The 230,686-nt window shown below is 71.0% G+C and carries 205 protein-coding genes, 1 tRNA gene and 1 riboswitch (1 of these 207 only partly in view); of the genes, 130 read left to right on the top strand and 76 right to left on the bottom strand.

Annotated features, from left to right (window positions below):
- Nucleotides 1–107 precede the first annotated feature (107 nt).
- From GGQ69_RS09495 to GGQ69_RS09460, 8 genes are all read left to right on the top strand, one after another.
- Nucleotides 108–851: an IclR family transcriptional regulator gene (locus GGQ69_RS09495; protein ID WP_183527492.1), complete on the top strand. Its 744-nt coding sequence runs from the start codon at nt 108–110 to the stop codon at nt 849–851.
- A gap of 105 nt (nt 852–956) precedes the next feature.
- A complete protein-coding gene (locus tag GGQ69_RS09490; protein WP_221243381.1) occupies nt 957–2,042 on the top strand; it encodes an ABC transporter substrate-binding protein in 1,086 nt (361 codons plus the stop codon).
- Between the two features lie 31 nt (nt 2,043–2,073).
- Entirely contained in the window at nt 2,074–2,922 is an 849-nt protein-coding gene (locus GGQ69_RS09485) for an ABC transporter ATP-binding protein (RefSeq protein WP_221243380.1), read from the top strand.
- Complete coding sequence (locus tag GGQ69_RS09480) at nt 2,912–3,694, top strand: ABC transporter permease (protein WP_183527490.1); 783 nt, start codon at nt 2,912–2,914, stop codon at nt 3,692–3,694. The genes GGQ69_RS09485 and GGQ69_RS09480 overlap by 11 nt, the downstream gene beginning before the upstream one ends.
- Nucleotides 3,695–5,395 carry a dihydroxy-acid dehydratase gene (locus tag GGQ69_RS09475; RefSeq protein ID WP_221243379.1) on the top strand — a complete coding sequence of 567 codons (1,701 nt, stop codon included), beginning with the start codon at nt 3,695–3,697 and terminating at the stop codon, nt 5,393–5,395.
- Nucleotides 5,395–6,759: an FAD-dependent oxidoreductase gene (locus GGQ69_RS09470; RefSeq protein WP_183527488.1), complete on the top strand. Its 1,365-nt coding sequence runs from the start codon at nt 5,395–5,397 to the stop codon at nt 6,757–6,759. The genes GGQ69_RS09475 and GGQ69_RS09470 overlap by 1 nt, the downstream gene beginning before the upstream one ends.
- Nucleotides 6,746–8,026: an aconitase X catalytic domain-containing protein gene (locus GGQ69_RS09465; protein ID WP_183527486.1), complete on the top strand. Its 1,281-nt coding sequence runs from the start codon at nt 6,746–6,748 to the stop codon at nt 8,024–8,026. The genes GGQ69_RS09470 and GGQ69_RS09465 overlap by 14 nt, the downstream gene beginning before the upstream one ends.
- Nucleotides 8,023–8,514, top strand: a complete 492-nt coding sequence (locus GGQ69_RS09460) for an aconitase X swivel domain-containing protein (protein WP_221243378.1) — start codon at nt 8,023–8,025, stop codon at nt 8,512–8,514. The genes GGQ69_RS09465 and GGQ69_RS09460 overlap by 4 nt, the downstream gene beginning before the upstream one ends.
- Here GGQ69_RS09460 and GGQ69_RS09455 read toward each other — a convergent pair.
- Nucleotides 8,504–9,436, bottom strand: coding sequence for a M15 family metallopeptidase (locus tag GGQ69_RS09455; protein WP_183527484.1), 933 nt, complete (start codon nt 9,434–9,436; stop codon nt 8,504–8,506). The genes GGQ69_RS09460 and GGQ69_RS09455 overlap by 11 nt on opposite strands.
- A 7-nt stretch (nt 9,437–9,443) precedes the next feature.
- Nucleotides 9,444–10,481: a type I pantothenate kinase gene (coaA, locus tag GGQ69_RS09450; protein ID WP_370577149.1), complete on the bottom strand. Its 1,038-nt coding sequence runs from the start codon at nt 10,479–10,481 to the stop codon at nt 9,444–9,446.
- A gap of 159 nt (nt 10,482–10,640) precedes the next feature.
- On the opposite strand from coaA, the gene GGQ69_RS09445 reads away from it, so the two are divergent.
- A complete protein-coding gene (locus GGQ69_RS09445; protein WP_183527483.1) occupies nt 10,641–11,765 on the top strand; it encodes a hypothetical protein in 1,125 nt (374 codons plus the stop codon).
- 51 nt (nt 11,766–11,816) lie between these two features.
- On the opposite strand, the gene GGQ69_RS09440 is transcribed toward GGQ69_RS09445, so the two are convergent.
- Both GGQ69_RS09440 and GGQ69_RS09435 read right to left on the bottom strand, forming a co-directional pair.
- Entirely contained in the window at nt 11,817–12,845 is a 1,029-nt protein-coding gene (locus GGQ69_RS09440) for a cation diffusion facilitator family transporter (RefSeq protein WP_183527481.1), read from the bottom strand.
- Nucleotides 12,842–13,324: a transporter substrate-binding domain-containing protein gene (locus tag GGQ69_RS09435; protein WP_221243376.1), complete on the bottom strand. Its 483-nt coding sequence runs from the start codon at nt 13,322–13,324 to the stop codon at nt 12,842–12,844. Before GGQ69_RS09435 ends, GGQ69_RS09440 begins: the two co-directional genes overlap by 4 nt.
- 230 nt (nt 13,325–13,554) lie before the next feature.
- Between GGQ69_RS09435 and GGQ69_RS09430 the strand changes: the two genes are divergently transcribed.
- Complete coding sequence (locus GGQ69_RS09430) at nt 13,555–14,808, top strand: nucleotide sugar dehydrogenase (protein WP_370577148.1); 1,254 nt, start codon at nt 13,555–13,557, stop codon at nt 14,806–14,808.
- 97 nt (nt 14,809–14,905) lie between these two features.
- Nucleotides 14,906–15,754 carry an SGNH/GDSL hydrolase family protein gene (locus GGQ69_RS09425; RefSeq protein WP_183527479.1) on the top strand — a complete coding sequence of 283 codons (849 nt, stop codon included), beginning with the start codon at nt 14,906–14,908 and terminating at the stop codon, nt 15,752–15,754.
- Nucleotides 15,755–15,805: 51 nt separating this feature from the next.
- On the opposite strand, the gene GGQ69_RS09420 is transcribed toward GGQ69_RS09425, so the two are convergent.
- Nucleotides 15,806–16,348, bottom strand: coding sequence for a MarR family transcriptional regulator (locus tag GGQ69_RS09420; protein ID WP_183527477.1), 543 nt, complete (start codon nt 16,346–16,348; stop codon nt 15,806–15,808).
- A gap of 260 nt (nt 16,349–16,608) precedes the next feature.
- On the opposite strand from GGQ69_RS09420, the gene GGQ69_RS09415 reads away from it, so the two are divergent.
- Together GGQ69_RS09415 and GGQ69_RS09410 are read left to right on the top strand one after the other, a co-directional pair.
- A complete protein-coding gene (locus GGQ69_RS09415) occupies nt 16,609–16,956 on the top strand; it encodes a hypothetical protein (protein WP_183527473.1) in 348 nt (115 codons plus the stop codon).
- 58 nt (nt 16,957–17,014) lie between these two features.
- Nucleotides 17,015–17,545, top strand: coding sequence for a hypothetical protein (locus GGQ69_RS09410; RefSeq protein ID WP_183527472.1), 531 nt, complete (start codon nt 17,015–17,017; stop codon nt 17,543–17,545).
- A gap of 24 nt (nt 17,546–17,569) precedes the next feature.
- Here the strand turns inward: GGQ69_RS09410 and GGQ69_RS09405 are convergent, their stop codons facing one another.
- Nucleotides 17,570–18,628, bottom strand: coding sequence for an NAD-dependent epimerase/dehydratase family protein (locus GGQ69_RS09405; RefSeq protein ID WP_255459467.1), 1,059 nt, complete (start codon nt 18,626–18,628; stop codon nt 17,570–17,572).
- Nucleotides 18,625–19,896 (bottom strand): zinc-dependent alcohol dehydrogenase, encoded by a 1,272-nt coding sequence (locus GGQ69_RS09400; RefSeq protein ID WP_183527471.1) that lies wholly within the window; start codon nt 19,894–19,896, stop codon nt 18,625–18,627. Before GGQ69_RS09400 ends, GGQ69_RS09405 begins: the two co-directional genes overlap by 4 nt.
- 217 nt (nt 19,897–20,113) lie before the next feature.
- Between GGQ69_RS09400 and glmS the strand changes: the two genes are divergently transcribed.
- The 18 genes from glmS to GGQ69_RS09310 all read left to right on the top strand — a co-directional run bounded on the left by glmS (nt 20,114) and on the right by GGQ69_RS09310 (nt 41,840).
- Complete coding sequence (gene glmS / locus GGQ69_RS09395) at nt 20,114–21,985, top strand: glutamine--fructose-6-phosphate transaminase (isomerizing) (protein ID WP_183527470.1); 1,872 nt, start codon at nt 20,114–20,116, stop codon at nt 21,983–21,985.
- 323 nt (nt 21,986–22,308) lie between these two features.
- Nucleotides 22,309–24,024 carry a nucleoside-diphosphate sugar epimerase/dehydratase gene (locus GGQ69_RS09390; protein ID WP_255459466.1) on the top strand — a complete coding sequence of 572 codons (1,716 nt, stop codon included), beginning with the start codon at nt 22,309–22,311 and terminating at the stop codon, nt 24,022–24,024.
- Nucleotides 24,014–25,147 (top strand): DegT/DnrJ/EryC1/StrS aminotransferase family protein, encoded by a 1,134-nt coding sequence (locus GGQ69_RS09385; RefSeq protein WP_183527468.1) that lies wholly within the window; start codon nt 24,014–24,016, stop codon nt 25,145–25,147. The genes GGQ69_RS09390 and GGQ69_RS09385 overlap by 11 nt, the downstream gene beginning before the upstream one ends.
- The gene (locus GGQ69_RS09380) at nt 25,147–25,761 is read left to right on the top strand and encodes a sugar transferase (RefSeq protein WP_183527467.1); all 615 of its coding nucleotides are present in this window, start codon (nt 25,147–25,149) and stop codon (nt 25,759–25,761) included. The genes GGQ69_RS09385 and GGQ69_RS09380 overlap by 1 nt, the downstream gene beginning before the upstream one ends.
- Complete coding sequence (locus GGQ69_RS09375; protein ID WP_370577147.1) at nt 25,758–26,474, top strand: acetyltransferase; 717 nt, start codon at nt 25,758–25,760, stop codon at nt 26,472–26,474. The genes GGQ69_RS09380 and GGQ69_RS09375 overlap by 4 nt, the downstream gene beginning before the upstream one ends.
- 138 nt (nt 26,475–26,612) lie before the next feature.
- Complete coding sequence (locus GGQ69_RS09370; protein WP_183527466.1) at nt 26,613–27,911, top strand: hypothetical protein; 1,299 nt, start codon at nt 26,613–26,615, stop codon at nt 27,909–27,911.
- A gap of 65 nt (nt 27,912–27,976) precedes the next feature.
- Nucleotides 27,977–29,110, top strand: coding sequence for a glycosyltransferase family 4 protein (locus GGQ69_RS09365; RefSeq protein WP_183527465.1), 1,134 nt, complete (start codon nt 27,977–27,979; stop codon nt 29,108–29,110).
- 59 nt (nt 29,111–29,169) lie between these two features.
- The gene (locus GGQ69_RS09360) at nt 29,170–30,306 is read left to right on the top strand and encodes a lipopolysaccharide biosynthesis protein (RefSeq protein WP_183527464.1); all 1,137 of its coding nucleotides are present in this window, start codon (nt 29,170–29,172) and stop codon (nt 30,304–30,306) included.
- Nucleotides 30,307–30,338: 32 nt separating this feature from the next.
- On the top strand, nt 30,339–31,592 hold the full coding sequence (locus tag GGQ69_RS09355) for a glycosyltransferase family 4 protein (protein ID WP_183527463.1): 1,254 nt from the start codon (nt 30,339–30,341) through the stop codon (nt 31,590–31,592).
- Between the two features lie 105 nt (nt 31,593–31,697).
- Nucleotides 31,698–33,818, top strand: a complete 2,121-nt coding sequence (gene glgX, locus GGQ69_RS09350) for a glycogen debranching protein GlgX (protein ID WP_183527462.1) — start codon at nt 31,698–31,700, stop codon at nt 33,816–33,818.
- Nucleotides 33,815–34,426 (top strand): YdcF family protein, encoded by a 612-nt coding sequence (locus tag GGQ69_RS09345; RefSeq protein ID WP_183527461.1) that lies wholly within the window; start codon nt 33,815–33,817, stop codon nt 34,424–34,426. Before glgX ends, GGQ69_RS09345 begins: the two co-directional genes overlap by 4 nt.
- Nucleotides 34,427–34,467: 41 nt before the next feature.
- On the top strand, nt 34,468–35,907 hold the full coding sequence (locus tag GGQ69_RS09340) for a sugar nucleotide-binding protein (RefSeq protein ID WP_370577146.1): 1,440 nt from the start codon (nt 34,468–34,470) through the stop codon (nt 35,905–35,907).
- A 9-nt stretch (nt 35,908–35,916) separates the two neighbouring features.
- Nucleotides 35,917–36,267, top strand: a complete 351-nt coding sequence (locus tag GGQ69_RS09335; protein WP_183527457.1) for a holo-ACP synthase — start codon at nt 35,917–35,919, stop codon at nt 36,265–36,267.
- A 27-nt stretch (nt 36,268–36,294) separates the two neighbouring features.
- Nucleotides 36,295–37,806 (top strand): NAD(P)H-hydrate dehydratase, encoded by a 1,512-nt coding sequence (locus GGQ69_RS09330; RefSeq protein ID WP_183527455.1) that lies wholly within the window; start codon nt 36,295–36,297, stop codon nt 37,804–37,806.
- Nucleotides 37,807–37,964: 158 nt separating this feature from the next.
- Nucleotides 37,965–39,245, top strand: a complete 1,281-nt coding sequence (gene alr, locus GGQ69_RS09325) for an alanine racemase (RefSeq protein WP_183527453.1) — start codon at nt 37,965–37,967, stop codon at nt 39,243–39,245.
- Nucleotides 39,242–39,850, top strand: coding sequence for a tRNA (adenosine(37)-N6)-threonylcarbamoyltransferase complex ATPase subunit type 1 TsaE (gene tsaE / locus GGQ69_RS09320; protein ID WP_183527451.1), 609 nt, complete (start codon nt 39,242–39,244; stop codon nt 39,848–39,850). Before alr ends, tsaE begins: the two co-directional genes overlap by 4 nt.
- A 447-nt stretch (nt 39,851–40,297) precedes the next feature.
- Entirely contained in the window at nt 40,298–40,441 is a 144-nt protein-coding gene (locus GGQ69_RS09315) for a hypothetical protein (protein ID WP_183527443.1), read from the top strand.
- Between the two features lie 682 nt (nt 40,442–41,123).
- On the top strand, nt 41,124–41,840 hold the full coding sequence (locus GGQ69_RS09310; protein ID WP_183527441.1) for a hypothetical protein: 717 nt from the start codon (nt 41,124–41,126) through the stop codon (nt 41,838–41,840).
- 51 nt (nt 41,841–41,891) lie between these two features.
- On the opposite strand, the gene GGQ69_RS09305 is transcribed toward GGQ69_RS09310, so the two are convergent.
- Nucleotides 41,892–42,773: an ATP-grasp fold amidoligase family protein gene (locus GGQ69_RS09305; protein WP_183527438.1), complete on the bottom strand. Its 882-nt coding sequence runs from the start codon at nt 42,771–42,773 to the stop codon at nt 41,892–41,894.
- Nucleotides 42,774–42,782: 9 nt separating this feature from the next.
- Entirely contained in the window at nt 42,783–44,108 is a 1,326-nt protein-coding gene (locus tag GGQ69_RS09300; RefSeq protein ID WP_183527436.1) for a hypothetical protein, read from the bottom strand.
- A gap of 201 nt (nt 44,109–44,309) precedes the next feature.
- Between GGQ69_RS09300 and GGQ69_RS09295 the strand changes: the two genes are divergently transcribed.
- Complete coding sequence (locus GGQ69_RS09295; protein WP_183527435.1) at nt 44,310–45,683, top strand: nitrous oxide reductase family maturation protein NosD; 1,374 nt, start codon at nt 44,310–44,312, stop codon at nt 45,681–45,683.
- 275 nt (nt 45,684–45,958) lie between these two features.
- On the opposite strand, the gene GGQ69_RS09290 is transcribed toward GGQ69_RS09295, so the two are convergent.
- The 3 genes from GGQ69_RS09290 to GGQ69_RS09280 all read right to left on the bottom strand — a co-directional run bounded on the left by GGQ69_RS09290 (nt 45,959) and on the right by GGQ69_RS09280 (nt 48,514).
- Nucleotides 45,959–46,369 (bottom strand): rhodanese-like domain-containing protein, encoded by a 411-nt coding sequence (locus GGQ69_RS09290; RefSeq protein WP_370577144.1) that lies wholly within the window; start codon nt 46,367–46,369, stop codon nt 45,959–45,961.
- Between the two features lie 24 nt (nt 46,370–46,393).
- Entirely contained in the window at nt 46,394–47,293 is a 900-nt protein-coding gene (locus GGQ69_RS09285; protein WP_183527433.1) for a hypothetical protein, read from the bottom strand.
- Between the two features lie 159 nt (nt 47,294–47,452).
- Nucleotides 47,453–48,514: a serine hydrolase domain-containing protein gene (locus tag GGQ69_RS09280; RefSeq protein WP_183527431.1), complete on the bottom strand. Its 1,062-nt coding sequence runs from the start codon at nt 48,512–48,514 to the stop codon at nt 47,453–47,455.
- 110 nt (nt 48,515–48,624) lie between these two features.
- On the opposite strand from GGQ69_RS09280, the gene tsaB reads away from it, so the two are divergent.
- A complete protein-coding gene (tsaB, locus tag GGQ69_RS09275; RefSeq protein WP_370577143.1) occupies nt 48,625–49,317 on the top strand; it encodes a tRNA (adenosine(37)-N6)-threonylcarbamoyltransferase complex dimerization subunit type 1 TsaB in 693 nt (230 codons plus the stop codon).
- An 88-nt stretch (nt 49,318–49,405) separates the two neighbouring features.
- On the opposite strand, the gene GGQ69_RS09270 is transcribed toward tsaB, so the two are convergent.
- Nucleotides 49,406–49,702 carry a hypothetical protein gene (locus tag GGQ69_RS09270; protein WP_183527429.1) on the bottom strand — a complete coding sequence of 99 codons (297 nt, stop codon included), beginning with the start codon at nt 49,700–49,702 and terminating at the stop codon, nt 49,406–49,408.
- A gap of 105 nt (nt 49,703–49,807) precedes the next feature.
- On the opposite strand from GGQ69_RS09270, the gene GGQ69_RS09265 reads away from it, so the two are divergent.
- The 7 genes from GGQ69_RS09265 to GGQ69_RS09235 all read left to right on the top strand — a co-directional run bounded on the left by GGQ69_RS09265 (nt 49,808) and on the right by GGQ69_RS09235 (nt 57,695).
- Nucleotides 49,808–50,716, top strand: a complete 909-nt coding sequence (locus GGQ69_RS09265) for a uracil-DNA glycosylase (RefSeq protein ID WP_183527427.1) — start codon at nt 49,808–49,810, stop codon at nt 50,714–50,716.
- Between the two features lie 152 nt (nt 50,717–50,868).
- A complete protein-coding gene (locus GGQ69_RS09260; protein ID WP_183527425.1) occupies nt 50,869–51,504 on the top strand; it encodes a hypothetical protein in 636 nt (211 codons plus the stop codon).
- A gap of 153 nt (nt 51,505–51,657) precedes the next feature.
- Complete coding sequence (locus GGQ69_RS09255) at nt 51,658–51,981, top strand: DUF3072 domain-containing protein (protein ID WP_183527423.1); 324 nt, start codon at nt 51,658–51,660, stop codon at nt 51,979–51,981.
- 143 nt (nt 51,982–52,124) lie between these two features.
- Complete coding sequence (locus GGQ69_RS09250; RefSeq protein ID WP_221243375.1) at nt 52,125–53,285, top strand: S-layer homology domain-containing protein; 1,161 nt, start codon at nt 52,125–52,127, stop codon at nt 53,283–53,285.
- A gap of 200 nt (nt 53,286–53,485) precedes the next feature.
- Complete coding sequence (locus tag GGQ69_RS09245) at nt 53,486–54,820, top strand: MFS transporter (protein WP_255459464.1); 1,335 nt, start codon at nt 53,486–53,488, stop codon at nt 54,818–54,820.
- Between the two features lie 11 nt (nt 54,821–54,831).
- A complete protein-coding gene (locus GGQ69_RS09240) occupies nt 54,832–56,907 on the top strand; it encodes an acetoacetate--CoA ligase (RefSeq protein ID WP_183527419.1) in 2,076 nt (691 codons plus the stop codon).
- 386 nt (nt 56,908–57,293) lie between these two features.
- Nucleotides 57,294–57,695 carry a hypothetical protein gene (locus GGQ69_RS09235; RefSeq protein WP_183527417.1) on the top strand — a complete coding sequence of 134 codons (402 nt, stop codon included), beginning with the start codon at nt 57,294–57,296 and terminating at the stop codon, nt 57,693–57,695.
- Between the two features lie 52 nt (nt 57,696–57,747).
- Here the strand turns inward: GGQ69_RS09235 and GGQ69_RS09230 are convergent, their stop codons facing one another.
- From GGQ69_RS09230 to thpR, 3 genes are all read right to left on the bottom strand, one after another.
- Complete coding sequence (locus GGQ69_RS09230; RefSeq protein WP_183527415.1) at nt 57,748–58,512, bottom strand: IclR family transcriptional regulator; 765 nt, start codon at nt 58,510–58,512, stop codon at nt 57,748–57,750.
- Nucleotides 58,513–58,658: 146 nt separating this feature from the next.
- Nucleotides 58,659–59,354 (bottom strand): superoxide dismutase family protein, encoded by a 696-nt coding sequence (locus tag GGQ69_RS09225; RefSeq protein WP_183527413.1) that lies wholly within the window; start codon nt 59,352–59,354, stop codon nt 58,659–58,661.
- Nucleotides 59,355–59,453: 99 nt separating this feature from the next.
- A complete protein-coding gene (gene thpR / locus GGQ69_RS09220; protein ID WP_183527411.1) occupies nt 59,454–60,005 on the bottom strand; it encodes an RNA 2',3'-cyclic phosphodiesterase in 552 nt (183 codons plus the stop codon).
- Between the two features lie 426 nt (nt 60,006–60,431).
- Here thpR and GGQ69_RS09215 point away from each other — a divergent pair, with 426 nt between their 5' ends.
- A complete protein-coding gene (locus GGQ69_RS09215; protein WP_183527409.1) occupies nt 60,432–61,220 on the top strand; it encodes a hypothetical protein in 789 nt (262 codons plus the stop codon).
- Nucleotides 61,221–61,374: 154 nt separating this feature from the next.
- On the opposite strand, the gene GGQ69_RS09210 is transcribed toward GGQ69_RS09215, so the two are convergent.
- Nucleotides 61,375–62,652: a helix-turn-helix domain-containing protein gene (locus GGQ69_RS09210; protein WP_183527407.1), complete on the bottom strand. Its 1,278-nt coding sequence runs from the start codon at nt 62,650–62,652 to the stop codon at nt 61,375–61,377.
- A 59-nt stretch (nt 62,653–62,711) separates the two neighbouring features.
- Here GGQ69_RS09210 and GGQ69_RS09205 point away from each other — a divergent pair, with 59 nt between their 5' ends.
- The 3 genes from GGQ69_RS09205 (at nt 62,712) to GGQ69_RS09195 (ending at nt 65,891) form a co-directional block, all read left to right on the top strand.
- Complete coding sequence (locus GGQ69_RS09205) at nt 62,712–63,821, top strand: ferredoxin reductase (protein WP_183527405.1); 1,110 nt, start codon at nt 62,712–62,714, stop codon at nt 63,819–63,821.
- Nucleotides 63,822–63,861: 40 nt separating this feature from the next.
- The gene (locus tag GGQ69_RS09200) at nt 63,862–65,160 is read left to right on the top strand and encodes an acyl-CoA desaturase (protein WP_183527403.1); all 1,299 of its coding nucleotides are present in this window, start codon (nt 63,862–63,864) and stop codon (nt 65,158–65,160) included.
- Nucleotides 65,161–65,336: 176 nt separating this feature from the next.
- A complete protein-coding gene (locus tag GGQ69_RS09195; protein WP_183527401.1) occupies nt 65,337–65,891 on the top strand; it encodes a GNAT family N-acetyltransferase in 555 nt (184 codons plus the stop codon).
- Nucleotides 65,892–65,907: 16 nt separating this feature from the next.
- On the opposite strand, the gene GGQ69_RS09190 is transcribed toward GGQ69_RS09195, so the two are convergent.
- From GGQ69_RS09190 to GGQ69_RS09175, 4 genes are all read right to left on the bottom strand, one after another.
- Nucleotides 65,908–66,204: a hypothetical protein gene (locus GGQ69_RS09190; protein ID WP_183527399.1), complete on the bottom strand. Its 297-nt coding sequence runs from the start codon at nt 66,202–66,204 to the stop codon at nt 65,908–65,910.
- A gap of 266 nt (nt 66,205–66,470) precedes the next feature.
- Nucleotides 66,471–67,097: a signal peptidase I gene (locus GGQ69_RS09185; RefSeq protein ID WP_183527397.1), complete on the bottom strand. Its 627-nt coding sequence runs from the start codon at nt 67,095–67,097 to the stop codon at nt 66,471–66,473.
- Nucleotide 67,098: 1 nt separating this feature from the next.
- Complete coding sequence (locus tag GGQ69_RS09180; protein ID WP_183527395.1) at nt 67,099–67,671, bottom strand: SipW-dependent-type signal peptide-containing protein; 573 nt, start codon at nt 67,669–67,671, stop codon at nt 67,099–67,101.
- A gap of 196 nt (nt 67,672–67,867) precedes the next feature.
- Entirely contained in the window at nt 67,868–68,419 is a 552-nt protein-coding gene (locus GGQ69_RS09175) for an alternate-type signal peptide domain-containing protein (RefSeq protein ID WP_183527393.1), read from the bottom strand.
- 321 nt (nt 68,420–68,740) lie between these two features.
- On the opposite strand from GGQ69_RS09175, the gene GGQ69_RS09170 reads away from it, so the two are divergent.
- Nucleotides 68,741–69,142 carry an Hpt domain-containing protein gene (locus GGQ69_RS09170; RefSeq protein ID WP_183527391.1) on the top strand — a complete coding sequence of 134 codons (402 nt, stop codon included), beginning with the start codon at nt 68,741–68,743 and terminating at the stop codon, nt 69,140–69,142.
- Nucleotides 69,143–69,249: 107 nt separating this feature from the next.
- On the opposite strand, the gene GGQ69_RS09165 is transcribed toward GGQ69_RS09170, so the two are convergent.
- Nucleotides 69,250–70,161 (bottom strand): response regulator transcription factor, encoded by a 912-nt coding sequence (locus GGQ69_RS09165; RefSeq protein ID WP_221243374.1) that lies wholly within the window; start codon nt 70,159–70,161, stop codon nt 69,250–69,252.
- Nucleotides 70,162–70,255: 94 nt separating this feature from the next.
- Here GGQ69_RS09165 and GGQ69_RS09160 point away from each other — a divergent pair, with 94 nt between their 5' ends.
- Entirely contained in the window at nt 70,256–72,106 is a 1,851-nt protein-coding gene (locus GGQ69_RS09160) for a cell wall metabolism sensor histidine kinase WalK (RefSeq protein ID WP_183527389.1), read from the top strand.
- Nucleotides 72,107–72,201: 95 nt separating this feature from the next.
- Here GGQ69_RS09160 and GGQ69_RS09155 read toward each other — a convergent pair whose 3' ends face one another.
- Entirely contained in the window at nt 72,202–72,837 is a 636-nt protein-coding gene (locus tag GGQ69_RS09155; RefSeq protein ID WP_183527386.1) for a hypothetical protein, read from the bottom strand.
- 225 nt (nt 72,838–73,062) lie between these two features.
- On the opposite strand from GGQ69_RS09155, the gene GGQ69_RS09150 reads away from it, so the two are divergent.
- From GGQ69_RS09150 to GGQ69_RS09140, 3 genes are all read left to right on the top strand, one after another.
- Nucleotides 73,063–74,076 carry a hypothetical protein gene (locus tag GGQ69_RS09150; RefSeq protein ID WP_183527384.1) on the top strand — a complete coding sequence of 338 codons (1,014 nt, stop codon included), beginning with the start codon at nt 73,063–73,065 and terminating at the stop codon, nt 74,074–74,076.
- A complete protein-coding gene (locus GGQ69_RS09145; protein ID WP_183527382.1) occupies nt 74,073–75,062 on the top strand; it encodes a hypothetical protein in 990 nt (329 codons plus the stop codon). The genes GGQ69_RS09150 and GGQ69_RS09145 overlap by 4 nt, the downstream gene beginning before the upstream one ends.
- Before the next feature lie 196 nt (nt 75,063–75,258).
- The gene (locus GGQ69_RS09140; protein ID WP_183527381.1) at nt 75,259–76,494 is read left to right on the top strand and encodes a hypothetical protein; all 1,236 of its coding nucleotides are present in this window, start codon (nt 75,259–75,261) and stop codon (nt 76,492–76,494) included.
- 12 nt (nt 76,495–76,506) lie between these two features.
- On the opposite strand, the gene GGQ69_RS09135 is transcribed toward GGQ69_RS09140, so the two are convergent.
- Entirely contained in the window at nt 76,507–77,850 is a 1,344-nt protein-coding gene (locus GGQ69_RS09135) for a carboxylesterase family protein (RefSeq protein WP_183527379.1), read from the bottom strand.
- A 216-nt stretch (nt 77,851–78,066) separates the two neighbouring features.
- On the opposite strand from GGQ69_RS09135, the gene GGQ69_RS09130 reads away from it, so the two are divergent.
- From GGQ69_RS09130 to tsaD, 6 genes are all read left to right on the top strand, one after another.
- On the top strand, nt 78,067–78,213 hold the full coding sequence (locus GGQ69_RS09130) for a hypothetical protein (RefSeq protein WP_183527377.1): 147 nt from the start codon (nt 78,067–78,069) through the stop codon (nt 78,211–78,213).
- Nucleotides 78,210–79,652, top strand: a complete 1,443-nt coding sequence (locus GGQ69_RS09125; RefSeq protein ID WP_370577142.1) for a FliI/YscN family ATPase — start codon at nt 78,210–78,212, stop codon at nt 79,650–79,652. Before GGQ69_RS09130 ends, GGQ69_RS09125 begins: the two co-directional genes overlap by 4 nt.
- The gene (locus tag GGQ69_RS09120) at nt 79,652–80,098 is read left to right on the top strand and encodes a hypothetical protein (RefSeq protein WP_183527375.1); all 447 of its coding nucleotides are present in this window, start codon (nt 79,652–79,654) and stop codon (nt 80,096–80,098) included. Before GGQ69_RS09125 ends, GGQ69_RS09120 begins: the two co-directional genes overlap by 1 nt.
- 383 nt (nt 80,099–80,481) lie before the next feature.
- Complete coding sequence (locus GGQ69_RS09115; RefSeq protein WP_183527373.1) at nt 80,482–81,978, top strand: S-layer homology domain-containing protein; 1,497 nt, start codon at nt 80,482–80,484, stop codon at nt 81,976–81,978.
- 134 nt (nt 81,979–82,112) lie between these two features.
- On the top strand, nt 82,113–82,598 hold the full coding sequence (locus GGQ69_RS09110) for a hypothetical protein (protein WP_183527370.1): 486 nt from the start codon (nt 82,113–82,115) through the stop codon (nt 82,596–82,598).
- 118 nt (nt 82,599–82,716) lie between these two features.
- Nucleotides 82,717–83,889, top strand: a complete 1,173-nt coding sequence (gene tsaD, locus GGQ69_RS09105; RefSeq protein WP_183527368.1) for a tRNA (adenosine(37)-N6)-threonylcarbamoyltransferase complex transferase subunit TsaD — start codon at nt 82,717–82,719, stop codon at nt 83,887–83,889.
- Nucleotides 83,890–84,018: 129 nt separating this feature from the next.
- On the opposite strand, the gene GGQ69_RS09100 is transcribed toward tsaD, so the two are convergent.
- Nucleotides 84,019–85,242: a glutamate--cysteine ligase gene (locus tag GGQ69_RS09100; RefSeq protein WP_183527366.1), complete on the bottom strand. Its 1,224-nt coding sequence runs from the start codon at nt 85,240–85,242 to the stop codon at nt 84,019–84,021.
- A 105-nt stretch (nt 85,243–85,347) separates the two neighbouring features.
- Between GGQ69_RS09100 and GGQ69_RS09095 the strand changes: the two genes are divergently transcribed.
- The 6 genes from GGQ69_RS09095 (at nt 85,348) to GGQ69_RS09070 (ending at nt 92,115) form a co-directional block, all read left to right on the top strand.
- A complete protein-coding gene (locus GGQ69_RS09095; RefSeq protein WP_324590273.1) occupies nt 85,348–87,213 on the top strand; it encodes a glycoside hydrolase family 3 N-terminal domain-containing protein in 1,866 nt (621 codons plus the stop codon).
- 159 nt (nt 87,214–87,372) lie between these two features.
- Nucleotides 87,373–88,410 carry a siderophore ABC transporter substrate-binding protein gene (locus GGQ69_RS09090; protein WP_183527364.1) on the top strand — a complete coding sequence of 346 codons (1,038 nt, stop codon included), beginning with the start codon at nt 87,373–87,375 and terminating at the stop codon, nt 88,408–88,410.
- 192 nt (nt 88,411–88,602) lie between these two features.
- The gene (locus GGQ69_RS09085) at nt 88,603–89,676 is read left to right on the top strand and encodes an ABC transporter permease (RefSeq protein ID WP_370577141.1); all 1,074 of its coding nucleotides are present in this window, start codon (nt 88,603–88,605) and stop codon (nt 89,674–89,676) included.
- Complete coding sequence (locus tag GGQ69_RS09080; RefSeq protein ID WP_183527362.1) at nt 89,669–90,907, top strand: iron chelate uptake ABC transporter family permease subunit; 1,239 nt, start codon at nt 89,669–89,671, stop codon at nt 90,905–90,907. Before GGQ69_RS09085 ends, GGQ69_RS09080 begins: the two co-directional genes overlap by 8 nt.
- Nucleotides 90,904–91,659 (top strand): ABC transporter ATP-binding protein, encoded by a 756-nt coding sequence (locus GGQ69_RS09075; protein ID WP_183527360.1) that lies wholly within the window; start codon nt 90,904–90,906, stop codon nt 91,657–91,659. Before GGQ69_RS09080 ends, GGQ69_RS09075 begins: the two co-directional genes overlap by 4 nt.
- 180 nt (nt 91,660–91,839) lie before the next feature.
- Entirely contained in the window at nt 91,840–92,115 is a 276-nt protein-coding gene (locus tag GGQ69_RS09070; protein ID WP_183527358.1) for a DUF1540 domain-containing protein, read from the top strand.
- Nucleotides 92,116–92,252: 137 nt separating this feature from the next.
- Here the strand turns inward: GGQ69_RS09070 and GGQ69_RS09065 are convergent, their stop codons facing one another.
- Nucleotides 92,253–93,101 carry a hypothetical protein gene (locus GGQ69_RS09065; protein ID WP_183527356.1) on the bottom strand — a complete coding sequence of 283 codons (849 nt, stop codon included), beginning with the start codon at nt 93,099–93,101 and terminating at the stop codon, nt 92,253–92,255.
- 113 nt (nt 93,102–93,214) lie between these two features.
- Nucleotides 93,215–93,697: a hypothetical protein gene (locus GGQ69_RS09060; RefSeq protein ID WP_183527354.1), complete on the bottom strand. Its 483-nt coding sequence runs from the start codon at nt 93,695–93,697 to the stop codon at nt 93,215–93,217.
- Here GGQ69_RS09060 and GGQ69_RS09055 point away from each other — a divergent pair.
- A complete protein-coding gene (locus GGQ69_RS09055; RefSeq protein WP_255459462.1) occupies nt 93,696–95,144 on the top strand; it encodes an SAM-dependent methyltransferase in 1,449 nt (482 codons plus the stop codon). The genes GGQ69_RS09060 and GGQ69_RS09055 overlap by 2 nt on opposite strands.
- 34 nt (nt 95,145–95,178) lie before the next feature.
- Here GGQ69_RS09055 and GGQ69_RS09050 read toward each other — a convergent pair whose 3' ends face one another.
- Nucleotides 95,179–96,294 (bottom strand): siderophore ABC transporter substrate-binding protein, encoded by a 1,116-nt coding sequence (locus GGQ69_RS09050; RefSeq protein ID WP_183527352.1) that lies wholly within the window; start codon nt 96,292–96,294, stop codon nt 95,179–95,181.
- 368 nt (nt 96,295–96,662) lie between these two features.
- Between GGQ69_RS09050 and groES the strand changes: the two genes are divergently transcribed.
- Entirely contained in the window at nt 96,663–96,959 is a 297-nt protein-coding gene (groES, locus tag GGQ69_RS09045; protein WP_010144201.1) for a co-chaperone GroES, read from the top strand.
- A 234-nt stretch (nt 96,960–97,193) separates the two neighbouring features.
- Nucleotides 97,194–98,786, top strand: a complete 1,593-nt coding sequence (gene groL / locus GGQ69_RS09040) for a chaperonin GroEL (RefSeq protein WP_183527350.1) — start codon at nt 97,194–97,196, stop codon at nt 98,784–98,786.
- Nucleotides 98,787–99,137: 351 nt separating this feature from the next.
- On the opposite strand, the gene GGQ69_RS09035 is transcribed toward groL, so the two are convergent.
- Nucleotides 99,138–100,592 (bottom strand): dicarboxylate/amino acid:cation symporter, encoded by a 1,455-nt coding sequence (locus tag GGQ69_RS09035; protein ID WP_183527348.1) that lies wholly within the window; start codon nt 100,590–100,592, stop codon nt 99,138–99,140.
- A 174-nt stretch (nt 100,593–100,766) separates the two neighbouring features.
- Here GGQ69_RS09035 and guaB point away from each other — a divergent pair, with 174 nt between their 5' ends.
- Nucleotides 100,767–102,311, top strand: coding sequence for an IMP dehydrogenase (gene guaB / locus GGQ69_RS09030; RefSeq protein WP_183527346.1), 1,545 nt, complete (start codon nt 100,767–100,769; stop codon nt 102,309–102,311).
- Between the two features lie 86 nt (nt 102,312–102,397).
- Here the strand turns inward: guaB and GGQ69_RS09025 are convergent, their stop codons facing one another.
- Together GGQ69_RS09025 and GGQ69_RS09020 are read right to left on the bottom strand one after the other, a co-directional pair.
- On the bottom strand, nt 102,398–103,285 hold the full coding sequence (locus tag GGQ69_RS09025) for a LysR family transcriptional regulator (RefSeq protein WP_183527344.1): 888 nt from the start codon (nt 103,283–103,285) through the stop codon (nt 102,398–102,400).
- Nucleotides 103,286–103,341: 56 nt separating this feature from the next.
- Entirely contained in the window at nt 103,342–103,875 is a 534-nt protein-coding gene (locus GGQ69_RS09020) for a RidA family protein (protein WP_183527342.1), read from the bottom strand.
- Nucleotides 103,876–104,208: 333 nt separating this feature from the next.
- Between GGQ69_RS09020 and GGQ69_RS09015 the strand changes: the two genes are divergently transcribed.
- From GGQ69_RS09015 to GGQ69_RS08960, 12 genes are all read left to right on the top strand, one after another.
- On the top strand, nt 104,209–105,066 hold the full coding sequence (locus GGQ69_RS09015) for an ABC transporter permease (RefSeq protein WP_183527340.1): 858 nt from the start codon (nt 104,209–104,211) through the stop codon (nt 105,064–105,066).
- A 56-nt stretch (nt 105,067–105,122) separates the two neighbouring features.
- Nucleotides 105,123–106,181: an ABC transporter substrate-binding protein gene (locus GGQ69_RS09010; protein ID WP_183527338.1), complete on the top strand. Its 1,059-nt coding sequence runs from the start codon at nt 105,123–105,125 to the stop codon at nt 106,179–106,181.
- A gap of 66 nt (nt 106,182–106,247) precedes the next feature.
- The gene (locus GGQ69_RS09005) at nt 106,248–106,988 is read left to right on the top strand and encodes an ABC transporter ATP-binding protein (RefSeq protein WP_255459461.1); all 741 of its coding nucleotides are present in this window, start codon (nt 106,248–106,250) and stop codon (nt 106,986–106,988) included.
- A gap of 45 nt (nt 106,989–107,033) precedes the next feature.
- Nucleotides 107,034–108,686, top strand: coding sequence for a M24 family metallopeptidase (locus GGQ69_RS09000; RefSeq protein ID WP_183527334.1), 1,653 nt, complete (start codon nt 107,034–107,036; stop codon nt 108,684–108,686).
- Nucleotides 108,687–109,112: 426 nt separating this feature from the next.
- Nucleotides 109,113–110,057, top strand: coding sequence for a 5-dehydro-4-deoxyglucarate dehydratase (kdgD, locus tag GGQ69_RS08995; protein WP_183527332.1), 945 nt, complete (start codon nt 109,113–109,115; stop codon nt 110,055–110,057).
- A gap of 30 nt (nt 110,058–110,087) precedes the next feature.
- On the top strand, nt 110,088–111,707 hold the full coding sequence (locus GGQ69_RS08990) for an aldehyde dehydrogenase (NADP(+)) (protein ID WP_183527330.1): 1,620 nt from the start codon (nt 110,088–110,090) through the stop codon (nt 111,705–111,707).
- Nucleotides 111,704–113,032 carry an enolase C-terminal domain-like protein gene (locus tag GGQ69_RS08985; RefSeq protein WP_183527328.1) on the top strand — a complete coding sequence of 443 codons (1,329 nt, stop codon included), beginning with the start codon at nt 111,704–111,706 and terminating at the stop codon, nt 113,030–113,032. Before GGQ69_RS08990 ends, GGQ69_RS08985 begins: the two co-directional genes overlap by 4 nt.
- 23 nt (nt 113,033–113,055) lie before the next feature.
- Nucleotides 113,056–113,997 carry an AEC family transporter gene (locus GGQ69_RS08980; protein WP_183527326.1) on the top strand — a complete coding sequence of 314 codons (942 nt, stop codon included), beginning with the start codon at nt 113,056–113,058 and terminating at the stop codon, nt 113,995–113,997.
- Between the two features lie 111 nt (nt 113,998–114,108).
- The gene (locus GGQ69_RS08975; RefSeq protein WP_183527324.1) at nt 114,109–115,245 is read left to right on the top strand and encodes a GuaB3 family IMP dehydrogenase-related protein; all 1,137 of its coding nucleotides are present in this window, start codon (nt 114,109–114,111) and stop codon (nt 115,243–115,245) included.
- A 6-nt stretch (nt 115,246–115,251) separates the two neighbouring features.
- Nucleotides 115,252–117,186: a glycerol-3-phosphate dehydrogenase/oxidase gene (locus GGQ69_RS08970; protein WP_221243373.1), complete on the top strand. Its 1,935-nt coding sequence runs from the start codon at nt 115,252–115,254 to the stop codon at nt 117,184–117,186.
- 9 nt (nt 117,187–117,195) lie between these two features.
- Nucleotides 117,196–118,170: an SURF1 family protein gene (locus GGQ69_RS08965; protein WP_183527320.1), complete on the top strand. Its 975-nt coding sequence runs from the start codon at nt 117,196–117,198 to the stop codon at nt 118,168–118,170.
- Nucleotides 118,167–118,715 (top strand): DUF3817 domain-containing protein, encoded by a 549-nt coding sequence (locus GGQ69_RS08960; protein WP_183527318.1) that lies wholly within the window; start codon nt 118,167–118,169, stop codon nt 118,713–118,715. Before GGQ69_RS08965 ends, GGQ69_RS08960 begins: the two co-directional genes overlap by 4 nt.
- 132 nt (nt 118,716–118,847) lie before the next feature.
- Here GGQ69_RS08960 and GGQ69_RS08955 read toward each other — a convergent pair whose 3' ends face one another.
- From GGQ69_RS08955 to GGQ69_RS08940, 4 genes are all read right to left on the bottom strand, one after another.
- Entirely contained in the window at nt 118,848–120,266 is a 1,419-nt protein-coding gene (locus tag GGQ69_RS08955) for an MFS transporter (RefSeq protein WP_183527316.1), read from the bottom strand.
- A gap of 97 nt (nt 120,267–120,363) precedes the next feature.
- Entirely contained in the window at nt 120,364–121,572 is a 1,209-nt protein-coding gene (locus GGQ69_RS08950; RefSeq protein ID WP_183528494.1) for a M20 family metallopeptidase, read from the bottom strand.
- Nucleotides 121,573–121,582: 10 nt separating this feature from the next.
- Nucleotides 121,583–122,755, bottom strand: a complete 1,173-nt coding sequence (locus GGQ69_RS08945; protein ID WP_183528492.1) for a M24 family metallopeptidase — start codon at nt 122,753–122,755, stop codon at nt 121,583–121,585.
- 448 nt (nt 122,756–123,203) lie between these two features.
- On the bottom strand, nt 123,204–124,604 hold the full coding sequence (locus tag GGQ69_RS08940; protein ID WP_370577140.1) for an MFS transporter: 1,401 nt from the start codon (nt 124,602–124,604) through the stop codon (nt 123,204–123,206).
- A 48-nt stretch (nt 124,605–124,652) separates the two neighbouring features.
- Between GGQ69_RS08940 and guaA the strand changes: the two genes are divergently transcribed.
- Together guaA and GGQ69_RS08930 are read left to right on the top strand one after the other, a co-directional pair.
- Nucleotides 124,653–126,263 (top strand): glutamine-hydrolyzing GMP synthase, encoded by a 1,611-nt coding sequence (gene guaA / locus GGQ69_RS08935; protein ID WP_370577139.1) that lies wholly within the window; start codon nt 124,653–124,655, stop codon nt 126,261–126,263.
- Nucleotides 126,264–126,417: 154 nt separating this feature from the next.
- Nucleotides 126,418–130,566, top strand: coding sequence for a DUF4011 domain-containing protein (locus GGQ69_RS08930; RefSeq protein WP_183527314.1), 4,149 nt, complete (start codon nt 126,418–126,420; stop codon nt 130,564–130,566).
- Nucleotides 130,567–130,870: 304 nt separating this feature from the next.
- On the opposite strand, the gene GGQ69_RS08925 is transcribed toward GGQ69_RS08930, so the two are convergent.
- From GGQ69_RS08925 to GGQ69_RS08915, 3 genes are all read right to left on the bottom strand, one after another.
- Nucleotides 130,871–131,770, bottom strand: a complete 900-nt coding sequence (locus GGQ69_RS08925; RefSeq protein ID WP_183527312.1) for a hypothetical protein — start codon at nt 131,768–131,770, stop codon at nt 130,871–130,873.
- A 95-nt stretch (nt 131,771–131,865) separates the two neighbouring features.
- Nucleotides 131,866–132,243 (bottom strand): FmdB family zinc ribbon protein, encoded by a 378-nt coding sequence (locus GGQ69_RS08920; RefSeq protein ID WP_183527310.1) that lies wholly within the window; start codon nt 132,241–132,243, stop codon nt 131,866–131,868.
- Nucleotides 132,244–132,338: 95 nt separating this feature from the next.
- Nucleotides 132,339–133,070: a 5-formyltetrahydrofolate cyclo-ligase gene (locus GGQ69_RS08915; RefSeq protein WP_183527308.1), complete on the bottom strand. Its 732-nt coding sequence runs from the start codon at nt 133,068–133,070 to the stop codon at nt 132,339–132,341.
- A gap of 66 nt (nt 133,071–133,136) precedes the next feature.
- Here GGQ69_RS08915 and GGQ69_RS08910 point away from each other — a divergent pair, with 66 nt between their 5' ends.
- From GGQ69_RS08910 to GGQ69_RS08900, 3 genes are all read left to right on the top strand, one after another.
- Nucleotides 133,137–133,766 (top strand): GNAT family N-acetyltransferase, encoded by a 630-nt coding sequence (locus GGQ69_RS08910; RefSeq protein ID WP_183527306.1) that lies wholly within the window; start codon nt 133,137–133,139, stop codon nt 133,764–133,766.
- 157 nt (nt 133,767–133,923) lie between these two features.
- Nucleotides 133,924–134,793: a hypothetical protein gene (locus tag GGQ69_RS08905; protein WP_183527304.1), complete on the top strand. Its 870-nt coding sequence runs from the start codon at nt 133,924–133,926 to the stop codon at nt 134,791–134,793.
- A 17-nt stretch (nt 134,794–134,810) separates the two neighbouring features.
- Complete coding sequence (locus GGQ69_RS08900; protein ID WP_183527302.1) at nt 134,811–136,040, top strand: phosphotransferase family protein; 1,230 nt, start codon at nt 134,811–134,813, stop codon at nt 136,038–136,040.
- Here the strand turns inward: GGQ69_RS08900 and GGQ69_RS08895 are convergent.
- The 4 genes from GGQ69_RS08895 to GGQ69_RS16855 all read right to left on the bottom strand — a co-directional run bounded on the left by GGQ69_RS08895 (nt 136,019) and on the right by GGQ69_RS16855 (nt 141,064).
- Nucleotides 136,019–136,717, bottom strand: coding sequence for a response regulator transcription factor (locus GGQ69_RS08895; protein ID WP_183527300.1), 699 nt, complete (start codon nt 136,715–136,717; stop codon nt 136,019–136,021). The two genes, GGQ69_RS08900 and GGQ69_RS08895, sit on opposite strands and share 22 nt — an antisense overlap.
- Nucleotides 136,714–138,348, bottom strand: coding sequence for a cell wall metabolism sensor histidine kinase WalK (locus GGQ69_RS08890; protein ID WP_183527298.1), 1,635 nt, complete (start codon nt 138,346–138,348; stop codon nt 136,714–136,716). The genes GGQ69_RS08895 and GGQ69_RS08890 overlap by 4 nt, the downstream gene beginning before the upstream one ends.
- Nucleotides 138,349–138,369: 21 nt before the next feature.
- Complete coding sequence (locus GGQ69_RS08885; protein ID WP_183527295.1) at nt 138,370–138,930, bottom strand: hypothetical protein; 561 nt, start codon at nt 138,928–138,930, stop codon at nt 138,370–138,372.
- Nucleotides 138,931–139,069: 139 nt separating this feature from the next.
- On the bottom strand, nt 139,070–141,064 hold the full coding sequence (locus GGQ69_RS16855) for a tetratricopeptide repeat protein (RefSeq protein ID WP_183527293.1): 1,995 nt from the start codon (nt 141,062–141,064) through the stop codon (nt 139,070–139,072).
- Nucleotides 141,065–141,177: 113 nt separating this feature from the next.
- Here GGQ69_RS16855 and GGQ69_RS08875 point away from each other — a divergent pair, with 113 nt between their 5' ends.
- The 5 genes from GGQ69_RS08875 to GGQ69_RS08855 all read left to right on the top strand — a co-directional run bounded on the left by GGQ69_RS08875 (nt 141,178) and on the right by GGQ69_RS08855 (nt 145,617).
- Nucleotides 141,178–141,606 carry an NUDIX hydrolase gene (locus GGQ69_RS08875; RefSeq protein ID WP_183527291.1) on the top strand — a complete coding sequence of 143 codons (429 nt, stop codon included), beginning with the start codon at nt 141,178–141,180 and terminating at the stop codon, nt 141,604–141,606.
- Nucleotides 141,603–142,709, top strand: a complete 1,107-nt coding sequence (locus GGQ69_RS08870; protein WP_183527289.1) for a hypothetical protein — start codon at nt 141,603–141,605, stop codon at nt 142,707–142,709. The genes GGQ69_RS08875 and GGQ69_RS08870 overlap by 4 nt, the downstream gene beginning before the upstream one ends.
- Nucleotides 142,710–142,779: 70 nt before the next feature.
- Nucleotides 142,780–144,012 (top strand): pyridoxal phosphate-dependent aminotransferase, encoded by a 1,233-nt coding sequence (locus GGQ69_RS08865; protein WP_183527287.1) that lies wholly within the window; start codon nt 142,780–142,782, stop codon nt 144,010–144,012.
- 10 nt (nt 144,013–144,022) lie between these two features.
- The gene (locus GGQ69_RS08860) at nt 144,023–144,883 is read left to right on the top strand and encodes a PPK2 family polyphosphate kinase (protein ID WP_183528485.1); all 861 of its coding nucleotides are present in this window, start codon (nt 144,023–144,025) and stop codon (nt 144,881–144,883) included.
- A gap of 164 nt (nt 144,884–145,047) precedes the next feature.
- On the top strand, nt 145,048–145,617 hold the full coding sequence (locus tag GGQ69_RS08855; RefSeq protein WP_183527285.1) for a type 1 glutamine amidotransferase domain-containing protein: 570 nt from the start codon (nt 145,048–145,050) through the stop codon (nt 145,615–145,617).
- Between the two features lie 80 nt (nt 145,618–145,697).
- On the opposite strand, the gene GGQ69_RS08850 is transcribed toward GGQ69_RS08855, so the two are convergent.
- The 4 genes from GGQ69_RS08850 to xseA form a co-directional block, all read right to left on the bottom strand.
- The gene (locus GGQ69_RS08850) at nt 145,698–145,880 is read right to left on the bottom strand and encodes a hypothetical protein (protein ID WP_183527283.1); all 183 of its coding nucleotides are present in this window, start codon (nt 145,878–145,880) and stop codon (nt 145,698–145,700) included.
- Complete coding sequence (locus tag GGQ69_RS08845; protein WP_183527281.1) at nt 145,877–147,238, bottom strand: OFA family MFS transporter; 1,362 nt, start codon at nt 147,236–147,238, stop codon at nt 145,877–145,879. The genes GGQ69_RS08850 and GGQ69_RS08845 overlap by 4 nt, the downstream gene beginning before the upstream one ends.
- A 205-nt stretch (nt 147,239–147,443) precedes the next feature.
- Nucleotides 147,444–147,758, bottom strand: a complete 315-nt coding sequence (locus GGQ69_RS08840) for an exodeoxyribonuclease VII small subunit (protein WP_183527279.1) — start codon at nt 147,756–147,758, stop codon at nt 147,444–147,446.
- Nucleotides 147,755–149,044, bottom strand: a complete 1,290-nt coding sequence (gene xseA, locus GGQ69_RS08835; protein ID WP_183527277.1) for an exodeoxyribonuclease VII large subunit — start codon at nt 149,042–149,044, stop codon at nt 147,755–147,757. The genes GGQ69_RS08840 and xseA overlap by 4 nt, the downstream gene beginning before the upstream one ends.
- A gap of 116 nt (nt 149,045–149,160) precedes the next feature.
- Here xseA and GGQ69_RS08830 point away from each other — a divergent pair, with 116 nt between their 5' ends.
- The 4 genes from GGQ69_RS08830 to GGQ69_RS08815 all read left to right on the top strand — a co-directional run bounded on the left by GGQ69_RS08830 (nt 149,161) and on the right by GGQ69_RS08815 (nt 153,338).
- Nucleotides 149,161–150,114, top strand: coding sequence for a hypothetical protein (locus tag GGQ69_RS08830; protein ID WP_183527275.1), 954 nt, complete (start codon nt 149,161–149,163; stop codon nt 150,112–150,114).
- Between the two features lie 92 nt (nt 150,115–150,206).
- Nucleotides 150,207–151,307: a 4-hydroxy-3-methylbut-2-enyl diphosphate reductase gene (locus GGQ69_RS08825; protein ID WP_183527273.1), complete on the top strand. Its 1,101-nt coding sequence runs from the start codon at nt 150,207–150,209 to the stop codon at nt 151,305–151,307.
- Nucleotides 151,307–151,825 (top strand): gluconokinase, encoded by a 519-nt coding sequence (locus GGQ69_RS08820; protein ID WP_183527271.1) that lies wholly within the window; start codon nt 151,307–151,309, stop codon nt 151,823–151,825. The genes GGQ69_RS08825 and GGQ69_RS08820 overlap by 1 nt, the downstream gene beginning before the upstream one ends.
- A gap of 109 nt (nt 151,826–151,934) precedes the next feature.
- Nucleotides 151,935–153,338 carry a GntP family permease gene (locus GGQ69_RS08815; protein WP_183527269.1) on the top strand — a complete coding sequence of 468 codons (1,404 nt, stop codon included), beginning with the start codon at nt 151,935–151,937 and terminating at the stop codon, nt 153,336–153,338.
- Nucleotides 153,339–153,477: 139 nt separating this feature from the next.
- Here GGQ69_RS08815 and GGQ69_RS08810 read toward each other — a convergent pair whose 3' ends face one another.
- The 4 genes from GGQ69_RS08810 to GGQ69_RS08795 all read right to left on the bottom strand — a co-directional run bounded on the left by GGQ69_RS08810 (nt 153,478) and on the right by GGQ69_RS08795 (nt 158,302).
- A complete protein-coding gene (locus GGQ69_RS08810) occupies nt 153,478–155,196 on the bottom strand; it encodes a DEAD/DEAH box helicase (protein WP_370577138.1) in 1,719 nt (572 codons plus the stop codon).
- A gap of 296 nt (nt 155,197–155,492) precedes the next feature.
- Complete coding sequence (locus tag GGQ69_RS08805; RefSeq protein ID WP_183527268.1) at nt 155,493–156,047, bottom strand: NADPH-dependent FMN reductase; 555 nt, start codon at nt 156,045–156,047, stop codon at nt 155,493–155,495.
- Between the two features lie 86 nt (nt 156,048–156,133).
- Nucleotides 156,134–157,453: a DNA recombination protein RmuC gene (locus GGQ69_RS08800; protein WP_221243372.1), complete on the bottom strand. Its 1,320-nt coding sequence runs from the start codon at nt 157,451–157,453 to the stop codon at nt 156,134–156,136.
- A gap of 96 nt (nt 157,454–157,549) precedes the next feature.
- A complete protein-coding gene (locus GGQ69_RS08795; RefSeq protein WP_183527266.1) occupies nt 157,550–158,302 on the bottom strand; it encodes a sulfite exporter TauE/SafE family protein in 753 nt (250 codons plus the stop codon).
- A gap of 154 nt (nt 158,303–158,456) precedes the next feature.
- Between GGQ69_RS08795 and GGQ69_RS08790 the strand changes: the two genes are divergently transcribed.
- Nucleotides 158,457–160,058 (top strand): DASS family sodium-coupled anion symporter, encoded by a 1,602-nt coding sequence (locus tag GGQ69_RS08790; protein ID WP_370577137.1) that lies wholly within the window; start codon nt 158,457–158,459, stop codon nt 160,056–160,058.
- A gap of 41 nt (nt 160,059–160,099) precedes the next feature.
- Here the strand turns inward: GGQ69_RS08790 and GGQ69_RS08785 are convergent, their stop codons facing one another.
- Nucleotides 160,100–160,672, bottom strand: a complete 573-nt coding sequence (locus GGQ69_RS08785) for a hypothetical protein (RefSeq protein WP_183527256.1) — start codon at nt 160,670–160,672, stop codon at nt 160,100–160,102.
- 140 nt (nt 160,673–160,812) lie between these two features.
- On the opposite strand from GGQ69_RS08785, the gene ychF reads away from it, so the two are divergent.
- The 3 genes from ychF to GGQ69_RS08770 are packed head-to-tail and all read left to right on the top strand — an operon-like array spanning nt 160,813 to nt 163,952.
- Entirely contained in the window at nt 160,813–161,907 is a 1,095-nt protein-coding gene (gene ychF, locus GGQ69_RS08780; RefSeq protein ID WP_183527254.1) for a redox-regulated ATPase YchF, read from the top strand.
- Nucleotides 161,900–162,268, top strand: a complete 369-nt coding sequence (locus GGQ69_RS08775) for a zinc ribbon domain-containing protein YjdM (protein ID WP_183527252.1) — start codon at nt 161,900–161,902, stop codon at nt 162,266–162,268. Before ychF ends, GGQ69_RS08775 begins: the two co-directional genes overlap by 8 nt.
- 22 nt (nt 162,269–162,290) lie before the next feature.
- Nucleotides 162,291–163,952, top strand: a complete 1,662-nt coding sequence (locus GGQ69_RS08770) for an ABC-F family ATP-binding cassette domain-containing protein (RefSeq protein ID WP_183527250.1) — start codon at nt 162,291–162,293, stop codon at nt 163,950–163,952.
- Between the two features lie 6 nt (nt 163,953–163,958).
- Here the strand turns inward: GGQ69_RS08770 and GGQ69_RS08765 are convergent, their stop codons facing one another.
- From GGQ69_RS08765 to GGQ69_RS08755, 3 genes are all read right to left on the bottom strand, one after another.
- A complete protein-coding gene (locus GGQ69_RS08765; RefSeq protein WP_183527248.1) occupies nt 163,959–164,321 on the bottom strand; it encodes a cupin domain-containing protein in 363 nt (120 codons plus the stop codon).
- A 138-nt stretch (nt 164,322–164,459) separates the two neighbouring features.
- Nucleotides 164,460–164,900 (bottom strand): alternative ribosome rescue aminoacyl-tRNA hydrolase ArfB, encoded by a 441-nt coding sequence (gene arfB / locus GGQ69_RS08760; RefSeq protein WP_183527246.1) that lies wholly within the window; start codon nt 164,898–164,900, stop codon nt 164,460–164,462.
- An 86-nt stretch (nt 164,901–164,986) separates the two neighbouring features.
- On the bottom strand, nt 164,987–166,384 hold the full coding sequence (locus tag GGQ69_RS08755) for an MFS transporter (protein ID WP_183527244.1): 1,398 nt from the start codon (nt 166,382–166,384) through the stop codon (nt 164,987–164,989).
- Nucleotides 166,385–166,569: 185 nt separating this feature from the next.
- On the opposite strand from GGQ69_RS08755, the gene GGQ69_RS08750 reads away from it, so the two are divergent.
- On the top strand, nt 166,570–168,480 hold the full coding sequence (locus tag GGQ69_RS08750) for a glycoside hydrolase family 15 protein (RefSeq protein WP_183527242.1): 1,911 nt from the start codon (nt 166,570–166,572) through the stop codon (nt 168,478–168,480).
- Nucleotides 168,481–168,563: 83 nt separating this feature from the next.
- The gene (locus GGQ69_RS08745; RefSeq protein ID WP_183527240.1) at nt 168,564–169,097 is read left to right on the top strand and encodes an isoprenylcysteine carboxylmethyltransferase family protein; all 534 of its coding nucleotides are present in this window, start codon (nt 168,564–168,566) and stop codon (nt 169,095–169,097) included.
- An 18-nt stretch (nt 169,098–169,115) separates the two neighbouring features.
- On the opposite strand, the gene GGQ69_RS08740 is transcribed toward GGQ69_RS08745, so the two are convergent.
- Nucleotides 169,116–169,325, bottom strand: a complete 210-nt coding sequence (locus GGQ69_RS08740) for a dodecin (protein ID WP_183527238.1) — start codon at nt 169,323–169,325, stop codon at nt 169,116–169,118.
- 146 nt (nt 169,326–169,471) lie between these two features.
- On the opposite strand from GGQ69_RS08740, the gene GGQ69_RS08735 reads away from it, so the two are divergent.
- Nucleotides 169,472–170,119 carry a hypothetical protein gene (locus tag GGQ69_RS08735; RefSeq protein WP_183527236.1) on the top strand — a complete coding sequence of 216 codons (648 nt, stop codon included), beginning with the start codon at nt 169,472–169,474 and terminating at the stop codon, nt 170,117–170,119.
- A gap of 18 nt (nt 170,120–170,137) precedes the next feature.
- On the opposite strand, the gene GGQ69_RS08730 is transcribed toward GGQ69_RS08735, so the two are convergent.
- From GGQ69_RS08730 to GGQ69_RS08715, 4 genes are all read right to left on the bottom strand, one after another.
- Nucleotides 170,138–171,286: a cysteine desulfurase family protein gene (locus GGQ69_RS08730; protein WP_183527234.1), complete on the bottom strand. Its 1,149-nt coding sequence runs from the start codon at nt 171,284–171,286 to the stop codon at nt 170,138–170,140.
- On the bottom strand, nt 171,283–172,149 hold the full coding sequence (gene nadC / locus GGQ69_RS08725; protein ID WP_010144385.1) for a carboxylating nicotinate-nucleotide diphosphorylase: 867 nt from the start codon (nt 172,147–172,149) through the stop codon (nt 171,283–171,285). The genes GGQ69_RS08730 and nadC overlap by 4 nt, the downstream gene beginning before the upstream one ends.
- Entirely contained in the window at nt 172,146–173,507 is a 1,362-nt protein-coding gene (gene nadA / locus GGQ69_RS08720) for a quinolinate synthase NadA (protein WP_370577167.1), read from the bottom strand. The genes nadC and nadA overlap by 4 nt, the downstream gene beginning before the upstream one ends.
- Before the next feature lie 74 nt (nt 173,508–173,581).
- Entirely contained in the window at nt 173,582–174,277 is a 696-nt protein-coding gene (locus GGQ69_RS08715; protein ID WP_183527230.1) for an NUDIX domain-containing protein, read from the bottom strand.
- A gap of 219 nt (nt 174,278–174,496) precedes the next feature.
- Between GGQ69_RS08715 and GGQ69_RS08710 the strand changes: the two genes are divergently transcribed.
- The 3 genes from GGQ69_RS08710 to GGQ69_RS08700 all read left to right on the top strand — a co-directional run bounded on the left by GGQ69_RS08710 (nt 174,497) and on the right by GGQ69_RS08700 (nt 179,097).
- Nucleotides 174,497–175,954 carry a sugar porter family MFS transporter gene (locus GGQ69_RS08710; protein ID WP_183527228.1) on the top strand — a complete coding sequence of 486 codons (1,458 nt, stop codon included), beginning with the start codon at nt 174,497–174,499 and terminating at the stop codon, nt 175,952–175,954.
- 64 nt (nt 175,955–176,018) lie between these two features.
- A riboswitch (glycine riboswitch) is annotated at nt 176,019–176,119 on the top strand.
- A gap of 155 nt (nt 176,120–176,274) precedes the next feature.
- Complete coding sequence (locus tag GGQ69_RS08705) at nt 176,275–177,630, top strand: amino acid permease (protein WP_183527227.1); 1,356 nt, start codon at nt 176,275–176,277, stop codon at nt 177,628–177,630.
- Nucleotides 177,631–177,717: 87 nt separating this feature from the next.
- A complete protein-coding gene (locus GGQ69_RS08700; protein WP_183527225.1) occupies nt 177,718–179,097 on the top strand; it encodes a Na+/H+ antiporter family protein in 1,380 nt (459 codons plus the stop codon).
- A 165-nt stretch (nt 179,098–179,262) separates the two neighbouring features.
- Here GGQ69_RS08700 and GGQ69_RS08695 read toward each other — a convergent pair whose 3' ends face one another.
- On the bottom strand, nt 179,263–179,538 hold the full coding sequence (locus GGQ69_RS08695) for an acylphosphatase (RefSeq protein WP_183527223.1): 276 nt from the start codon (nt 179,536–179,538) through the stop codon (nt 179,263–179,265).
- A 193-nt stretch (nt 179,539–179,731) separates the two neighbouring features.
- Here GGQ69_RS08695 and GGQ69_RS08690 point away from each other — a divergent pair, with 193 nt between their 5' ends.
- From GGQ69_RS08690 to GGQ69_RS08680, 3 genes are read left to right on the top strand one after another with little or no spacing between them, the layout of a single operon-like run.
- On the top strand, nt 179,732–181,870 hold the full coding sequence (locus GGQ69_RS08690) for a transglycosylase domain-containing protein (protein ID WP_183527221.1): 2,139 nt from the start codon (nt 179,732–179,734) through the stop codon (nt 181,868–181,870).
- Nucleotides 181,871–181,884: 14 nt separating this feature from the next.
- Nucleotides 181,885–182,970, top strand: coding sequence for a tellurite resistance/C4-dicarboxylate transporter family protein (locus GGQ69_RS08685; protein ID WP_183527219.1), 1,086 nt, complete (start codon nt 181,885–181,887; stop codon nt 182,968–182,970).
- Entirely contained in the window at nt 182,967–183,572 is a 606-nt protein-coding gene (locus tag GGQ69_RS08680) for a thymidine kinase (protein WP_183527217.1), read from the top strand. Before GGQ69_RS08685 ends, GGQ69_RS08680 begins: the two co-directional genes overlap by 4 nt.
- 16 nt (nt 183,573–183,588) lie before the next feature.
- On the opposite strand, the gene GGQ69_RS08675 is transcribed toward GGQ69_RS08680, so the two are convergent.
- On the bottom strand, nt 183,589–185,439 hold the full coding sequence (locus GGQ69_RS08675) for a bifunctional 3'-5' exonuclease/DNA polymerase (RefSeq protein WP_183527215.1): 1,851 nt from the start codon (nt 185,437–185,439) through the stop codon (nt 183,589–183,591).
- Between the two features lie 72 nt (nt 185,440–185,511).
- On the opposite strand from GGQ69_RS08675, the gene fdh reads away from it, so the two are divergent.
- The 3 genes from fdh to nrfD are packed head-to-tail and all read left to right on the top strand — an operon-like array spanning nt 185,512 to nt 191,312.
- Entirely contained in the window at nt 185,512–188,892 is a 3,381-nt protein-coding gene (gene fdh, locus GGQ69_RS08665; RefSeq protein WP_255459458.1) for a formate dehydrogenase, read from the top strand.
- Nucleotides 188,893–190,086 (top strand): 4Fe-4S dicluster domain-containing protein, encoded by a 1,194-nt coding sequence (locus GGQ69_RS08660; RefSeq protein WP_183527209.1) that lies wholly within the window; start codon nt 188,893–188,895, stop codon nt 190,084–190,086.
- Nucleotides 190,083–191,312 (top strand): NrfD/PsrC family molybdoenzyme membrane anchor subunit, encoded by a 1,230-nt coding sequence (nrfD, locus tag GGQ69_RS08655; protein ID WP_370577136.1) that lies wholly within the window; start codon nt 190,083–190,085, stop codon nt 191,310–191,312. Before GGQ69_RS08660 ends, nrfD begins: the two co-directional genes overlap by 4 nt.
- 14 nt (nt 191,313–191,326) lie before the next feature.
- Here nrfD and selD read toward each other — a convergent pair whose 3' ends face one another.
- A complete protein-coding gene (selD, locus tag GGQ69_RS08650; RefSeq protein ID WP_183527207.1) occupies nt 191,327–192,415 on the bottom strand; it encodes a selenide, water dikinase SelD in 1,089 nt (362 codons plus the stop codon).
- Nucleotides 192,416–192,454: 39 nt separating this feature from the next.
- On the opposite strand from selD, the gene GGQ69_RS08645 reads away from it, so the two are divergent.
- The 4 genes from GGQ69_RS08645 (at nt 192,455) to GGQ69_RS08630 (ending at nt 197,332) form a co-directional block, all read left to right on the top strand.
- Nucleotides 192,455–192,549, top strand: a tRNA-Sec gene (locus GGQ69_RS08645).
- Nucleotides 192,550–192,600: 51 nt separating this feature from the next.
- Nucleotides 192,601–193,947, top strand: a complete 1,347-nt coding sequence (gene selA, locus GGQ69_RS08640) for an L-seryl-tRNA(Sec) selenium transferase (protein WP_183527205.1) — start codon at nt 192,601–192,603, stop codon at nt 193,945–193,947.
- Between the two features lies 1 nt (nt 193,948).
- Complete coding sequence (gene selB, locus GGQ69_RS08635) at nt 193,949–195,757, top strand: selenocysteine-specific translation elongation factor (RefSeq protein WP_183527203.1); 1,809 nt, start codon at nt 193,949–193,951, stop codon at nt 195,755–195,757.
- Nucleotides 195,758–195,865: 108 nt separating this feature from the next.
- A complete protein-coding gene (locus GGQ69_RS08630) occupies nt 195,866–197,332 on the top strand; it encodes a hypothetical protein (protein WP_255459457.1) in 1,467 nt (488 codons plus the stop codon).
- 15 nt (nt 197,333–197,347) lie between these two features.
- Here the strand turns inward: GGQ69_RS08630 and GGQ69_RS08625 are convergent, their stop codons facing one another.
- Complete coding sequence (locus tag GGQ69_RS08625) at nt 197,348–197,842, bottom strand: hypothetical protein (RefSeq protein ID WP_183527201.1); 495 nt, start codon at nt 197,840–197,842, stop codon at nt 197,348–197,350.
- The gene (locus tag GGQ69_RS08620; protein ID WP_183527199.1) at nt 197,839–198,999 is read right to left on the bottom strand and encodes a serine protease; all 1,161 of its coding nucleotides are present in this window, start codon (nt 198,997–198,999) and stop codon (nt 197,839–197,841) included. Before GGQ69_RS08620 ends, GGQ69_RS08625 begins: the two co-directional genes overlap by 4 nt.
- A 277-nt stretch (nt 199,000–199,276) precedes the next feature.
- On the opposite strand from GGQ69_RS08620, the gene GGQ69_RS08615 reads away from it, so the two are divergent.
- Entirely contained in the window at nt 199,277–200,443 is a 1,167-nt protein-coding gene (locus tag GGQ69_RS08615; protein WP_183527196.1) for an FAD-dependent oxidoreductase, read from the top strand.
- Nucleotides 200,444–200,467: 24 nt separating this feature from the next.
- Here the strand turns inward: GGQ69_RS08615 and GGQ69_RS08610 are convergent, their stop codons facing one another.
- From GGQ69_RS08610 to GGQ69_RS08600, 3 genes are all read right to left on the bottom strand, one after another.
- Complete coding sequence (locus GGQ69_RS08610; protein WP_183527193.1) at nt 200,468–201,154, bottom strand: HD domain-containing protein; 687 nt, start codon at nt 201,152–201,154, stop codon at nt 200,468–200,470.
- 67 nt (nt 201,155–201,221) lie between these two features.
- A complete protein-coding gene (locus GGQ69_RS08605) occupies nt 201,222–203,228 on the bottom strand; it encodes a VWA domain-containing protein (RefSeq protein ID WP_183527190.1) in 2,007 nt (668 codons plus the stop codon).
- Between the two features lie 9 nt (nt 203,229–203,237).
- Entirely contained in the window at nt 203,238–204,671 is a 1,434-nt protein-coding gene (locus GGQ69_RS08600; RefSeq protein WP_183527186.1) for a sigma 54-interacting transcriptional regulator, read from the bottom strand.
- 76 nt (nt 204,672–204,747) lie between these two features.
- On the opposite strand from GGQ69_RS08600, the gene GGQ69_RS08595 reads away from it, so the two are divergent.
- Both GGQ69_RS08595 and GGQ69_RS08590 read left to right on the top strand, forming a co-directional pair.
- A complete protein-coding gene (locus tag GGQ69_RS08595) occupies nt 204,748–205,398 on the top strand; it encodes a histidine phosphatase family protein (RefSeq protein ID WP_183527183.1) in 651 nt (216 codons plus the stop codon).
- 9 nt (nt 205,399–205,407) lie between these two features.
- On the top strand, nt 205,408–206,190 hold the full coding sequence (locus GGQ69_RS08590; protein ID WP_183527180.1) for an SCO1664 family protein: 783 nt from the start codon (nt 205,408–205,410) through the stop codon (nt 206,188–206,190).
- Here GGQ69_RS08590 and GGQ69_RS08585 read toward each other — a convergent pair whose 3' ends face one another.
- Nucleotides 206,191–206,997, bottom strand: a complete 807-nt coding sequence (locus GGQ69_RS08585) for a SurA N-terminal domain-containing protein (protein ID WP_183527178.1) — start codon at nt 206,995–206,997, stop codon at nt 206,191–206,193. It abuts the gene before it with no gap.
- 196 nt (nt 206,998–207,193) lie between these two features.
- On the opposite strand from GGQ69_RS08585, the gene GGQ69_RS08580 reads away from it, so the two are divergent.
- From GGQ69_RS08580 to GGQ69_RS08555, 6 genes are all read left to right on the top strand, one after another.
- Nucleotides 207,194–207,574: a metalloregulator ArsR/SmtB family transcription factor gene (locus tag GGQ69_RS08580; protein ID WP_183527175.1), complete on the top strand. Its 381-nt coding sequence runs from the start codon at nt 207,194–207,196 to the stop codon at nt 207,572–207,574.
- Between the two features lie 32 nt (nt 207,575–207,606).
- A complete protein-coding gene (locus GGQ69_RS08575; protein ID WP_183527172.1) occupies nt 207,607–208,581 on the top strand; it encodes an SRPBCC family protein in 975 nt (324 codons plus the stop codon).
- Nucleotides 208,582–208,600: 19 nt separating this feature from the next.
- Nucleotides 208,601–209,410, top strand: coding sequence for an alpha/beta fold hydrolase (locus GGQ69_RS08570; protein ID WP_183527155.1), 810 nt, complete (start codon nt 208,601–208,603; stop codon nt 209,408–209,410).
- A gap of 32 nt (nt 209,411–209,442) precedes the next feature.
- The gene (locus GGQ69_RS08565) at nt 209,443–211,218 is read left to right on the top strand and encodes a glycoside hydrolase family 15 protein (protein WP_183527152.1); all 1,776 of its coding nucleotides are present in this window, start codon (nt 209,443–209,445) and stop codon (nt 211,216–211,218) included.
- 149 nt (nt 211,219–211,367) lie between these two features.
- Entirely contained in the window at nt 211,368–211,715 is a 348-nt protein-coding gene (locus tag GGQ69_RS08560; protein ID WP_183527149.1) for a hypothetical protein, read from the top strand.
- A gap of 47 nt (nt 211,716–211,762) precedes the next feature.
- The gene (locus tag GGQ69_RS08555; RefSeq protein ID WP_221243371.1) at nt 211,763–212,692 is read left to right on the top strand and encodes an NADP-dependent oxidoreductase; all 930 of its coding nucleotides are present in this window, start codon (nt 211,763–211,765) and stop codon (nt 212,690–212,692) included.
- Between the two features lie 56 nt (nt 212,693–212,748).
- Here the strand turns inward: GGQ69_RS08555 and GGQ69_RS08550 are convergent, their stop codons facing one another.
- Nucleotides 212,749–213,228, bottom strand: a complete 480-nt coding sequence (locus tag GGQ69_RS08550) for a pyridoxamine 5'-phosphate oxidase family protein (RefSeq protein WP_183527143.1) — start codon at nt 213,226–213,228, stop codon at nt 212,749–212,751.
- Between the two features lie 143 nt (nt 213,229–213,371).
- Here GGQ69_RS08550 and GGQ69_RS08545 point away from each other — a divergent pair, with 143 nt between their 5' ends.
- A complete protein-coding gene (locus tag GGQ69_RS08545) occupies nt 213,372–214,985 on the top strand; it encodes an SDR family oxidoreductase (protein ID WP_183527141.1) in 1,614 nt (537 codons plus the stop codon).
- On the opposite strand, the gene GGQ69_RS08540 is transcribed toward GGQ69_RS08545, so the two are convergent.
- Complete coding sequence (locus tag GGQ69_RS08540) at nt 214,940–215,779, bottom strand: patatin-like phospholipase family protein (protein ID WP_370577135.1); 840 nt, start codon at nt 215,777–215,779, stop codon at nt 214,940–214,942. The genes GGQ69_RS08545 and GGQ69_RS08540 overlap by 46 nt on opposite strands.
- Before the next feature lie 122 nt (nt 215,780–215,901).
- Nucleotides 215,902–216,810: a macrolide 2'-phosphotransferase gene (locus GGQ69_RS08535; RefSeq protein ID WP_255459455.1), complete on the bottom strand. Its 909-nt coding sequence runs from the start codon at nt 216,808–216,810 to the stop codon at nt 215,902–215,904.
- 167 nt (nt 216,811–216,977) lie between these two features.
- Between GGQ69_RS08535 and GGQ69_RS08530 the strand changes: the two genes are divergently transcribed.
- Nucleotides 216,978–217,412: a VOC family protein gene (locus tag GGQ69_RS08530; protein WP_183527138.1), complete on the top strand. Its 435-nt coding sequence runs from the start codon at nt 216,978–216,980 to the stop codon at nt 217,410–217,412.
- 26 nt (nt 217,413–217,438) lie between these two features.
- Here GGQ69_RS08530 and GGQ69_RS08525 read toward each other — a convergent pair whose 3' ends face one another.
- Together GGQ69_RS08525 and GGQ69_RS08520 are read right to left on the bottom strand one after the other, a co-directional pair.
- Entirely contained in the window at nt 217,439–218,503 is a 1,065-nt protein-coding gene (locus GGQ69_RS08525; RefSeq protein ID WP_183527135.1) for a DUF808 domain-containing protein, read from the bottom strand.
- Nucleotides 218,504–218,714: 211 nt separating this feature from the next.
- Entirely contained in the window at nt 218,715–219,674 is a 960-nt protein-coding gene (locus GGQ69_RS08520) for a diaminopimelate dehydrogenase (RefSeq protein ID WP_183527132.1), read from the bottom strand.
- Between the two features lie 351 nt (nt 219,675–220,025).
- Between GGQ69_RS08520 and GGQ69_RS08515 the strand changes: the two genes are divergently transcribed.
- A complete protein-coding gene (locus GGQ69_RS08515) occupies nt 220,026–220,589 on the top strand; it encodes a PACE efflux transporter (protein WP_255459454.1) in 564 nt (187 codons plus the stop codon).
- A 39-nt stretch (nt 220,590–220,628) separates the two neighbouring features.
- Here the strand turns inward: GGQ69_RS08515 and GGQ69_RS08510 are convergent, their stop codons facing one another.
- Nucleotides 220,629–221,522, bottom strand: coding sequence for a patatin family protein (locus GGQ69_RS08510; RefSeq protein ID WP_183527129.1), 894 nt, complete (start codon nt 221,520–221,522; stop codon nt 220,629–220,631).
- A 31-nt stretch (nt 221,523–221,553) separates the two neighbouring features.
- Here GGQ69_RS08510 and tpx point away from each other — a divergent pair, with 31 nt between their 5' ends.
- Nucleotides 221,554–222,054 (top strand): thiol peroxidase, encoded by a 501-nt coding sequence (gene tpx / locus GGQ69_RS08505; protein WP_183527126.1) that lies wholly within the window; start codon nt 221,554–221,556, stop codon nt 222,052–222,054.
- A 10-nt stretch (nt 222,055–222,064) separates the two neighbouring features.
- The gene (locus GGQ69_RS16850; RefSeq protein WP_183527123.1) at nt 222,065–223,426 is read left to right on the top strand and encodes a S1C family serine protease; all 1,362 of its coding nucleotides are present in this window, start codon (nt 222,065–222,067) and stop codon (nt 223,424–223,426) included.
- A 4-nt stretch (nt 223,427–223,430) separates the two neighbouring features.
- Here GGQ69_RS16850 and GGQ69_RS08495 read toward each other — a convergent pair whose 3' ends face one another.
- Both GGQ69_RS08495 and zupT read right to left on the bottom strand, forming a co-directional pair.
- Nucleotides 223,431–224,747, bottom strand: a complete 1,317-nt coding sequence (locus GGQ69_RS08495; RefSeq protein ID WP_183527120.1) for an MFS transporter — start codon at nt 224,745–224,747, stop codon at nt 223,431–223,433.
- Nucleotides 224,748–224,791: 44 nt separating this feature from the next.
- Nucleotides 224,792–225,595: a zinc transporter ZupT gene (gene zupT, locus GGQ69_RS08490; RefSeq protein ID WP_183527117.1), complete on the bottom strand. Its 804-nt coding sequence runs from the start codon at nt 225,593–225,595 to the stop codon at nt 224,792–224,794.
- A 134-nt stretch (nt 225,596–225,729) separates the two neighbouring features.
- Between zupT and GGQ69_RS08485 the strand changes: the two genes are divergently transcribed.
- From GGQ69_RS08485 to GGQ69_RS08465, 5 genes are all read left to right on the top strand, one after another.
- The gene (locus GGQ69_RS08485) at nt 225,730–226,830 is read left to right on the top strand and encodes a serine hydrolase (protein WP_183527114.1); all 1,101 of its coding nucleotides are present in this window, start codon (nt 225,730–225,732) and stop codon (nt 226,828–226,830) included.
- Nucleotides 226,831–227,091: 261 nt separating this feature from the next.
- Nucleotides 227,092–228,645, top strand: a complete 1,554-nt coding sequence (locus GGQ69_RS08480) for an NAD(P)/FAD-dependent oxidoreductase (protein ID WP_183527111.1) — start codon at nt 227,092–227,094, stop codon at nt 228,643–228,645.
- Complete coding sequence (locus GGQ69_RS08475; RefSeq protein ID WP_183527108.1) at nt 228,642–229,409, top strand: hypothetical protein; 768 nt, start codon at nt 228,642–228,644, stop codon at nt 229,407–229,409. The genes GGQ69_RS08480 and GGQ69_RS08475 overlap by 4 nt, the downstream gene beginning before the upstream one ends.
- On the top strand, nt 229,406–230,290 hold the full coding sequence (locus tag GGQ69_RS08470) for a hypothetical protein (RefSeq protein WP_183527105.1): 885 nt from the start codon (nt 229,406–229,408) through the stop codon (nt 230,288–230,290). The genes GGQ69_RS08475 and GGQ69_RS08470 overlap by 4 nt, the downstream gene beginning before the upstream one ends.
- A gap of 272 nt (nt 230,291–230,562) precedes the next feature.
- On the top strand, nt 230,563–230,686 hold the start of the coding sequence (locus tag GGQ69_RS08465) for an ABC transporter family substrate-binding protein (RefSeq protein WP_183527102.1). It continues 1,715 nt past the right edge of the window; 124 of the gene's 1,839 nt are visible here — the first part of the coding sequence; its start codon is at nt 230,563–230,565; its stop codon lies beyond the right edge, outside the window.

Raw genomic sequence — 230,686 nt, 5'->3', positions numbered from 1 at the left:
GTGCCAGGGGTGGCGGACCGGCTCCACGGGAGGGCGGGGTTATCGTGAGTTCGGGGCGGGGGCCTGACCCGTGAGGAGGAGCTGTGTCTGGCCAGGACCAGCGAAGCATGCTGTCGAGGATCGTGGGCATTCTCCGTGCCTTCGAACGAGGATCGGAAGAACTGACGGCGACGGAGGTCAGTGCGCGGACCGGCTTGCCGGCCTCGACGTGCCACCGGATCATGCGTTCTCTCGTCGAGGAGGGGGTGCTCGAGGTGGGCGCGGACCACCGCTACCACGTCGGCCTGTGGCTGTGGGAGGTGGCCTCCCATGCGCCCCGGTCCGGTGGTGTGCAGCAGGCAGCGCTGCCCTTCATGCGGGACCTGATGGATATCACGGGCCACCCGGTGCACCTCGCCGTCCGTGAAGGGGGGCACGCGGTCTTCATCGAGCGGATGTCGCACTGGCGTTCCCGGAACGCACGTCCGTACATCGGGAGCCACTACCCCCTGCACGTGACCTCGGTGGGGTTGATCCTGCTCGCCCACGCTCCGGCGGAGTTCCAGGAGGAGTACCTGGCGGGCGACCTGGAGCAGCGAACGCCCCTGACGGTCAAGAGCCCTGGGGTGCTGCGCAGGTCATTGGCCTCGGCCCGCTCCCGGGGGTTCGCGGTCAGTGACCGCCAAGTGGTCATGGATGCGATCTCGGTGGCAGCCCCGATCCGGGATGCCCACGGTCAGGTGGTCGCCGCCGTGTCGGTGAACACGCCGCTGGGCAGCCTGAAGGAACTCACCATGGCTCACGCCGTGCAGACGACCGCACTGGCGATCACCCGATCCCTGTCGATCCTCCAGCCGGCATGTCCCACGTGACGACCGCACTGTGATGTAGATCTCACTCAGTGGGATTGATGTAGAGCAGGCCGTTGGCCCGTTGGCAGAGTCACGTTCAGTGATACCCCGAACAAGGAGCCAACGATGTCCCTGAAATCCCCCTCCTTCACGTCCCAGGTCAATCGGCGCGGGTTTCTCGCCGGAGCCCTCGGACTGGGTGCGCTCGGCATGACGGGTGTCCTGACCAGCTGTGGCAATGAGGCGAGCAGTAGCGCGGCCGGTGGCGCCAGCGGTGGCGCAACGGCAGCGAACCCGTTCACCTACCTGAGCTACCTGCCGATGGAGACCCTCTCGGTGGCCCCTGAACTCCTCGCCGACGCGGGTGGCCACTTCGAGAACCACGGCTTGAAGGTCACCTTCCAGTCCACCAAGGGATCACCGCAGGCGATTCAGACGCTCGTGGCCGGGGTCGGGCCCCTGACGCGCGTGGGAGCCATCGATCTCATGACGGCTGCCGCGGACGGGCAGCCCCTCGTCAACGTCGGCACCATCGTCCGCGGTTCGTCGATCCGTACCCTGTACTCCACGGCGAGCCCCTTGGAGAAGCCCGAGGACTTCATCGGCAAGACCATCGGGGTTCCCTCGGAGGGCGGCACCAGTGACAAGTCCCTGTCGCTGATGCTGCACAAGGCAGGGCTCAACCCGGACGATGTTCCCCGGCAGGTCGTCGGCCTCGGCCCCGGCACCTTCGAGCTGGTCAAGCGCGGGGACATCGCCGGTTACATGGTCAGCATCGACCAGTCGATCATCACCCAGCGGCAGTTCCCGAACGAGGCACTGGCCTTCGACGCGGGTGACGCGGTCCGCGCCGACTCCCAGATCTATACGGCCACCACGCAGACCCTGGAAGAGCACGGCGACGAGATCAAGGCGTACATGGCCGCGATCCATGACGCTGTCCAGGAATTCGTCGAGGACGAGTCCTTCGAGAAGACCATCGCCACCATGCGGTCCAAGTACTCCTTCGGTTCGCTCGACGAGGACGAGGTCGCCACGGAATCCCTGCGCCAGGCCCGCGACCTGTGGACGGCCAACGGCACCCAGCCGCTGCTGACCTCGGACGAGGGGTACTGGGCCGAGGGATATGCCGAGCTCGTGGATGCCGGGATGATCCAGGACGGCGCTGATCCCGCCGACTGGCTGGACAACTCGTACCTGCCCACCGCATGAGGCTGGAGAACCCGGAGGAACGATGGTGACCATGCAGATGCAACCGACAGTCGACGACACCCGCACGGTCGACCCGACCGTGGCCCCGCCCACCGAGATCCGGATCTCCGGACTCGAGAAGATCTACAGGACGGAGCGTGGGTCCACCCATGCGCTGTCCGACATCAACCTGGAGATCCGCAAGGAGGAGTTCGTCTCCCTGATCGGCCGGTCGGGTTGTGGCAAGACCACCCTGCTGCGCATCATGGCCGGCCTGGTTCCACCCACCAGCGGGGACATCGAGATCGGGGGCCGTGCCCTCTGGCACGGTGAGACCGTCGACTCGAGCGTGATCCGCAAGCTCGGGGTCGTGTTCCAGGACTCGAACCTGTTCCCCTGGTACGACATCGAGGACAACATCGCCCTGCCCCTGAAGCTGCGGGGCGTGAAGAAGGCGGCACGCCGGGCGCGTGCCCGCGAGTTGGCGGAACTGGTGGGACTGGCCGACTTCCTCGGGAACTATCCCCGGGAACTGTCCGGGGGCATGCGCCAGCGCGCCGCCATCGCCCGTGCCCTCAGCGACAACCCCGAGCTGCTGCTGATGGACGAACCCTTCGGCGCCCTGGACGCGATGACCCGGGAGAAGATGAACCTGGAGATCCAGCGGATCGCCCTGGCCACGCGCGCGACCGTCGTGTTCGTCACCCACGACATCGATGAGGCCGTGGCCCTCGGGGACCGGGTCGTCCACCTGACCCCGCGCCCGGGGCGGATCAAGGACGTCGTCGCCGTTCCCCTGGACCGGCCCCGCGGCGTCGAGATCAAGCAGGACCCCGGCTTCCACGAACTCGTCGGCAACCTCTATGCCTCACTGAACGAAGAAGGCGACCATGAATCGTAGAAAGCTGATGAAGGTCCTTCCGTGGATCACCACACCTGCCCTGCTGATCGTGCTGTTCGTGGTGTGGGAAGTCACGGTGAAGGCCATGGGCGTCTCCACCCTGATCCTCCCGCCACCCTCCCTGGTCTTCGAGCAGCTCGGCCAGACCCTCGGAGAACCCACGACGTGGACGAACGTCCGGGTCACCGTGACGGAGATCGTGCTGGGCTTCCTGGCGGGCACGGCGGCCGGGGTCCTGGTCGGCGTCATCCTGGGCAAGCTGCCGCTCCTGGAGGCCAGCGTCCGGCCCCTGATCATCGCCCTGGAGGTCATCCCCAAGGTCGCCCTCATCCCGCTGTTCGTCATCTGGTTCGGCTTCGGGATGACCACCAAGGTCGTCATCGCGGGCCTTCTGGCGTTCTTCCCCGTGATGCTGGGCGTGCGTTCCGTGGACCGCGGCCATCGGGACGTCATGCAGAGCATCAACGCCAGCCGGTGGCAGACCTTCCGCCACCTCGAGTACAAGAGCATGATGCCGCACGTGTTCGCGGGCATGGAGACGGCGATCGTCCTGGCCGTGATCGGGACCATCGTGGGGGAGTACCTCGGTGGCAACGAGGGCCTCGGGTACATGGTGGTCAAGACCCTCAACGAACTCAATGCCCCCGCGCTCTTCGCCGTGATCCTCATGCTCGCCACCGTGGGACTGATCATGTACTTCATCGTCACCTCGTTCAAGAGGGTGGCCATCCCGTGGCACGAGTCCGTCTACGGACGCAAGGATGTGGGCTGAGTGGACCTGAGAAGCAACTTCCCCGTCGGATCGCCCCGATGGGCGACGCGCCGCACCCAGTGGAAGGCCCTCGGCCTGGATGACGAGGACGTCATGAAGCCCAAGATCGCCGTCGTGAACTCGTCCTCGAAGCTCTCACCCTGTTTCAGTCACCTGGACGACATCGCCGATCGGGTCGTCCAGGTCATCCGGGACGCCGGAGCCGTCGGCTTCGAGATCCGCACCGTCGCGCCCACGGACTTCATCATGGCCGCGGGCGGAAAGGGCGGCTACGTCCTGTCCAGCCGTGACCTCCTGGCCAATGACATCGAGGCCGCGGTCGAGGGTGCGCAGCTCGATGGCATGATCTGCCTGGCCTCGTGCGACAAGACCACGCCCGGCCAGCTCATGGCGGCAGGCCGGCTGGACGTCCCGACGATCATCGTGCCCTGCGGGTACCAGCCCTGCGGAGTCATGGACAACGGCGAGGTCGCGGATATCGAGGAAGTGTTCATCAAGGCCGGTCACGTCGCCACGGGTGGCATCACCCTGGAGGACCTGTGCACCCTCAGCGACCGGGCGATCAAGGGACCCGGTGTCTGTTCGGGCATGGGGACGGCCAACACCATGCACATCATGGCCGAGGCCCTGGGCATGGCCCTGCCGGGTGCGGCACCCGTGGCCGCCAACAGCCCGGCGATGTGGGCGAACGCGGAAGCCTCTGCCCGGGCCATCGTGGATGCCGTGCTGGCGCAGCGGCGACCGAGCGAGATCATGACCGAGGGCGCCTTCCAGAACGCCGTGGCGGCAGTCCTGGCCGTCAGCGGCTCGATCAACAGCGTCAAGCACCTGCAGGCCATCGCCGTGGAGACGGGCGTACAGGTGGACATCAGTCCCCTGTTCGCAGAACTGGGGAACGCCGTGGGGCCGTTGACCGCGGTGCGCCCGAGCGGTCCTGACAGCATCGAGGACCTAGAGGCCGCGGGAGGGGCCAGGGGGGTGATGACGCAGCTGAGGCCCGTGCTGGACCTGGACGTCCTCACCATCGACGGACGCACCATGGACGAGGTCCTCGAGGACGCTCCGTCCCCGGACGCCCGGATCATCCGACCCCTCGATGATCCCCGGGCCCCGCATGCGACCATCCAGATCCTGTACGGCACCCTCGCCCCGGCGGGGTCCATCGTGAAACTCTCCGCCACGGAGCGTCGCCAGGACCGCTTCGAGGGACCCGCCGTGGTCTTCGAGGACGCCGCGGAGGCCATCACCGCGATCAATGCCGGAGCAGTCCGAGCTGGCTCCGTCCTGGTCCTCCGGGGCCTGGGGCCCTCGGGTACCCCGGGGATGGGCATGGCCTCGAACGTGGTGTTCGCGCTCAACGGTTCGGGCCTGACCGGTCAGGTCGCGGTCGTGACGGACGGGCAGCTCTCGGGTCTCGTCAACCAGGGCATCGTCGTCGGTGAGGTCAAGCCGGAGGGGGCCCTGGACGGGCCCCTCGGCCTGGTGCGCGACGGCGACCGCATCGTCGCGGACATTCCCTCCCGGTCGGTCGACCTCCTGGTCCCCGGCAGTGAACTGGAGAGCAGGCGCGCAGCGCGGCGTCGTCCTGCCCCCCGGGTCTCCGGCTGGCTGGACGTCTATGCCCGCACCGTCACCCCGCTGGAGCACGGCGCCACCCTCGTGTCGGCCACCGCCGCGCAGTCATCAACCCAGGAGTCGTAATGCCCCACAAGCTCACCGAAGTCAAGATCCACAACGTCACGAAACCCAGGGGACCGGCGCCCGGGGAAGAACTCCAGGGGGACGTCTGCGTCGTCGGGGCGGGGATCGCCGGAGTCTCGGCGGCCCTCACGGCGGCAGGGCTGGGCCGCCGGGTCATCCTGGTCGATGCACTCCCCATGCTGGGCGGCCAGTGCGCCAACTCGCTCATCGGCCTCTTCTGCGGCGTCTACGGCAACGGCCCGGAGTACCGCCAGCTCACGCACGGGATCTTCGACCGCATGTTCCCCGCGCTGGAACGGACGGGTGACCTGTCGTACAACCACCGGCACACCATCACGGTCAACTACGACGAGCACGCCGTGGGCCGGTGGATGGAGAAGGAGATCGTCCAGGCCGGCGTGGTCCCGGTGACGGGGGCATCGATCCTCGAGGTGGACTCCGAGGGGGGCCACCTGCGCTCGGTGACCTTCTCGACGCGATATGGGTTGCTCAGGGTCACGGCCGACTCCTTCATCGACGCATCAGGTGACGCGGCACTGACGTGGGAGGCCGGTCTGGAGTGCCGGGTCCCCGAACGCACCATCTGGGGTTCCCAGCAGGTCCGGGTCGAGGGCCTGGTACCAGAGGCCGCGCCGAGCCCGCAGGACCTGGCGCAGAGCGTGTTCGACCACGCCGACGAGTACGGTCTGATCCGCAGGGATGGCCTCGCGTTCTTCTTCCCGGGCCGGGACACCGCAGTGCTCAACATGACGCACATCGAGTCCCCCCTGGAGGCCGTCAGCGCCTCTGAGGCGCAGCTGAGGGGCAAGGAACAGGCGGACCGGGTCATCCAATTCCTCAAGGACCACCATCCCGCCGCGTTCGGCAACGCGACCGTGCGCTTCTACGGCCTGCCCGGCCGCCGGCAGACCCGCTGGATCGCTGCCGAGCACCAGCTCACCGCCCACGAGGTCCGCTCGGGATTCCGGTTCGAGGATTCCATTGCCCGGACGTCATGGCCGATCGAACTGCACGACCAGCCAGAGGGCTATGTCTGGGAGCAGTTCGACGGCGATCACGTGCACTACGTGCCGCTGGGGAGCATCACCCCGCGCGGCGCAGTGAATCTGCTGGCCGCCGGCCGGTGCGTGGACGGAGACGCCGCAGCACTCTCGAGTGTGCGCGTGATGGGCCCGTGCGCGGCGATGGGTGAGGCCGCCGCCCATGCCCTCGACATGGCAGACGGCGGCCCCGTCACGGCGATCGACCACGCCGAGCTGCGGGATCGCATCCGGGCGAACATCGGCCCTGACGGCCCAGACGGCGCCTCCGCGATGCCGGCCGACGCCACCACGAGCGGGGAGGCCGTCCATGCTGCTCACTGACGACGACCAGGCCATGCGCGACGGCCGGGACGGGGACGCGGTCGCTGCGGCCATGGACCTGCTGATCCGGTACGGCGAGGGCCTCGGAGCGGAGAGGCTGTGCAGCGTGCGGAACGTCGCCGGGACCTCTACGCAGCCGACTCCCGCCAAGGAGAGGATCGCCGCGGAGGGGGGATGGAACAAGGCCTATGCGGTCATCAACCTCGACAGCGACGATGACATCGAGATCCCGAAGATGCGGGTTCCGACGTGTCAGTTGCAGCACGGCTTCAGCGCGGACGCCCTGAACATCACCCCCTACAACCCGCACCTGGTCGATCTCCAGGCGGACGCGGAGGCCTTCGCCGGTGACAAGGGCATCAACATCCTGGCGACCTGCACGCCCTACCAGATCGGCAATCTCCCGGTACGGGGGGAACACATCGCCTGGATGGAGTCCTCCGCCGTCGTGTACGCGAACTCCGTGATCGGGGCCAGGTCCAATTGTGAGGGCACGGCGTCAACGGGAGCCGCCGGACTGACGGGGCGGATCCCCTACTGGGGCAACCACCTCGACGAGAACCGCCACGGCACCCACCTGATCCGGTCCGACGTGTCCATCGACTCGTTCCTGGACTGGGGACTGTTCGGCTATTTCACCGGGGAGGTAGTCCAGGAGGAGAGGCCCGTGCTCACGGGGCGGTTGGGTCTGCCCACCCAGGCGGACCTCAAGCATCTGGGAGCAGCCCTGGCCACCACCGGGGGCGTGGAGATCTTCCACCTGCCCGGCGTGACGCCCGAGGCCCCCAACCTCGAGGCGGCCTTCGGGTCGTCCCGGGTGCCGGAGGCCGTGGTGTTCACCGAGGAGGTGCGCCGCCAGACGTACGAGATCCTCAACAACCAGGGCCAGACCGAGGACGTGGACTTCGTGTTGCTGGGGTGCCCGCACGCGTCCCTCGAGCAGTTGGGCGAGATCGCGGCTCTGCTGGACGGCAAGACGCTGCACGACGGCACCGAGCTCTGGATCATGACTCCCCGTGCCCTGAGGGCGGTGGCCGACCGCAACGGTTATACGGAGGTCATCCAGCGCGCCGGCGGGCGTCTGCTCACCGACTCCTGCCCGGCGATGTCCCGGACGGCGCCGAAGGGCACCAGAGTGTTCGCCACGGACAGCGCCAAACAGGCCCACTACCTGCCGGCCATCCTCGGGATCGAGGCCTGGTTCGGCACCACCGCGGATTGTGTGCAGGCCGCCGTCACGGGGACCTGGAAGGGGGAACTCCGATGAGCATCGAGTCCATGGAGCACCGCGCGCGAGCGGGCGTGACCACCCTGAACGGCCGGGGTATTGTCCCGGGGCGGGTCAGGGCTGAGGCCCTGGTCTCTCCGGAGACCATCTCGGGGTGGGGCGGCATCGACCCGGCCCAGGGCACCATCATCGAACGGCGGCATCCGTTGTTCGGTGTGTGCTTCACGGGGAAGGTCCTCGTGTTTCCCGGCGCCAAGGGGTCGTCCGGGTGGTCGGGGTTCTTCCAGAGCACGAGGCTGCTGGGCACGGCCCCTGCCGCGATGGTGTTCACGAAGGTCACCACGAAGGCTGTCCTCGGGGCCGTGGTCACCCGTGTCCCCACCGTCAGCGAACTGGACCGGGACCCAGTGCAGGTCATCCGCACGGGAGACCTGGTCGAGGTCGACGGTGACACGGGCCGGGTGACCATCCTCGGCCGGTCCGACGGCCTGGAGGCGGCGACCGCGCCGGGCGCGCCTAGTAGCTAGGGGCCGGGGCGAAGCCCCAGGCGGTCTCCAGCACCCCGCCGGAGCGCACGACGTCGGCCGCGGCCGGGGTGCCCACGTACCGAAGGTGCCAGGGCTCGGGGGAGTACCCCGTGACGTCCTCGGCGCCGGTGGGGTAGCGGACGATCCAGCCGTGCGCGGCGGCGTGCCGGGCGACCCAGGCGCCCTCCGGGGTGTCCCCGAAGCACTGCTTGAGGGTGCAGGCGCCGTCCGCGGCGCCGACGTCCATCGCCAGCCCGGTCTGGTGCTCGGAGTGTCCGGGGCGGGCCGAGATCCGGTCGGCGCCCGCCGGGCCGTGCTGCTGCACCCAGCCGGCGTAGGTGCCCTGCTGGTAGGAGTACGAGCGGTACGCGCTGACGAGGGACAGGTTCACGCCGTCGGCGGCGGCCGCGGCGAACAGCGTCTCGGCGGCGGTGGCGGCCTCGGCGCGCAGGGTGAGCCCGGCACGGGTGGACCGGACGTCGGGGGCGGTCAGGTCGGCCGGGGCCCAGTCGGCGGGCTGCAGCGGGTTGCGCTTGTTGACCAGGACGTGGATCGAGGAGGGGTCCCGGTGCCCGTCTCGAGCGGCAGGGGCCGACGGCGCGGCGGAGGATGCGGCGGGTCCGGTTGACGGCGCGGCGGGCGCGGACGACGACGGCGGCGCGGCCGGGCCGGTGGCCGTCGCCGAGCCGCGGGGCGGGGTCGCGGAGGCGGACGGGGCCGAGCCGCTGGCCGGCGTCGACGACGCCGCGGCGGCAGAGGTCGACGCGGTCGGCGAGGTCGACGCCGGCGTGGACGCGGCAGACGCCGCGGGAGTCGACGACGGGGATGCCGAGGAGGCAGGAGTCTGCCCCGGGGAGCACGCGCTCAGCAGCAGCGCACCGAGGACGAGCGCCGGCAGCATCCGGCGCCGCGGACCGTGCACGGTGTCCTCAGACCTTCCGCATCAGCACGCGGGTGACCGTGTGGCCGCTGTCCTTGGACATCACCAGCTTGGCCCGGCCGCGCGTCGGGAGCACGTTCTGGACCAGGTTGGGGCCGTTGATGCGGTCCCAGATGTCCTGGGCGGTGAGCACGGCCTCCTCGTCGGTGAGCGTGGAGTAGCGGTGGAAGTAGCTCATGGGGTCGGCGAAGGCCCCGGAGCGCAGGCGCATGAACCGCTCGATGTACCACTGCTTCACGGCCGTGGTGCGGGCGTCCACGTAGATGGAGTAGTCGAAGAAGTCGGACACGCTCAGCCCGGTGGTGCCGTCGGCGCGGACCCGCGGCGGGGCGAGCACGTTCAGGCCCTCGATGATGAGCACGTCCGGGCGGTGCACCACCACCTCCTCGTGCGGGAGGATGTCGTAGGTCAGGTGAGAGTACATCGGCGCCCGGACCTCCGGGGCGCCGGACTTGACGTCGGCGACGAACCGCATCAACCGGCGTCGGTCATAGGACTCGGGGAAGCCCTTGCGCTCCATCAGCCCGCGGCGCTTGAGCTCGGCGTTGGGGTAGAGGAAGCCGTCGGTGGTGACCAGTTCCACGCGCGGGGTGTTCGGCCAGCGGCGCAGCATCTCCTGCAGCACGCGGGCGGTGGTGGACTTGCCCACGGCCACGGAGCCGGCCACACCGATCACGAACGGGGTGCGGCGGGTGGACTCGCGCAGGAAGTCGTTGGCGGCCCGGCGCAGGTGGGCGGCGGCGTCCACGTGGATGCTCAGCAGCCGGGACAACGGCAGGTAGACCTCGGCGACCTCGCGCAGGGACAGGTGCTCGCCGATGCCGCGCAGCCGGTCCACGTCCGACTGGTCGAAGGGCTGTTCCATCTCGGAGGCCAACCGGGCCCAGGTGTCCCGGTCCAGCTCGGTGAAGGGCGAGTAGTTCTCCACGCCGTCGGGCTCGGGCGGTGAACCGGCCCAGGGCTGCGGAGTCGTCGCCACGGGCACGGCCGGAGGCAGTCCGGTGGCGGTGGGTGTGGGTCGGGTCACGGGTTCATTATCCACCGTTTGACCGGGGCACCGACGCATGCGACGGCGCGGCGAGGACATCGGGGGCGCGAGCGCACGGGATGCCGGGCATGGACGCGGTGGTCCCGCGCGGCGTTGAATGAGCGCACCATCCAGGAGGGTTTCGCGGGGAGGGGCCCCATGTCACACAGCATCACCCAGAAAGAGCTGGCCGCCATCAAGCCGGTCAAGGAGGCCATCGAGGACGACCTGCTGGCCCGGCCCGGGGTCGTCGGCGTGGACATCGGCGAGAAGGTGAGCCACGGCAAGAAGACCGGGGAGCCCAGCATCCTCGTGTTCGTGGAACACAAGAAGCCGCTGAAGGCCCTCCCGCCGGAGGAGGTGGTCCCCCCGGAGGTGGACGGCGTCAAGACGGACGTGCAGGAGATGGTCATCGAGCTCCAGGCCGCGCGCCAGCTCCTCGTCCCGGCCCAGCAGGTCGACCCGGCCGCATACCCGCGGCTGGTGGGCGGCATCAGCATGGGCCCGGCCCGCAGCGTCCGGATGGAACCGCCGGAGGTCGCCGAGGCCGGGGAGTACGTCTTCGTCGGCACCCTCGGGGCCATGGTCCGGGACCGCGCCTCCGGGGCCACCCTGGCGATGACCAACTTCCACGTCGCCTGCGTCAACGACGGCTGGGCGGAGGGCGATCGCATGGTCCAGCCGGCCCGGCCCGACGGCGGGGACGCGGCCACCCAGCAATTCGGCAGCCTCACCCGCGCGGTGCTGTCCGAGAACACGGACGGTGCCGTGGTCACGGTGGACGAGGGCAAGGAGTGGGACAACGCGGTGATCGACATCGGGGACGTCGCCGGGAGCGCCGAGGCGAGCATCGGCATGGCCGTCCAGAAGCGCGGGCGGACCACCCAGCACACCTTCGGCACCGTGGCTTCAGGGGAGGCGACCCTGAGCCTGGACTACGGCGACGGCCTGGGGACCCGCACGCTGCGCCACCAGGTGCGCATCGTCACGGACACCGCGCGCTCGCCGCGGTTCTCCGAGGGCGGTGACTCCGGCTCGGTGGTGATGGACATGGACCGCAACGTGGTGGGCCTGCTGTTCGCCGGCTCCACGGACGGCAGCACCACCTTCGCGAACCCGATCGCCGCGGCCCTGGACGAGCTGGGCGCCGAGCTCCCGGCCGGTCAGGAGCCCGAGCCGTCCACGCCGCCCACGTCCCCGGACCAGCCGGTGCAGACCCCGACGACGAACATCACCATCAGCGTGGTGGTGAACACCTGCGGGCACGGGCAGGACAGTCCCTAGCCCACGGCCCACCGGCCCCGCGGCCGTTCCGCCCGGCCCTTGACGAGTGGTTCAGCGCTCCCGGAACCGCTGCCCGCCCTCGGACTGCAGGTCGCCGGGAGCCCCGCCGTGCACCTCGGCGGGCAGTTCCGGCACGGGCACCACCACGATGTCCTCGAGCCGCCAGTCCAGGTCGGCCAGCGAGTCCCGCAGGGACTGCAGCCGGTCCAGCGTGGGCGCGGCGCCGGGTTCGGGCACCACGAACATCTCCATGTGGAACACGTGCCCCTCGTCGCGCACCCGGGCCCCGGCCTGGCGCACCCAGTCCTTGGAGCTGGCGTGGTCCTCGGCCTGGTAGATCACCGGGTGCTCCCGGTTGCCCTCGATGGTCCGGGCGCGGGCGTCGGCCAGGTCGGTGATCGCGGTGACCATGTTGCGGATGCCGTCGTAGAGGATGGACGCGCCCACGAAGATGGCGGCGGCGCCGTCGAACCACCACCAGCCCAGCCCGACGCCGGTCACGCCCACCGCGGTGGCCAGGCCGGTCTGCCAGTCGGCCTTGTTCATGTCCGCGTCCGCGTAGAGCACCTTGTCGTGGAGCTGCTCGGCGAGCTTGAGCTTCATCCGGCCCAGGATCACCGGTCCGGGCACGGAGAGCAGCATGACGGCGATCATGAACCAGCCCTGCCAGATGGTCTGCCCGAACAGGTGGAAGGACCCGATGGGCGGGTGCTCGGCGGTGATCAGGCCGATCGCGGAGTCCACCACGAGGTAGGCGCCCATCACGAGCAGCGCCACGGAGGCCACCAGGTGCCCGACGCCGATGGCGCGGTGGGTGCCATAGGGCCGATCCCGGGAGGGCGGGTTGTTGATGATGCGGATCGCGATGAGGAAGGCGATCGGCGGGATCAGGGACAGCATGTCCTCGATCCAGGCGGCCTTCATGGCCTGGGAGCTGCCGGTCACCAGGCCCACGGCGAGCACGGTCACGGCCAGGACGCCCAGGGTGATCCACTCCAGCCGGATGGCCTTCTTCACGGCCTCCTGCAGTTCCGGGGGCAGCTCGGTGCGGCCGAAGCGGCGCTGACCCTTCTCGCTCATGGCTGCGCCCCCGGGTGGGCGGCGTCGAGATAGCGTTCGAGCTCGGTGAGCATCTGGTTCTCGCCCAGCGGCACGGCCATCACGAGCTTGACGGTCTTCCCGTCCGGCCTGGTGGCCTTGGCGTAGTCACGGGTGATGGCCCCGTGAGTGGTCCAGGGGGACTTGCTGGTGAGCCCGCCGGCCACGAGGTCCAGGTCGCCCTTCTTGAGGGCGGTCATGACGGCCTCCTCGCCGGAGACGGTCCAGTCGATCTCCGCGCCGATCTGCCGGGCGAAGCCCTCCACCAGCTCGACCTCGGACCCGCTGGGCTCCGCGCCGGTGGCGTCCACGTAGGGCGGGTGGTGCACCACGCCCACGCGCAGCGTGCCCCCGGTGGCCCGGTCCAGGGTCCCCTCCGGGTCCGCCGGATACCCCGACGACGTGCAGCCGGTCAGTGCCAGCGCGGCGGTCAGTGCCAGTCCGGCGGCCGGCAGCGGCAAGTGAATTTTGCTGGTTAATCTTCCTCGCACGAACCCTCCTCGCTCACGCGATCACTGTAAGCCAGGTCTGGCTGACCGCGGATGGAAGTAGGGACAACGTGTTGCCTGCAGAGAAGTGTCTGCGCAGGACACGCCCTGAAACGGTTCTTTTGCGGACACCCCCCGCCGGTAAGGTTCCCTCTGGTCGATTGTCTCGTTTGACGTGGCCGGGGAACCCAGAGAACGGATGGATGATGTCAACAGTCACAGTTATTGGTCAGGGATACGTCGGATTGCCCCTCGCGCAGGCTGCAGTGGGCGCAGGTTGGAGGGTCTACGGTCTGGACGTGACCCAGTCCCTTGTTGATGCGCTGAATGTCGGGACATCTCACGTTGACGACCTCAGCGACCAGGACATCTCGACCATGCTGGACCAGGGGTACTGCGCGACCACGGACCCGCAGGTGATCGGCGAATCGGATGTGGTCGTCATCTGTGTGCCGACGCCGCTGTCTGAGAGCGGGGGGCCTGATCTGACAGCGGTTCGACAGTCTTCCGCCACGATCAGCGCGCACCTGAAGAGCGGAACGACCGTCATCCTGGAATCGACCACCTACCCGGGGACGACAGAGGACGTGGTCATTCCGATCCTGGAGTCCCAGAGTGGACTGAAGGCCGGAAGCGATTTCGACGTCGCGTTCTCGCCGGAGCGCATCAATCCCGGTGACCCGGTCTATGGGATCAAGAACACGCCCAAGCTGGTCGGCGGTATCACCGATCACGCCACGCAGTCGGCAGTCCAGTTCTACGGCGGTTTCGTCGACGAGGTGGTGCCGGTCTCTGGCCCCAAGGAAGCCGAGACGGCGAAGCTGCTGGAAAATACCTTCCGGCATGTGAACATCGCCTTGGTCAATGAGATGTCGAAGTTCTGCCACGAAATGGGCATCGACATCTGGGAGGTCATCCGGGGGGCGGCGACCAAGCCCTTCGGTTACATGCCGTTCACTCCGGGGCCGGGCGTGGGCGGACACTGCATTCCGATCGACCCGAACTACCTCGCTTACCAGGTGAAGAACGAGCTGGGATACCCGTTCCGGTTCGTGGAGTTGGCCCAGGAGATCAACAACTCCATGCCGGAGTACGTCGTGGAACGTGTGGCGCGGCTGCTCAACGACCAAGAGCGTTCCGTGAAGGGGTCGAAGATCCTGCTGTTGGGAGTGACGTACAAGTCGGACATCGCCGATCAGCGTGAGTCTCCGGCAGTACCGGTGGCAGAACTCCTGTTGGCCCGCGGTGCGCGCGTGAGGTTCCATGACCCGCACGTGACGTCGTGGCGCCTCGAAGATCAGACGCTCTCGGTGGTTCCTGACCTCGGCAGTTCCATCGATGAAGCCGATGTGGTGGTCCTATTGCAGGCGCACCAGTCTTACGACCTCGACGGGATTGTCTCTCGGTCCCGCGTCTTCTTCGACACACGAGGAAAGAGCAAGGGCATCAAGCTCTGACGTCACTGGCCTCCGGTGAACCTACTGGGCACCGACTTGGACCGGACGTCTGGGCCCAGACCAAGTTCAGCCCCTGTCGGCCAGTAGGATCATCACCGTGAGGAATCCCAACGTGACGAAGACGCTGCAGTGGACCGCCCTGATCCTGGTGCTTGCCGTCACCAGCGCCCTGGTGACGCTGCTGTTCCTGCAGCAACGGCAGTACCGCACCGAGGCTGCGGTCGACCGGACCGTGGAATCCGCCGAGTCCACCCCGCAGCCGTCATCCTCACCGACCGAGTCGTCGCAGGCGGAAAAGTCAGCCAAGGCCGCGGCGGCAGCTAAGATCGCCGCGATGGCCGTCGTGAACGGGCTCCAGAGCCCCGTCATCAGCGTCCTCGGGGATTCCACCTCGGACTCCTCCAGCGAGTGGGTCTACCGCTGGGCCGAGGGACTGGGCCAGAACGCCACCGTGGTGGTGCACACCTGGAACCCCCAGACGAAGGACTGGTTCCCGCAGCCCCGCCAGTTCGGGCAGGGTGAGCGGACCATCACCATCTGGAACGGCTCCGAGTCCGGCGCCACGCCCCAGACGCCGCTGGCCCAGGAGGACCTGCGTCAGCCCCAGCCGGCGCACCTGACGATCCTGAACTACGGGCACAACGGGAGCGCGGATGAGGTCGAGCCGGCCCTGACCGAACTGCTCGAGGCCGTGCAGGCCGGTGAAGAGGCGCCCGTGGTCCTCACGGCCCAGAACCCCGCGACCGGGGAGAACGCCACGACCTCGGACGCCAACCGGGCCCTCATGGAAGCGGCCGCCACGAAGCACGGCCTGCCGGTGATCGACGTCCACGCCGCCTTCGATGACGCCGAGTCCTGGGAGGCCCTGCTGGTGGACAAGATCCATCCGAACGAGCAGGGCCAGCAGCTCTGGGCCGAGACGGTCAGCGCGTTCTTCACGCGCTGAACTGCATTCTTCACCCGCGGAGCGGGGGCACCTGACACCCGCGGGGAGAACTCAGGCTTCGCCGCCCGCATCGACGTCGTCCGCCACGTCCTCCACGCTGCGCGTCAGCTCGGTGAGGAACCGCGCCACCACGGCCAGTTCCTCGGTGGTCAGTGACTCCGCGGCCGCCAGCATGCGGCGGTGCATCACCCCGAGGGTGGACCTGACCTCCTCATCGGTCTTCTGGGTGGGCTCGATGGCCACGGAGCGCCGGTCGTCCGGGTGGGCCACGCGCTGCACGTAGCCGTCGCGGATCAGCCGATCGACCAGCGCGCTGACGGAGGGCTTCGAGATCTCGAGGGCCTCGGCGAGGTCCCGCTGGCGGACCACCTTCCCGGTCCTCGTGGCGCGGAGCAGGAACCGCAGGGCCACCAGGTCCGTCTCGCCCATGCGCATGGAGTCCCGCGTCCGGGCGCGCATGCGCCGTTCCGCGTCCCGGTACCGGCGCAACAGGTTCAGCACGTCCACCGGGTCGGGGTTGGAATCCGCTCCCGGATACCAGTAGCCGTTGCTGGTCACGGCCTTCGCGTCGTGCCGTTCATCCTGCACGTCCACTGCCTCCCCACGGTGTCGGGTCCGTCTTCGCCTAGGTCATTGTCCGCCCATGTCATTGGCGTCCTGCGCTTTTTATTGGTAGGTTGACTAACAGATAGGGTACATAACTGTTAGAACATGGAGCTACGCCAGGCCATTATGGACTGTCAGCGGGGCGCCGGAGTACGGAAGGCATGATCATGAGCTTGGTCCTTGAACCGCTGTCATCGGCAATCACCACGGAGGCGCCCGACGTCCTCCCACCGGCGCACGAAGCTCTCATGACTCCTCCCGCTCCCGCCCCGTCGCCAAGTCGTGAGTCCACGTCGACGGCTGCCGGTCCGCGGGAGCCCTCCGCGGAGGAGCGCATCTGGTCCAGCCGGAAGCGGCGGCTGGCCCGCAGTGCCGTCCGGGCCGCGCTGGTGGTGCCCGGGATCCTCTCGGCCGACTGCACCATCATGGGCACCCCGGAGCGCCCCTCACTGATGTTCGCCTACGTCCTGCGGCCGGAGGCGAACGCGCCGCGCATCGTGGAGCACATCGAGAACGCCGTGGTGGGGGACCTCGAATTGCTCCTGGGCGCCCCGTTCGTCGCACGCCAGGTCGAGTTCAGCGTGGGCCGGGTCTGAGGGACGCTCCCGGCCCGGCATCCTTGCCCGATGCGCCTGGGCAGAGTACTCATGGGATATGGACGCTTCCTCTACTCCTTCCACGCCCCAGAACGCCACCCTGAACCGCGACGAACTGCAGGATTACCTGAACCACCACCTGCTGGGTTCCCGCAGCGGGGTGCGCATGTTCCGCACGGCCGCGGACACCTGGAGGGGCACGCCCTATGAGGCGGAGTTCAAGGAGCTCACCGACCAGGTCAGCCAGATGCAGGACCGGCTCATCGCGCTCATCGACCGCCTGGGCCTGAAGCAGTCACGCACGGAGAAGGTCCTGGGCAAGGCCGCTGAGGTGGCCGGACGGTTGAACCCGGTGAACCTCACCCGCTCGAAGACGCAGGGGATGACCCAGGTGGAGCTGGACATCCTCCAGGGCGCCCTGCAGGGCCAGATCGGGATGTGGCAGGCGCTCGTCCGGCTGGCCGAGCTCGTTCCCGACGGCGGCCTGGACCGCGAGTCGATGGACACCAACTACCGGCGCACCCGGCACCTGCAGGACGAGGTCCGCCGCATCAGCGAGGAGACGCTAGGCACCCGGTTCCTCACCTGAGACCCCGTACCCCGGGCCCGGGTCTCATTCCACGGGAGAGCTGGACCGGTGCTCGGCGTTGCCCAGGGTCTCGGGGGCGTCGAAGTGGTCGAGCAGGTCCCGGACGGCCTGCTGCGAGGACATCGTCTCGGCCCACCCCGTGACCTGCCGGATCCGCGTGGTGTCCATGATCGGCACCACGGCGGCCATGTCCACCCAGCCCGGGTCCGTGGGCTGCAGCCGTAGCCGGTAGGTCACGGCGGCCAGGGCCTTGAACACCGCCACCGGCAGCTCCAGGTACCTCCTGGACCCCAGCAGCTGCCCGATCGTCTGGGCGTCCAGCACCGGCTCCGCCGCGACGTTGAACGCGCCGCCGGCCCGCTGCCGCGTGACCTGCCAGTACGCCTCGGCCATGTCCGGCTGGGCCACCGCCTGGAACCGGATGCCGGCCGGGAACGGCAGCACGGGCAGCCGGCCGACCCCCGTCAGCCAGGTCAGCAGCCTCGCCGGCACCAGGTCGCCGATGAAGTAGTCCTTGATCTCGGGGGAGGGGACCGCCCCGAAAATCAGCCCCGGGCGCAGCCGCGTCACGAGCAGGTCCGGGTTCTCCCCTTCCAGCTCGTCCAGCAGGGTCTCCACCTCGGCCTTCTGCGCGCCGTAGTGGGAGGTCGGGGTGCCGGTGGTGGGGTGGGACTCGTCCACGGGCACGGTCTTGGACCCCTTGCCGTAGGCGCCGATCGAGGAGGCGTAGACCAGGTGCGGGACCTGGGCGTGCACCACGGCCTGGAACACCGTGCGGTTGCCCTCCACGTTGACGCGGTGCAGGAACTCCCGGTCCCGGTTGGGACGGATCACCCACACCAGGTCGATCACCGCGTCCGCGCCGCGCATGACCTTCTCCAGCCGTGGGCCGGCGTCGGGATCGATGACGTCGATGCGATGCCATTCCACGCCCTCGAAGGGGGCGCCCTCGCGCTCCGGTCCCTCCCGAGAGACCCCGACGATCGACTGCACCTCACCGTCGGCCCGCGCCTGCTGCAGCCGGTGCAGCAGGGCGGTGCCGACGTTGCCGGTGGCGCCGAGGACGACGACGCGCAGGCTCATGGCCGGTCGGCCCCGGTGGTGCCGGTGTCCTCGGACAGCGGCGTGTTCACCTGGGCGATGCCGGACTCGGCCGCCAGGCCCGCGGCGTTCAGGTTCGGCTTGAGGACCACCTTGATGCAGCCGTCCTGCTTCTTCTGGAACTTCTCGTACATCTCCGGTGCCCGGTCCAGGGGCACCTTGTGGGTGGCCAGGTCAAGGGTTCCGAGCGGGTCGGAGGGGTCGTCGACGAGGGGCATGAGGTCGTCGATCCAGTGCTTGACGTTGCACTGGCCCATGGTCAGCTGGATCTGCTTGTCGAACAGGGTGAGCATGGGCAGCGGGTCGGCCATGCCCCCGTAGACCCCGGACAGGGAGATGGTGCCGCCGCGGCGCACGGCGTCGATTGCGGTGGACAGGGCGTTGAGCCGGTCCACGCCGCCCTTCTTCATCATCAGCCGGCCGAGGGCGTCCGGCAGCATCCCGACGACGTTGTGGGCCACGCCGGCGACGGGGGAGCCGTGGGCCTCCATCCCCACGGCGTCCAGCACCGAGTCCGGGCCGCGCCCGTCCGTGGCCAGCCGCAGGCGGTCCCCGAGCTGGGCGTCCTGGTCCAGGGTCTCGATGCCGTGGCGCTCGGCCATCAGGCGGCGCTCGGGGACGGGGTCCACGGCGAGGACGCGGTAGCCCAGGTGCTTGCCGATGCGGGCCGCGAACTGGCCGACCGGGCCCAGGCCGAGCACGGCGAGCGTGCCGCCCTCGGGCACCTTGGCGTACTGCACGCCCTGCCAGGCGGTGGGCAGGATGTCCGAGAGGAAGAGCCACTGCTCGTCCTCACCGGTGTGGGGGACCTTGATGGGGCCGTAGTCCGCGTTGGGCACGCGCAGGTACTCGGCCTGTCCGCCGGGGACCGAGCCGTAGAGGCGGGAGAAGCCGAACAGCGCGGTGCCGGAGCCCTGCTCGCGGACCTGGTTGGTCTCGCACTGGGACTGCAGGCCGCGCTGGCACATCCAGCACTTGCCGCAGGAGATGTTGAAGGGGATGACCACGCGATCGCCGACTGAGAGATTGGTCACCTCCGAGCCGACCTCCTCCACGATGCCCATGGGCTCGTGGCCGAGGACGTCGTCCTTGTCCATGAAGGGACCCAGGACCTCGTAGAGGTGCAGGTCAGAACCGCAGATGGCTGAGGAGGTGATCCTGATGATGGCGTCCGTGGGCGCCTGGATGACCGGATCGGCCACCTCTTCCACGGTGACGTGCCGCTTGCCCTGCCAGGTGAGTGCTTTCATGCTGACCTCCCGCTGATTGCTGTGGCGGCGCAGGGGTACCTGGTGAGGCTCCCGCGCCCTGTTTGTCACCGTAGGCACGGGGGAGGGGGCTTGGGAAGGGGAGGGATTCAGACCGGAGGGAGGGTGGAAGGCTGCAAGGGGTCAGCTCCCAGTTGCGTATGTCGGCCTCGAAAGTCACTGAACAACTGAGGTCTAACGAGGGGATACTCTTGTTCCCATGTGTGGAATCGTTGGCTACATTGGCCTGCCCTCTCATCTGGAACAGCACTCCGCCCTGGACGTGCTCATGGAAGGCCTGAAGCGTCTGGAGTACCGCGGCTATGACTCCGCGGGCGTGGCCGTCATCAACGGCAGTGGCATCGAGTACCGCAAGAAGGCCGGAAAGCTCGCGAACCTCGTGTCCGAACTGGAGGAGCGGCCCGTGCCGACGTCCTCGGTGGGCATCGGCCACACCCGGTGGGCCACCCACGGTGGGCCGACCGACCTCAACGCCCACCCGCACCTGGCGGACAATGACCGGCTGTCCGTGATCCACAACGGCATCATCGAGAACTACGCCGAGCTGAAGAAGGAACTCCTGGCCAAGGGCGCCACCTTCCGCTCGGAGACGGACACCGAGGTCGCTGCCGCACTCATCGGTCACATCTACCGGACCGCCGGCTACCAGGACCTGACGAAGTCCATGCAGCTGGCCAGCCAGCGCCTCGAGGGCGCCTTCACCCTGCTGGCCGTGCACGCCGACCACCCGGACCGCGTGGTCGCCTCCCGCAAGAACTCCCCGCTGGTCGTCGGCCTGGGCGAGGGCGAGAACTTCCTCGGCTCGGACGTCTCCGGGTTCATCGACTTCACCCGCAAGGCCGTGGAGCTCGAGCAGGACCAGGTCGTCACGATCACGGCGGACGCCGTGGAGATCACCGACTTCTACGGCAACCCTGCCCAGGGCAAGGAATTCACCGTAGACTGGGACGCCTCCGCCGCCGAGAAGGGCGGCTACGCCACCTTCATGGAGAAGGAGATCCACGACCAGCCCGCCGCCGTGGGGGACACCCTGCTGGGCCGCAGCGATGAGACCGGCCGGTTGATCCTGGACGAATTGCGCATCGATGAGCAGGAACTCAAGTCCGTCAACAAGATCATCGTCCTGGCCTGCGGCACCTCGTCCTACGCCGGCATGGTCGCCAAGTACGCCATTGAGCACTGGTGCCGCATCCCCGTGGAGGTCGAGCTCTCCCACGAATTCCGCTACCGGGACCCGATCATCGACCCGAACACCCTGGTGGTGTCCATCTCCCAGTCCGGCGAGACCATGGACACCCTGATGGCGGTCCGCTACGCCAAGGAACAGGGCGCGCGGACGGTGTCCATCTGCAACACCAACGGCTCCACCATCCCGCGCGAGTCGGACGCCGTGCTGTACACGCACGCCGGCCCGGAGATCGCCGTGGCCTCCACCAAGGCCTTCCTGGCCCAGATCACCGCCGCCTACCTGTTGGGTCTGTACCTGGCGCAACTGAACAAGAAGCTGTACAGCCAGCAGATCAAGGACATCCTGTCCGATCTTGCCGATATCCCGGCGAAGGTCCAGCAGATCCTCGACAACGCGGATCGGATCAAGGACCTGGCCCGTTCGATGGCCGAGACGACCTCTGTGCTGTTCCTCGGCCGCAACGTGGGCTACCCGGTGGCCCTTGAGGGCGCGCTCAAGCTCAAGGAGCTGGCCTACATCCACGCCGAGGGCTTCGCCGCCGGCGAGCTCAAGCACGGGCCGATCGCCCTGATCGACGAGGGCCAGCCGGTCTTCGTGGTGGTGCCGTCCCCGATGGACCGGCACTCCCTGCACGCCAAGGTGGTCTCCAACATCCAGGAGGTCCGAGCCCGCGGTGCCAAGACCATCGTGGTGGCAGAAGCAGGGGACGAGGCCGTGCGGGAGTACGCCGAGCAGGTCTTCTATGTACCCGAAACGCAGCCGCTGCTGATGCCGCTGCTCACGACCGTTCCCCTGCAGATCTTCGCTTGCGAGCTCGCCACGGCGAAGGGGTATGACGTGGACCAGCCGAGGAACCTGGCGAAGTCCGTGACCGTCGAGTAATTCCGTTCGACCGAATAGGTCGTGACGACAGCACATTTTTAACTTTGTATGAACTTTGAATTCGTCAGTTCACCAGTAGTTTCCCGATTGATGGGTGGCTGCGAAATGAGTCCTGTCGGTTCGGAGTCATCGGTGTCCATGCCTTAGTCTCTCTATGGCGCTCTGTTCTCCCGCTAAGGGGCCGCGGACAGAACGGACCATGTACAGCGGGCCCAGAGGGACCCATGGCACCGCATCCTTGGGGGGATAACTTGAACAGACGTAGCCGCACGCGCGTAGCGCGAGTTTCATTTCTGGGCATAGACCTGGCCAGCTGGCTCATCATGATCCCATTGGCCGCATGGCTCCGATATGAGTTCGACTTCGTCCCGATGCCGTGGGGCGGCCTTGTCCTCGTCGGATTGGTCGCCGCGGCGCTTCAGGCAGCTATTGGCCTTATCCTGGGGGTCTACCGAGGGCGACATGTATACGGCACGTTCGAAGAGGTCAAGACCCTGACCTTCCTGGTCATCCTGGTGGGCCTGGCCACGTCGGTACTGGTCTTCACTCTGGAAGCCTTGGAGGTTCCCCGCAGCACGGCGCTCATCGCGACGCCTCTGGCACTGCTCTGCATGTTGGGAGCCCGGTACGTCTTCAGGTTGCTTATCGAGAGGAGCCGGAAGCCCGGGTCCCAGGCCATCCGCACGATCGTCTACGGGGCCGGCTACCTCGGTGAGACCGTCCTCCGCCGCATGCAGACGGACGCTGACTCCGAGTACCGTCCGGTCGCTCTCCTGGACGATGATCCGCAGCTCTCCAGCCTGGAGCTCCGCGGGGTCCGCGTCATGGGCGGGTTCGAGGACATCGCTGACGTGGCGCAGAAGACCGGTGCGAAGGAACTCGTCATCGCGATCGGACGCGCCGATTCCAACCTCGTGCGCAAGATCTCTGATGCGGCCACGGAAGCCGGTCTCCACGTCCGGGTGCTGCCCCTGCTGGAACAGATCATGGAGGGACGCACGAAGCTCTCCGACCTGCGTGATCTCTCCATCGAGGACCTCATCGGCCGGCACCCGGTCGATACCGAGGTCGAGTCCATCGCCGACTACGTCGCCGGCAAGCGTGTCCTGGTGACCGGCGCAGGTGGCTCCATCGGGTCGGAACTGTGCCGGCAGATCTCGAAGTACGCTCCCACGGAACTCATCATGCTCGACCGGGACGAGACTGGCCTGCAGATGGCCCAGCTGGGTACCGTCGGACACGGACTGCTTCACACCCGTGACGTGGTCCTGGCGGATATCCGCGAGCCCGAGGCTCTTGAGCGGATCTTCCAAGACCGTAAGCCCCAGGTGGTCTACCACGCAGCCGCACTGAAGCACCTGCCGATGCTGGAGCAGTATCCGGAGGAGGCGTGGAAGACCAACGTCCTCGGCACGCTGAACGTCCTGGAAGCGGCACGGAACGCCGAGGTCGAGACATTCATCAACATCAGCACGGACAAGGCCGCCAACCCGACCAGCGTGCTGGGCCACTCCAAGCGAGTCGCCGAGAAACTGACCGCCTGGATGGGGCAGGAGACCAGTCGACGCTACCTCTCCGTGCGGTTCGGCAACGTCATCGGCAGTCGCGGCTCCATGCTGCCAACCTTCAGGTCACTGATCGAGAAGGGTGGGCCCCTCACGGTGACCCATCCCGATGTTACCCGTTACTTCATGACCATTCCTGAGGCCTGCCAACTCGTTGTCCAGGCCGGCGCCATTGGTGCGCCGGGCGAGGTCCTGATTCTGGACATGGGCGAGCCGGTCAAGATCCTGGACATCGCCGAGCGCATGATCGAGATGTCCGGAAAGGACATCGAGATCACCTTCACCGGCCTCCGGGAGGGGGAGAAGCTCCACGAGGAGCTTGTTGGTCTCGGCGAAGGTGACGAACGTCCATTCCATCCCAAGATCTCCCACGCGCTCGTCAATACGCTTGCCCCCCGAGACATGGACAAGACCGTGTGGCTGAAGCGCTGCGGCAAGGTGGACGAAGAAGCAGGAGCACATCATGTCCAGTGATCGAATTCTCATGTCCAAGCCGGACGTCGGTGAACTGGAGGAACAATACGTCGTCGCCGCTCTCCGTTCGGGGTGGATTGCGCCTCTGGGACCTGACGTAGACGCCTTTGAAGAGGAGATCAAGGAACGCATCGGGGTCGACCATGCTGTCGCCTTGGCTTCCGGTACGGCTGCCCTCCATCTGGGATTGTTGGCGCTCGGCGTCGGCAAGGGTGACATCGTCGTGACGTCGACGATGACGTTCGCCGCCACCGCAAACGCCGTGGTCTACACCGGGGCCACGCCCTACTTCGTGGACTGCGACCCGCAGACCGGGAACATGGACCCTGGCCTGCTGCGCGAGGCCCTGGACCGGCTGCGGCGGGACGGGACCCCCGCCCGTGCTGTGCTGCCGGTGGACCTGCTGGGCAAGGCCGTGGACTACACCACGATCACTGAGGTGTGCGAGGAATTCGACACCCCGCTGATCTGCGACGCCGCGGAGTCCCTGGGCGCCACCCACGCCGGGCGCCCAGTCGGCTCTTTCGGCCGGCTCTCGGCCGTGTCCTTCAATGGCAACAAGATCATGACCACCTCGGGCGGCGGCATGCTCTTGACCGACGAAGCGGCGATCGCCCAGCGCATCCGCTATCTGGCCACCCAGGCGCGTCAGCCGGTCGTGCACTACGAGCACACGGACATCGGCTACAACTACCGGCTCAGCAACCTGCTGGCCGCACTCGGGCGGGCGCAGCTGACCCGCCTGGACGCCATGATCGAGCGCCGTCGGCAGTGGCGGACGGCGTACCGGGAGCTGGTGGCCTCCGTCCCCGGCGTCGAGGTCTTCGGGGGAGAGGGGGCCGAGGATAACTGCTGGCTGACCTCGCTGGTGATCGACCCCGCGCAGGCGCCCCTGGCCGCTGACGCCCTACGGACTCGGCTGGACGAGGCCTCGATCGAGACCCGCCCGCTGTGGAAGCCCATGCACCTGCAGCCGGTGTTCGCCCATGCCCCGGCGCTGACGGACGGAAGCTCCGAGATGCTCTTCGAGCGCGGACTGACGCTGCCCAGCGGCTCGGCCATGACCCAGGAGCAGATGGACCGGGTCCTGGCCGCCCTCTCCGAGGCCCTGGGGGTCTGGTGATGGACTACGCGGTCGTCAAGCGAGGGCTGGACGTCGTCGGCTCGGCCACACTGCTGGTGGCCGCCGCGCCGTTACTGGGGGCCACCGCCGCGCTCGTGGCGCTGCAGCACGGCCGCCCCGTGCTGTTCACCCAGAACCGGCCGGGCAAGGACGCAGAGGTCTTCAGGCTCTACAAGTTCCGCACCATGAAGCCCGTGGACGAGGCTGCCGGACTGATCACCGACGAACAGCGCCTGACGCCGTTCGGGCGGCTATTGCGCTCCACGAGCCTGGACGAGCTGCCCTCTCTGGTGAACGTCCTCCGGGGCGAGATGAGCTTCGTGGGCCCCCGGCCGTTGCTGGTGAGTTATCTGGACCGCTACACCCCCCGCCAGGCGCGTAGGCATGACGTCCGCCCCGGCATCACCGGGCTGGCCCAGGTCAATGGCCGCAATGCCATCAGCTGGGAGGACCGATTCGAACTGGACGTGCAGTACGTGGACAGCATGAGCCTGGCCACCGACGCCCGCATCCTCTGGAAGACGCTGTCCACGGTGCTCAGCCGCAGCGGGGTCTCTGCTGAGGGCGAGGCCACCATGACCGAGTTCATGGGGACCGTCCGGAGTGCCACGTGAGCGGTGCGCCCGAACGCTCCGAAGAGACTCCGGCACCCACCACTGCGGCTCTGGACATCGTCATTGTCGGCTGCGGGGGCTTCGGACGCGAGGTCGCCGACGTCATCGCCGCGATCAATGCGCGTTCGTCCACCGGACCTGTCTGGAACCTGCTCGGTTATCTGGACGACGCACCCACCGAGCTGAATGCCGACCGCGCCCGGCGGCAGGGTCACCAGGTGCTCGGACCAGTGAGCGCCGACACCATGGCCGGGCGACCGCACTTCGTGGTGGGCATCAATAGCGGTTCCGTGCGTCGGGTGTTGGCGGAACGCCTGGAGGCAAGCGGCTGGAGACCGGCCACGCTGATCGACCCGGACGCCAGGATCGGTTCCGACTGCCGTATCGGGGAGGGGACCGTCCTGTGCCCCGGGGCGAAGATCACCACGAACGTCACCCTCGGACGGCATGTCCAGCTGAATCCGAACTGCACCGTCGGGCATGACACGGTCCTGAACGACTATGTCTCCATCAACCCCTTGGCCGCCGTCTCCGGAGAGATCGTATTGGGCGAACAGGTCACAGTCGGCTCCTCGGCGTTCATCCACCAGGGGCTGACGGTGGCGGCCGGCACCACTGTCGGAGCCTCTGCCTGTGTCCTGCGCAACCAGCCTGAGGCCGCCGTGCTGGTCGGTGTTCCCGCAAGCGAGCTGCACTCAGGCGAAGGCTGTTAGGGGCCCACGATGGAGAGTGGACGGTCAAGGGTCTCCGGAACGATCGCAGGGGGTCCCGGCATCCACCGGCGACCAGGCACCGCCCGGGGGAACGAAGCGAAACTTGCCAGGGATGCGCTGTCTCGTGCCGGGGTATTGTTGGGCGTCGTCCTGTATTGCCATTTTCTCCTGATCGTATACCGCGATCACATTGTGCCAATCTATGACTATTTCAATTTCCATTGGGTGGGTTATTCGCCGGAGAGCCAGTTCATCGCCACCATGGCGACGATCGTCATGGCCTCCTGCCTACCTCTGAAGGTGGAGGGTTTCGGCACATTCGCCAAGTGGATCCTCCTGTTCACGGTGTTCGTGCCCAGCCAGATCATTCCGATTGCCTCTGGATACGTCGCTGAGCATCAGAACCTCTGGTTGAGCGCTCTGGTACTGGCTGCCTTTCTGGCGCTTCACGTCTTGCACGTCTTCCTGTCCAGAGGCCCCGACTGGCATATCCCCAGGTTGGATAGATCTGTCTACGTGGCCGGCCTCGTGGTGGCATGGGTGCTGGTCTATCTAATCTTCTTCGCGGTGGCTGGGTGGTCAGGCCTGAGGAACCCCTTCGAGAACGTGTACGACGCGCGATCCGAGTTCTCAGAGAACGTGATGTCGAGGAATGTCTTCCTCGCCTATGCCGTGCCACTCGCTGTCAAGGTCATCAATCCCATGCTGGTCGTGGTGGGCATCCAACGACGGGCATGGATCCTGGTGGTCATGGGCTTCGTCGGCTCTCTGGCAGTGTTCAGCGCGAACTCGCAGAAGTCGGTCTTCGTCACCATGCTCCTGGTGCCCCTGATCTATGGGCTGGCCCGGTGGCGACACCGCTTCTCAGGCCCGTTCCTCTCTCTCGCATTCGTCGGTCTGGCACTGGTGTCCTTGGTCAGTGACGTGCTCATGGAGTTCGTCTTCCGTCGCATCGTGGTAACGCCAGGACTTCTGGTCGGGATGTACATCGACAACTACCAAGAGCGCGGGTACGCGTTTCTCCAGCATTCGTTCCTGGAGCCGTGGTTCGACGTCGTTCGGCCGCCCCCTGCGCGTGAAATCGGCTTCAACTACTGGGCGTCCGAGAGCATGGCGGCCAATGCCAATTTCCTGGGAGACGGGTTCGCGAACTTCGGGGTCGTGGGCATGGTGGTCTTCGCCGGCATTCTCGGCTTGGTGCTGGGGCTGACAGATCGCCTCACGCGATCAGTCGAATTACCCGTCGTCGCCGCCGGTTCAGTGGGAGTGATCTTCGCGGTGATCGACACGGCCCTCTTCACCTCTCTGCTGACTCACGGTTTCATCGTCATGGTCTTCCTGTTGGCTGTGTATCCGTTACGCCAACAGGAGGGTGAAACCGAGGCCAAACCCAGCCTCCCATTGGAGGAATCGGAATCCGTTGTTCGCCGGAGGTGAGCGAACGAGGTGGCAGTCCAAGAGCGGCGACGACCTAACCGGCAATCACGACGAATGGAGCACAGATGAGGAATGCGATGGACGAGGTGCGGCTCGTCGTCCAGCCGACGGTGAGCCATTACCGAGCGCCCCTGCTGAAGGCACTGCTCGAGCAGCAGGTGCTGCCTCTCTCGCTGCTGGGCCGGTATGCCAACAGCGAGGACCGACAGTCGCGCAACCACATCCGCTCGGCCTCAGCGGAGATCCTTCGCCGCGTGGACGAGCTGAAGTTCAGGGAATGGCGCAACCTGCGGTGGGAGCGCGGCGTCGTCCCCTCCGTGCTGCGAGGCGAGTACCGGGCCTATGTCCTGGAGGGCCGCGTCTACACCGTCTCCACCTGGCTCGCCCTGGCCCTCGGACGGGCGAAGAAGACTCCCGTCTTCCTGTGGGGGCACGGCTGGAAGCGACCGGAGAGCGGACTGAAGCGGACGTCACGCGTGGCGTTCTACCGACTCTCGTCCGGGCTGCTGGTCTACGGTGACCGGGCCAAGGAGTACGCCGTCTCGGTCGGCCTGGACGCCGACCGGATCGCCGTGGTGGGCAACAGCATCTACGCCACTCAGGATCTCATCGACCACGCGGTCCCGAACCGGCCCTCGACGGAGGAGGACTTCACGGTGATCGTCTCCGTCCGGCTGACCTCGCGGCACCGGGTGGACATGCTGGCCGAGGCCCTGGCGCTGATGTCTCCGGGAGGCCGGCGGACGAGGGTCATCGTCATCGGTGACGGTGATCAGGCCGAGACTCTGCGCGAGTCGTTCGAGCAGGCAGGCGTGGCGGCCAAGTTCGTCGGAGCAGTCTACGGCGCGGAGTCCCTGGCGCCGTACTACGCGGTGGCGGACGTCGCGGTCTCGCCACGGGCCAGCGGTTTGAACATCGTCCAGGCGATGGGCTTCGGCCGCCCTGTGATCGCTCCTGAAATCGACCCCACGAGCGGGCCAGAGTCCGAACTCGTGGTGGACGGCCACACTGGCCTCCAGTTCCCCCTGGACGACATCGGCGCACTGGCCCGTGCACTCCAGAGCCTGCGGGATGACCCGGACGCCGCCGTGCGGATGGGGCAGGCCGCCCGCGAGCGCGTGCTGCGCACCCACACCGCCGAGGCGCACAGCGCGAAGATCGTCCAGGCGGTCAAGGGCTGGCTGGACCGTGACCGCTGAGGATCCGTTGGACACCCCTCGAAGGGGTCGTCTCCGTAATGCTTAGACGTCTTGCCTCCGTGGTCGGCACGCGTGTGCTCTCCTCCCTCATGCAGGGCGTCATGCTCTTCGTGCTCACGCTGTCCCTGGGGCCCAGCGCCTTCGGCCTGTTCGCCAGCGTCCTGGTGATCTGCGGACTGCTGAGCGCAGCCGTCGGATTCGGCTCCGGAACGCTGGCGCTGCGCCTGGGCAACAGCCCAGACAACCGGCGCGTGGCCGGATCCATCGCCGTGCTGCGGTACCCGGCGGCACTCGTCGCCGGAGCGGGGACGTTCCTGCTGGGCATCCTGCTGCTCGGCATCGACTCCATGGCTCTGCTCTGGGCGGCCGTCCTGCTGGGGCTCTCGGAGACCGCAGGCATGGTGGTGGAATCCATCCTCTTCGGACGCCTGCGCTCGAGACGGGCCCAGGCGGCCATCGTGACACGGCGCGCCGTGATGCTCGCCGCCGTCGTGGCCGGACACCTGCTGGACCAGGTCTACCCCTTCGTCATCGTCGCGGCCGCGGCCCTGTTCCTCGGATCAGCGCTCTGGCTGGCCGGGCAGGTCGCCCGCCCGATGCCGCTGCGCGGCGTAGTGAAGGACTCCCTGCCGTTCTGGGGCGCCGATCTGCTCTCCAAGCTCCAGACCCAGGACGTCGTCCTCGGCTCGCTGCTGCTGGCGCCGATCCCCGCAGGCATCTTCGCCGCAGCCAGCCGCATCACCAGCCCCATCAACATCCTGGCCTCGTCCATGATGTCGATCTTCACCCCGGCGATCTCCTCGGCGTCACCAGAGGAACGGTGGCCGCTGTTCCGCTCCTCGCTGCGCATGATGACGGTCGCCTGCGTGGGGATCTCCGCCCTGGGCCCTGTGGCGGGATGGCTCCTGGAGGCCATCTTGCCCGCGGAGTACGACGGCGTCTTCCTCCCCATAGTGGTGCTGTGCATTGGCACCGGCATCGCGGCCGTGACCCAGTCCCTGGTGTCTTACCTCTTCGCCGAGGACCAGGCCGGGCTGGTGTTCCGCACGCGGCTGTGGGCGATCCCGCTCTCCCTGGCCCTCGGCGTGCCGCTGGCGCTGTGGTTCGGACCCTCGGGACTGGCCGCCGTGCTGGGCCTCACGCAGATCCTCCAGGCCCTCCGCTATGGGTTCCACCTCCGACAGACCACCCACTGACCAGACGCCCGGCCACGACCCCAGGAGACCGCATGAGAATCGTGTACCTGCACCAGTACTTCCGCAAGCCCACGGACAACGGATCCAACCGCACCTACGAGATGGCCCGGCGGTTGGCGGTCCGCGGCCATGACGTCCATGTGGTCAGCTCCTCCTCCACCGTGGACGAGGCCTTCACCGAGCAATTGGACGGGTTTAGCGTCCACTGGCTGCCGGTCCCGTACGACAACACCATGGGCATCGGCGAACGGTTGAAGTCCTTCGTGGAGTTCGCCCTGCGCTCCTCGGTGACCGGCAGGATGCTGCGCGGTGACGTGGTCTTCGCCACCAGCACGCCGCTGACCATCGCGATCCCGGGCATCGCCTCCACCCTGCTGCGCCGCAGCCCGCTGGTCTTCGAGGTGCGGGACCTCTGGCCCGCCGTGCCCATCGCCATGGGCGCACTGGGAGCACCGTGGATGCGGGCCCTGGCCCACGGCCTGGAGAAGATCGCCTACACGGCCTCCACCCACGTCGTCGCGCTCTCGCCGGACATGAAGGACGGGATCGTGGCCACCGGCGTCCCGGCCGAGAAGGTGACCATCATCCCCAACGCCTCGGATAACGAGCTGTTCGCGGGCCGCGAGGAGGAGGGACAGGCCTGGCGTGCCCGGCACGACTGGCTCGGGGACCGTCCGATGGTCTTCTACGGGGGCACGATCGGCAAGGTCAACGACGTCGGCTACCTCGTCCGCCTGGCTGCTCGCCTGAGGAGCACGCACCCGGAGGTGCGGATCGTCGTCGTCGGCACCGGCAACGAGGAGCAGGCCGTCCGGGCCGAGGCCCTGCGGCTGGGCGTGGAGGGGGAGAACGTGTTCTTCCTGCCTCCCGTGCCCAAGTTCGAGGTCCTGGCGATCTTCGCTGCCGCGGACGTCTCGGTCTCCACGGTGGACGACATCCCGGTGCTAGCGGCCAACAGCGCCAACAAGGTCTTTGACTCCTTCGCCGCCGGGACGCCGGTGGTCATCAACCACGAGGGCTGGCTGGCGGATCTGCTACGCGCCAGCGGGGCCGGTCTCGTGCTCTCCCCGCAGGACCTGGACGGCTCCGCGCAGCGACTCGGCGACTACGTCACGGACAGAGAGGCGCTGCGGTCCGGGGGCCGTGCGGCCCGCCGACTGGCCGTGGAGCAGTTCGACCGGCAGATGCTCGCCGACCGGCTGGCCGAGGTCCTCGAAGCGGCCGCAGGGCCCGCGGCGCTCACCACCGGCACCCGCGCACGCCGCGCCCTGCGCCGCGGCGCGTGACGAACGCCATGCCACTGCGGGGCAGTCCGGCACCCCCGCCCGGCAGAGCGGTGCTCCGGACGACTTAGACTGAATGACGTCCCATTGCACCCTGCGAGGAGTCCCATGTTCGAGATGACGCCCGGCAACCCGTACCCCCTCGGGGCCACGCCGGACGAGGACGGCACCAACTTCGCGATCGCCGTGGGCGAGGACGCTGAGAAGGTCGAGCTGTGCTTGATCGATGACCAGGGCCAGGAGATCTGTCTGGAACTGACCGAACATTCCGGCAACACGTGGCACGTGCACGTGGCCGGCGTCGGACACGGCCAGGTCTACGGCTACCGGGTGCACGGGCCCTGGGACCCGGCCTCCGGGCTGCGGTTCAATGCCGCCAAGATCCTCATCGATCCCTACGCCAAGGCGATCACGGGGGACTTCAACTGGGGCCAGCACCAGTTCTCCTACAACTTCGAGAACCACGACGAAATCGACACCACCGATTCGCTGGGCCACACCATGCTCGGCATCGTCATCGACGATTCCTTCGATTGGGGCGAGGACGAGCGGCCGGACATCCCCTTCAACGAGACGGTCGTCTACGAGACCCACGTCAAGGGCATGACCGCTCTGCACCCAGACGTGCCCGGTGACCAGCGGGGCACCTACGCCGGGCTGGCGCACCCGACAGTGGTCAGGCACCTGAAGCGGCTCGGGGTCACGGCCGTGGAACTGATGCCGGTGCACCAGTTCACGAACGACTCCTACCTGCAGGACAAGGGGCTCTCGAATTACTGGGGGTACAACACCCTGGGGTACTTCTCCCCGCAGAACACCTACTCGTCCTCCGGCGACCAGGGTGAACAGGTCCGCGAGTTCAAGCAGATGGTCAAAGACCTGCACGCCGCCGGCCTCGAGGTCATCCTCGACGTGGTCTACAACCACACCGCCGAGGGCAATCACATGGGCCCCACGCTGTCCTTCCGGGGCCTGGACAACCGGAACTACTACCACCTGGTCGAGGGCGACGAGCGCCACTACATGGACTACACGGGCACCGGCAACTCGCTGGACCTGTCCCATCCGATGGTGCTGCAGCTGGTCATGGACTCCCTCCGCTACTGGGTGGAGGAGATGCGCGTGGACGGATTCCGGTTCGACCTGGCCACCACGCTGACCCGCGCCGAGGGCGAGCAGGGACCGGACATGATGTCCGGGTTCCTCCAGGTGGTCCGCCAGGACCCGGTGCTGCGGCAGGTCAAGCTCATCGCCGAGCCCTGGGACGTCGGCTGGGCCGGGTACCAGGTCGGCAACTTCCCGGGCCTGTGGAGCGAGTGGAACGGCAAGTACCGGGACACTGTCCGCGACTTCTGGCGCGGGGAGCCGGGCACGCTGGCGGAGTTTGCCACCCGGATCACCGGCTCGGCCGACCTGTATGAGGATGACAACCGGACGCCGCGCGCTTCCGTGAACTTCGTGACCGCCCACGACGGCTTCACCCTGCGCGACCTCGTCTCCTACAACGAGAAGCACAACGACGCCAACGGTGAGGACAACAACGACGGCGAGTCCCACAACCGGTCGTGGAACTGCGGCGAGGAAGGGCCCACGGAGGACGCAGAGGTCAACCGCCTGCGCGCCCAGCAGCAGAGGAACTACCTGACCACCTTGATGATCAGCCAGGGCGTGCCGATGATCTGCCACGGGGACGAGCTGGGCCGGACCCAGCAGGGCAACAACAACGTCTACTGCCAGGACAACGAGCTGTCCTGGATCCACTGGGACGAGGCGGACGAGGACCTCATCGAGTTCACCTCCACGGTCGTCGGGCTGCGCCAGGAACACCCGGTGTTCCGCCGCCGTCAGTACTTCGAGGGACGGCCGATGTCCCGGGAGAATCCCGAGGAACTGCCGGACATCGTGTGGCTGGAGCCGGATGCGACGCCCAAAGACGAGTCCGACTGGGACTCGTACCACGCCCGGTCCATCGCGTTCTTCCTCAACGGCCACCACCTGCCGGCCCCTGTCCGGCCCGGTGACGCGGAAGCCGACCACGACTTCTACGTGCTCCTCAACGCGTACTGGGAGCCGGTGGAGTACACCCTGCCGGGGGCTCCGTTCCCGGACTCCTGGACGCTCGTGGTGGACACCGCCCAGGCCACCCCGGACGTCACCGCGTTCACCGCGGGAGACAAGGTCACCGTGCCCGGTCGCGGGATCGTGATCCTCCAGTCCACGGAGCGTTGAGCGAACGGCCTCGCACCCACCAGCGCCTCTGGCGCCGGTGGGTGCTCCGCGGCGCCGGGGTGGTGGTGCTGGCGTTCCTGGCCGTGGGTGCTGTGTTGGCGTGGCTCACCGTGAATCCGCGGGTGAACTCTGGCCCACGGGTGGACGCGTTGCTGGTGCTGGCCACGCAGGCCGGTGCCCACGAGGAAGCGCGTCGCTTGGTCGACGAGGGCGTGACCGACCTGTTGATCGTCTCCACGACGCAGCGCAGCGAAGCGCCCCTCTGCCACCGTCCGCCGGCCGGCGCTGAGGTCGAGTGCTTCGCGCCGGAACCCGTGACGACGCAGGGTGAGGCCATGGTCGGCTCGGACATCGCTCGGCAGCATGGGGTGCACAGCCTCGGGGTGTTGACGTTCAACCATCACATCGAGCGATCACGGATGCTCGTGGAGCGGTGCTGGGACGGGCCCGTCCACATGTACGAGTTCCAGCCCGCCCGCGGAAAGCGAGGTTATGTGTACGACTTCGTCTACGCCATGGCCGCCTACGGCAAGACGTTCCTCACGCCCGGCTGCGACGCCGCACCCCCGCAATGGCTCCAGACGCCGATCGATCGTTTCAAGGGCTGAGCCCCACTAGAAGAGACGCACTGAGGGAAAGGTTGTCGTTCGTGGAGTATTCCAAGCAGCTCACCGCTCACGCCACGCCCATTCCGGGGCTCACCCTCTTCGATGTACCCCTTCACGGAGACAATCGCGGATGGTTCAAGGAGAACTGGCAGCGGCGCAGGATGACCGAGATCGGATTACCGGATTTCGGGCCAGTGCAGAACAACATCTCCTTCAGCACCGCCCCCGGCACTACCCGAGGAATCCACGCTGAGCCCTGGGACAAGTACATTTCCGTGGCCACCGGTTCGGTTTTCGGAGCCTGGGTCGATCTGCGGCAGGGGAGTACCTTCGGGACCGTGTTCACGGCCGTCGTGGATCCGTCGATCGCGGTATTCGTACCTCGGGGCGTCGGCAATGCGTTCCAAAGTCTCGAAGACAACACTGCTTACACCTTCTTGGTCAACGAACACTGGTCTGCCGAAGCTAAGGCGCAGTACAGCTTCCTCAACCTCGCCGACGAGACGGTGGCGATCGACTGGCCCATTCCCCTGGACCAGGCCGAGCTTTCAACCAAAGACCGGGACCATCCTCGACTGGCCGATGTCATGCCCATGTCTCCCGCTCGGCTCCTCGTGCTCGGAGCCACGGGACAGTTGGGGCGTGAGCTGAAGCGCCAGCTGGCCAACCGGCCGGGGATCGAGTTCCTGGGACGTGACCGCTTCGATCTGGCGGATCCTGCCGCCGTGGGGGCCGTTGACTGGCGCCAGGTCGGCACCGTAGTCAACGCGGCCGCCTACACCGCGGTGGACGAGGCTGATACGACCGACGGTGGCCGGGCCGCGTGGGCGGCCAACGCCGAGGGCGTCGCGCGGTTGGCCTCTGCCTGCGCCCAGCACCACGTAACCCTCATCCACGTGTCCACCGACCACGTCTTCGACGGCACGAAGGACGGCGCGTACACCGAGGCTGACGCGCTCTGTCCGGCTAACGCCTACGGAACCTCCAAGGCCGCCGGTGACTTGGCCGTAGGGATCGTGCCCAAGCACTACCTGCTGCGGGCGTCCCGAGTGATCGGGGAGGGGGAGAACTTCGTGCGGACCACGCACTCCCTGGCCGCGCAGGGCGAGCGCGCCACCGTCGTCGCCGACCAGTTCGGTCGACTGACCTTCACTGAGGACTTGGTGGCAGCCATCGTGCATTTGCGCAACAGTGGGGCGCCCTACGGGACCTACAACGTCACCAACGCCGGCGCCCCCGCATCCTGGGCTGACGTCGCACGACGTGTCTACGAACGGTCGGGCCGTCCAGCGTCCGACGTCATGGAGACCACCACTGATGCATACGCTGCAGGTATACGGGCCGCCCCGCGGCCCCTGAACTCCGTGTTGGACTTGTCCAAGCTCGAGGCCACCGGATTCACACCGCGCGACCAATGGGAGGTCCTGGACGCGTATCTGGGCGTGCGCGCCGCCGAAATCGACTCATTACCGTCTCGGTAGGATGAACAGATGATCATCGGCATCGGTGTGGACGTGGTAGAAGTGTCCCGGTTCGAGGGCCAGTTGGCCAAGGCACCCGGCCTGCGCGAGCGGCTCTTCACTCCGTCCGAGCGCGAGCTCAACGTCCGCTCCCTCGCCGCGCGCTTCGCGGCGAAGGAAGCCATTGCCAAGGCCCTCGGCGCCCCGGCCGGCATGAACTGGCAGCACTGCCGGATCGACGTCGATGCCGCCGGAGCACCCCACGTGGTGACCACCGGCACCGTCGCTGAGGTGGCCGCCGCCCGGGGAGTGGAGACCTGGCACCTGTCGCTCAGCCATGACGGTGACATCGCCACGGCGATGGTCGTCGCCGAGGGCTGAGATCCACCCCGACCGAGGAGGGTTGCCATGATCCAGGCCTATTCCGGCTCCGCCGTCCGGGCCGCCGAGAGACCGCTGCTCGAGACCGGCCACGGCGATGCGTTGATGAGACGCGCTGCGTGGGGGCTGGCCACGTACGTCCTGCGAGCACTGCGCGCGCGCGGACCGGCGGTCGGCGTCACGGTGGCGGCCCTCGTGGGCACGGGGAACAATGGCGGGGATGCCCTGTGGGCGCTGAGCTTCCTACGTCAGCGGGGCGTGGACGCCGTCGCCGTGCCGACGGGGGACCAAATGCACGAGGTCGGGCTCGACGCACTGTTGCGCGCCGGTGGCCGGGTGCGGGAGCATATCCCGGTCCACGCCGTGCTCGTCATCGATGCCGTACTGGGGACCGGGGCCCGGGGCGGCTGGGAACCGGCGTCGATACCGCCGGTGCCGCCAGGGGTCACCGTCGTCGCCTGCGACCTGCCCTCGGGCGTGGACGCGGATACCGGACACGTCGCCGGGGGAGTGATCCTCGCGGACCTGACCGTCACCTTCGGTGCCCTCAAGACCGGACTGCTCATCGGTGCCGGGGCGCACGCCGCCGGCCGGGTGGAACTCGTCGACATCGGGCTGGGACCGTACCTGGGAACGCCGGACGTGTGCACGGTCGAGCGCGACGAGGCGCTCGCGGTCTTCGCGCCTCCGGCATGGGACGACTACAAGTACCGCCGCGGCGTCCTGGGGGTGTGCGCCGGCTCGGAGCGGTACCCCGGGGCCGCGGTGCTGGTCTGCCACGCGGCCGTGGCTTCGGGGCTGGGAATGGTCCAGTACGCCGGTCCGCAGCGGGCCGCAGACCTCGTCCTCGCGGCCTGTCCAGAAGTGGTGGCCGGTAACGCGGTCGAAGGGAAGGCCCGGGCATGGGTGGCCGGACCGGGACTCGGCTCCGACGACGATGCGCGCTCGCGTCTGGCCGAGGTCGTCGAGGCCTGTGTGGACGATGCGTTGCCGCTGGTGCTCGATGCCTCCGCGCTGGACCTGGTCACCCTGGAGGACCTGGACCGGCTACGCGCCGCCGGAGCCACCATCGTGCTGACTCCGCACGAGGGGGAGTTGCGACGCCTGGTAAGCCGGCTCGCCCCCGATATGAACGTCTCTTTCGCTGCAGTGGCCGGATGGGATCCCGTGACCGCCGCGCGGCGGACGGCAAAGGAACTGGGCGTCGTCGTGCTCCTCAAGGGGCCGACGACCGTCTGTGCGGCACCCGATGGGCGCACGGTGGTCCAGAACGAGGGTGGCCCCGAACTGGCGACGGCCGGCAGCGGGGACACCCTGGCCGGCCTCGTCGGTTCTGCCCTGGCGCGGACAGAGCACCACGGCCCGATCGCCACGGCGGAGAAGGTGGCCGCTGCGGCATGGCTGCACGGCATGGCCGGGCAGCGCTCCGCAGTTCAGGGGCCCTTCGGAGCCTCAGCCTTGGCAGATGTCGTGCGCGACGTCATGGCGTCTGGCAAAGAACCGGCGACCGGAAACACACTGTCCGCACCCGGCGTTTAGGTCATTGTCCGGCAGCTCCGGCAGCTGCAACGGGTACCCACGACGTCCAGGGGACCACTGTGTCTCCACCAGCCAGGCACCCGTTCGGCACGCGTCCGGAGCGTACGCGCACACCCACCATGGTGCACTCAGAGTGTGATGGAAGAATAGGGACCATCATGTCTTCTGTCAGCGACGCCATCACCGACTTCCACACCCCGCCGGCCCTGCATCCAGCGGATAGCACCGGACCTACCGGTCCGGCTGGATCCGCCACATTAACCGGGCCCTCTCTCCCCGCTGAGCGGGCCGCCGTCGTGGACCTGGCCGCGATCCGGCACAACGTGGCCCAACTGCGGTCCTGGGTCCAGCCGTCCGTTCTGATGGCCGTGGTCAAGGCCGACGGTTACGGACACGGTGCGGTGCCCGTAGCCCGCGCAGCCGTGGAGGCCGGGGCCACCTGGCTCGGGGTGGCACACGTGTCCGAGGCGCTGGAACTGCGGGCCGCCGGGCTCAGTGCGCCGACGCTGGCCTGGCTGCACACCAGGGACACCCCGTTCGGGCGGGCCATCGAGGAGAACATCGACCTCGGCATCTCCGGCTGGGAGCTGGAGGCGATCGCCCAGGCCGCCCAGCGCCTGGAGCGCCCGGCACGGGTGCACCTCAAGGTGGACACCGGGCTAGGGCGGAACGGGGCGACGCTGGCCGACTGGCCGGGCGTGGTGGCCCGGGCCGCTGAGCTGCAGGAGGCCGGGGTCATCCGGGTGGTCGGGATCTTCTCCCACCTGGCCGTGGCCGACGAGGAGGATCGCGACGCCGAGACCGACGAGCAACTGGCCCTGTTCCACGGTGCCGTAGAGACCGCCAAGAGCGCCGGGCTGACCGTGGACCTGCGGCACATCGCCAACACCCCGGGCATCCTCGTGCGCCCCGATGCCCACCTGGACCTGGTCCGAGCCGGCCTGGGGATCTACGGTCTCTCCCCGTTCAGCGACCGTCCCGCCGAGGAGTTCGGGCTCATCCCGGCCATGACGGTCACCACCACGGTGGCGAACAACAAGGCCGTCGACGCCGGCCAGGGCGTCTCCTACGGGTACCGATACCACACCTCCGCCCCCACACGGCTGGCCCTCGTCCCGCTGGGGTACGGGGACGGGGTGCCGCGGACGGCGATCGCCGCCCCCGTGTCCATCGGTGGCCAGCGGTACGAGGTGGCCGGGCGGATCGCCATGGACCAGTTCGTGGTGGACCTGCGGACCGAGGACGCCTCCGTGGCGCCTATCGGGGCCCGAGTGGACCTGTTCGGCCCGGAGTCCGGGATCGCCGCCGACGAGTGGGCCGCCGCGGCCGGGACAATCAACTACGAACTCGTGACCCGCATCGGTGCCCGGGTCCCGAGGATTCACGTGGACACGGATCCGGGCGTGGACGCGGGGATCCCCACGGGGGAGAGCCGGTGAGGTCCGTCCACGTGCCGGCGCCGCAACCGGTGGCCCGGTTCGAGGTGGCGTTAGACGGAGCCGCCTCGACGCAGGCATGGGCCGCGCAGTTGGCCCGGCGGCTGCGGGCCGGTGACGTGGTGATCCTGACCGGGGAGCTCGGGGCCGGCAAGACGACCTTCACCCAGGGCCTCGGGGCGGGACTCGACGTGCGGGAGGGCATCATCTCCCCGACGTTCGTGCTCTCCCGGATCCACCCGTCCCGGGAGGACGGACCCGACCTGGTGCACGTGGATGCCTACCGGCTCGCATCCGCCGGGGAGCTGTCCGACCTGGACCTGGACACGACCGTGGACCGGTCGGTGACGGTCGTGGAGTGGGGGAGGGGACTGGCGGAGTCCCTGGCCGGCTGGCCGGATGACCCGGAGGCGTCCTGGCTGGACATCGAGCTGGTGCGTGCCACCGGCGGGGGAACGAGCGGTGGCGAAGGCGTCCGCGCCGACGCCGAGGCCGGCACCATCATCACCGACTTCTCCGACGAGGACGGCGCCGGCCAGGACGAGGCACGCACCGCCGTCGTCCTCGCCTATGGACCCCGCTGGGCCTCCGCGGCACTGCCCAACTGACAACCCTTCTTGGTCCCATGCTGTGAAAGTGTCGTGAAGGCCCTGGACACGGGGCACCAAGAGGTCAACGAGTATGGCCCTCGCATGTTCCCCGTGGCGTCCGTGCGTAGGTTCCTCGGCAAGCAGGAAACCCTGATGCCACGGAGGCGAAGAAGACCATGGGTCAACTCAACGGCAGGACCACGGCGATCTGCACGTGCATCCGCGACACACGAGAACCCCGGGTGGTGGCCGTGCTGGATCCCCAGTGCCCCCGATGCGCCGCAGGACGCTCCACGACACATACCGTCGTATGCGATGGATGTTGAGCAGATCTCTAGCCCGTGAACGGCGGCGCTCGCTAGACTCGCGTTCAGGTAACCCTGCGGCCATCCCCAAGAAACGCCGCGCCGGTTCCCGTCTCATACGCACGTGCGGATTTCCGCTGATCTCTTCGGAGGGGCCTTCATGAACAACTCTCAAAGCCGTACCCACTATCGGACCGTCTACGGATCGAACCCCAAGCGCCTGGAGGCCGGGACGGCCGTTGGGATCGCCCTGGTGCTCCTGGTCCTGGCGGCGTTCTTCTTCTTCCTGATGTTCATGCAGTAATCCGCGAGCACTCATACGCTGCCGCGGAGCGCTCGCGGCCGGGCCTGTCGGTCACATGCGGACGTCGAAGTCTCCGTAGGTGACCGGCAGGCCGTTCTGCTGCCAGGCCTCGAAACCGCCGTCGATGTCCGCGACCTGGTGCAGTCCCATCTGGCGCAGGTTCCACTCCGCCAAAGGGCTCGTAGCCGTGCGGGCAGGAATGCACGCAGCGGGTGCCCCAAGTGCCAGCCCTTGGAGAGACTATTGCGCAATTCTAGGGACGAGTCGCCAGGGACTCACGCTCAGTTGATGACGACAGCGCACGGGATGCGGGTGGCTTGACGCACTTTTCCTGGCGAAATCTACGATGGAAAACATATATCTCGATCGGAGAACAATCGATACCGGTGAGGAACTTTGCAGTTTTACGGTCGCATAATCGATCGGAAGAACCGCCGCACATGTTCTGGACTAATCGCCGCGAGTGTGCAGGCCGTCAACCCCGGGGGCGCGGCGCGTCCCGCCGTCGAGGCGGCCATCAGTGACAAGACCACGGTCACCCCGTCTATGTCTGCGGCGCTGGCCGCCGTGTCCCCGACCGCCGCATCCCTGGCAGTAGCCACCGTGGCGCGGGCCAAACAGAACCCCCTGTCGATGCTGACCCCTGTCTGGCACCCCGACCGTGCACGTCGGTTCGATCCTCATGGAATCCCGCGCCAAGTTGCCCCTTGTCGTCATCAACGACTGGGGCTCCAAGCCCTTCCTGGACACCAGTTACCCCGCGCTGAAGGCGTTGGGCGTTCCGGTGACGTGGGCCGTCCGGCCTAACCGGCTGGGCACGGGCACCTACCCGGCTAACCACATCAGTCTGGCCGAGGCGCGGACCCTGGCGAACGAGAACGGCAACGTCATCTCGTTCCACTCCTTCGATGGACAGGCCACGTCCGGGATGACCGCCGAAGAGATCCGGGTGAAGAACCTGTCCGCCCTGGCCTCCCTACACGCCCAAGGACTGTTCGGGCGGGGCTCCACCCACGGGGCCGCATGGACGCAGAACGAAGCGCCCAACGCGCCCGCCGTCGCCCCCTACCTCGCCGTGGGGCAGACCAACGCCAGTTCGTCTACGCTCACCCCGTGGCCGCCACTGGAACGGCTCTACATCCCGCGCATCATAATGAACGGCAAGACCCCGGCGCAGATGGATGAGCGCTTCCAGCAGATGAAAAACACCGGCGAGGGCGGCTTGTTCTACACGCATGGCGTTCTTCCCGCCTCGGAACCGAACCACTCGTCCCAAGCCGAGTGGGATTACTCCGTGTTTAACGTGCAGGCCGGGATCACTGAGGGGTGGCTGGAGCCGACCACGCTGGCGACCCTGATGGAACGTGAGCGCGTCGAAATGCCTGCCGAACCGCTCTGACCGGCACGCTGGCTACAGGCGATCGGCTACGACAAGACTGGCCGTAGCCGATCACCTAACCTCCGCAAGCGGAGGTAATGTCCACCAATCTCCGAGCATCCGGTCAAAGGAGCTGTCCGAAAACTTCCCCATTCCCCCGGTGGGATACGGGGTTAGTTCGCCGAAGAAGATTCCATCCGGGGCGTCGTAGAGGTCCACCCGAACGAAGTCGTAATCGGCACCAATCTCAGAAGCGACCCGCAGCATCTCATCGAGCCGATCCGGACGCGGCATCACAGCACCCAGTGTCTTGCCTCCCTGAGTAACCTCATACGGCACCCAATCCGGGCTATAGAACCGACGCTGTACCTGGGAGAACCGGGGCGTGTCGATCTGGACCAAGCGGACCACACCGTCGAACACGAAGAACCGCAGGTCATTCGGCGATTCGCCGTCCGGGGTAGGAATCTTCCGCTCCAGCAAGAACCCCGGCTCGGCCTGCCCGTACCCCCACACCCCCTGAACCCGGTAGTGGTCCATGTGCCGCCATCCGGAGATGCTTTCGGGGGTTACGCCAGACTCACGGAGAGATCCGGAGCCGAAGGCCACATACCCGGAACCTTCTCGGGGCTTGAACACCCAGTCACAGCCCCAGTCCCTGTCCAGTATGGGCGTCATGTCCGGGCCGGACCACAGCGTCTCGGGGATGCGCACCGAAGACTTCCGGGCCGCGTATTCCTTCATGGCGATCTTGTCCCCACCAATAGCGATGAGTTCTCTCCGGTCATGCAGGATGCGCCACTGGATCTTGTCCAGGAAAGTGACTGGTTTCCTTGGAATGAGCCTGTTGAACTGCCGGAAGTAGAGGACCTGTCTCTTGATGGGTATTGGAACGTGAGGCATCACCTTCCGGCCAAGGGGCTTTAGGACACGGTCAATCTGGGGCGAGGTCATGACCCGATTCTAGGGTGCCTCCATCGCGTGCCGCCCATGTGTGTACCTCACCGGCAAAGAAGGCCGTATGGGGGGGCAGCGCTGCATGGTGGCGACTCTGCCGGGAAGGACCGGCGAAGCGGATATCGGTTGCCCGTCAACTTCATGTCGGGCGTTGTCCACAGTTTGAGCGAACTGGGCGAAGCATAGAGCCACAATCATGGCCCCACTGAAGCCCACGAAGAATCCGGTCGGCTCTAGCAAGGCGGCAACCAGTGCCACGGCTGCGATCATCCTGAACACTACGGGCACCCGCGCCGGGGCGAGGAACATCGTGTAGGCCAGGAGGACGCACACCACGCTGGTTGCCATCAACCCGAACGGGCCAACGTCCACCCCCGAGGTCAACGGTGCTATGTGCGGTCTGAGCAGGTGCCGAATCGACGGGTCAACGCCGAGAGGCCCACCAGCCCAGAACGCATCCCAAGAGGCCGAGTTCAGGGCGGACCGCCCCGTGGTCAGATCCGAGGCTGTCTGCACGTTAGAACGCAGCACATGGTCCGACAGGGCGGAGAATGCCCCACTGAAGTACAGGACGGGCGGGACGACGAGCAGCAACCCGAAGCCGAGCAAAGGACGTCGACGCAAGAGGGTGAAGACCAGAATGGCCAACGCTGCGAGAAGACCAGCCACACCGCCCCGGCCTTGCGACAAGAACAGGGCCGCCCCGAGCGCCACGGCCAACGCGACCCGCAGCAACACGCGCCGCTTGGCCCACGCCCAAGGGGTGATGACCACGCACAGGGCCACAGCCAGGAAAGGGGCCACCTTGGTACTGCCAAAGCTGAACCCTGAGTACCGGAACCCGTACTCACTGGGGACACCCAAATACGGCAACCCGTTGGCTTGGAAGATGATGTCGATGGCGCTGAGGGTGCAACCGGCCACAAACCCGAGCATGAGCCAGCATTGGTGCGCCATCCCCCGGACCACCAGGAAGGCCACCAGAGGTGAGATAAACGCCACGACCCCTGTAAACAGGCTGCCGCCGAGGAATACCGCTTTGGCGATTGCTAGAGCGCCCGCAGTAGTCAGTAGGAACGTGACCCACCCGAGTAGCGGGTTGGGCCTCGACTCACGCGGCCGGGACAGACTGGCCACCACGATCACCAGGGCCAGCCCATAGCGGAGCACATCGAACAGGACGGGCGGAACACCGCCCATCGTGTCGATGGGCAACACCAGCCCGAGCAGGAAGAACGGCACTAAGGAAACGTCGCGCCGCTTGGTCTCATGTGTCCTGTTCCGGTGGATTCTCCCCTTGTGGTCCACGGAATACAGAGCCTTTGATGTCACTCGGCCATCGTACCGACGACAGCGACCTGACCTATCATCGGGAATACCGACAGCTCGTCGACCCGGATAGAGTGTGTTGCTGCTCCGGGGGCCAGGAAAGCAAGCGGAAGTTAGGTGCGGACGAGGCGTATTCGGCGCCGCTGGCGCTGCCTATATTCGTCCCACGAGGGGGCCCATCGTCAGAGCGGGCGTGAACCGATAATGAGCACCGAAGAGCGCACTCCTCCCAGCAGGCGGGCTTTCCTGATGGCTACTACCGGTGCCTTGGCCACGGGTGCTTTAGCAGTCACCGTAGCAGCGACCTGGAACGATAGTAAGCACATGTCCCTCCAATCGGTTGTCGATGCAGCGCGGGCGGGTGACACTGTGGAGATCAGCAGAGGCTGGCTCATCGGCACACCCGTCGTAGTTAACAAGGCACTCACCATCCGGTGCGTACGCGGCGGCTCCGTAACAACGACAAAAGACGTCCACGCCTTCGACGTGATGGCGTCGAGCGTGCGTTTCGAGCAGGTCGCCCTTAGAGGTGTCGCCGAGAGTCGTGGTGACAAGCAGGCGGCCATCCGAGTCACCGGGACGCTGAAAGCACCCATCAAGGGTCTGCGGATCCTACGTTGCATCATCGTCGGTTTCGCCAAGAACGGCATAGAGGCTCACCACGTCCACAGCCCTCTAATCGAGGCCAACACCATCGAGCGGGCCGCTTACGGCGGCATCATGATCTTCTCGGGCAAGGGCGGGAGGATCGCGGGCAACACCATCCGCAACGTGACCATGCGAACCCTTAAGAACGCATACGGCATTGCACTGACTCGCATGTACAACCAGCCCTTGGCACAGGCTCCCCACACCTCGGGCACTATCGTGACCGGCAACCTGGTCGATGGTGTCCCGGGGTGGGAAGGCATTGACACCCATGCGGGTAGGGACATCAGCATCCTCAACAACACTGTGCGGAACTGCCGAGTAGGAATCGCCGTGGTGCCCGGCCGCAACCCCGCCGGCGTGTACGTCTATGCACCCACCGGCATCCGAGTCATCGGCAACACCATCGACTCCACGGTCACGGACGGTTCACGCAGACCGGGCATCCAAGTGATTGGAGCCACGAGCAGCACGGGAAAGGTCAATCAGTACGCATCAGCGGAGGTCGCCAGCAACACTGTGACCGGCCACGGAACGCAGAACACCGGCAACCAAAGTGGCATCCACATTGAAGCCACCCGACAAACGACGGTGCGGAGCAACAAACTCATCAGCTGCTCGCCCAATGGAATCCACGCCTACCACAGCAATGAGGGCTTAGTGATCGAGAAGAACACCTTCACCGACACCTGGAGCCAGAACCAAGACTTCGCTGCATGCGTCTACATCTCGGGCACAGCACAAAGCTTAACCGTGCGTGAGAACAAGGCGATCCGGGGCAAGAAGAAGGCCAAGCTGGTCAACGAGCGGGGACTGTTCGTCCGCGCCGAAGCCAAGCGACCGGGAACGACCGTGACAGCCTCCGGCAACAGCTTCACGGCATGCGTGAAACCCATAGTGGACGCGAGCAAATCACAGAAGCTGACCTAGAACAGCGCCAACTAATCAGATCCACTGAGGCCTCGCCATCGTGCGGGGCCTCACCCATGACCGGCCTCATCACCAAATTAGTACTGTCGGCATGACCAATCACAGAGTCCGTTCGGTTACTCAGAGAAGCGTCTGAATACGTTCCTTGGCTCGGGTAGCTGAAGACTGGCAGACGGCACCTCCGGACGTGAACTTAAGAACGCGCCACTAAGAATTGACGATGACAGTCAAGGTCGTAAACCGATGTCGAGAATAGTGATTCTGGGAGTGCGGGCCTAAGCTCGGACGTTGAAGTCTCCGTAGGTGACCGGCAGGCCGTTCTGCTGCCAGGCCTCGAAGCCGCCGTCGATGTCCGTGGCGTGGTGCAGTCCCATCTGGCGCAGGTTCCACGCCGCCAGGGATGACGCGTAACCGTGCCGGCAGAACAGCACGTAGCGGGTGTCCCAGCGGGTTGCCTCCGGGATCCGGAACTCGAAGCCGGGATCGAGCCGCCAGGGCAGCACGGTCAGATCGATCACGAGGGCGCCCGGGATGCCCGGGGCCTCGGCGCGATGGGTCTCGGTGCGCAGGTCGATCAGCACCGCGCCCCGTTGCTGTTCCGCCAGGGCGGCCATGGGGGAGAGGCGGTCCAGGCCGGCGCGCACGCGGCGCAGCAGGCCCATCGAGCCGTTCGGGTCAGTCTCCACACCGCGATCCTAGGGGGTGACGGCTTACCCCGGGCGGGACCGCACCCAGCCGAGTTCGCTCAGGTGCTCGTGCACCAGGCGGGCGACGGCCGCCTCGGCCGCGGCATTCAGGTGCGCGCTGTCCCGGGACAGCGACGGCGGCTTGTTCCCCATCGCCTGCTCCTGCCGGTCGGCCGGCGTCGGGCTGATTCCTGCGTACCTCCACACCTCCGGCGAGGCGAGGAAACCACCCAGGTCGAGGAACTGCCGGCCGAACTCGGTGCGGGCCGCCGCGTTGTAGGCCGTGACCCCGTCCCGGAGCGCCGATCCGGAGCGCGGAGTGTGCGTGTTGACGAAGTGGCCCATCACCAGGACGTTGACGCCGCCGTTCCAGGCCACCGCGTCCCGGGTCCACTGCAGCAGCATGCCGACGTCCCGGGTCCCACCGGCTCCGTTGAGGTTGTTCTTGCCCAGGTTCAGCAGCAGGATGGCCCCGCGCTGGCCGTGCGTGGGCCGGAATGCCGTGTCCTGCGCCGGGTGGGAGCCGAGGCGCGCCACCGTCTCCTCGGCGAGCTCACCGCCGTGGCCCCCGTTGTAGAAGGGCATGCCCCGGAACTCGGCGGCGAAGCGCGGGCCGGACAGCGCGATGGTGGAGGACCCGAACGCGTAGAGCCGCCCGTAGTCGAGGGCCACCGGGGTGCGCTGACCGGTGTGCCGGTCGGTCACCGTCGCATGCCCCCACGCGGTGGACTCCGCGGTGTAGCGCGCGGTCCCGGTCAGCGCGGTCCGTCCCGTTCCCGCAGGCTCGGGGGACACCGAGGTGAACCGGGCGTCGCCTGTCGCGGAGGGGGTCGCCTTCACCTGGACACCGGCGGAGATCACGAGGCCTGCCAGCACCGCCAGCGCGGCTCGGCGGCCCAGGGTGTTCCCAGTGGGTCTGGCCATGGTCGCCCCTCCCGTCGCCGATGCTGCTCACAACGTAAGCGGGCCGGAGGGGGAGGGAAACGGGGTCGTGTACTCGGGTGCCACTGGTGCTGGTGCCGGTGGCGGGGCTGGTCGCGCAGCGAAGGCAGGCAGGCAGGCGCCGTGCTGGGGTTCAGCGGGTCAGATCCAGGATCCACAGGGATTCAGCCAGTCCACGTAGCGCTGGATGACCGGCCAGGCGCCCTCGGAGTCGTTGGAGACGATGGTGACGGTGGTCCGGGTGGTCGGGTCGAAACGCGTGCGCACCGAGACGCCGGGGTCGTAACCCTCCAGGATCCAGCCGGGGCCGTCCTCGTCGAGCCAGAAGCCCATCCCGCAGCGCAGACCCTCGTACTCGTCGTGGTGCCGGGGGCGGGTCAGTTCCGCCACCGCCTCACGGGAGACGATCCTTCCGTCCGCCAGGGCGCGCCAGAACCTGCTGAGGTCCTCGACCGTGGTGACCGCGCCGCCGTCGCCGTTGCCGCGCACCGGCAGGTGCAGCACGTTGGTGCGCACCGAGTCGCACCGCAGGTACCCGGTGGCGGTGCCGGCGGCGGGCTCGTCCAGCCGGGGGTAGCCGGTGTTGCCCATGCCCGCGGGGGCGAGCACCCGCTCGGTGACCAGCTCGTGGAAGCTCCGACCACAGGCGCGCTCGGCGGCCAGGGCCAGGACGATGTACCCGCCGTTGTTGTAGGCGAACCGCTCTCCGGGCCGGGAGACCTGCGGGCAGTCCAGCACCTGCAGGAATCCCTCGGTCTCGGCCAGGGTGTGCGTGGGGACGGGCAGCACGTAGTCGGTGACCTCCCAGTCGGCCGACTCGTCCAGGTAGTCGCCGAGGCCCGAGGTGTGGCCGAGCAGGTGCTCCAGGGTCACGTCATCGTCGACCCCCGGCAGGTCCAGGCCGAGCATGGGCCGCACCCTCGAGGTCCGGGACAGGGAGCCGTCCTCGACGAGGGACATGATGACCAGGGCCGTGAACGCCTTGGACACGCTCGCCACCCCGAACCGGGTCTCGGGCGTGTTCGGGATGCGCAGCACACGCTCGGCCAGCCCGTAGCCGCGGGACAGCACGGGGGAGCCGTCCACGTCGATGGAGATGGCACCGGAGAAGTTGTGGCGCAGGGCCGCCTCGTCCAGGGCGGAGGCGAGTTCCGTCAGGTCCTCGGCAGGCGTCGAGGGACCCGGAGGGGAAGGGGTTGTCACATGCTCAACTTAGTGCACGGGGGTGGTCCCGGGGAGGATACACCGCCTGTGGCGCGGGGTTTTTGCCGGAACCGCGGTGACGGGTACCGGTGCTCCGTAGACTGGACCCCGTGACCTCCGACCCCCGCCCCCTGCTCGCGATCGATGCCTCCGCGACCGCCAGCGCCGCCGTCGTGCTCTCCGGCGAGGTCCTCGCCCGCTTCTCCACCACCGAGACGAACACCCACGCCGAGGTGCTCGCGCCCGCCGTGCAGCAGGTCATGCGGGAAGCGAACGTGGCCGCGGCGGACCTCGGGGCCGTGGTGGCCGGCGTCGGGCCCGGGCCGTTCACCGGCCTGCGCGCCGGGCTGGTGACCGCCCGCTCGCTCGCCTTCGCCTGGGGGCTGGACGTGCACGGGGTGATGAGCCTGGACGCGATCGCCCACCCCGCCGCCGAGGACGCCTGGCGCCGCGGGGTGGACGAGTTCGTCGTCGCCACGGACGCCCGCCGCCGCGAGGTCTACTGGGCGCACTACTCGCACGTGGGCGGGCAGTTCCAGCGCCTCCACGGGCCCTTCGTCACCGCCCCGGCCGACGTCACCCCGCTGCCGGTCTACGGCGCCGGGGCGGGGCTGTACCCGGACGTGCTGTCCTCGGTCCCGGAGTTCCGCACCACCGTTCCGGACGCCGGCGCCCTGGGCCTGGTCGGCGAGCTCTCCCTGCGCCGCGGCCGGGGCCTGCTGCCCGTGCAGCCGCTGTACCTGCGCGAGTCCGACGCCAAGGTCCCCGGGCCGCCCAAGAGGGCGGGCACGGGGGAGCGCTGACGCCTCGAGGGCCTTACGAGCACGATGGACGGTGGTTCGCGCGGCGTGTCTCACCGTGCATCGTGATCGTAACGCCGGCGGTTCCTGCCTAGAGCTCGCGCTCGTCCACGACGTCGAAGTCGCGGAACGTGATCTCCCCGTCGACGAGTTCCCGCATCCTCCCCGCGAACTCCGCGGTCTCCGGAAGCTGCGAGTTCTCCATGGCCGACTCGTAGGAGTCGAAGAAGACGACCTCGCAGTATCGGTCCGGGTTGTCGCGGTACGTCATCCACACGGCCCGGCGCGCCGTGCGCTTGCCCTGCGTGGCCCGCTCCCACTCGGCGAGGACCTCGGCCACCTCCTCGGGCCGGGTGGTGGTGTATTCGATCAGCTGGACGAACGCCATGACGCACTCTCCTTGGACGCGATCCCCCTTCAGGGTAGGCCCGGCGGAGAGGGGTGTGAAGATCGCAGGCGCCCCGGGTGTGAGCAGTGTGATCTACTCGGGATGATGACAGCTGATCACCCCGATGAGGACCCCGGCGCTGTCCCGTCACCGGATGCGGAAGCGCTCCCGCATCCGCTGACGGGACGGCGCTTCGCCTCACCCGTGCCGCCGGGCACCGGCTGGCCGGAGGACCCCGCACTGCCCACGACGCCGGCCGCGGCCTCGGCCGACCAGGTCCGGGACCTGGCGGCATCGGCGTCCTCGCTGGCCGAGGTCGACGCGCGGGTCAGCGTGTGCCGGGCCTGCCCGCGGCTGGTCCAGTGGCGCGAGACCGTGGCCGGGGAGAAGCGAAGGGCCTTCGCCGACCAGCCGTACTGGGGCAGGCCCGTGCCCTCCTATGGGGACGAGTCCGCGCGGGTCCTCGTGGTGGGGCTCGCCCCCGCCGCCCACGGCGGCAACCGCACCGGGCGGATGTTCACCGGAGACCGCTCGGGGGACTGGCTGTTCGCAGCGCTGCACCGGGCCGGCTATGCCGAGCGGCCGACGTCCGTGATGGCCGGTGACGGTCAGCGCCTGACCGGGTTGCGCATGGTGGCCCCCGTGCACTGCGCCCCGCCGGACAACAAGCCCACCCCGGCCGAGCGGGCCGCCTGCGGGCACTGGCTGGACCGGGAACTGCAGCTGCTGACCACGGTGGAGTCGATCCTGGTGCTGGGTTCGATCGGTTGGCAGTCCCTGCACGCCGCCGTCGCCCGGATCGGCTGGGGCATGCCACGGCCGCGGGCGAAGTTCGGGCACGGGGTGCAGACGGTGTTCACCGCGCCGGGCGGTGCTGGCGGCGGGGGCGAGGGCGGTCAGGACGCGGGGGAGCGGCAGGTGCGCGTGGTCGGCTGCTACCACGTCTCCCAGCAGAACACCTTCACCGGCCGGCTCACCGAGGCGATGCTGGACGAGGTCATCCGTCTGCTGTGACGGACCTGACATCCTCTCGTGCGTGTCGCCACTCTGTGACGGTCTAGTTTCCATTAGGAAGTTCAATCGTCTCCTGCTACCGTAACTCCGGAAGCTGTCCTGACTTGGGTGGCTCTGCTTTATTGCTCCAGGACCCTTGGAGGGGGAACCACATGTCTATCGACCAGAACACGCCGAAGACCACCAATCGTCCGAGCAAGCGCCGCGGATTCAAGCCCGGCCTCGTTGCCGCCGCGCTCGCCGGCGCCCTGCTGATCCCGGCCGCCGCGGTGACCATCGCCGCCGAGCCGTGGAACCAGGCCACCGCCGCCGAGCAGACCTCGGCCAACGGCAAGGGCCAGCAGAACGGCAAGGGCAAGATGACCTCCGAGGAGGCCGAGGCCGAGCTGCGCGAGTGCCTCAAGGGCACCGACCTCTCCGAGGCCAAGAACCTGGACATCGCTACGCTCATGAAGGCCGTGCGCTGCCTCGAGCTGGTCGACAGCGTGAACGACCCCAACTCCCCGCTCACCGAGAAGGAGGTCACGCAGCTCGTCAAGCAGGGCCTGCAGGCCGTGGAGACCGCCGGTGTGGACCGCGTGCAGATCCCCGGCGTGCTGCGCGTGCTGAGCGACACGGGCCTGGTCAAGCCGCTGGCGGGCAACTCCGCCGCCGACCTGATCTCCGTGATGGCCGAGTCCAAGGTCATCGAGGACTACGCCAACGGTGAGATCCAGCGCAACCAGGCTGCCAAGCAGATCGCCGAGGTCGTCGTGGCCACCGCGGAGAAGCAGAACGCCGCCAAGTAGTCTCACACCCCGCGTGAGGCCCTGACCCGGCGTCACCTGCGAGGACTTCGATCGCCCGGTTCCGGTGGCACTGCCACCGGGGCCGGGCGATCTGTGTGTGTCCGGACTACCATGGCCAGCACCCGACGTCGTCGTCACGGAAGGAGCAGCACCATGAGCACCCAGCGTTTCCCCGATCCGGAGGACCAGGTCGCCGCCGGCGCACCCGTGGAGGCCAACGAGGCCGACATCGCCGAACAGCAGAGGGCCGCCTCCCTGGACGACGGCCAGGACACCATCGGCGCCTCCAGCACCGAGGACCCCGCCCTGGAGAAGGAGCCCGACGAGTGGGTCAGTGGGGACGACCCCATGACCCCGTCCCAGCGGTCCTACCTGGACACCCTGGCCCGGGCCGCCGGCGAGGAACTGCCGGCCAACCTCACCAAGGCCGAGGCCTCCGTGCACATCGACCGGCTCCGGCGGACCGCCGGAATGTGACGCTCTCGAACCGCCACGTCAGGGCAGGGTTCTGAAAATCGGGGTGGCGGCCTGCCGAGGGCACCGCCTAGGGTGACGAACCTGTGGCCACCCGGGCTCGGGTGGTACCGACACCAGACCTCGGACACCCGGGAGGACACACCATGGTCGCCGACCGCACCAGCACCCCGCGCCGTACCGCGCCCACCGCCTCGACCGAGGACGCCCCGCGCACCGGCCGCCGCCGTCTGGCCCGTGCCCTCACCGCCGCCGCGGCCTCCGGCGCCCTGCTCGTGCCCGCCGCCGGGGCCGCCGTCGCCGCTCCCGCCACGGACGCCCCCGCGGCGGGCTCCGAGGCCGCCTGCCTGGCCGCCTCGTTCCCCGCCGGCCAGACGTGGACCACGGCCGCCGCCGTCGACGAGTGGCTGGCCTGCGTGGGGCTGAGCAACGGGGCGGCCTACGCCGACCCGGGGATCACCCGCGGCGAGGCCGCACAGATCGCGTACCGCTCCGTCGGGGCCGATGAGCCCGCGGGCGCCTTCGTGTTCGCGGACGTCGCCCCCGGCAGCGACTCCGCCACCGCGATCACCTGGCTCGCCAATGCGGGGATCGTCCGCGGGTACGGTGACGGGGAGTTCAAGGCCGACCGCGCGATCTCCCGCGACGAGCTGGCCATCGTGCTGGTCGGGGCCGCCCTCACCGGTGCCGAGACGCCCGCCGGGGATGCGCCGGCCGCTGCGGTCGGGGACTCGAGCACGGATTCAGACGCCACCGAGGCCACCGCGGACTCTGCCGCCGCTGAGACGGCCGCGGACACGGCCGCCGCCGAGGCACCCGCCGAGGCCGCCGTCGTCGGGAACTCCGATGCGACCGCCTACAAGCGCCAGGCCGCAGCGTTCATGGAGGAGTACGGCTGCAAGGGCACCGCGCTGACCATCGTCAAGGCGACCAGCATCGACGGCGCCACCGGCGTGACCTCCGTGACCTCGGGCCAGCCCGCGTCGGTGCAGATCCGGTCCGGCCTGGACGAGTACCAGCTCGAGCACACCGCCGCGCACGAGTGCATGCACGTACTCCAGCACGCGGTCGCCGACTACGACTTCGCCACCCTGGATGCGATGCTGCAGCCGTACTACTCCGAGGACCTCGTCACGAGCTGGGGTGCCGTGGACATCTACGAGCAGAACGCCGAGTGCGCGGTGCGGTCCCTGGGCTTCCCGCAGGAGTACTCCAGCTATGACGTCGCCTGCACCGAGGCCATGCTGGACGCCGGCCAGGCCATCGCCCTCGGGCACGACCCCCGGGAGGTCGTCGCCGCCGGCTGACCGCCGGTGGACCGCCGGCTGATCACGGGTCGGCCGACGACCGATACCCGCCCGATCGCATCACCGGTCGCATTCCTGAGGACGGAATGTCGACCGGTGATGTGGATCACGCCGCCGCGCCTCTATAGCGTCCGGGTGAGACATTCCCGTTCCACCCTGGAGGACCTATGGACGTGCTGTCCGACATCCGGAAATCGCCAATGACCCCGTTCCAGGTCATGGCCGTCAGCGTTGCGCTGGCCATGATCCTGCTGGACGGGTTCGACGTGGCCGCGATGGCCTACGCCGCCCCTTCGCTGAGCGCCGAGTGGGGCGTGGAGCCCGTGATGCTGGGCTACCTGCTCAGCGCCAGCCTGTTCGGCATGGCCGCCGGCTCGATCTTCCTCACCCCGCTGGCCGACTTCATCGGCCGCCGCTGGCTGGCCGTGGGCTCCATGTTCGTCATCACCGTCGGCATGGCGCTGTCCGCGATCGCCCCGGACGCCACCTGGCTGCTCGTGGTCCGCCTGCTCACCGGCCTCGGCGTGGGCGGCATGATGGCGAACCTCAACGTCCTCGTCTCCGAGTACGCCTCCGATGCCCGCCGCGGGTCCATCATCGGCATCTACGCCGCGGGCTACCCCATCGGGGCGACCATCGGCGGCGTGGTGGCTGAGCCCATGATCGGGGCCTTCGGCTGGGAGGCCCTGTTCTGGGTGGGCGCCGCCCTCAGCGGCCTGATGTTCCTCATCGCCCTGGCCCTGCTGCCCGAATCGCTCGACTTCCTGCTGGCCCGCCGCCCCGCCGGCGCCCTCGAGCGCTCCAACCGCATCCTGGCCAGGATGGGCCGCGCCCCGCTGACGGAACTGCCCGCACTGCCGGCCACCGACGCCTCCGGCGGCGGCATCGCCCAGATCTTCCGGGGCACCGTACGCTTCCGCACCTTCATGCTCTGGATCGGCTACGCCTGCCTGGTGGCCGCCTACTACTTCGCCAACACCTGGACCCCGCAGATCATCGCGCAGGCCTCCGGCGAGGACACCCTGGGCATCCGCACCGGGACCCTGGCCAACCTGGGCGGGATCATCGGTTGCTTCATCTTCAGCGCGCTGGCCATCCGCTTCAAGTCCAACCGCCTGCTGTTCGGCGCGCTGGCCGCGGCCGCCGGTTCCTACGTCCTGTTCGGTCTCGTCTTCTCCGTGATCCCGGTGGCCATGGGCACCGCCGTGCTGTTGGGCGTGCTCACCACCGCGGGCATCGCCGGCTTCTACGCCGTGGCCCCGGGCGTGTACTCGGCCACGGCGCGCGCCACCGGTATCGGCTGGATGATCGGCATCGGCCGCCTGGTCTCGATCGCCGCCCCCATCCTGGTCGGCTACCTGATCGACGGCGGCTGGGCACCCGAGAGCATCTTCTACCTGTTCGCCATCCCGCTGCTGATCGCCGCCGCCTGCGTGGCCGCCCTCAGCCTGTCGATGAAGCGCGGTGCCGGGACCACCTCGGCCGACGCCACGGCGTCCGCCGCCGCCCCGGCCGCCGCCCGCCCCACCGCCTGAAAGGACCCGACATGACGACGACGACCACCCAGCCCGGCACCCTGCTCACGCCCGCCCCCGACCGCGCCGACTGGCACACCACCCGGATGGGCCGGTTCCTGGAGGACCTCGAGGCCCGGTACGGCCAGCGATTCGCCACCTACGACGACGCCTGGGCCTGGTCCGTGGCGAACCTCGAGGACTTCTGGAAGGAGGTGTGGCAGCACTTCGAGGTGATCACCCACGCCCCGTACACGGCCGTCCTGGAGGAGCGCACGATGCCCGGGGCACGGTGGTTCCCGGGAGCGCGGATCAACTACGCCGAGCACGTGCTGCGCAGGCTCCGCGAGCGTCCCGACGACATCATGGTCACCTCCCGGTCCCAGACCACCGGATCCGTGGAGTGGACCGGGGCGCGGCTGGAGGAGGAGATCGCCCGCATCCAGGCCGGGCTGATCGCCCGCGGCGTGGGCGTGGGCGACCGGGTGGCCGGGTACCTGCCCAACATCCCGGAGACACTGGCCGCCTACCTGGCGACGACGGCCCTCGGCGCGATCTGGTGTGCCGTGCCCCCGGAGATGGGCCCGCAGTCCGTGCTCGACCGCATCAGCCAGCTCGAGCCGACGCTGCTGATCGCGATCGACGGCTACCGCTACGGCAAGCGCGAGCTCTCCCGCGCCGACGACCTGGCCCGGATCCGGCAGTTCCTGCCCGGCACCCGGACCGTCCTGCTGCCCTACCTGGACCCGAACGCCCAGCCGCCCGAGGGCGCCGAGGGCTGGGCCGCGTTCACCGGCCGGGTCGGAACGGGCCTCGAGGCGAGGGGCGCGGGGGTGAGGGGCACGGGTCAGGCCGTGGCCGGCGTCGGGACCGGGACTGCCGTCCCGGAGGTGCACATCGAGCCGGTGCCCTTCGACCACCCGCTGATCGTGCTGTTCTCCTCCGGCACCACCGGACGGCCCAAGGCGATCGTGCACGGCCACGGAGGCATCCTGCTCGAGCACCTCAAGGCCCACGGGCTGCACTTCGGCATGAGCGAGGCCGACAACGCGTTCTGGTTCTCCACCACCGGCTGGATGGTCTGGGCCATGGGCATGTCCTCCCTGCTGCTGGGCGCCTCCGTGGTGCTCATGGACGGGGACCCGAACTGGCCGGCCGCGGACGGGGAGTGGTCCCAGTGGGCGGTGATGGCCGAGACGAAGTCCACCTACATGGGCACCGGCTCCGCCTACCTGGGGGCCTGCGCCCACGCCGGGATGCGCCCCCGCGAGCGCTGGGACCTCTCTCGGTTGCGGGAGATCCAGTGCTCGGGCTCGCCGCTGGCCGCCGACGTCGCCGGCTGGGTGCTCGACGCCGTCAACCCGGACCTGCTGCTGGCCCCCACCTCGGGCGGCACGGACATCTGCGCCGCGTTCGTCGGCGGCAGCCCGCTGACCCCGGTCTGGGCGGGGGAGATGTCCTGCCGTCCGCTCGGGGTGGTCATGGAGTCCTGGGATCCGGAGGGCCGGCCGCTGCGAGGCGAGGCCGGGGAGCTGGTCTGCACCGCGCCGATGCCCTCCATGCCGGTGTTCTTCTGGGGCGACCAGGACTTCGAGCGCTACCGGGACAGCTACTTCGGCGTCTACCCGGGCGTGTGGCGCCACGGCGACTGGCTGATGCAGACCGAGCGCGGCTCCTGGGTGATCACCGGCCGCTCGGACGCCACCCTGAACCGCGGCGGGGTGCGCCTGGGCACCGCCGAGTTCTACGCCGTGCTCGACGCCCTGCCGCAGGTCAGGGACACCATGGTGTTGCACTTCGAGGACGCCGGGGGCATGGGCAAGCTCGTCCTGCTGGCCGAACCGGAGGAGGGCGCGGACGAGGCGGCGCTGGAGCGGACCATCCGCACCACCCTGCGTACCGAGCTCTCCCCGCGCCACGTCCCGGACCACGTGGTGTTCGTCCCCGCGATCCCACGCAATCCCACCGGCAAGCGCCTGGAGATCCCGCTCAAGCGCATCATCCAGGGCGCGGTCCGCGGCGAGGTCATGGACGTGGGCATGGTCGCCCGGCCCGAACAGGTCGACGCCACGGTCAGCCGCGTCCAGCGGGCGCTGGCCGGGGCCTGACGCCCTTCAAGGTCACTTCTGGTGCGTGCCGGGCGTGGATCACGCCCGGCACGCCGCCGGCGGGGTCCTCGGCCCTTCGACGCGGTGAGGCCATGTCGACTATCCCGTCTCGAAGGCAGGAGGGGATGCACGCAATTCGGGGGTGACGCGTGCGTGACGAGTGGTTGACGAGTGCGCACCACCCTGTCGAGGGGCGAGAGCGGAAACTACGTTTGTACCGTGAGGACACGTCCACGTTCACCCCACCTCCGGTGACGATCATGAAGGAACACCCCGCGGCTCGCGCATCCTGACCGGCCGATGCGGGCACCAACCAGCACCCCGGGTCACGGATAGGCCCCGACCGGAGTGTGCGCGGCCGCCACTACCGCATGGGAGCGAGATCCATGACCGAACAGATCCTGCACCTCGAATCGATCTGCGACCCGAAGGCCACGATCCGGCATCTCACCGACTATCTCGGCCATCTGCGCGCGCACGTAGAGCCTGCTGACGAGGACACGCTCCCCCTCGACCCCCTGGAAGATCCCCCGGACGAGGCCGTCACCGGGTCAGGATCCGGCCCGTTCGGTATCGGCGCATGGAGCGTACAGGCGTTCCTCAGGGCCCGCGACAACGGAACCCTGATCACGCTCCGCGCCCTCGGGGAGAAGACGCCCTCCCGGGCCCTGAGCCGACGACACCCCACCATGTCCCTGACCAGCAGCGTCAGGAAGATGGAACACCTCGCGCGCCTGCTGCGGGCCATGGACGCGGGCGCCAGAATGCAGAGGTCGCATCACGCCTGACGGTGGATGGCGTCTGGACGTGACCCTCGGAGCCCGGCCGGCCGGGCGCAGGTCACTGGGCAAGCTCAGCGTGCCGCTGCTCGAGGATCCGGGCGGCGGCACGCAGGGTCTCCACGTGGTGGGGCAGATCGGCGCGGGTGAAGCGGAGGCTGGGGGTCGCCGTCGTGAGCCCGGCCAGCGGCCGCCCCAGCTCATCCACGACCGCCACGCCGATCCCCACCACGCCCTGCTCCGTCTCCTCGATGTTGGTGGCGTAGCCGTCCTGGCGGATGCGGGTCATCCGGCGCTTGAGCGTGGCCCGGGACTGGATGGTGGCCGTGGGCCAGTCAGGCAGTCCCGCCCGGAACAGCTCATCCAGCTGCTGGTTGTTGAGCCGGGACAACAGGGCCTTGCCGCCGGCCGAGGTGAACGCGGGCAGGACGTCCCCGGTGCGGGAGGCGATGCGCAGGGAGTGCCCGGACTCGATCCCGTCCAGGAACAGGATGTTCCCGCCGCGCAGCACCATCACCTGGACGGTCTCCCCGGTCTCGGCGCGGGCGAGCTCGAGGGCCGGGCGGGCGGCGTCGCGCAGGGCGGCCAGTGCGGGGGAGGTGACCGGGGAGGTCCGGAACGCCGGACCGACGAGGTAGCGGCGCAGGTGGTCCTGGCGGGCGAAGTCCCGGTGGACCAGCGCCGTCAGCAGCCGGTGCGCGGTGGACGGGGCCACCCCCAGGTGTGCGGCGGCCTCCGCGACCGACACCGACCCCTGTTCGCGCAGCAGGGTCAGCAGCACGAGGGCGCGGTCCACCGACTCGATGGGGGAGGAACCGGACGCCATGGGTCCAGCGTAGGACCCCGGGGGAGCGGTCCAGGACGTTGGCGGAGCGACACCGGCCCCGCGCCGAGCGGTGGAGGGCCCGGCGCGGGAGCCGACGTCGGGTGCGGGCGCGGAGACCGGCGCGGGGGCCGGCGTCGGGACCTGCGTCAGCCCTGCGCGGCCTCGACGACCCCGCAGGCCAGCCGGTCCCCGGCGTCACCGGTCTTGGTGGTGTCCTCGTCCGGTCCCTCCGGGGCGTAGCGCTCGGGGATGTTGGCGTAGTTGTCCGGTGTGGAGTGGATCATCAGGGCCGAGCCGTCCTCGTCGTCGAGGTCCTCGGCCGTGAACCGGTCCGTGTGGAAGGTCAGGTGGCCGTCTCCGGACTCCTGCACCAGCAGGGTGGGCAGGTCCCCGGCGTGCTCCGGATGCTGGGTCTCCGTCCCGCCCAGGTGGCCCCCGGCGGAGAGGAACGCCCCGGTCTTGTCCGGGTTGTCCGGGGCGGCACTGTCCGGCTCGCACTGACCGATCGCGTGGACGTGGAGGCCGTAGAAACCCGGGTCCATCCCGGTGGCCTGCACGTGGAGCTCCATCGCCCCCTCGGCCTCGGTGAACTCCACGGTGCCGACGTCGCCACCCTCGGCATCCTTCAGGGCCGCCGTGAACGCCGGCGTCCCACCGGTGCCGGGGCTGGCGGTGTCCCCGCCGGCCATGGGGGACGAGGCGCTCTGGGCGACCTCGGGCGGGGCGGACGAGGCGTCGGCCTCACCGCCCTGGTCGGCGCAGGCCGACAGGGCGACCAGACCGGTCAGGCCCAGCAGGGCCGCCGCCGTCCGGGCGCGAGTGGTGTCTGATGCGTGACGCATGGTGTTTCCTCTCCTCGGACCGTTGCGGCCGACGGTCGGGACAGTGCCGGCCGCGTCACGGCATGGCTCCTCCAACGGTACCGACACGCTCGGGCGCGGTCAGGTGGCCAAAGGTGCCGTCATCACGGTGCGGTGCCGCGGGCGGTGGCCGTGGCCCTGCAGCACCGACTCCACCAGGTGCACCTCCTCCACCGTCCACAGCGGCGGCCGGAACGTCTCCAGCACCCGGATCCAGCGCGTGGCGTTCTCCGAGCGGGGCGGGCGGGCCACGGTCAGGTGCGGCGTGAACGCCTTCCCGTCCGGTGCGACGCCGGCCCGGTTCGCTGCGCTGCGCACGCGTCGGGAGAGCCGGGAGAGTTCCTCGGCCCCGTCCTCGACGCCGAGCCAGAGCACGGCCGGCCGGTCCGGGTGGGGGAACGCTCCGGCGCCGTGGATCCCGCACACGAACGAGAGCACGGGTGCGCAGGCCTCCGTGATGGACTCCTCCAGCGGCTCGGCGGCCCGGTCCGGCACGTCCGGCAGGAAGGCGAGGGTCACGTGGAGCTGCTCCGGGGCGCTCCACCGCATCCCGGGCCGCGACTGCAGGAACTCGGCGAACTCCTCGCGGATCTCCAGCGGCGGGTAGACCGCCACGAACATGCGCTGTCCCATGCAGGCCAGCGTAGGGGCTTCCTGGTCGCAGTGGTGTGGGAGATCGGCGGGCATCAGCTCAGTGGGATGACTTACGAGCACGCTCGACGGTGTTCTGTGCGGCGTGTTCCACCGTCCGGCGTGCTCGTAACCCCCACCCACGTGGGGCAGGGGGGGTGTGGCGGCCCGGGTGGCCGGAAGCTGTGGACAACTCCTGCAGGGGTGCGGGCAATCATCGACGCTGGGGTGATGGATCCGAGCAGTGAACGACGTGACCGGGATGCCGCCGTCCAGGCGACCTGCACCGGCGCGGCCAAAACCGTCTTCACGATCCAGGAGGCACGTGCGGCGGGGATGACAGACCATCAGCTCCGAGATCCCCGTCTGAAGTCACCCACACCCGGCATCCGGGTCTGGGACGGATCGGAACAGCCGTGGACCGAGTCCGTGCAGGCGATCTCCTCCTTGCCCGGTGCTCACTACCTGAGCCACACCACGGCCGCCCGGTTGTGGGGGATCTGGCTGCCACCGCACCTGGACCACGACTGGCCCGTGCACGTGACCGGCCGGAAGGGAACCGCAGGGGGCCGGCGTCGTCCGGGCGTGGCCGGCCACAAGGCCACTCTTCACCCGGACGACGTCACCGTGGCCGGTCCGTTCCGGCTGACGACGCCGGAGCGGACCTGGCTCGACCTCGCAACCCTGATCCGAGACCCGGACGAGTTGGTCGAGGCCGGTGATGCGCTCCTGCAACGTGCGGACGGGCCCTCCCGTCCTCCCGGCGTACTCGGCTCGAATCCGCTCTCGTCCTTTACCGCCCTCGACGCCGCCATGACCCGGCGGCGCAGGACCAAGGGCATCACCGCCGCCCGGGAGGCACGGGCGCTGCTGCGCGAGGGAGTCGACTCGCCGCTGGAGACGAAGACCAGGATGATCATCCTGGGCGCGGGCCTGCCGGAACCGGTGGTCAATGAGTGGGTGTGGCTCTCACCCACCCTGAGGCGCCGCCCGGACCTGCACTACGTCCAATGGAAGATCGCCATCCAGTACGACGGCGCAGGCCACGGCGGACGCGACCAGCTCAACAGCGACATCCACCGGGACGAGGACTTCACGGCCCACGAGTGGGAGGTCGTCCGCGCCGCCAGCGACATCTACACGCGGGCCGGCCAGCGCCTCTTCCTGGACCGTCTCCGCCGCGTCATCGCCTCACAGCGCACACGACTCGGCGTCTGAGGCACCTCGACAGCTGACACGTGTGGACTTCTGACTCGCGTGGGCAACTGATGGGCGTGGACTACGGATACCCCGAGTTACGATCACGCTGCACGGTGACTGCACCGGCGTGTCTCACCGTGCAGCGTGATCGTAACTCTGGGCGGCGCGGGGGTTACTGCCACCGGGTCCGCAGCACCATCTCCAGTTCGAAGCGCACCTCGGGATCGTCCAGCTGCTCCCCGAACAGCTCGCGCAGCCGGGCCAGCCGGTAGCCCACGGTCTGCGGGTGGATGCCCAGCTCCTCGGCCACGGGCACGCGCTGACCCCAGTGGACCAGCCAGGACAGCAGGGTCTGTTCCAACACGAGCCGCTTGGCCTCGGTCAGCTCGTCCAGCGGGGCCAGCCGCCGGGAGGCCAGCTCCGCCATCACCTCCGGCTCGGCGCCCAGGACCACCCGCCCCAGGTGGTCGGCGGCGAACACCGGGGCCCCGCCGTCGTCGGGCTCCTGGCCTGCCGCACGCTGGGCGGCGACCAGCCGGGCCACCCGGTGGGAGAGCGGGACCCGGTCCCACCGCGCCGGGGGCCCGATCACGGCCGAGGACCCCGCGAACACCTCCGCCACGCGGGAGCGCAGCCCGGCCACCTCGGGCGCCGCCACGACCGCGGTGGCCTCGGACTCCCGCTCGACCACCAGGCCCGCGGTGCCCAACCGCGTGCGCACGGTGGAGGCCAGCTCCAGCGGCATCACGACGACGGCGATCCGGTCCGGCAGCCGCCAGTCCGCCGCCGCGGCGAGCCGCCGCAGCTCGGCGGGCTGGGTGGTGCCGGCCAGCAGGGCCCCGACCAGGTCGGCACGGCGCAGCTCCAGGGCCCCCGCCCGGGAGGTCTGCTCGAAGGCGTAGGCCTGCACGCTCACCGCGGACAGTTCGTCGATGTACGCCAGGATCGACTCGCCCAGGTCCACCACCACGGACATCTCCATACCCTGTTCGGCGCAGGCCTCGGACAGCCCGCGGAACGTGATCCGGGCGCCCGTGCGGTAGGCGGCGAGCAGGGCGTCCATGCTCCGGCCCTGGCGGTACTCGCCCGCCCCGAGCGCCGCGACCAGTTCGCGGGAGTGCTCGTCCAGGGCGGGGGAGTCGGTCCCGGGCAGGGAGAGCAGCTGCTCCAGGGCGCCGTGCACCCCGAGGTAGAGCACCTCGTTGAACCGGTCGGTGCGGGTGATCGCATAGGCGGGGATCTGGTCCGGGACGACGTCGATGATCTGCTGGGTGACCCGATCGGCGGCGGGGGCAAGCCGGGCGCCCAGATCGGCCGGCAGGGACCGCCACGGCGGACTCAGCCGCTTCGTCCCGGGGGTGTGCTCGACGGCAGGCGCCGGGGGCCCACCGGCGAGCGGGTGCGAAGAGCGTTCGTCCGGCGCATCGTTGTTGTCCGGGGATAGTTTCACGGGACCAATCGTACCCACGTGGTGCAGAAAACTATCTCCGCGCTCTATAGGATGGAGCCATGGCCGGAAAGTCTCTGATCTCCCTACTCGCCTCGGCGATGACCACCCCGCGCTCGCCGCAGGACTTCCTCGCGCTGCTGGACCCCGTGCACTCCTCCCGGCAGCTGCGAGGCGTCGTCACCCGGGTGGACCGCTCCGTGCCCGGTTCGGCCACCATCTCCTTCCGTCCCGGTCCGGGCTGGAAGGCCCACCAGGCCGGACAGTGGGCGCGCATCGGCGTGGACGTCAACGGCGTGCGTCAGTGGCGGTCCTACTCCCTGTCCGCGGCGGCGGGCGCCGACCCCGAGATCACGGTGACGGACATCGGCAAGGTCTCCGGCACGCTCGTGCGCCATACCGAGCCCGGTGACGTGCTCTTCCTGGCCCGGCCCGAGGGCGACTTCACCCTCCCCGAACACCCCCGGCCGCTGCTGATGCTCACCGCCGGGTCCGGGCTGACCCCGGTGATGTCCATGATCCGTACCCTGGTGCCCCGCCGCCCGGACGCCGACGTGGTCCTCATCCACTCCGCCCGCACGCCCGACACGTCCCTGTTCCGCGAGGAGCTGGCCGAGCTGGCCGACCAGTTCCCCGGGCTGCGGGTCCACCACCACGCCACCGCGGACGAGGGGCGCCTGGACCTCAGCGGTCCCGACGCGCTGGACGAGCTGTGCCCGGACTGGCGCGAGCGGGCCGCCTACGCCTGCGGTCCCGGCGGATTCCTCGACGACGCCGAGGCCCTCTGGGCGGCCGAGTCCCGTGCCGCCGGGGCCGGTTCGGGTGCGGTGGGACTGGCCGGCGCGGGTGGTCCCGCGGCCGGCGAGCTGAAGATCGAACGGTTCCGTGCCGACCTCGTGGTCGGCGAGCCCGGCGCCGGCGGGCTGGTGGTCTTCGAGACCTCCGACGTCGAGGCCGACGCCGCCGGTGACGTGCCCCTGCTCGAGGTGGCCGAGGACGCCGGCATCCCCGCCCCGAGCGGTTGCCGCATGGGCATCTGCCACGCCTGCCTGGTGCCGTTGCGCTCCGGGCAGGTGACCGACCTGCGCACCGGCGAGGTCCACGGTGACCCCGGTGAACTCATCCAGACCTGCGTCAGCGCAGCGGCCGGACCCGTCAGTCTCGGCCTCTGACGCCCCCACAGTTTTCCTCTCCCGACCCCTTAGGAGAATCATGACCCTGATCTCAGACCGCAAGAACTCCACGTTGCTGACCTCCGGCAAGCGCCCCGGTGCCGTCGCCGGCCCGGACACCCACAGCTGGGCACCGGCCGACCCCACGGTCGACGAGACCGCCCGCACCGAGGGGACCGGCCGTCGTCGGGACCCGGAGGCAGGACGCACCACGGCCGCGACCGTGCGTCCCGGTTCCCTGGCCGCCGCCGGTGGCCCCATCGTGCGCCCGCCGGCCGCCGCGCACCTGACCGACGAGCAGGTGGCCGAGCTCGGCCGCGAGCTCGACGCCGTCCGGGACGGGGTCCTGGCCGAGCGCGGTGCCACCGACGCCGCCTACATCCGCCGCGTGATCCGGCTGCAGCGCGGCCTCGAGGTCGCCGGCCGCGCCTGCCTGCTCGGTGCCGGCAACAAGGTGTCCTGGGTGGCCGGCACCGCCATGCTCACGTTCGCCAAGATCATCGAGAACATGGAGATCGGGCACAACGTGCTCCACGGCCAGTGGGACTGGATGCGCGACCCGGACATCCACTCGACCACGTGGGAGTGGGACTTCGTCACCCCCTCCACGTCCTGGCAGAACACCCACAACGACATGCATCACCGCTGGACCAACGTGATCGGCAAGGACCGGGACGTCGGCTACGGCGTGCTGCGCATGGACGCCGATGAGACCTGGGAGCCCAAGCACATCCTCAACCCGGTCATCAACGCCGGGCTGGCCCCGATCTTCGAATGGGGCATCGCGTTCTACGACCTGGAGATCCACAAGGTCCAGTCGGGGGAGAAGTCCTACGCGGAACTGCGGCGGGACCTGAAGGTGGTCGGCCTCAAGGCGGCCCGGCAGTTCGCCAAGGACTACGCCGCCACCCCGATCGCCGCCCAGCTGGTGTCCGGCTCCGGGAAGCAGGCGCTGCTCGGCACCATCGTGGCCAACGGCCTGCGCAACATCTGGGCGCACTCCGTGATCTTCTGCGGGCACTTCCCCGAAGGCGCCGAGACCTTCACCGAGGAGATGGTGGAGGGGGAGACCCGCGGCGACTGGTACGTGCGCCAGATGATCGGCTCGTCCAACATCTCCGGCTCGAAGTTCATGCACTTCATGACCGGCAACCTCTCCCACCAGGTGGAGCACCACCTGTTCCCGGACCTGCCGTCCAACCGGTACGCCGAGGTGGCCGTCAAGGTCCGCGAGATCTGCGACCGCTACGGCCTGCCCTACAACACCGGGCCGCTGCACAAGCAGGTCGGCTCGGCCTGGGCCAAGGTGTTCCGGCTGGCGCTGCCGAACAAGAAGTAGTCGTTCGTCAGGACGGACGCCCTCGAGGCCCCGGGCCGGACGGCCGAAGTTATGACCGGTCGGGGTTACGTACCGATGGGCGGAGTTACGATCACGACGCACGGTGGTTTGTCCGGCGTGTCCCACCGTGGAGCGTGATCGTAACTCCCGGGAGGGCGGTTCGTAGAATGGCGCCCATGCTGACACCCCCCGACCCCGTCCTGCCCGCCGGCTACACGCTGCGCCCGATGGAGTGGTCGGACCTCCCGGTGGTGCACGCCCTGGAGACCCGGTTGTTCCCCGAGGACGCCTGGCCCCTGCACTTCTTCGAGGACGAGCTGAACGAGGCCCGTCCCCGGGAGGACGGCGGCACCCGCGACTACCGCGTGATCGAGGCCTCCTGTGAGGCGGCCGGTGCGGTGGACGCCGAGGGGAGCGCCGGCATCGTGGGGTACTGCGGACTGATGTGCGTCCCGCCGCTGGCCGATGTCCAGACCATCGCCGTGGTCCCCGAGGCCGAGGGACGCGGACTGGGCACGGCGATGCTGCAGTGGATGGTGGCCGAGGCCGCCCGGCGCGGGGCACGCGACGTGCTGCTGGAGGTACGGGCGGACAACCCGCGCGCGCAACAGCTCTACGTCCGTCACGGCTTCGAGCACATCCACACCCGGGCCGGGTACTACCCGGGTGGGTACGGACTGCCGCCGGTGGACGCACTGATCATGCGGCGGAGGCTGCTGCCGGAGGGCTGAGGGCCACGGCGTGGGTTCACCAGCACCGGGGCGTCAGGCCGATGGTCGCCGTGCCGTCACCGCCAGGGTGGAACGTCACGGTCCGCTCGATCACCTGGGACTGCCCCGTCGCCGTCACGGCAGACAGCCGGACGGGATAACAGCTATTGCCGTTGGGGACGGTGACGACGGCCTGGCGCTGGCCCGTCTGCACCGACACATTCGTGGACCCGAGAACCTCGACCACGTACTGCGTGACGGTCTGTCCGGCCGGCGCCGCCCACCGGAGGGTGACCGTGACGGGACTGCCCTTGCTGACCTGCACGACCTCCAACACCGGATCCGACGTCCACTGCCACGGCTGGTTGGTGGGGGCAGGGGTAGTGGGCGTGGGTGTTGGTGTTGGAGTCGGTGTGGGTGACGCAGGCGGCGTAGGTGTGGGTGTAGGCGTAGGTGTAGGGGACGCTCCCCACGTGCCGGTGGCAACCTGAACCGTGGCGTGAGTCTGCATCGACCACAGGGCGGAGGCACCCGAGACACCGAGGCCGCCCAGGAAGACCACCAGGAAGACGGCCAGGAACATGCGCCCCGGTGAGCGGGTCATCGGCCCTCCTCGGAACGCTGCACGACCGTGTCCGTCTGGTGGGTGGCCGCCTCGATGAGCTGCTGGTCGCGCTTTTCCCTGCGCTCGCGGACAGCGCCACGCACCATGCTGAGGGCACCCCACGCGATGAGGGCGACGGCCAGGATGGTGACGAGTGTGCTGCGGTTGGCATTGCCCAGGGCATTGGCCACGAAACCGACGTAGGGGACGGCGTAGAACAGCTTGCCGCGGACCTGGATCTCCCTGACGGGCTCGGGGTCGGCGACGTCATTGTTGTCGCCCTGGGTGATCAGAAGGCGCTCGCCGTCCTGACTGGCCGTGAACCCGGTGATGCGATGGGTGATGACCTCGGGGCGGCCGGACTCGATCTGGAAGGTGACGACGTCGCCGGCCCGTAACTGGTCGAAGTCGGTCGGCTTGACCACCAGGAACGTCCCCGGGGGGTACTTCGGGGCCATCGAGCTGGTGAGCACCGAGTAGGTCTGGGAACCCGTGACGAGGGGGACGGCAATCAGGAGGATCGCGGCCAGGGCGAAGAAGCACAGCGCGATGAAGGAGACGGTCTGCCCTATCCACTGGAACCAGGCCGGGGCGCTGCGCCGGGGTACACGCGAATCATTCATGTCAGACACCTGCAGGAAGCTGGGAGACGGATAGGTCTAGGACGGCGGTGACTGTCCTGCCACTGAGCGAAGGGGGCGCGTTCGGTTCGAGGGCGACCTGTACGCAGTACGAGGCGGACTGGTCCTTGGGGACCTGTACCGATTTGGCGGCGGTCGTGTAGGCACCGGACGGGACATCGGAGCACGTCCCGGAGGTTCGGGGAGCAGTGGTGAGGATGAGGTAAGGCTTCATGTCCGCCTCGGTCCCGCTCGCGGGAACTGGGGCACTTAGGCCGGCCCTGACGTTGAACGGGCCTGAGGCATTCGTCGCGTTGGTGACGGTCACGGCAGCGTAGACATTCTGGGTGGGGGAAAGCATGGTCGTTTGATCTTCCAACGCGAGGGAGACGTTCGACCCGTCGGCAGGGATGCTCTTCCCGTTGACCGTGATATCGAAGTTCGCCGCCTGGACCGTGCCCGGGTTCGACTGCATGGACGCATTCCACAGCGCCCAGGTCCCCCCGACACCCAACGAGCCCGCCACCACTGCGAGACCAATCACCGCTGCGGTGAGCAGCATGTTCTTGGTGCGCATGAGCATCTCTTTCGATGTCCGGTGCCAGTGGCGGCGGGCCTGCTGATAGTGACCACGTCAGGGGAGGACGCGATCGATTCCACCCCCACCCTAATGATGAGACGGTGCCACGGACGGCCGTGGACCAGCTGGGGGTGGAGGGAGCCCGGCGGGGGGGGGGGGGGGGATTCCGCCGGACTCCCAGTCTTGGGAAGGATCAGCCGAGGGCCGGGGGCTGCTGGGTCAGGACGTACTGAACGCCGCCGAAGTCATACTTCGCGTTGACGCTGTCGCGTCCGTCGGTCTCCTCCTTGAACGTGAAGGTCGTCTTCGCGGTGACGATGCCGCTGTCGGCCTCAGTCAACTTGTCCGCCTTCATGTCCTTGCCCTTCGCGTCGGTCACGGTGACCTGACTGACGACGATGTTCTTATCCAGGAAGGGGTTCTGTGCGTTGTTCTTGCCACCCGTTGCGGTGAGCATGGCGTCGAGGTGGTCGCCGTCCAAATCAATATCCAGCTGCTGGGTGAAGGTCAGGGTCTCGCCCGGCACCACGCGGTAGTCAGTGATTTCTCCGATAGCGGGAGCGCCAGCCACATTGGTAGTCCACTTCGCGGAACCTTCGACGGCTTCCAGGTTCAAGTCACCCGAAACAATCGTGCCCGCGTCGGTCTTCACGGAGTCATTCCACACGGCCAGCGTGCCGCCGCCGCCGAGCAGGAGGGCCACGCCCAGGCCGGTCACGATGGCGCCCTTGGTCATCTTCTTCATGTCAAACCCCTTAGTGGTATCGATCTTCGCCGGGGCTGGCGGGGATGCCAGCACCCAGCGTCGATGCTGAGACGGTTACGGAAGCTGGTGGCGCCTGGACGGGGGATGTCCCTGCTGCTATCGGCTTCCCGATGACACTTAGTTCACCCCGGTCTCCCAAAGCGAGGGACCGGGATTCGCACCGGATCCCCACAAGGTTTCCCAAGGATTCCCGGTCCTCGACTTGAGCCCTTCTTGAGCTTTGGCAACCTGCGCGCTTCTTGAGCCATTCTTTGGCGAATCCGGGGACACAACCACAGGTGCCGGGTGGATCATGAAGCCATGACCACTGCACCAGTTATCGACACTGATGCGTTGGGCCGGCTGGGAGAACAATTGGGCGATCCAGAAGTGCTGTGCGGATTCATCCGCCGGTACGAGAAGATGCTGGACCAACGCGTCGAACGACTTCACCATGCCCTGAACACCCAGGACCACGAGGACTGGATGGACGCCGTCCTGTCCCTCAAGACCTCGTCGGCCATGGCCGGTGCCGCCGCGCTGTCGCAACTGGCCGCCGAGCTCCAGGACCACCTGGCGAAGCGTCCGCCGGATCCCGTCCGCTGGCCGGTGACCGACTGTCTCGACTCCGTCATGGCGAAACTGCGCCACCTGGCCAAGGAGACCGCCCGTCAATTGCAGCTGTTCCTGGACCGGCTCTCCGGAGGTTCCCAGCCCGCATGAACTGACGGCCCCGCCGAACCCGGAACGCACGAGACCCCAACACGCCGATCAGGCGGTTGGGGTCTCGTCGTCGCCAGGGGTCGTCGGCTCGGGGTGCCGGAATCCGGCTAACCGGACGTCTCGGCCGCCCCGGCAGCGCGGTAGCCGATGCCGCGCACCGTCTCGATCCACCGCGGCCGCCGCGGGTCGTCGCCGAGCTTGCGGCGCATGTTCCCGACGTGCACCTCGACCGTCCGCTCGTCCGACTCGGACACGAACGTTCCGGCATCGGGCTCGTCGCCACGCAGGATGCGGGTGAGCTCGGCCTTGGACCGGACGACCCGGCCGCTGCGCAACAACGTCTCCAGCAGCACGAACTCGGTGGGCGTCAGCGTCACGTCCCGACCCTCGGCCTCCACGTGGTGCACGTGCGGATAGAGCACCAGACCGTCCAGGGCCAACCGGGCGTCGGCCGAGGACGCATCCGCTCGTCCTGTGGAGCCGGACGGCGTGGCAGCGGCGGATCCGTCGGCGCCCGACGTCGGGCCGGCGCCCTGTTCGGCTGCGTGCCCTGCAGCGTGACCGGGCGCGGGCGCGGGGGTCACCGTGGCCAGCGTCGGGCCCGGGGTCTCGGCAGCGGGCGCGGGGGCGGCGCGGGGGCGACGCAGCATCGCCTCCACGCGGGCGCGCAGCTCGCGGGGGCGGAAGGGCTTGGTGAGGTAGTCGTCGGCGCCGGCATCCAGGCCCATGAGGGTGTCGATCTCCTCGTTGCGGGCGGTCAGCATGACGACGTACGCGTCGGTGAAACGCCGCACCCGGCGGGTGACCTCGTAACCGTCGATGTCCGGCAGGCCGAGGTCCACGGTGACCAGGACAGGGTCATTCTCCCTGACGGCGTCCACGCCGTCGGTGCCGTTGGCCGCCGCGTGGACCTCGAAGCCGGACTGGCCCAGCAGGGCCACCATCAGCTCCCGGATGTCCTCGTCGTCCTCGACCACTACCGCTACACGCCGGTCGTCCACCGCATTACCCCTCGTCATCCGTTGTTCGTCCAACGCTATAGCAGACCGCGGACGGCATAGGGTGGACTCGCAACAGCATACGGCCGTATCAGCGCCAGAACGGAGATACGTCATGCCCACACGCCGGACGTCGGTGACATCGTCTGCGGGGGCCACCTCCGAGTCGGCCGCAGCGCCCATCCTGGAGACCCTCCCGGACGTGACCAACCGGATCACGGCACACGGGCCGGTCAGGGATGAGGCCTCGGACGCAGGCCGGTACTTCGCCCAGTTTCCCCTGCGCTGGCGCGTGGTCCTGTCCCAGCTGCCCCTGACCATCTCCGTGGCCATCGTGTTCGTGTTTGTCCTGGTGGTGCCCCAGCCGGCAGGCCACGGGCCGGGGACCATGCCGGCCGCGACTCCCGGGTTCTTCCTCGGGGTGACCGGGGTCATGGTGTTGACGCTCGCGGCGGTGGTCATCCCCTGGGACCGGTTGCCGTCCCTGACGTACTGGTCCATCCCGTTGCTGGACTTCATCCCGATCGCCCTGATCTGGGAGTCCGCCCGGTTCGCGCTGGACGGGATGACCATGCTCCCCGCGTTCCCCGTCTTCTGGCTGGCCTGGTCCGGCATCTACCCCTTCTGGGGCCTGTTGCTGGGGTTCATCGGCAGCGCCTCGGCGATCTGGTGGCCCTACCTGATCAACCTGGGCACCGTGGCCCGGGAAGACCTGTTCCGGCCGGCGCTCGTGCCGTTCTTCATGCTGTCCCTGGCGGTCGCCGCGAGCGTGCTGGCGCGCAGCATGGACCGGCAACGTGATGAGCTCAAGGACGTGCTGGCCACGACCCACCAGCAGAACCGCCGGCTGGAGGCCATCCTGGACACCACGGACGTGGGCATCGTGGTGACCGACCGGGAGGGCAACGGCCTGATCTGGAACGCGGCGCAACAGCGCCAGCACCTCATCGGCCAGCCGGAGGGACGGCACGACGCCACGGAGAGCGAGCTGCTGATCTTCGAACCGGACGGCGTCACCCCGGTCCCCGCGGAGGAACGCGCGCTGTACCGGGCCGTCCGCGGGGAGAGCTTCTCCGACCGGCTCTACGCGCTCGGGGTGGATGGCAGCCAGCAGTTCATGTCCGTCTCCGCCCAGGCCATGAGGGACGACGACGGTGAGTTCGACGGCACCGTGGTGGTCTTCCAGAACGTCACCGACCTGATCGACGCGATCCGGGCCCGGGAGAAGTTCGTGGCGGACGTCTCCCACGAGTTCCGCACCCCGCTGACCTCGATCATCGGGTACCTGGACCTGGCGATCGAGGACGAACAGGACGAGGTGGTCGCGCGCTACCTGCGGACCTGCCAGCGCAACTCGGAACGGCTGCTCGCCCTGGTCAACTCGCTGCTGGACTCGGCCTCCGGCAACGCCGTGGCGGCGCTGGAGCCCACGGACCTGGCCCGGCTCGTGCAGCACAGCGTGGAATCGGCGCAGGTGCGAGCGGACAACGAGGGGATCACCCTGGTCACGGACCTGCCGGAGGGACTGCCCGTGCAGGCGGACAAGATCAAGATGAGCCAGGTCGCGGACAACCTGATCTCCAACGCCGTCAAGTACACCGAGTCCGGCGGCACGGTCACCGTGACGGTCCGCCGATCGGGGGACTGCGCCGAGGTGGCGGTCGCGGACACTGGCATCGGGATCAGCCCCGAGGACCAGGAGGGGTTGTTCACCAACTTCTACCGCACCGAGCACGTCCGGCGGGCAGCCATTCCCGGGACCGGCCTGGGCCTGGCCATCACGCGGGCCTTCGTCCGCGCCCACGGGGGCGAGATCAGGGTGGTCTCCGAGCCCGGGGTCGGCTCGACCTTCACGGCGTCGATCCCGGTGGACGGTCCCTCGGCGCCGTCAGCGGAGGCGCCGGAAGCAGAGGAGTCAGCAGAGCCAGCGGAATCAGCGGAGTCGGCGGAGTTACGATCACGCTAGACGTCGATTCCACCGGCGTGTCCCGACGTGCAGCGTGATCGTAACTCTCGCCGGGTGGTCGGAGGTCGGAGGTCGGTGGCCGGGTGGCCGGTGGTTCAGGCGAGCAGGCGCCAGCTGCCCGGTTCCACGCGCGAGCCGGCACGCAGCCGGGCGGCACCGGACTCGTCCCAGGGCTCGGAGCGGGCGATGTGCTCGGCCCGCCCCGTCCAGGCGGTGCAGACCTGGGGGATGTACGCGTCCTCCTGGCCCATGAACAGCCGGCGGCGGAACATGGCCCACTCGATGGCCGGCACCGCCACGGAGTAGGCCCCGCCGACGTCGATGCCGTCCAGCTCGTGCAGGACCGCGTCCCGGCCGGACTGCGCGGCCAGCCAGACGCGCGTCGAGGCCGGAGACAGCGGCCGGGCCAGGGCGGCGAGCCCGACGTCGAGGCTCGGGTCCGCCTCGGAGGGCACCGGGAGCAGGTCGGTGGCATTGCGCCAGTCACCGAACGGGGAGCCGTCCGGGAGGACCACGGCACCCTCCTGGTCGCCGGTGTTGCGCCAGGGGTCCTCGGGGTCCAGGGTCTCGACCAGGTCCGTCAGCACGCCGGAGGCCCACAGGCGGAACCACTGCGGGTCGGTGGAGGAGATCCGCCGCAGTTCATCACTCGCCGATGCGCGGTACTCGTCGGGGACCAGCGGTTCACACCGGCTGATGGTCCACCTCGAGACAGCCTCTCTTATGGTCACGACAACGTCCTCTGGTCTGACGGGCACTGCGGCTGGGGGGTCGCCGCGGGGTGCGGCAGGGGATCGCCGCGTAGTCAAGTCTACCGAGGGCATGCTCGCTCAGAGGGGGTTCAGTCGCGTTCCGCGTAGCGCTCGAGTAGGGATCGTCACCCTCGGTCACGGAACGCGTACGGTCGCGGCCCGGGTTCGAGTGGTGCTGACGAAACCGGCGGCCGACAAGGAGTGATGATGCATAGGACGGGCATGGCGGAGGACGGACAACCACGGCGGCACCCGGTGCTGGAGACGTTCTGCCGGCGGCTGGAGTCCATCCTCTGGGGCCGGGCCGCCGAGACCCTCCGGGACGCCGGACGGCCGGCCGGGGAGCGGGAGGTCCTGCTGTTGCCGATGTGGGACTGGCGCCTCCCCGCCATGGAGATCGGGCGCAAGGGTCTGGACCATGAGACCGGTGCGGCACTGCTGATGCCGGTGCGCCTGGACTGGGGTGGCAACGACGCCCTGCTGCACCTGGTGGACCCCGCCGGGCCGTCACCGTCGTATCGCTGGACGGCACACTCCATGGGGTGGGGTGACACGGGTGAATTCCAGCCGAATAGTTCCAGATCAGCATCCCATCCCGGGCTGTGCGACGGTATAGTCGGCAGTGATAACCATTACGCCCCCGGGATCCGCCGCTGTGCCGTCGAAGACCTTGATGAGCTCGTCCGTGCCGGTCGCCAGTCCCAGTGGCAACTATTGTTCAGTCTCGAGCCGTTCGTCACCTCCACCGTTCACAAGGCCCACTCAGCAGTGAGCCATGAGATCAGTGAATTGACCGGGCGGTTCCAGCCTGTATTGCACGACACGGGAATCGAGCAGATCGTGAACGTCTTGATGGTGGGTGAGCCCACGGCCGGGGTGGCCGATACCCCGAGCGTGCCCCGGCTCCTGGAGCAGTGCCTGCGCCACGACCGGTTCACCACGGTGGATCCCCTCATGTTCCTGCGCCGCAATCTGCGCCGGGACGCTGAGGACCAGGTCCGCCGGGCCATCGGGGACCCGCGGATCGGTCCCAAGGTCCGTCGCCTCGCCCGGCAGATGCCCGGTGCCAGCGTGGGAGAGATCGTGGCGGCCTACCGTCTCGAGCACCCGAAGGACAGGCTCTCCACCGCGCGGGCCGAGGCGGCCCTGCAGGTGGGTTCGGACCCGATGGCCCGTTCCGTCGCGCTGGACCCGGAGACCAACCGGGGTGCCCGGTGACCCCCGTCTTCACCCCGGAGGGGGTCGCCGGGTCCCGCCGCCCCGTGGGACGCCGGACCGTCGGGCCCGAGACCCCCTCGATGGGCGAGTCGGCCCCGATCGGCCGGTCCGTCCTGGCGCCCCGGGGGGCCCGACGCGCGGTCGCCGTCGTCGCCGAGCAGCGTCCGGTCCTGGACCAGTTGCGCGAGATGGCCGAGGCCTCCGGTGATGAGCGGCTGCGGTTGCGGGACGGGTTCATCGGGGACCAGCGCAAGATCTTCCGCCTCCTGGCCCACCGGTTGTGCCGCACCATGGGCCTGAGCGCCGCCCTGCACCGGGACGACGTCGAACAGCTCGTGGCGATCGAGGCCCTGACCTGGGTGGATGAGCTGCTCGAGGACCCCTCGGCCCTGGGGGCCATCGAGAACTTCAGCGGGATGCTGCACGTGCGTTCCCGGGCCGCGGTCCGCGCCTGGGCGGACCGCAACCTGTCCCCGGCCTCCGGCATGGTCTCCCTGAACCGCCGGGTGCGCAAGCTCAACCAGCTGCGGGACGAGATGCGTGCCGCCACCGGTGCAGAGCCCACCGACTGGGAGCTCACGCATGAGCACAACAAGCGCATGATGGCCGCCCGGAAGGACGCCGCCAAGCAGGGGATGCTCGCCACCACCGCCGACTTGCGCGTGGCCGGCCCTGCCGTGGACATCCACGCCCTCGAGCTGGCCGTCGTCGGCCCGGAGGAGTCCCTGCTGCACCCCACCGAGGGACCGGCGCTGGTCCGTGCGGTGATCGAACGGGCCCGCCGGATCGGAGGGGTCACGTCGGACGTCGCCCAGTCATGGCTCTCCGGCGTCTACGCCTCGGAGGGCTCCCAGCGGGTCCTGACCACCGGTGAGGTGGCTGAGCAGTTGGGCCTGACGCAGGAGACGGCCGCCGCCCAGATCCGCAAGGTCCGCACCCTGGCCAAGCGGGTCCTCGCCGACCAGCTGGGGATCCTCAACGCCTAAACCGGCCGACCCCCTCCAGGGTGGTGGAGCGTGCCGCGTTCCAGGGGACGTTGCGCGTTCCCCGGAACGGTCGATGCCCGCTCGTCGGGCAACGGCCTCGGCGTGTCGCGAGGACACGCCGGGGGAACACGCCGCTGTGACCAACGCCACATGATGGTGCAGGTCACACCGGGGATATGCCGCACACATACCGGGTGTGCGAGCAGAGAACCTTTCCACCGATACCGCCTGCCGGGACCTCCTGGACCGCTGGGCGGCGGGTGATCTCCCGGAGACCCAGGTGCGCCGGGACGTGGCCACCATCCTGACCCGTTCCGGGATCTGCCGAGAGGTGTCCCGCGAGTACCAGACGTGGCACCACGGCCTGGCCTCCGGGCCCCAGCTGAGCCAGGACGTCGAGTCCGAGTTCGACGAGTTCCTGTTCCGCCGCGTCACCGAGGAGGGCCCGGACGCCTTCTTCGACCTCGAGCGCGCCCGGGCCGCCTCGGTCACCGGCTGGGCGCGGCAGACCCTGCGCTCCGCCCGCAAGTCGATCCTGCGCAACATCCACAACCGGACCGCCGCCCGTCAGGAACTCGTGGCCCCCACCGGTCCCGAGGAGGGTGCGTCCACCGCCGCCGCGAGGGCCTTCCAGACCACCGCGGCCCCCGGCGCCCTCGAGGACGGTCCGGAGATCGCCCAGCGGATCATGCTGGAGGAGGCCACCGAGTGGCTGCGCTCCAAGGCCTCGCACCACCGGGGAATCGCCCGCACCCAGGCCGGGGCCGCCGCCCTGAGGTTCGCCTTCTCGCTGCCGGACCTGGTCCGCCCGGACTGGCGCGTCCGGCGTCGGGCCCTTCCGGTCCTCGAGGCCGACCCTAAGGCCGCCCACCGGGCCGCCCAGGCGATGCTGGCCTGCCTGACCCGGATCCACGGCTGGCGCGGGCTGTTCGAGGCCGCCGACCAGGACCTGATGACCCTGTGGGACGACTACTCGCGGGCCCAGCTGTTCGAGGTGGTCTCCAGGGATCCGGTGATCGCGTACACACTGGCGTTGGAGACCCTGTCCGACCGGGCCCGTCCCGACCGCCCCTCCGTCCGCGCGTTCCGCAACGCGGTGAAGGACCTGGCCCCGGTCCTGAAGAACGGCCGCAAGCCGACCGGGTGGCGCACCGCCGCCAACGCCGTGGTCGACGCGTTCCTGGCCGAGGAGTTCGAGGCCTACTCCGCGTTCGACACCGCCGGCGCCGCCGTCCACGAGGAGAGGACCGCCGAGCGCGAGTCCGCACTGGCCACGGCCTGGGACGCCTACGAGGCGATGGTCCGGTTCGCGGGTGCCCCCCTGGGCGGCACGCACGCGCAGGTCCGCGAGCGCCTGGAGGGCATCATCGACGGCATCCTTGGCGGGGGCGTGGAGATCCCGGACAACGTCACGCTGCTGCGCGCGGCCTGACGCCCGGACGCCTCACACGTCATCACCGGCCCGCACGGTCATCAGCCCGTCCACGGTGCCGGTCTCGATCCGTCCCGTGCGCGCGAATCCGGCCCAGTCGGCACGCATCCGACGGCCCCAGGCCTCCGTCTCGGCGGGGTCGAAGCCGTGCAGCAACCGGGTGCCCCACACCTTGCGGTTGCCGAACAGCAGGGGCAACTCGGCCGCGTGCGCGGAGGACAGCGGATTGTCCTCGGCCTCGGCGTGCACCAGGTAGTGGTAACCGTGCCCGCGGGCCGCGGCGTGGCGGCGGATGAAATGCTCCGCCCCGCGGGTGAAGATCACGTCGGTCAGCCACCGCACCAGTCCCTCGTGAACGGGCGGGCCCAGGACCGGGATCCGGTGCAGCCTCGCGACGGGGCCGACCACGGGGGCGAACAGGGCCGCCTCGCGCAGGTTGGACCCCACCAGGACGTCCACCCGCCGGGCGGCGTCGATCCAGGCCGCCTCGCGCCGGTCGGCCCCGGGCAGCGGGTGCGCGCCGTACTCGGGACCGAACGGCATGGCCCCGCCCAGCCCGAGCCGCAGGGCGAACCACGCCAGGTCGGCCTCCATCCGCAAGAGGTCCTCCACGGGGGCATCCGCCGGCAGTCGGGAGGCGCGCTCGCCCAGGGCGGCGGTCATCGCGGCCCGTCCGCGCATCAGCCCGATCGGCGCCGACTGCATGATCACCCGGGAGAACAGCCCCTCGGTGCCCTCGGCGATCATCAGGTGGGCCGCCGCGTCGGCCCCGGCGGACTCGCCCCAGACGGTGACGTTCTCCGGGTCCCCGCCGAACGCGGTGATGTTGCGGCGCACCCAGCGCAACGCCTCGATGATGTCCAGCAGTCCGAGGTTGGCGGGCACGCCGTCGCGGCCGAGGAAGCCGAACATCCCGAGCCGGTAGGTGATGTTCACCGTGACCACCCGCTGTTCGCTGACCAGCGCGCCCGCGTCGTAGTAGGGCTGGTCGCCGGCGCCGATCACGTACCCGCCGCCGTGGATCCACACCATCACCGGCAGCCGCTCGTCCGGGCCGGCGCCCGCCGGGGTGGTGACGGACAGGTACTGGCAGTGCTCGGAGATCTCCAGCGGCCCCAGGAACCTCCCGGGGGAGACCCCCTCGAGTGCGCGGACCGGCCGCTGCGGACAGGCCGGTGACCAGCCGGTCGCCTCCACGGTCCCGACGGCGGCCGGCTCCGGCCGCGGGGGCTCGTACCGGTTCGCGCGGGCGTACCGGATGCCGGTGGCCCGCCACACCGGGGAGCGCCCCGGGTCCTCGTCGACCCAGCCGCGCAGGGTGCCCGCCGGGCAGGTCCACTGGGGTACGGAGGTCATGCGCCCAGTGTGGCCTGAGTTACGAGCACGCCGCACGTCGGGACACGCCGGGCTGGTCGCCGTCGGGCGTGCTCGTAACTCCCTGATCTGGGTCGGCATGGCATGAATCGGGGTCGGCCCTGCACCCGGCCGCGCAAAACCAACCCCTCGCGCGCAGCGGCCCGCATAGGGATCAGTGGACGACCGACGAGACGGTCGACGGGGAAGGGGAGAGTCATGCCTGTGACGGTCAACGCGCTGCATACCGACCCGGCCCTGCCGCCCGGCGGGGGCGCGGCCATGCACCGGAACGACCGGTTCACGGCCGGCTCCGAGTCCGCACCGGGCCGCGTCCGGCACTCCGCGGGCGGTGGGCTCCCGTGAACTTCGTCGCGCAGGACATCTCCGCACAGATCATGATGCTGGAGACCAGGGCCCTGAAGACCATGACCGCGAGGGGATTCGACCGGCGGGTGGCCGAGGCCGCCAGCCTCGCCGCGCCCGTGAGCCGCGGCTCGGTGGTGGCCACCCAGGGGCTGCGGGCCGTCATCGGCGGGCTGCCCGTGGCCGTCGGGGACGTGGTGACGGTCGGCGGGACCGGGGGCGACGGAACCCGGACCCACCCCGGGCTCGCCGGCGTCGAGGCCGAGGTGGTGGCCGTGCACCACACCGAGGCCACCGTCGTGCCGCTGGCCGAGGGCTGGGCACCGGCCGCCGGAACTCCCGTGACCCTCGCGCACCGCGGGGGAGAGGTACCCGTGGGCGACGGGCTCATCGGCCGCGTTATCGACGCCCTGGGCCGTCCGGTCGACGGCAGGGGGCCGATCACCGGCACCCGCCTGGTCTCCGCGCACCATCCCGCCCCGCACGCCCTGGACCGCACCGCCGTCACCGGGCAGCTCGGCACCGGCGTGCGCGCCGTGGACACCTTCACCGCCCTGGGCCGTGGCCACCGCATCGGCCTGTTCGCCGGCCCCGGCACGGACACGTCCTCGTTGCTGGCCATGATCGCCCGCGGCACGGACGCCGCGGTGTCCGTCATCGCCCTCGTGGGCGTGGACGGTCGCACGGTCCGGGAGTTCCTCGACGACCTCGGGCCCGAGGGACTGGCCCGGTCCGTGGTGGTGGTGGCCACCGAGGGCGAACCGGCCATGATGCGCCGCAAGGCCGCGTTCACCGCCACCCGGATCGCCGAGCAGTTCCGTGACCAGGGCCGCCACGCCCTGCTGATGCTGGACTCACTGACGCGCGTGGCCGGGGCCCAGAGCCAGATCGGGCTCTCCGCCGGGGAACCGCCGGCCCGTGGGGGCCATGCCCCGTCCACGGTCTCCCTGCTCGCGCAGCTGCTCGAACGTGCCGGCGCCGACCACCCCGGCTCGCTCACCGGGATCTACACCGTCCTCAGGGACGGCGACGACCCCGAGGACCCCGTGGCCGAGGCCGCGCGCCCCCTCCTGGACGGGCACCTCGTGCTCGAGCGCCGGCTGGCCGAGGCCGGTCACGTCCCGCCCCTCGACGTGCTGGCCTCGATTGCCCCGTGCGCCTCCGCCCTCACGGGCCCGGCGGACCAGGCGGCCGCCACCGTGGTGCGCCGGGCGATGGCCGAGCTGCGTGCGGTCCAGGCCCTGATCGAGGCCGGTGCCTACGTGCCCGGGATCCGTCCGTTGGCCGAGGCCGCCCTGGCTGCCCGGCCCCACCTGGACGCCTTCCTGCGCCAGGCCACGGACGACTCGACCGCCCCGGCCGAGGCCTGGGCCCGACTGCGCGGTCTCGCCGGCCTGCTGAGCGTGGACGACGCCGGCACCGAGGGGCGGGCTGCCTGATGCCCGGGTTCCGCCGGAAGTCGCTGGCGCACGTCCGCACGCTCCGGGAGGACCTCGCCGCGGCCCGGCTGGCCGACGCCCAGCCACCTGCCCCGGCCGAGCAGCACCGGGAGTCGGACGGGCTACGCCGTCCGGCCCTCGAGCGCACCCTGTTCGAGGACCGCGGGGGAGTGCACGTGCTGGTGGCCGCCGGCATTGCCCGGGCCGCCACCGCCCAGCAACTCCCCGGGACCGAGTCCGCCGAGTCCGAATCCGCCCAGGCCGAGGCAGATGAGGTGCGGGCCGCCGAGCAGGCCCTGATGCTGGCCGTGCAGGCACGCCGCCGCGCCGAACGGGTCAGGAACCACCGCGACCGGCAGCATCGAGCGCTCACGGGCAGGGCTGAGCAGCAGGAGCTCGACGCGCTCGCGTCCACCGCACACCGCCCGTCAGGTGATCACCGATGAGCACCGAGGTCCTCGCCTCCTGGATGTGAGATGGGTCACGGCCTGCGGCGCCGGTGCCCGTGAGCCGACCCGCCTCGACCCACCTCGACAGGACCGCCTCCGAACCGCCCCGGGGCCTCGGTCGCGGGCGCCGGCACGCGGGCCGCCATCGGGCTGACCAGGGGCGATGCCGAGCATGCGCCTCCTCCTGACCGGTCACCCTCCCGCCGGCATGCCGTCCTCGACGCCGGCGTCTCCCAGCACCCCCTCACCGGTACTCGGGCGCGGACGCCTGTCCTTCCCGTCCAAAACCTCCGGCCGTCCCTCCGGGCGGTGCATACGGATCTGGGGGGACTCGGAGGGTTGTTCCCCTGCGCCTGAAACGGACGACAGAAGGAACCAGCATGACGCGACCCACCCGCACCGCATCCCCGACAGCAGGCAGGCCCCGTACGCCCCTGTCCAGGACCCTGACGGGTGCGCTGACCGCACTCGCGCTCACCGGCGCCACTGCGGCCACCGCCGTCCCGGCCGCCGCGGCACCCGTCATCGTCCCCGCCGCTGCCACCCAGAGCTGCTCCACCCCGGACTTCACCGATTCCGCCCCTGGATCCAGTTTCTACAGCGCCATCACCTGGATGCGATGCGAGGGCATCACCACCGGCTACGCCGACGGCACCTTCGGCAAGAACCGTCAGATCACCCGCGGGGAGACCGCCCAGTTCCTGTATCGCCTGTCCGGGGAGAAGCACGATCCCGGCACGGACCGCGACTTCACCGACGTCAATCCCAGCGGAGCCGGGTTCGAGGCCATCTCCTGGATGAAGGCCAAGGGCTACACCAGTGGATATGGCAATGGCTACTTCGGGCCCGGCGACCCCATCACCCGGGGCCAGCTCGCCTTCTTCCTGCAGGGGATGTCCGGGGAGGCCGGCTTCCGGGCCCCGCAGAGCTCTCCGTTCACCGACATGACGCCCGCCAGCGCGTTCTACCGGGCCACCACCTGGCTCGCAGCCACCAAGCTGGTCAGCGGCTACGCCGACGGCACGTTCCGCCCCGGCCAGCCGGTCAAGCGGGGCGAGGCGGCCGGCTTCATGTATGCCATGGAGACCCGGACCAACGGGACCCCGCCCGCCTATCAGGTCCCGGCCCCCGTCATCAGCAGTGCCGGGGTGAACCCCACCGGCGGCTCCGGCGGCACCTATCGGGACGCCCAGGCCATCCCCTACAGCAACGGCACGGTCACCTCCGCCTACCACCTGTACGCCGACCACCTCAACGGAGCCAGGCCGCACGGGATCATGATCCACCTGCACGGTGACGGGGGCTGGGAGTACAACGACCAGAAGTGGTCCTCCATCCCCGAGTACCTCAAGCTGGCCGAACAGCACGGCATGATGCTCGTGGTGCCCAGGACCCCGGACCAGGCCAGCAAGACCTGGTGGCGCAACGCCAGCTCCAGCCAGTGGGCCGCCGACCTGCTCAAGGACCTGGGCCGGAAATACAACCTGGACCTGAACCAGGTGTACTGGACCGGGTACTCCGGGGGTGCCGACACCGTCGCCCGGCACATGGTGAACACCCACTCGGCCGGGTGGACCGGCGGGGCCGCGGTCATCGTCGCCGGTGGCGGCATCTACGGGCAGAAGGCGCCGCGGCAGCCCATCTCGGCCACGCTGAAGAAGAACTTCGAGATGCACTGGGTGGTCGGGGCCGACGACACCCCGGCCGCCGGTGGGGCCTCGGGCACCTACGACGCCGTGGAGGCGGCCCGGCTCGGCTACCAGTTCTACACCGGCCAGGGGATGAGGACCACCCTGACCATCAAACCGGGCATGGACCACTGGGAGATCTCGCCCTCCGGCCCGCAGAAGCTCGCCCAGGTCCTGGCCGGGCGGTAGTCCCGCGGTGCCGGCCGCTCCCCGGGCGGGAGCGCACCGGTGATCCCGACGCCGGCCGGGCGCCTTCCTCACGAGGCGCCCGGCCGCGGACGAAACGGACCGCCGCGACATCACGTCTGCGCATGCCCCGGGGTATGAATCCCACGCATGCCCAGGACCTTCAGGACCCCATCGCCCAGCACCTCCAGGACAGGGACAGCGTGCGCGGCGGGAGCGTCGAGACCTGGCAGGACATCGCCGGCCAGTACCGCGTGGGCCACCGCGGGGAGGGCTCCCTCCTGATCGCCGTGGAGGACCTGCTGCTGGACCTGGGGGAGACCCTGGCCGCCCGGGCGCTCCGGGAGTCGAGGGCCGGACAGCAGGCCCTGGTCCGGCGGACCCTGCGGTTCGAGCGGCACGTGCACGAGCTCTACCGCTGTGCCGAGACGGACCCGCAGGCACAGATGGCCGTGACCGCCCTGGACCTCGGTGCGCCCCGGTGGCTGTTCGAGGGTGAGGAGGGCGCCGCGTGGCGCCGGGAGATCACCGCCCTGACCGACTACGCCGCCTGGGCCTGCGCGCCGTGCGCAGGGGACCACGGTCCGGACGGACCCCGCAGCGTGCCGGGACGCCTGGACTGACCCCGGACGCCTGGACTGACCCCGGACGCCCGGCCGCCCGGACATCCGGACACCCCGGACACCCGAGACGCCGGCTGGTGGCCGGGGCCGCCCGCCGGAGCTTCCTAGAATGGTGTGCATGCCTGCGGCCACTGACACCCCCACCGCCCCGCTCGTGCTCGGCATCGAGTCCTCCTGCGACGAGACGGGATTCGGGATCGTGCGCGGGACCGAGCTGCTGGCCAACGCCGTGGCGTCCTCGATGGAGGAGCACGTGCGCTTTGGCGGGGTCATCCCGGAGATCGCGGCGCGGGCCCACCTCGAGGAGTTCATCCCCACGCTGCTGCAGGCCCTGGACACCGCCGGGGTCACGCTGCAGGACCTCGACGCGATCGCCGTGACCTCGGGTCCCGGACTGGCCGGGGCGCTCATGGTCGGCGTGGCCGGCGCCAAGGCCCTGGCCCTGGCCACGGACACCCCGCTCTACGGCATCAACCACCTGGTCGCGCACGTCGGCGTCGGGGTGCTGGACGAGGTGACCGGCGCGGGGCCGGAGGTCGGCCGCGGCACCGGGCCGGCCGTCGTCGTGGGGTCCGGTGCGGGCGGGGGCCGTCCGCTGCCGGAACACCTCGGCGCACTGCTGGTCTCCGGCGGGCACACCGAGATCCTGCGGGTCAACCGGCTCACCACGGACGTGGAACTGCTCGGCTCGACCATCGACGACGCCGCCGGCGAGGCCTATGACAAGGTCGCCCGGCTGCTCGGGGCCGGCTACCCCGGCGGGCCCGTGATCGACCGGCTGGCCCGGCAGGGCAACCCCACCGCGTTCCGGTTCCCGCGCGGGCTGAGCGCCCCGAAGTTCGTGGGCACCGCGCAGGAACCCGGAAAGCACCGGCACGACTGGTCCTTCTCCGGGCTGAAGACCGCCGTGGCCCGGTGCGTGGAGCAGTTCGAGGCCGCCGGCGTGCCGGACGAGCAGATCCCCACGGCGGACATCGCCGCGTCCTTCCAGGAGGCGGTCGCGGACGTGATCACCGCCAAGGCGGTGCGGGCCTGCACGGAGCACGGGATCGGGCACCTGCTGCTCGGCGGCGGCGTCGCGGCGAACTCCCGGCTGCGCGAGCTGCTGGCCGAGCGCTGCACGGCGGCCGGCATCGGGCTGACCGTCCCGCCGCCGCGGCTGTGCACGGACAACGGAGCCATGGTCGCGGCCCTGGGGGCGCAACTGGTGATGGACGGGGTGGCGCCGTCCGGACTGGGCTTCGCCGCGGACCCGGGCCAGCCGGTGGGTGAGATCTCCCTCTGGGCGTGAGGGCCGCCCGGCCCCTGACCGCTGGAACTGCCGCCCACCGGAGTCACGATCACGCTCGACGGTGGGACACGCCGGGCCGATCACCGTCGAGCGTGATCGTAACTCTGAGTTCGCCGTGACTCCACGGGCTCAGGCCCCGATGGACGCCCGCGTCCGGGCCACCGCATCGGCGACGACGGCTCGGAGGGGAGCATGGAGATCATGCCCGGCCAGCGGGGTGGACGCGGGCAGGCCGGCGGACTCCATCTGCTCCACCGTCATGGCGTGCGCCGCGTGGGCCGCGATCCGGCGCTGGCGGGCCGGGGTGCCGCCGTCGCGCAGGAGGTGTTCCACGGAGGCCAGCTCCGCGGCGCACCCCAGCCGCTCGGCCACCGGGGCCAGGCGAACCAGCTCCGCGCGCAGGTGGTCGGTCACGAGCATCTCGTCCCCGGCGGCGTTGAGGATGATGATGGCGTCCAGCCCGTAGCGGGCGGCGCGCCACTTGTTCTCCTGCACGTGCCACGGGGGCATGGTGGGGATGGTGCCCCCGGCATCGAGGGTGTCCGAGAAGTCCTGCACCAGGCACTGCGTCAGGGCGGCGATCGGGGCGATCTCCTCGAGCGTGGCCACGCCGTCACAGACCCGCATCTCGACCGTGCCCAGCCGGGGCACGGCGCGCACGTCCCAGCGGCACTCGGTGACGTCGTCGATCACGCCGGTGTGCGTCAGGTCCGCCACGCACCGCTCGAACCCGGCCCAGTCCGCGAACTGGAACGGCAGGCCCGCGGTGGGCAGCTGCTGGAACATCAGGGTGCGCTGGGACTGGTAGCCGGTGTCCACGCCGGCCCAGAACGGGCTCGAGGCGGACAGCGCCAGGAAGTGCGGCACGTAGTTGACCAGGCCGTCCACCACGGGCATCGCCTTGGTCACGTCGTCCAGGCCCACGTGCACGTGCACCCCGTAGATCAGCATCTGCCGGCCCCACCACTGGGTGCGGTCGATCAGCTTGCCGTAGCGGTCCGCCGGGGTCACGGGTTCGTCCGTGGGCTGGGCGAACGGGTGGGAGCCCTGGCAGTACAGCTCCACGCCCATCGGTCCCGTCACCTCGCGCAGCTTCCGCGCGTACTGGCGCAACTGGCCGACGGCCTCGTCCACCGTGGTGCACACGTCCGTGACCAGCTCCACGGTGTTCAGCAGCAGCTCCGGCTTGATGTGCGGGTGCTCCTGGCCCAGGTGCAGTCCCGCCTGGTCCGCGACGCCGGCCAGCACCTCCTCGGCGACCGGCCGCAGGGTGCCGTCGTGGGCGTCGACGAGCGCGAGCTCCCACTCCACGCCGAGGGTCGACTGCGCTGAGCGTGCGAAGGGCAGGTGCATGGTGGTTCCTGTCAGGTGCTGACGGCGGGCAGTAGTCATCCTAGGGGCGTGCGCAGGGGTTCCGGTCATCACCGGTCCCCGGCCCGGGATCCCTAGCATGGAGGGGTGATCACCGCACCGCAGTCCCCGACCGCCCCACGACCGCCCGCACGGATCCGGGGCCCGCGCGCCCTGGCCGTGGCCGGCGTCGTCCTGCTCGCCGTCACGGCGTGCACCACCCCGCCGGGGGGTGGACCGGACGAGCCCGGACCGGACGGGACCGGGACGACGCCACCGGAGGACGCGGCGACGGCCGAGCCGGAGCAGAGCGCGCTGCAGGTGGCCCTGGGCGGTCCCGGTCCGGACCTCGAGGAGGCGGCTGTTGAGGCGGTCGCCGGCATGAGCGTGGAGGACCAGGCCGGACAGGTCCTGGTCGGCCAGCTGGGCGCGGCGGGGACGGACCCGGCCTCCCTGAAGGACCTGCACCTCGGCGGGGTGATCGTCATGGGCGACGCCGTGCCGGTGGCCGCCGACGGCACCCACGACGTGACGGCGCTCGCCGGACGGCTGGACGACACCCGGGAGGCCCTGAGCGAGGGGCGGGAACACGGCGGCATCATCAGCGTGGACCAGGAGGGCGGACTGGTGGCGCGCGTCCAGGAGCCCCTGGTCGAGTGGCCCACCCCCATGAGCTACGGTGCCGCGGCCGCCGGGCAGGCGGACGCCACCCGGCTCGCCCGGGACGGCCACGCCCTGATGGCCCGGGACCTGGCGGAGCTGGGATTCACCGTGGACTTCGCGCCCAGCGTGGACGTGACCATCGGGGCCGAGGACCCCGCCATCGGCGCCCGGTCCTTCTCCGGCGACCCGCAGGTGGTCGCCGACCTCGGCGCCGCCGCCAGCGCCGGCCTGCTGGGCGCCGGAATGCTGCCGGCGCCGAAGCACTTCCCGGGCCATGGCTCCGTCACGGACGACTCGCACGTGACCGCCCCGGTCCAGGACGCCGCCGTGGCGGACCTGGACCAGCGCGACTGGCTGCCCTTCCGCGAGCTGGTCTCCGGCGGGCAGTACACGCCGATGGTCATGATGGGGCACGTCATCGTCCCGGAGCTGGAACCGGACGTGCCGTCGTCGGTGTCCGCACCCGCCTACGAGGCGCTCCGCGGGCTCGGGGCGAGCCCGGACGGCACCGGGGCCCGCTCGGAGGAGGGCTACGACGGCGTCGTGGTCACCGACGCACTCAACATGGGCGCGCTCGTGGAACGGTACGGCGCGAACGAGGCGCCCGTGCGGGCGCTCGCGGCCGGGGCCGACCTGCTGCTGATGCCCTCCTCGGTGCCGGGGGCCCGGGACGCGATCATCGAGGCGGTGGAGTCCGGCGAGGTGCCCCGGGACCGGCTCGAGGAGGCGGCACGGCGCGTGGTGACGATGCTGATGTGGCGGGACCGATTGGGCCAGGAGCTCGAGGCGGCCACGCCCGAGGAGCTCTCCGCGGTGGGGTCACCGTACGGGACCGAGGCGGACGGGACCGGGAACGACGGGACCGGGGACGACGGGACCGGGGACGACGAGGCCAGGGCAGAGGCGGCCCAGGCCTCCCGGGCGGTCTCCGCCGCGGCGGTCACGGTGGTCGAGGGCACGTGCGGCGAGGCTCTCCTCGGGGACTCGCTGCAGGTCACCGGGGGAGACGCCAGGGACCGCGCGCGCCTGACGGAGGCCGCCCGGGCCGCGGGGCTGACGGTGGGCTCGGGGCCCGTGGTGAACCTGGTGGGCACGGCCCGCGGCGCGGGGCGGGGGGACGTGGTGGTCGCCTTGGACGCGCCCTTCGGTCTGGCATCCTCCGCCGTACCGGACGAGGGGGCGCTGATCGCCCTCTACGGCCGCACTCCCGGGGCCTTCGAGGCACTCGTGGACGTGCTCACCGGCACGGCCGAGGCCCCCGGGGCGCTGCCCGTGGACGTGGGGGAGTGGCCGGCCGGGACGGGGTGCTGAGGCGGGCTGCGAACCGCCGGGCACGTCAGCGCGCCTATGATCCGCGACACATTTGTGAATAACGGCCTGTCCGAGTGATCTATTCGTCTAAGGTAAGCCTTACCAAAGCAGGATCCGAGCGGCAGTGAGGCCGTCGGACTTCCCTAGGAGAACCTACGCATGAAGATCAAGAACCGCCGCCTCGGGTTGGTTGCCCTCGTCTCGACCGCGGCGTTCGCGCTGACCGCCTGTGGAGGCGCCACGTCCGGCTCCACCGAGTCCTCCGCCCCGGCCGCTGCCTCTGCCTCGGCGTCCTCGTCGACCTCGGCCGAGGCCGGTCCGCAGGAGGTCACCGACATGGCCGGTGACACGGTGACGGTCCAGATGCCCGCCGAGAGCATCGTGGCCACGGACAACCGGATCTTCCGCACGCTGGACGACTGGGGCGTCGAGCTCGCCGCCGGCCCCCTGCCGCTGATGGACAAGGAGATCGTCTCCTACCCCACCACCGAGGGCGTCATCGACCTGGGCAGCCACCGCGAGCCCAACATGGAGGGCTTCGTCGAGGCCCAGCCCGACCTCGTCCTGAACGGCCAGCGCTTCAGCGACCTCAAGGGTGACATCGCCGGGCTGATCCCCGAGGACGCCGCCCTGGTGGACACCAACGTCACGGAGGGCAAGCCGCTCGACGAGGAGCTGCGCCGCCTGACCACCCTGCTCGGCGACGTCTTCGGCCAGCAGGCCGAGGCCGAGACCCTCATCTCCGACTTCGACGCCTCCATCGAGCGCGCCAAGGAGGCCTACCCCGCCGAGGAGACCGTCGTGGGGCTGATCGCCTCCGGCGGCGACCTGTCCTACGCCGCCCCCTCCACCGGCCGCGCCATCGGCCCGGTGTTCGACATGCTCGACCTCAAGCCCGCCCTGGACCGCGAGGGCTCCACCAACCACCAGGGTGACGACATCTCGGTCGAGGCCATTGCCGAGGCCAACCCGGACTGGCTGATCGTCATGGACCGCGACGCCGCCACCGCCGGTCGCAACGGCGAGGAGTTCACCCCGGCCGCCGAGCTGATCGAGGGCTCCGAGGCGCTCAAGGACGTGACCGCCGTCAAGGAGGGCAACATCGTCTACATGCCCGAGAACTTCTACGTGGTCGAGGACATCCAGAACTACACCACCTTCCTCACCGACCTCGCGGACGCCTTCGAGGGCAAGTAACCATCGCGTGGTGACCGGTCCCACCGGCCCGAGCGCCCCGCGGTGATCGCGAGGGGCGCCCTGTGGTGGGACCTCACCCGCAGCACGGCCCGGATGCGGCCGGCAGGGTTCACCCTGCCGGATCGACGCATCCGGGCTGTGCCACGATCTGGGGACCCCGGTCTGCACCGGGCCCCGTGGACAGGACGAACCGTGACCACTGCCTACGAGCATCCGGATCCCGAGGCGCAACCGGCGCCCCTGGGGGCGGGCTACCAGACCGCCAACCCCGGGGGGACCGAGGGGCTGCCCGAGGAGGGCGCCCGTCCTCTGGACGGCCGCTGGCGTACCGCCTGGCCCCTGCTGGCCGGCATCGTCCTGACGCTGGGGCTGGTCCTGGTCTCCCTGTTCGTGGGGGTCTACGACATCACCACCGCGGACGGGGGGTGGGAGATGTTCTTCATCACGCGCGTGCCCCGGACCATCGCCCTGGTCCTGGCCGGCGCCGCGATGGCCATGTCCGGGCTCGTCATGCAGCTCATGACCCAGAACCGTTTCGTGGAGCCCACCACCACCGGCACCACCGAGTGGGCCGGGCTGGGGCTGCTGCTGACGATGATCGTGATCCCCAACGCGACCATCATGGACCGGATGGTCGGCGCCATCCTGTTCTCGTTCGTCGGCACGGTGGTCTTCTTCCTCTTCCTGCAGCGGGTGACGCTGAAGTCCTCGCTGATCGTGCCGATCATCGGCATCATGCTGGGCGCCGTCGTGGGCGCCCTGTCCACCTACGTGGCGCTGCAGACCGAGATGCTCCAGCAACTGGGCATCTGGTTCGCCGGCAGCTTCACCGGCGTGGTGCGGGGCCGGTACGAGCTGCTGTTCATCGTGCTGGCCGTGGCCGTGCTCGTCTTCGTCCTCGCCGACCGGTTCACGGTCGCCGGCCTCGGCCGGGACGTCGCCACCAACGTCGGGCTCAACTACACCGCGGTGCTGCTGACCGGCGTCTCGATGATCGCGATCGTCACCGGAGTGGTCACGGTGGTGATCGGCGCCCTGCCCTTCCTGGGCCTGATCGTGCCCAACGTGGTCTCCCTGTTCCGGGGGGACAACCTGCGCACCAACCTGCCCTGGGTCTGCCTCGTGGGCATCTGGGTGGTCACCGTCTGCGACATCATCGGCCGGACCGTCATCATGCCCTTCGAGGTCCCGGTCTCCCTCATCCTCGGCGTGGTCGGCGCCGTCGTCTTCATCGGCCTGCTCGTCAGGAGGCGCAAGCATGTCTGAGCTCAGCATCCCCGCGGTCACCCCCGCCCCGTTCACCGGGTACCCGCGCCGGGGCACGACGCCGGAACTCACCGCGGCCGGTCCGGTCGCCGACCCGGTCGCGCGCGCCGGTGGGATGGGCACGGGCCGGCCGGCCGCCGTCGGGCCCGCCCGGACCACCCCGCCGGGCCGGAAGACACCGCCGGGTCGGACCACCCCGCCGGGTGGCCCCGCCCGGACCACCCCGTCCCCGCGGCACTCCGGGCCCTTCGGCTCCCGGAGGGCGAAGGTGCGCTACCTCGCCCTAGTGGGCGGGCTCGTGGTGGCCGCCGCCCTGTTCACGCTCGGCAACCTGGCCTATGACAACCCGATGGAGTTCGGCTCCCGGGGCTTCTGGCTGATCGCGCAGATGCGGGTGGAGAGCATCGTGGTGATGCTCGTGGTGGCCGCGTGCCAGGCGTTCGCCACCGTGAGTTTCCAGACGGCCACCAACAACCGCATCATCACCCCGTCGATCATGGGCTTCGAGTCGCTGTTCGTCCTGGTGCAGACGGCCGCCGTGTTCTTCTTCGGCGTGGCCGGCGTGACCATGGTGGTCGGCGTGGGGCAGTTCTTCCTGCAGGCCGGACTGATGGTGGCCTTCGCGGTGCTGCTCTACAGCTGGCTGCTGTCCGGGCGCTTCGGGAACATGCACATCATGCTCCTGGTCGGCGTGGTCCTCGGCGGCGGCATGGGCGCCCTGTCCACCTTCATGCAGCGCGTGCTGGACCCCAACGAGTTCGACGTGCTGACCGCCCGGTTGTTCGGCAACATCTCCAACGCCCAGGGCGAGTACCTGCCCTATGCGATCCCGATCGTGCTGGTGTGCGCCGGGCTGCTCTGGAGCCGGGCGCACCGGCTGAACGTCCTGGCGCTGGGCAGGGACGCCACGAACAACCTGGGCCTGAACCACCGGCGCGAGACGATGATCGTGCTGACGCTGGTCTCGATCCTCATGGCCATGACCACCTCGCTGGTGGGCCCCATGACCTTCCTGGGGTTCCTCGTGGCCACGCTGGCCTACCAGTTCACGGACACCTACGACCACCGGCTGGTCCTGCCCGTGTCCTTCCTCATCGGCTACACCGTGCTCTCCGGGGCCTACTTCGTGCTGCGGAACATCTTCTACGCGGCCGGTGCCGTGACCATCATCATCGAACTCGTCGGGGGACTCGTGTTCCTCATCGTCATCCTCAGGAAGGGCCGGTTGTGATCACCCTCGAAGGCGTCACGAAGCACTACGGCGAGGAGGCCACGATCGGGCCGATCTCGGTCGAGCTCCCGGCGGGGGGCATCACGGCCCTCGTGGGTCCCAACGGGGCCGGCAAGTCCACCATCCTCACCATGATCGGCCGGCTGCTGCAGGTGGACGAGGGGCGGATCGAGGTGGCCGGCCAGGACATCATCAACACCCCGTCCAAGGCCGTGGCCAGGATCCTGTCCATCCTCCGCCAGGAGAACCACTTCATCACCCGGCTGACCGTGCGCCAGCTCGTGGGCTTCGGACGGTTCCCGTACTCCAAGGGGCGGCTGACGCAGGAGGACGAGCACCACATCTCCGAGGCCATCGACTTCCTGAACCTCGGACCGCTGGAGAACCGCTACCTCGACCAGCTCTCCGGTGGCCAGCGCCAGCGCGCCTACGTGGCCATGGTGCTGGCCCAGAACACCGACTACGTGCTGCTGGACGAGCCGCTGAACAACCTGGACATGCAGCACTCCGTGCAGATGATGAAGCAGCTGCGGCGGGCCGCGGACGAGCTGGGCCGCACCGTGGTGATCGTGCTGCACGACATCAACTTCGCCGCCCGCTACGCCGACTGGATCCTGGCGCTCAACGACGGCCAGGTCACCGAGTTCGGCCCGCCCGCGGAGATCATCACCAACGAGGTCCTCACCCGGGTGTTCAATACCCCGGTCTCGGTCATCGACGGTCCGGAGAGCCGCCTGGCGGTCTACTACTGATCGACACCGGCGGCCGGGCTGGCGAGTCCGAATGAACCATTTCCCGAATTTGCCTATGGCGATTTGACGTATTTAAGAATATCTTAAGGTTCGCCTTGCTTGCGGCTTTCCAGGGTCGGCGTATTCTTAATCCAACGCCCGGGCACCAGCGTCCGAGCTTGGACCGAAGGATGTAGCACCATGACCTCCGCCGTGCGCTCCTGCGCCACCACCGCCTGTTCTTTCAACGCCGAGCACAACTGCAACGCCCTGGCCATCACCGTGGCCGGTTCCGAGTCCCAGCCCACCTGCGGGACCTTCGTGCAGCTGGATGCCCGCCGTCCCGTCACCTCCGAGGCCAGCAGCGTGGGCGCCTGCCACCGCCTGGAATGCACGTTCAACAGCGACCTGATGTGCTCCGCTGAGGGCATCGAGGTCACCGACACCGCCACCTGCGCCACCTACACCGTCGCCTGAGCTGCCGCGCGCAGCCCGGGAGTCCGTGTGCCCACCGTCCCGCGGTGACGCAGTGCCAAGGCCCCGGTCCGGGGAGCAGTCCATGCTCCACGGGCCGGGGCCTTGGCGTGCGGGGCCACAGTGGTGGGCCCGGCGGTTCAGGAGGCGAGGTCGGCGGTGAGCCGCGCGGGCAGGGAGCCGAGCAGGTGATGCCAGGCCCGGGAGCTGTCCTGCAGGGGTGAGGCCTCCGAGGGCGAGGGCAGCGGCACCTGCACGACCCAGCCCTGGTCTCCGGCGAAGCGCGCCAGGGACACGCAATGGTGGTCCACGTCCACGCAGTGCACGGGGTCGACCGTGAGGTCCTCCGTGGCGGGGACGTCCAGGGGTTCCGCCCAGCCGGCGATCTCGCCGTCCAGGACGGCGTCGGCGACGTTGGCCAGGAGCTGGGGCGCCGTGGCCAGGACGGCATCGGCCAGGGCGTCGGCCGGGGACGGCGCGGCGGAGGCCTCCACGAGGACGGCCTCGCCGTGGGCGTTGACGCCGGAGCAGTCGTGCAGCAGGACCCGTTCGGTGGTGACCACGCCCACGCGCACGCGGGGTCCGACGTCGTGGACCAGGTCGGCCACGCGCCCCTGCAGTCCCAGGGCCTCCACCTGTGCCGTGTCCCGGCACCAGCGCAGCGTGCCGAGCAGGTGCACGGAGGCCAGCCGCAGGTTCAGGCCGTGGTCCGCGGCGTCCTTGACGATGTCCACCCGCACCTCGATGTCCTCGGGGGTGTGGAACGCGCCGAGCGAATGGAAGAGGTTCGGGATGTCCGCCACCACCAGCTGTCCGGTGCGGGACACTCCGTGCACCGCGGAGGAGAGCGTCTCGCCCGCACGGTAGGCCGTGAGCTCGACGGCACCCTCGCCGGAGAGCATGCGGCGCGTGAGCGAGCGGGCGTGGGCGGAACGCAGGGCGGGGACGGACGAGGCGGACGTCGGGGGAGTGCGCGGAGTCGAACTCATGGGGATCCTTCCAGGACGGTCGCATCCTAGTAAGGCACGCCTAACCGAATTAAGCAAGCCGCTTGTACGCTTATGCGTCTCGCGGCGTCTCAGAACGTCGCAGAAGGACCGGCTCAGTCCCGTCGCCGGGCCCGGAAGATGCCGAGGGACGCCACGCACAGCCCTGCGAAGGCCACCCCCAGGGCCACCAGCGGGCCGGTCAGCGGCACCCACACGACGTCCCGGCGCACGGCCTGGGCGGTCTCCGAGTCCGAGAGCATGTCCCCGCCCCCGAGCGTGAAGGTCCCGGCGACGAACACCTGGGCGACCACGGTGATGATGAGCAGCAGCGCGGCGACCACGCCCACACCCATCGAGGCGTAGAGCAGCACCTTGCACCACAGCGGCGCCGGCCGCGTCCCGTCGTCGTCGCCGACGGGCTCCACGGCCCCGGTCCCGTCATCGTCCTCGCGCAGGTCCCCGTCCCGGCCGCCCTCGAAACGGCCGATGAGGTCGAATCCGGGGGCACCGTCCCAGTCGCGGTCCGGATCCAGGCCCTCCCGGAACCCCCGTGCGGAGCCGGGCGCGGGCGGGCGGGACTCAGGACGGCGGGACATGTCTCCAGCGTACCGCCGGTACCGTGGACGGGTGGCCTCCTCCTCCTCGTCCTCGCCCGCACCGTCCGGTCCGCAGCCCGCTGCGGGCGGTGCCCCGCCGTCGTCGTCAGCGGCGCCCACCGGCAGCCGGGACGTCACCGTCCTGGCCCCCGTCCTGACCCCGGAGGGCTGGCAGCTGCTGAACTCCCTCGAGGGCTACCGGGAGTCGGAGGCGCTGGCGATGTCCACCCGGTTGCGCGCCGCGGGCCATGCCCCCGAACTCGTCTCGGCCGTGCTGACCCAGCTGAAGCTGCGGGACCAGGCCGCCGCCAAGTTCGGCCCCTTCGCCGCGCACATGGTCTTCACCCGGGCGGGCCTGGAACAGGCCACGCGGATGAACGTGGCCGCCGTGCACGCCGGGCGGTTCGCCGGCGCCGGGATCCGGTCCGTCGCGGACCTGGGCTGCGGCCTCGGGGCGGACGCCATGGCCATGGCGGCGCTGGACCTCGAGGTGACCGCCGTGGAGCGGGACGAGACGGTGGCCGCGGCGGCGACGATCAACCTCATGCCCTTCCCCCACGCCACCGTGGTCAGCGCGGACGCGCAGGACTGGGTGGCCGCGGCGCAGGCGAACGGCACCGAGCCCGGGGGCTACTGGCTAGACCCTGCCCGCCGGGTGCTCTCCACCTCCGGGTCCAGCCGGGTGTTCGACCCGGAGGCGTTCTCCCCGCCGCTGTCCTTCGTCGAGTCCCTCGCCGCGCGCGGCGCCGCCGTCGGCGTGAAGCTCGGCCCCGGCCTGCCGCACGAGTCCGTGCCCGCCGGCTGCGAGGCGCAGTGGGTCTCCGTGGACGGGGACGTCACCGAGGCCGTGCTGTGGTTCAACGCCCTCGCCCGGGACGGCGTGCGCCGCAGCGCCCTGGTCATGTCCGGTCCCGGGGCGGGCACGACGGCGGCGGGAGGCCGGGGCGGCCATCATGAGCTCACCGCGGGGACCCGTTTCGGCGGCTCTCCCGAGGTGCCGGTCGGCGGCGTGGAGGCCCTGACCGGATACCTCTACGAACCGGACGGCGCCGTGATCCGGGCCGGGCTGGTGGCCGACCTGATCCACCGTGACTTCGCGTCGAAGGGCGGGGCACTGCTCGATGAGCACATCGCCTACTTCCGGGCCGACGAGCCGGTGGCGTCGCCGTTCGCGCGGGCCTACCGGATCGAGTCGGTGATGCCCTTCAACGTCAAGGGACTGCGGCGCTGGGTGCGGGAGACCGGGGTGGGCCGGCTGGACATCAAGAAGCGCGGGATGGCCGTCACCCCGGAGGAGTTGCGACGCCAGCTCATGTCCGGCAAGGGCTCGAAGGGGGCGAAGGGTTCGACGTCGTCACGGGGCTCGAAGTCACCCGGCCGGCACGCCACGCTCGTGCTGACGCGGATCGGTGAGGAACGGGTCGCCGTGGAGGTCACCCCGGCCTGACGGCCTGACGGTCCGGCGCGACCGGCACGCCGGCTCAGGTGCCGGAGGCGTCCCGTCCGAGGCCGGTGGGGGACGCCGTGGCCACGTGGTTGACGACTTCGTTGACCATGCGGTGCAGGTTGTCCAGGCCGTAGCCGACGAGGTACCAGTCCGCGGGATCGAGGTAGATGACCTTGCCGTTCCGGGCCGCCTTCGTGCCGCTGACCAGGTCGTCGTCCAGCACGTCCTCGGCGGTGGCTCCCTGCCGGCCGAGGGCGGCGTCCTCGTCGATGACGAACAGGTTGTCCGGGTCGGCGTCGGCGATGAACTCGGGGGAGGCCGGAGCGCCGTCCGGGCCCTCGCCCATCACCGGGGTGGCGCTGGGCACGCCGAGCACGTCGTGGATCAGGCCGAAGCGGGACTCCGGGCCGAAGGCCGTGATCTCGCCGGATCCCGTCATCACCACCAGGCCGTTGGTGTTCCCGGCGTCCTTCAGCGTCACCCGGGCATCCTCGATCTTCGTCTCGATCTCGCGGAGCGCGGCCTGCACCTGCATCTCCCGGCCGAAGACCTCGCCCAGGGCGGTGGCGTTCTGGGTGAAGGACTCCATCGGTTCCGCGGGGTCCACGGACAGGTCGATGGTCGGGGCGATCCCGGACAGTTCGGGGTACGCGTCCGCGGTCGCCGCGGAGATGATGATCAGGTCCGGCTCCTCCTCGGCGATGACGTCCAGGTCAGGCTCCGTGAGGGAGCCGACTCGCACCTCCGCGCCGTCCGCCACGGACTGCAGCTCCTCGGGGTAGGGCGCATCCGGCACGCCGTCGGGCTGGATGCCCAGTGCGTTCAGGGAATCCAGGACCCCGAGGTCGAAGACGAAGACCTTCCCGGGATCGGCCGGGACCTCGGTGGTGCCCTGGGCGTGCTCCACGGTGACGGTCTCCGCGCCGGAGCCGGTGGGGGAGGGCGTGGTGGTACCGGGAGCCGTGCCGGATGGCGAGCCGGAGGTGGGCGGCTCGGCGGGCCCGCCGGTGCAGGCGGTCACGAGGACCAGGACCGCGGTCGAGGCGGCGAGCATCAGCGAGGCGCGGCGCAGCGCCCGGGGCCTCGGCCGGGGGCGTGCGGATCGGGGGGTGGTGGCGAGGGGCCCGTCCTGCGGGCCGTGCAGGGACACGATGGTCCTCCCGTGATCAGCGGAGCGGCGGAACCCGCGGCCGTCCGGGGCCCGGCAGGCCGGGGCGATCGCGTCCCCTCCATTGTGTCAGCCCGTGACCGGGTGCGGCCAGAGTCCTGGCCGCGTGCCGGGTCGCGGACCGGCGCTCCGCGCGGCTCCCGGGGACACGACTGGCACTCGCCTTGACCGAGTGCTAAGCCTCGTCCTAGAGTCATTTCTGGCACTCCGGGGCACCGGGTGCCAAGCCTGAAGGACCTGCCATCCGGCACCCGCGACGACGGTTGGCCAGCCTACGGCGCACAGCAGAATCCACTGACGCCGGTCGGACCCCCGTGGTCTGGCCCACCACAGAGAAGGAGAGTACAGACGTGTCTGTCTCCATCAAGCCCCTTGAGGATCGCATTGTTGTCCGTCCGCTGGAAGCCGAGCAGACCACCGCTTCCGGCCTGGTGATCCCGGACACCGCCAAGGAGAAGCCGCAGGAGGGCCAGGTCGTGGCCGTCGGCGCCGGCCGTGTCGATGACAACGGCAACCGCATCCCGGTCGATGTCGCCGAGGGCGACGTCGTGCTCTTCTCCAAGTACGGCGGCACCGAGGTCAAGGTCGGCGGCGAGGACTACCTCGTGCTGTCCGCCCGCGACGTGCTGGCCATCGTCACCAAGTGATCTTCCACCGGACCCGGTCCGTGCCCCCGCACGGCACCGCGTCCGGTTGACGCACCAGGCCCGGCCAGGCACTCCAGCCGGCCGGGCCTGATCGCGTCAGCGCCGACGTCGTGACCTTCCGGCCCCAGGGCCGCGGGAGGGCGCGACGCCGGCCCCCCACCTTCACCTCGACGCGGCGACCGGATGCCCGGCCGGGCCCGGAGCCGCCGTCCACACCCGAAAGGAGCTTCGTTCATGGCGAAGCAGCTTGCCTTCAACGATGAGGCCCGCCGCGCACTGCAGGCCGGCATCGACAAGTTGGCCGACACGGTCAAGGTCACCCTCGGCCCCAAGGGGCGCAACGTCGTCCTCGACAAGGCCTGGGGCGCACCCACCATCACCAACGACGGCGTGACCATCGCCCGTGACATCGAGCTGGACGACCCGTACGAGAACATGGGCGCCCAGCTGGCCAAGGAAGTGGCCACCAAGACCCAGGACGTCGCCGGCGACGGCACCACCACCGCCACCGTGCTGGCCCAGGCCCTCGTCAACGAGGGCATGCGCCAGGTGGCCGCCGGTGCCGCCCCGAACGAGGTCAAGCGGGGCATCGAGGTGGCCGTGGCCGCCATCGACCAGCGCCTGTCCGAGAACGCCGTGGAGGTCTCCGGCAACCACGTCGCCAACGTGGCCGCCATCTCCGCCCAGGACGACACCGTCGGCGAGCTGCTGGCCCGCGCGTTCGACACCGTCGGCACCGACGGCGTCATCACCATCGAGGAGTCCTCCACGACCTCCACCGAACTGGTGGTCACCGAGGGCATGCAGTTCGACAAGGGCTACCTGTCCCCGTACATGGTGACCGACGCCGAGCGCCAGGAAGCCGTCCTGGAGAACCCCTACATCCTGCTGAACTCCGGCAAGATCTCCTCCGTGCAGGAGTTCCTGCCGCTGCTGGAGAAGGTCCTGCAGGCCTCCAAGCCGCTGTTCATCATCGCCGAGGACGTCGAGGGCGAGGCCCTGTCCACCCTCGTGGTCAACAAGATCCGCGGCACCCTGAACGTCGTGGCCGTCAAGGCCCCGGGCTTCGGCGACCGCCGCAAGGCCATGATGCAGGACATCGCCACCCTCACCGGCGCCCAGGTGGTCTCCCCGGACCTCGGCATGAAGCTGGACCAGGTCGGCCTCGAGGTGCTCGGCACCGCCCGCCGCGTGACCGTCACCAAGGACAACACCACGATCGTGGACGGCGCCGGCTCGGCCGACGACGTGAACGCCCGCGTGGCCCAGATCAAGGCCGAGGCCGAGGCCACGGACTCCGACTGGGACCGTGAGAAGCTGCAGGAGCGCCTGGCCAAGCTGGCCGGCGGCGTGGGCGTCATCCAGGTCGGCGCCGCCACCGAGGTGGAGCTCAAGGAGGCCAAGCAGCGCATCGAGGACGCCGTGGCCTCCACCCGTGCCGCCCTCGAGGAGGGCATCGTGGCCGGCGGCGGTACCGCGCTGATCAACGCGCTGTCCGTGCTGGACCAGGACGAGTCCGTCACCGCCCTGTCCGGTGACGCCGCCGCGGGCGTGAACATCGTCCGCAAGGCCCTGGTGCAGCCGCTGCGCTGGATCGCCCAGAACGCCGGCGAGGACGGCTACGTCGTCACCGCCAAGGTGGCCGAGCTGGAGCCGAACCACGGCTTCAACGCCAAGACCGGCGAGTACGGCGACCTGCTGGCCGCCGGCGTGATCGACCCGGTCAAGGTCACCCGCTCCGCCCTGGCCAACGCCGCCTCCATCGCGGCGCTGGTGCTGACCACCGAGACCCTGGTGGCGGACAAGAAGGACGAGGACGAGGACTGATCTCCTGACCTCGGCGGCGGCTCGGTCCACCGCAGCCGCTGACGCCCTCGGGCGTTGACACCGACGACGTGGCATTCCCCGCAGATGCGGGGGATGCCACGTCGTGTTTAAGGGTGTGTGTCCCCCTGCGGTCGGCCCGGAGAGCCCCGAAACCATGACGGAATGGACATGTCCCCCGTGGATCCACGGGGGACATGTCCATTCTGAGATGATGTGCTGCTCGCCGGCGCCGGCGAAGTGGCCACGGGCTCAGCGGGGTCCGGTGAGGGGTGCCGGCGCAGTGGCCCCCGGCTCAGGGGGTCCGGTGGTGCGGGGCCGGGGCCCAGCGGCCCCGGCCCCGCCGAACCCGATTCAGCGGGTGCGCGTGGGCTCGAGCGCGGAATCGTCGGCCGGCCCACCGGTCCCGGAGGTCCCGGACGCCGGAGCATCCGCCGCCTCCAGGGCGTCCTCGTCATCGGCGAGCAGGTTGGCACCGGACCGGGAGGCGTTGTAGCGCTCCTCGTCCAGGACGCCCTCCTGCTTGGAGACCAGCGCGGGCACGAGGGCCTGGCCCACCACGTTCACGCCGGTTCGCCCCATGTCCACGATCGGGTCGACGGCGAGCAGCAGCCCCACGCCGGCCAGCGGCAGGCCCAGCGTGGACAGGGTCAGCGTCAGCATGACCACGCCACCGGTGGTGCCGGCGGTGGCGGCGGAGCCCAGCACGGAGACCAGGATGATCAGCAGGTAGTCCGTCCAGCCCAGCTCGAGGCCGAAGAACTGGGCCACGAACAGGGCGGCGATGGCCGGGTAGATGGCGGCGCAGCCGTCCATCTTGGTGGTGGCGCCCAGGGGCACGGCGAACGAGGCGTAGCCGCGCGGGACGCCGAAGTTGCGCTCGGCCACGCGCTGGGTCACGGGCAGGGTCCCGATCGAGGACCGGGAGACGAAGCCCATCTGGAAGGCCGGCCACATCCCGGTGAAGTACTGCCGGACGGACAGCCCGTGGGCCTTGGCCAGGATCGGGTAGACCACGAGCAGCACCAGGGCCAGTCCGATGTAGATGGCCACCACGAACTTGGCCAGGGTGCCCATGGTGTCCCAGCCGTAGCTGGCCACGGCGTTGCCGATGAGGCCGACGGTGCCGATCGGGGCGATGCGGATGATCCACCACAGCACCTTCTGGATGACCTCGAGCATGGAGGCGGAGAAGTCCAGGAAGGGCTGGGCCTTGGCGCCGAGCTTCAGCGCGGCGATGCCCACGGCGATGGAGATGACCAGCACCTGCAGCACGTTGAAGCTGACGGAGGTGGACAGGGTGCCGTCCTCGGCGGCCGTGGTGGTGGCGGAGAGCCCGAGGAAGTTCGAGGGGACCAGGCCCTGCAGGAAGGCCCACCAGCTGCCGGTCTTGCCCTCGTAACCCTCGGGGGCCTGCTGGCCGGTGCCGACCCCGGGCTGCAGCACGGCGCCGATGACGAGGCCCACGACCACGGCGATGAGCGAGGTGATGGCGAACCACAGCAGCGTCTTGGCGGCGAGCCGGGCGGCGTTGGTCACCTTGGCGAGGTTGGCGATCGAGGCGACGACGGCGAAGAACACCAGCGGGATGACGGTGGTCTTCAGCAGGGAGACGTAGCTGGAGCCGATCACCTGCAGGGTGGCGCCGAGGCCGGTGGGCGTCTCCTCGGTGTGGCCCATGGAGCGGGCGAGCAGGCCCAGGGCGAGACCGAGGACCAGGGCTGCGAGGATCTGGACGCCGAAGCTGGTCGTCCAGGCGGGCAGCCGCCGGGAGGTGGGAGTGGGTGCGGTGCTGGTGGAAGTCGTCACCGGAAAAGGGTAGGACCGCCATACCACGGGCGGATAATGCTGTTGCGCCGTGTGACGACTGCGTGACGGGCGTCGCAGGGGGCGGCCGTTCCGCGTGTGAGCGAACTCAAGGCGTCAACCATTGCCGCGGGCCTAGACTAGGGGGCAACCCGCTGACCGAAAGGCCCCCCGCCCGTGAGTGCACAGATTTCCGGCCCCTCCGACGACCCGGTGGCCACCGCCGCCGATCCCTTCGGCTTCGTCGGACTGACGTATGACGACGTCCTCCTGCTCCCGAACGCCACCGACGTGATCCCCGCCGACGCGGACACCTCCACCCGGCTGACCAAGCGCATCACCCTGAACATCCCGGTGGTCTCGGCGGCCATGGACACCGTCACCGAGGCGCCGCTGGCCATCTCCCTGGCGCGCCAGGGCGGACTGGGCATCATCCACCGCAACCTGTCGGTCGAGGACCAGGCCGCCCACGTGGACCGGGTCAAGCGCTCGGAGTCCGGCATGATCACCGACCCGGTGACCGTGGGCCCGGACGCCACCCTCGCCGACTGGGACGATCTGTGCGCCCAGTACCGGGTCTCCGGCCTGCCGGTGGTGGACGCCTCGGACACCCTGCTGGGCATCATCACGAACCGGGACACCCGCTTCATCCCGCGTGCCGAGTTCGAGCACCGCACGGTGGAGTCGGCGATGACCCGGATGCCGCTGATCACCGCGAAGGTCGGCATCTCCCGTGAGGAGACCGTCCGGCTGCTCTCCGAGCACCGGATCGAGAAGCTGCCGCTGGTGGACGACCACAACAGGCTCAAGGGCCTGATCACCGTCAAGGACTTCGACAAGGCCGAGCAGTACCCGGACGCGGCCAAGGACGAGGAGGGCCGGCTGCGCGTGGGCGGCGCCGTGGGCTTCTTCGGCGACGGCTACGAGCGTTCCATGGCGCTGGTCGAGGCCGGTGCGGACGTGCTCGTGGTGGACACCGCCAACGGCCACACCCAGGGCGTGCTGGACATGATCGCCCGCCTCAAGAAGGACCCGGCCTCGCAGCACGTGGACATCATCGGTGGCCAGGCCGCCACCTACGCCGGTGCCAAGGCGATCGTGGACGCCGGCGCGGACGCCGTGAAGGTGGGCGTGGGCCCGGGTTCGATCTGCACCACCCGCGTGGTGGCCGGCGTCGGGGTCCCGCAGATCACGGCCATCTACGAGGCGGCCAAGGCCACCATCCCGGCCGGGGTCCCGCTGATCGCCGACGGCGGCCTGCAGCACTCCGGTGACATCGGCAAGGCGCTGGTCGCCGGCGCCGACTCCGTGATGCTCGGCTCCCTGCTGGCCGGCACCGCCGAGTCGCCGGGAGACCTGGTGTTCTACAACGGCAAGCAGTTCAAGGCCTACCGCGGCATGGGCTCCCTGGGGGCCATGCAGACCCGGTCGGGCAAGCGCTCCTACTCGAAGGACCGTTACTTCCAGGCGGACGTGCCGGATGAGGACAAGCTGATCCCGGAGGGCATCGAGGGCCAGGTGCCCTACCGCGGCCCGCTGTCCGCCGTGGTGCACCAGCTCGTCGGCGGCCTGCGCCAGACCATGTTCTACACCGGCGCCCGGTCCATCGGTGAGCTCAAGCGGAACGGCCGCTTCGTCCGGATCACCCCGGCCGGACTGAAGGAGTCCCACCCGCACGACATCATGATGACCGTGGAGGCCCCGAACTACCGGTCGCGGTAACGGACCCATACCGCCCAGTGTGACGTTCCCGGGCACCCACCAAGGGGGCCCGGGAACGTCATCCCCTCGCCATCAGTAGGGTCCGACTAGGACAGGTTCTCGGGATGTAGGTGCTCCAACGCTCGGTGCACGATCCTCCGACGTTCATCCCTGCGCCACATAGCATGGAGCTCGACGGGCCGAGGCTCGTGCGTCACGATAGGTACGAACTTCACTTTTCCGAATCCCAGTTGGGACGCCGAGGCAGGCACGAAGGCGATCCCGCGTCCGGCAGCGACGAGCCCGACCATGGTCAGGATCTGGCTAACAGTGTGCGCGTACCTCCAACGGGACACCGGGAGCATGCGCACCACGATGTCGTAGAAATACTTCGCATCCACGGGGGAGTGCATGATCAGTTCCTCGTTGACCAGATCGTCGGTGGTGAGCGGGCGAGTGCGCTTTGCGAGGGGATGGTCCGCGGGAAGCGCGACGACCAGGGCTTCGCTTTTGAGGGCCCGTGAGTGGTAGATATCCGGGTCGGCAGAGGGGCGCCCGATGGCCAGGTCGATCTCGCCGTGATCCATGGCGGTCAGCTGATCGCGGGTGACCATCTCCTTCACCTCGACGGAGACCTCCGGCATGGCCTCGGCGATGCGATTCAGTACCGTTCCCATCAGGTCGAAGGCACTCGCGGCCGTGAACCCGATGCGCAATACCCCGACCGATCCGGCGGCAACGCGTCTCGCGACCTCAGGTGCCGCATCCGCAACACTCAGCAGGCGTCGTGATTCCACGAGGAAGGCACTGCCCGCTTCCGTCAGTTCGACACGCCGGTTGTTGCGGGCGAGGAGCTGGACCCCGACGGCGGCCTCCAGACGTTGGATCTGCCGGCTCAACGGAGGCTGCGTCATGCTTAGGCGCTCCGCCGCTCGCCCGAAATGTAGTTCCTCCGCAACGGCTATGAACGCGCGGACCTGGTCGAGTGAATACACGATACCCACACGCTATCACCGAGCACGGAGGCCGGACGACCCGATAAGGCCGGTGATCAGGGGTGACGGTCTTGAGTGCTCGGGGTGCCCTCTGCCGGGTGCAGCCCCACGACGAGTTCGATCTCGACGAGCGCGTTGGCGGGCAATCGGGACACGCCCAACGCCGTGCGAGCATGGCGGCCTCGCTCACCGAGGGCTGTCCCCAGAAACTGGGAGGCGCCCTCGATGACGCTGGGATGCTCCATGAAGTCTTCCGTGCTGGCCACGTACCCATTGAGCTTAACCACCCGCGCGATCCGTTTCAGGCCGACGGCACTGTCCAGTTGGGCCAACGCGTTGGCGGCGCACAACTCGGCCGCCGCCACCGCCTCATCCAGGGTGCGGTCCTCGCCGACGCGCCCCTCATAGGCGAGCCGGCCATCGTCCTTGGGGATCTGGCCCGAGACGAAGGCCAGTTCACCCCACGTCTGCACCGCAACGTAGCTGTAATTCGGTGCTGTTGCCCGGGGGAGGCGAATGCCGGACTCGCGTAACCGGTCGCGGACACCGTTTACAGTGTGCAGCTTCTGGGCTGGGGATGGATTCAGCATGGGGAACTCCTCGTAGACAGGCAGTGATGGTCGATTCGAGCGTCCCAGCGGACCTAATGCCTGTCCAAGACCATTTGGGTTTGCTCTCATGCCATCGCGGTATCACGACACGTAGTCCGCGCGCCCTCCGAGGCTCCCGGGGTGTCGGGACGCCCAATGGAACATGATTCCCTATGGGCATCACTGCATGCACAAGAGGTGTTAGACAGGTATGATCCCCGCTTCGATACTGGATTGAACACCTCCATGTGATCGGACTCACTGTTGAGCCGAGGCGTGAGGGACATCCGACGGAAGAACGATCTTCCGGACCAGAACGCGTTTGGAGTAGCCATGAGTCAGGCAATGCCAGTAGAGAGCACGATGAGGGTCGGCGCGGCCTCCCCGGAGAAGTCTCCAGAAGTGGCCCCGCAGCGCCGGCAGGGGCGATCGGTACCGGTCGGCGTCGCCAATGCGGTCAAGGCGGTGGTCGGCGTCGTCGGGGTCCTGGCGCTGTGGGAGCTCGCGGTGCTCTTCCTGCGCCTCCCCGAGTACCTCATGGTCGGGCCGCTGTCGGCGGTGCAGGAGTTCTTCGCCCGCCCCGAGTACTTCATGGAGAACGCCTTTATCACGGTGCAGGAGGCACTGGCGGGCTTCGCGCTCGGCACCGCCCTCGGCGTCCTGTGCGGGGCTGTTCTGTACTACATCCCCGCGATGCGGCACTTCCTGTATCCGACGCTGATCGCGATCGACACCATTCCCAAGGTTGCCCTCGCTCCGCTTTTCATCGTGTGGTTCGGCTTCGGGTTCGAGTCCAAGGCCTTCGTGGCGATGGCCATCGCCTTCTTCCCCCTGGTGATCAACACCTTCGACGGCCTGTCGTCCGTCCCCAACGAACTGAAGGAACTGGCCAGGATCAACAGGGCCAGCAGGTGGATGCAGATGACGAAGATCGAGTTCATCTACGCCCTGCCGTCGATCTTCTCAGGTGCCAAGATCTCCATCTCGCTCGCCGTCGGCGGCGCCGTTGTCGGTGAGTTCATCGCGGGCTCGTCCGGTCTGGGTTACGTGATCTTGCTTGCGAACAGCCAGGTAGACCTGCCCTCAATGTTCGCTGCCTTCATGGTGCTGGCGGCCATCTCCCTCGTCCTCTTCTTCCTCATCAGCGTGCTGGCGCAACGCCTTCTTCCCTGGCGGAACTACAGCAAGTAGTCCCCTGCCGAAACGCTCGCGACCCTGTTTCCCCACGACCCGAATTAAGGAACACCATGAAGAACCTGCTCACCCACCGTCTCACCCTCGCTGCAGCGTCACTGTCCTGTGCGGCCCTCGCCCTCACGGCGTGTTCCAGTGCCGCTGGGGATACGGAGGGCCAACTGGATGACATCACGCTGATGACCGACGTGGCATTCCTGCCCAAGCACGCGCCGTTCTTCTCGGCTGTGGCGCAGGGCTTCTTCGAAGAGGAGGGTATCGCCCTCGAGATCATGCCCGGTTCGGGGTCTAATAACACGGTCACCTCGGTCGATACGGGTCGGGTCGACTTCGGCTGGGCCGATTACGGCGTCACCATCCTCAACAAGGGCGAGGGGGCCTCGGTCAAGCAGATCAACCTCGTCCAGGGGAGCTCGGCCTACGCGACGCTGGCCCTCCCCGACAGCGGCATTGCCGAGTGGTCCGACCTGAAGGGCAAGACCGTCGCCACCGAGGGGGCGGGAGCGATGACGGCGCTCTGGCCCCTCGCGGTCGAGGCCGCCGGGCTGGGAGAGTCTGACGTCGAGGTCGTGCACGCCTCGGGCGAGTCGAAGATCCCCGGCCTGCTGGCCAAGCAGTGGGATGCCAACATCTCGCTCTTCGTCTCCGATGAACCGGTGCTCATCGGTGAGGGAGTGGAGCCCGTGATCCTGAAGTGGGCCGACCTCGGCGTCAGCTATTACGGCAACGGGATCGTTACGTCAGAGGACAAGCTCGAGAACGATCCGGACCTGGTCAAGCGGTTCAACTCGGCGATGCAGAGGGGATATCTGTGGGCGTGCCAGAACCCGGAGAAGGCCGCCGCAGACTTCACGGCCGAGGTGTCGGGCTTCGCACCGGAGACCGTGGAAGTGGCGATCGAGGGCCAGTGCAGCCTGAGCTGGACCGAGGAGAACGAGGAACTCGGTTTCGGGGCCATGAGCGATCAGGGCACTCAGGCCTTCATCGACGTCGCGGGGGACTACCTCGGGCTCGAGAATCCTCAGGATCTCGACGCCTCGAGCGTCTACACGAACGAGTTCCTCACAGAGATCAAGCCGGGCGAGGACATCGCGTCGCCTGAAGAAGACTAATCGCGCATCAGGAACGGAGCAGTCGTTATGCAGGATCAGCCAGTGATCAGTGTGCGGGACGTCGGGATGACCTACAGGTCCCGCGACGGACTCGAGAACCAGGTCCTCCAGGGGTGCAACTTCGACGTTGCATCCGGAGAGTTCGTCTCGATCGTGGGACAGTCGGGCAGCGGAAAGACCACGCTGTTGAAGATCATCTCAGGGCTCGTCAAGAACACCGCCGGTGAGGTGCAGGTCCGGGGCCGGGACGTCAACGAGGCGCTGCACGACATCGCCATGGTCTTCCAGAGCCCTGTGCTCCTGCCCTGGAGGAACAACCTCGACAACGTCATGCTGCCGATGGAATTCCGGAAGAGGGCGACCCGGCAGAGTCGGGAGTATGGGCTGGAACTCCTGGACCTCGTCGGCCTGGGGGGCAAGGCCAAGAAGTACTCGTACGAGTTGAGTGGCGGCATGCAGCAGCGCGTGGCCATCTGCCGGGCGCTCGTGTCCCATCCCGAGATCCTGCTCATGGACGAGCCCTTTGGCGCCCTTGATGCCATGACGCGCGATTCGATGAACATCGAGCTCCAGCGCATCTGGCAGGAGACGAAGCGGAGCGTGCTCTTCGTGACGCACAGTATCCCGGAGGCCGTGTGGCTGGGGGACCGCGTCGTCGTGGTGGGGGACCGTCCAGGCCGGATCATCGCCGACATCAAGGTAGATCTCCCCCGGCTCAGGACGAAGGAGCACCGGTACTCCGATGACTTCGCCCGGTACGTGGCCCAGGTCGAGTCCCTCATCGGCGTCTCCGGCGCCATCAGCTGACCCGCCGATTTCTTGTCCCAGTAACAGTCTTTAGGAGAGAGTTTGATGTTGCGCATTGTCTGTGACCCGCAAGCCGTCGCCGATCGTTACGGGTTCCACCCCCTCGAGAGCATGTTGTTCACCGCGATCCGCCTTGACTCGCATCGTTTCGTGATCCCCCTGATCGCCGAGCAGGATGGGCGGGACGTGCTCCTCGTGCGCCAGCAGGAGCAGGGCAACGTGTTCTCCGCGGGCGTCAGCCCGGAGCAGGTGCGCTTCTACGAACCGTGGGTCACGATCGACGCCCGCATCATCGAGGACAGCGAGGCTGCGCCCTCGCTTCCCGCCCTGGTCAGGGAACTCTCGGGAGGCGGGGCGGTGGAGCTCGATGCCCGCGCTCCCTATGTCCACTATCTGGGGATCTCGGGCGAGGTGAGCGTCGAGGTACCCCGGCATGGAGAACCGCGACGGGTCGTCGCCTACGCGGTCGACAAGTCCAGGGTGCTCGAGGCGTTCTCCTCCTGGCGTGAAGAAGGCGTAAGGGTGGCCAAGGGACTCATCGACCATGTGCCTGCGCTGCACGGCCTGGAGAATGAGCTGACGCACAGTCTCGACACCCGGTACGACAGTCTGAAGACCCTCTCGGAGGATCTGGGCGTTCAGGCGGTGCTGATCTCCTCGCCGCCCAACTTCACCGAGCTGACCGGTATTCGCGCCCGCCAGGGAGCCTTCGCCCTGTGGACCGCGAGTGACGAGCGAGTCGTCATCATCGCCGAAGACACCGTGACGGATCTGCCCGGTGTCCCGGTGGGGCACTACGCATCAGCGTCAGAGGCGATCACTGCCATCGCCGGGACCGGTCGGCTGGCGTTCGAGGAACAGTGGGAGACCACCGGACTCGCCCTCGAACTCGTCGGGCACGGGGCGACCCTCGTGTCGGCCTCCCGAACGCTGGGGTCGTGGCGCGACCTGCGAGACCATGAGGACCTGGCCTTCCAGGTGGTCGCCGCGCGCACGAGTGTCACGGCCATCGAGAAGACGGTGCAGTGGATCCATGACCAGCTCGATGCGGGGCTGGCCATCAGTGAACTGGACGCCTACGCGGAGTACCTCCGCAATATCCAGCAGTTCCGCATCGATCACGAGATCCCCTTCGCGGTCGAACCGTACTTCACGAATCTGCACTCGTCATCGCGCATGCTGTTCCCCGGTCCGCCGGTGGACTTCCCCATCGACGGGGAGACGAAGTGCGTGCAGCTCGACGCCGGGGTCAAGGTCACCGTCGACGGGGTGACCCTCGCGACCTCGGACATGGCCAGGTCAGTGCTGCGCAGCGAGAACGGGAAGGAAGCGTACGAGTTGCTCACGACCGCAGTGCGGGAGGGCATCATCGATAGCCTCCGACCCGGAATGGTCTGTGAGGACGTGCACGCGAACACCCTGAAGTACCTCGAGGACGTGCGTCCGCGCATGATCGAGATCGGCCTGCTCGGGCACGAGGTCGATTTCAACGCGGAGTACAGCAAGCGCAACGTAGGTCACCTGATGGGCAAGCAGGAATCGTTTGCCAACGAGCTCCGGCCCGGGTACACCCACGTCCTCACCGCGGGCAGTTACGGGGCTGCCGAGATCCCCTGGCGATACGGGGACCATGCCATTGGCACGGAGGACCTCTGGTACATCGGTGAGTCCCGGACCTACAACCTGACCCTTCGCTGATCCCGGGCCCGCCGGGCCGCCCCGCAGGAGATGTCCTGTGGCGGACCGGCGGGCCTGTCAGCTGACCCCAGGGGCGGCGGACTGGCTGAGTCGCGGCGCCACATGCTGCTGTGGCAGGGGTACCCGCTCCAGGGGCGGGGGTGACCGGGGCCGTTCGCGGCCGGCCCTTGACTGCTCACGACGCTGCCCACCCCGCCCCGGCGTCACGGACCGTTCCGGCGCGAGGGACCGGGTGGGCCTTTTCTCGTTCTCTCCTTCGGGTCCGGTGGGGGAGTGTCCTCACCTCGATGCCCGAAGGGTATTGAAGTATGCAAAGAATGCCTTGGACAGGCATGATTCCCCTTCCTACCGTGGAAGAGGAACGGCACGGACGCCGTCCAACCCCAGCTCGGAGTCTCCGCGCTGCTGATCAGGAGGATGCTCTTCATGGCTCACTACACCCCGCTCGAACTCGCCGCCCGCCTGAAGGACGGCCTGCTGTCTTTCCCGGTCACCCCGTTCGCTAAGGACCTGTCCGTGGACGAGGCCGCCCTGCGTGAACACGTGGCCTGGCAGTCCGGTCACGACGTCGCGGGCCTGTTCGCTGCCGGCGGCACCGGGGAGGGTTTCTCCCTGACGAATGAGGAGCACGCCCAGGTGGTGCGCGCCGCCGTCGAGTCCTCCCGCCCCGAGGTGCCGGTGCTCGGCTCCGCCGGTGGTTCCACCCAGCAGGCCATCGCCCAGGCCCGGTCCTCCGAGGAGGCCGGCGCCGAGGGGATCCTCCTGCTGCCGCCATACCTGACCGAATGCGACCAGCAGGGCCTGCTGGAGCACGCCTCCGCCGTCATCGGCTCCACCCGAACGGCCGTCATCGTCTACAACCGCGCCAACGCCATCTACTCGGCCGAGACGGTCGCCGAGCTGGCCCGCCGCCACGAGAACTTCATCGGCTTCAAGGACGCCATCGGCGACATCGAGCACCTGTCCAAGGTCTATGCCCGCAACGGCGACCGGATGTTCTACCTCGGCGGCCTGCCGACCGCGGAGACCTACGCCCTGCCGCTGCTGCAGCTGGGCATGAGCACGTACTCCTCGGCGATGTTCAACTTCGTCCCCGAGTTCGCCCTCGAGTTCTACGGGGACGTGCGCCGCCAGGACCGGGAGGCCGTCACCGAGAAGCTCAATCGTTTCGTGCTTCCCTACCTGGACATCCGCGACCGCGGCAAGGGCTTCGGCGTCTCCATCGTCAAGGCCGGGCTGCAGGCCGTCGGCCGTCAGGCCGGAGTCGTCCGTCCTCCGCTGCACGACCTCTCCGAGCAGGACCGCAGCGACCTGTCGGCCCTGATCGAGAGGGCCGGGGCGCGCCCGGCCTCCCCGGCGCTGGTGGCCTGAACCCCTCCTGACCGACCCGAAGGAGCAACCATGACCTTGACCCAGACCGCACTGACCGGCCACTCGATCGTCGCCGGCGCATCGCTGCCGGGGAACGGCGGCACCACCCACGGCCACGACCCGGCCACCAACGAGCGGCTCGAGCCGGCGTACTCGCTCATCGACAACGAGCAGCTGGCCCGCGCCACCGCCGCCGCCGAGGAGGCCTTCGCCTCCTTCAGCACCCTCGACCCGGGGACCCACGCGGACTTCCTCGACCGGATCGCCGAGAACATCGAGGCCGTCCGGGACGAGCTCGTGGCCCGCGCCATGGCCGAGACCGGGCTGCCCGAGGCCCGGCTGAGGGGGGAGACCGGCCGCACCACCGGCCAGCTCCGGCTCTTCGCCCGCGTCGTCCGCCAGGGCGACCACCACGGGGTCCGCATCGATCCGGCCCAGCCGGACCGCACGCCCGTGCCGCGTGCGGACATCCGCCAGCGCAAGGTCCCCCTGGGGCCGGTGGGCGTCTTCGGCGCCAGCAACTTCCCGCTGGCGTTCTCCACCGCCGGGGGTGACACCGCCTCGGCCCTGGCCGCGGGCTGCCCCGTGGTCTTCAAGGCACACAACGCCCACCCCGGCACCGGGGAGATCGTCGGCCGGGCCATCACCGAGGCCGTGCGGGACCTCGGGCTGCACCCGGGGGTCTTCTCCCTCATCTACGGTCCCGGCTCCTCGGTGGGCCAGGCGCTCGTCGCGGACCCGCGGATCAAGGCCATCGGCTTCACCGGTTCCCGCGCCGGTGGCACCGCGCTGATGGCCACCGCCGCCGCCCGTCCGGAGCCGATCCCGGTGTACGCCGAGATGAGCTCGATCAACCCGGTCTACTTCTTCGCCGGGGCGCTCGCCGGCAGCCAGCAGGACCTGGACTCGTTGGCCGCCGCCTTCGTGACCTCCCTGACCGGATCCTCCGGCCAGTTGTGCACCGCTCCGGGGCTCGTCTTCGTCCCCGCCGGCGAGGACGGCGACCGCTTCAGTGCCGCGGTGTCCCGCGCCGTGGCCGAGAGGGACGGACAGACCATGCTCACCGCCGGGATCGCGAAGTCCTGGACCGACGGCGTCGCGCACCTCTCTGCCCAGCAGGGCGTGGCCGCGGTGGGCCAGGGCCGGGACGGGGCCACCGAGAACGCCCCGGCCCCGGTAGTCTACGGCACCGACGTGGACACCTTCCGGTCCAACGAGGTGCTCCACGAGGAGATCTTCGGGGCGGCCTCCCTGTTCATCCGCTACTCCTCCCTGGACGAACTGGTCGCGGCCACCCGCGCGCTGGAGGGCCAGCTGACGGCCACCCTGCACCTGACCGAGGCCGACCACGCCGCGGCGGCTCCGCTCATCCCGGAACTGGAGCGCAAGGTCGGACGCATCCTCGTCAACGGCTGGCCCACCGGCGTCGAGGTCGGGCACGCCATGGTCCACGGCGGCCCGTTCCCGGCCACCTCGGACTCGCGCACGACGTCGGTCGGCACCCTGGCGATCGAGCGTTTCCTCCGTCCGGTGGCGTACCAGGACCTGCCCGAGGCGCTGCTGCCGGCGCCGGTGCGCGACGCCAACCCGTGGCACCTGAACCGCCGGGTCGACGGCGAGATCACGCTCGAGACCGGTGGTGAGCGATGACCGGCCAGCCCACGATCGCCGGCGTCGAGGTCGTGCCCGTGGCGGGGCACGACTCGATGCTGCTGAACCTCTCCGGGGCCCACGGGCCGTTCTTCACCCGCAACATCGTCATCATCACCGACTCCGAGGGCCGCACGGGCCTGGGTGAGGTGCCCGGCGGGGAGAGGATCCGCGGCACGGTCGAGGAGGCGGGGCTCCGGATCACCGGCCAGCCGGTGGCCCGGTACCGCAGCCTGCTGCGGGGGATCGCCACCGCCTTCGCCGACCGGGACGCCGGCGGGCGCGGTCTGCAGACCTTCGACCTGCGCACCACCGTCCACGCCGTCACCGCGATCGAGTCGGCGCTGCTGGACCTGCACGGACAGTTCCTCGGCGTGCCCGTGGCCGAACTGCTGGGCGACGGCCAGCAGCGGGAGTCCGTGCCGATGCTGGGTTACCTGTTCTACATCGGCGATCCGGACGGCACCGACCTGCCCTACCTGCGGGAACCGGACGGTGCGGACGACTGGGAGCGGATCCGCCGGGAGGAGGCCATGACCCCGGACGCCGTGGTGCGCCTGGCCGAGGCGGCCCAGGCCCGCTACGGGTTCCAGGACTTCAAGCTCAAGGGCGGCGTCCAGTCCGGCGACCTCGAGGTGGACGCGGTGACGGCCCTCAAGGGACGCTTCCCGGATGCGCGCATCACGCTGGACCCCAATGGCGGCTGGCTGCTCCAGGACGCGATCCGGCTCGGCCGGCGCATGCAGGGCGTCGTGGCCTACGCCGAGGACCCCTGCGGTGCCGAGGGCGGGTTCTCCGGCCGCGAGGTGATGGCCGAGTTCCGCCGCGCCACGGGCCTGCAGACCGCCACCAACATGATCGCCACCGACTGGCGGCAGATGGCCCACGCCATCCGCACCAATGCCGTGGACATCCCGCTGGCCGACCCGCACTTCTGGACCATGGCCGGCTCCGTCCGCGTGGCGCAGTTGTGCCACGAGTTCGGCCTGACCTGGGGGTCGCACTCGAACAACCACTTCGACATCTCCCTGGCCATGTTCACCCACGTCGGCGCCGCCGCACCGGGGGAGATCACCGCCCTGGACACCCACTGGATCTGGCAGGACGGCCAGGGTCTCACCACCGATCCGCTGCGGATCTCCGACGGCGAGGTCCGCGTGCCGGACGCGCCGGGCCTGGGCATCGAACTGGACCGCGAACGCCTGGCCGAGGCGCACCGGCTGTACCTCGAGCACGGCCTGGGCGCCCGTGACGACGCCGTGTCCATGCAGTACCTGATCCCGGGGTGGGAGTTCGACGCCAAGCGACCCTGCCTCGTCCGCTAGCGCGGACCGGGAACCCGCCGCCCGTGGAAGGAGTGCTCCTCGGCTTCAGCATCGTCCTGGTCATCACCGGGATCGGGCTGCTGGCCGCCGCGCTGCTTCCACGGGCCACCACGGCTCTCATCCAGCAGGGCCTCACCCCGGCCATCTACTACGTCACCAACCCGCTGCTCATGGTGGTGCTGGTGGCGGAGATCGACCTCGGGGCGTTGGTGGGCGTCTATGCCCCCGTCGCCCTCGTCACGGCGGTCGTCGCCGGTGGCTGCTACGCGCTCGGCAGCAGACTGGTGCTCCGGCGCACCGCCGGCCAGACCGCCGTCGGCGCCATGGCCTCGTCCTACGTCAACGCCGGGAACATCGGCCTGCCCATCGCGATCTACGCGGTGGGCGGTTCCGCGCCGGCCGTGTCCGTGCTGGTGACCCAGCTGCTGCTCATCGCCCCGGTCTACCTCACCGTCTTCGGCTGGTGCTCCCGACAGTCCGGATCCTCCCAGCCCCGCCTGGGGCGCACGGTGCTGAGATCCGTGGCCAACCCGGTCACCGTCGCCACCGCCGCCGGCGCCGTCCTGGCCCTCGTGGACTGGGTCCCTCCCGAGGTCATCTGGACACCGATGGACATGCTCGGCCGGGCCTCCATCCCCCTGCTGCTGTTCGTGTTCGGCCTCTCGCTGGCCTCACGACGTCCGTTCCGGGACCGGGCGCTGGTCCCGGACATCGCGTGGGGGTCCTTCGTCAAGCTGATCCTGATGCCGGTCGCGGCCTGGCTCCTGGGTCACCACGCCTGGGGGCTGCAGGGCATGGAACTGTTCGGCGTCGTGGCCATGGCCGCGCTGCCGACCGCCCAGAACGTCTTCCTGTTCTCCAGCCAGTTCAGGCTGCCCAACCTGCTGGTGCGGGACATCGTCTTCACCTCCGCGGTGCTGTCCCTGCCGGTGATCCTGGTGGTGGCGCTCCTGCTGGGGCCCTGAACGCCCCGTCGGGGCACGCGGGCCTGGCCCCCTCGGTGGTCCCCGGCGCCGGCTGACTCGACGGACGGTGCGGTCCGCGGCGGGTCCGAGGTCTGCACTAGGCTGGAAAGCGTGACTCAGCAGATCGAGATCGGCCGCGGCAAGCGGGGACGTCAGGCATTCGCACTGGATGACATCGCGGTGGTGCCCACGCGGCGCACCAGGGACCCCGAGGACGTCTCCATCGGGTGGCAGATCGACGCGTTCACCTTCGAGATGCCGGTCATCGGCGCCCCCATGGACTCCGTGATGAGCCCGGACACCGCGATCGCCCTGGGCAAGCTCGGCGGCATGGGCGTGCTGAACCTCGAGGGGCTGTGGACCCGGTACGAGGACCCCACCCCGGTGATCGAGGAGATCGCCGCGTTCGAGCCGACCAACTACTCGCCGTCCAACACCCGGCGCCTGCAGGAGATCTACTCCCAGCCCATCCGGCCCGAGCTCATCACCGAGCGGCTGGCCCAGATCCGTGAGGCCGGTGTGGTGGTGGCCGGGTCCCTGACCCCGCAGCACACCCAGGAGTACTACGAGACCGTGCTGGCCGCCGGCGTGGACATGTTCGTCATCCGCGGCACCACGGTGTCCGCCGAGCACGTCTCCCAGAACCGCGAGCCGCTGGACCTGAAGAAGTTCATCTACGAGCTCGACGTCCCCGTGATCGTGGGCGGCGCGGCCGGGTACACCCCGGCCCTGCACCTGATGCGCACCGGTGCCGCCGGTGTGCTCGTCGGCTTCGGCGGCGGCGCCTCCTCCACCACCCGGCGGGCCATGGGCATCCGGGTGCCGATGGCCACCGCGATCTCGGACATCGCCGAGGCACGGCGGGACTACATGGACGAGTCCGGCGGCCGCTACGTGCACGTGATCGCCGACGGCGGCGTGGGCACCTCCGGGGACATCGTCAAGGCCCTGGCCGTGGGCGCCGACGCGGTGATGCTCGGCGCCGCCCTGGCCCGCGCCACCGAGGCCCCCGGCCGCGGCTGGCACTGGGGCGGGGAGGCCGCCCATGCGGACATGCCCCGCGGGGACCGCACCGAGGTCGGCACCGTCGGCACCCTGCAGGAGGTGCTCTGGGGCCCGAGCCACCACACCAACGGCACCTCCAACCTGATGGGTGCCCTGAAGCGCGCCATGGCCACCTCCGGCTACTCGGACGTCAAGGAGTTCCAGAAGGTCGAGGTCCTCGTGGCCCCGACCCGCGAGATCTGAGCCAGCATGCCGAGGACGGTGGAGCCGGCAGGGGCCCTGGGGCCGAAGTCCCGGTCGCGGGCGCTCTCCGTCCTGGCGGCCACCACTCCCGAGCACCCGCTGGACGTGCTCGTCATCGGCGGGGGAGTGGTCGGCGCCGGCACCGCGGTGGACGCGGCCACCCGGGGGCTGTCCACCGGTCTGGTCGAGGCCACCGACTACGCCTGGGGCACCTCCTCACGCTCCTCGAAGCTGGTGCACGGCGGGCTGCGCTACCTCGAGATGCTGGACTTCCCCCTCGTCCACGAGGCCCTGCGCGAGCGGGGCCGGCTGGTCGAGGACATCGCCCCGCACCTGGTCCGGCCCGTGCCCTTCCTCTACCCCCTGGCCAAGGCCTGGGAACGGCCCTACGTGGGGGCCGGCCTCGCGCTCTATGACGGCATGGCCGCCGGGCGGACCGGACACCTGCCGGTCCACCGGCACCTGGGCCGCGCGGCCGTGTCCCGGATCGCGCCCGGGCTGCGGCCCGAGAGCCACGCCGGGGCGATCCGCTACTACGACGCGCAGGTGGACGACGCCAGGCTGGTGATCGAGCTGGTGCGCACCGCCGCCACGCACGGCGCCCACTGCGCCTCCCGCGTCCAGGTGACGGCCTACCTCGGCGCCGGAACCGGCACCGGACCCTCGACCGGCGGCGTCCCCGGCATCACCGGTGTCACCGGGGTCGAGGTCCTGGACCGGGAGACGGGCCAGCGCCACACCGTCCACGCCCGCCGCGTCATCACCGCCACCGGCGTCTGGACCGGGCAGATCCCCGTGCGCGGCCCGGACGGCACCGAGCACCCCCTCACCGAGGGCATGCCGCGGGTCACCGCCGCCAAGGGCATCCACCTGGTGGTGCCCAGGGACCGGTTCACCTCCACCTCCGGGCTAATCCTGCGCACGGAGAGATCGGTGCTGTTCGTCATCCCCTGGGACCGGCACTGGATCATCGGCACCACGGACACGCCCTGGGACCTCGGCCCGGACCAGCCGGCGGCCACGAGCCAGGACATCGACTACCTGCTGGCCACGGCCAACGCGGTGCTGGCCGAGCCGCTGAGCCGGGCCGACGTCGTCGGGGTCTTCGCCGGGCTGCGGCCCCTGGTGACGCCGGCCGGGGAGGCCGAGCCGATCGGGGAGCCCCCGGCCGAGGAATCCGGGACGGCGACCACGAAGATCTCCCGCGAGCACGTGGTGGCCACCCCGCTGCCCGGGCTGACCGTGGTGGCCGGCGGCAAGCTCACCACCTACCGCACCATGGCCGCCGACGCCGTGGACACCGCCGTCGCCACCCCCGGGGCACCGGGCACCGGGCCGCTGACCGGACAGGACGTCACCGGCTCGGGGCAGGGCGTCCCCGAGTCCTGCACCGCCGGCCTGCCGCTGCTGGGGGCCCAGGGCTGGCTGCCCACGTGGAACCGGCGGACGCTGCTGGCCACGGACTCCGGGCTGCACCCCGCCGTGGTGGAGTCGCTGCTGCACCGCTACGGTTCGGGAGCGCCGGAGGTGATCGCGCTGGCCGTGGCGGATCCGGAGCTGGCCGCCGAGCTGCCGGGGCTGCCCGGCCACCTCGTCGCCGAGGTGGTGCACGCGGTCACGCACGAGGGCGCTCGCTCGGTCCAGGACGTGCTGGCCCGGCGGATCCGGGCGGTGTTCGAGGTGGACGACGGCGGTGCCGCCGCCGCCGGCCCGGTCGCCACGCTCGCGGCCCCGCTGCTCGGCTGGGACGCCGGGCGGGCCACCGCCGAGGCCGACCGCTACCGGCACTGGGTCCGGGCCCAGCTGGCCACGCAGGACGCGGCCACGGACGAGGCGGCCCACGCGCTGCTGGTCGAGGCGGCCCGCGGCTCCGTGCGCGACCCGGGCCGGGGCGGGCTGCCGAGCACCTCGAGTTCTACGGAGGGTAGAGAAACCGCGTAGTCTTGACGGGTGCTGAAGACCGCCCTGAGACCCATCTGGATCGCCGGACTGATCCTGGCGCTCGTGGTGTCCGGTGTCTTCGTGCTCCTCGGCAAGTGGCAGATGGACAACGCCGCCTCCGCGCCGCCGCCGCTGACGCAGACCGAGACGCCCGTGCCCCTGACCGCGCACTTCCGGCCCGGTGCCGCCATGTTCGGCACGGAGGCCGACCAGGTGGTGACCATGACCGGCCGGTTCGTCCCCGGCACGGACGTGTTCGTGCACCCGCGGCTGCTGGGCGAGCGAGAGGGCTACTGGGCCGTCACCGCCTTCGCCGTGGACGGCGCCCCGGCCGGCGAGGTCATCCCCGTGGTGCGCGGCTGGACCGAGGACCCCGCTCGGACGGACCCCGCTCCCGAGGGGAAGCTGTCCGTCAAGGGACGCCTGCTGCCCGCCGAGGGACCGCAGCCGCAGGGGATGGAACGGACCGGGCACGGCTACGTGCTGGCCAACCTGTCCTCGGCCGAGCTGATCAACCTGTGGGACATGCCCTCTTACGCCGGGTTCGTGGTGGCCTCCGACGTGCTCGCCGGCGGCTCCGGCGACGACCCCGCCGAGCCTGGTGCCGGTGCGGACGCCGACGGCCGGGAGGTCGGCGCGAGGGCGGCCGGCGGTGAGCTGGAACCCGTGACCGTGGGGCCGCAGCCGCAGGAGACCACCTACAACTGGATGAACATCTTCTACGCCATCGAGTGGGTGGTGTTCGCCGGTTTCGCGCTGTACCTGTGGTGGCGCTTCCTCCGCGACGACGTGAACCGCGAACGCGAGGAGGAGGCCCTCGACCGCCGGTGGGCTGAGGAATGGCGCGCCCGCGAGCTCGAGCGCCGCCGTGCCGAGGCCCGCGAGGCCAAGCGCCGGGCCACCGAGGAGTACGAGCGCTTCCACGGGGTCTCAGCCTCCCCGACGCAATCCCCGCCATCCCCGCAATCCCAGGAGAAGCCGTGACCAGACCGGACCAGAAGCCCCCGGTGGACCCGAACACCCTGCCCGACCCCGAGGACATCACCGAGGCGGACCTGCCGGCGCCGCCGCCGCGTCCGGGCCGGGAGGCCCCACGCCGCTTCGCCGGCACGCACCAGCAGATCCGCTCCGCCCTGACCATGTACAAGGTCTGCGCGTGGATCACGGGCATCATGCTGCTGCTGCTCGTGGTCGAGATGATCTTCAAGTACGGCTTCGGCACGGAGCTCTACGCCGGCGGCACCACGATCGACGGCAGCCCCAACTCGCTCTCGTTCCAGCCCGAGGACTCCGTCACCGGCGGATTCAACATCTCGATCGCCGTGCTGATCGCCCACGGCTGGCTGTACGTGGTCTACCTCGTGGCCGCCTTCCGGCTGTGGTCGCTCATGCGCTGGCACGGGATGCGGCTGCTGCTGATCGCCGGTGGCGGCGTGGTGCCGTTCCTGTCCTTCATCGTGGAGCGGCGGGTGCACCGGGAGACCCTCGAGGAGCTCGCCGCCCATCCCGAGGCCGTCCGACGGTACTGACCTGACACCGCTGCGCCCCGGGGCCCACACCGGGCCCGAGCCAGCGCATGCACGACGCCCGGCGGGGAGCTCCCCGCCGGGCGTCGTGCGTGCAGGGCGCCGGCCCAGGGGACCCGGGCCGGTCGGACGGGACTATCCGAGGGCCCGCGCGGGGGCGGGGACGGGGGCGGCTGCCGCGCCGGTCCCGGGGATCTCCGTGCCGCGCAGGGAGACCCCGGCCGTCTCGCGCATGAACCGCACGGCGATGAGCCCGATGACGCAGGCACCCATCATGTAGTACGCCGGGACCAGCGGGTTGCCGGTGGTGGCGATGAGGGCCTCGTTGGCGATCGGGGCGGTGCCCCCGAAGACGGCGGTGGCGACGTTGTAGGTGATGGCGAAACCGGCGAAGCGCACCTGGGTGGGGAACATGGCCGGGAAGGTGGCCGAGATGGTGGCCAGCTGGGGGATGAAGAGCAGGCCCAGCACGGCGAAGCCCAGCAGCGCCCACCAGAAGCCGTTGGCCATGAGCGTGTACATCGGAATGGCCAGCACGAACAGGCCGATCAGCGAGCCGTACCACATCGGCTTCCGGCCGACGCGGTCCGAGAGGGCCCCGGCGAAGGGCACGACCAGCATCATGGCGAACTGGGCCACGAACATGATGGTCAGCACCGTCTGGGCGTCCATGCCGGTCTGGCCCTCCAGGTAGGTCGGCATGTAGCTCAGCAGCGTGTAGTGCACCACGTTGAGGGCCACGACCAGGCCGGCCATCGTGAGCATGGGGCGCCAGTACCGGCTGACCAGGTCCTTGAGCGCCGTCCCGGTGGAGGACTCGGCCTGGCCCGCCTCCTCGAGCTCCAGGAACACCGGTGAGTCCGCCAGCTTGGAGCGCAGGTACAGGCCGATCAGGCCCATCGGCCCGGCGAGCAGGAACGGGATCCGCCAGCCCCAGTCCGCCATGGCCTCCTCGCCGATGGCCATGCCGGACAGCAGGACCACCAGCGAGCCGAGCGCGAAGCCCCCGAGGGTGCCGAACTCCAGGAAGCTGCCGAAGAAGCCCCGCTTCCGGTCCGGGGAGTACTCGGCCATGAACGTCGCCGCTCCGCCGTACTCGCCACCGGTGGAGAAGCCCTGGATCATGCGCAGCACGACCAGCAGGACCGGCGCGGCGAGGCCGATGGTCGCGTAGGTGGGCAGCAGGCCGATGCAGAAGGTCGCCCCGGCCATCAGGATGATCGTCAGCGCCAGGATCCTCTTCCGACCGAGCCGGTCACCGAGCGGCCCCCAGAACAGCCCGCCCAGCGGCCGGACGAGGAAGGACAGGGCGAACGTGCTCAGGGCGAGCAGCGTGCCGGCCTCCCCGGGGAAGAAGTTCTGCGTCAGGTAGACGACCGAGACGGCATACACGCCGTAGTCGAACCATTCGGTGGCGTTGCCGAGCGCCGAGGCCGCGACGGCGCGGTGGACCGTCCGGGCGTCCGGGGCCGCGGGGCCGGCCGCGGCCGGTGACGGGTCCGCACCGCCCTCCGGGCGGCCGGGGGTGTGCTGTGTCTGGTCGAGGTGTGTCATGACAGCCTTCAGGGGGAGGGGTGGCGCCCTGGAGGGCGCCCGGGTGCGGGTGATGAGGGGACATGCGGGAATCGGCGACGGTCCGTGCGAGGCGCCGTCAGGGGGAGAGCATGCGCAGGGCGGTCAGCACGTAGGCACGCGCCGCGAGTTCCAGTTCCTCGACGGCCACGGACTCGTCGACCTGGTGCGCCTGGTCGTTCAGCCCACCGGGACCCATGACCACGGTGGGAACGCCGAGGTCCTGGGCCACGAAGCCGCCGTCGCAGGCCGCGGACCACCCGCCGATGGAGTCGGGGCCGCCCACGGTCCGGACCGCTCCGTGCACCGCCTCCACGAGCGGGTGCTCCCGGGGAGTGCGGAACCCCGGCATGGACATGGTGACGGTGCCGTTCAGGGAGATCCCGTCACCGGTGATGCCGGCCCGGTCGGCGGCGGCGAGCAGGCCGGACAGGATGGCCTCGGGCTCCTCACCGGGCATCAGCCGCCGATCGAGCCAGAGGTGGCACTGCGCGGCGACCATCGAGGTGGCCCGGCCGCCGTCGATCCGGCCGATGTTCCAGGTCGCCGAGCCCAGCAACGGGTCGGGAGTGCGGGCGTGGGCCTCGTGGTCCTCGCGGACCAGGGCGAGCAGGCGGGACGCGGCGTCGATGGCGTTGCGGCCGTCCTCGGGGCGCCCGGAGTGGGCGGACACACCGGTGACGGTCACCTCGAGATAGGCGTCCCCGCGGCACGCGATGACTGTCTGCAGGTCGGTGGGCTCGGCCACGACGCACCCGGCGAAGGTCCGGCCGAGGCCACGCGTGGTGAGGTGGCGGATGCCCAGGCCCAGGTCCTCCTCGTCCACGGTGCAGGCCAGGCGCACCGGCCCCGTCAGCGGCGCCCCGGCGCGGCGCAGGGCGTCCATGGCCACGAGCACGGCCGCCAGGCCGCCCTTCATGTCGGTGGCTCCCCGGCCGAAGACCCGGCCGCCGTCCACGACGGACCGGAACGGCTCACGGGACCACCCGGGTCCTGCCGGCACCACGTCGGAATGGCCCAGGAACAACAGTCCGGGTCCCTCGCCCACGGCCCCGCCGGGGGCCAGCTCCACGTCCACGTTCGGTCGTTGCGGTGCCGCGTCGTCCGTGCGCACCGCCAGCCCGCGAGCGAGCCCGGCCGTCGCCAGCACGCGGGCCGTCTCCAGCTCGGTGCTGCCGGGGTTCTCCCCGCCGGCGTCGATCAGGGCACGCGTCAGGTCCACCAGTCCATCGAGGTCGAGAAGGTCCAGGACCGCGCGCTCACGCGGGGTACAGGCCAGCTGGTCCATGGTCACGGGATCACTTCCTGACCAGCTGCCGGGGGAAGGAGGTGAAGGTCTCCACTCCCGTGCCCGTGACGCGGATCGACTCGGACACCTCGTAGCCGTAGCCGGTCATCCACATCCCGCAGATCAGGTGGAACGTCATGTTCTCGGCCAGCACGTTCTCGTCCTCGGAGCGGATGCTCACGGTGCGCTCGCCCCAGTCCGGGGGATAACCGATGCCGATGGAGTACCCCAGCCGGCTCGGCTTCTCCAGCCCGTACTGGGCCAGCGTCAGGTTCCACGCGCGGGACATCTCCCGCACCGGGACGCCCGCGGCGGTGACGTCGAGCACGGCCTGCAGACCGGCGGCGACCGCCTCCTCCAGCAGGAGCAGCTCGCTCGGGGGAGTGCCGAGCATCACCGTGCGCGCCAGGGGCACGTGATAGCGCCGGTGCGCTCCGGCCAGCTCCACCACGACCGCGTCCCCCTCACCCAGGACGCGGTCCGACCAGGTCAGGTGGGGGGTGTCCGCGGACCGGCCGGTGGGCAGCATGGGGACGATGGCCGGGAAGTCACCCCAGGCCTCCCCGTCGCCCTCCGCCTGGGCGGCGGCGATCCTGGACGCCACGAGGTGCTGGGCGGCCCCGGGCTCGATCGCGTCGATGGCCGCCCGCATGGCGGCGGTCGTGACGCGCGCCGCGGTGCGCATGTACTGGATCTCGGCCTCGGACTTGACCGCCCGTACCCAGTTGACCAGTTCGAAGCTGTCCACGAGGGTCCACTCGGGCAGCGCGTTGACCAGGGCGCGGTAGGCCTTCGGTGCGAAGAAGTGGGCGTCCATCTCCAGGCCGATGCAACCGGTCGCGGCCGGCGCGACCAGTCCCCGCCGGCGCAGGGCGACGGCCACCCAGTCGAAGGGGTGGACGTGGGGCTGGTGGACGTACTGCTCCGGGTAGCCGATCATCTGGTCCTCCGGCAGCCAGGAGGTACGGAACGCACCCTGGGCGTCCATCTCCCGCAGGAACAGCAGCATCTCGCCCTGCGCGGGGACGAAGAGCATCTGCGGGGTGTAGAAGGACCAGGCGTCGTAACCGCTCAGGTAGAAGATGTTCGCGGGATCGGTCACCACCAGCGCGCTGAGGCCCTGACGGGCCATCCGCTCGCGCACCGCTGCCAACCGCTGGCCGTACTCGGTGGCGGAGAACATCGGCACGCGCACGTCGGGGTCTGCGGGCGGCGCGGTCGCGGGCGGCGCGGCCACGGACGGTGCGGTCGCGGGCGGCGCGGCCAGGGACGGCAGGGAGACGGGCGGGGCGGTGGCACCGGTGTCCGGGGACAGGACGCGGTGCAGACGAGTGTTGAGCACGTCATACTTTCTAGGATCCGGCGGGCCGTTTGTCTGCAGGGACGGCTACTCGACCACCACCCGTCCTCGGCGGACCGGGGACGCCGCGGCGGCCCCGGAGGGCCCGCGGGCCACCGTCGACCCCGGCCGTTCGGTCCGGGAGGCCGTCGCGGCACACTCGGTCACCACTCGGATCGGCCCGTCCCCGGGAGCCGGGCCTCGTCCGGCCAGGCCGCGGGGTCTCCGCCGGCCGCGGGCCCTCAGGCGGCCGGTGCCGGCTGGCGGCGGGCCCTCAGGCGGCCGCGTGCCCTCAGTCGGACGGGGCGGGCTGGCGGCGGACCAGGGCGACGACGCCGGCCAGGGACGCCAGCACCACGGCACCGAGCAGCGCCGAGAGCCCGGCGTAGTCGATCCAGCCCATCACGAGCCCGGCCAGCACGGAGCCGACCGCGGCCGCCAGGGACATCGCCGCGTCCGAGAAGCCCTGGGCCGGTACCCGCTCCTGCGGGGCCAGGGCCGCCACCAGCAGGGTGGAGCCGGCCACAGTCGTCGCGGACCAGCCGAGCCCCAGGAGCACGAGCCCCGTCACCACGGCCCAGTGCTCACCGGGCAGGAAGCCGGTGAAGGCGGTGGCGGCCAGCAGGGTGGCGAGTCCGGCGGACACGATCCGCGCCGGGCCGAACCGGTCCGCCAGCACGCCCATCAGCGGGGACAGGGCGTACATCCCGGCCACGTGCAGGGAGATGGTGAAGCCGATCAGCACCACGGTGTCCGGGTGGTGGCCCAGTTCGCTGCTGGCCACCCCCGCCTGGTGCTGCAGGTGCAGGGGCGTCATGGACATCAGCCCCACCATCACCGCGTGCGCCGCGATGACGGAGACCAGCGCGGCCAGCGCGGAGGGATGGCGGCGGATGGCGTGCCAGCCGGCGGTCCAGCGGTTGCCCGGGACCGTGCGCGCCACCGCCGGTACCGGCTCCACGACGGTCTCCACGCCTCCCGTCCCGGTCCCGGGCCCGACCGGACGGCGGGGCGCGTCCGGGTCCGGACCCTCGGGGACGCCCTCCAGCTCGCGGCGCAGCAGCAGCGGATCCGGGCGCAGCCCCAGCAGGATGATCAGCCAGCCGACCAGCATGCCGGCACCGGAGATGAGGAACGGCCCGGCATGGGCGGGGATCCCCAGCCACCCGGACAGCACCGCGCCGGGGCCCACCATGTTCGGGCCGAGGACGGCTCCCACGGTCACCGCCCACACCACGAGGGACAGGTCGCGCCCGCGGTGCCGGGGCTCGGCCAGGTCGGTCACGGCGAACCGGGCCTGCAGGTTCACGGCCGCCCCGAAACCCACCAGGAACGCGCCGAGCAGCAGGACCGGGAACGCCCGGGCGAGCACCGCCGTGACCATGAGGGCCTGGCCGACCAGGCCCGCGGCCAGTCCCGCGCCGAGGGCCACCCGCCGGCCACGGGACAGGGCGAGCTGGGCCAGCGGGATGGACACCACCGCGGATCCGAGCGTCATGCCCGTGTTGACCAGCCCGGCGGTGGCCTCGGCCCCGGACAGGTCCACGGCGAGGATCGATCCCAGGGACAGCGTGGCCCCGTTGCCCAGGCCGGAGAACACCTGCGCGGTGCCCAGCACGGCCACGGTGTGGCGCTGGGCCTCGCGGGCCCGCGGGTTCAGGGGTACGACGTCGGTCCCCGCGTTCTCGTTCACGGCACCACGATAGGTGGGGGCGGTCCCGCGCTGGACTATCCTTGACGGGTGACTTCCACCCAGGCTGACAACCCGCAGATCGCCGCCGACTTCCCGACCGTCCTCGTGGTCGACAACGGTGCCCAGTACGCCCAGCTGATCGCCCGCCGGGTCCGCGAGGCCAACGTGTACTCCGAGGTCGTCCCGCACACCCTGGCCACCGAGGAGATCCTCGCGCGCAAGCCGGCCGCCCTCATCCTCTCCGGCGGGCCCTCCTCGGTGTACGCCGAGGGCGCTCCCCGGCTCGACCCCGAGCTGCTCGAGGCCGGCGTGCCCGTGCTCGGCCTGTGCTACGGCTTCCAGGCGATCGCCCAGGCGCTGGGCGGGAAGGTCGCCCACACCGAGACCCGCGAGTACGGCTCCACCCGGCTCGAGGCCATCAGCCCCACCTCCGAGCTGCTCGAGGGCCAGGACGTGGACCAGGTGGTGTGGATGAGCCACTCCGACGCCGTGTCCGAGGCCCCTCCCGGGTTCGCCGTGACCGCGCGCACCCCCGGTGCCCCGGTGGCCGCGTTCGAGAGCCCGGAGAAGCGGATCTACGGGGTGCAGTGGCACCCGGAGGTCGGCCACACCGAGCGCGGCCAGGACGTCCTGGAGAACTTCCTGCGCCGCGGCGCAGGGCTGGAGCAGTCCTGGACCACCTCGAACGTGATCGAGGAGCAGGTCGAGCTGATCCGCGAGCAGATCGGTGACTACCGCGCCATCTGCGGCCTGTCCGGCGGCGTCGACTCCGCCGTGGCCGCCGCCCTCGTGCAGCGGGCCGTCGGGGACCAGCTCACCTGCGTCTACGTCAACCACGGCCTGATGCGCCAGGACGAGTCCGAGGAGATCGAGAAGGCCTTCGGCCGGGCCGGCGGCGGAGCCCGGCTGGTCATGGTGGACGCCGAGGACGTGTTCCTCGAGGCCCTGGCCGGCGTCACCGACCCCGAGACCAAGCGCAAGATCATCGGTGAGAAGTTCATCCGCACCTTCGAGCGGGCCCAGGCGGACATCATCGAGGAGTCCCGCCACGACCCGGACGCCAAGGACGTGCGCTTCCTGGTCCAGGGCACCCTGTACCCGGACGTCGTCGAGTCCGGCGGGGGAGAGGGCACCGCCAACATCAAGAGCCACCACAACGTGGGCGGGCTGCCGGAGGACATCGAGTTCGAGCTCGTCGAGCCGCTGCGTGCCCTGTTCAAGGACGAGGTGCGCGCGGTCGGCCACGAGCTGGGCCTGCCGGACGAGATCGTCTGGCGCCAGCCGTTCCCCGGCCCCGGCCTGGGCATCCGCATCATCGGCGAGGTGACGAAGGAACGCCTGGACCTGCTGCGCAAGGCCGACGCGATCGTGCGCGCCGAGCTGACCGCCGCCGGGCTGGACCGCCACATCTGGCAGTGCCCGGTGGTGCTGCTGGCGGACGTGCGCTCGGTGGGCGTCCAGGGCGACGGCCGCACCTACGGCCACCCCGTGGTGCTGCGGCCCGTCACCTCCGAGGACGCCATGACCGCGGACTGGGCACAGCTGCCCCACGACCTGCTCTCGCGGATCTCGAACCGGATCACCAACGAGGTGGACGGGGTCAACCGGGTGGTCCTGGACGTGACCAGCAAGCCCCCGGGAACCATCGAGTGGGAGTGAGCCGTCGAGGACGGCGGTGGGGCACACCGCCGTCCTCGACGGAATCGTCGGTGCCGTTGGGTACCGTGGAAGCAAGCATCGGTGACCCCCGGCGCCCTGCCGCCCGCCGTCGTCGTGGGCTGCGGGAGCGCGGCCGGCGGCAGGAAGGACAACTGTGACTGAGCAGGACCGAACCCAGAGCCCTGCGGCACCACGGCCGGACGCGGAGACCCCCGACGGCGGCGCCCCCGGTTCCGAGGACCGTCCCACCTTCCCGGCCTGGCTGGCCTCCCTGGGCTCGGGCACCGAGAACGACACCATGCTGCGGTTCGCCCCGTCCTCGGCGAACAGCATCGACATCACCCACTCCCATCCCTCGGGCCTGTCCCAGTTCCTGTCCGGACGCAAGACGCGGCTGTCCACCCTGCTGCGGGACCAGGAACAGTTCGTGGCCGCCCGCGGCGCGGCCCGGCAGCTGCGCGGCAAGATCCAGGAGCTGGCCGAAGACCGCGGCGTCGATGTCGGCTACCTCGCCACCGGCGTGGCGACCTGGCGGACCATCGAGGAGGGCCGCTCCACGCAGATGTCCGCTCCGGTGCTGCTGGCACGGCTGACCCTGACCCTGCGCAGCGAGCAGGACGACTACGAGGTCCAGATCACCGAACGCGCCCGGCTCAACCCGGCGCTGGCGCGGTACTTCCGGGACACCTTCGGGATCGCCCTGGACGCCGACGACTACCTGCGGGCCGCCTACGCCACCGCCAAGCTGGAGCCGATGCCGGCCCTGGAGCTGCTGCGCTCGGAGGCCCGCCGGCTGCGCGGGCTGGTCGTGGAGAACCGGCTGCTGGTCTCCACCTTCGCCGACCTCGCGGACACCGCCTCCGTGGACGTGGTGGACTCCACCCACCCCGTGGTCGCGGCGCTGTACGACGCCGGGTCCGGCATGGTGCCGCGCCGCGGCGAGCTCACGGACACGGGGCTGGCGCCGCTGGACGAGCGTGACCCGCGGGACGAGACGCTGGTGCTGGACGCCGATCCCTCGCAGCAGGAGGCCCTGGACCACATCGCCGCCGGCCACGACCTCGTGGTCGTCACCCCTCCCGGGACCGGGCAGACGCAGACCGCGGCCAACGCCGTGGCGCAACTGGCCGCGGCGGGCAAGCGGGTGCTCGTGGTGGCCGAGCGGACCGCCACCCTGGACGACTTCCGCCGCCGGCTCGGCTCGGTGGAGCTGGACAGCCTGGCCCTGGACCTGCCGGCCGGGGCCACCCCCGAGTCCCTGCGCCGCCAGCTGATCCGCGCCCTGCTGCGGGTGGAGCGCGCCCAGGAGCCCGCCACCACCCGGTTGAACGCCACCCTCGTGGAGCGCCGGCACCAACTGCGCGACCACCTGCGCAGCCTGCACAACACGCGGGACCGCTGGGGCTGCTCGCCGTTCCAGGCCATGCAGTCGCTGGCGGCCCTGACCGCGCTGGATCCGGCGCCGTCCACCACGGTGCGGCTCAAGCGCTCGGTGCTGGACGCGACCGTCAACCGCGAGGAGACCGCGGCCAAGCTCATCCGCGCCGGGGAGCTCGGGGCGTTCTCCCGCGCCTCCACGGAGAGCCCCTGGTACGGGGCACGGTTGCGCAACGTCCAGGAGACCGAGGAGGCGTACGGCCTGGCCGAGGACCTCGCCGCCGCCCTGCCGGTGCTGCGGGAGCAGCTCGAGAACGCGACCGAGCAGGCCCAGCTGCGTCCCGGGTCCACGTTCGCGGAGTGGGTGCGTCAGATCCAGGTGATGTCGGCCGTGCGCACCTCCCTGGACCAGTTCACCCCGGACATCTTCGACCGTCCCGTCACGGACCTGATCTCGGCCACCGCCTCGGGCCAGTGGCGCAAGCAGCACGGCGTGGAGATGTCCTCCATGACCCGTTCCCGCCTGCGCCGCGTGGCCAAGGAGTACATCCGTCCGGGCATGCACGTGGCGGACCTGCACGAGTCCCTCGTCCAGGTGCAGGCCCAGCGCGCGGAGTGGGCCCAGTGGGCCGTCTCCAAGCGCCACCCCTCGGTCCCGTCCGGGCTCGAGGCGCTGTCGGCCAAGGGCCAGGAGGTGGCCGGGGAACTCGGGCGCCTGCAGCGCATGCTCGCGGAGCCGCGCCGGGACGCGGACCGGCTCGACCGGTTGCACGTGGACGAGCTCAGCACCGTGCTGGACCGGTTGGTGGCGGACCAGGAGACCCTCAAGACCCTGCCCGAGCGCACCCTGGTCGGCGACCAGCTGCGCGAGCACGGACTGCAGGAGCTCACGGCGGACCTGCAGCAGCGCGAGGTCCCCGTGCAGCAACTGCGATCCGAGCTGGAGCTGGCCTGGTGGCAGTCCGCCCTGGAGGCGATGATCTCCGGGGACGACTACCTCGCCATGACGGACGCCGCCTCCCTGCGCCGCATCGAGTCCGAGTACCGGCTGGCGGACGCCACCCACCTGGAGACCGGCAGCCAGCGGCTGAACTGGACGCTGTCCCAGCAGTGGAAGAAGGCCAGTTCCTACCATCGCGCCTCGGCCCGGGTGCTGCGTGGCCTGCTCAAGGACGGCAACCCCGACCCGGAGACCCTGGCCGCCCTGGAGCCCGGACTGCTGCAGTCCCTCGTGCCCGTCTGGACGACCTCGCCACTGGCGCTGGCCGAGTTCCCCGCGGACCTGGGCTTCGACACCGTCCTGCTGCTCGACGCCGAGTCGCTGGCCCTGAGCACCGCCCTGGGCGCGATCAGCCGCGGGCGTCAGGTGGTCGCGTTCGGGGACGGGACCTCCGGGTCGCCCAAGCCGTTCAACGTCTCGGTGGACCCGACGGCCACGGTGCGCTCTCCCCGCGAGGTCGACTCCGCCTTCTCCGCCCTGATCCGGGTGCTGCCCAGCGTGCAGCTGCGGATCATGCACCGGGGCCTGGAGCGCCGGCTCACCCGGCTGATCGGGGATCAGCTGTACGACGGCCAGCTGGACATGCTGCCCGGTGCGGCCGAACTGACCGGTTCGGACCACCCCGTGCGGGTGGAGTTCCTGCCAGGTGGCACGGGCATGCCCGGCGCCGGGGACGAGGGCGTGGAGTCCACCGTGGCCGAGGTGAACCGGACCATGGACCTGGTCTTCGAGCACATCCGCAAGCGGCCGGAGTCGTCCCTGGCCGTGGTCACCGCCAGCCCCCTGCATGCCCGGCGGGTCGCCGAGGCCATCCGGCTCAACCTGCCGAACAACCCCTGGGCTGCACCGTTCTTCACCCGCGCCGAGGAGCCCTTCGTGGTGGCGCCGATGGCCCGGGCCCACGGTGTGGTCAGGGACCACATCGTCTTCACGCTGGGATACGGCCGGACCCCGCACGGCCGCGTGGTGCATCACTTCGGCCCGTTCTCCGAGGCCGGGGGACGGGAACTGTACGCGACGGCGATGACCCGCGCCCGGGAGCACCTGCACGTGCTCACCTGCGTCCACCCCGACGACCTGGACCCGACACGCCTGGGCAACGGCGCCGCCGACTTCTACGGGCTGCTCGCCACCTACCTCAAGGACGGCGGCCACGTCTCGCACCCGCGGCCGGATGACCCGCTGGTGGCCGACCTCGCGGACCGCCTGCAGCATCGGCACGGGACCGTGGTGCCGCAGTTCGGCGGCAGCATCGACCTGGCCGTGTGGAACCCGTTGGGCACTCCGTCCTGGGACGGCCAGGCCGCGGCCGAGCGGACCGCCCCGGTGGCGCTGATCTCCGACGGCTCGGAGTCCTACCGCCGGATGAGCGTGCGGGAGCGGTCCCGTCAGCGGCCCCAGCAACTCGAGCGCAGCGGCTGGCAGTACTACCCGCTGTGGACCATCGACGTGTTCGCCGACCCCGCCGGGTGCGCCGAGGCGGTGGCGTCCATCCTGGGCCTGCCGGCGGCCGGAGACGGTCCCGGTGACGTCCTCTCAGAGGACGGTCTCCATCCGCGCGCGGTGGCGCGGGCGATCCCCGCCGCAGTGCCCGAGGACGCGCCGGTGAGCGCGTCGACGGGCGCACCGGACGGCCCGGAGGCGGACTCCCCGACGTCGGCGGACAGGGCGGGCACGGGCGCCACCGCCGGGACCGAGGCCGGGACCGACACCGAGGCCGAGACCGACACCGAGGCCCCGGACACCGATGCCGACGGCGTGGACGCCGGGGATTCCGCCCCCGAGCTGGACAACGTCGTGCACCTCACCGTCGTCTCCGGGGGTTCCGAAGACGATCACGCGGCCGGGGACCCTGCCCCTGAGGGTGTCTCGGGCGCAGGTTCCTCGGTCTTCGATCCGGCCGGCCACGACGTTGACTCCCGCTGACCCCTCGCCCGCCGGCGCCGCGGGCTCCACGCCCCGGCGCCGCGGGGGCCGGGCCGGACATCGTCGGGCCGACGCCCCGGGCACCGGGCCGGCCAGCGCCGACGCCCCGGGCACCGGGCCGGCCAGCGCCGACGGGCCCGAGCCGCAGCTGGACGGTCTCCCGCTCGGGGACCGGTCGTCGCCGGGCCGGTCCGCCGGGCAGGGATCCACGCCGACGTCCACACCGGCTCCGCGTCTGTCCGAGCGCGACCGCTGGATCCTGGAGCAGAAGCCTCCCCACTGGGGCTAGGACCCCAGGGCGGGGTCAGGGTCCCGGGTCCTGGACGGCGCTCTCGCCGGACAGCAGGACCGTCAGCTCCCGGGACAGGGCCGCTGCCGCCAGCGCCGCGCCCGCGCCGTCCGGGACGGCCAGCACCAGCACCGGGCCGGAGCCGGAGCCGGAGGACCGGTCCTGCAACACCTCGAGACGCTGGGCCAGGACACTGCCGTCCATGCCGATGACGTCCACGGGATCACCCGTGCTCACGAGCGACAGGGCGGCCGGGTCGGCGATGCGGACGGCCACGGGCCGGTGGCCGGCGGGCGCCGCGGGCACCGGCGGGGCCGCGGCGGCATCGCCCGGGACCGCATCGGCGACGGCAGCCGTCTCCGCGGCCCCGGCCACGTCCGTGGGCACCATGGCGCCTCCGGCCCCGGGTGGAAGGACTGGCACCAGTGGGTCGGCCTGCGCCCCCGAGCCCGCCATCCCGGAGTCCTCCGCCGCGATCGGGTCCTCCGCTGCGACCGGGTCCTCCGCTGCCGGGCCCACAGCGGAGACCGAGGCGGGATCCACGCCGGGACCGGTGGCCACGAACAGCGCTCCGGCCACGGCCAAGGGAAGGGCGGCCACCGCCAGGCGCAGGCGCGTCCGGCGCCGTCCCGATGCTCGGCCGGCACCGCCGTCCGTGCCGCCGTCCGTGCCGCCTGCACCCGACGGGTCGCCGTCGTCGGGCTCGGCGGACGAGCCGGCCAGGTGGGCCGGTGGGGGAGCGGCGAGGCGCCGGCGGATCAGCGCCCGCTCACGGCGCAGGGCGGATCGCTCTCGGCGCCGCAGGGAGCCGGACCGGTCCGGGGAGGGTCGTCCGCGGGAGACGGTGGCGGGGCCGCGCGAGGCAGGGCGTCGGCGCGGTGACGGTTCGGGTGTGCACGGGACTCCGGTGGCCATGCCGCGAGCACATCAGGTCGCGGCGGGCCTCCGCCGGGGGGTGCCGTGGGGGCGGGGACGGCGCGCCGGGCGCCGGTCGGCGGTGGAGTACCGGCTCAGACGGAGGCGGGCGCCGGCGTCTTGGCCGGTGTGGAACCGGAGGACGCCGGGGCGGGGGAGCCGGACGTCTTCTCGGCGGGGGCCGGGCTGCCCGAGTCCGTGGAACCGGTGGAGGACGCCGAGGAGCCCTCGGAGCTGCCGGAGCCGTTCGAGGACGCCGCCGTGGAGGCACCGCTGCCCTTGGAGCCGGATCCGTCCGAGCGGGAGTCGGTGCGGTAGAAGCCGGACCCCTTGAACACGACGCCCACGGAGTTGAACTTCTTGCGCAGCGTTCCCTCACACTCGGGGCAGACCGTGAGCGAATCGTCGCTGAACGACTGGACGATGTCGAACGCGTGACCGCAGTCCTTGCAGGCGTAGGCGTAGGTGGGCACCGGGGACACTCCTTCCGGCCAGCCGTGGGCCGGGCAGGGACAGACCGTTCCGTCCGCCGGGCGGGCTTGGCACTCGCACGTTTCGAGTGCCAATGCTACACCCCCGGGGACGTCTCCTCGTCGCCGAACCACGTGAGGCCGTCGGCGGTGACCGCCCCGTCCACCGGCACGTCGAACTCCCCGGCGGGGATGAACCCGCGGCTCATGAGCTCGTGCCGGAACACGGACGCGAGGGTGACCGGGCCGTTCTCACCGTTCGTGCCGTCCTGGCGCTGCCGGCGCACCCCGGCCAGGAATCGGTCGTAGTACCCGCCACCCTGTCCCATCCGGATGCCGCGCAGGTCCACCACCTGGGCGGGCACCAGGACGAGGTCCACGGTGCGCATCGTCTCGAGCCCGTACCGTTCGCCGACCGGCTCGTCGATGGGGGCCACGGGGCTGCGGGCCAGTTCCACACCCGGGAACCAGCGCGCCCAGGACAGCTGGCGCTCCGGCTCGGTGATGGGCACCAGCACCTCGACCCCGGCCTCGTGCAACGCCTGGCGCAGCGGGCCGGTGTCCGGCTCGGTCCCGTAGGACATCACGACGGCGGCGCGCCGGTGGCGTGCGCGCGGCAGGTACCAGTCGAGCACGTGGCGGGTGAGGGCGCGCGACTGCTCGGCCCTCTCGTCCTCGCCCAGCTCGCGGCGCCGCGCCCGCCACAGCGTGCGGACGTCCTGCTTGCGCCACTGCAGCGTTTCCTCGGGCGTGGATCCGCGGTCGCCGGTCAGCTTGGCGGAGTACTGGGCCTCGGGCTGGTTCTGGGGTGCGGTTTCGTTGGGGGACACGTCTCCCATTGTGCCTCGCCGGGACACCTCGGGGTCCTGGCTCCGACCGGGCCATAGGATCGAGCCATGGCTCCTGCGCAGAACCACTCGTGGCCCGTGACCCTGGAGCACGGGGACCTGGTGCTGCGCCCCTTCCGGCGCTGGGACCAGGAGGAGTGGATGGCACTGAGGTCCCGGAACCGTGCCTGGCTGCAGCCGTGGGACGCGACGAACCCGGTGCCGGAGACGGGGCTGAGGAGCTTCTTCGAGATGCTCCGGGTCCTCAACCGCAGCGGCCGGGACGGCACGGGACTGCCGTGGCTGATCTGCCTGCGCACCACGGTCGCCGGGGACCCGGTCATCGCCGGCCAGTTGAGCGTGTCCTCGATCGTGCGCGGCTCGGCCCAGTCCGCCTCGATCGGCTACTGGATCGACCAGGCGTGGGCCGGTCGGGGGATCGTCCCCACCGCCGTGGCGCTGGCCGTGGACCACTGCTTCGCGTCCCTGGGCCTGCACCGGATCGAGATCAACATCCGTCCCGAGAACGCGGCCAGCCGCAGGGTGGTGGAGAAGCTGGGCTTCCGGCACGAGGGACTGCGCAAGGACTTCCTCCACATCGACGGCGCGTGGCGCGACCACGACTCCTACGCGCTGACCGCCCCCGAGGTCCCCGGGGGACTGCTCTCCCGCCTCGAGCACGAGCGGCCCGCCGGCTGAGGGCGCCCGGCGGGCCGCCCGCACGAGTCCCCGACACCGGCGCACCCAACGGGGAGGCCCGGCGCGCCCGGGCGCGGGGTACGGAGAACGCGCAGGTCCCCGCAACACACCGTGTTGAATCACACGTCGGTAGTTCCGTGCCGGTAGCCTTGGCGGAGTGGACGCAGGCACGGGTATTCTCGAGGAGTCGCTCAGCCTCGCCTTGGGCTACCTTCCGGACATCCGCCTGCACGCCTCACTGGTGCTGTGCGCACTGGTGGTGGCGTGGGTGATCGCCATCCACCGGAGGGCAACCCGCCAGCCCCCGTCCAGAAGCCACCGGAGGAAGTCCATGTCGCGCAACTCCCAGTCCACGCCCGGGGTCGCAGGCCGTTCCCGCGTGTCGTCCGGGTCCGGGTTCCGGATCAGGTGGGACCGCACGATCATCGCCCTCGTGGCAGTGCTGGCCCTCGTGACCGCGGTGGTGACCGGCCTGGCCGCCGCCCTCGGTGCGGGAACCGGTGCGGCCGCCGTCATCTCCGCCCTGCTGGCCGTGGCCGGCGTCGCCTCGTTGCGGGCGCTGGCGCTGCGGGACCGCAAGCGGCGGCGTGACGAGCGGATCGAGCAGGCGTTCACCGAGGCGATGAGTCCGGCTCAGCCGACCGCCGGGCCCACCGGTCACGGTTCCGCCACCGTCTTCGACGCCGCCTCCGGCACGCCCACGGACCAGCGGGACGATGCCGACGTCGTGGCGCCGCCGGCGGCTGACCCGCGCCCGGACGCCGAACCGGCCCCGGTTCCCGACCCGACCCCGGGGACCCGGGCTGACGACGCCCCGCGGCCGTCCGTCCCGCGCCCGACCTACCTGGACGCGGCCGAGGCGCACCGTCCGCTGCCGGAACCCCTGGCCCGCCCGGAGGTCCCGGCCCACCAGCCGGGCACCAAGCTCAAGGCCGGAGTGTCCGATGAGTACCTGGCCAAGGTCCAGGCCACGGCCAACCGTCCCCTGGACCTGGACAAGGTCCTGGAACGCCGCCGGGCCGTCTGACGACGGGGGACGGGCCGATGCTCCGGCCGGCGCCCGGAGAGCACGCGGAGAACCGGCAGGTCGCGTACCTGTCCTCCCCGGACGTGCGCTCGAGCATCGAGCGCGTCCTGGAGGTCCAGGGCCTGAGGCCGCTGCACGACGCCGAACTGGTGGACCTCCAGCACCGCCCCGGCGCCGGCGCCACCGGCGTCTTCCGGGTCCGGACGGCACCCGGCCCCGGTGAGTCCACGCCACCCGAGCTGTACGTCGCCCTGACCGCGGAATCGGTCCCCGAGGACGCCGTGATCGATGCCGGCCGCGCCGCGGACACCGACTGGTCCGCGTGGTTCCACCCCCACGACCCACGGCTGCACGGACTGGCGCTGGCCTCGGACCCCGAGTCCGTGGCATCGGTCTGGGGCGCCGGGGATCCCCTGACGGACCTGCAGACCGTCAGCTACCGACCGCTGCGGCGGGCGGTCCTGCGGGCCGTGTTCGGCAGCCGGACCGTGTTCCTGAAGGTGATGCGCGGCGGACAGGCCACGGGACTGCACCACCGGCACGTGCTGCTGGCGGCGGCCGGCGTTCCGGTCCCGCCCGTGCTGGGCCCACCGGTGGCCGACGTCCTGGCCCTGGGGCAGGGCGCGGGCACGGTCCTGGCGGGACAGATCATGGCGGACGGCGCCCGGCGGATCGATCCGGCCGAGGTCACCCAGCTGCTGGACCGCATGCCCGCCGAGCTGCTGTCCCTGCCGCGGCGGGAGGCATGGGCGGACCGCACCCCCTCCTACGGCCATGCCGCGGCCACGGCGCTTCCGGACCAGGCCCGCCGTATCCGGTCCCTGGTGGACCACCTGCAACGGCAGCTGGACTGCTCGGACCGCGGCCCCCTGGTTCCCGCCCACGGTGACCTCTACGAGGCGAACCTGCTGGTGGCGGAGGGGCGGATCAGCTGCGTGCTGGACATCGACGGCGCCGGTCCCGGGCACCGGGTGGACGACCTGGCCTGCTTCCTGGGGCACCTGGCGGTGCTGCCGACGGTCGACGAGCGGTACGTCTTCACCGACTCGGCGCTGCGCCGGTTCCACTCGCACTTCGTGACGACCGTGGACCCCGTCGCCCTGGCGTGCCGGTCGGCGTCGGTGGCGCTGTCCCTGGTGGCCGGTGCCCGGGACTCCGGCCGCCGGGACTGGCAGTCGGCGGCCCGGAAGCGGCTGGACATCGCGGAGTCGCTGCTCGGGCTGCCTCAGTCGGCCTCGGGCTGGTAGTCCTTCTCATCCACCAGCCGGTAGCCCACGCCCCGGACGGTGACGAAGCGGGAGGCGCCGAGCTTGTTGCGCAGGTAGCGCACGTACACGTCCACCACGTTGGAACCGGGGTCGAAGTCGTAGCCCCAGACCCGGGACAGCAGCTGTTCCCGGCTCAGGGCCTGGCCCGGGTGGCGCATGAACGTCTCGGCCAGGGAGAACTCCCGGGCGGAGAGGTCCACCTCCACCCCGCCGATCGCGGCTACGTGCCGCAGGGGGTCGAGCTCCAGGTCCGCATGGCGCAGCACCGGGTCCTCGGGGGCCTGGCCGTTGCCGTTGTCACCGCGCAGCCGCAGCCGGACCCGGGCCACCAGCTCGGCGAAACGGAACGGCTTGGGCACGTAGTCGTCGGCGCCCGAGGTCAGCCCGGTGACGGTGTCCTCGCCGGAGGTGCGGGCGGTGAGGATGATCACCGGCAGGCTCGCGTCCTGCGCCCTGATCCTCTTGAGCACCTCGAACCCGTCCATGTCCGGCAGCCCCAGGTCCAGGATGACCAGCTCGAAACCACCGGTCAGGGCCAGCACGAGGCCCTCGCGACCGGTGGCGGCGACGGTGGTCGCCAGGCCCTCCGCCTTCAGGCCCTTGGCCACGAACGAACTGATCCGCGGCTCGTCTTCGATCATCAGAATCTGGCTCACGCCACACCGTCCTTGGAGGGGGGTTGCTGGTCCCCGGGGGCCCCGGCCCCCGGGATGGACGTCTCGAGGGCCCGGCCGGTCCGGCACGCCGTCGTGTCATCCGTCTCCGACGGTACCGCCGGGGACGATCCGTCGGCCGGAGGGTCCTCCTCGGTCAGGGGCAGGTCCATGAAGAAGGTCGACCCGATGCCGGGCGCGGACTGGACGTCCACCGTGCCCCCGTGGGCGCTCACGATCGCGGTGACGATGTTCAGGCCCAGCCCCGAGCCCTCGGCGCGGGTGCTGTTGGCACCACGGCCGAAGCGCTTGAAGATGCGCTCTCGGTCCTCGGACCGGATGCCGATGCCCTGGTCCCGGACCCACAGCCGCAGATGGCCGTTGAGCACCTGGGAGCCGAGGGAGACCTTGGATGCGTCCTCGGAGTACTTCACGGCGTTGGAGGCCAGCTGCAGCCAGGCCTGGGTGATGCGCCGGCCGTCGAGGGGGACGGTCACGTCCGCCGCGTGGTCCAGCGTCCAGACCCGTTCGCCCAGCTGCGTGGCCTTGCCCAGGACGTCGCGCGTCAGGGCGCCCACCTCCATCGGCTCGGGCTCGACGAAGTCCGGCCGGCCCGACGTGGCCAGGGTCACCAGGTCCTCCACCAGCAGGCGCATGCGGTCCAGCTCGTCGAGGGCGATCTCCCGCACCTCGCGCACGTCGGCCGGGTCCTCGGCGTCCTGCAGTTCCAGGTGGCCCTGGACGATGGTGATCGGGGTCCGCAACTCGTGGCCGACGTCGTCCAGCAGCTGGCGCTGCGAGGAGAACGACTCCTGGAGCCGGTCCAGCATCTCGTTGAACGTGGTGGCCAGCTCGGCGACGTCATCCTGGCCGGAGACGGGGACGCGGCCGTTGAGGTCCGTCCCGGAGATCTCCGCGGCGGTGGACTGCAAGGTGCGCAACGGCCGCAGCAGCCGTCCCACCAGGACCCACCCGGCCAGGCCGACCACGCCCATCACGCCCAGGCCGACCCCGCCGTAGGACAGGAACGAGGAGTTGAGCCCCGCCAACTGGGCGGAGTAGTCGAAGGCCAGCAGCAGCATCGACGGGGCGGTGTCGTTGTCGAAGCGGATGGGGACCGCGATCGCCCGGTAGGTGGTCTGGGCCGTGGAGACCGTCTCGAGCCGGACCGAGTCGCCCCCGAAGTGGCCCTGAGCCCACGAGATCAGCTCGGGGTCGTCCTCCAGGCGCACCTCGACGGCATCCGAGGCGGTCCAGCTGATCCGCCCGTCCCGCAGGCCCAGCATGCCCTCGTCGTCGGCGGGCAGGGTGCGCTGCATGGCGGTGAAGACCAGCTGGTCCGAAGCGGAGAAGGGCTCACCGGTCTCGGGATCGATGCCCTCCTGTGCGAGGATGCGGAACTCCTGGACCGAACGCTTCAACGAGTCGTCGATCTGCCCGTTCATGACGGCGCGCTGCAGCAGGTAGGCCGTGGCGCCGGACAGCAGCAGCGCCAGGGCGGTCAGCAGGACCAGCAGTCCGACCACGCGGGTGCGCACGGGCAGTGCGCTCCAGCGGCGGACCGGGCGCGCACGGCTCAGCAGGCCGCCGGTCCGGGAGGCATCCCGGCCGGGCGGGTGGGCGCGCGGGATCATGCGTGCCCGCCGGGGGACGCATCAGTCATCGTCGTCATCCCCGTCGTCGTCACCGTCATCCCCGTCGTCATCGTCATCGTCCCGGTCGTCATCATCGTCATCGGCGGGCGACTGCGGTGCCGGGGCGGGGACGGGCTGCGGGGCCGCCGGCGGGGCCTGGCGGGTGCGGGGCTGTGCGGCCTGGCTGTCGGAGCCGGTGTCCCCGGAGGACGCCGAGCCGCCGGAGGAACCCGCACGGGCCGGGGCAGACGTCTCCGGGGCGGGACGGGCGGAGATCCTCGCCCGGGAGACGGCCGGGTCGGAGCCGTCCGTGCGGCCCGTGACGCCCGATGACCCGGCCGAGGGCGTCCCGTCCTGGGGGGAGGACGGCGCGGTCGAGGCGTCACCGGGGGAACCGGTCCCGGCCGCGGAGGGCGCGTTGTGCCGCTGCGCCGTCGGGGCATCCGTCACGGCGATCAGCGGGGCCAGTTCCACGGAGCTGGGCCGGGCCGCGAGGACCGCGACGCCCAGAGCCGCCACGACCGCCGCCACCATCAGGACGACGGCGGCTTTCAATCCTCTGCCCGCGTTCTTCATGGCCATGATCCTTCCGCATCCGGATGAGCCGAAGATGAGAGACCGGCCCCGGTCGACGAGGAGAGGACGACCGTCCGGCGGACGGGGGCCGACGCGGCGGGGGCCGACGCGGCGGGGGCGGACCGGCGGTGGCGGACCGGCAGGGTCACCCGGTCGGGGGATCGCCGTCCTGGTCCGCGTCCGGATCCGGGTCCTGCCCGGGATCGGGAGCCCGGGCCTCGTCCACGACCTGCTCGGCATCCAGCTCCAGGGCCAGGTCCAGGGCCTGGTCGAGGGTCTGATCGAGGGCCTGGTCGAAGGTCTGGTCCAGGTCCGCCTCCGGATGCGCGTCCCCACCCTGCTCCGCCTGCGGGTCCGGGTCCTGCTCCGAGGAGGCGGCGTCCGCACGGAGGCGGGCCAGGGCGGCGCCCTCCTCATCACCGGCCAGGTCCAGGGACTGCGCCAGCCCCAGCCAGGCCGCCATCCGCAGGTACCGGGCCGTGTCCTGCTGCTCCGTGATCATCCGGAACAGGGAGGCCGCCTCCTCGGCCCGCTCCTGCTCCAGGAGCACGTAGGCGGCGAACAGCTCGGCGTTGGAGGCCGCGGTGGTGTCCTGGGAGGCGGCGAACAGGTCCGCCGCCGTCAGTGCCGAGGACACCGCGGCCGGGCCCTGGCGCAGGGCCCACAGCCCGCGGGCACGGGTGTCCGTGAAGTCTGCCTCGTGCCACGCCGCGGAGGAGTCCTGGGCCAGGGCGATCGCCTCGTCCAGCAGGGCCACCCCCCGCTCCTGGCCCAGCTCGCACAGCACGTGGCCGAGGGCGTGCAGGGCCTGGGGCAGCACGGCCGGGTCGTCCTCGTCCTCGACCCGGCGGGCCAGCTCGACGGCCCGGGAGAACCGTTCTGCCGCGTCCTCGGCACGTTCCTGCCGGTTCAGCAGGGCCCCGGCCGCCAGGCACATCCGGGCGGCCTCGGCCAGGGACCCGGCCTCCTGGAACAGGCCCGACGCGCGGTCCCAGTGCTCCAGCGCCTCGTCCGGACGCCCCTGGTGACGGGCGGCGTGGCCCAGGTCCACGAGTGCCCGGGCCAGCCCGGGCAGCCGACGGGCGGCCTCCTCGCGGCGCACCAGTCCCGCCAGGACGCGCTCGGCGAGCGCGTGCTCCTCGGCCTCGAGCAGCTGGTGCCCCAGGGCCAGGGTGAGGTCCGAGGCCTCCGGCACCTCGCCCTGCTCGGCCTGGGCGACCGCGACCTTCCAGGCGAGGATGGAGGACTGCTGGTCGCCGGCGTCGTGCGCCAGGCCCGCCAGCAGCGCAGCGGCCGACGCCGCGCCCTTCCGGACCCCGGCGGCGGCGTGCAGCTCCACGGCGCGCAGCGCGTCGGCCGCTGCCTGGGCCGCGTCACCGAGCTCGTGGGCGACCACCGCCTTGAGCATCCACATGGCCGCGCGGACCGCGCGGTTGGCCTTGCCGGCCAGCACCTCGTCCGCGACCTCCGCCGCGCTCTCGGGCTCATGGGACATCAGGTGGACGTGGGCCAGGAACATCCGGGTCGAGGACAGGGACTCCGGGGCCACGGCGATGCCGGCGCCCACCCGGGCGTCCAGGATGTCCAGGCACTCCTCGAGCAGGTCCACCGCCGGATCCAGGCGGCCGTCCTCCACGTTGCGCACCGCCAGCGCCACCAGCACGTCCGGCAGGACGGTGTCCACGGAGCGCGCGGACCGGGCGCGCTCGGCCTCCAGCAGGCCCTCCAGCACGGTGGCCTCGAACGACTCCGGTTCGCGCAGCAGCATGGTGCCCAGCTCGGACTCCATCCGGGCCTGGTGGGGATACCCGGCCTCCACCAGCAGCTGGGAGCGCTCCGCGATGTACCGGGTGGCCGCGGCATGGTCGCCCTGCATCTCCGCCACCGAGGCCAGTGCGCGCAGCAGTCCGGCCCGGTTGAACGGGTCCTGGCCGCCGCGGGCCTGCAGACCGGCGCGGGCCGCGCGCCCGGCCAGGGCCAGGTCCTCCGCGTAGGCGGCCTCGTAGGAGGCGTCCAGCCAGCCGCGGGCCGTCTCCGGGTCGTCCTGGGAGTTGGTCAGCGAGCGCCGGGCCAGCACGGCGCCCAGCCGCGGCGCCAGGTCCTCGGGCAGGCCCGGGGTGGGCGTGTCCTCCTCGCTCACGACCGGCCCTCCCTTCTCTCGAATCCAGTGGTATGCGTGCACAGCCCACCCAGTATTCCAGAGACGCGGGGGAGGGGCGGGGTCGGCGCCCGCGGCCTCCTAGACTGGAGTCCATGGATTTCGACACCAGGGCGGGTGCCTACGGAGTGATCGTCCAGGACGGAGCCCTGTTGCTGAGCCTGTGGCAGGGGCCGCGTGAGGCGATCTGGACGCTGCCCGGCGGCAGGATCGAGCTGGGGGAGCAGCCCGAACAGGCCTGCCTGCGCGAGATCGAGGAGGAGACCGGGTACACGGCCCGCCTCGACGGCCTGCTCGGTGTCATCAGCCGCACCATCGACCCGGAGCACCGGACCCATGCCACGCGGCGCTCCCTGCTGGCGGTCCAGGTGCTGTACCGGGCCGAGATCGTCTCCGGCCGGCTGCGCGCCGAGGTCGGGGGGTCATCCATCGACGCCGCGTGGCTCCCGCTGGACGAGCTGCAGCGGCACCGGACCTCCCCGCACGTGCACCGTGCCCTCGACCTGGCCGGGGTGCGCCGATGAGGCGCACCGCGCCGGGCTGGGCCGCCGCGAGTCTCGCCCTCACCGTGACCCTGGCCGGGTGCACTCCCGCGGACTCCGGCCCGGGCGCCACCGCCTCCTCGACGGCGGGACCGGTGACGGTGGTCGGGGGAACCCGGCCCGAGGAGCAGCTCCTGGCCCGCGTCGCGGTCCGGCACCTGCAGAACCACGGTGTCAACACCGTCATGGGCGAGCCCTCGACCGTCCCCTGGGGTGCCGCCGGAGACCAGCAGGTGGCGATCGTGGACTCGCTCGCCATGGCCTCCGAGGTCGCCCCCGCGGCCCTGGCCGGCCCGGTCCCGACGCCGTCCCCGTCACCGACGGCGTCGGCCGTGCCCACCGCGGGCGCTTCCCCGGCGACCGATGGGCCGTCCCCGGGCACGAGGTCACCCACCCGCACGGCGAGCCCCACGGACCCGGCCCCGGCCTCCCCGACCGGTCACCCGACCGCCACCGGCACCCCCACGCCGCTGCCGGACGGCGCCCCGGCCTCCGACGCCGCGGGCACCACGGCCATCGTGGTGGACCACCTGCCAGAGGGCACCGAGGTCATCGGGGAGTCCGCCGGGACGTTGCGGCTGCAGGCCGTGACCACGACGGCCACGGCCGGCCTGTACTCGATGGAGGAGCTGGGCGACCTCAACGGCCTGTGCGACCGGATGGTCTTCACCCCCGAGGCCGCCGGGGCCCTCGAGACCCGTCGGCTCGAGGTCCTGGCCGGCTGCGAACCGGACGAGTGGATCGCGCCGGGCGAGGACGGACCGGCCGTCGACCTGGTGACGGGACGGGCCGACGTCGCCATGCTCTACGGCACCGATCCCGCGATCGCCGACCACGCCCTGGTGCCCCTGGGTGACCCGGAGCGGATCCTGCCCGAAGGCCGGGTCCTGCTCGTGGCCGATCCTCAGGACGTGCCCGGCACCGCGACCGGAGCGCTGGGCGAGCTCGCCGGACAGCTGAGCGGGGAGCACCTGGCCGAGCTGCAACGGCTCTCCGCCGGCCCGGACGCCCTGCCGCCCGAGGAGGCCGCCCAGTACTGGTTGGTGTCGGCCGGCCTGGAGCAGGCACCGGAGCGCTGGTTCTAGGGGCCGGATTCCCGTCTTCCCGGTGGGTGATACGCGCCAAGTCGCGCCCTGCGGTGGGAGGATGGTGGGCATGGCAAAGACACGGACCGGTCAGATCAAGCAGTCCTCCAAGCTCCTGAACGTGCGGTACGACGTGCGCGGGCCGATCCTCGAGGAGGCCCAGCGCATGGAGGCGGCCGGCCACCGCATCATGAAGCTGAACATCGGCAACCCCGCCCCCTTCGGCTTCGAGGCCCCGGACGCGATCCTCAAGGACATGGTCTCCCACCTGCCGCACGCGCAGGGATACTCCGACTCCCAGGGCATCTACTCGGCCCGGACCGCGGTCAGCCAGTACTACCAGTCGCGCGGGATCATGGGCATCGAGGTGGAGGACATCTTCATCGGCAACGGCGTCTCCGAGCTGATCTCCATGGTGCTGCAGGCCCTGGTCGACGACGGCGACGAGGTGCTCATCCCCGCCCCGGACTACCCGCTCTGGACCGGCGCCACCACGCTGTCCGGCGGGCGTGCCGTGCACTACCGCTGCATGGAGGAGGAGGGCTGGGCCCCGGACCTGGAGGACATCGAGGCCCGGATCACCGACCGCACCAAGGCGATCGTCATCATCAACCCGAACAACCCCACCGGGGCGGTGTACTCCCGCCAGGTGCTCTCCGGGATCGTGGAGATCGCCCGCAAGCACAACCTGGTGTTGATGAGCGACGAGATCTACGAGAAGATCCTCTACGACGGTGCCCGTCACATCAACGCCGCCGGACTGTCCGACGACGTCCTCACCCTGACGTTCTCCGGGCTGTCCAAGGCGTACCGCGTGGCCGGGTACCGGGCCGGCTGGGTGGCGATCTCCGGGCCGAAGCACCGCGCCACGGACTTCATCGAGGGGCTCACCCTGCTCTCCAACATGCGCATGTGTGCCAATGTCCCGGGCCAGCACGCCATCCAGACCGCCCTGGGCGGTTACCAGTCCATCAACGACCTCATCCTGCCCGGCGGACGGCTGCTCGAGCAGCGCAACACCGCCCAACGGCTGCTGGCCGAGATCCCCGGCGTCACCGTGCAGCCCGCCCACGGCGCGCTCTACCTGTTCCCGCGGCTGGACCCGGAGGTCTACGAGATCGAGGACGACGAGCAGTTCGTCATCGAGCTGCTGCGCGCCCAGAAGATCCTCGTCTCCCACGGCCGGGCCTTCAACTACCCGGACACGGACCACTTCCGGCTGGTCACGCTGCCCAACGTCCGGGACCTGGAGATCGCGATCGAACGCATCGCCGACTTCCTGGAGGAATACCGTGAGCGCTAAGAAGCACGTGATGGACTTCGAGGGACCACCCTGGGAGCTGCTGCGCGCCCGGACCCGCGACGGGGTCATCAAGGGACCCGCGGACATCCATCCCGACTCCAAACCGGGGTACCTGGGCGGCAGGGCCGAGGGGGAGGCCACCCTGGCCATCCGCGCCGAACGGCTCTCGCAGCTGCAGGAGCTGCTCTACGCCAACGGCGTGTCCGGCAACGGCAAGGGTGCCTCCGTGCTGCTGGTGGTCCAGGCCATGGACACCGCCGGCAAGGGCGGGATCATGCGCAACGTGGCGGGTGCCATGGACCCCCAGGGGGTGGAGACCGCGGCCTTCAAGGCCCCCACCGAGGAGGAGAGGAGCCACCACTTCCTGTGGCGGGTCCGCAAGCACCTGCCCGACCCCGGTTTCGTGGCGGTCTTCGACCGGTCCCACTACGAGGACGTGCTGATCCACCGGGTGCGGCAGCTGACCTCACTGCACACGATCGAGCGGCGGTACGAGGAGATCCGGCGGTTCGAGCGGGACCTGGCGGAGCGCAACACGCGGATCGTCAAGGTCATGCTGCACATCACCAAGGAGGAGCAGCAGGACCGGCTGGCCGAACGGCTGGACCGTCCGGACAAGTTCTGGAAGTACGCACCCGGTGACGTGGACGAGCGCGCCCACTGGGACGAGTACATGGACGCCTACCGGGTCGCGATCGAGGAGACGGACGCGGACCACGCCCCGTGGTTCATCGTCCCGGCCAACCGCAAGTGGTACTCACGGATCGCCGTCCAGGAGCTGCTGATCACCGCCCTGGAGTCGCTGGAACTGCAGTGGCCGCCCGCGGACTTCGACGTGGCCCTGGAGAAGCGGCGGCTGGCGGAGAGCTGACCCGGGCGGCCGGGGGACCGGCGCCGGTGGGTGGACGGTGGCGCCGCGGCCTGTCGTCCCCGCCGGTTGAGCGCTGTGGGCGAACACCCCTTGCGGCACCCCCGGGGGCACCGGTCTAGGGTGGGATGACAGACCGATCCATCCGCTCTCCAGGAGGTACCGACATGACCGGACAGCAGTTGCAGGGACAGACCATCGCCTTCCTCGCCACCCGGGGCGTGGAGCAGGTCGAGCTCACCTCGCCGTGGGAGGCCGTCAAGGCCGCCGGCGGCCAGCCGGTGCTCGTCTCCCCCGAGTCCGACTCCATCACCGCGATGAACGGGGACTGGGAGCACGGCGACTCCTTCCCCGTGGACCACCAGGTCGGCTCCGTCTCCTCCGGGCAGTTCGATGCGCTCGTGATGCCCGGTGGCACCCTGAACGCCGACGCGCTGCGGGCCGACCAGGACGTCCAGGCGTTCGTGCGCGGCTTCTTCGAGGAGCACAAGCCGGTGGCCGCCATCTGCCACGCGCCCTGGACCCTCATCAGTGCCGGAGTGGTCTCCGGCCGGAAGCTCACCAGCTACCACTCCCTGTCCGAGGACCTGCAGAACGCCGGTGCCACCTGGGTGGACGAGGAGGTCGTGGTCGACCAGGGCCTGACCACCAGCCGGAACCCGGGCGACCTGGAGGCGTTCAACGCCAAGCTCGTCGAGGAGTTCGCCGAGGGCAGGCACGCCGGCCAGACGGCCTGAGCCGTCGGCACGACGACACATTCCGGCCCCGGCCGGACCCGCAGGTCGCGGGTCCGGCCGGGGCCGGCGTCATGGGTGCCTCAGCCCGTGAACAGGGCGGAGGCCTTCAGGGCCGTCTGGACCAGCCCGTAGGCCAGTGCGGCGATGACGATCAGGGCCAGGACGAGGGCAGTCGTCCGGTAGGCACCGCCGGTGCCGGCCGGTTCCCGGGTGACCGGGGCGGCGCCGCCCGCGGTGCTGCTGCCTGCGTTGGGTGTGCTCACTGGACGTACTCCTTCTCGCGGTCCCGGCCCTCCGGGACGTGGTGCTTGGGGTGGACGGGGCGGACCAGGAGGTTGGCGAGGAAGCCGATCGCGAGCAGCCCGACCATGATGTAGAGCGAGAGCGAGTACAGGCTGGCGCCGGTCAGCCCGCTGTCCGCCTGGGCCTCGATCACGCTGTTGACGATCAGGGGACCGGCGATGCCCGCCGCCGACCAGGCGGTCAGCAGCCGGCCGTGGATGGCTCCCACCTGGAAGACCCCGAACAGGTCCTTCAGGTAGGCCGGGATGGTGGAGAAGCCTCCGCCGTAGAAGGACAGGATGACCATCGTGGCGAGGATGAACACGACCACGTTGGCCCCTCCCATCAGGGCGATGACGAGGTACAGCGCCAGTCCGACGCCGAGGTACATCATGTAGTTGTTCTTCCGGCCCCAGGAGTCCGAGGTGGCGGACCAGACGAAGCGGCCGGCCATGTTGGCCAGGGACAGCAGTCCCACGAAGCCCGCCGCCGCCGCCGGGGTGATCCAGTCGAAGTAGTCCTGGATCATGGGAGCGGCGTTCTCCAGGATGCCGATGCCGGCGGTGACGTTGCAGAACAGCACGATCCACAGCAGCCAGAACTGGGGCGTGCGGATCGCCGAGTCCGCGGACACGTTCGCCGTCGTCTGCAACGGCTTGGCGGCCGCCGTCGAGGGGTCCCAGCCGGCGGGCGTCCAGTCCGGGTGCGGGACGCGGATCACGATCGCCCCGAGGGAGATGACGACGGCGTAGACGGCGGCCAGGGTCAGGAAGGTCTGCAGCAGGCCCGCCTCCAGGTTCGCGGGATCGGTGCCGCCGCCGAAGAAAGCCATGAGGCTGTTGGACAGGGGGCTGGCGATCAGGGCGCCACCGCCGAAGCCCATGAAGGCCAGCCCCGTGGCCAACCCGGGCCGGTCCGGGAACCACTTCATCAGCGTGGACACCGGGGAGATGTACCCGATGCCCAGGCCGATGCCGCCCACCACGCCGTAGCCGAGGTAGACCAGCCAGAGCTGCCCCGTGGCGATGCCGAGGCTGGCGACGAGGAACCCGGCCACCCAGAAGGTCCCGGCCACGACCATGGACTTGCGCGGTCCCGACCGTTCCACCCAGGTACCCCCGAAGGCGGCGGCCAGACCGAGCATGGCGATGGCCACAGAGAAGATCCACCCGACGGCGACCTCACCGGTGTCGAAATGTCCCATCATGGGGATCTTGAAGACGCTGAACGCGTACACCTGGCCGATGCAGAGGTGGATGGCCAGGGCCGCCGCGGGGATCAGCCATCGGTTGAACTGCCGGGGGGCGACGATGGCCTCCCGATCGAGGATGCTGGGCATGGTGGTGCGGTCCCTCTCCGGGTGGCCGCTCGGGGGCGGGTGCGCGGGCCGACGGACCGGAACGGGTCCGTCCGGAATGGTGCGCTGTGATCTGGACCACCCCGTGAGACGTTACCTACAGGTAATCACCCGGTCAATGCGCCCCGCCGCCGGCGTGCCCGAACACGGGGCGGGCCCTGCGCCGAGTCCCGCCGCGGCGGCCGGTTCAGGCCCCGGCCGGACCGGTGTCCGCACCCGCCCCGGCGGCCCGGGCCCGGACCTCCTGGAGGCGCTGGCGGGCACCGTCCAGCCAGGCCTCGCACCGGTCGGCCAGGGCCTCGCCCCGCTCCCACAGCGCCAGGGACTCCTCCAGCCCGGCACCGCCGGTCTCGAGCCGGGTCACGGTCTCGACCAGCTCGGCCCGAGCCTGTTCGTAGCTCATCCGCGCGATGTCCGAGGTGTCCGCGGCGGAGAACCCCTCCACGGCGGTGGCCTCGGCGGCCCCGTCCTGGCCGGCGGGGGTGGTGCTGGGGGTGCTCATCGAGTCTCCTCTGTGCTGCTCTGGGCGCTGCTCTCGGGGCCCAGGGTGGTTCCGGTGGTGGTGGCGGCGATGCGTCCGGCGGCCACCAGGATGTCCAGGGCATCACCGGGGGAGACCTGGCCGGCGTCGCGCACCACCCGGCCTCCGTGCTGGACCACGGCGTACCCCCGGTCCAGGGTGTGCTGGGGGGACAGCGAGCGCACGCGGGCCCGCAGGTGCCCCACCGCGTCGTGCTCGCGGTCCAGCTGCCCGGCCAGGGACGTCCGGGCGCGCTCGCGCCACCGCTCCAGGTCGTCCGTCCGCTCGGACATCATCCGTTCCGGGTTCGCCAGCACGGGCCGGGTGCGCAGCGACTGCAGCTGCTGCGCCTCGTGCAGCACGAGCCGCTCCACCCCCGCGGCCAGCCGCGACCGTGCACCGGCGATCGCCTCGCGCTCCACCGCGGCGTCCGGGACGATCCGCTTGGCCGCGTCCGTGGGGGTGGAGGCCCGCAGGTCGGCGACGTCGTCCAGCACGGGCCGGTCCGCTTCGTGCCCGATGGCCGAGACCACCGGCGTCCGGGTGCCCGCCACGGCACGCACCAGGGCCTCGTCCGAGAACGGCAGCACGACCTCCTCGAGGGCGCCACCGCCGCGGGCGATGACGATGACGTCCACCTCCGGGTGCGCGTCCAGCTCGGCGACGGCGGCCATCACCTCGCGCGGCGCGTTCGCCCCCTGCACGACCACCTCGCGGACCTCGAAGCGGGCGGCGGGCCAGCGCAGGTGGGTGTTGCGCATGACGTCCTTCATCGCGTCCGAGTCACGGCCGGTCACCAGCCCGATGAGCTGCGGCAGGACCGGCAGCGGCTTCTTGCGCTCGGGGGAGAACAACCCCTCCGCCTCCAGCGCGCGGCGCAGCTTCTCCACGCGGGCCAGCAGGTCGCCGAGGCCGACCGGGCGCATGGCCGAGGCGATCATGCTCAGCTTTCCGGTCTTCGTGTAGAAGCTCGGCTTCACGCAGGCCACCACGCGCGAACCCTGCTCGACCGTGCCGTCCAGGGTGGCGGCGACGTTGCGCCAGGCGGTCACCGGCAGCGAGTAGTCCGCGTCCAGGTCCCGCAGGGTCATCCAGGCGTTGCCGCGGATCACCTTGAACTCGATCAGCTGGCCCTCGATCCACGCCTGGGGCGCCCGCTCGAAGTACCGCTTGAGGTTCTCCGAGAGCACGCGCAGCGGCCAGGGGGCATCGGGGGCGGTCTCCGCCGCGGTGGCGGGAGGCGAACCGGCTGCCAGGGGCTCGTCCATGCGGGGCGGATCCTCTCCACGGGTGTCGACGGGTGGGTGCCGACGGGTGGCGTCGTTCCCCTTTAGTTCTATCAGTAGGCTGGGCCGCGATAACCCCACCGGTGAACGGAGCCGCGATGCGCACGGTGCTCTCCCTCGTCCTGGCCGTGCTCGCCGGACTGCTCGCGTCCCTGGCCCTGGCCGGGGCCCGCCTCGAGGCCCTGGTCCACACCCCCGGACCCCTCCAGCGGATCGCCGGGCCCCTGTCCGAGGACCCTGGGCTGCGCGCCGCACTGCCCGGCCAGGTGACCTCCCTGGTGCGGGAGAACCTGCCGGCGCAGCTCCCGCCCCTCCTCCGGGAGGGACTGATGGACCTGGCGGAAGGCGCGGCGGACGGCCTCGTGCATGACGACCGCTTCCCCAACGCCTGGTCGCAGACGCTGGAGCAGACCCGCGTGGACTGGGTGGAACGGCTCGAGGCGGTCGAGGCCGGGACGGCCGGGCCCGCCGATGCCACCGTGCACCTGCACCTGGCCCCGCTGGCCGACCTCGGCGTGGACCGGTTGTCCGAGTCCGTCGAGATGTTCCCCGGCGGGGAGTCCGTCGGCCGGGCCGTCCGGGAGGGTGCCGAACAGGCGCTCGCGGACCTGCAGGACCCGGTCACCGGGGACGACGCCGGGGCCTCACCCCTGGTGGTCGACCTCAACGTCCCGGATCCGGCGGAGGTCAGCGGCCAGCGGCTCGCCCAGGCCGTGTCCCTGCTGCCGCAGTGGCCCTGGCTGGCCGGCGGGGCCGTCGCCGCGGGCCTGCTGGCCCTGCTGACCGCGCCGCGCGGGCGGCGCTGGGCAGTGCTGGTCGCCGCCGGTGGGACCGCGGTGCTGTCCGGGGTCATCGGCTGGTGGGCACTGGGCCGGCTGGAGGTGACCGGTGTGACCGGCCTGGCGCGCATCGCCGCCGAGTCCCTCACCGAGGGTGTCCGCCAGTACGCCGTGCCGGACACGGTCCTGCTGATGGCCGGCGGCGCCCTCGTGGCGGCCCTGGGCGTGCTCGCCGGACTGTTCTCCCGGGGACGGGCCGGCCGGCGGCGCTGAGGCGTCCATCACCCCCGGTGGCCAGGGGGTGCCCGCTCGGTAGAATGGCCCATATGTCTGCCGTCCCCTCTGTCTCGTCCATGCCTGCCGCGATGCCGACCGCATCCGCCAGCGCTGCCCCCGTCGCCGTCGGGATGCCCCACGTGCCCCGCGCCCGCCGCACCCGCGAGGACGTGGAGGCCGCCGCCGTCGTGGACGGTGACAAGAAGGTCCTGCTGGCCGCGCCGCGCGGGTACTGCGCGGGCGTGGACCGCGCCGTGGTGGCCGTGGAGAAGGCGCTCGAGCACCACGGGGCGCCCGTGTACGTGCGCAAGGAGATCGTCCACAACCGCCACGTGGTGGAGACCCTGGAGCAGCAGGGCGTGGTCTTCGTGGAGGAACTGGACGAGGTGCCCGAGGGCTCGCTGACCGTGTTCTCCGCGCACGGCGTGTCCCCGGCCGTGGTCAACGAGGCCGCGGACCGGGGCCTCAGGACGATCGACGCCACCTGCCCGCTGGTCACCAAGGTCCACCGTGAGGCCGTGCGCTTCGCACGGCAGGACCGGCGCATCCTCCTCATCGGCCACGAGGGCCACGAGGAGGTCGAGGGGACCTACGGCGAGGCGCCCGAGCACACCACCGTCATCAACAACCCCGACGAGGCCCGGACGGTCCAGGTCGAGGACCCGGACAACCTGATCTGGCTGTCCCAGACCACGCTCTCCGTGGACGAGACGCTGGAGATCGTGTCCATCCTGCGCGAGCGGTTCCCCAACCTGCAGGATCCGCCCTCGGACGACATCTGCTACGCCACCTCGAACCGCCAGGCCGCGATCAAGAAGATCTCCCCGCAGTGCGACCTGATGATCATCGTGGGCTCGGCGAACTCGTCGAACTCGGTCCGCCTCAAGGAGGTCGCCCTGGAGTACGGCGCGCAGCGCGCCGAGCGCGTGGACTTCGCCCACCAGGTGGACGAGTCCTGGTTCGAGGGCGCGGCCACGGTGGGCCTGTCCTCCGGCGCCTCCGTGCCCGAGGTCCTCGTGCAGGACGTGCTGCGGCTGCTGGCCGAGTACGGCTACGGGGCCGTGGAGGAGGTCGTCACGGCCGAGGAGGACATCATCTTCTCGCTGCCGAAGGAACTGCGCGCCGAGATGAAGAAGGTCGGGGACACCGACCGCTCCCTGGGCGGCCGCAACCGCACCCCCAAGGGCTGATGCCGGACAGCGCCCCGGCGGCCGTCCACCTGGTCCTGATGGGGATCTCCGGCTCGGGCAAGACCACCCTCGCCGAGGGGCTCGCCACCCGCCTGGGCCGGCCCTACGCGGAGGCGGACCGCTTCCACCCGCCGGCGAACATCGAGAAGATGGCCGCCGGCATCCCCCTGACCGACGAGGACCGCTGGCCCTGGCTGGACACCCTCCGGGACTGGATGGACTCCCAGTCCGGCTCCGGCGGGACGATCGTGACCTGCTCGGCCCTGAAGCGCGCCTACCGTGACCTGTTGCGGCAGGCGTCCGGCCGGGTCGTCTTCCTGCACGTCATCTCCGACCCCGCCGTCATCACCGAGCGGATGATGCACCGCCCGGGCCACTTCATGCCCGCGTCCCTGGTGCCCAGTCAGCTCGCGACCCTCGAGGCCCTCGGCGAGGACGAGGACGGCATGGTCCTGGAGAACTCCGGTACGGTGGACGAGCTCGTCCAACGGGCCCTGGACCTGGTCGAACGTCTCTGAGCGGACCGTCCCGAGGGCCTGTCGCCGACGAGCGTAAACCCCCGTGCGCAGACGTCCCCACACCCCGGGACCGTCCGTGCTGCATTCGACGATCCGAAGGCCCCCACCCATGACCATCGACGACTGGACCCCCACGCTGGGGGCCGGCCCACTGCTGGGGATCGCCGCCGCGGCGATCATCCTGCTGCTGTTCCTCATCATGTACCTGCGGATGCACGCGTTCCCCGCGCTCGTCCTCGTCAGCCTCCTCACGGCCTTCGCGGCGGGCATCCCACCGTCCCTGGTGGTCTCCACCGCGACCGCGGGCTTCGGCAGCACCCTGGCCACGGTCGCCCTCCTCGTGGGCCTGGGCGCCATGCTCGGCAGGCTGGTCGAGATGTCCGGCGGCGCCAAGGTCCTCGCGGACACGCTGATCGGCTGGTTCGGGGAGAGGCGCGCCCCCTTCGCCCTGGGCGTCGCCTCCCTGCTGTTCGGCTTCCCCATCTTCTTCGACGCCGGCCTGGTCGTGATGCTGCCCGTCGTCTTCGCCGTGGCACGCCGCCTGGGCGGGTCGGTACTGACCTACGGACTGCCCGTGGCCGGTGCCTTCTCGGTGATGCACGTCTACCTCCCGCCGCACCCCGGACCGGTCTCGGCCGCGACCTTCTTCGAGGCGAACGTGGGCCTGGTGATGGTCTTCGGCCTGGTGGTGGCCCTGCCCACCTGGTACCTGACCAGCTACCTCTTCGGGCGCTGGGCCGGCCGGCGCTGGGTGCTCCCGGTGCCGGACATCCTCGGCCACGCCGATGAGGCCCACGAGCAGAACCCGCCGCGGTTCTCCACCGTGGTCATGGTGCTGCTGCTGCCGATGATCCTGATCTTCCTCAACACCGGCCTCGACACGCTCCACCGCAGCGGCGTCCTGCCCGAGGGGACCAGCGAGGCCACCTGGTTCCAGGTGTTACGGGTCCTGGGCGAGACCCCGGTGGCCCTGCTGATCACCCTCATCGTGGCCATGGTCGTCCTGGGGCGTGCCCGGGGCACCGACAAGGCCGTCATCGAGAGGACGCTCGAGGGTGCGCTCGGGCCGGTGTGCTCCGTCATCCTGGTCACCGGCGCCGGCGGCATGTTCGGTTCCGTGCTGCGGGCCTCCGGCATCGGCAACGCCCTGGAGGACTCCCTGGCGGACCTCGGGGTGCCGCTGATCCTGGCCGGCTTCCTCATCGCGGCCATCCTGCGCATCGCCCAGGGCTCGGCCACCGTGGCCCTGACCACCGCGGCCGGACTCGTCAGCGCCGGTGTGGCCGCCGCCGACTACAACCCCGTCCAGCTGGCCGCCATGGTGCTCGCCGTCGGGGCCGGCTCCGTGGTGGCCTCGCACGTCAACGACTCCGGTTTCTGGCTGGTCGGACGATTCTTCGACATGGACGTGAAGACCACCCTGAAGACCTGGACCGTGCTCGAGACCCTGATCGGCCTCATGGGCTTCGCCATCGCCTGGACGATCTTCGCGATCGCCGGCGCCGTGGGCTGACCGCCGCGCGGGCACGGCACCACCCGCCCATGACGAAGGCCCCGGTTCCGAACGGAACCGGGGCCTTCGTCACCTGTCCACCGTCCCCGGGGACGGGGGAGGCCCGCCGGTCAGGCGGAGCCGGACGCGGTGGTGCCGGTCAGCCGCGCGCGGCGCCCGAGGACCGGCGGCGGCTGCGGTTGCCGCGGCTGCGGCCACCGGCGCGCTCGCCCGAGCCGTCCCGGGAGCCGGCGCCCTCGGCGTAGTGGCCGCCGCGACCGGACTCGGAGGTGTAGACCCGCCCGCCCGACGACGGCGCGCCGGCCGAGGACCCCGCGCGGCGGTTGCCGGGACGGCCGGTGCCGCGGGAGCCCTGACCGGACTGGTGCTGGCCGGAGCCGTCCCGACGGGCCTGGCCCTGGCCGGAGCGGCCCGAGGCCGGGGACTCGGTGCCCGGCTGGCCCGCACGCTGGCCGGACGCCTGGCCGCCGCGGGTGCGGCCGGCGTCGTTCCCGGCAGTGCGGCCACCCTGGCCGCCGCGACCACGGCCACCCCGGGAGCCACCGGAACGCTGGCCGGCGGACTGACCGCGACCGCCGCCCTGCTGGCCCTGCCCGGCCTGGGCGGTGGGGGTGGACACGGCGAGCAGCTTCTCCAGCTCGGCCTGCTCCAGGAAGGTCCGTGGGCCGGGGGCCAGCTGGTCCAGCAGGGGCTCGGAGGCGCCGTCGGCGTGCACGGTGGGGGTGATCTTCGCGGCCCGCATCAGGGAGCGGACCTCGTTGCGCTGGTCATGTCCGGCCAGGGTGATCACGGTGCCGGCCTGCCCGGCGCGCGCGGTGCGGCCCGAGCGGTGCAGGTAGGCCTTGTGCTCCGTGGGCGGATCGGAGTGGATCACCAGGGCCACGTCGTCCACGTGGATGCCGCGGGCGGCGATGTCCGTGGCGACCAGCGTTCCCGCGGTGCCATTGTGGAAGGCGTCCAGGTTGCGGGTACGGGCGTTCTGGGAGAGGTTGCCGTGCAGTTCCAGGGCGGAGACGCCGCGCTGGCGCAGCTGCTTGGCGGCCTTCTTGGCGCCGTACTTGGTGCGGGTGAACACGATGGTCCGGCCCGGGGCGGCGCAGAGGTTGGCCAGGGTGGACAGCTTGGCATCCCCGTCCACGGCCACCACGTGGTGGTCCATCCGGGCCACGGGGGAGACCGCGGAGTCGGCCTCGTGGACCACCGGGTTCTTGAGGTACTTCTTGACCAGCACGCCCACCCCGTCGTCCAGGGTGGCGGAGAACAGCATCTTCTGGGCCGGTGCGGGGACCTTGTCCAGGATCTTGCGGACCATCGGCAGGAAGCCCATGTCCGCCATGTGGTCCGCCTCGTCGATGATGAGGACCTCGACGCCGGACAGGTCCACGTGGCCCTGTCCCATCAGGTCCAGCAGACGGCCGGGGCAGGCCACCAGGACGTCGACGCCGCGCTGCAGCGCCTTGACCTGCGGGTTCTGGCCGACGCCACCGAAGATGGTCAGCGAGGACAGGCCGGTGTGCGCGCCGAGGGGCTCGAAGGACTCCGCGAGCTGGAGGGCCAGCTCGCGGGTGGGGGCCAGCACGAGGGACCGCGGGCGGCGGGCCTGCGCCGGGCGGCCGCCGTCGAGGCGGGCCGCCAGCGGCAGCAGGAACGCGTAGGACTTGCCGGAACCGGTCCGGCCGCGGCCGAGCACGTCCCGGCCGGTGAGGGAGTCCGGCAGCGTGGCCGCCTGGATGGGGGTGGGGGTGGTGATGCCCTGCGGGGCCAGCGCGGCGGCCAGGCCGGCGGGCAGGCCCAGCTCGGTGAAACCGCCGGCGGCGGCGTCCGAGGAGGAGGGCACGGTGGAGGTACCGCCGGTCACGGCGGCATGCTGAAGAGAAGTCACGAAGTTGAGATCCGTCCGGGTGGAAGAAAGACCCGGCCCTGGCACGGGCGGAGCGGCATGACAGGAGCCACTCATCGCGGTGCTGGCCGGCACCGGGGAGGAAGGCTCCAGCCCGGTTGGCTGTGACCAGTCTACGGCATCGCCGCCCGGCGGCCGTCTTCACCCACGTCAGCGGGCCGAAACGCCGAACCCCCGGCGCGGGGGGAGCGGCCGGGGGTTCGGGGGACGGGAGCGCCCTGGGTGAGGGGTCCCGGGTGAGACGGTGTCTGGGATCAGGCGGAGACGCGCGCGTTGGCGTCCACGTGGGCGACCAGCGCGTCGACGAAGCCCTGCAGGACCGGCAGGAGGGTCTCGTCCTGGATCTCACCGGAGTCGGCGATGGCACCCTCGCGGGCCTGGATGAAGGACTCCGGCTGACCCATGGTCTTCATGTCCAGGTGGGCCAGGATGTTGCGCAGGTGCTGCTGGGCCATCGCGGTCCCGGTGCCACCGGGGGAGGTGCCGATGACGGCGGCGGGCACGCCGCCCCACACGGCCTGGCCCCACGGACGGGCGCCCCACTCGATGGCGTTCTTCAGCGCGGCCGGGATGGAGCGGGAGTACTCCGGGGTGACGAACAGGATGGCGTCGGCACCGGAGACGGTCTCCTTGAAGTCCAGGGCCGCGGCCGGGTAGTCGGCGTCGAAGTCCCAGGAGTACAGCGGAAGGTCGCCGATGCCGATCTCGAAGAACTCCACGCCCTCCGGGGCCAGGGTGCTCAGGGCCCTGGCCAGGCGGCGGTTGATGGAGTTCTGGGCCAGGGAGCCGACGATGTAGCCGATGCGCATGGGATGTCCTTCCAGACGGTCGAGGCGATGGATCGCGTCGTTGAAATTTCAACGACTCGATCATGTCAACCAGCCCTCACGCCGGACTATTCCGGCCGCGTCCCCGTCGCGGTGGTGATGTCCCTCACAGCGCCGTATCCGCTGGCGGCACCCGTGTCCACGCCGGATCCGGAGGCGTTGCCCGCCAGGAAGTCCTCGTCCAGCAGCTCGGCCGCCGAGAGCACCCGGGGCGTGGCCTCGACCGGCTTCAGCGGCGCCAACCCCTCGCCCAGGGTGGGGTCCAGGTCACCGATGCGGCGGGCGGAGGGCAGCACCCGGGACTCCAGCGTGCCGACCATCGCGTTGTACTTCTCCACCGCGGAGCGCAGCGAGCCGCCGAGCTTGGACACGTGCCCGCCCAGGGTGCCGAGGCGCTGGTACAGCTGCCGGGAGGCCTCGAACAGGGACCGGGCGTTCTCGGTCAGGGTCTCCTGCCGCCAGGCGTAGGCCACGGACTTCAGCGCCGCGAGCAGGGACACCGGTGCCACCAGGGCGACGTTGCGCGAGAACGCGTGGTCCAGCAGCGCCGGATCGGCCTCAAGGGCGGAGGCCAGGAAGGACTCCGCGGGCAGGAAGCACACCACCAGTTCGGGGGAGTGCTCCAGTCCCTGCCAGTACTCCTTGGCGGACAGGGCGTCCACGTGGGCCCGCACGGCCCGGGCGTGGGACCGCTGCAGGTCCCGGCGCCGTCCGGCGGCCTCCGCCGACGGGTCACCGGCCAGCTCCTCGGCCTCCAGGACCGCGGCGAGCGGGGCCTTGGCGTCGATGGCCAGCGACTTGCCCCCGGGCAGCCGTACGACCAGGTCCGGGCGGAGCACCTGGTCCTCGTCCCCGCGCAGCACCTGCTGCTCGGCGAAGTCGGTGTGGGCCAGCATGCCGGCGGCCTCCACCACCCGGCGCAGCTGGACCTCGCCCCAGTGCCCGCGGGCCGACGTCGACTTCAGGGTGGCCACCAGAGACCTGGTGTTCACCAGCAGGGCCGTGTCCGTCTCGGCGGCGGTCTTGAGCTGCTCGGAGAGCTGGCCGTACTGTTCCACGCGGTCCCGCTCCAGCATGCCGACCTGCCGCTGCAGGATCTCCAGCCGCTGGCCGACCGGGGCCAGGGCCGTGAGGACCCTCGACTCGACCTCGGCCCGGTCCCGGTCCGCCGTGCGCTCGGCGGTGAGCACCCGGCTCTCGGCCTCCGCCGCGGCGAGCGCCGCCTGGACCTCGGCGAGCTCTCCGCGCAGGTGCTGGGACTCCTCCCGGTACGCCTGTGCCCCGTCCCGTCCCTGGCGGGTCGCGAACCAGGCGCCGAGCACGGCGCCCACCACCAGCCCGGCCACCACGCAGACGAGCGCCACCACCAACACCACAGAAGTCTCCATGTCCCCACCGTGCCAGAGGCGGTGGACAGGTTAGGTGAGCATCGCCGTCGTGACGGCGTACCGGGGCCCGCCCGGCGGGCGGTCCGCCCGGGCGCCTCAGGCCCCCAGCAACTGGACGGCGCCGCGCGCCAGCGTGCCGGCGGCCCCCAGGACGACGACGCCCACGGCGAGCCGGCGGGCGCTTCTCGGGGAGAAGCGGCGCGACAGCACACCGCCCAGCAGCACGCCGACGGGCACGGCGGCCATGACGGCGAGCATGAGGGGCCAGGAGGACAGGTCCGCGTCCGGGACGGACCCGAGCAGGACCTTGACTATGATGGAGACCAGCCCGAGGGTCAGGAAGATCGGCTGCAGCGTCGCGGCGAACCCGCGGTGGACCCACGACGTCACCCGGGCGTACGCCAGGAACGCCGGCGAGGCGACGCCGACGGCGGTGTTGAGGAAGCCGCCCAGGACGCCCGCGGCCAGTCCGGCCGGACGTTCCGGGACCTCGGGCAGCCGGGGGAGCAGGGTCGTGCCGCCCACCGAGACGAGCAGGACCGCCCCGATGATCAGCTCCAGCCAGCCCGGCCCCGCCGCGCGGACCAGCACCGCCGCGGGCACCGCGCCGAGGACGACGACGGGGGCGATGCGGGCGTACCGCCTCCAGTCGACGTCGGAACGGACGGCGACGGTCATCAGCGCCGCCGAGACGACCGCGGTGGCGTTGGTGAGCAACACGCCCTGGGCCGGCCCGATGAGCAGGACCAGCGCCGGGGAGACGACGAGCCCCACGCCCATCCCACTCGTGCGCTGCAGCACGCAGCCCAGCAGGACGGCGGCGACGGCGAGCGCGATCCCGGACTCCATCGGCACGCGTCCACCCGTCCCCCCGGAGCGTCCGGGCGCCCTCGTCCGACCCCCGCCGCGCCGTTGCCGGGCGCCGGGCGGGCCATCGGCATGGCCCGGATCACACGTTAGTGTGTCCGGACAGCACACCGGGACGAGGAGAGGGCATCGCACCATGTCGAACATGACGGGGCAGCAGGACGGCCGGGCCGGGCAGGCTCCTGCCGGGGACGACGACGGCCGGGAGATCGACCAGAAGTCACCGGGTGAGCGGGCGCCGGCGGAGGCGCGGAGCCTGAACCTGCGGCGGTGGATCGGCCTCGCGGCGGGCCTGGTGCTGGCCGGGATCGTCTTCCTCGCCCTCCCGCAGGATCTGGCCTACAACGCACGCCTCACCGCGGCCGTCGCCGTCCTGATGGCCGTGTGGTGGATGACCGAGGCGATCCCGATCCCGGCCACCGCCCTGGTCCCGCTCATCGCCTTCCCCACCCTGGGGCAGGACATCGGCGTCGACGACGTGGGCGCGTCCTACGGGAACAACATCATCTTCCTGTTCATGGGCGGGTTCATCATCGCCCTGGCCATGCAGCGGTGGAACCTGCACCGCCGCATCGCACTGGTGACCGTCCGGGCGATGGGCACCAAGCCCGGCGGCGTGGTGGCCGGGTTCATGATCGCCACGGGCTTCCTGTCCATGTGGGTGTCCAACACCGCCACGGCCGTGATGATGATCCCCATCGGGGTCTCCGTCCTGACCCTGGTGGTGGCGAAGGACTCCTCCAACCCGGTGGAGGAGGGCTCGGACCCGGGGTCCGCGGAGGTCAAGGACGCCGTGATCGCCTCGAACTTCGGCACCGCCCTGATGCTCGGGATCGCCTACGCGGCCTCCGTGGGGTCCCTCGGGACGCTGATCGGCACGCCGCCCAACGCGCTGCTGGCCGGCTACATGGCCCAGGCCCACGGGGTGGAGATCGGCTTCGGGCAGTGGATGCTCGTGGGTGTCCCGCTGTCCCTGGTGATGATGGTGATCGTCTGGTTCCTGCTGACGCGCGTGCTGTTCAAGGCAGAGATCACCGAGATCCCGGGCGGCCGGGAACTGATCACGGACGAGCTGTCCAAGCTGGGCCGCATGTCCTCCGGGGAGATCCGTGTCCTGGTGGTCTTCGTCCTGGCGGCGGCGTCCTGGATCATCGTCCCGCTGGCCTTCGAGGGGCTCATCAGCGACGCGGGCATCGCCCTGCTCGCCGCACTGCTGCTGTTCCTGCTGCCGGCCGGGGCCGCCCGGGGCGTGCGGCTCCTGGACTGGGAGTCCGCGGTCAGGCTGCCGTGGGGCGTGCTGCTGCTGTTCGGCGGTGGCCTGGCCCTCTCGGCGCAGTTCAGCGCCTCCGGCCTGGCCGACTGGATCGGCGAGCAGGTCTCCGGCCTCGGCGGACTGCCGGTGTGGCTGCTGGTGACCGTGATGGCCGTGGCCATCCTGTTCCTGACGGAGATCACCTCGAACACCGCCACCGCCGCCACGTTCCTGCCGGTGGCCGGAGGCGTCGCCGTCGGCGTGGGCGTCGACCCGCTGCTGCTGTGCATCCCCGTGGCGCTGGCCGCCACGTGCGCCTTCATGCTGCCGGTGGCCACCCCGCCCAACGCCATCGCCTTCGGCTCCGGGTACGTCACGATCGGGCAGATGATCAAGGGCGGCCTGTACCTGAACCTCGTGGGCGTCGTCCTGATCACCCTGACCACGCTCACCCTCGGGGTGTGGGCCTTCGGGCTGGTGTTCTGACGGCCCCGGGGCCCGTGTGAGGACGGCCCCGGGGCCCGGACTCAGGCGCGCAGGACGTTCTCCCCGTTGGCGTACAGCTGCGGGGCGCCGATCGGCTCCGCCTGTCCCGGCTCGGCGCCCTCGGCGACCCCGGCGGCCGCGGGGGAGTAGAGCTGGATGACGGTGGCCGAGCGGTCCTCCTCGTCGTCGAAGGCCTCCAGCACGAAGGCGTCGTGCGGTTCGCCGTTGACCTCGAGGCGGGCGTCGAACACGGACACGGCCAGGTGCGGGCGCGGGCTCAGCTGGGCGATCTGCTCGCGCATCTGCGCCTCGTCCGCCCCGGGCAGCCGCCACATGCCCTTCTGCTCCTCGTCCACGTAGCCGAGCAGGAACGGCGCCACGTCGGCGCCCTCGGAGGCGAACTCCAGGGCCTGCTCGATCGCCAGGAACACGAGGGGCGAGATGCGCTCGGAGGGCGGTTGCGGCTGGCCCTCGGGCAGGGCGGTGCCGGCGGGCACCAGGCCTGGATTCGCCGTCGTGCCCGGAGCCTCCTGCTGGCCCTGCGGGGCCGCGGCCCCGGGGATGGCGGCGGGGTCGGTGGACGGGGACGGGGTCTGCTCTGGCTGCTCAGTCACGTCCTCGACGCTATCGGTGTCCGGAGGCGAAGGACAACCACCCCCGGGCGGCCCCGCATGCCCCTGCCGGATGCCCCTGCCGGACGCCCTGCCGGACGCCCTGCCGGGCGCCGCCCCGCACGCCGGTAGGATGGACCACCGTGGCTCTTACTATCGGAATCGTCGGCCTGCCCAACGTGGGCAAGTCCACCCTCTTCAATGCCCTGACCCGTCAGACCGTGCTCGCGGCGAACTACCCGTTCGCCACGATCGAGCCGAACGTCGGGGTGGTGAACCTGCCGGACGAGCGGCTCGAGACGCTGGCCGGGATCTTCGGTTCGCAGAAGATCCTGCCGGCCACCGTGTCCTTCGTGGACATCGCCGGCATCGTCAAGGGCGCCTCCGAGGGCGAGGGGCTCGGCAACCAGTTCCTGGCCAACATCCGCGAGGCCGAGGCAATCGCCCAGGTGGTGCGCGCCTTCGACGACCCGGACGTGGTGCACGTGGACGGGAAGATCAACCCGGCCTCGGACATGGAGACCATCAACACCGAGCTGATCCTCGCCGACCTGCAGACCGTCGAGAAGGCGATCCCGCGCGTCGAGAAGGAGGTCAAGGGCAAGAAGCGCGACGCCGCCGAGCTCGAGGCCCTGCAGTCCGCCCTGGCCGTGCTCGAGCGGGGGGAGACGATCTACGCCGCCGTGCAGGGCAAGGCCAAGGACGCGCCCGAGACCGAGTGGCTGCGCGAGGTCAGCCTGCTGACCGCCAAGCCGTTCATCTACGTGTTCAACTGCGACGAGGGCGTGCTCGGTGATGAGGCGAGGCAGCAGGAACTGCGCGACCTCGTGGCCCCGGCCGACGCCGTGTTCCTGGACGCCAAGCTCGAGGCCGACCTCGTGGAGCTCTCCGAGGAGGAGGCCCGCGAGATGCTCGAGCTCAACGGCCAGGACGAGTCCGGGCTGGACCAGCTGGCCCGCACCGGCTTCCACACCCTGGGGCTGCAGACCTACCTGACCGCCGGGCCCAAGGAGGCCCGCGCCTGGACCATCAAGAAGGGCGACACCGCCCCCAAGGCCGCCGGCGTCATCCACACCGACTTCGAGCGCGGCTTCATCAAGGCCGAGATCGTGTCCTTCGAGGACCTCGTGGCCGCCGGCTCCATGGCCGAGGCCAAGGCCGCCGGCAAGGTCCGCATGGAGGGCAAGGAGTACGTCATGCAGGACGGCGACGTGGTGGAGTTCCGCTTCAATGTCTGACGCGCTCCCGCCCTGCCCCGAGTGCGGTGAGGCGTATGCCTACGAGCAGGGCCCGCTGCTGGTGTGCCCCATGTGCGGGCACGAGTGGGCTGCCGACGACGGCACCGCCGGTGAGGCTCCCGAGCAGACGCCGGCCGGGATCAGGGATGCGGTGGGGAACCCCCTGGCCGACGGCGACACCGTGACCATCGCGAAGGACCTCAAGGTCAAGGGCGGTGGCGGCGGAGTCGTGAAGGTCGGCACGAAGGTGCGCGGAATCCGCCTCATCACCGACGGCGTGGGTGACCATGACATCGACGCCACGGTGCCCGGTTTCGGGCGGATCCAGTTGAAGTCGAGCGTCGTCAAGAAGGTCCTCTGACCTGTTCGGACAGGAGTGAACGATGACCGCGACACTGGTGGCCGCCGGGCTGGCGGGCGGGTACGGCCACCGCACCCTCTTCGACGGGCTGGACCTGACGGTGGCGCCCGGGGACGTGGTCGGGGTGGTCGGCGCGAACGGCGCCGGGAAGTCGACGCTGCTCTCGCTGCTCGCCGGTGTCCACGCCCCGCAGGCAGGGTCGGTGTCCCTCTCTCCCGCTGACGCGTTCGTCGGCTGGCTGCCGCAGGAGCACGAACGGGTCGCCGGTGAGACCGTGGCCGGTTACATCTCCCGGCGGACCGGATGCGCGCAGGCGACCCGGGAGATGAACGCGGCGGCCGAGGCGCTCGCCGAACCGGTGGACGCCGAGGCCGCGAACGACGCCTATGCGTCCGCGCTGGACCGCTGGCTGGCCAGCGGCGCCGCCGATCTCGACGAGAGGCTTCCGGCCGTACTCGCGGAGCTCGGATTCGACCTCGACGGCGTCCCGGTCGAGGAGGCGCTGATGACCTCGCTCTCGGGAGGCCAGGCGGCCCGCGTGGGACTGGCGGCGCTGCTCCTCTCGCGTTTCGACATCGTGTTGCTGGATGAACCCACCAACGACCTCGACCTCGACGGCCTCGAGCGGCTCGAGGACTTCGTCCGCGGCCTGCGCGGCGGTGTGGTGCTGGTCAGCCACGACCGGGAGTTCCTCGCGCGCTGCGTGACACGGGTGCTGGAACTGGACCTGGCGCAGGGGTCGAACCGCGTGTACGGCGGGGGCTATGACTCGTACCTGGAGGAACGGGCGACGATCCGCCGGCAGCTGAGGGAACGTTACGACGAGTTCGCCGGGCAGAAGGCCGACCTCGTCGTCCGGGCCAGGACCCAGCGGGAGTGGTCCAGCCAGGGCGTGCGCAACGCGATGCGCAAGGCGCCGGACAGCGACAAGCTCAGGCGCAAGGCCTCGACCGAGTCCAGTGAGAAGCAGGCCCAGAAGGTGCGGCAGATGGAGAGCCGGATCGCGCGGCTCGAGGAGGTGGAGGAGCCGCGCAAGGAGTGGCGGCTCGAGTTCAGCATCGGCGCGGCACCGCGATCGAGCTCGGTGGTCTCGACGCTCAGCGCGGCGGTGTTCCGGCACGGGTCGTTCACGCTCGGGCCGGTGTCCCTCCAGGTGAACGCGGGGGAGCGCATCGGCATCACGGGTCCGAACGGGGCCGGCAAGTCGACGTTGCTCCGGGGACTTCTCGGCCGGCACCTGCCGGACGAGGGGTCCGCCACCCTCGGAACCAGCGTGCAGATCGGGGAGGTCGACCAGGCACGTTCCCTGCTGGCGGGGACCCGGCCGCTCGCCGGGGCGTTCGAGGCGCTCGTCCCGGAGCTGGCGACGGGCGAGGTCCGAACGCTGCTGGCCAAGTTCGGGCTCCGGGCGGACCACGTGAACCGTCCCGTGGACGAACTCTCCCCGGGGGAGCGCACGCGTGCCGGGCTGGCCCTGCTGCAGGCGCGCGGGGTCAACCTCCTGGTCCTCGATGAGCCCACGAACCACCTGGACCTGGAGGCCATCGAGCAATTGGAGCAGGCCCTCGAGTCCTACGACGGGGCGCTGCTGCTGGTGACGCACGACCGCAGGATGCTCGCGACTGTGCGCACGGACCGGTGGTGGGACGTCGAGGCGGGCCAGGTCACCGAGCGGCGGCGCTGAGGCCCCTCAGCCCTGCGGCTTGCCCCACACGTGCGCGCCGCCCCAGTCGACCGTGACCGCGGGTTCGTCCCCGACGACCCAGGCGTCGTGCCTGGGCTGGACGACCACCACGTCACCGGCGCGGGCGTCGAACTCGCTGCCGTCCGCCATCCGGATGTGCACCTGACCGGAGATCATGTACTGGAAATGCGGCGCCTCGCAGAGATCGGTGCCGGCCACCGGCTTGACGTGCTCCGACCACTTCCAGCCGGGCTGCAGGGTGATGAGGGCAACCTGCCCACCCCCGATGGTGACGATCTCGCCCGTGCCCAGCGGGAACTCCCTGACCTCGTCGGGAGCCGAGACGTTCTTCAGCTCATAGTCCGACATCGGAATCTCCTTCGCTCCGTGGGTCGTCAGGACCCAGGGCAATTCTCGGCCCGCTCCCCAGAGGGCCGCAAGCACCGGGGCACGGTCGTCGCCCGGCCGGAGGCTGGCCGCCACGGTGCTGCCGTCCCCGCCGGGGCCTCAGTCGTGGTGCGGACGCCGACGGTTCTGCTTGACCTCGGACCGCCTGCCCTTCGCCTCCAGCCGCCGACGCTGTGAGCCACGCGTGGGCCGGGTCGATCGTCGCGGGACCGGCGGGACGACGGCCTCGCGCAGGAGTCCGGCGAGGCGCTGCCTCGCGGCGGCGCGGTTCCGTCGTTGCGAGCGGTGCTCGGAGGCGGTGATGGTGAGCACCGACCCGGTGAGCCGCTCGGCGAGCCGGTCGAGGGCGCGGGCACGCTGGGTGTCGCTCAGCGCCGTCGTCGTCCGCAGGTCGAGGCTGAGCTGCACGCGTGAGTCAGCGGTGTTGACGCCCTGGCCCCCGGGACCGGAGGACCGGGAGAACTGCTCCACCAGTTCTCCCTCAGACACCGTGAGGCCACGGGGTGCTCCGGGGCCCGGGGGCACGTGCAGGTCATCCACCCGACCAGTGTGCCTCACCGCGGACGGTGGCACCGGTCGGGGCCGGGACCAGGATCCTCCTGGACATCCGTCCTACCGCTGTGACGCTAGGCACGGGCACCCGTCGGGGCCGGGGTGCGCGGCAGGAACGTGGCGAGCCCGAGTCCGAGCAGCCCCACGACGGCCAGTGCGATCATCGCGGTGGCGTAGGCGCCGGTGGACAGGCCCGCGACGAGGATCGTGCCCGCGATCGCCGTGCCGAGCGAGGAGCCCAGGTTCGACACGCTCCGGGACAGTCCGGAGATCTCCCCCTGGAGTTCGTCGGCGAAGGCGGACTGCACGATGTTCACCGAGGGCGTGAGCATGCCGCCGAGACCGAAACCGATGAGGAACAGGCCCGGGGAGAACGCCCAGGCGCTGGGGGAGACGTCGACCATCAGGATCAGGACGCCGATGCCGACGACGGTGATGGCGAAACCCGCGATGATCAGGGTCCGTTGTGGCCGCCGCTCCGCGAAGCGCTGGGCACCGATCGAGGACAGCAGGATCCCGAGGGTGGCGAACGTGAAGATCACGCCGGACTCGATCGCACCGTAACCCCGGACCACCTGGAGGTAGGCAGCCACCGTGAATGAGACGCCCATCAGGATCAGCCACTGGAGGTTCTGCGTGATCATCCCCAGGTTGGCCGTCCGGTCGCGGAACATGGCGCTCGAGAGCAGGGGCTCCTTCCCGGCCCGTTCCTTGGCCCGCCCCATCGTGAAGAACAGGGTCAGCAGGAGGGCGCCGGCCGCGAGCAGGGCGAGCATGAGCCAGGCGTTGTCGTCCGCGGCCAGGATGCCCGCGACGATGAGGATGAGACCCGCCGCCGAGGTCGCCGCGCCGACGGTGTCGAACGGCCGGTCCGGTTCGGCCGGCAGGGGATCCACGAGCCGGCGGCTCAGCAGCACGATGACCGCGATGATCAGCGCCTGGAACACGAAGGCGGCACGCCAGCTGATGAAGCTGGTGATGGCCCCACCGATCAGCGGCCCGGCCGCGGCCCCGACGCCGGCCATCGCGCTGATGGTGCCGAACGCCCGTGCCCGTGAGGTGAGGTCGGCGAAGTAGAGCGTGGCGAGGATGTAGACGGGCGGGATGAGCAGCGCCGTGCCGATGCCCTCGAGGAGGGAGTTGCCCAGGATGAGCACACCCAGTCCGGGGGACACGGCGCTGACCAGCGCGCCGACGCCGTAGACGATGAGGCCGGTGATGAAGCACCGCTTGCGGCCGTACCGGACGGTGAGCTTTCCCCCGGGGATCATGAAGGCCGCCATGACCAGCAGGAAGACCGTGATCGCGATCTGCACGCCCTGGACCGTGGTGTCCAGGTCCTCGCTGATGTCGGTGATCATCACGTTCATGTTCGATCCCGCGAAGCTGCAGATGAACTGTGCCAGGGCGAGGGGAAGGAGCGCCCCGCGCTGGGCACGTGATGGTCGGTCGTCCATTCCGTTTCCGGTCATCTGGCACCCCACTCGAGTCGAGACCTGTCCCCGCGCCCGGGGCCCGTGGCCATCGTGCCGCCGTCGGGCATCCCGGAACATCACCCGCCGCGTATGATGCGGCCGCGGTCCCGACGCCCGACCCTGAGAACGACACGTCTGCACCGCCGGCGGTGCGGCCCCGTCGTCCAACGAAGGGTTCTGCCATGACCGACTACCCGCTCATCGCCAACCACGGTCTGATCGGTGACCTCCAGAGCGCTGCGCTCGTCGCGACCGACGGGTCGGTGGACTGGTTCTGCGCACCGCGGTTCGACTCGCCCAGCGTCTTCGGGGCGTTGCTCGACGCCGCGAACGGTGGCCGCTGCCGGGTGCGCCCGACCGCGGAGGTCTTCACGGGCAAGCAGATGTACTTCCCCGACACCGCGGTGCTGGTCACCCGGTTCATCACCGAGGCCGGCGTGGGGGAGGTGGTCGACTTCATGCCGGTGGCCGGTCCGGCCGCGACTCCGGGCCGGCGCCTGGTCCGCATGGTGCGGTGCGTGCGCGGGCAGATGGACTTCGAGATCGAGGTCGCCCCGCGGTTCGACTACGGGCGCGAGCCACACCAGACCCGCGTCACGGAGGACGGTGCGGTCTTCGAGGGCCCCCGCACGTCGATGACGGCGCACCTGGTCCGCGAACCCGACGACGAGCGACTGGGCCGGGTGCGGGTGCTCGACGGCGGCGACGTGCACGTCGAGCTCACCCTGGCCGCCGGCCAGGCGCGGGGCCTGTTCATCGAGACGGGCGTGGCCGGCCCCGCCCGGTCAGTGCGCGTGGCCGAGGTCTGGCGGCTGTTCGACGAGACGGTGGACTTCTGGGAGGCGTGGCTCGGGGGGTCGACGTACGCGGGGCGGTGGCGCGACATGGTGCACCGCTCCGCCATCACGCTCAAACTCATGACCTACGCGCCCAGCGGCGGCCTGGTCGCGGCACCGACCGCCAGCCTGCCGGAGCAGATCGGCGGGGAGCGCAACTGGGACTACCGCTTCACGTGGGTGCGTGATGCGTCCTTCTCCGTCTACTCCCTGCTGGGACTGGGGTTCTCCGAGGAGGCCGCGGCGCTCGCCCGGTGGCTGAGGGAACGGATGGAGGACCAGGCGCACCCCGGCGGGAGCGGCCCGTTGAACATCATGTACCGCATCGACGGATCGACCGACCTCACGGAGGAGGTCCTCGACCACTGGGAGGGGTATCGCGGGTCGAGGCCGGTGCACATCGGCAACGGGGCGGCCGGACAACTGCAGCTGGACATCTACGGTGAGGCGATGGACAGCTTCTACGTGGCCTCGCGCCACGGTCTCCGGGCCACCCATCAGGGCTGGCTCCGGATCTGCGACCTCCTGGACTGGGTCGCCGAGAACTGGGACCAGCCGGAGGAGGGCATCTGGGAGACCCGCGGCGGCCGCCAGGACTTCACCTACGGCCGCCTGATGAACTGGGTGGCCCTTGACCGCGGCATCCGGCTGGCCACGGACAACGGACGGCCCGCGCCCCTGGAGCGGTGGCGGGCCGAACGGGACGCCATCTACACCCAGATCATGCACCGCGGCTGGAGCCCCACCCGGCAGGCGTTCCGCCAGCACTACGAGACCGACGTGCTGGACGCCTCGCTGCTGAGGATGTCGACACTCGGGTTCATCAGCCCCACCGACCCGATGTGGAGCTCGACGCTGAAGGCGATGGACGGTGAGCTGGTCACCGACAGCCTGGTGTACCGCTATGACCCCGAGGCCTCGCCGGACGGACTACGGGGCACGGAGGGGACGTTCTCGCTGTGCACCTTCGCCTACGTCGCCGCGCTGGCCGAGTCCGGTCGTCTGGACAAGGCCAGGATCACCTTCGAGAAGATGCTGACCTACGCCAACCACCTGGGCCTCTACTCCGAGGAGATCGCCCTCACGGGCGAGCAGATCGGCAACTTCCCGCAGGCCTTCACGCACCTGGCGCTCATCGACGCGGCCCTCGCGCTGGACCGGCAGCTCGACCTGGCCCCGCCGGCGCAGTCCCGGCGCCGCTCCCGGGAGGCCACGCTGGCTGCCCCGGGTGCGGCGGACGCGGCCCCGGCCGGGTGAGCTGATACCTGGAGAACCGGTCCGGGGCGGGGTGCCACGCCTCACCTCTGGTGCCTCCGCGCCGTGACCTGCACAATCACTGGATGGAGAACCCACGGATCCCCCCGCCCCTCCTGGCACTGTCCGCCGCCGCCCTGCAGCGCATCCTGCCGGCCGGCGCGCCAGCAGGACCGCTCCGGCGGGCGGCCGCCCAGACGATCGCGACCGCCTCCGCCGTCACGATGATCGGGGCGTCGGCCCAGTTCATGGTGTACCGGACGACGGTCGACCCCCGGGAACCGGAGCGGGCCTCCACCCTGGTGACCAGCGGGCCCAACGTGGTCACCCGGAACCCGATGTATCTCGGCATGGCCGGGCTCCTGGCCGCACACGCCATCCGGCGGGGCAGCTGGTCGGCGTGGGTCCCGGTGGCGGCCTTCGTCCTGCTGATGGACCGCGCCCAGATCCCCGCGGAGGAGCGGGCGCTGCGCGAGCGGTTCGGCGCCGCGTACGAGGACTACTGTGCCGCCGTGCCCCGGTGGCTGGACCGGCGCTCCGCCGCCCGCCTGCAGGAGGGGGCCGTGACCGAGGTCCGCCGGCCCGCGGGGGAACTCCCAGGCCGTCAGGATGCCGGGTGAGGGGAGCTCCCGCGCGGCTCAGCCCTCGTGCCGGAAGCCCAGCTTGATGGTCACCTGCCAGTCGGCGATCCGCTCGTCCTCGATATGACCCCGGATGGACTGGACCTCGAACCAGTCCAGGTTCCGCAACGTCTTCGCCGCCTCCGTGACGGCGTTGGTGACCGCTGCGTCGACGCCGTCGGGGGACGTCCCGACGATCTCGGTGACGTTGTACACGTTGTTGGCCATGGTGTCCTCCGGGGGTTCGGCCCGGGCCGGTGCGCCCGGGGGTCGTGCTGGCCACCGTAACGGAGGCTGCCCCGCCGCGGCCAGACCCCGTGCCACGCACGGCGGCGATCCCTCGGGCTCCTAGACTGGCCGGGGGAGGGAGCACGATGACAGGGACCACACACGACCTGACGAGGCACGACGGCCGCGGAGGCAGGGCCGGTGCGCGCGGGCTGGACCGGCTGGCCACGGTCCTGACGGAGGCGGCGAGCCCCTTCGTCCTGGTCGCCGTGGTCCTCGTGGTGGTGGCCGTGCACACCGATCCCCACTGGGCGCGCAGCGCGCTGCTCACGGTCGTGCCGATCGCCGTCGTGCCGCAGGCCATCTCCCTCGTGATGACGCACCGGAAGGTGGTCACGGACAAGTTCATCGTCCACCGGACCCAACGGCATCTGTTCTACGCCCTGGCCCTCGGGTCCATCCTCCTCGGGGCGGCCCTGGCCTTCCTCGTGCCCACCGGCACCGTGATGCGGGCCGCGGTGGTCCTGGCCGTGGGCACCCTGCTGGTCGTGATGGCCCTGAACACCCGCATCAAGGTCAGTGTCCACGCCCTCATCGGTGCGCTGACCGCCGTGGTCGTCCCCGCCGTCGCCGGGGCCTGGGCACTGCTCGCCGTCCTTGTCCCGCTCTGGTTCGGCGTCAGCTGGTCCCGGGTGCGCCTGGCCCGGCACGAGCCAGCCGAGGTGGTGCTCGGCTCGATCGTCGGGATCGTCGTGGGACTGGCCTTCTGCGGATGGACCGGCGTGGCCGGCTGAGCGGCCGGGCGGGCCGGGTCAGCCCGCGGTCTGCAGCCCCTGCACCGCCACCACGGCGTCCCGCACGGCGCTTGCCGCCAGCTCCGCGTCCTGTTCCGCGGAGTCAGGGCCGAAGGTGAACCGCACCGCGGTCCTGGCCAGTCCGGCCGGGACGCCCAGCGCCGTGAGCACGTGGGACGGCTCATCCGAGCCGGCTGCGCAGGCGGACCCGGAGGAGCAGACGACCCCGCGCCGTTCCAGTTCCAGCAGCACGGCCTCCCCGTGCGTGCCGGCGAACACGAACGACGCCGTCCCCGGCAGCCGCCGCTGCGGGTGCCCGGTCAGCCGCGCGCTGGGCACCTCGCGCAGCACCTGCTCGACGAACCGGTCCCGCAGGGCGCGCACCCGGGGCCCGACGCCGGCCCGCTCGGCCTCGGCGGCCGCCAGGGCGGTGGCCAGGGCCACGGCGCCGGCCACGTTCTCGGTGCCGCTGCGCCGGCCGCGCTCCTGGCCGCCGCCGTGCACGACGGGTTCCAGGGCCAGCCGGCTGCGGGCCCACAGGACGCCGACCCCCTTGGGGGCCCCGACCTTGTGCCCGGACAGGCTCAGGGCGTCCACGCCCAGGCGCCCCACATCCAGGTCCAGCCAGCCGGCCGCCTGCACCGCGTCCGTGTGGAACGGCACCCGGTGCTCCCGCGCCACCGCCGCCAGTTCGGGTATGGGCTGGACGGTGCCGATCTCGTTGTTGGCGTACTGCACGGAGACCAGCGCCGTGTCCGGACGGATGAGCCCGGCGAGCTCCGCCGGGGAGACGAGACCGTGCTCGTCCGGGGTGAGGTGATCGGCGGTGAAACCGTGCGCGCGGACCAGGTAGTCCACCGAGGCCAGCACCGCCTCGTGCTCGAGCGGCGTGGTGATGAGGTGCCGGCCGCGCGGCGCACCCAGGGCGATGCCCTTGACGGCCAGGTTGTCCGCCTCGGTGCCGCTGCCGGTGAACACGACGCCGGCCGCGCGCCCGCCCAGCACCGTGGCCACGGACCGCCGGGCGGCCTCGAGCCCGGCCGCGGCGGACTCGCCCAGGCCGTGGTGGCTGGAGGGATTGCCGAAGTCCCCGGTCAGGTACGGCCACATCGCCTCCAGCGCCTCGCGCCGCACGGGGGAGGTGGCGGCGTGGTCGAGGTAGATCACGTCCCCACGTCCAGCCCGAGGTCCAGGGACCGCACGCTGTGCGTCAACGCCCCCACGGAGATCACGTCCACGCCCGTGGCGGCGATGTCGGCGACCGTGTCCAGGCTGACGCCGCCGCTGGCCTCCACGATGGCCCGGTCGCCGATGATCGCCACGCCCTCGCGCAACTCGTCCAGGGTGAAGTTGTCCAGCATGATCGTGTCCACCCCGGCGGCGAGCACGTCCGGGATCTGGTCCAGCCGGTCGACCTCGACCTCCAGGTGGGCCGTGTGGGGGAGCAGGTGCCGGGCCCGCACCAGTGCCTCGGTCAGGCTGACGCCGGCACCGGCCAGGAACGCCAGGTGGTTGTCCTTGGCCATCACCGCGTCCGAGAGGGAGTGCCGGTGATTGTGGCCGCCGCCGTCGCGCACCGCCTGGCGCTCCAGGACGCGCAGGCCCGGGGTGGTCTTGCGGGTGTCCACGATCCGCGCGGGGGTGGCCGCCACCGCGGCCACGTAGCGCGAGGTCTCGGTGGCGATGCCGGACATCCGCTGGACGAAGTTCAGGCCGATCCGCTCGCCGCGCAGGATCGCGCGCGCCGGGCCGCTGACCTCGGCCAGCACGGTGCCGGCCTCGAACGCCGCCCCGTCCTGGACCCAGGTGCTCACGGACAGCTCCGGGTCCACGAGCCGGAAGGCGGCCGTGAACGCCGCCGTGCCGCTCAGCACGCCGGGCTCACGGGCCACCAGTCGCGCGGTCCCCGTGGCCGAGGCCGGCACCAGCACCTCCGAGGTGAGGTCGCCCCAGGGGGCGTCCTCCTCGAGGGCCGCGGCGACGATCCGCTCGACCTGGACTCGCCCGACCGGCTGGGACCAGGCGCTCATCGCGTCGCCCCCGTGGCCGGTCCCGCGGGTGAGGCGTCCGCACCGGCCGCGGCCCCGCCCGCGTCCGGACCGGCCGGCGTCGGGACCGGACGGGCGGCGGGGGCGACGGTGAGCATCCGCTCCAGGGCGACCCGCGCCGGGTCCGCGACGTCGGCGGGCACCTGGATGCGGTTGACCACCTCACCGGCGACCAGCGACTCGAGCACCCAGGCGAGGTAACCCGGGTGGATGCGGTACATGGTGGAGCAGGGGCAGATCACCGGGTCCAGGCAGAAGATGGTGTGCTGCGGGTACTGCGCGGCCAGGCGCTGGACGAGGTTGATCTCGGTGCCGATCGCGAAGGTGGAGCCGTCCGGGGCGGCCTGGATGGCCTTGACGATGAAGTCCGTGGAGCCGGCGGAGTCCGCGGCGTCGACCACCGGCATCGGGCACTCGGGGTGCACGACCACGTGGACGTCCGGGTGCTCGGCGCGGGCCCGGGCGATCTGGTCCACGGTGAAGCGCTTGTGCACCGAGCAGAAGCCGTGCCACAGCAGGACCTTGGCCTGCTGCAGCTCCTCCTCGGTGTTGCCGCCCAGCGGCTTGCGCGGGTTCCACAGCGGCATCCGGTCCAGGCCGATGCCCATGGCCTTGGCGGTGTTGCGGCCCAGGTGCTGGTCCGGGAAGAACAGCACCCGCTGGCCGCGCTCGAAGGCCCACTCCAGGACGGAGGAGGCGTTGGAGGAGGTGCAGACGATCCCTCCGTGCTCGCCCACGAAGCCCTTCAGGGCGGCCGAGCTGTTCATGTAGGTGACCGGGATGACCGGAGCGCGGCCCGCCTCGTCCGGCGCGGTGCCGTACACCTCCTCGAGCTGCTCCCAGCAGTCGGCGACGGAGTCCAGGTCGGCCATGTCCGCCATCGAGCAGCCCGCGGCGAGGTTCGGCAGGATGACCGCCTGGTCCTCGGTGGAGAGCAGGTCCGCGGTCTCGGCCATGAAGTGCACGCCGCAGAAGACGATGGCCTCGGCCTCCGGGCGGGTCCTGGCGGCCTTGGCGAGCTGGAAGGAGTCGCCCACGAAGTCCGCGTGGGCCACCACCTCGTCGCGCTGGTAGAAGTGGCCGAGCACCACGACCCTCTCGCCCAGGGTCTCCTTGGCCACGCGGATCCGCTCGTGGAGCTCCTCGTCGGAGGCGCGCTGGTACTCCTCCGGGAGCGCGCCCTGCCGGGGTGCACCGGCGGGGATCGCGTCCTGCTGCGAGGCGCCCGGTCCGTACCCGGGGGTGCCGGCGTCAAAGGTCCAGGGCCCGGCCGTCAGGTCCGGGGAGCAGGAGGAGCCACCCGTGGAACCGGTGGCGATGAGGTCCAGTGTGCGGTGCACGGAGGCGCCGCGCGGGGACAGGCCGGAACCGGAGCGGTCCGGCGGAGTGACTGCGGGGGAGTCGGCGGTGGTGGTCACGAGAGGGTCCTTGTCTGCTCGGTGGGGATGGGGTCGGTGCTGCCCGGGGTGAACTGCCGGTAGCGGTAGAGCCGGGGTGGCCGGTGCGGGGTGCCCGCCAGGCGCTCGCCGGTCTCGACGATGTCCGCCGAGGCGGTGATGGAGCGGCGGAAGTTCGCCGGGTCCAGGGGCTGGCCCCGGACGGCCTCGTGGACCGAGCGGAGCTGGGCCAGGGTGAAGGTCTCACCCAGGAAGGTGTGCGCGATCCGCGCGTACTCGACCTTGGTGCGCAGCCGCTGCAGGGCGTAGTCCACGATCGCGTTGTGGTCGAAGGCCAGGGCGGGGAGGTCATCGGCCGGGAACCACTGGACGTTGTTCCCCACGGCGGCGTCGGTCACCTCGTCCGAGCGCACCAGGGCCCAGTAGACGACGGAGATGACGCGGCCGGTGGGGGAGCGGTCCAGGGCGCCGAAGGTGTAGAGCTGCTCGAGGTAGCTGGGGCGCAGTCCGGTGGTCTCGGCCAGGGTCCGGGCGGCGGCGTCCTCGAGCGGCTCGGCGTCCGGCAGCCAGCCGCCGGGCAGGGCCCACTGGTCCAGGTGGGGCTCCCGGGTGCGGCGCACGAAGGGGGTCCACAGGGCCGGGGGGTCCCCGGCCTCGGAACGCAGCGCGAAGATGACGGTGGACACCGCCAACCGGGCTGTGTGCTGATCCACCCTGACTCCCGTCCTCCCACTTAGGGTCTGGATGACCCTAAGTTGACTGAGATCCATCTTACAGTCGGAGTGACCCGAAGGGGAGAGTGTTGCGGGCGGCCGGAGCGCGGGCCCGGGCCCGGCCTGGCGGGTCCCAGGCCTCGCGGGTCCCAGGACCTGCGCCCTGGCATGGAGCGGCAGTAGGGTGGGGCATCCGGTCACGCCCCCACGGAGGAAGTCATGACGCCGAAGAATCCCGCCGACCGCGTGAACATCCGCGTGATCGGCATCTGTATCGCCGCCGCCCTGGGTGGCTTCCTGTTCGGCTTCGACACCGCGGTGATCAACGGCGCCGTCGACGCCCTCGAGTCGGGCTTCGCACTCGGACCCGGGCTGACCGGCTTCGTCGTGTCCTCGGCCCTGATCGGCTGCGCCCTGGGGGCCTGGTTCGCCGGTCCCGTCGCCAACCGCTTCGGCCGGGTCCGGGTCATGCTGCTGGCGGCGGTGCTGTTCCTGGTCTCCGCGCTCGGCTCCGGGCTGGCCTTCGACGTGTGGAGCCTGATCATCTGGAGGGTCGTGGGCGGCCTGGGCGTGGGCGCCGCCTCGGTGATCGCCCCGGCCTACATCGCCGAGGTGAGCCCGGCCGGCGTCCGGGGCCGGCTGGGCTCCCTGCAGCAGCTGGCCATCGTGACCGGCATCTTCGTGGCACTGCTGTCCGACGCCCTCTTCGCGAACCTGGCCGGGGGCGCGGCCGAGACGCTGTGGTGGGGACTGGAGGCCTGGCGCTGGATGTTCATGGCCGAGGCCGTGCCGGCGGTGCTCTACGGGGCGTTCGCGTTCCGCCTGCCCGAGTCACCCCGGTACCTGGTCGCCCGCGGTGACCTCGACCGTGCGGCCCAGGTCCTGTACGACTTCACCGGCATCGAACGGGTCAACCTCAAGATCGAGCAGATCAAGGACACTCTGGAGTCCGAGCGGCGGGAGTCCCTGCGCGACCTGCGCGGACCGGCGATGGGCCTGAGGCCGATCGTGTGGATCGGCATCGTCCTGTCCGTGTTCCAGCAGTTCGTGGGCATCAACGTGATCTTCTACTACTCGACCACGCTGTGGCGCTCCGTGGGCTTCGGGGAGTCCGACGCCCTGACGATCACGGTGATCACGTCGGTCACGAACATCCTGGTGACGATCGTGGCCATCCTGCTGGTGGACCGGGTGGGGCGGCGCCCCATGCTGCTCGTCGGGTCCCTGGGCATGGCGGCCTCACTGGGCCTGATGGCGGTGGCCTTCTCCTTCGCGCAGGTCGTCCAGGGCGCCGACGGCACCACGGCCGCAGAGCTGGGCCAGCCGTGGTCCACGGTGGCCCTGATCTCGGCCAACGCCTTCGTGGTCTTCTTCGGTGCCACGTGGGGGCCCCTGGTGTGGGTCCTGCTGGGGGAGATGTTCCCGAACCGGATTCGCGCCGGGGCGCTCGCCGTGGCCGCGGCGGCCCAGTGGGCCGCGAACTTCGCGGTCTCCACCACGTTCCCGTGGCTGGCCGAGATCGGGCTGACCGTGGCCTACGGGCTCTATGCGGTGATGGCGGTGCTGTCCTTCCTCTTCGTCTGGCGCTTCGTCCCGGAGACGAAGGGCCGCGAGCTCGAGGACATGCAGGACACCGGCATCGTCCGGAAGTCCCGCAGGAGCACGCCCGCGCGGTGAGGACCCGGCCGCGATTTCACGCACCCGTGTGAGGTGCATTACAGTAGTCTCCCGGAATCAGCCACTGAGCGGTCCGGGAGAGATCCCGCACCACCTAAGATGCGCGACGCCGAAGGAGCAAGCCCTCCCCGGGAATCTCTCAGGCCCCCGTACCGGATCGCTGGGCACCTCTGGAAAGCGTCGCCACACCCACGCGCGACCACCGACGGGGCAAGCGGCCGACCGGCTCCGGGCCGGCACGACGCGAAACTCTCAGGTCCATGGACAGAGCGGGGAGGACACGAGGGGACCACCGTCCCACGTCCACCTGAGGAGAACCCATGGAACCCAGCCGCCCCACCGGGCCCGTCGCCGGCGGGACCGAGGCCGGACCAGCCGGCCACGCCCCCGCCGCAGCCCCGACCCTCGAGAGCCCGGCACCCGGCCGTCCGGACGGCACGGCCGCCGCGCCGGGCTGGAACCGCTTCGACTCGAGCTGGACGATCGGCCTGTTCGGTACCGCCGTGGGCGCCGGCGTCCTGTTCCTGCCGATCAATGCCGGCCTGGGCGGGATGTGGCCGCTGATCATCGCCACGCTGATCATCGGGCCGATGACCTACTTCTCCCACCGGGCGCTGTCCCGCATGGTGGTCGCCTCGCCCCGGGCCGACCGTGACATCACCGGCGTGGTGCGGGACTACTTCGGCGAGGCCGCCGGCCGCCTGGTCACCATCCTGTACTTCCTGGCGATCTTCCCGATCGTGCTCATCTACGGCGTCGGCATCACCAACACCGTGGACAGCCTCATGGTCAACCAGCTGGGCATGGACCCGTGGCCACGCTGGTTGCTCTCCGGGGTGCTCGTGCTGCTGATGTCCGCCGTGATGGTGGCCGGCCAGCGCGTCATGCTGATCGTCACCCAGTGGCTGGTCTACCCGCTGATCGCGGTCCTGTTCTCCGTCACCCTGCTGCTCATCCCGTCCTGGTCCTTCGAGGGCTTCGGGGCCGTGCCCGCCGCCGGCGACTTCGCGATGTCCCTGTGGCTGATGATCCCCGTGCTGGTCTTCGCGTTCAACCACTCCCCGGCGATCTCGCAGTTCTCGGTGTCCCTGCGCCAGCGCTACGGGGCCGGCTCGGTGCAGAAGGCCTCCTCCGTCCTGCGCGTCACCTCCATCCTGCTGGTGGTCTTCACCATGGGCTTCGTCTGGTCCTGCGTGCTGGCCCTCGGCCCCGAGGGGTTGCAGGCCGCCAAGGACGCCAACCTGCCGGTGCTCTCCCACCTGGCCAACGTCATGGGCCTGCCGATCATCGCCTGGCTCGGGCCGGCGGTGGCCGTCACGGCCATCGGCTCGTCCTTCTTCGGCCACTGGCTCGGGGCGTTCGAGGGCGCGCAGGGCATCATGCGCGGGATGGTGGACCCGCAGTCCCGGCGCTTCTCCGACCGCGGACTGCGGATCGGAATCAGCGTGTTCCTCATCGCCAGCACCTGGATCGCCGGCGTGCTCAACCCGAGCATCCTGGGGCTCATCGAATCACTGGCCGGGCCGGTCATCGCGGCTGTGCTCTACCTGATGCCGATGTACGCCATCCGGAAGGTCCCCGCCCTGGCGCCGTTCCGGGGCGCGATCTCGAACGTCTTCGTGGTCATCGCCGGAATCGTGGCGGTCGGGGGCATCCTGCTCAGCCTGTTCGGCTGACCGGGCCCGCCGCCGTCGGGTCACCGGGGACGGCACCGTGCTGCGGGTGAGTGGACCCGTACTCCGGCTACACTCTTCGGGGCGCGGATGCGCCATCACGCCGCCCGCGCCACCGAAGAGGTCGTCCCCGCTGTGCTGTTGAATCCCGTCGTCGTGTCCGTGCTCGTGCTCGCCGCGCTGAGCCTGGCCCGCGTGAACGTCATCGTCGCCCTGCTCATCGCCACGCTCGTCGCGGGACTGCTCGCGGGGCTGACCCCCGATGAGACGGTGACCATCCTCGTCGACGGGCTCGGCGGCCAGGGGGAGACCGCCCTGAGCTACATCCTGCTCGGCATCCTGTCGGTCATGGTCGCCCGCTCCGGGATCACCGGGAAGCTGATCCGCCGGATCCTGCCGCTGATCTCCGGCCGGCGGGCGATGACCCTCTTCGGGATCGCCGGACTCGCCTGCCTGTCGCAGAACATCGTCCCGGTCCACATCGCCTTCATCCCGATCCTCATCCCGCCGCTGCTGAGCGTGTTCAACCGGATGAGGATGGACCGCCGGGCCGTCGCCACGGCGCTGACCTTCGGCCTGAAGGCCCCCTACATGCTGATCCCGCTGGGATTCGGCCTGATCTTCCAGAACATCATCCTCGACGAGATGGCCAAGTACGGCATGGACGTCGAGCTCGGGCAGATCTCCCTGGCCATGGCGATCCCGGTCGCCAGCATGGTCATCGGCCTGGTCATCGCGATCCTCTTCAGCTACCGCCGGGCGCGGGAGTACCGGGACGCCGCGCCGGACCTCACCGCCTTCGCGTTCGGTCCCTCGCACGACGGTGCGGAGGGCTCGGGTCATGAGTCAGGCTGGACGCGCCAGCACGTCGTCGTGCTGATCGGGCTCGCGGTCACCCTCGTGCTCCAGATCGCGTTCGGCTCGCTCGTCATCGCCGCGCTCGGCGGCATCCTCGTGATCTTCGTCTTCCGCGGCGAGCGCTGGCGCACCTCCGACGAACTCGCCCACGGCGGCGTGACGATGATGGGCACGATCGCCTTCATCATGCTGGTGGCCTCGGGGTACTCGTCCGTGCTGTCCGAGACGGGCGCCGTGGACGAGCTCGTGACGTCCGCGACCGGCTGGATCGGGGACAGCAGGCTGCTGGCGGCGGTGGTCATGATGGTCGTCGGACTGCTGGTGACCATGGGCATCGGCTCGTCCTTCGGCACCGTCCCGATCCTGGCGGCGATCTTCGTGCCGCTGTGCGCCGCCGTCGGGTTCAGCCCGCTCGCCACCGCCGCCCTGGTGGGGGCGGCCGGAGCCATCGGCGACGCCGGCTCGCCCGCCTCGGACAGCACCCTCGGCCCGACCTCGGGGCTGAACGTGGACGGCCAGCACCACCACATCTGGGACACCTGCGTGCCCACGTTCCTGCACTTCAACATCCCGCTGTTCTTCGGCGGGATCATCGCCGCCCTGGTCCTGTAGGCGCCCGGGCCGGCGCACCGCAGGGACCGTCCCCGCGGGGACGGTGGGCGCCGACGAACGGCCGGCGAGCGGCCGGTTGAGCATCCGTCCGCGTCCAGGGGACACGTCCGTGCGGGGCCGCAGGGGCGGTGTCCTCCGGGTCATGACGGACGGCGGGCGGGGGCGTCAGCGCACCTCGAAGCGCCCGGGGAGGCCGGACGGCGGGGCCTGCAGGCGGTCGACGCGTACCGCCTCGACCGCCGCGGCACCGGGTCCGGACCGGCACCACCCGACCATGGTCTCCACCGCCGCAGCGGGTCCGAAGAAGAGCGCCTCGACCCGGCCGTCGTCGAGGTTGCGGACCCAGCCGGTCACCCCCGCCGACGCCGCGGCCCGCCGGCAGGTGGCGCGGAAGCCCACGCCCTGCACGGTGCCGGACACCAGCACGTGTACCGCCTCCATGCGTCCTCCCGCCACCTCGGCGCTCCTGTCGGGTTCCAGCCTACGAACGGGACCGGGGCCGACGCGAGGGTGCGGTGTCCGCCGCGGCCGACGTCCTCGGGGGCATGCACCACCGTGAGCCGACTCACGCACCACCAGCGCGCTCTGGGCTCATGACCAGCCGGCGGTCAGGATCGGTTGAGAGGGTCTTCGGATGCGTTCTGTCCGCTCTGCACTGTCCACCACCACCGGGAAGGTCCTGGGTTTCCTCGGCGCCAGCGTCCTGGCCGGAATCCTCGTGGCCGGGTTGGCCCTGCCCCTGGCTGCGACCGGTGGCGCCACCGTGGCCACCGGTTCCGAGCTGCTCGACGAGTTCCCCACCGAGCTGCGCGAGGAGCCGATCAGCGTTCCGTCCCGGGTGCTGGCCTCGGACGGCACCGAGCTGGCCACCTTCTACGCGGAGAACCGCAAGCCGGTGGGCCTGGACCAGATCAGCCCGAACATGCAGGAGGCGATCGTCGCGATCGAGGACGAGCGGTTCTACGAGCACGGCGGCGTGGACCCGCAGGGCATCGGCCGTGCGCTCGTGAACAACGCCTCCACTGACTCCGAGCAGGGGGCCTCGACCATCACCCAGCAGTACGTCAACAACATGCTCATCAACGCGGACATGCTCAGCGGCAAGGAGAAGCTGACGATCTCCGGGACCAAGACGTACATGGACAAGCTGCGCGAGATGAAGCTCGCCGTCTCGGTGGAGCAGGAGATGACGAAGGACCAGATCCTCGAGGGTTACCTGAACATCGTGCTGCTCGGAGGGCGCACCTACGGGGTGGAGGCCGCGGCGCAGTACTACTGGGGCGTGCCGGCCTCCGAGCTGACGATCGCCCAGTCGGCCACCCTCGCCGGGCTGGTGAAGTCCCCGAACGGCTACAACCCGCAGACCCGTCCGGAGGCCGCCGTGGAGCGGCGCAACGTGGTGCTGGACTCGATGCTGGCCCAGGGCTTCATCACGGACGCCGAACACGCCGAGGCCACGGCCAGCGACCTGGGCCTGGACGTCCACCCCGAGCAGGCCGGCTGCATCTCCTCCTCCGCCGCTCCGTACTTCTGTGACTTCGTCCAGCACGAGGTCCGCTCCAACGAGGCCTTCGGGCCGGATCCGGAGTCCCGCGAGCAGCTGCTGCACCGCGGTGGGCTCGAGATCACCACCACCCTGGACCCGAAGCTCCAGCAGCAGGCCCAGGCCTCGGTCGAGGAGACCGTCCCGGCCACGGACTCCTCGGGCGCCGGGTCCGCCCTCGTCTCGGTCGAGCCGGGCACCGGCAACGTCCGGGCGATGGCCCAGAACACGCGGTACTCACCCGAGGAGGGCCGGGGCAACACCGTGCTGAACTTCAACGTCGACGCCGCCCAGGGCGGGGGCAACGGCTTCCAGGGCGGGTCCTCGCTCAAGCCCTACGTGGCCGCGGCGTGGCTGGAGGACGGCCGGTCCATGGCGGACGTCGTGGACGCCTCCCAGGACCACTGGCGCCAGGGCGAGCAGTTCCGCGCCTCCTGCCAGCCCGGCGGATCGGTGTCCATCCCGGACGAGGGCGGATGGAAGGTCAACAACGTCATCGACGACATGAAGCGCCCGATGACGGCCGACTTCGGCCTGTACTGGTCCATCAACACCGTCATGGTGAACATGGCCCAGGAGCTGGACCTGTGTGACATCACCGACGTGGCCACCCGGCTCGGCGTGCACCGCGCGGACGACGGCCAGCCGCTGAACCCGGGCAACCCGTCCTTCATCCTCGGTTCGGAGGAGTTCGCCCCCATGACCCAGGCCGCGGCCTACGCCGCCTTCGCGGACGACGGCCGGTACTGCCGTCCCCGCGCGATCGAGTCCGTCACGGACTCGACCGGCAAGCGGTACGACGTCGGCGGCCCGGACTGCCAGCAGGCACTCGATCCCGAGGTGGTGGCCCAGCTGAACGAGACGCTGACCCAGATCGGCCGGCGCAACGCGGAGGAGGCCGGCGTGGACCCGGGGGTGCCGATGGGCGGCAAGACCGGCACCAACAATTCCCAGTCCTCCACCTGGTACATCGGCTACACGTCCGGGCTGTCCACGGCCAGCTGGGTGGGGCGGTACACGGACCTGAAGACCCTGGCCGGAACCCGGGTCAACGGGCAGGAGCACGAGCACTTCTGGGGCAGCACCCTGGCCGGGCCGCAGTGGATGGACTTCATGGAACAGGCGTCCGGCAGCGTCGAGGCCGAGCCGTTCCGCACCCCGACGGACTCCCCGTTCCCGGACCCCGGATCCACCGAGCGCTACCGGATGGGCGGGAACGGGACCGGCTGACTAGCATCGGGGCCATGGGCACCGTGACGAGATCTGCGCGGCGCCCACCCCTGTCCTCCTCGCTGCGCCGGTTCACGCCCGAGCGGCTCTCCCCGGGATACTTCGCCTTCGTGATGGGCACGGGCATCCTGTCCATCGGCGCGGCGCAACGGGGCTGGGACCGGTTCTCGGCCGCGCTGATCGTATTGGCCGCCGTCGGCTACGCCGTGCTGGTGGTGCTCAACGGCTGGCGGCTGCTGGCGTATCGCGGTGCCTACGCGGCCGACTTCCACGACTCCGCGAGGGCGTTCCTCGTGTTCACCTTCGTGGCGGCCACGGACGTGCTGGCAGCCTCGCTGGCCGGCATCGGCATCATCGGGCCCGCCGCGGCGCTGCTCGTGGTCGGGTCGGTGAGCTGGCTGCTGCTGGGCTATGCCGTGCCGTGGGCCGCGGTGCTGGGCCGGTCCGAGCGGCCGGTGACCGCCGCCGCCAACGGCACCTGGTTCATCTGGGTGGTCGCCGCGCAGTCGGTGGCCGTGGTGGCGGCCACCCTGGAGCCCGAGCTGGCGGAGATGCGCCAGGGGCTGGCCATGCTGGCCGTCTTCGCCTGGTCGGTCGGGCTGGTGCTGTACGTGGCCGTGGCCATCCTGGTGGTCTACCGGATGCTGGCCTACCCGCTGGAGCCCGAGCAGTTCCAGCCGCCCTACTGGGTCTCGATGGGCGCGATCGCCATCACCATCGTGGCCGGGGCGCGGATCGTGGAGATGGAGAGCACCCCGATGGTGGACGCCGTCCGCGGCCTCGTGGCGGGGGCCGCGGTCGTGCTCTGGTGCTTCGCCACGTGGCTGATCCCGGTGCTCTTCGCCGCCGGTGTCTGGCGGCACGTGCTGAAGAAGGTCCCGCTGCGGTACACCCCGACGCTGTGGAGCATCGTCTTCCCGCTGGGCATGTACGCCGTGGCCGGGATGTACCTGGGCCGGGCGGACCAGCTGCCGATCGTGGCCCGGATCGGGGAACTGTGGGTCTGGGTGGCCCTGGCGGCCTGGGCGGCCACGACGCTGGCCATGGTCGGGTCCTGGGTCCGCGTCGTCCGAGTTGCCCGCCGCGAGGTCACCCGGTGACCGGGCTGTGGGGCAGCGGCTTGCGCGCCCTCGCGGGAGAGCGGACCGGTCAGCTGCAGGTGATCGCCGGGCCGATGTTCGCCGGCAAGTCCGAGGAACTGATGCGCCGGGTCCGCCGCGCATGGCTGGCCGGACTGTCCGTGGAGGTGGTCAACCACGCCCTGGACGTGCGGCACGGCTCGCGGGACGTGGCCTCCCACGCCGGGCAGCGCATCCCGGCCCGGTCCGTGCCCGACGCCGCCGGGCTGGCCGGTCTCGTGGCGGGCCAGGACCTGGACCTGCTGGCGATCGACGAGGCCCAGTTCTTCGGATCCGACCTGGTCCCGGTGGTCACGCGGCTGGCCGGGGAGGGGCTCACGGTCGTGGTCTCCGGGCTGTGTGTGACCTTCGACGGCCTGCCGTTCGAACCGCTGCCGGCGCTGATGGCCCTGGCGGAGGAGGTGGTCAAGCTGACCGCCGTCTGCTCGGTGTGCGGCCGGGACGCCGCCTTCCACGTGCGGGTCGTCCCCAGCGGGACGCCGTCGAGGGCCGGCGGGGCCGCCCGGGCCGAGCACGTGGGCGGCACGGAGACCTACCAGGCCCGGTGCCGCGCCCACACCTGACCCGGGCGGAACGGTCCTAGCCCGCCTCGGCGTAGGACTCCACCGCGGCGACCGTGAGCGGGAACTCCACCGGTGCCTCCCCGAACAGCAGCCGGCCGGCGGTGGCGGCCGCCTCGGTGACGATCTGTCCGACGGCGGGGGCCTCATCGGCGGGCCCGTGCAGCACCACCTCGTCGTGGACGAAGAACACCAGCCGGGTCCGCAGCCCCCGCGGATGGTCCCGGTGGCCCGCGCGCAACCGGCGCCGGATCTCGCCCATCCAGCACAGGGCCCACTCGGCCGCCGTGCCCTGGACCACGAAGTTGCGGGTGAACCGGCCGGCCGCCGCGCGCATCGACCGGGACCGGGACTCGGCCTCGGCCGTGCCGACGTCCCGGACACCGGCCAGCCAGTCCGGCCCCACCACCGGGGAGGTCCGGCCCAGCCAGGTGGCCACCTGGCCGCCCTCCTCGCCGCGGCGGGCGGCGCGCTCGAGCAGCCCGATGGCCTCGGGGTACAGGCGGCGCAGGTGCGGCATCAGCACGGCCGAGTCACCGGTCGTGGCCCCGTACATGGCACCGAGCAGCGCGATCTTCGCCCGGGTCCGGTCGCCGATCCCGGACCCGGCCCGCCGGCCCTGTTCCGCCACCGCCAGGTACAGGTCGTGCCCGGAGCCGGCGGCGGCCAGGGCCCGGTCCTGTGACATGGCCGCCAGGATGCGCGGCTCCACCTGGGAGGCATCGGCCACGGTGAGCAGCCATCCGGGGTCCGCCCGCACGGCATCCCGCACGGCCGCGGGGACCTGCATGGCCCCGCCACCGTGGGCGGCCCAGCGCCCGGTCACCACGCCGCCCACCGCGTACGCGGCGTGGAAGCGGCCGTCCCGGACCCACTCGTCCAGCCAGTGCCAGCCGTTGGCCGTCCACAGCCGGTACAGGTGCTTGTACTCCAGCACGGGTGCCACCAGCTCCGTGCGGCGTGGCGAGTCCGCACCGCCGCCACGGGCCCATTCCTTCAGTTCCCAGGCCCGGGTGGAGGACACCCGCACCCCGGCCGCCGTGAGTCCCCGGAGCAGGTCCTGGGGAGAATCGGGATTGAGGCCGGGGACGCCGAGGCCGGCGGCGATGCGCTGGGCAAGCTCCTGCAGTAGTTGCGGCCGTTCGCCCTCCCGGGGGCGGGGCCCGAGCCGGTTCCGCAGCATCTCCTCGTGGACGTCCCGGCGCCAGGGCAGTCCCTCCTGCAGCATCTCCGCCGCGACCAGCGCACCCTGGGACTCCGCGGCCAGCAGCAGCATCAGGCGCTGCGGATGCCGGGCGCCGGCGACGGCGGCCAGCTGGGTGGCCAGTTCCCGCGCCAGCTCGGTGGCCCCTGGGCTGCCGTCCTGTCCGGCGCCCGCGGCCGGCAGGTCGAAGAACGCCTCCTGGTCCGGCGGCGCCGGCCGCGGCGCCTCCCCGAAGGGCTCCGGGTCCCGGACGGGCACGACGGCGGCGGGGGAGTACCGCACGCCGGTCGCCTCGAGCGTGGCCGCACCGAGGAGGATGCGCTGGGTGAGGCCGAGGTCCCAGCACCGGCCGAGCTCGACGCCGGCCCTCAGGAGCGGCGGGTAGCCCGTGGCGACGGAGGCGAACACCCAGCGGATGGACGCGGGGTCCGTCCTGAGGCGCTCCGGCAGCGCGCGGACGAGGCCGGGCAGCTGGTCCGGGCCGGCCGTGGGTCCCGGCGCGATCCGGTCACCGTCGACCAGGACCGCCTCCCATGATCCCGGGGTGCAGGCGCCGCCGCGTGCCGGCGCCGGAGCGGACCGGGCGGACGACCCGGCAGGCGGCGCCGACGACCCGGCGGACGGGCCCGCCGAGGCCGCGGCGGCCGGACCGAGGACGATGTGCATGCCCCCAGTCAACCGGACGCCGCGACCGCGCCGGTACTTTCGCCCTGCCCCCGGCTGGGATAGGTTGGTCCCATGTCACGGTTCAGCTTCCTGGAATGGCCGGTCATCCGGCAGTTCCGCACGGACGACTCCTCCGGTCGAAGTTCTGCCGTGACCTCTCCGACCACGCGGGCCATCGTCCCGCGCACCACCACCGCGGACCGCTCCGTGCAGAGCGTGTGCCCGTACTGCGCGGTGGGTTGCGGGCAGAAGGTCTTCGTCACGGACGAGAGGGTCGTGCAGATCGAGGGGGACCCGGACTCACCGATCTCTCGCGGCCGGCTGTGCCCCAAGGGGTCGGCGAGCGAACAGCTCGTCAACGCCTCCAACCGCCAGACGAAGGTCCTCTACCGGGCGCCGCGGGCCACCGAGTGGCAGGAGATGGACCTCGAGACCGCCACCGAGATGGTGGTGGACCGGTTCCTGGAGTCCCGCCGCAACGGCTGGGAGGACCTGGACGAGCAGGGCCGCCGGCTGGCCCGCACCATGGGGATCGCCTCCCTGGGCGGGGCCACGCTGGACAATGAGGAGAACTACCTCATCAAGAAGCTGTTCACGGCGGCCGGCGCGATCCAGATCGAGAACCAGGCCCGTATTTGACACTCCGCCACGGTTCCCGGTCTGGGGACCTCCTTCGGGCGCGGCGGCGCCACCCAATCGCTGCAGGACATGGCCAACGCTGACTGCATTGTCATCCAGGGCTCGAACATGGCCGAGGCCCACCCCGTGGGCTTCCAATGGGTGACCGAGGCCAAGGCGCGCGGTGCCAAGGTCTTCCACGTGGACCCGCGCTTCTCGCGCACCTCGGCGGTGGCGGACAGGCACGTGCCGATCCGTGCCGGTTCGGACATCGTGCTGCTGGGTGCGCTGATCAACTACGTGCTGACCCACGAGAAGTGGTTCAGGGAGTACGTGGTGGCCTACACGAACGCCGCGACGATCGTGAACGAGGACTTCCGGGACGCCGAGGACTTGGACGGGCTGTTCTCCGGGTACGACGAGGAGTCCGGCGGCTACGACATGGAGTCCTGGGCCTACGAGCCGGAGCCCGGCAACGGTTCCGGGGGCTCCGGCGTCGGGGACGGGACGGCGGGGGACAGCGCCCGGGAGGACGGGGCGGAGGCCTCCACGGAGGCGGCCGGCCAGCAGTACGGTTCCGGTGGCCCGGACATCGAGACGCACGTGCCGCGCCGGGACGAGACGCTGCAGCACCCGCGCACCGTGTTCCAGATCCTGAAGCGCCACTACGCGCGCTACACCCCGGAGATGGTGCGGGACGCCTGCGGGATACCGGTGGCGGACTTCGAGGAGCTGGCCCGGACGATCACGGAGAACTCCGGCCGCGAGCGCACCACCTGCTTCGCCTACGCCGTGGGCTGGACGCAGCACACGGTCGGCGCCCAGTACATCCGCACGGCCACCATCCTGCAGCTGCTGCTGGGCAACATGGGGCGTCCGGGCGGGGGCATCATGGCCCTGCGCGGCCACGCGTCCATCCAGGGCTGCACGGACATCCCCACCCTGTTCAACCTGCTGCCCGGGTACCTGCCGATGCCCACCGTGGAGAAGCAGGACCTGGGTACCTACCTGGACTCGATCGCCTCCAAGAAGCAGAAGGGCTACTGGGCCGAGGCGGATGCCTACACCGTCAGCCTGCTCAAGGCCTGGTGGGGGGACGCCGCCCACGCGGGCAACGACTACGCCTACGACTACATCCCCCGCCTCACCGGTCCCCACGGCACCTACCAGACCGTGGAGGGGATGATCGCCGGGGACGTCGAGGGCTACTTCCTGCTCGGGCAGAACCCGGCGGTCGGCTCCGCCAACGGCCGCATGCAGCGGATGGGCATGTCCCACCTGAAGTGGCTCGTGGTCCGGGACTTCCAGCTCATCGAGTCCGCCACCTGGTGGAAGGACGGTCCGGAGATCGCCACCGGTGAGCTGCGCACCGAGGACATCGAGACCGAGGTGTTCTTCTTCCCGGCGGCCAACCACGTGGAGAAGGCCGGCACCTTCACCCAGACCCAGCGCCTGGTGCAGTGGCGTCACCAGGCCGTGGCCCCGCCGGGTGACGCCCAGTCCGAGCTGCAGTTCTTCCACGAGCTCGGCAAGCGGATCCGGGCTCGGCTGGCGGACTCCGCCGACCCCCGTGACCGCCCGCTGCTGGACCTGACGTGGGACTACCCGGAGGACGAGCACGGGGAGCCCGACGGCGAGGCCATCCTGCAGGAGATCAACGGCCACCAGCTCACCGGGCCCGATGCCGGCACGCTGCTCTCCAGCTACACCCAGTTGAGGGCGGACGGTTCCACGGCCGGTGGCTGCTGGATCTACACCGGCGTCTTCGCGGACGGGATCAACCACGCCGCCGACCGCACTCCGGGCGGTGGCGACGGTCCCCAGACCGAGGAGTGGGGCTGGGCCTGGCCCTCGAACCGGCGGATCCTGTACAACCGGGCCTCGGCGGACCCGCAGGGCCGGCCCTGGAGCGAGCGCAAGAAGCTCGTCTGGTGGGATGAGGACCAGGGCAGGTGGGTGGGCAACGACATCCCGGACTTCCCCGTGGACCGTGCGCCCGGCAGCACCCCGGACCCCTCACTGGGCGGTGCGGCCGCGCTGGCCGGGGACGACCCGTTCATCATGCAGGCCGACGGCAAGGGCTGGCTCTTCGCGCCCAAGGGGATGGTGGACGGTCCGCTGCCGACCCACTACGAGGCGCAGGAGTCCCCGGTGCGCAACCCGCTGTACCGGCAGCAACACAACCCGACCCGGGTCACCCTGCCCCGCAAGGACAACCTCAGCGCGCCGGAACCGGGTGCCCCGGGGTCGGACGTGTACCCCTTCGTGTTCACCACCTACCGGCTGACCGAGCACCACACCGCCGGCGGGATGAGCCGGTGGCTGCCGTACCTGGCCGAGCTGCAGCCCGAGATGTTCTGCGAGGTCTCCCCGGAACTGGCCGCCGAGCGCGGGCTGGAACCGTACGGGTGGGCCACGCTGATCTCCCCGCGGGCGGCGATCGAGGCGAAGGTCCTGGTGACCGAGCGGATGAGGCCGCTGCGGGTGGGCGGACAGACGGTCCACCAGATCGGACTGCCCTACCACTGGGGCGTCGGCGACGACGCGGTCGTCTCGGGTGACTCCGCCAATGACCTGCTGGGCATCACCCTGGACCCGAACGTGCTGATCCAGGGCTCCAAGGTCGGCGCCGTGGACATCCGGCCGGGACGGCGCCCCCAGGGCAGGCAGCTGTTGCGGCTGGTGGAGGACTACCAGCGCAGGGCGCACCTGACCGTGGAGTCGGGCAACGAGGGTGTGACCGGCAGCCACGAGGAGGCCGGCGCCCAGGAGGCCACCGACCGGTCCGAGCGGCTGGACCACGAATCGACGGACCAGCCAGGAGCCGAGGAGTAGATGCAGCGACTGACCGCACCGGACGCGGCCGCCGTGGGGGACAACCCCACGGCGGACGCCCACTACGAGCACCCCCACGCCCGCAAGGGCTTCTTCACGGACACCTCGATCTGCATCGGCTGCAAGGCCTGCGAGGTGGCCTGCAAGGAGTGGAACCGCAACCCGGCGGACTCGGACTACGAGCTGTCCAACTCGTCCTTCGACAACTCCGAGGGCCTCAGCGCGGACACCTGGCGCCACGTCGCCTTCATCGAGCAGGACCGCAGCCGCATCGAGGCGGCCCGCGAGTCCGGTCGCGAACTCGTGAGCCTGGGCATGCCCCGGATCCGTCCCGCGGGCGTGCCCACCACCGCGGGGGAGGCGATCACCGCCGCCGTCACCGGGGGGATGACCGGTCCGCTGTCCGAGGTGGCCGGGCGGCCGCCCTCGGGCCTTCCCCCCGCCCCCGACCTGGGTGAGCTGGACGTGCTGTCCTCGCTGGGCGGCGGGCCCACCCGGCCCGAGGACGCGGGTGCCGTGGACACGACCCCGCCGGACACCGCCGAGTTCCGCTGGCTGATGTCCTCGGACGTCTGCAAGCACTGCACCAACGCCGGCTGTCTGGACGTGTGCCCCACCGGGGCGCTGTTCCGCACCGAGCACGGCACCGTGGTGGTCCAGGACGATGTCTGCAACGGCTGCGGCACGTGCGTGGCCGGCTGCCCGTTCGGGGTCATCGAGCGGCGCAAGGACGGCATCGCCCAGCCGAAGACGGAGCGCTCCGCGGCCCCGGTCACGCCCACCGGGCCCGGGAAGCCGGAGAAGGCCCGCAACGTCGGTGTGGCCCAGAAGTGCACGCTCTGCTATGACCGGCTCGTCGACGACCAGACCCCGGCCTGTGCCCAGGCCTGCCCGACGACGTCCATCAAGTACGGCGAACGCGAGGACCTGGTGAGCGGGGCCCGGGAGCGGGTGGCCCGGCTGCACGCCGAGGGGCGCACCGAGGCACGGCTCTACGGAGCCAACCCGAACGACGGGGTCGGCGGGACAGGGTCGGTGTTCCTGCTGCTGGACGAGCCGGAGGTCTACGGCCTGCCGCCGGACCCCCGCGTGCCGACCGCCGACCTGCCCCGCATGTACGCCCGCGCCGGGATCGCCATGGCCGGCATGGCCGCGGCCTCCGCGCTCGCGTTCGTGCTGGGAGGACGCCAGTGACCACGTCCGAGTTCGACCGTTACCGCCCGCCGGAGGAGCCCCGGCGCCGCCGCCGCAGGGACCGGGACTCGCCCGCCGCGGGCCACGAGGCGTCGGCGTATGCCGTGGGCACGGCGACGGCCGCCGGCGGGCCCACCGCACCGGCCGGCGCCGCCTCCGGTGCTGGCAGGCGCCGCGGGGGACTGGCCCCGGCCGGCAGCGACGGTGCGCGTGAGATGGCCATGGTGCCGGAACCCGAGTTCGTCCCCGCCGACGGCTACTACGGCCGCCCCGTGGTCAAGGCCCCACCGTGGGACGAGCGGGTCGCGCTGTACCTGGTCTGCGGCGGGATCGCCGGCGGGTCCGCGCTGCTGGCGTTCGGTGCGCAGCTCACCGGCCGCGACGCGTTGCGACGCAACGCGCGGCTGACCGCCCTCGGGACGGCCAGCGTCGGGGCCCTCGCCCTGGTGGCGGACCTGGGCCGGCCCGAGCGGTTCCTCAACATGCTGCGCACCATCAAGCCCACCTCTCCCATGAGCCTGGGGTCGTGGATCCTGGCCGGGTTCAGCACCGGTGCCGGTGTGGCCGCCGTCGCGGACCTGGACCGGATGACCGGTGAGGTGCTGCCGCTGGGCCCGCTGCGGGCCGTGCTGCGCGCGTTCGAGGCACCGGCCGGTGCCCTGGCCGCCCTGCTCGGCGCGCCGCTGGCCGGTTACACCGCCGTGCTGCTCTCGGACACCGCCATGCCCACGTGGAACGCCGCGAAGGACGATCTTCCGTTCGTGTTCGTGTCCTCCGCGTCACTGGCCTCGGGCGGGATGGCCATGATCACCACGCGGGCCGACCAGGCCGGGCCGGCCCGCGCCCTCGCGCTCGCCGGGGTGGCCGGTGACCTGGTCGCCGCCCAGGCCATGGAGCGCAGGATGGACCCCGTCGCTGCCGAGCCCCTGCACCAGGGCCGCCCCGGGTGGCTGATGCGGTGGAGCGAACGGTTGGCGATCGTCGGTGGCATCGGCACGGTCGCCGCGGGAGTGACCGCACGGACCGCCCCTCGGGCCAGTCGCTGGGTCGCGGCGGCCTCGGGGGCCGCACTCGTCACGGCGTCGGCGTTCACCCGGTTCGGGGTGTTCTATGCCGGCAAGGACTCCGCCATGGACCCCCGCTACACGATCGAGCCGCAGAAGCGACGGCTGGAGGCACGCCGCCGCGCCGGCATCACGCACGACTCCATCACCACCGCCGGCTGAACCGGCAGGCCGGTTCACCGCACGCGGATGCCGCTGCCGGCCACCGTCTCGCCGATCACCGGGTAGCCCGGCACCTCGCCGACGACCAGCAGTCCGCCGGAGGTCTGGGCGTCGGCGAGCAGCAGCAGGTCCTCCTCGGACACGGGGGCGTCCGCACCCACGTGCGGGCGCACCCAGTCCAGGTTGCGGCGGGTGCCTCCGGAGACGAAGCCGTCGCGCAGGGCCTCGGCGGCGCCCTCCACGAGCGGCACCGCGGTGCGGTCGATGACCGCGCCCACGCCCGAGGCCCGCATCATCTTGTGCAGGTGGCCCAGCAGCCCGAAGCCGGTGACGTCGGTGGCGGCGCGCGCCCCGGAGGCCAGGGCCGCGTCCGCGGCGTCCCGGTTCAGGGCGGTCATGGACGCGATGGCCGCGGTGAAGACCTCACCGGTCTGCTTGTGCCGGTTGTTCAGCAGACCGACCCCGATGGGCTTGGTCAGCGTGATCGGCAGTCCCGCCTCGGCGGCGTCGTTGCGCAGCAGCCGGTCCGGATGGGCCACACCGGTGACGGCCATCCCGTACTTGGGCTCCGGGTCGTCGATGGAGTGCCCGCCGATGACCGGGCAGCCGGCCATGGTGGCCACGTCCAGCCCGCCGCGCAGCATCTCAGTCATCAGCTCCATCGGCAGCACGGACCGCGGCCAGCCCACCAGGTTCAGCGCCACGACGGGCGTGCCGCCCATCGCATAGATGTCCGAGAGGGCGTTCGCGGCCGCGATCCGGCCGAAGTCATAGGCGTCGTCCACCATGGGGGTGAAGAAGTCCGCCGTGGACAGCACGGCCAGGTCCTCCCGCAGCAGCACGGCCGCGGCGTCGTCACCGTCGTCCAGACCGACGAGGACCTCCGCCGTGCCGGGCGTCTGCCGGCCGACCAACCCCCGCACGGCGTCCTCCAGTTCACCCGGAGGGATCTTGCAGGCACATCCGCCACCGCTGGCGTACCCGGTCAGCCGGACCGCGGCGGTCGTCGTCGGGCTCGTGCGGTCCTCGCCCCGGGCAGCGGTGGTGTCGGTGGTGTCGGTGGTGGGGGTCTCGGTCCTCGTGCCCGGCGCGGTGGTCTCCATGCGGCCACTGTAGCCACGCCCGGTGGTAGTTTCGACCATGGAGGCGTCCGGGTCCTGGTGGGCCCCCCGGTCTTCAAAACCGGTGAGGCCGGGCATCCCGGCCTGGCGGGTTCGATTCCCGTCCGCCTCCGCCAACCACGGTGCCTGCCCGCGCAGCGCACCCGCCCGCCTGCCCGAGGAGGACCGTGACCGAGCAGCGCCTCGCGCAGGACCCCCGCCGCCGGATCCCGCGCACCGATGACCTGCTGGCGCTGCCCGAGGTCGCGGCCGCCCGGTCCCGGCTCAGCGAGACGGTGCTGCGGGAGGCGGTGCGGCGGGCGCAGGAACGGGCCCGGTCCGGCCAGATCGCCCCCGACGACGTCGCGCCCGCCCTGGTGGCCGACCTCGCCGCCCGCTCGGCCACCAGCCTGCGTCCGGTGCTCAACGCCACCGGGGTGGTGGTCCACACCAACCTGGGCCGGGCGCCGCTGTCCGAGGCGGCCGTCCAGGCACTGGTGACGGCCAGCGGCTACGTGGACGTGGAGCTGGACCTCGCCTCCGGGGTGCGGTCCCGGCGGGGCGCGGGAACGCGGGCGGCGCTGCTGGCAGCGCTGCCGGAGGCCGAGGACGCCCTGGTCGTCAACAACGGGGCCGCCGCGCTCGTGCTGGCCACCACCGCCCTGGGCGCGGGCCGCGAGGTCATCGTCAGCCGCGGGGAGTTCGTGGAGATCGGCGCCGGCTTCCGGCTGCCGGACCTGATCGCCTCCACGGGCGCGCGGCTGCGCGAGGTCGGCACCACCAACCGGACGCACCTCGCCGACTACGCCGACGCGGTCGGCCCGGACACCGGTTGCCTGCTCAAGGTCCACCCGTCCAACTTCCGCGTCAGCGGGTTCACCGCCGCCGTGCCGGTCGCCGGGCTCAGGGACCTGGCCCTCGAGCGGGGCGTGCCGCTCGTGGTGGACGTCGGCTCGGGGCTGCTGCGCCACGACCCGGCGCTGCCGCTGGAGCCGGACCTGGCCTCGGCCCTCGCCGACGGCGCGGACGTGGTCATCGCCAGCGGGGACAAGCTGCTGGGCGGCCCGCAGGCCGGACTGCTGCTGGGCCGTGCGGAGGTCATCCAGCGCCTGGCCCGGCACCCGCTCGCCCGGGCCGTCCGCGCGGACAAGCTCACCCTGGCCGCACTGGAGGCCACGCTCATCGGGGGTCCCGCTCCGGTCGCCCGGTCCCTGCACGCCGACCCGGGACGGCTGCGCGAACGGACCGAGACGCTGGCCCGGGACCTGGCCGGGGCTCGGGGCGGTGACGTCACGGTCGTCCCGCACGACGGTCGCGTCGGCGGCGGGGGAGCGCCCGGGGTCCCCCTGCCCGGCTGGGCCGTGCGGCTGCCCGAGGCGGTCGCCCCGCTGCTGCGCGCCGGGGATCCCGCGGTGCTGCCGCGCGTGCACGACGGCGCCTGCCTGGTGGACCTGCGCTGCGTCCCCGAGCCACGCGACGAGGCGCTCACCGCGGCGGTGCGCGCGGCCCTGGACGCGCTGAGCGGAGACTCCTGAGATGTACGTCGTGGCCACCGCCGGGCACGTCGACCACGGCAAGTCCACCCTCGTCCGTGCCCTGACCGGGATGGAACCGGACCGCTGGGCGGAGGAGAGGCGCCGGGGGCTGACCATCGACCTGGGCTTCGCCTGGACCGCACTGCCCTCCGGCCGCGAGGTCGCCTTCGTGGACGTCCCGGGCCACGAGAGGTTCCTGTCCAACATGCTCGCCGGGCTCGGACCGGCACCGGTGGCCTGCCTCGTGGTGGCCGCGGACGAGGGGTGGAAACCGCAGTCCGGGGACCACCGCGATGCCATCGCGGCCCTGGGGATCGAGCACGGCCTCATCGTCATCACGCGCGCCGACCTCGTCGCCCAGGACGGCCCGGACGCGGCGGCCGCACGGATCCGCTCCGTGCTGGACCGGGTCCGCGCCGAGCTCGCGGGGACCGGGCTTGCCGGGGCACCCGCCGTCGTGGTGTCCGCGGCGACCGGTGCCGGACTCGAGGACCTGCGCCGGGCCCTCGACGACGTGCTGGCCGCCACCGGCGCCCCGGACGCCACCGGGCGGGTCCGGCTGTGGGTGGACCGGTCCTTCACGGTCAGGGGGGCCGGCGCCGTGGTCACCGGCACCCTGGCCGCCGGGACGCTGTCCACCGGTGACCGGCTGGAGCTGCTCGGCGCGGGAGCCCCGCGCGACGTCTCCGTCCGCGCGCTCCACAGCCGCAACGCCCCCCACGAGTCCATCGGCCCGGTCAGCCGGGTCGCGGTGAACCTGCGCGGGTTGGACGCCGAGGCCGTCCACCGGGGGGACGCCCTGGTCACGCCCGGGGCCTGGCCCCTGGCCAGCGTCGTGGACGTCCGCCGGACCACCGGGGACAGCCTCGTCGAGGCCGCCGCGGAGCTGCTGGTGCACGTCGGCACCGCCACGGTCCCGGTCCACGTGCGTCCCTTCGACGACACCCACGCCCGGTTGACGCTCCAGCGGCGCCTGCCGCTGGTGCCCGGTGACCGGCTGGTGCTGCGCGATCCGGGGGCCCGGACGATCCTGGGAGGGGTGCGGGTGCTGGACGTGGACCCGCCGGAGCTCACCCGCCGGGGGGACGGCACGCGCCGCGCCGCGACCCTGGCGGCCATGTCCGACGGCGGTGATCCCCTCGGGGAGATCACCCGCCGGGGCGCGGTGCGGGCCGAGGACCTGGACCGGCTGGGGCTGACGGTGCCGGCGGACGCCGCGGGGGTCCGTCGGCTGGGGCAGTGGTGGGTCCACGAGCCCGTCCTGACCGGCTGGTGCGAACGCGTGCGCGGCGCCGTGACCGGGCTGGCCGATCGGGACCCGCTGGCCCCTGGGGTGAGCCGTGGTGCCGCCCTGGACCTGCTGGCCGTGCCGGACCCGGTCCTGCTGGACGCCGTGGTGGCCGAGGCCGGGCTCGTGCACGAGGCCGGGTACCTCGTCCTGCCGGGTGAGCACCGGGGACTCGGCGCCGCCGAGCACGCCGTGGCCGCGGTCGAGGACCGCCTGGCACGGGACCCGTTCAGCGCCCCGGAGGGGGACGAGCTGACGGCCCTGCGGCTGGGGGCCCGCGAACTGGCCGCGGCGGAACGGCTCGGCCGCCTGCTGCGGCTGGACGGGTCCGTGGTGCTGCTGCCCACGGCGCCGGCCCTGGCGATGCGTGAACTGGCCCGGCTGGACCAGCCCTTCACCACCAGCCAGGCCCGCCGGGCCCTGGGCACCACCCGGCGGGTGGCGATCCCGTTGCTCGAGTTGCTCGACGCCCGTGGCTGGACCCGCCGGCTGGATGCCGGACACCGCGAGGTGGTGCGCTGACGCAGGCGACGGCCCTCGACGACGGAGCACTCCGGCAGGCGGCCCCACGCAGGTCCGCAGATCCACTCTTATTGCAAAGGATTCTCATTAACGATTAGAGTCGTCGGCATGCACACCTCGTTCCCGCCTGTCGAGCGCCCCTCTCCCGCGACCGTCCCGTTCCGCACGACGGGCACCTCCCCGCACGCTCGACGCCCCCTGGGTACAGCCGTCGCCCTGGGAGCCCTCGCCCTGGTCGTCTCCGCCTGCGCACCGGGGCCGGGTGCCGGGACGGGGGGTTCCGCGGCCACCGTCGGCACCGGTGCGTCCTCCCCCGCCGCATCGACCACCGAGGGGCCGGTCAACGCGGAGCAGCGCGCCTCCCGGACCGAGGTCGCCTCCATCGCCCCTCGGGTGGTGCTCAGTCATGACGGGGGCCTGCTCACCGTGGACCCCGAGTCCGGGGAGGTGGTCCACGAGGAGCGGAAGCCGGGGTTCTGGCGGTTGCACCATGCCGGGGACGGTCAGCACGTCATGGTCGCCGGCGGTGACGGCTTCGAGGTGTACAACACCGGCATCGATGCGCAGGGCCATGGTGGGCACTTCCACTACTACACCTCCGAGCCGGGCCTGAGCGGGATCCGGTTCGATGCCCCGCACGCCGGGCACGTGGTGGTCCACCAGGGGATGACCACGCTCTTCGCCGATGGCGACGGTTCGATCCAGACCTTCACGTCCGAGCACCTCAAGGAGGGCCAGCCCCGCACCGAGCGGGCCTCCACCGACGCCGCCCACCATGGCGTGGCACTGGAGCTCACCGATGGCACCCTGCTGACCACCCAGGGCACCGAGGAGTCCCGTGACACCGTGCAGGTCAGGGACGGCGACGAGGTCGTCGCCGAGATCTCCGAATGCCCCGGCGTGCACGGTGAGACCGCGGCCGCTCCGGACGAGAGCGGTGACGTGGTGGTGCTGGGCTGCGAGGACGGACCGGTCGTCTACCGCGGCGGAGCCTTCCACAAGGTGCCCGTCGACGGTGACTACGTGCGCAACGGCAACCTGGCCGGCTCTGAGCACTCCTCGATCGTCTTGGCCGATATGAAGACCGACGCCGAGGCCGAGCAGGAGCGCCCGACCGAGGTGGCCCTGATCGACTCCCTGGAGGACTCTCTGACCACCGTGGAGCTGGGCTCGTCGTACTGGTTCCGGTCCCTGGCCCGGGGTCCGGAGGGAGAGGCGCTGGTGCTGACATATGACGGTGAGCTGAAGGTCATCGACGAGCAGACCGGGACGATCACCGGCGAGATCCCGGTGATCGAGTCCTGGGAGGAGAAGGACGAATGGCAGCAGCCCGGCCCCATCCTCAAGACCGCCGGGTCGATGGCCTACGTCACCGACGCCGAACAGCAGAAGCTGGTCGTGGTGGACCTGGAGGCCGGTGAGGTCGTCCAGGAGGTCTACCTGCCGGTGAGCCCCGTGGAGATGGCCGTGGTCACCGGGCACCCCGAGGCCCCCGCGTCGATCACGGCAGGCGCCGCCGCTTCCGAGGGCGAGCAGGCCGACGCAGACCAGGACCACGGGGGGCACGGGCACTGACGGCCACCCCGGGTGCTACGGCAGGTCCTCGTCAGCCACCTCGAGGTGTTCCACCGTCCGGTCCCCGACCGGGGTCTCGGTCGTCACCACGATGGAGGCGGTCCGGCCCACCAGGGCGCAGTTCTCCGGTGCACCGGGCACCAAACCGACGATCGTGGCCACCCGGATGCCGGAGTCATCCTCCTCGACGGCGGTGCGCGATCCGTAGCAGTCGGGCGTCCCGGTGGGAAAGTGGAAGCGCAGTTCCCGCTCCGAGACGACCTCGTAGTCCGTCCACTCCACGACCTGCTGGCCGGTCAGGTCGTCCCGGGGCTCGTCGTCCACGACGGCGTCCCCGGTGTCCTGCGTGGGGGCCGAATGGGCGGTGGAACTGCCGCTCACCTCACTGCCACCACTCTCGTCCCCGCCGCCCGGATCCTGACGGGCACACCCGGCCCCCGCAGCCGTCAGCAGGGCCACCCCGGCCAGGACGGCCACGAGGCGGTACCCGCCGCGGGAGATCGGTCTCACGGGGTCTCACCACTCCCGTCGTCCTCAGCGGCGGCGTACAGCTCCTCGACGCGTTCATCGAAGTAGGGGCCACTGATGTAGGCCGTGCTGTTCGAGGGACCGAACGACGTCACGCTGCGCACGTAGCCCCGGCCGGTCGAGTCGTCGTACTCGGCCAGCCACGGACCACCGGAGGAGCCCGGGCCGAAGTCGCAACCGCTGATCGAGGGGAACAGGAAGGTCTCGACCTGCTGGGTGACGGTCGTTCCCGTGCACGTCCACATCCGCTCACCGGCGTCCAGGTTGACGGGGTAGCCGAAGACGGACGCGTCGAACTCCCGGCTACCGCCGGTCGCCAGGCCGTGGCCCCCCACGGCGTCGGCCACGGTCTCGCCGTTCTCGTTGTCCTGGGTGGTCACGAGGGCCACGTCGGAACTGAAGCCCCGGCCGCTCGCGCCATGGGTGATCCACTCGTCGAAGGCCCTGAACGATGCCGCGGCGAACGTCCCCTCGGTCCCGGGGCCGTGATCGTACCCGGGGGCGAACACCCAGTTCGCGTGCCAGGTCTCGCCCGGTCCGCCGTGCACGCAGTGTCCGGCCGTGATCACGAGACGCTTCGAGGCGCTGTTGACCGCGGACCCGGAGCAGACGTAGTCCCGTCCGTCCTGCTGGTTGCGGAAGAAGACCTTGCCGTTGGTGGGGGAGTCGCCGGCCGCCACGGGGGAGGACTCGGCGCTGGTCGGAGCCGGCGCCCCGGCCGGGTCGTCGGCGGGGGGAGCCGGTTCGGCGATGATGGTGGGCGGGTCGGACTCGTCCGCGGGGGAGGAGGGGGACTCATCCGCGGCGGCGGCCGAGGCCCGCGCACCGGACTCCTGACCGGTGCCCCCGCCCTCCGGTTCGTCGGCCGGGATGGCCCGCTCCATGCGCTCGGGCGTCCAGTACTCCGTCACGGTCTCCACGTCGTCCTCGGCGGTCCCCGGGCCCCGGGACCCCGGGGTGGGCGCGAGGCCCGTCAGGTCGTCCGTGACCGGCGCGGCGGCGACGGTCGTCGTCGTCGCCTCCCGGCCCGGCCGCCCGTCCGTGTCGGCGTACGCCGGCACCGGGGACGTGACCAGGGCGGCGGCCGCCAGCGCTGCGGTGGGGAGGAACCACCATCTCCGTGGGTTCGCGTGGTCCATGGGTCCATCCCTCGGTCGGTCTGCGGATCCGGCCACACCTCGTCGACGGGCAACCGGACAGCCGCGGTCTGGGGGTCACCAGAGCGTCGGTGGCTCACATGATTGGACGCGGCCCGGACAGAAGTCAAGGTTCCGGCGGTCCACCGTCGTCCGGGTCGGCGTGCCCCCGAGTGTCGACGCGTGTGCCGACGGCACCTGCGCGGCGGGCGGGGAGGGCCGGGGCGGGCGCGGGTGGCGGCCGGTGACGGGCGGGGAACCGGCTGATACCGTCGCCGCCATGATCGGGTCTGCCGTGATCTGCGGGGCCGGCATCGCCGGGCTGTCCCTGGCCCACGAACTGGTGCGCCACGGCTGGGAGGTCACCCTGGTGGAGCGCGCGCCGGGACTCCGCGAGCAGGGATACATGATGGACTTCTTCGGACCGGGGTACGAGGCCGCGGAGCGGATGGGACTGCTGGGCCGGCTCCGGGAACTGAGCCACGACGTCGACGCCCTGGCCTATGTGGACGAGCGGGGACGGACCCGCGCCTCGGTGGGGTACGCCCGTCTGGCCCGCGCCCTGGACGGCCGACTGCTGAGCATCATGCGGCCGGACCTGGAACGGGCACTGCGGGAGGCGATCGGTGACGCCGCGGAGTTCCGCTACCGGGACACCGTCCGGGAGGTCACGGACCGGGGCGACGGGGTGAGGGTGGCGTTCGCCGGCGGATCGGTCCGGGACGCAGGGCTGCTCGTCGGCGCCGACGGGATCCACTCCCACGTCCGCCGTCACCTGTGGGGTGCCGAGGAACAGTTCATCCGGTACCTGGGACTGCACACGGCGGCCTACACCTTCGACGACCGGCAGGTGCACGCCGCGCTGGCCGGCCGGTTCGTCATGACGGACACGGTGGACCGCACCCTCGGCCTGTACGGCCTGGACGGGGACCGCGTGGCGGCGTTCATGGCCCACACCAGTGATGACCCGGACCTGCCGGCGGACCGGCGGGCGGCGTTACGGGACAGGTACGCCGGCCTGGGCCGGGTGGCCGCCCGGACCCTGGACCGCTGTCCGCCGGGGGAGGAGGTCTACTACGACCAGGTGGCCCAGGTGGAGGTGCCCGACTGGCGGCGCGGGAACGTGGTCCTGCTCGGCGACGCCTGCCAGGCGGTCTCACTGCTCGCCGGGCAGGGGGCCTCGCTGGCCGTCGCCGGCGCCTGCGTCCTGGCCGACCACCTCGTCACCGCACCCTCCGTCCCCGCCGCGCTGCGCGGGTACCAGGCGCAGTGGCGCCCCGTCGTCACCGCCGCCCAGCGGGCCGGCCGCCGGGGTGCCGAGTGGTTCCTGCCGCGATCCGAGGCCGCCCGCCGCCGGCGCCTGCTGATGCTGCACCTGATGGCCCTGCCGGGCGCCGGCCGGCTGCTCGCCCGGGGCGTCACGGGCCGGACGTCATCAGCACGGTGACCGGGGCCGTCGGGGTGACCCCGTTCAGTCCAGCGCGCGCACCGGTTCCGACCCGGCGAGCGACTCCAGGGCGGTGAGCCCCATGGCCAGTGCCCGGGCTTCGTCCGTGAACAGGTGGCCGAGCACGCGGGACGCGGCCAGGGCCAGTGCCGCCGGCCGCTCCAGGCCGAACCAGCCCATGATGGTGTCCAGTCCCGACGGGGTCACCCGCCAGGTCTTGTCCGCGTCCTTGACGATCGAGTCCTCGATGGACAGGGACTCCCTGCGGCTGTCGTGACCGTCGATGATCTCCAGGATGCGCCGGATGCTCTCACCGGGGTGACCCACCTCCGTCAGGATCTCACCGGCGATCCGGGCGCCCTCCCGTTCGTGCAGCAGCACCAGGTCCGGTCTCCCGCCACCGGGGGCGATCGCCTCCAGCACCTCGTCCTCCGGGACCCGGGACCAGCCGACGTCGTGCAGCAGGATGGCCGGGAGCACCACGTCGGCGTCCGCCTCCGGGTGGAACTCCAGCAGCGCGGCCGCGATCCCGAAGGCGTAGAGCGAATGCCGGTCGTTGCCGCGCACGCGCAGGTGGGGCGCGGCCAGGTCCCAGATCCGCCGCTGGTCCTCGTCGAGGTCGGGCAGTCCGCGCAGGCTGGCGCGGTCGGGCAGGAACGCCGAGACGTCGCGTCCCAGCTGGTTGGCGGCGGTGCGTGTCTGCGGGCTCATGACTGACATGCTGGGCGAGCGGACCGTCGTCGTCCAGCCCGGTGTCCCGCTGGACGGAAGGGTGCGGTCAGTCCCAGTCCAGGTCACCGAAGGAGGAGGGGAACCGCGGGCGCCGGCTGCGCAGGAATTCCCCGACGACGGCGGCCCCCAGGTCCTCCGGGTCCGGCGCCACCACGCGACCACCCACCCGGCGGGCCATGGCGGTGAGGAAACGCTCGAGCCCCGGGTCGTCGCCCAGCCGGAAGAAGGTGATCTCCGCCCCGTTCCGGCCCACCCGGTCCAGTTCGGCCACCGTGGCGCGCAGGGTCTCCGGCTCGGGCGGGTAGGAGAACCAGGATTCCCCGTGGGCCATCAGGCGGGCGGTGGGCTCCCCGTCGGTCACCACGAGCAGCACGGGCTGCCGGGTGGGGTGCTTCCGGAAGAACGCACTGGCCAGCAACAGCCCGTGGTGCAGGTTGGTGCCCTGCTCCCGCAGCGGCGGCAGGGCCGTGAGCTCGTCGACGGTGACGGTCTGGGCGTAGCGGCCGAAGTTCACCAGTTGCAGCGCGTCCCCGCGGAACCGGGTGGAGACCAGGTGGTGCAGGGCCAGCGCGGTGCGCTTCATGGGGACCCAGCGGCCCTCGGCCGCCATGGAGAACGAGGTGTCCACCAGCAGCACCACGGCCGCCTGGGTGCGGTCCTCGGTCTCCTGGACCTCCACGTCCTGGACCTGGAGCCGCAGCCCTGACGCCGGATTCCGGCCCTCGGCGGCCGTGCGGCCGATCGCGTTGGTCACCGTGCGCGTGACGTCCCACGGCTCGGCGTCCCCGAACTGCCAGGGCCTGCTGGATCCGGTCAGTTCCCCGGCGGCCCCGGCATGGCGGGTGTCCCGCTGGCCCTGGCGGCCCGAGAGCCGGCCCGCGGCGTCCTTCAGCAGGGACTGCCCCAGCCGGCGCATGGCCCGCGGTGAGAGCCGCAGGTCCCCGTCGGTGCCTCGTCGCAGCAGGCCGGAGTCGCGCAGGGCCTTCTCCAGGGCGGCCAGTGTCCGGGCGGAGGCCGCGGCGTCGTCACCCAGGTGGCGGTCGAGCGCGTCGACGTCGAGGTCGGACAGGGTCGAGCCCGCATAGGACTGGGAGAGCTGCTCGGCCAGTTCGTCGAGCTCGGCGAGGTCCTGGAGCACGCCGGTGCCGTCACCCAGTCCCAGGCCCTGGTCCCCGTCGAAGGACTCCGAACCGGACCAGTCCTCACCGGGGCGCAGGCCCTGCAGGTTGGCGTCCAGCCGGCTGAGCTGGTCCATCAGCTCGGGGGAGCCGAAGGCCTGGGCGGACAGGTCCATGAGCTCCTCCCGCTGCTCGCGCGTCATGGACCGCAGCATGCGCTGGGCGGCGGCCGAGCGCTTGGCCAGGGCGTCGATCAGCTCGTCTATGTCCTGGGGGTCCTCCGGGAACTGGTCGCCGTGCCGGGCCATGAAGTCCTCGAAGTCCTGCGGGGTGTCCTCGCCGCGGGCGTGCTTGTCCAGCAGCTGGTTGAGGTCGCGCAGCATCTCGGTGATGGCGGCCCGGTCCTCGTCCGTGGCGTTCTGCAGGGCGTCCTTCATCCCGGTGAAGCGCGCCTCCAGCATCTCCCGGCCCAGCAGGTCCTTGATCTGCTCGTAGCGTTCACGGGCCGTGGAGGACTGCCAGTCGTAGGAGGAAAGCTCGGTGACGGCGGCCGCGGTGGAGGGGGGGAGGTTCTGCAGCTGCATCTCCCGGAAGGACCGGTCCGTCTCCTCCATCCGGATGTCCCGGGCCAGTTGCTTGCGCTCCTCGAGCACCGCCTCGTCCAGCAGGCGCCGCACCTCCTGGAGCGTGCCGTCCAGGCGGTGCCGGCCGAGCAGGTCCTTGCGGCGCTGGGCCACCCGGCCGGCCAGGTCGTCCAGTCCGGTCATCGTCCGGGACCCCCGGCGCAGGTACTCGCGCAGGGCCCGTTCGGGGGAGTATCCGGCCATGACGTCCTCGGCCACGGCGTCCAGGGCCTCGGACAGGTCGACCGGGGGCGCGAGCGGATCGGGGCCGCCGGCATAGCGGCCGTAGCGTGATGACCTGCCGTGGCGCATGGTGTCTCCTCAGCCGTAGACGGTCTGCCCGTCCCCGGACTCCTTGGACAGCTCCCGGGCCAGGAACAACCCCTCCAGGGCGAGCTCGATGGCCCCGGCGCGGTGGCCCGGGCTGGACGCGCCGTTGGCCCCGGCCCGGGCCGCGATCTCGTCGTACAGTCCCGGGTCCTCCAGTTCCGGCAGCTCGGCGAGGAACTCCCCGGCGGTGACCCGTTCCCCGGTGGTGATGGTGCGGTGCCCGTCGAAGGCGTCCACGAGCGGGGCCAGGTCCAGCCCCGCGAAGTGCTCGCGCACCGCCTGCGCGGTGGCGGTGCGCAGCAGGTGCTCGAGGATCTCGTCCTCGCGGCCCTCCTCACCGGACTCGAACTCGATCTTGCCGCCGAGCACGTCGACCGCGGCCTCGATGTCCACCAGCCGGGCGACCGCCTCGTCGGCGCCGGCCGGGCCGTCCTCGCCCCGACCGCCGGTGCCGCCGCGCACCGTGGCCCGGTGGCGGGCCGCCGCCGCGATCGTCTCGGCCCCGGCGATCGCGAACCGGGCCGAGACGCCCGAGGACTGGTTGACCGCCGAGGAGGAGCGAAGGGCGCGGGTGAACCGGGCCAGGATCTCCAGCAGCACGTCCGGGACCTCGGCCGTGAGGTGGGCCTCCTGCCGGATGACGGCGATCTCATCGGACAGCTCGAGCGGGTAGTGGGTGCGGATCTCCGCCCCGAAGCGGTCTTTGAGCGGGGTGATGATCCGGCCGCGGTTGGTGTAGTCCTCGGGGTTGGCCGAGGCCACCACCAGGACGTCCAGCGGCAGGCGCAGCACGTAGCCGCGGACCTGGATGTCCCGCTCCTCCATAACGTTCAGCAGGGCCACCTGGATCCGCTCGGCCAGGTCAGGCAGCTCGTTCAGGGCCACGATCCCGCGGTTGGCGCGGGGCACCAGTCCGTAGTGGATGGTCTCCGGGTCGCCCAGGCGCCGTCCCTCCGCCACCCGCATCGGGTCCACGTCCCCGATGAGGTCGGCCACCGAGGTGTCCGGGGTGGAGAGCTTCTCCACGTACCGCTCGGAGCGGTGCCGCCAGGCCACGGGGAGCCGGTCCCCGTCAGTGGCGGCGCGCGTGATCGACTCGGCCGTGATCGGTGCGTAGGGGTGCTCGTTGAGCTCGGAGCCGGCGATCACGGGCGACCACTCGTCCAGCAGCCCGCTCAGGGTGCGCAGCAACCGGGTCTTGCCCTGCCCGCGCTCGCCGAGCAGGACGACGTCGTGCCCGGCGATCAACGCACGCTCCAGCTGCGGGATGACGGTGGTCCCGAAGCCGTGCAGTCCGGGCCAGGGGTCCACGCCCGCGGCCAGGGCGGCCAGCAGGTTCTCGCGAATCTCCTCGCGCAGGGTCCGCATGCGGTGCCCGGAGGCGCGCAGCTCGGCCAGGGTGCTGATCTCGGGACGGGTGCTCACGGTCCTCACGCTAGTCCCACGCCCCGGACGCGTCGAGGGGTGTCCCGGGACCCGGGCGCGTCCTAGGCTGGCCGTGATGGACCAGGACAGCCAGACCCCCCAGCCCCCCACCCTGCTGTTGCTGGTGCGGCACGGACAGACGCCCACCACCGGACAGGTGCTGCCGGGCCGTGCCCCGGGACTGCACCTGTCCGAGGCCGGCCGGGACCAGGCCGACCGGGTGGCCGGGCGACTGGCCGCACTGCCGGTCACCGCGGTGTACTCCTCGCCCCTGGAACGCACCCTGCAGACCGCGGGCCCGACGGCGGAGCGCACCGGGGTGCCGGTCCTCACCGAGGCGGGGCTCATCGAGGGGGAGTTCGGCGACTGGACCGGCCGGTCGCTGGCCGAGCTGGCACGGCTGCCGGAGTGGCACACCGTCCAGCACGAACCGGAGGCGTTCCGCTTCCCGAACGGGGAGAGCTTCGTGGAGATCCGGGACCGGATGGCCCACACCCTGACGCGGTTGCGGCGGGCCCATCCGGGCGGGACGGTCGTGTGCTTCTCCCACGCGGACCCCATCCGGGTGGCCGTGTCCGACGCCCTGGGCACGCCGCTGAACCGCTTCCAGCGCCTGAGCGTGGGCCCCTGCTCGGTCTCGGCCATCGCCTACCGGGACGGTGAGGACCCGGTGGTGCTGACCGTGAACTCCACGCAGGACTCGCTGGCCGAGCTCCGGGCGTCCTAGGTCCCCGCCGTGTCCGCCGACGTGTCCCCCGATCCCGCGGGTGCACCGCGCGTCCCGGACGTGGACCTGCTGCGGCGCGGGGAGATCGAGCTGCTGGGCCGGATGGTGAACAGCAGCAACGAGACCTTCCTCGCCGAACTCACCCTCGGGGAGGTGCAGCACTGGGCGATCTACAAGCCGGAGCTCGGTGAACGGCCGCTGCGGGACTTCCCGCCCGGGCTGCACCGCCGGGAGAGTGCCGCCTTCCTGCTCAGCGAGGCGCTCGGCTGGGGTCTCGTGCCGCCCACGGTCGTGCGCGAGGAGGCCCCCTTCGGCGTCGGGTCGCTGCAGCTGTTCATCGAGCACGACCCGGACCGGCACTATTTCGTCCTGCTGGACGGCGCCGCCGATGCGGTGGCGCTCGCGGGACCGGCCGGCCCCGAGGACCCCCTCGCCGTGGTCGACCAGTTGCGCCGGCTGGCCCTGTTCGACCTCGTGGCCAACAACGCGGACCGCAAGGCCGGGCACGTGCTCGCCGGGACGGACGGGCGCCTGTGGGGGATCGACCACGGGCTGTGCTTCGCCGCCCCGTACAAGCTGCGCACGGTGATGTGGGACTTCGCCGGTGAGGAGATCGACCCCGGTCTGGTGGCCGACGTCGCCCCGCTCGCCGAGGAGGTGCCCGGGGAATTGGCGGACCTGCTCCACTGGCGTGAGGCCGATGCCCTGCAGGCGCGGGTCCGTCAGCTGCTCACCGCACCGCGGTTCCCGCAGGACCCCAGCGGGATGCGCTTCCCCTGGCCGCTCATCTGATCAGAGCCTGACCTCCACGTCCGCGTCCTTCTTCAGCTCCTCCATGCGCTGCATGATGGCCTCGTTCTGCTTCTGTGAGGTGACCTGCTGCTCGAGCTGCGGCTTGGCCTCCTCGAAGGACGGGGTCTTGGCGGAGGGGCTGGCCCCGCCCTCGCCCTCCTGACCGCCGCCCTGACCGCCGCCCTGCTGCTGGGAGGCCACGGCCTGGTCGTAGAGGGCCTTCAGTTCCTTCTCGGTGGGCTTCGGGACGTCGATCTCCTGGATGGCGGCCGTCATGAGCACCTGCTTCCGGGCATCGGAACGGACCTGGTCCTCGGCGAAGCCCCGTTCCTTGTAGGCCGCCATGAGCTCGTCGACGGAGCCGAGCTGCTGGGACTTCGCGGTCTCCTCCAGCAGGGCGTCGACGTCCTCGTCCGTGGCCTCGTGCCCGCTGGCCTGGGCGTCCTGGACCAGCAGCTCGCTGCCCACCATGGAGTCCAGGGTCTGCTTCTTCAACGCGTCCTGGTCGAGTTCCTGGCCGGACATCTGCGCCTGCAGGGCCATCTGCTGGAACTGGGACTCGTAGACACCCGAGAAGTCCTTCCCGGAGATCTCCTCGCCGTTGACGGTGGCGACGACGTCCGGGATCCCCTTCAGGTCGGGCTCCGGCATGGCCTCCTGACCGTTCTCGGGCGCGGCCTGGCTCGCGCCGGCCGCCTCGGTGGAGGCCGTGCCGGCGGTGGTGGGTTCGGCATCCGCGCTGCCGCAGGCCCCGAGGGCGAGGAGCGAGCCGACGAGTGCGACGCTGGTGAGCAGTTTCCTCCGCATGAGGATGACCGTCCTTTCTGGAGATGGCCCGGGCACCGTAGCAAGCCACGCTGGGCGTCGCGGTCAGGAAGCGGTCAGCACGCGCACAGACTCGGACGACGCTGCCGGGCCGGCAGGGGGTTGACGCCGAGGAGGCCACGCCCTAACGTACAACCATCCGGTTGTATATCTGACCGGGACACACCAGGAGGCCACGGTGGTCGATGACACGTCACTGACGCTGAGCGACGACGAGGTGGACCGGATCTTCCGGGCCCTCGCGGATGCGACGCGGAGGGACATCGTCCGGCGGACCCTCACGGAGGAGATCACCGTCTCCGCTCTTGCCGCCGCGTACGAGATGTCGTTCGCGGCCGTCCAGAAGCACGTCTCCGTCCTCGAATCAGCGGGACTCGTGCACAAGAACCGACACGGCCGCGAACGCCTCGTCCGCGGCAACCCCGACACCCTGCGCAAGGCCCAGCTCCTGCTGGATCAGTACGAGGAGCTCTGGCGCCGGCGGATCGACCGCCTGGACGCGCTGCTGGCCGGTAACCCGGCCGGCGGACCGCCCGCGGACCCGGCGGCCCCCGCCTGACCCCGGCCTCGCCCCGACTGGAAGGCACCGACATGCCTGTCATCGACGTCACCAAGGACCCCCGTACCCTGACCATGACCATCGTGGCCGAGTTCCCCGTCCCCGTCCGCCGGCTCTGGGACGCCTACGCGGACCCGCGCCAGCTGGAGCGGTTCTGGGGCCCGGTCGACTGGCCGGCCACCTTCACCCGGCACGACCTCTACCCCGGCGGGGAGTCGCACTACCTGATGACCGGCCCGGACGGGCAGCAGGCCGGCGGGTACTTCGAGTACCTCGCGGTGGACCCCGGCCGCTCCTTCGAGGTGCTGGACGGCTTCCGCGCCGAGGACGGGTCGAAGGACCGGCAGATGCCGACCATGCGCATGGTCTTCACCTTCGAGGAGACGGACGCCGGCTCCCGGGTGACCACCACCACCCACTTCGACTCGTCCGAGCAGCTCGAGCAGCTGCTGGGAATGGGCATGGAGGAGGGCACCCTGTCCGCCATGGGCCAGATGGACGCCGTCCTGGCCGACCGGCAGTCCTTCGCCGCGGGACAACCGGTGCGCACCCAGCTGATCGGGGAGGACCGGGCACGGCTCAGCCGGATCGTCCACGGCACCAAGGACCAGGTCTGGCGGGCCCACCACGACCCGGAGCTGCTCACGCGGTGGCAACTGGGTCCTGACGGCTGGTCCATGCCGGTCTGCGAGGTCGGCACCGCCGTCGGGGACACCTATCGGTACGAGTGGGAACAGGAGGGAGGGGGGAACCGGTTCGGCTTCACGGGTGAGGTCCTGGAGATCGAGGCCCCGCACCGCGTGGTCACCACGGAGTCGATGACCGGCCAGGACAGCCCGCCGGTGGTCAACGAACTCACCCTCACCGAGGTCGAGGGCGGCACCCTGCTGTCCCTGCTCATGACCTTCCCCGAGGGTGCGCGCGAGACCGTCCTGGGCACCGGCATGGCCGACGGCATGGAGGCCAGTTACGCCCGCCTCGAGTCGGAGGTCCTCGCCGCCGCCTGAGCTCACCTAGGCTCAAGCTGTGGCTGACATCCAGACGAGTTCCCTGCACACCACCGCCATCGGCGACCACGGTGACCGCGTGGTCTTCCTGCACGGCCTGTTCGGGCGCGGCAAGAACTTCACCCGGATCGCCAAGGACCTGGCGCCGGACTACCGGAGCCTGCTGGTGGATCTGCCCAACCACGGGCAGTCCGACTGGACGGAGACGGTGGACTACCGGCAGATGGCGGACTCCCTGGCCCGGGCCCTGCGCGAGGGCTTCGCCGCGCAGGGCCCGGTCGCCGTCGTCGGGCATTCGATGGGTGGCAAGGTGGCGATGGTGCTGGCACTGCGCCACCCGGACCTGGTCTCCCGGCTGGTCGTGGTGGACATCGCCCCCACCCAGGCCGGGGGCGCCGAGGGCGAGTTCGCCCACCTGCTGGACAGCCTGGCCGCCGTGGACCTGTCCGCGCTCCAGCGGCGGTCGGACGCGGACGAGGCCCTCAAGGAGCCCATCCCGTGGGACACCACCCGGTTGTTCCTGCTCCAGAACCTGCGCAGCGGACGGGAGGGCTTCCACTGGGAGCCGAACCTGGAGCTGCTGCGGTCCAGCCTGGACGCGATCGGCGGCTTCCCGGACACCGGGGACGCGGTCTACGATGGGCCGGTGCTCTGGGTGGCCGGCGGCCGGTCGGACTACGTCCGGGACGAGTACGCCCCCATCATGCGCGGGTTGTTCCCCAGGACCCACCGGGTGACCATCCGCGAGGCCGGCCACTGGGTGCACTCGCAGGAGCCGGAGAAGTTCGTCGAGGTGCTGCGCGGGTTCCTCCAGCACACCGGGGCCTGATTCCGGCTCGCCGACGGCGGCGGGAGAGACCCATGGGGCAGGGCATCGAGGACTACGGGGTCATCGGGGACCTGCACACCATGGCCCTGGTCGGCCGGGACGGGTCGATCGACTGGCTCTGCCTGCCGCGGTTCGACTCCGGCGCCTGCTTCGCCCGGTTGCTCGGGGACGCCGAGGCCGGCTTCTGGCAGATCGCCCCGGCGGACGCCCGGCCGTGCACCCGGCGCCGCTACCGGGGACAGACGCTCGTGCTGGAGACCGAGTGGGAGTCCCCGGAGGGAACGGTCCGCGTGGTGGACGCCATGCCGCCCCGTGAGGGTGAGGCCACCGACCTGGTCCGGGTGGTCGAGGGGGTCCGCGGACGGGTGCCGATGCGCATGGAGCTGCGGCTGCGGTTCGACTACGGGCACATCGTGCCGTGGGTGCGCCGTCACGGGGAGCGGCTCTCCGCGATCGCCGGCCCCGACGCCGTCTGGCTGGACACCCCCGTGGCGCTGCACGGTGAGCACCTGGCGACCGTGGCCGAGTTCGAGGTCGTCGCCGGGCAGAGCGTACCCTTCGTCCTGACCTACCACCCCTCACACCACAGCCCTCCTGCGCCCAGTGACGCAGCCGGTGACCTGTCCTGCACCGAGCGGTTCTGGACGGACTGGGTGGGCCGGGCGGAGTACACGGGGGAGTGGGCGGAGGCGGTCACGCGCTCGCTGGTGCTGCTCAAGGCCCTCACCTACGCCCCCACCGGGGGGATCGTGGCGGCGGCGACCACCTCCCTGCCCGAACGGCTCGGCGGGAGCCGGAACTGGGACTACCGCTACTGCTGGCTGCGTGACGCGACCTTCACGCTGCAGGCACTGCTCGGCACCGGTTACGTCCAGGAGGCCGGGGCCTGGCGGGACTGGCTGCTGCGGGCGGTGGCCGGGGACCCGGCCGACCTGCAGATCATGTACGGCATCGACGGCTCCCGGCGGCTGACCGAGCTGGAGCTGGACTGGCTCTCCGGGTACGAGGGATCGCGCCCCGTACGGATCGGCAACGCCGCGGTGGCCCAGCTCCAGCTCGACGTGTGGGGGGAGGTGCTGGACGGGTTGCACGTGGTCCGGTCCTCGGGGCTGTCCCCCGTCGCCGAGGCCTGGGACCTGCAACAGGCGCTGGTGGAACACCTCGAGGGCCGATGGCGGGAACCGGACAACTCCCTGTGGGAGGTGCGCGGACCACGCCGGCACTTCGTGCACTCCAAGGTCATGGCCTGGGCGGGCCTGGACCGGGCGGTGCGCGGTGTGGACCGGTTCGGCCTGTGCGGTCCGGTCGAGCGGTGGCGGGCCCTGTGTCAGGAGATCCACGACGAGGTCTGCGACCGCGGATACGACCCGGTGCGGGGCACCTTCACCCAGTCCTACGGCTCCACCGGCCTGGACGCGGCCCTGCTGCTGATCCCGAGGGTGGGGTTCCTGCCGTGGAACGACGCGCGCGTGGCCGGGACGGTCGACGCGGTCCAGCGCGAGCTGGTCGAGGAGGGGCTCGTGCTGCGCTACCGGCCCGGGACCGGGGTGGACGGTCTTCCCGGGCCGGAGGGGGCGTTCCTGGCGTGCAGCTTCTGGCTGGCAGATGCGCTGCACGGGATCGGCCGGAGCGCCGAGGCGCGGAAGCTCTTCGAGCGTCTGCTGGGACTGCGCAACGACCTCGGGATCCTCGCCGAGGAGTACGACCCCCTCTCCGGCCGCCACCTCGGCAACACCCCGCAGGCCTTCAGCCACGTCGGACTCGTCAACACCGCCCGGCACCTCTCCGTCCCGCTCACCGCACCCTGACGCCACCGCCCTTCCCCCGGTGAGTCGCTCACGCCACAGGCCGCTGCACCCCGTGCCCGGGGTCCCGGCAGGGGCGGCCTAACGTGTCCGTGCCCGGTCCTACGGTGGTCTCGTCCAACGGAAAGAGCACTCACCCACCCGAGGTCGTCATGACCACCCCTACGACCACCCCGACCCCCCTGCTGACCGCCGACTACCGCACCGCCGAGGCGTTCACCAGCTGCGGGGCCAGCTATGACACGCTGGCCGCCGTGGCCACCCGCCTGGCCATCCTGGCCGTCGAGGACACCCTGAACGACCCCAGCGAGGAACGCACCACCGAGCGCATCACCCTCGTCGAGCACCTCATGCGGTTCGCCAACGCCCACGGGTCCACGCGGCCGGCCGCGGCCGTCCGGCAGGCCATGGCCAGCATGCTGTATGCCATCGGGCAGCCGGGCACGCCGGTGCTGTCCATCCTGGAGGAACTGCACATCGCCACCTCGCACACCCAGTGAGGCCGGCGGGACGGAATAGCCGCCGCGGATCCATGGTTGCGCCCGGTATGCGAGCTATGACGTATTCCCGGTACGGAGACAACAGTGTCCTCGAGATGACCGACCTGCCCCGGCCCAAGGTGGGCCCCGGTCAGGTCCTGATCCGGATCAGGCGGTCCTCGGTCAACCCGGTGGACTGGAAGGTGATGTCCGGCGGCCTGGACGCGATGATGGACGCCCATTTCCCGGTGGTGCCCGGCTGGGACGTGGCGGGCGTCGTCGAGGAGGTGGGGCCCGACACCCCGGAGTTCAGCCCGGGCCAGCGGGTCGCGGCCTACGCCCGCAAGATGGTCGTCTCCGGCGGCACCTTCGCCGAGTACGTGACCGTCCCGGCCGAGTTCGCCGCCCTCATCCCCGAGGCCGTGACGGACGACGTGGCCGGGGCGCTGCCCCTCACCGGGCTGACCGCACGCCGTTCCCTCGACGCGCTGGCCCCCACGGCCGATGACACCGTGCTGATCCACGCGGCCTCCGGCGGGGTCGGGTACCTGGCCTGCCAACTGGCGGTGGCCACCGGTGCCCGTGTGCTCGGCACCGCCTCCGAGGCCAACTTCCCGAAGCTGGAGGCCCTGGGCGTGGTCCCGGTCAGGTACGGCGAGGGGCTCCTTGAGCGCGTGCGTGAACTGGCCCCGGACGGCGTCCAGGCGGTCGCCGACTTCTCCGGCGCCGAGGGGGTCCTGGAGACGACCCTGGCGGTGCTGCGCGACGGCGGCCGGCACGTGTCCATCGCCGACCCGGCCGTGGAGGACCACGGCGGGCGCTGGCTGTGGGTGCGCCCCGACGGCGACGGCCTCGCGGACCTGCTGGCGCGGGTGGAGCGGGGAGAGCTGATCCTGGACATCGACCGGGTGCTGCCCCTGGCCGAGGTCGCGGAGGGCTTCCGACTCAGCCAGTCCGGCGAGGCCCGGGGCAAGATCGTGATCGACGTCGAGCGCTGAGCCGCCGGCCGGCGCCCGCGAGAGCGCGGGGCCGGCCGGCGGTCGCGGTCACCGGTTCAGAGCTGGACGGTGGGGTTGTCACCGGGCCGGGCCGGCTGCCCGGTGACCTTGCCCCGCACCATCTCGAACGCCGTGGCCGCCAGCCCGGGGGAGTCCCAGTACTCGGCGGTGTCCGGCTCGACCCTCAGGAGCACGACCTGCGGGTCCTCCGGTGAGGCGTCGCCGTAGAACGACTCGGTCGCCTTGCTCCAGTACTCCTTCTGGCGCTCGACGTCCCGCACCACCGTGGCCGTGCCGGACACGGAGGCCCAGAATCCCTTCTCCGCCACGGTCACGTTCACGGCCTGGCCGCCGGTCGTGTCCGCGATCTTGGGGCTCGTCAGCCGGGTCAGGAACCACAGGGCATGGTCCTCGTCGACCTCCTGCAGGGCCATGGGGCGGCTGTGGATGCGCCCCTCGTGCGTGGTGGTCAGCATGCAGACGCTGGTGTCCGCCAGTTTCTCCAGCAGGGTCTTGACGGGATCCTTCGTGCTCATGGGCTCTCCTTCGGTTGCGGTGTCCCTGCAGTCCAGCAGACGGACACGGGGCTTGAACAGTGGCACGCCCGTGCCGGGACCGGATGACCCGCGCGCCCGCGCCACCGGTACCGTCACCGCAGGCCTGCGGCTAGCGTGGGTCCATGAGCCAGCACGCCGAGCAGCGACCTTCCTACTCCGACCCCTCCGACCAGGACCTCCCCGACTCGCCCCTAGGCCTGTCCCTGCCGGACGGTGCCGGCCGCAGGGTGCTCGTCACCGGTGCCACCGGTTACGTGGGAGGGCGACTGGTCCCGGAACTGCTCGCCGCCGGGTTCACCGTGCGGGCCACGGCCCGGCACCTGGACGACCTGGCCTCGCGGGACTGGTTCGACGCCGTCGAACGGGCCGAGGCCGACCTGCAGGAACCCGACCAGGTCCGCGAGGCCATGCGGGACGTGCACACCGTGCTGTACCTCGTCCACTCCATGGGCAGGGGTGATGACTTCATCGACCGTGAACGGCTCATCGCCGAGACGGTGGCGCAGGCCGCGGCCGACGCCGGCGTCCAGCAGGTCGTCTTTCTCGGCGGCCTGCACCCGGACAAGCCCCTGGAGGACCTCTCCGACCACATGCGCTCGCGAGAGCAGGTCTCCCGGATCCTGCTGGCGGGCACCGTCCCGGCCCTGGTGTTCGAGGCCGGGGTCATCATCGGTTCCGGGTCCGTGTCCTTCGAGATGATCCGGCACCTCACGGAGCGGCTGCCGGTGATGCCCGGCCCGAAGTGGCTGGACAACCGGATCGAGCCGATCGCCATCCGGGACGTGCTCTACTACCTCGCCCACGCCTGCGCCCTGAGCGCGCCGGTCAATCGCGCCTTCGACATCGGCTGCGGGACGAGCCAGCCGTTCAAGACGATGATGTCCGACTACGCGGAGGTGGCCGGGCTGTCCAAGCGCACCATCTTCGCCACGCCGCTGCCGGCGCCGCGGCTCTCCGGGTTCTGGATCGGCATGGTCACCCCCATCCCGCGGGGGATCGCGATGCCCCTGGCAGCGTCCATGGCCGAGGACGCGGTCACCGAGGAGCACGACATCGCGGCCCTGATCCCGGACCCGCCCGGCGGTCTGACGCCCTACCGCGAGGCCTGCCGGCGCGCCATCGCCCGCCAGCTCGCCGGGGACGTCCCGGCCACGTGGGACGACGACGTGCTGGCCGTGCGGGACCCCGCCGAACCGCTGCCCTCCGATCCGGAGTGGGCCGGTCACACGGTGTTCACCGATGTCCGCCAGCGCGACGGCGCGGCCTCACCCCACGCGGTCTGGCGCGCCATCGAGGCGATCGGGGGGACCACCGGGTGGTACTCGACGCCGGTGCTGTGGCGGATCCGCGGGGTGATGGACCAGGTGCTGGGCGGCTACGGGATGGCCCGCGGCCGGCGGGACCCGGGCCAGCTGAAGGTGAACGACCACGTGGACTGGTGGCGCGTCGAGGCGATCGAGCCGGGCCGGCTGCTGACGCTGCGGGCCGAGATGAAGACGGGTGGACGGGCCTGGCTGCAACTGGGCGTCGACGCGCGGGAGGGCGGTGGATCGAGGTACCGCCAGCGCGCCGTGTTCATCCCGCAGGGGATCCTGGGACGGCTCTACTGGCGGGCCATCCTGCCGTTCCACGCGCTCGTCTTCCCGGCCATGGCGAGGAACATCCTGGCCGCCGCCCAGGAGATGGACGATCAGAGCATGACCCCGCGGTCCAGGGCGGTCGAGGTGGCCGCGTAGGCCAGCTCGGCCCGCTCCACGGTGTGCTCGAGGGAGACCATGGACTTCAGTCCGCGCACGTTCGGGCGGCCACCGGTGGGCAGGACGTGGACGGTGACGCCGTCCGGGACGTGTTCCAGTGCGTGCGTGAAGCTGTGGCGGCGGGAGATGGCCAGGGAGACCCGCAGGGTGTCGAGCATCGACGTCGGGACGGTGAGCTCCCGGTCCAGCTGGCCCGCCTGCAGCACGTAGATGGTGGTGGCCCCGCGGCGCACCGCCTGGCCCAGCGGCACCGAGGCGACCAGGCCGCCGTCGAGGTAGTGCTCGCCGGCGATCTGCGTGGGAGGCAGGAGGCCGGGCACCGTGGAGGAGGCGACGACGGCCGGCACCAGCAGGCCGGAGTCGAACGCCTGCTCGCAGGCGCGTTCGATCGAGGTGGCGACCGTGATGAAGGGCAGCTCGAGGTGCTCGATCCGGGCGTCGTGGGGGAAGTGCATGCTGACCAGGTCCCAGAGCGGCTGCGCGGAGAGGGTGTGGGTCCGGCCCCGCAGCACCCGTCCGGCCTGGCTGAGCCAGGACTGGCCGTAGATGGCGCGCGCCTCGTCCGTCTGCCACATCTCGAGGAGTTCGTGCGCCACGTCGGGGTGGGGGTTGCGGGCGACGACGGCACCGTTGAGGGCCCCGACCGAGGTCCCCACGATCATGTCCGGGGTGATGTCCCGCTCCAGCAGGGCGCGCAACTGCCCCACGTGCACGGCGCCGCGCACGCCACCGCCGGCCAGCACGAAGGCCGTCACCGGTCTGTTGGTCTCCACGCCGCCATGGTAGACCGCCCACGCGAGGCGACGTCACCGTTGGTGGCTGGACGGCGTCCACGGGGTGAACGGCCCGTGCCGGGCCGGCCGGGCGGTCCGTGGCCAGGGTCCGCCCTGCCGGGTCAGCCCGCGGGGTTCAGTTGGGCCGCGGCGGCCTGCCGGTGCTCTGCGACACCGGTGTCCAGGGCGAAGACGCCGTAGGCGACGGGGCTGGCGGAGATCAGCTCGGCGCAGTGCTCGGCCAGCCGCGGCCACACCCGGCCACCGCGTTCCGTGTAGCGCTGAATCGTCACGGCGAAGGCCTCCGGCGGGGCCGAGGCGTGATGGAAGGCGAAGTCCCGGGCGGGGTCGTCCACGGCCGCCGTCGTCCAGTCCAGGACCGCCGTGATGCGCTCGTCCACCACGAGCGTGTGCGCGGGGTAGACCTCCCCGTGGGTGAGGACCGACCACTGCGGCCAGTAGCTGTCCTCGTCCAGCCAGGCTCCCCACCGGTCCCGGAGATCCGGTGCCACCTCGAACGCGGCGAGGACCCGGTCGATGTCCCTCCGCCACGCCTGGCGCACCTCGGCCGGACCCCGGGTCCGCACCCCGGCGCCGGCGGCCTCGTCCGGGTCGATGCCGTGCAGTTCGGCCAGGAAGTCCCCGAGGGACCGGGCGTAGCGCAGCGAGGCCGTGTCCAGGTGCCAGACCGGGGTGCCGTCGTCGTCGAGGGTGAGCCCGGGCTCGCCGCGCAGCAGCGGATAGGCGATCAGGTCCGGTCTGCTGATCCGCCAGTCCGGGACGGCCGGGGTCAGGTGAGGGGCCACCAGGCGCAGGGTCACGGCCTCGTCCCGGGCCCGGGCGGTGGCGTCCGGGCGGCGGGGGATCCGCAGCACCCAGTCCTGGCCGGCGGTGTCCCGGGCGATCGCCACGCGGAAGTCCAGGCCCATCTCGTTGACCCGGATCGGGCCGTCATCGAGCAACAGTCCGGCCGAGGCCGCCAGGGCACGGATCGCGGTCCCGGTCATCGCCGAGGGGTCGTCGGTGGCCATCGGCCCAGTCTAGGACCACCCCCGTCCCTCGTGCTGAGCAGGATCGGAGATGCGCCGCCGGGCCGGCGGCGGGGAAGCTGGAGCCACCCATTCCGAGGGCTGACGCGGCGGTCCACCCAGAACCGGCCCGGCCCCGACCGGCACCCGCCGAGCACAGGAGCATGATCATGAGCAAGAACCTGGCCACCTACATCTCGCTGCCCGGCACCACCGCGGAGGCCTTCGAGCACTGGCACGAGGTCTTCGGGGGCGAGCTGGAGATCATGCGCTACGGGGACATGCCGGCCATGGAGGGCATGCCCTTCACACCGGACCCGCAGTCCGTGGCGCACGTCACCCTGAGCCTGCCCGGCGGCGAGCTTGCGGGCGGTGACGTCATGGACGAGAAGGAGTACCCGCTGCGGGACACCGCGTACTCACTGCTCTACACGCTGGAGAGTACCCAGGAGGCCGAGTCGGTCATCCAGCGGCTCGTGGACGGCGGCGGCTCCGTGGGCATGCCCTTCGAACGGGCCCCGTGGGGTGGCTGGTACGGACAGGTCTTCGACCGCTACGGGGTGATGTGGGCGTTCAGCGTGGACGGTGAGACGCCCCAGGCCTGAACCCGGGGCATGGGGCCGGTCCGTCCTCAGTGCGAGGGACCGTCGGCCCCTCCGGCGCCGGGTCGCGGGTCCCGCTCGGCGCGACGGTGGCCGGCGAGCGCGGCACGGAGGTCGCCCTCCTCGTGCTCGCCCGTGCCCTCGCCGGTGGCGGTTCCCCTGCCGAACGGCAGGACCTTGAGCAGCGGGTGCAGGATCGCCATGATCACCAGGCCCCAGGCCAGGCCGAGGATGGCCGAGCAGATCGTGTTCACCAGCCAGGCCAGGAACCCGCCGACCACGGGAAGGCCCGCGAACGGGGATTCCAGCACGTGGACCAGGTCGTAGGGTGCGTGCCAGCCGAGGTCATACGCGCCCTGGAGCATGATGTGGCCACCGACCCAGAGCATGGCGATCGTGCCGATGAAGGTGATGAAGCCGAGGACGGCCGGCATGCCCTGGACCAGCAACCTGCCGAACCGCTGGGTGCCGGGAGAGTCCTTGGTGGTCAAGTGCAGGCCGATGTCGTCCATCTTGACGATCAGCCCCACCGCGCCGTAAACGAGCACGGTGATGGCGATTGCCACGACCACCAGGATCAGGGCGCGGACCCACAGGGACTCGTCGGCCACCTCATTCATGGAGATGACCATGATCTCGCAGGACAGGATGAAGTCGGTGGTGATGGCGCCCTTGATCACCTTGTCCTCGGCCGCGGGGCCCCGCTCGACGGCCGGGGTCTCCTCGGTGCCGTGGTGACCGCGCACCTTGTGCCAGACCTTCTCCGCGCCCTCGTAGCACAGGTACGTCCCGCCCAGCATGAGGATGAACGGGATGAGCCAGGGAATGAACGCACTGATCAGCAACAGGGCGGGCAGGATGACCAGCAGCTTGTTGCGCAGCGAGCCCCAGAAGATCCTCTTGATCATGGGCAGCTCGCGGGACGGGTCCGCCCCGGAGACGTACTGCGGGGTGACCGCGGCGTCGTCGATCACGACGCCCGCGGCCTTCGTGCTCGCCTTGGCGGCACCGGCCGCGACGTCGTCCACGGAGGCGGCCGCGATGCGGGCCAGTGCCGCGACGTCGTCCAGCAGGGCGACGAGGCCGCCGCTCACCGGGTGCCCCCGTCCTGGGAGGGCTGGCCGGGGCGGCGGTCATGGACACGGGTCTCGCTCGTGATCGGCATGTCCCGAGCATACGACGGCGACCGTCCAGGCGGGTGCGGAACGGTCGTCCCCCGAGGGGGCCGGTCCTCCCGCGGGGACCATTCCTCCCCGCGGGGCGCGGCCCGCTCCCGCGGTCGCGTCCGGAGGGGGCGGAGCGGGCTCAGACGTCGCGGCGGATGAGCTCCTCCAGCGGGGTGGGGGAGAGCAGGTAGGGCGCGACCTCGAGCACGGTGAACGCACCGGTCCTGCCCTCGGCCCGCAGGCGGGCGGCGGCCCGCCCGTAGGCCACCTGGGAGGCGGCGGTGAAGTCGGGATTGCTGCCGAGCTCGAGGGCGAACTCGATCGAGCTGCGGGACCCGCCGAGGTCCCCGGAGGTGATGACGTGCCCGCCGTGCGGCATGCCCTGGTGGTCGCGCTCGAACTCCTCCTCGGTGATGAAGTTCACGGTGGTGCGGTACGGGGCGAAGTAGTCCGGCATGGTGGTGACGGCCTCGGTGATCGCCGCGTGGTCGGTCTCGTCGGCCACCACGTAGCACTCCCGCACGTGCGCGGAGGCGCCGGTGATCTCGGCGCCCCGGCCGGCCCTGGCCTCCTCGATCGCCTCCTGGCTGGGGATCGTGTACTGCACGGCGCGCCGGACGCCGGGCACGCGCCGGACGGCGTCCGAATGGCCCTGGGACAGGCCCTTGCCCCAGAAGGTGTTCTGCTGGGCATCCGGGAACAGCGCATCGGCCAGGGTCCGGTTCAGCGAGAACAGTCCGGGATCCCAGCCCGTGGAGACCATCGCCACGTGGCCGCCCTCGCGGGAGGCCGCGTCCATGGCCCGGTAGTGGTCCGGGACGAGCTGGTGGTTGTCATAGGTGTCCACCGTGGTGAAGTGCCGCGCGTAGCCGGTGGCCTGCTGGGGGATGTCCGTGGCGCTGCCCAGGCACAGGAACAAGACGTCGACCTCGTCCGCGTGCTCGGCGGCACTGGCCGCCGGCAGGACCGGGGTCTCCGTGTCCAGGCCGCTGCGCCGGGAGAAGATCCCGACCAGGTCCATGTCCGGCTGGAGCCGCACGAGCCTCTCCACGCTTCGGCCGAGGTTGCCGTACCCGACGATGGCGGCCCTGATGGTCATGTGCTGTCCTCTTTCCACGATTTCCACGATTTCCACGATGTGCTGCGGTGGCGGTGCCGCGTCCGTTCCGGCCGGCCCGGCCGGGGGACCGCGGCGCCCGCGATCCCCGACATCCTAGGCCGCGGGTGACGCCGCCGCGGGCGAGGGACCGTCTCGTCGTCTCGCGTGACGGGGCCTTGCTAGACTGGGGCCACGGCGCCGTCGAGGCCGTCCGGGTCGAGGGTGTCCGCCGTCGGCCGGGGACGGGACCTGCGCGCCGAGCATCCGATTCCATGGACGCGAAACCGGCAGAGGACTTCCCATGGACAGAACCATGGAGGAGTACCCATGCCCGCGAGCCCACGCCCCGATATGCCTGTCGACGCTGCCGCTGAGGCAACCGGTGACGCACCCGGCGCCGCACCCGCCGAGGTGACCGGTGTCCGGGCCCGCCGGCACGCCGGCGACGTGCCCGCGGCCCCGGGCGGCCGCCCCGCCCTCGTCGGCCGGCGTGTCTTCTCGTCGCCGATGCAGCGCCGGGTGGCCTATGCCGTGGTCTTCGAGGCCCTGGCGATCGTGTTCACCACCCTGATCCTGGCCGCACTGGGCAACCCGGCCGGCTCCAGCGCCGTCGTCGGGGTGGTGTCCTCGGTCGTCGCCCTGCTGTGGAACATGCTGTTCAACACCCTGTTCGAGTGGTGGGAGCGGCGTTCGGGGTACACCGGCAGGCCCCTGTGGATGCGCCTGCTGCACACGTTCCTGTTCGAGGCCGGGCTCGTGGTGGTCCTCGTCCCGGCGGTGGCGCTGATCCTCCAGGTCGGCCTCTGGGAGGCGTTCCTCTACGAACTGGCGCTGATCATCTTCTTCCTGGTCTACAACGCCGTCTACGCCTGGTGCTTCGACCGCGTCTTCGGCCTGCCCGACTCCGCGCAGTAGCCCCGTACGGGGAACCGGGTTGCCGCGGCGATCTCAGGCCTAGACGGCCGGCAGGCCCAGGAAGTCCCGGATCGCGGGGATCTCACCGCGTGCCTGGGCCAGCCCCGCCTCGTGGGAGGCGCGCAGCCTGGCCACGTTCCGCTCCCCGTTCGAGACCGGCATCCGCTCCGGGACGAAGAGGTAGGCCTTGCCCTGGCGCTCGAGGTCGAAGAGCCGCTCCCGGGTCTGGTTGTACCGCGTCCACCGCGTCAGCAGCGCCTCGGCGATCGCGGGGTGCCTGCGGAAGTAGCGCAGGTAGAACCGGGGGAAGCGTTCGGGACCCTTCACGTAGTCCCGTTCGCGGGTGAGCACCGCCAGGAACCGCTCGTGCCCGGCCTCCTCGGCCGCCGACACCGGGATGCCGCCGTCCGGGCCCAGCGCGCCGTCCACGTAGGTCCGGCCGTCCAGGTGCACCGGGGGCATGAGCACGGGCATGGTGGACGACGCGCGGACGCGCACCATGAGGTCCTGGATCGCCGGGGTGTCCTGGCGCCCCCACCACACCTGCTCACCGGACTCGGCGTCGAAGGCCCCGATGCGGACGGTGGCCGGGTTCGCGCAGTAGGTCTCCCAGTCGTACGGCAGCGCCTGGTCCGGCAGCCCGGTCTCCTCATAGATGTACTTCGCGTTGAACAGCCCGTCGCCCCGCACGAACGTCCTCCAGTTGCCGAACTTCGGGTCGGCCGCGAAGTCGACGAAGGAGTGCCGTGCCCGCCAGGCGTCCCGGGCGAGGTAATTCGCGGTGTTGGAGGACCCCGCCGAGATCCCGGCCACGAAGTCCAGGTGGATCCCGGCCTCCAGCAGGGCCACCACCATGGCCGAGGTGTAGGAGGCCCGCATGCCGCCGCCCTCGAAGAGCAGTGCGGTGTCGGTGACGTTGCTGCGCAGTTCCACGCCGACAGCCTAAACGGCTAGGTTTGAACGCATGGCAACCACAGCATTCAAGTCCACCCCCGTCAGCACCGTCGGCGAACTCCCCGCCGTCGGATCCTCCGCCCCCGCCTTCGAGCTCACCGGTTCCGACCTGTCGCCCGTCTCGCTCGCGTCGCTGGCCGGCCGCACCGTCATCCTGAACGTCTTCCCCTCGCTGGACACCGGCGTGTGCGCCGCCTCCGTCCGGACGTTCAACGAACTGGCCGCCGGGCTCCAGGACACCACCGTGGTGGCCGTCTCGGCCGACCTGCCGTTCGCCGCGGGCCGGTTCTGCTCCGCGGAGGGCATCGACAACGTCGTCACCGGTTCCGTGTTCCGCTCCAGCTTCGGCCAGGACTACGGCGTGACCCAGGCCGATGGACCCATGGCGGGGCTGCTGGCCCGTGCGGTCATCGTGATCGACCCCCAGGGCACCGTGACGTACACCGAGGTGGTCCCGGAGATCACCACCGAGCCGGACTACGACGCGGCGATCGCCGCCGCCCGCGCCTGACCGGAGCACGGTGAACGACCCCTCCGACCCCCGGGATCCCGGTCGCGACGCGGCCGGGGTCCCGCCCTACCCAGGCCGGCCCCCCGTCGTCGGGCCGGTCTTCCCCGTGCCCGGGCAGTACCCGGCCCAGGGCGCGCACCGGCCGCACGGGCACCACGCCGGTACCCACCAGCACGTCCCGTACGGGCAGTACCCGCACCAGCAGTTCCCCTCCGGCCGGCCGCCCCGCCGCCCCCGCCGCGGTGCGTACCGCCTGATCATCGCCACCGGGGTCACGGGGGCCCTCATCCTCGCGGGCGGGGTCACCGTGCTGACCGTCCAGGAGATCCGGGACATCGTCGCGGTCCAGGAGGGGGAGACGGCCCGGCCCGCCGCGGAGGGGGAGTCCCTGGGGGAGACGCTGCGGCATGCCCATGAGGGCATCCGGGTGGACTGGGCGGCCGGCCCGAACCTCGACGAGGCCGGCCTGGACCAGGGCCGGAAGGTCACCGAGGCACCAGGCGTGCTGATGGTGGACACCCGGCTGATGTCCGGCATCGGCACCGGCACCGGGATCGTGCTCAGCGGGGAGGGACTGGCCATCACGAACTACCACGTGGTCGAGGACGCCTCGGAGGTCACCGTGACCGTGGCGGACACCGGTGAGACCTACGACGCCGCCGTGCTCGGGCGTGATTCCCTGCACGATGTCGCCGTCCTCCAGATCGAGGACGCCCCGGACCTGCCCACGGCGTCGATCGACCCGGAGGTGCCGCGACTGGGGGACCGTTCGGCGGCCGTCGGCAACGGCGGAGGACAGCGGTTCCTCACGGCGGTGACCGGTGAGGTCACCGCACTGGGCGAGTCCATCGTCGCCTCCTCCGGCGTGCCGGACGACTACTCCCGGCTGACGGGCCTGATCGAGACCAGTGCCGACGTCGTGCCGGGGTACTCGGGCGGGCCGCTGGTGGACGGTGACGGCCAGGTGGTGGGCATCACCACCGCCGCCTCCCAGGGCGAGGACGCGGAGGCCGTGGACGGCTACGCCATCCCGGTGGCCACCGCGCTGGAGATCGTGGCCCAGGTCCTGTCCGGGGAGGAGACGGACACCGTCAGCATCGGCGTGGACGGGGCCCTGGGGATCACCGTGCAGACCGAGGACGGGGCCGCGGTGGTCAGGGAGGTGTCCCCGGGCTCGTCCGCCGAACGGCTCGGCCTGCGGGTCGGGGACACGGTGCACGCCGTCGACGGGCACCCGGTGGTCTCGGCGGCCGAGCTGTCCGAGATCGTCAACGACCACAACGTGGGGGACATCGTCTCCGTGCAGTGGACCACCGTGGACGGCCAGGAGCGCGCCGGTGAGGTCGACCTGCAGGCGGCCGTGGTGTACTGACCGCTCAGCCGGCCAGCTCGTCGTCCACGAAGACCCGGCCGGAGACGCGCAGTCCCGCCACCGCCATCACCACGCCGGAGGCGGCCAGCAGGACGAGGACCAGCGTCCAGTCCCCGAGCCCGGCGTGGAGGAAGCCGACGGCCAGGGGCCCCAGCGCCGCCAGGATGTAGCCGAAGGGCTGGACGAATCCGGAGAGCCGGGCGGTGACGTGGGGATCGCGGCTGCGGGCGGGGATGAGCGAGATCGCCGTCGGGAACGCGAAACCGCCGGCGCCCAGCAGCACCGACCACAGCCAGGCACCGGCCACGGGTGCGAGCAGCAGGCCGATGTACCCGGCCGCCGTGAGCAGTCCGAAGCCCAGCATCCATGGTGCGAGCGTGCGGGAGCGCTCGATCACCGTGGGCATGACCAGCCCGCCGATGATGCCCATACCGGCGATGACCGCCGTCAGGGAACCGGCGAGGTTCGCATCCAGGCCGGCGTCCCGGTAGACCTGGGGCATCCAGCCGAACTGCACGTAGGCGTTCATCGCCTGCACGCCGAACAGCACCATGAGGGCGACGGCGGTGGGGGACGAGGCCAGGCTCCGGTCCGGGTGCTCGCGGGGCGGGGCCGTGGGGAAGTCGTGCCCGGTGCGGCGGGCGACGACCAGCCACAGAACCAACGGGACGAGGGCCATCAGTCCCCAGAACCCGAGGGCGTAGCGCCAGCCGTCCGCGGGGTCGCCCAGGGCGCCCGCGAGGCCGGCCATCGGAGCCGCCAGCCCCGAGCCCGCCGAGCCTCCCACGGTCAGGAACATGCTGTAGAGCGTCATCAGGACCACCGTGTGCCGGCGGCCGTGCCGCTTGACCCACGCCGGGACCAGGACGTTGCCGACGGCCATCCCGGCCAGGGCCAGCGCGGTCAGCGGCACGAACGCCCAGACCGAGCCGGAGCCCGGGCGCAGCAGCAGCCCCGCGACCACGAGCACCAGGCTCAGGGCGATGGTCAGGGACAGCCCCGCGCGCCGGCCCATCCGCACCGCGAGCAGTCCCACCACCCCGAACATGAGCCCGGGCAGCGCGGTCAGCACCCCGGCGACGCCGCCGTCGATCCCCAAGGACGCCGAGACCTCGGCCAGGACCGGTCCCAGGGAGGTGGCGCCCGGGCGCAGGTTCGCCGCGATGAACAGCACGGCCAGCACCGCCAGGACGATGCCGACGGTCCCCGGACGCGCGGACCGACCCGTGCCCGCCGCAGGTGCCGGCTGCGGAGCCCGTCCCGCGTCGGCCGGGTGGTCGGGGGCGGTGCGTGCGTCGGCGCCGGGGTCACTACTGGTCATGGACCAGTTCTACACCGTTCGTCGCCGCGCGTCCGGGCGGGGCCTCAGACCGTGGCGAACAGCAGCAGGGACACCGCCATCACGGCCATGCCGCCCACCAGGCCGTACATCGCCAGGTGGTGCTTGCCGTACTCGCGGGCCGTGGGCAGCAGCTCGTCCAGGGAGATGAACACCATGATCCCGGCCACCACGGCGAAGGTGATGCCCAGCAGGACGTCGTTCAGGAACGGCATCAGCAGCGCGAAACCGATCAGCGCACCGGCCGGCTCGGCCAGCCCCGAGACGAAGGACCACCGCACGGCCTTGCGGCGGGACCCGGTGGCCTCCCGGACCGGCACCGCCACGGCCACGCCCTCCGGGACGTTGTGCAGCGCGATCGCCAGGGCCACGGGCAGGGCGATCGACAGGTCCGTCAGCCCGGCCACGAAGGTGGCGAAGCCCTCGGGGAAGTTGTGGAGGCTGATCGCCAGCGCGGTCACCGTGCCGGTCCTCATCATCCGCCGGCGCCGGGCGGCCGTGGCCGGGTCGTGGACCTGGCCGGGCTCGTGCGGGTTGATGGGTGCGGGGACGAGGCGGTCGATCACCCCGATCACCACGATGCCCCCGAAGAACGAGGCCACGGCCGCCCAGTGGCCCCCCGTGGGGTCCGTGGCGGCGGTGAGCGACGTCAGCGCCTTGGGCATGATCTCCAGGAAGGACACGTAGAGCATCACGCCCGCCGAGAAGCCCAGGGCCACGGACAGGAACGGGCCGCTGGTGCGCCGCGGCAGCACGGAGATGAGCCCGCCGATGCCCGTGCACAACCCGGCGAGCACGGTGAGCCCCAGTGCGAGCCAGAAGTTCTCCACGCCGAGCCGTTCCTTGCGTCCGTGTCCTGCAGGGTCGTGCCCTCCCGTGCACCCCGGCGTTCGCCGGGTGCCACCGGTGCCGGGGGATGCACCGAGTGTAGGGGCGGCGGAACGGGCCTCAGTACGCTGTCCCCATGATGACGACGCCGGACCCGGCAGGTGGTCCCGCCGGCGCCGGTCCGCCGCCGGACGCCCGTCCGGTGTCCGAGGGTGGCTGGCGGGACGTCCTGGCCCTGGCCGCCTCGCGCGGGGCCTGCGTGCAGCTGTCCGTGATCCACCGCGGGGTCGTCGTCCTGGACGGGGCGGTCCGCTGCCACCCGGACGCCCTGGGGTGGTTGTTCTCGGCCTCCAAGCCCTTCACGTCCCTGCTGGTCCACCGGCTGGCGGGCCGGGGCGTGCTGGACCTGGATGCCGCGGTGGGGGAGTACTGGCCCGAGTTCGGGACCGGTGGGGACGGCTCCAAGGCCGGCACGGCCGTCCGGGACGTGCTCACCCACCGCACGGCCGCCCCCACGGCGGGGCCGTACCCGGCGGCGGTGCTGGCCATGCACCGCCTCGAGGCCTCGCTCGAGCGGGTGGCCCGCGGCCGACGCCGGGACCACCGCTATCCGGGTCTGTCCGCCTACCAGCCACTGGACTTCGGGTTCATCCTGGCCGAGGTGGCCCGCCGGGCCACCGGCCGTCCGTGGCCGCAGCTGCTGCACGACCTGGTGCTGGGCCCCGCCGGACTGTATGACGTCCACCCCGGGGTGCCGGACGACCAGCTGCACCGGTGCCTGCCCTTCGACGGCTCGCACCGGGCCCTGCCGGGCGGACCGGTGGTCGCGGCCATCGTCAACCGGCGGTCCGTGCGCCAGGCACGGATCCCGGCGGCGGGGATCTCGACGACGGCCCGCCAGCTCGCCCTGTTCTACCGCCACCTGCTCGGCGCCCCGGAACGGGAGGCACTGTGCGCACCCAGTTCGGACGGCGGCCGTGACGCCTGGACCCGGCTGCCCACCCGGTGGGGGACCGGGATCCAGCTCGGCGGCACCGGTGCATGGTGTCCGCTGGGGGCCACCAGCACCGTGCGGTCCTTCGGGCACAACGGTTCTGACGTGTGCCTGGGCTGGGCGGATCCCGACCTGGACCTCGCGGTCGGCCTCGTCACCGACCGGGCCAGCGGCCACCCCGCGGACAAGAGGCTGCTCGTGCGGGTCTCGGACGCGATCCGCGCCGCCGCCCGCCGGTGCTGACCGGCGTTCCGGAACTGACCGGCCCGCCAGTACCGTCCGGTCCGCGTGGCCCGGGGCCGTCCCGAGACGCAGCCTCTCTCCGGGCCACGCCCCTCCCAGGGCCGGGCCCATCCCCAGGATCAGGGCCATCCGATAGGTTCGGCAGGACGGGATCGCCGACCCGGCCGGGGCCCTCATCGTCGTCTCATCGTCGACTCATCCCCGTCTCATACCGGTCCCGCAGGATATTCACAGGATCTTCCAAGGACAGGAACAGACGCGATGACGCACCAGGAGCCGGCGCAGCAGGCGCACACTCCCCGACCCACCGGTCGATCCAGGCGATCCACGCACGGGCGGCGCGCCGTCGTCGTCGGCTCCGGACCCAACGGGCTGACCGCCGCCGCGGTGCTGGCCCGCGCGGGCTGGGAGGTCGACGTCTACGAGCGGCACTCGGCCCCGGGCGGTGCCTCCGCCTCCGCCGACGTGCTCGGCCCGGGGACCATCGTGGACCTCGGGGCGGCGGGCCATCCCTTCGGTGTCGCCAGCCCCGTGTTCCGGGACCTGGACCTGGGCGCACACGGCCTCGAATGGCTGCACAGTGACTACCCGATGGCACACCCACTGGACGGCCGTCCGGCGGCGATCCTGCACCGTACCCTCGAGGCCACGGCCGCCGGCCTCGGTCAGGACGGCACGGCGTGGACCCGGCTGCACGCCCCGCTCGTGGAGGACATCGACGCGCACCTGGAGAACATCCTCGGCCCGTCACTGGTGCGCGTGCCGCGGCACCCGGTCAGCATGGCCCGCTTCGGGATCCGGGCCCTCTGGCCCGCGGGCGCGGTCGGGCGGGCCATCTTCCGGGACGAGACCGCCAGGTCCCTGTTCGCGAGTTCCTCGATCCACGCCATCCTGCCGCCCACCCACCTGTTCACGGCCGCGTTCGGCCTGATCTTCGGTGCCCTGGGCATGACCCGCGGGTGGCCCGTAGCCAAGGGCGGCTCCGGTGCCATCACGGCGGCGCTCGCCTCCGTCCTGGCTGCTCACGGTGGGCGCATCCACCTGGACCACGAGGTCACCGACCTGCGCGAGTTCCCGGACGCGGACGCGATCCTGCTCGACCTCACGCCCCGGCAGCTGCTCGCCCTCGACGGGGCGGACCTCAGCGACCGCTATGCCGCGCACCTGCGGCGCTGGCGCTACGGGACAGGGGTCTCGAAGGTGGACTACCTGCTCGACGGGCCGATCCCGTGGACCGACTCCCGGGTGGCCGGCGCCGGTACCGTCCACGTGACCGGAACGCTGGCCGAGCTGGAGCACGCCGAGCGCGAGGCCAAGGCCGGCCGGATGCCTGACAGGCCCTTCGTCATGGTCTGCCAGCAGCAGGCGGGGGACCCGTCCCGGGCCACCGGCCCGGCCGCCGGGAAGACGGTGGTGTGGACCTACGCCCACGTCCCCGGTGGGTACGACGCCCCGGTCGAGCACCTGATCGCCGAACAGATCGAACGCTTCGCCCCGGGTTTCCGGGACCGGATCGTCCACCGGGTGGCCACCACCCCCTCGGCCCTCCAGTCCTGGAACCCCAACCTCATCGGCGGGGACGTGGCCGGCGGATCCATGGGCGGGCTGCAGCAGGTGCTGCGTCCGGCCCCCGTGCTCAGCCCGCATCGCACCGGCACACCGGGGCTGTACCTGGCCTCCTCGTCCACCCCGCCCGGAGGCGGGGTGCACGGCATGGCCGGACTGCACGCCGCCCGGGCCGCCCTGGCCGACGCGGCGCGCGGCCGCACCCGGCGTCACACGCACCCCCGCACCCCTCGAGAGGACAGACCGTGACAGACGACCCCACCCGTCCGACGTCGCTGCCGGGGGTGCTGACCGCCCCCGCGGCGACGGAGCGGGACCTCTGGGCGCTGGCCGCGGGAGCCGCCCTGGCCGCCGTGCTGCTCTCCCCGGTGCGCCACTACTTCAACGGCAGGGACAAGGCCGAGGAGGACTCCTTCCCGCTCTCGACCTATCCGATGTTCTCGGACCACCGCAAGGACCGGACCCGCATCCCGCACGTGACCGGGTTCACCGCCGAGGGTGAGCGGATCGTCCCGCACTACAGCCACTTCGGCGCCGGCGGGCTGAACCAGGTCCGCAAACAGGTCACCCGCATGGTCCGCCAGGGCCGCGCGGTGGAGGTCGCCCAGCGCTACGCCGATGCCCTGGCCGTCCAGGGTGAGCGGCCCGTGCCGCGCGGAGGGGGCCCCGGTGCCGTCCGCCGCCGCCGCGAATCCGGCATCGTCCGCGTCGAGGTCGTGCGCTCGCGGTACTTCTTCGACACCTACTACGCGGGCAACACCACCCCGCAGGTCGAGACCGTCCACGCCCGCGCGGACGTCGGAGGCACGGCCGTCGAGGTCGCCGAGACCCGCACCGACCCCACCCAGGACCCCCAGGGACCGCCCACCGGGCCGATGGCCCGATCCGGGCTCGGCAACACGCCACCCGCCCCCATCGGCCAGGGGAACACGCCGGCCGACTACCGCACCGAGCACACCGTCCAGGCCGCACCGCGCATCGTGCGGACCCCCGCGCAGGAGACCGCCCGATGACCCTCGTCCAGACCCTCGTCGACCACCTCCGCCCGGCGGCCCAGCCCGTGCGCCCGGCCGTGCTGCGCCTGGCCACCGGCACGTTCTCCGCGGTGCACAACATCCGCCGGCGTCCCATGTTCCGCAGGCTCCACCGCCAGGACGAGACCCAGTTCACCCCTGTCGGGGTGGTCAGGGTGCTGAGGAGGCCGTTGCCGCCGACGGTGGCGGACGCCCTCTTCGACACCGCCCAGGCGGTCAACATCGCGGCGACGCTGGGGATCGGCCACCGGGTGACCGGTCCGCTGAACGCGGCGCTGCAGTTGTGGACCATCACCTACCGCAACTCCTGGACGATGCTGCTGCACAACGACAACATGATGACGATGCACCAGATGGTCCTGGGAACCACCCGCTCCGCCGACGCCCTGAGCGTCGACGCCCTGGTCCGTGACCGCACCCTGCTCCCGCAGCGCTTCGACCGGGCCTACGGCGCGGTCCCGACCGTGCTGAACATCGCCACCTGCGCCGTCTACTTCATCTCCGGCGTGGCGAAGGTCCGGGGCCCCCTCGGGATGAGGTGGGCACAGGGCGACGTGCTGCGCGGCCAGATCGCCGTGGACGGACTGCGCAAGGACCTCTTCGGCTCCGCCAGGACCGAGGCCGGTTCCGCGCTGTACCGGCAGAAGGGACTGTTCACGCTTCTCGCCGCCGTCTCCCTGGCCGTGGAGCTCGGGGCGCCGCTGTCACTCGTGCACCGCAGGCTCGGCCAGGCGTTCGCCCTCGGGGCGTGGGGCATGCACGTGGGGATCCGGATCGTCATGGGCATCAGGTTCACGTACAACGTCTCCGGGATCTCCTACCTGCCGTACGTCCCGGCGGGGCCCCAAATGCCCCGGTGAGAGCCCGCTTGTGAACCGCCGATGAACTCTTGAAAACAGCATGTTTCCGCTGGTGGCCGCCAAGTTACGGGATGGTAACGATCCGGTCGGCGGCCGACTATTCAATGGTGCTTTTACATGTTGCGGGACTAATGTCTTGCACACCTTGTGGTGTCGCTCACTACCGGCCGGGAAGGGGAAACCGGATTTCGGCCGGAGACCGGCCCTCCACCCCAGACGGGTCGGATCGGGAGCACAGCACGCCTCGCACCTGTCTGAATGGAGACGCTTTGATGAAGTACACAAAGCTTTCTGCCGCAGCCGCCCTCCTGGCCGGCTCCGCGCTCGTCCTGTCCGCTTGCGCGCCGGGCGGCCCGGCCGAGAACTCTGACACCGGCTCCGCCGCCCCCGAGGGCA

Source organism: Micrococcus sp. TA1 (genome assembly GCF_014199555.1).
GTDB lineage: Bacteria > Actinomycetota > Actinomycetes > Actinomycetales > Micrococcaceae > Citricoccus.
Note: the sequence above shows the minus strand (reverse complement) of the source record. Positions and strands in the feature narration are given on the sequence as shown.

Bases quoted from the DNA above. Each gene is read 5' to 3' on its own strand.
- GGQ69_RS09495 (WP_183527492.1), top strand. From the start codon at position 108: ATGCTGTCGAGGATCGTGGGCATTCTCCGTGCCTTCGAACGAGGATCG.
- GGQ69_RS09490 (WP_221243381.1), top strand. From the start codon at position 957: ATGTCCCTGAAATCCCCCTCCTTCACGTCCCAGGTCAATCGGCGCGGG.
- GGQ69_RS09485 (WP_221243380.1), top strand. From the start codon at position 2,074: ATGCAGATGCAACCGACAGTCGACGACACCCGCACGGTCGACCCGACC.
- GGQ69_RS09480 (WP_183527490.1), top strand. From the start codon at position 2,912: ATGAATCGTAGAAAGCTGATGAAGGTCCTTCCGTGGATCACCACACCT.
- GGQ69_RS09470 (WP_183527488.1), top strand. From the start codon at position 5,395: ATGCCCCACAAGCTCACCGAAGTCAAGATCCACAACGTCACGAAACCC.
- GGQ69_RS09465 (WP_183527486.1), top strand. From the start codon at position 6,746: ATGCTGCTCACTGACGACGACCAGGCCATGCGCGACGGCCGGGACGGG.
- GGQ69_RS09460 (WP_221243378.1), top strand. From the start codon at position 8,023: ATGAGCATCGAGTCCATGGAGCACCGCGCGCGAGCGGGCGTGACCACC.
- GGQ69_RS09445 (WP_183527483.1), top strand. From the start codon at position 10,641: ATGTCACACAGCATCACCCAGAAAGAGCTGGCCGCCATCAAGCCGGTC.
- GGQ69_RS09440 (WP_183527481.1), bottom strand. From the start codon at position 12,845: ATGAGCGAGAAGGGTCAGCGCCGCTTCGGCCGCACCGAGCTGCCCCCG.
- GGQ69_RS09430 (WP_370577148.1), top strand. From the start codon at position 13,555: ATGATGTCAACAGTCACAGTTATTGGTCAGGGATACGTCGGATTGCCC.
- GGQ69_RS09415 (WP_183527473.1), top strand. From the start codon at position 16,609: ATGACTCCTCCCGCTCCCGCCCCGTCGCCAAGTCGTGAGTCCACGTCG.
- GGQ69_RS09410 (WP_183527472.1), top strand. From the start codon at position 17,015: ATGGACGCTTCCTCTACTCCTTCCACGCCCCAGAACGCCACCCTGAAC.
- GGQ69_RS09405 (WP_255459467.1), bottom strand. From the start codon at position 18,628: ATGAGCCTGCGCGTCGTCGTCCTCGGCGCCACCGGCAACGTCGGCACC.
- GGQ69_RS09400 (WP_183527471.1), bottom strand. From the start codon at position 19,896: ATGAAAGCACTCACCTGGCAGGGCAAGCGGCACGTCACCGTGGAAGAG.
- glmS (WP_183527470.1), top strand. From the start codon at position 20,114: ATGTGTGGAATCGTTGGCTACATTGGCCTGCCCTCTCATCTGGAACAG.
- GGQ69_RS09390 (WP_255459466.1), top strand. From the start codon at position 22,309: ATGATCCCATTGGCCGCATGGCTCCGATATGAGTTCGACTTCGTCCCG.
- GGQ69_RS09385 (WP_183527468.1), top strand. From the start codon at position 24,014: ATGTCCAGTGATCGAATTCTCATGTCCAAGCCGGACGTCGGTGAACTG.
- GGQ69_RS09380 (WP_183527467.1), top strand. From the start codon at position 25,147: ATGGACTACGCGGTCGTCAAGCGAGGGCTGGACGTCGTCGGCTCGGCC.
- GGQ69_RS09365 (WP_183527465.1), top strand. From the start codon at position 27,977: ATGAGGAATGCGATGGACGAGGTGCGGCTCGTCGTCCAGCCGACGGTG.
- GGQ69_RS09355 (WP_183527463.1), top strand. From the start codon at position 30,339: ATGAGAATCGTGTACCTGCACCAGTACTTCCGCAAGCCCACGGACAAC.
- glgX (WP_183527462.1), top strand. From the start codon at position 31,698: ATGTTCGAGATGACGCCCGGCAACCCGTACCCCCTCGGGGCCACGCCG.
- GGQ69_RS09335 (WP_183527457.1), top strand. From the start codon at position 35,917: ATGATCATCGGCATCGGTGTGGACGTGGTAGAAGTGTCCCGGTTCGAG.
- GGQ69_RS09330 (WP_183527455.1), top strand. From the start codon at position 36,295: ATGATCCAGGCCTATTCCGGCTCCGCCGTCCGGGCCGCCGAGAGACCG.
- alr (WP_183527453.1), top strand. From the start codon at position 37,965: ATGTCTTCTGTCAGCGACGCCATCACCGACTTCCACACCCCGCCGGCC.
- GGQ69_RS09315 (WP_183527443.1), top strand. From the start codon at position 40,298: ATGAACAACTCTCAAAGCCGTACCCACTATCGGACCGTCTACGGATCG.
- GGQ69_RS09310 (WP_183527441.1), top strand. From the start codon at position 41,124: ATGGAATCCCGCGCCAAGTTGCCCCTTGTCGTCATCAACGACTGGGGC.
- GGQ69_RS09305 (WP_183527438.1), bottom strand. From the start codon at position 42,773: ATGACCTCGCCCCAGATTGACCGTGTCCTAAAGCCCCTTGGCCGGAAG.
- GGQ69_RS09295 (WP_183527435.1), top strand. From the start codon at position 44,310: ATGAGCACCGAAGAGCGCACTCCTCCCAGCAGGCGGGCTTTCCTGATG.
- GGQ69_RS09285 (WP_183527433.1), bottom strand. From the start codon at position 47,293: ATGGCCAGACCCACTGGGAACACCCTGGGCCGCCGAGCCGCGCTGGCG.
- GGQ69_RS09270 (WP_183527429.1), bottom strand. From the start codon at position 49,702: ATGGCGTTCGTCCAGCTGATCGAATACACCACCACCCGGCCCGAGGAG.
- GGQ69_RS09265 (WP_183527427.1), top strand. From the start codon at position 49,808: ATGACAGCTGATCACCCCGATGAGGACCCCGGCGCTGTCCCGTCACCG.
- GGQ69_RS09260 (WP_183527425.1), top strand. From the start codon at position 50,869: ATGTCTATCGACCAGAACACGCCGAAGACCACCAATCGTCCGAGCAAG.
- GGQ69_RS09255 (WP_183527423.1), top strand. From the start codon at position 51,658: ATGAGCACCCAGCGTTTCCCCGATCCGGAGGACCAGGTCGCCGCCGGC.
- GGQ69_RS09250 (WP_221243375.1), top strand. From the start codon at position 52,125: ATGGTCGCCGACCGCACCAGCACCCCGCGCCGTACCGCGCCCACCGCC.
- GGQ69_RS09245 (WP_255459464.1), top strand. From the start codon at position 53,486: ATGACCCCGTTCCAGGTCATGGCCGTCAGCGTTGCGCTGGCCATGATC.
- GGQ69_RS09240 (WP_183527419.1), top strand. From the start codon at position 54,832: ATGACGACGACGACCACCCAGCCCGGCACCCTGCTCACGCCCGCCCCC.
- GGQ69_RS09235 (WP_183527417.1), top strand. From the start codon at position 57,294: ATGACCGAACAGATCCTGCACCTCGAATCGATCTGCGACCCGAAGGCC.
- GGQ69_RS09230 (WP_183527415.1), bottom strand. From the start codon at position 58,512: ATGGCGTCCGGTTCCTCCCCCATCGAGTCGGTGGACCGCGCCCTCGTG.
- GGQ69_RS09225 (WP_183527413.1), bottom strand. From the start codon at position 59,354: ATGCGTCACGCATCAGACACCACTCGCGCCCGGACGGCGGCGGCCCTG.
- thpR (WP_183527411.1), bottom strand. From the start codon at position 60,005: ATGGGACAGCGCATGTTCGTGGCGGTCTACCCGCCGCTGGAGATCCGC.
- GGQ69_RS09205 (WP_183527405.1), top strand. From the start codon at position 62,712: ATGGCCGGAAAGTCTCTGATCTCCCTACTCGCCTCGGCGATGACCACC.
- GGQ69_RS09200 (WP_183527403.1), top strand. From the start codon at position 63,862: ATGACCCTGATCTCAGACCGCAAGAACTCCACGTTGCTGACCTCCGGC.
- GGQ69_RS09195 (WP_183527401.1), top strand. From the start codon at position 65,337: ATGCTGACACCCCCCGACCCCGTCCTGCCCGCCGGCTACACGCTGCGC.
- GGQ69_RS09185 (WP_183527397.1), bottom strand. From the start codon at position 67,097: ATGAATGATTCGCGTGTACCCCGGCGCAGCGCCCCGGCCTGGTTCCAG.
- GGQ69_RS09180 (WP_183527395.1), bottom strand. From the start codon at position 67,671: ATGCGCACCAAGAACATGCTGCTCACCGCAGCGGTGATTGGTCTCGCA.
- GGQ69_RS09175 (WP_183527393.1), bottom strand. From the start codon at position 68,419: ATGAAGAAGATGACCAAGGGCGCCATCGTGACCGGCCTGGGCGTGGCC.
- GGQ69_RS09170 (WP_183527391.1), top strand. From the start codon at position 68,741: ATGACCACTGCACCAGTTATCGACACTGATGCGTTGGGCCGGCTGGGA.
- GGQ69_RS09165 (WP_221243374.1), bottom strand. From the start codon at position 70,161: ATGACGAGGGGTAATGCGGTGGACGACCGGCGTGTAGCGGTAGTGGTC.
- GGQ69_RS09160 (WP_183527389.1), top strand. From the start codon at position 70,256: ATGCCCACACGCCGGACGTCGGTGACATCGTCTGCGGGGGCCACCTCC.
- GGQ69_RS09150 (WP_183527384.1), top strand. From the start codon at position 73,063: ATGATGCATAGGACGGGCATGGCGGAGGACGGACAACCACGGCGGCAC.
- GGQ69_RS09135 (WP_183527379.1), bottom strand. From the start codon at position 77,850: ATGACCTCCGTACCCCAGTGGACCTGCCCGGCGGGCACCCTGCGCGGC.
- GGQ69_RS09130 (WP_183527377.1), top strand. From the start codon at position 78,067: ATGCCTGTGACGGTCAACGCGCTGCATACCGACCCGGCCCTGCCGCCC.
- GGQ69_RS09120 (WP_183527375.1), top strand. From the start codon at position 79,652: ATGCCCGGGTTCCGCCGGAAGTCGCTGGCGCACGTCCGCACGCTCCGG.
- GGQ69_RS09115 (WP_183527373.1), top strand. From the start codon at position 80,482: ATGACGCGACCCACCCGCACCGCATCCCCGACAGCAGGCAGGCCCCGT.
- GGQ69_RS09110 (WP_183527370.1), top strand. From the start codon at position 82,113: ATGAATCCCACGCATGCCCAGGACCTTCAGGACCCCATCGCCCAGCAC.
- tsaD (WP_183527368.1), top strand. From the start codon at position 82,717: ATGCCTGCGGCCACTGACACCCCCACCGCCCCGCTCGTGCTCGGCATC.
- GGQ69_RS09100 (WP_183527366.1), bottom strand. From the start codon at position 85,242: ATGCACCTGCCCTTCGCACGCTCAGCGCAGTCGACCCTCGGCGTGGAG.
- GGQ69_RS09090 (WP_183527364.1), top strand. From the start codon at position 87,373: ATGAAGATCAAGAACCGCCGCCTCGGGTTGGTTGCCCTCGTCTCGACC.
- GGQ69_RS09080 (WP_183527362.1), top strand. From the start codon at position 89,669: ATGTCTGAGCTCAGCATCCCCGCGGTCACCCCCGCCCCGTTCACCGGG.
- GGQ69_RS09070 (WP_183527358.1), top strand. From the start codon at position 91,840: ATGACCTCCGCCGTGCGCTCCTGCGCCACCACCGCCTGTTCTTTCAAC.
- GGQ69_RS09065 (WP_183527356.1), bottom strand. From the start codon at position 93,101: ATGAGTTCGACTCCGCGCACTCCCCCGACGTCCGCCTCGTCCGTCCCC.
- GGQ69_RS09055 (WP_255459462.1), top strand. From the start codon at position 93,696: ATGTCTCCAGCGTACCGCCGGTACCGTGGACGGGTGGCCTCCTCCTCC.
- GGQ69_RS09060 (WP_183527354.1), bottom strand. From the start codon at position 93,697: ATGTCCCGCCGTCCTGAGTCCCGCCCGCCCGCGCCCGGCTCCGCACGG.
- groL (WP_183527350.1), top strand. From the start codon at position 97,194: ATGGCGAAGCAGCTTGCCTTCAACGATGAGGCCCGCCGCGCACTGCAG.
- GGQ69_RS09020 (WP_183527342.1), bottom strand. From the start codon at position 103,875: ATGCTGAATCCATCCCCAGCCCAGAAGCTGCACACTGTAAACGGTGTC.
- GGQ69_RS09015 (WP_183527340.1), top strand. From the start codon at position 104,209: ATGAGTCAGGCAATGCCAGTAGAGAGCACGATGAGGGTCGGCGCGGCC.
- GGQ69_RS09010 (WP_183527338.1), top strand. From the start codon at position 105,123: ATGAAGAACCTGCTCACCCACCGTCTCACCCTCGCTGCAGCGTCACTG.
- GGQ69_RS09005 (WP_255459461.1), top strand. From the start codon at position 106,248: ATGACCTACAGGTCCCGCGACGGACTCGAGAACCAGGTCCTCCAGGGG.
- GGQ69_RS09000 (WP_183527334.1), top strand. From the start codon at position 107,034: ATGTTGCGCATTGTCTGTGACCCGCAAGCCGTCGCCGATCGTTACGGG.
- kdgD (WP_183527332.1), top strand. From the start codon at position 109,113: ATGGCTCACTACACCCCGCTCGAACTCGCCGCCCGCCTGAAGGACGGC.
- GGQ69_RS08990 (WP_183527330.1), top strand. From the start codon at position 110,088: ATGACCTTGACCCAGACCGCACTGACCGGCCACTCGATCGTCGCCGGC.
- GGQ69_RS08985 (WP_183527328.1), top strand. From the start codon at position 111,704: ATGACCGGCCAGCCCACGATCGCCGGCGTCGAGGTCGTGCCCGTGGCG.
- GGQ69_RS08970 (WP_221243373.1), top strand. From the start codon at position 115,252: ATGCCGAGGACGGTGGAGCCGGCAGGGGCCCTGGGGCCGAAGTCCCGG.
- GGQ69_RS08955 (WP_183527316.1), bottom strand. From the start codon at position 120,266: ATGACACACCTCGACCAGACACAGCACACCCCCGGCCGCCCGGAGGGC.
- GGQ69_RS08950 (WP_183528494.1), bottom strand. From the start codon at position 121,572: ATGGACCAGCTGGCCTGTACCCCGCGTGAGCGCGCGGTCCTGGACCTT.
- GGQ69_RS08945 (WP_183528492.1), bottom strand. From the start codon at position 122,755: ATGTTCTCCGCCACCGAGTACGGCCAGCGGTTGGCAGCGGTGCGCGAG.
- GGQ69_RS08925 (WP_183527312.1), bottom strand. From the start codon at position 131,770: ATGGCCACCGGAGTCCCGTGCACACCCGAACCGTCACCGCGCCGACGC.
- GGQ69_RS08910 (WP_183527306.1), top strand. From the start codon at position 133,137: ATGGCTCCTGCGCAGAACCACTCGTGGCCCGTGACCCTGGAGCACGGG.
- GGQ69_RS08900 (WP_183527302.1), top strand. From the start codon at position 134,811: ATGCTCCGGCCGGCGCCCGGAGAGCACGCGGAGAACCGGCAGGTCGCG.
- GGQ69_RS08890 (WP_183527298.1), bottom strand. From the start codon at position 138,348: ATGATCCCGCGCGCCCACCCGCCCGGCCGGGATGCCTCCCGGACCGGC.
- GGQ69_RS08885 (WP_183527295.1), bottom strand. From the start codon at position 138,930: ATGGCCATGAAGAACGCGGGCAGAGGATTGAAAGCCGCCGTCGTCCTG.
- GGQ69_RS08875 (WP_183527291.1), top strand. From the start codon at position 141,178: ATGGATTTCGACACCAGGGCGGGTGCCTACGGAGTGATCGTCCAGGAC.
- GGQ69_RS08870 (WP_183527289.1), top strand. From the start codon at position 141,603: ATGAGGCGCACCGCGCCGGGCTGGGCCGCCGCGAGTCTCGCCCTCACC.
- GGQ69_RS08865 (WP_183527287.1), top strand. From the start codon at position 142,780: ATGGCAAAGACACGGACCGGTCAGATCAAGCAGTCCTCCAAGCTCCTG.
- GGQ69_RS08860 (WP_183528485.1), top strand. From the start codon at position 144,023: ATGGACTTCGAGGGACCACCCTGGGAGCTGCTGCGCGCCCGGACCCGC.
- GGQ69_RS08855 (WP_183527285.1), top strand. From the start codon at position 145,048: ATGACCGGACAGCAGTTGCAGGGACAGACCATCGCCTTCCTCGCCACC.
- GGQ69_RS08845 (WP_183527281.1), bottom strand. From the start codon at position 147,238: ATGCCCAGCATCCTCGATCGGGAGGCCATCGTCGCCCCCCGGCAGTTC.
- GGQ69_RS08840 (WP_183527279.1), bottom strand. From the start codon at position 147,758: ATGAGCACCCCCAGCACCACCCCCGCCGGCCAGGACGGGGCCGCCGAG.
- xseA (WP_183527277.1), bottom strand. From the start codon at position 149,044: ATGGACGAGCCCCTGGCAGCCGGTTCGCCTCCCGCCACCGCGGCGGAG.
- GGQ69_RS08830 (WP_183527275.1), top strand. From the start codon at position 149,161: ATGCGCACGGTGCTCTCCCTCGTCCTGGCCGTGCTCGCCGGACTGCTC.
- GGQ69_RS08825 (WP_183527273.1), top strand. From the start codon at position 150,207: ATGCCGACCGCATCCGCCAGCGCTGCCCCCGTCGCCGTCGGGATGCCC.
- GGQ69_RS08820 (WP_183527271.1), top strand. From the start codon at position 151,307: ATGCCGGACAGCGCCCCGGCGGCCGTCCACCTGGTCCTGATGGGGATC.
- GGQ69_RS08815 (WP_183527269.1), top strand. From the start codon at position 151,935: ATGACCATCGACGACTGGACCCCCACGCTGGGGGCCGGCCCACTGCTG.
- GGQ69_RS08805 (WP_183527268.1), bottom strand. From the start codon at position 156,047: ATGCGCATCGGCTACATCGTCGGCTCCCTGGCCCAGAACTCCATCAAC.
- GGQ69_RS08800 (WP_221243372.1), bottom strand. From the start codon at position 157,453: ATGGAGACTTCTGTGGTGTTGGTGGTGGCGCTCGTCTGCGTGGTGGCC.
- GGQ69_RS08795 (WP_183527266.1), bottom strand. From the start codon at position 158,302: ATGGAGTCCGGGATCGCGCTCGCCGTCGCCGCCGTCCTGCTGGGCTGC.
- GGQ69_RS08790 (WP_370577137.1), top strand. From the start codon at position 158,457: ATGTCGAACATGACGGGGCAGCAGGACGGCCGGGCCGGGCAGGCTCCT.
- GGQ69_RS08775 (WP_183527252.1), top strand. From the start codon at position 161,900: ATGTCTGACGCGCTCCCGCCCTGCCCCGAGTGCGGTGAGGCGTATGCC.
- GGQ69_RS08770 (WP_183527250.1), top strand. From the start codon at position 162,291: ATGACCGCGACACTGGTGGCCGCCGGGCTGGCGGGCGGGTACGGCCAC.
- GGQ69_RS08765 (WP_183527248.1), bottom strand. From the start codon at position 164,321: ATGTCGGACTATGAGCTGAAGAACGTCTCGGCTCCCGACGAGGTCAGG.
- GGQ69_RS08755 (WP_183527244.1), bottom strand. From the start codon at position 166,384: ATGACCGGAAACGGAATGGACGACCGACCATCACGTGCCCAGCGCGGG.
- GGQ69_RS08750 (WP_183527242.1), top strand. From the start codon at position 166,570: ATGACCGACTACCCGCTCATCGCCAACCACGGTCTGATCGGTGACCTC.
- GGQ69_RS08745 (WP_183527240.1), top strand. From the start codon at position 168,564: ATGGAGAACCCACGGATCCCCCCGCCCCTCCTGGCACTGTCCGCCGCC.
- GGQ69_RS08740 (WP_183527238.1), bottom strand. From the start codon at position 169,325: ATGGCCAACAACGTGTACAACGTCACCGAGATCGTCGGGACGTCCCCC.
- GGQ69_RS08735 (WP_183527236.1), top strand. From the start codon at position 169,472: ATGACAGGGACCACACACGACCTGACGAGGCACGACGGCCGCGGAGGC.
- nadC (WP_010144385.1), bottom strand. From the start codon at position 172,149: ATGAGCGCCTGGTCCCAGCCGGTCGGGCGAGTCCAGGTCGAGCGGATC.
- GGQ69_RS08710 (WP_183527228.1), top strand. From the start codon at position 174,497: ATGACGCCGAAGAATCCCGCCGACCGCGTGAACATCCGCGTGATCGGC.
- GGQ69_RS08705 (WP_183527227.1), top strand. From the start codon at position 176,275: ATGGAACCCAGCCGCCCCACCGGGCCCGTCGCCGGCGGGACCGAGGCC.
- GGQ69_RS08700 (WP_183527225.1), top strand. From the start codon at position 177,718: ATGCGCCATCACGCCGCCCGCGCCACCGAAGAGGTCGTCCCCGCTGTG.
- GGQ69_RS08695 (WP_183527223.1), bottom strand. From the start codon at position 179,538: ATGGAGGCGGTACACGTGCTGGTGTCCGGCACCGTGCAGGGCGTGGGC.
- GGQ69_RS08690 (WP_183527221.1), top strand. From the start codon at position 179,732: ATGCGTTCTGTCCGCTCTGCACTGTCCACCACCACCGGGAAGGTCCTG.
- GGQ69_RS08685 (WP_183527219.1), top strand. From the start codon at position 181,885: ATGGGCACCGTGACGAGATCTGCGCGGCGCCCACCCCTGTCCTCCTCG.
- GGQ69_RS08675 (WP_183527215.1), bottom strand. From the start codon at position 185,439: ATGCACATCGTCCTCGGTCCGGCCGCCGCGGCCTCGGCGGGCCCGTCC.
- GGQ69_RS08660 (WP_183527209.1), top strand. From the start codon at position 188,893: ATGCAGCGACTGACCGCACCGGACGCGGCCGCCGTGGGGGACAACCCC.
- selD (WP_183527207.1), bottom strand. From the start codon at position 192,415: ATGGAGACCACCGCGCCGGGCACGAGGACCGAGACCCCCACCACCGAC.
- selB (WP_183527203.1), top strand. From the start codon at position 193,949: ATGTACGTCGTGGCCACCGCCGGGCACGTCGACCACGGCAAGTCCACC.
- GGQ69_RS08630 (WP_255459457.1), top strand. From the start codon at position 195,866: ATGCACACCTCGTTCCCGCCTGTCGAGCGCCCCTCTCCCGCGACCGTC.
- GGQ69_RS08620 (WP_183527199.1), bottom strand. From the start codon at position 198,999: ATGGACCACGCGAACCCACGGAGATGGTGGTTCCTCCCCACCGCAGCG.
- GGQ69_RS08615 (WP_183527196.1), top strand. From the start codon at position 199,277: ATGATCGGGTCTGCCGTGATCTGCGGGGCCGGCATCGCCGGGCTGTCC.
- GGQ69_RS08610 (WP_183527193.1), bottom strand. From the start codon at position 201,154: ATGAGCCCGCAGACACGCACCGCCGCCAACCAGCTGGGACGCGACGTC.
- GGQ69_RS08605 (WP_183527190.1), bottom strand. From the start codon at position 203,228: ATGCGCCACGGCAGGTCATCACGCTACGGCCGCTATGCCGGCGGCCCC.
- GGQ69_RS08595 (WP_183527183.1), top strand. From the start codon at position 204,748: ATGGACCAGGACAGCCAGACCCCCCAGCCCCCCACCCTGCTGTTGCTG.
- GGQ69_RS08585 (WP_183527178.1), bottom strand. From the start codon at position 206,997: ATGCGGAGGAAACTGCTCACCAGCGTCGCACTCGTCGGCTCGCTCCTC.
- GGQ69_RS08575 (WP_183527172.1), top strand. From the start codon at position 207,607: ATGCCTGTCATCGACGTCACCAAGGACCCCCGTACCCTGACCATGACC.
- GGQ69_RS08565 (WP_183527152.1), top strand. From the start codon at position 209,443: ATGGGGCAGGGCATCGAGGACTACGGGGTCATCGGGGACCTGCACACC.
- GGQ69_RS08560 (WP_183527149.1), top strand. From the start codon at position 211,368: ATGACCACCCCTACGACCACCCCGACCCCCCTGCTGACCGCCGACTAC.
- GGQ69_RS08555 (WP_221243371.1), top strand. From the start codon at position 211,763: ATGCGAGCTATGACGTATTCCCGGTACGGAGACAACAGTGTCCTCGAG.
- GGQ69_RS08550 (WP_183527143.1), bottom strand. From the start codon at position 213,228: ATGAGCACGAAGGATCCCGTCAAGACCCTGCTGGAGAAACTGGCGGAC.
- GGQ69_RS08545 (WP_183527141.1), top strand. From the start codon at position 213,372: ATGAGCCAGCACGCCGAGCAGCGACCTTCCTACTCCGACCCCTCCGAC.
- GGQ69_RS08535 (WP_255459455.1), bottom strand. From the start codon at position 216,810: ATGGCCACCGACGACCCCTCGGCGATGACCGGGACCGCGATCCGTGCC.
- GGQ69_RS08530 (WP_183527138.1), top strand. From the start codon at position 216,978: ATGAGCAAGAACCTGGCCACCTACATCTCGCTGCCCGGCACCACCGCG.
- GGQ69_RS08520 (WP_183527132.1), bottom strand. From the start codon at position 219,674: ATGACCATCAGGGCCGCCATCGTCGGGTACGGCAACCTCGGCCGAAGC.
- GGQ69_RS08515 (WP_255459454.1), top strand. From the start codon at position 220,026: ATGCCTGTCGACGCTGCCGCTGAGGCAACCGGTGACGCACCCGGCGCC.
- tpx (WP_183527126.1), top strand. From the start codon at position 221,554: ATGGCAACCACAGCATTCAAGTCCACCCCCGTCAGCACCGTCGGCGAA.
- GGQ69_RS08495 (WP_183527120.1), bottom strand. From the start codon at position 224,747: ATGACCAGTAGTGACCCCGGCGCCGACGCACGCACCGCCCCCGACCAC.
- GGQ69_RS08485 (WP_183527114.1), top strand. From the start codon at position 225,730: ATGATGACGACGCCGGACCCGGCAGGTGGTCCCGCCGGCGCCGGTCCG.
- GGQ69_RS08480 (WP_183527111.1), top strand. From the start codon at position 227,092: ATGACGCACCAGGAGCCGGCGCAGCAGGCGCACACTCCCCGACCCACC.
- GGQ69_RS08470 (WP_183527105.1), top strand. From the start codon at position 229,406: ATGACCCTCGTCCAGACCCTCGTCGACCACCTCCGCCCGGCGGCCCAG.